Source organism: Rhizobium etli 8C-3 (genome assembly GCF_001908375.1).
Classification (GTDB): Bacteria; Pseudomonadota; Alphaproteobacteria; order Rhizobiales; family Rhizobiaceae; genus Rhizobium; species Rhizobium etli_B.
In genome coordinates this window covers 1,999,932-2,230,617 of the sequence record NZ_CP017244.1, presented here as the reverse complement: position 1 = coordinate 2,230,617, position 230,686 = coordinate 1,999,932, and the positions used below count along the sequence as shown (strand labels likewise).

The 230,686-nt window shown below is 59.2% G+C and carries 195 protein-coding genes and 27 pseudogenes (2 of these 222 only partly in view); 119 read left to right on the top strand and 103 right to left on the bottom strand.

The features are described from left to right. A protein-coding gene (locus AM571_RS35460; protein ID WP_074065537.1) for a GntR family transcriptional regulator crosses the window boundary here: on the top strand, positions 1-552 show its 3' portion. The gene continues 81 nt to the left of window position 1, outside the view; the window shows 552 of its 633 coding nt (coding positions 82-633); its start codon lies off the left edge, out of view; its stop codon occupies positions 550-552. A gap of 26 nt (positions 553-578) precedes the next feature. Here the strand turns inward: AM571_RS35460 and AM571_RS35455 are convergent, their stop codons facing one another. Then, positions 579-1,223, bottom strand: a complete 645-nt coding sequence (locus AM571_RS35455) for a ThuA domain-containing protein (protein WP_074065536.1) — start codon at positions 1,221-1,223, stop codon at positions 579-581. Between the two features lie 169 nt (positions 1,224-1,392). Here AM571_RS35455 and AM571_RS35450 point away from each other — a divergent pair, with 169 nt between their 5' ends. From AM571_RS35450 to AM571_RS35430, 5 genes are all read left to right on the top strand, one after another. After that, positions 1,393-1,812 carry a VOC family protein gene (locus AM571_RS35450; RefSeq protein ID WP_074065535.1) on the top strand — a complete coding sequence of 140 codons (420 nt, stop codon included), beginning with the start codon at positions 1,393-1,395 and terminating at the stop codon, positions 1,810-1,812. Between the two features lie 111 nt (positions 1,813-1,923). Continuing rightward, on the top strand, positions 1,924-2,178 hold the full coding sequence (locus tag AM571_RS35445; protein WP_074065534.1) for a DUF2934 domain-containing protein: 255 nt from the start codon (positions 1,924-1,926) through the stop codon (positions 2,176-2,178). Between the two features lie 89 nt (positions 2,179-2,267). Further along, positions 2,268-3,665: a c-type cytochrome gene (locus AM571_RS35440; RefSeq protein WP_155774579.1), complete on the top strand. Its 1,398-nt coding sequence runs from the start codon at positions 2,268-2,270 to the stop codon at positions 3,663-3,665. Next, on the top strand, positions 3,662-4,156 hold the full coding sequence (locus AM571_RS35435) for a (2Fe-2S)-binding protein (protein WP_074065533.1): 495 nt from the start codon (positions 3,662-3,664) through the stop codon (positions 4,154-4,156). Before AM571_RS35440 ends, AM571_RS35435 begins: the two co-directional genes overlap by 4 nt. After that, a complete protein-coding gene (locus AM571_RS35430; protein ID WP_074065768.1) occupies positions 4,156-6,396 on the top strand; it encodes a xanthine dehydrogenase family protein molybdopterin-binding subunit in 2,241 nt (746 codons plus the stop codon). The genes AM571_RS35435 and AM571_RS35430 overlap by 1 nt, the downstream gene beginning before the upstream one ends. A 63-nt stretch (positions 6,397-6,459) precedes the next feature. Here AM571_RS35430 and AM571_RS35425 read toward each other — a convergent pair whose 3' ends face one another. Both AM571_RS35425 and AM571_RS35420 read right to left on the bottom strand, forming a co-directional pair. Then, positions 6,460-6,702: a DUF2934 domain-containing protein gene (locus AM571_RS35425; protein WP_074065532.1), complete on the bottom strand. Its 243-nt coding sequence runs from the start codon at positions 6,700-6,702 to the stop codon at positions 6,460-6,462. Between the two features lie 16 nt (positions 6,703-6,718). Next, positions 6,719-7,249 carry a sigma-70 family RNA polymerase sigma factor gene (locus AM571_RS35420; RefSeq protein WP_074065531.1) on the bottom strand — a complete coding sequence of 177 codons (531 nt, stop codon included), beginning with the start codon at positions 7,247-7,249 and terminating at the stop codon, positions 6,719-6,721. Between the two features lie 347 nt (positions 7,250-7,596). On the opposite strand from AM571_RS35420, the gene AM571_RS35410 reads away from it, so the two are divergent. The 7 genes from AM571_RS35410 (at position 7,597) to AM571_RS35380 (ending at position 14,388) form a co-directional block, all read left to right on the top strand. Beyond that, positions 7,597-8,931 (top strand): PQQ-dependent sugar dehydrogenase, encoded by a 1,335-nt coding sequence (locus AM571_RS35410; RefSeq protein WP_074065529.1) that lies wholly within the window; start codon positions 7,597-7,599, stop codon positions 8,929-8,931. Between the two features lie 126 nt (positions 8,932-9,057). Continuing rightward, positions 9,058-10,359 (top strand): hemolysin family protein, encoded by a 1,302-nt coding sequence (locus AM571_RS35405; protein WP_074065528.1) that lies wholly within the window; start codon positions 9,058-9,060, stop codon positions 10,357-10,359. A gap of 112 nt (positions 10,360-10,471) precedes the next feature. Next, positions 10,472-11,116 (top strand): lysophospholipid acyltransferase family protein, encoded by a 645-nt coding sequence (locus AM571_RS35400; RefSeq protein ID WP_074065767.1) that lies wholly within the window; start codon positions 10,472-10,474, stop codon positions 11,114-11,116. Then, entirely contained in the window at positions 11,113-12,063 is a 951-nt protein-coding gene (locus AM571_RS35395; protein ID WP_074065527.1) for a phosphatidate cytidylyltransferase, read from the top strand. The genes AM571_RS35400 and AM571_RS35395 overlap by 4 nt, the downstream gene beginning before the upstream one ends. Further along, entirely contained in the window at positions 12,060-12,449 is a 390-nt protein-coding gene (locus tag AM571_RS35390) for a hypothetical protein (protein ID WP_074065526.1), read from the top strand. Before AM571_RS35395 ends, AM571_RS35390 begins: the two co-directional genes overlap by 4 nt. Then, positions 12,449-13,093 carry a CDP-alcohol phosphatidyltransferase family protein gene (locus tag AM571_RS35385; protein WP_074065525.1) on the top strand — a complete coding sequence of 215 codons (645 nt, stop codon included), beginning with the start codon at positions 12,449-12,451 and terminating at the stop codon, positions 13,091-13,093. Before AM571_RS35390 ends, AM571_RS35385 begins: the two co-directional genes overlap by 1 nt. A 380-nt stretch (positions 13,094-13,473) precedes the next feature. Then, on the top strand, positions 13,474-14,388 hold the full coding sequence (locus AM571_RS35380; protein ID WP_074065524.1) for a DMT family transporter: 915 nt from the start codon (positions 13,474-13,476) through the stop codon (positions 14,386-14,388). Between the two features lie 30 nt (positions 14,389-14,418). Here the strand turns inward: AM571_RS35380 and AM571_RS35375 are convergent, their stop codons facing one another. From AM571_RS35375 to AM571_RS35360, 4 genes are all read right to left on the bottom strand, one after another. Continuing rightward, positions 14,419-15,495, bottom strand: coding sequence for an ABC transporter ATP-binding protein (locus AM571_RS35375; protein WP_074065523.1), 1,077 nt, complete (start codon positions 15,493-15,495; stop codon positions 14,419-14,421). Positions 15,496-15,504: 9 nt separating this feature from the next. Continuing rightward, a complete protein-coding gene (locus AM571_RS35370; RefSeq protein ID WP_081377291.1) occupies positions 15,505-16,593 on the bottom strand; it encodes a carbohydrate ABC transporter permease in 1,089 nt (362 codons plus the stop codon). Beyond that, positions 16,586-17,509, bottom strand: coding sequence for a carbohydrate ABC transporter permease (locus AM571_RS35365; protein ID WP_074065765.1), 924 nt, complete (start codon positions 17,507-17,509; stop codon positions 16,586-16,588). Before AM571_RS35365 ends, AM571_RS35370 begins: the two co-directional genes overlap by 8 nt. 101 nt (positions 17,510-17,610) lie before the next feature. After that, a complete protein-coding gene (locus AM571_RS35360; protein ID WP_074065522.1) occupies positions 17,611-18,888 on the bottom strand; it encodes an ABC transporter substrate-binding protein in 1,278 nt (425 codons plus the stop codon). Positions 18,889-19,142: 254 nt separating this feature from the next. Between AM571_RS35360 and AM571_RS35355 the strand changes: the two genes are divergently transcribed. The 3 genes from AM571_RS35355 to AM571_RS35345 are packed head-to-tail and all read left to right on the top strand — an operon-like array spanning position 19,143 to position 22,088. Then, on the top strand, positions 19,143-20,153 hold the full coding sequence (locus tag AM571_RS35355; protein ID WP_074065521.1) for a Gfo/Idh/MocA family protein: 1,011 nt from the start codon (positions 19,143-19,145) through the stop codon (positions 20,151-20,153). Positions 20,154-20,164: 11 nt separating this feature from the next. Beyond that, a complete protein-coding gene (locus tag AM571_RS35350) occupies positions 20,165-21,262 on the top strand; it encodes a Gfo/Idh/MocA family protein (RefSeq protein WP_074065520.1) in 1,098 nt (365 codons plus the stop codon). Positions 21,263-21,317: 55 nt separating this feature from the next. Further along, positions 21,318-22,088 (top strand): FadR/GntR family transcriptional regulator, encoded by a 771-nt coding sequence (locus tag AM571_RS35345; RefSeq protein WP_074065519.1) that lies wholly within the window; start codon positions 21,318-21,320, stop codon positions 22,086-22,088. 185 nt (positions 22,089-22,273) lie between these two features. On the opposite strand, the pseudogene AM571_RS37960 reads toward AM571_RS35345, so the two are convergent. The 4 genes and pseudogenes from AM571_RS37960 to AM571_RS35330 all read right to left on the bottom strand — a co-directional run. Then, positions 22,274-22,407: pseudogene (locus AM571_RS37960) on the bottom strand (helix-turn-helix transcriptional regulator); the annotation flags it as partial. 38 nt (positions 22,408-22,445) lie between these two features. Beyond that, positions 22,446-23,633, bottom strand: a complete 1,188-nt coding sequence (gene uxuA / locus AM571_RS35340; RefSeq protein ID WP_074065518.1) for a mannonate dehydratase — start codon at positions 23,631-23,633, stop codon at positions 22,446-22,448. Between the two features lie 48 nt (positions 23,634-23,681). Then, the gene (locus AM571_RS35335) at positions 23,682-24,404 is read right to left on the bottom strand and encodes a GntR family transcriptional regulator (RefSeq protein ID WP_074065764.1); all 723 of its coding nucleotides are present in this window, start codon (positions 24,402-24,404) and stop codon (positions 23,682-23,684) included. 87 nt (positions 24,405-24,491) lie between these two features. Then, on the bottom strand, positions 24,492-25,853 hold the full coding sequence (locus tag AM571_RS35330) for an APC family permease (RefSeq protein WP_074065517.1): 1,362 nt from the start codon (positions 25,851-25,853) through the stop codon (positions 24,492-24,494). A 667-nt stretch (positions 25,854-26,520) separates the two neighbouring features. Between AM571_RS35330 and AM571_RS35320 the strand changes: the two genes are divergently transcribed. Next, the gene (locus tag AM571_RS35320) at positions 26,521-29,901 is read left to right on the top strand and encodes an adenylate/guanylate cyclase domain-containing protein (protein WP_074065515.1); all 3,381 of its coding nucleotides are present in this window, start codon (positions 26,521-26,523) and stop codon (positions 29,899-29,901) included. Positions 29,902-29,921: 20 nt separating this feature from the next. Beyond that, positions 29,922-30,302: a YybH family protein gene (locus AM571_RS35315; protein WP_074065514.1), complete on the top strand. Its 381-nt coding sequence runs from the start codon at positions 29,922-29,924 to the stop codon at positions 30,300-30,302. Between the two features lie 96 nt (positions 30,303-30,398). Here AM571_RS35315 and AM571_RS35310 read toward each other — a convergent pair whose 3' ends face one another. Together AM571_RS35310 and AM571_RS35305 are read right to left on the bottom strand one after the other, a co-directional pair. Next, a complete protein-coding gene (locus AM571_RS35310) occupies positions 30,399-31,712 on the bottom strand; it encodes an alpha-L-fucosidase (RefSeq protein ID WP_074065513.1) in 1,314 nt (437 codons plus the stop codon). A gap of 21 nt (positions 31,713-31,733) precedes the next feature. After that, positions 31,734-32,741 (bottom strand): LacI family DNA-binding transcriptional regulator, encoded by a 1,008-nt coding sequence (locus tag AM571_RS35305; RefSeq protein ID WP_074065512.1) that lies wholly within the window; start codon positions 32,739-32,741, stop codon positions 31,734-31,736. A gap of 193 nt (positions 32,742-32,934) precedes the next feature. Here AM571_RS35305 and AM571_RS35300 point away from each other — a divergent pair, with 193 nt between their 5' ends. The 7 genes from AM571_RS35300 (at position 32,935) to AM571_RS35270 (ending at position 41,937) form a co-directional block, all read left to right on the top strand. Beyond that, on the top strand, positions 32,935-34,860 hold the full coding sequence (locus AM571_RS35300) for an ABC transporter substrate-binding protein (protein ID WP_074065511.1): 1,926 nt from the start codon (positions 32,935-32,937) through the stop codon (positions 34,858-34,860). An 89-nt stretch (positions 34,861-34,949) separates the two neighbouring features. Next, a complete protein-coding gene (locus AM571_RS35295; RefSeq protein WP_074065510.1) occupies positions 34,950-35,936 on the top strand; it encodes an ABC transporter permease in 987 nt (328 codons plus the stop codon). Between the two features lie 16 nt (positions 35,937-35,952). Then, complete coding sequence (locus AM571_RS35290; protein ID WP_074065509.1) at positions 35,953-37,095, top strand: ABC transporter permease; 1,143 nt, start codon at positions 35,953-35,955, stop codon at positions 37,093-37,095. Beyond that, positions 37,070-38,134: an ABC transporter ATP-binding protein gene (locus tag AM571_RS35285; RefSeq protein WP_132549679.1), complete on the top strand. Its 1,065-nt coding sequence runs from the start codon at positions 37,070-37,072 to the stop codon at positions 38,132-38,134. The genes AM571_RS35290 and AM571_RS35285 overlap by 26 nt, the downstream gene beginning before the upstream one ends. Then, positions 38,131-39,192, top strand: a complete 1,062-nt coding sequence (locus AM571_RS35280; RefSeq protein WP_074065507.1) for an ABC transporter ATP-binding protein — start codon at positions 38,131-38,133, stop codon at positions 39,190-39,192. Before AM571_RS35285 ends, AM571_RS35280 begins: the two co-directional genes overlap by 4 nt. After that, a complete protein-coding gene (locus tag AM571_RS35275) occupies positions 39,193-40,032 on the top strand; it encodes a 5-deoxy-glucuronate isomerase (protein WP_074065506.1) in 840 nt (279 codons plus the stop codon). 30 nt (positions 40,033-40,062) lie between these two features. Continuing rightward, positions 40,063-41,937: a GH39 family glycosyl hydrolase gene (locus AM571_RS35270; RefSeq protein ID WP_074065505.1), complete on the top strand. Its 1,875-nt coding sequence runs from the start codon at positions 40,063-40,065 to the stop codon at positions 41,935-41,937. Between the two features lie 339 nt (positions 41,938-42,276). On the opposite strand, the pseudogene AM571_RS37950 reads toward AM571_RS35270, so the two are convergent. Together AM571_RS37950 and AM571_RS37945 are read right to left on the bottom strand one after the other, a co-directional pair. Then, positions 42,277-42,363, bottom strand: a pseudogene (locus tag AM571_RS37950) (transcription factor); the annotation flags it as partial. A 337-nt stretch (positions 42,364-42,700) separates the two neighbouring features. After that, positions 42,701-42,913, bottom strand: coding sequence for a hypothetical protein (locus AM571_RS37945; RefSeq protein ID WP_237358632.1), 213 nt, complete (start codon positions 42,911-42,913; stop codon positions 42,701-42,703). A 61-nt stretch (positions 42,914-42,974) separates the two neighbouring features. Between AM571_RS37945 and AM571_RS35265 the strand changes: the two genes are divergently transcribed. After that, entirely contained in the window at positions 42,975-43,781 is an 807-nt protein-coding gene (locus AM571_RS35265; RefSeq protein WP_237358631.1) for an alpha/beta hydrolase, read from the top strand. A 60-nt stretch (positions 43,782-43,841) separates the two neighbouring features. Here the strand turns inward: AM571_RS35265 and AM571_RS35260 are convergent, their stop codons facing one another. Continuing rightward, positions 43,842-44,555 carry a GntR family transcriptional regulator gene (locus tag AM571_RS35260; protein WP_074065503.1) on the bottom strand — a complete coding sequence of 238 codons (714 nt, stop codon included), beginning with the start codon at positions 44,553-44,555 and terminating at the stop codon, positions 43,842-43,844. 268 nt (positions 44,556-44,823) lie between these two features. Here AM571_RS35260 and AM571_RS35255 point away from each other — a divergent pair, with 268 nt between their 5' ends. The 6 genes and pseudogenes from AM571_RS35255 to AM571_RS35230 all read left to right on the top strand — a co-directional run. Further along, positions 44,824-45,906 (top strand): ABC transporter ATP-binding protein, encoded by a 1,083-nt coding sequence (locus AM571_RS35255; RefSeq protein WP_074065502.1) that lies wholly within the window; start codon positions 44,824-44,826, stop codon positions 45,904-45,906. 28 nt (positions 45,907-45,934) lie between these two features. Continuing rightward, a complete protein-coding gene (locus tag AM571_RS35250; protein ID WP_074065501.1) occupies positions 45,935-47,233 on the top strand; it encodes an ABC transporter substrate-binding protein in 1,299 nt (432 codons plus the stop codon). Positions 47,234-47,384: 151 nt separating this feature from the next. Further along, positions 47,385-48,299 (top strand): ABC transporter permease, encoded by a 915-nt coding sequence (locus tag AM571_RS35245; RefSeq protein ID WP_074065500.1) that lies wholly within the window; start codon positions 47,385-47,387, stop codon positions 48,297-48,299. 1 nt (position 48,300) lies between these two features. Then, positions 48,301-49,122, top strand: coding sequence for an ABC transporter permease (locus tag AM571_RS35240; RefSeq protein WP_074065499.1), 822 nt, complete (start codon positions 48,301-48,303; stop codon positions 49,120-49,122). A 1-nt stretch (position 49,123) separates the two neighbouring features. After that, positions 49,124-49,867 carry an aspartate/glutamate racemase family protein gene (locus AM571_RS35235; RefSeq protein WP_074065498.1) on the top strand — a complete coding sequence of 248 codons (744 nt, stop codon included), beginning with the start codon at positions 49,124-49,126 and terminating at the stop codon, positions 49,865-49,867. A gap of 54 nt (positions 49,868-49,921) precedes the next feature. Next, positions 49,922-50,080 (top strand): annotated as a pseudogene (locus tag AM571_RS35230) (flavin reductase family protein); the annotation flags it as partial. 233 nt (positions 50,081-50,313) lie between these two features. On the opposite strand, the gene AM571_RS35225 reads toward AM571_RS35230, so the two are convergent. Next, positions 50,314-52,233 carry a potassium transporter Kup gene (locus AM571_RS35225; RefSeq protein WP_074065497.1) on the bottom strand — a complete coding sequence of 640 codons (1,920 nt, stop codon included), beginning with the start codon at positions 52,231-52,233 and terminating at the stop codon, positions 50,314-50,316. Between the two features lie 424 nt (positions 52,234-52,657). Between AM571_RS35225 and AM571_RS35220 the strand changes: the two genes are divergently transcribed. The 8 genes and pseudogenes from AM571_RS35220 to AM571_RS35185 form a co-directional block, all read left to right on the top strand. Continuing rightward, a complete protein-coding gene (locus tag AM571_RS35220; RefSeq protein ID WP_074065496.1) occupies positions 52,658-54,178 on the top strand; it encodes an alpha-N-arabinofuranosidase in 1,521 nt (506 codons plus the stop codon). A 61-nt stretch (positions 54,179-54,239) separates the two neighbouring features. Then, positions 54,240-55,325 carry an ABC transporter ATP-binding protein gene (locus AM571_RS35215; protein WP_074065495.1) on the top strand — a complete coding sequence of 362 codons (1,086 nt, stop codon included), beginning with the start codon at positions 54,240-54,242 and terminating at the stop codon, positions 55,323-55,325. Between the two features lie 137 nt (positions 55,326-55,462). Next, a complete protein-coding gene (locus tag AM571_RS35210; protein ID WP_074065494.1) occupies positions 55,463-56,731 on the top strand; it encodes an ABC transporter substrate-binding protein in 1,269 nt (422 codons plus the stop codon). Positions 56,732-56,831: 100 nt separating this feature from the next. Further along, entirely contained in the window at positions 56,832-57,665 is an 834-nt protein-coding gene (locus AM571_RS35205) for a carbohydrate ABC transporter permease (RefSeq protein ID WP_074065763.1), read from the top strand. Between the two features lie 3 nt (positions 57,666-57,668). Beyond that, the gene (locus AM571_RS35200; RefSeq protein WP_074065493.1) at positions 57,669-58,493 is read left to right on the top strand and encodes a carbohydrate ABC transporter permease; all 825 of its coding nucleotides are present in this window, start codon (positions 57,669-57,671) and stop codon (positions 58,491-58,493) included. Between the two features lie 164 nt (positions 58,494-58,657). Then, positions 58,658-59,581, top strand: a complete 924-nt coding sequence (locus AM571_RS35195) for an ArsR/SmtB family transcription factor (protein WP_074065492.1) — start codon at positions 58,658-58,660, stop codon at positions 59,579-59,581. 568 nt (positions 59,582-60,149) lie between these two features. Next, positions 60,150-61,070 (top strand): nucleotidyltransferase and HEPN domain-containing protein, encoded by a 921-nt coding sequence (locus AM571_RS35190; RefSeq protein ID WP_074065491.1) that lies wholly within the window; start codon positions 60,150-60,152, stop codon positions 61,068-61,070. A 262-nt stretch (positions 61,071-61,332) separates the two neighbouring features. Then, a pseudogene (locus AM571_RS35185) lies at positions 61,333-61,689 on the top strand (PaaI family thioesterase); the annotation flags it as partial. 219 nt (positions 61,690-61,908) lie between these two features. Here the strand turns inward: AM571_RS35185 and AM571_RS35180 are convergent. Then, positions 61,909-62,949: a LacI family DNA-binding transcriptional regulator gene (locus AM571_RS35180; RefSeq protein ID WP_074065490.1), complete on the bottom strand. Its 1,041-nt coding sequence runs from the start codon at positions 62,947-62,949 to the stop codon at positions 61,909-61,911. A 147-nt stretch (positions 62,950-63,096) separates the two neighbouring features. Between AM571_RS35180 and AM571_RS35175 the strand changes: the two genes are divergently transcribed. The 10 genes and pseudogenes from AM571_RS35175 to AM571_RS35130 all read left to right on the top strand — a co-directional run. After that, positions 63,097-64,071, top strand: coding sequence for a substrate-binding domain-containing protein (locus tag AM571_RS35175; protein ID WP_074065762.1), 975 nt, complete (start codon positions 63,097-63,099; stop codon positions 64,069-64,071). 120 nt (positions 64,072-64,191) lie between these two features. Further along, a complete protein-coding gene (locus AM571_RS35170; protein ID WP_074065489.1) occupies positions 64,192-65,196 on the top strand; it encodes an ABC transporter permease in 1,005 nt (334 codons plus the stop codon). 8 nt (positions 65,197-65,204) lie between these two features. Continuing rightward, complete coding sequence (locus AM571_RS35165; RefSeq protein ID WP_074065488.1) at positions 65,205-66,026, top strand: ATP-binding cassette domain-containing protein; 822 nt, start codon at positions 65,205-65,207, stop codon at positions 66,024-66,026. A 20-nt stretch (positions 66,027-66,046) separates the two neighbouring features. Further along, on the top strand, positions 66,047-66,946 hold the full coding sequence (locus tag AM571_RS35160) for a sugar phosphate isomerase/epimerase family protein (protein WP_074065487.1): 900 nt from the start codon (positions 66,047-66,049) through the stop codon (positions 66,944-66,946). Between the two features lie 140 nt (positions 66,947-67,086). Then, positions 67,087-68,259 (top strand): Gfo/Idh/MocA family protein, encoded by a 1,173-nt coding sequence (locus tag AM571_RS35155; protein ID WP_074065486.1) that lies wholly within the window; start codon positions 67,087-67,089, stop codon positions 68,257-68,259. An 80-nt stretch (positions 68,260-68,339) separates the two neighbouring features. Continuing rightward, positions 68,340-69,281, top strand: coding sequence for a sugar phosphate isomerase/epimerase family protein (locus tag AM571_RS35150; RefSeq protein WP_074065485.1), 942 nt, complete (start codon positions 68,340-68,342; stop codon positions 69,279-69,281). A gap of 77 nt (positions 69,282-69,358) precedes the next feature. Continuing rightward, a complete protein-coding gene (locus tag AM571_RS38620; RefSeq protein WP_074065484.1) occupies positions 69,359-69,571 on the top strand; it encodes an antibiotic biosynthesis monooxygenase in 213 nt (70 codons plus the stop codon). Further along, positions 69,571-70,500, top strand: a complete 930-nt coding sequence (locus AM571_RS35140) for a sugar phosphate isomerase/epimerase family protein (protein WP_074065483.1) — start codon at positions 69,571-69,573, stop codon at positions 70,498-70,500. The genes AM571_RS38620 and AM571_RS35140 overlap by 1 nt, the downstream gene beginning before the upstream one ends. A gap of 86 nt (positions 70,501-70,586) precedes the next feature. Continuing rightward, positions 70,587-71,174, top strand: a pseudogene (locus AM571_RS35135) (thiamine pyrophosphate-dependent enzyme); the annotation flags it as partial. Positions 71,175-71,185: 11 nt separating this feature from the next. Then, positions 71,186-71,668 (top strand): annotated as a pseudogene (locus AM571_RS35130) (5-deoxy-glucuronate isomerase); the annotation flags it as partial. Here the strand turns inward: AM571_RS35130 and AM571_RS37940 are convergent. Further along, positions 71,669-71,794, bottom strand: a pseudogene (locus AM571_RS37940) (ParA family protein); the annotation flags it as partial. Between the two features lie 140 nt (positions 71,795-71,934). Here AM571_RS37940 and AM571_RS35120 point away from each other — a divergent pair. Both AM571_RS35120 and AM571_RS35115 read left to right on the top strand, forming a co-directional pair. Continuing rightward, a complete protein-coding gene (locus tag AM571_RS35120) occupies positions 71,935-72,210 on the top strand; it encodes a type II toxin-antitoxin system ParD family antitoxin (protein WP_074065482.1) in 276 nt (91 codons plus the stop codon). After that, positions 72,191-72,540: pseudogene (locus tag AM571_RS35115) on the top strand (type II toxin-antitoxin system RelE/ParE family toxin). Before AM571_RS35120 ends, AM571_RS35115 begins: the two are co-directional and overlap by 20 nt. Before the next feature lie 47 nt (positions 72,541-72,587). Here AM571_RS35115 and AM571_RS37935 read toward each other — a convergent pair. Together AM571_RS37935 and AM571_RS35110 are read right to left on the bottom strand one after the other, a co-directional pair. Beyond that, positions 72,588-72,792 (bottom strand): annotated as a pseudogene (locus AM571_RS37935) (hypothetical protein); the annotation flags it as partial. Between the two features lie 19 nt (positions 72,793-72,811). After that, on the bottom strand, positions 72,812-73,825 hold the full coding sequence (locus tag AM571_RS35110; RefSeq protein ID WP_074065481.1) for a methyltransferase: 1,014 nt from the start codon (positions 73,823-73,825) through the stop codon (positions 72,812-72,814). Between the two features lie 709 nt (positions 73,826-74,534). On the opposite strand from AM571_RS35110, the gene AM571_RS35105 reads away from it, so the two are divergent. Continuing rightward, the gene (locus tag AM571_RS35105) at positions 74,535-75,464 is read left to right on the top strand and encodes an MYG1 family protein (protein ID WP_074065480.1); all 930 of its coding nucleotides are present in this window, start codon (positions 74,535-74,537) and stop codon (positions 75,462-75,464) included. Positions 75,465-75,856: 392 nt separating this feature from the next. Here the strand turns inward: AM571_RS35105 and AM571_RS35100 are convergent, their stop codons facing one another. Both AM571_RS35100 and AM571_RS35095 read right to left on the bottom strand, forming a co-directional pair. Beyond that, positions 75,857-76,507: a glutathione S-transferase C-terminal domain-containing protein gene (locus AM571_RS35100; RefSeq protein WP_074065479.1), complete on the bottom strand. Its 651-nt coding sequence runs from the start codon at positions 76,505-76,507 to the stop codon at positions 75,857-75,859. Beyond that, positions 76,504-77,001: a DinB family protein gene (locus AM571_RS35095; RefSeq protein ID WP_074065478.1), complete on the bottom strand. Its 498-nt coding sequence runs from the start codon at positions 76,999-77,001 to the stop codon at positions 76,504-76,506. Before AM571_RS35095 ends, AM571_RS35100 begins: the two co-directional genes overlap by 4 nt. A gap of 88 nt (positions 77,002-77,089) precedes the next feature. Here AM571_RS35095 and AM571_RS35090 point away from each other — a divergent pair, with 88 nt between their 5' ends. The 4 genes from AM571_RS35090 (at position 77,090) to AM571_RS35075 (ending at position 80,588) form a co-directional block, all read left to right on the top strand. Next, positions 77,090-78,034, top strand: a complete 945-nt coding sequence (locus AM571_RS35090) for a LysR family transcriptional regulator (protein WP_074065477.1) — start codon at positions 77,090-77,092, stop codon at positions 78,032-78,034. Positions 78,035-78,596: 562 nt separating this feature from the next. Continuing rightward, a complete protein-coding gene (locus AM571_RS35085) occupies positions 78,597-79,163 on the top strand; it encodes a hypothetical protein (RefSeq protein WP_074065761.1) in 567 nt (188 codons plus the stop codon). Beyond that, positions 79,160-79,861 (top strand): hypothetical protein, encoded by a 702-nt coding sequence (locus AM571_RS35080; protein ID WP_074065476.1) that lies wholly within the window; start codon positions 79,160-79,162, stop codon positions 79,859-79,861. The genes AM571_RS35085 and AM571_RS35080 overlap by 4 nt, the downstream gene beginning before the upstream one ends. 1 nt (position 79,862) lies before the next feature. After that, positions 79,863-80,588, top strand: coding sequence for a protein phosphatase 2C domain-containing protein (locus AM571_RS35075; protein ID WP_074065475.1), 726 nt, complete (start codon positions 79,863-79,865; stop codon positions 80,586-80,588). 141 nt (positions 80,589-80,729) lie between these two features. Here the strand turns inward: AM571_RS35075 and AM571_RS35070 are convergent, their stop codons facing one another. Both AM571_RS35070 and AM571_RS35065 read right to left on the bottom strand, forming a co-directional pair. Continuing rightward, positions 80,730-82,457 carry an endonuclease/exonuclease/phosphatase family protein gene (locus AM571_RS35070; protein ID WP_132549724.1) on the bottom strand — a complete coding sequence of 576 codons (1,728 nt, stop codon included), beginning with the start codon at positions 82,455-82,457 and terminating at the stop codon, positions 80,730-80,732. Positions 82,458-82,714: 257 nt separating this feature from the next. Further along, the gene (locus tag AM571_RS35065; protein WP_074065473.1) at positions 82,715-84,166 is read right to left on the bottom strand and encodes a CHAD domain-containing protein; all 1,452 of its coding nucleotides are present in this window, start codon (positions 84,164-84,166) and stop codon (positions 82,715-82,717) included. A 178-nt stretch (positions 84,167-84,344) separates the two neighbouring features. Between AM571_RS35065 and AM571_RS38615 the strand changes: the two are divergent. Then, positions 84,345-84,506 (top strand): annotated as a pseudogene (locus AM571_RS38615) (NUDIX domain-containing protein); the annotation flags it as partial. A gap of 108 nt (positions 84,507-84,614) precedes the next feature. Beyond that, positions 84,615-84,773: pseudogene (locus AM571_RS38610) on the top strand (IS110 family transposase); the annotation flags it as partial. A 77-nt stretch (positions 84,774-84,850) separates the two neighbouring features. Here the strand turns inward: AM571_RS38610 and AM571_RS35055 are convergent. Beyond that, complete coding sequence (locus AM571_RS35055) at positions 84,851-85,858, bottom strand: SDR family oxidoreductase (RefSeq protein WP_081377289.1); 1,008 nt, start codon at positions 85,856-85,858, stop codon at positions 84,851-84,853. Positions 85,859-85,966: 108 nt separating this feature from the next. On the opposite strand from AM571_RS35055, the gene AM571_RS35050 reads away from it, so the two are divergent. Beyond that, a complete protein-coding gene (locus AM571_RS35050; protein ID WP_074065471.1) occupies positions 85,967-86,992 on the top strand; it encodes a LysR family transcriptional regulator in 1,026 nt (341 codons plus the stop codon). Positions 86,993-87,111: 119 nt separating this feature from the next. Here AM571_RS35050 and AM571_RS35045 read toward each other — a convergent pair whose 3' ends face one another. From AM571_RS35045 to AM571_RS36015, 4 genes are all read right to left on the bottom strand, one after another. Beyond that, a complete protein-coding gene (locus AM571_RS35045) occupies positions 87,112-87,555 on the bottom strand; it encodes a TA system VapC family ribonuclease toxin (RefSeq protein WP_074065470.1) in 444 nt (147 codons plus the stop codon). Further along, positions 87,552-87,779, bottom strand: coding sequence for a CopG family transcriptional regulator (locus AM571_RS35040; RefSeq protein ID WP_132549736.1), 228 nt, complete (start codon positions 87,777-87,779; stop codon positions 87,552-87,554). The genes AM571_RS35045 and AM571_RS35040 overlap by 4 nt, the downstream gene beginning before the upstream one ends. A gap of 217 nt (positions 87,780-87,996) precedes the next feature. Further along, positions 87,997-88,215, bottom strand: a complete 219-nt coding sequence (gene tnpB, locus AM571_RS36020) for an IS66 family insertion sequence element accessory protein TnpB (RefSeq protein ID WP_420493397.1) — start codon at positions 88,213-88,215, stop codon at positions 87,997-87,999. A gap of 22 nt (positions 88,216-88,237) precedes the next feature. Then, a complete protein-coding gene (locus AM571_RS36015) occupies positions 88,238-88,483 on the bottom strand; it encodes a transposase (RefSeq protein WP_207900841.1) in 246 nt (81 codons plus the stop codon). A gap of 275 nt (positions 88,484-88,758) precedes the next feature. On the opposite strand from AM571_RS36015, the pseudogene AM571_RS35030 reads away from it, so the two are divergent. Next, positions 88,759-89,147 (top strand): annotated as a pseudogene (locus AM571_RS35030) (transposase); the annotation flags it as partial. A gap of 117 nt (positions 89,148-89,264) precedes the next feature. Here the strand turns inward: AM571_RS35030 and AM571_RS35025 are convergent. The 5 genes and pseudogenes from AM571_RS35025 to fsa all read right to left on the bottom strand — a co-directional run. Then, positions 89,265-89,771: pseudogene (locus tag AM571_RS35025) on the bottom strand (aminotransferase class III-fold pyridoxal phosphate-dependent enzyme); the annotation flags it as partial. 47 nt (positions 89,772-89,818) lie between these two features. Next, the gene (locus AM571_RS35020) at positions 89,819-90,292 is read right to left on the bottom strand and encodes a universal stress protein (protein WP_074065469.1); all 474 of its coding nucleotides are present in this window, start codon (positions 90,290-90,292) and stop codon (positions 89,819-89,821) included. An 805-nt stretch (positions 90,293-91,097) separates the two neighbouring features. Then, complete coding sequence (locus AM571_RS35015) at positions 91,098-91,412, bottom strand: hypothetical protein (protein WP_074065468.1); 315 nt, start codon at positions 91,410-91,412, stop codon at positions 91,098-91,100. A gap of 50 nt (positions 91,413-91,462) precedes the next feature. Continuing rightward, on the bottom strand, positions 91,463-93,001 hold the full coding sequence (locus AM571_RS35010) for an FAD-dependent oxidoreductase (RefSeq protein ID WP_074065467.1): 1,539 nt from the start codon (positions 92,999-93,001) through the stop codon (positions 91,463-91,465). 181 nt (positions 93,002-93,182) lie between these two features. After that, a complete protein-coding gene (gene fsa, locus AM571_RS35005) occupies positions 93,183-93,839 on the bottom strand; it encodes a fructose-6-phosphate aldolase (RefSeq protein ID WP_074065466.1) in 657 nt (218 codons plus the stop codon). Between the two features lie 120 nt (positions 93,840-93,959). Here fsa and AM571_RS35000 point away from each other — a divergent pair, with 120 nt between their 5' ends. Both AM571_RS35000 and AM571_RS34995 read left to right on the top strand, forming a co-directional pair. After that, positions 93,960-94,331 (top strand): DUF488 domain-containing protein, encoded by a 372-nt coding sequence (locus AM571_RS35000; protein ID WP_074065465.1) that lies wholly within the window; start codon positions 93,960-93,962, stop codon positions 94,329-94,331. Between the two features lie 226 nt (positions 94,332-94,557). Next, positions 94,558-95,409 (top strand): LysR family transcriptional regulator, encoded by an 852-nt coding sequence (locus AM571_RS34995; protein WP_074065464.1) that lies wholly within the window; start codon positions 94,558-94,560, stop codon positions 95,407-95,409. On the opposite strand, the gene AM571_RS34990 is transcribed toward AM571_RS34995, so the two are convergent. The 3 genes from AM571_RS34990 to AM571_RS34980 form a co-directional block, all read right to left on the bottom strand. Then, entirely contained in the window at positions 95,406-96,206 is an 801-nt protein-coding gene (locus AM571_RS34990) for a two-component system sensor histidine kinase NtrB (protein WP_081377286.1), read from the bottom strand. The genes AM571_RS34995 and AM571_RS34990 overlap by 4 nt on opposite strands. Before the next feature lie 115 nt (positions 96,207-96,321). Next, positions 96,322-96,843 (bottom strand): plastocyanin/azurin family copper-binding protein, encoded by a 522-nt coding sequence (locus tag AM571_RS34985; protein ID WP_074065463.1) that lies wholly within the window; start codon positions 96,841-96,843, stop codon positions 96,322-96,324. Further along, complete coding sequence (locus AM571_RS34980) at positions 96,840-97,253, bottom strand: DUF5602 domain-containing protein (protein ID WP_074065462.1); 414 nt, start codon at positions 97,251-97,253, stop codon at positions 96,840-96,842. The genes AM571_RS34985 and AM571_RS34980 overlap by 4 nt, the downstream gene beginning before the upstream one ends. A gap of 467 nt (positions 97,254-97,720) precedes the next feature. On the opposite strand from AM571_RS34980, the gene AM571_RS34975 reads away from it, so the two are divergent. From AM571_RS34975 to AM571_RS37930, 4 genes and pseudogenes are all read left to right on the top strand, one after another. Next, positions 97,721-98,230, top strand: a complete 510-nt coding sequence (locus AM571_RS34975; RefSeq protein ID WP_245519990.1) for a PTS sugar transporter subunit IIA — start codon at positions 97,721-97,723, stop codon at positions 98,228-98,230. Between the two features lie 18 nt (positions 98,231-98,248). Then, positions 98,249-98,701 carry a nucleoside diphosphate kinase regulator gene (rnk, locus tag AM571_RS34970; protein WP_074065460.1) on the top strand — a complete coding sequence of 151 codons (453 nt, stop codon included), beginning with the start codon at positions 98,249-98,251 and terminating at the stop codon, positions 98,699-98,701. 143 nt (positions 98,702-98,844) lie between these two features. Then, on the top strand, positions 98,845-99,144 hold the full coding sequence (locus AM571_RS34965; RefSeq protein ID WP_074065459.1) for a hypothetical protein: 300 nt from the start codon (positions 98,845-98,847) through the stop codon (positions 99,142-99,144). A gap of 510 nt (positions 99,145-99,654) precedes the next feature. Then, positions 99,655-99,846: pseudogene (locus AM571_RS37930) on the top strand (hypothetical protein); the annotation flags it as partial. Here the strand turns inward: AM571_RS37930 and AM571_RS34960 are convergent. Then, a pseudogene (locus tag AM571_RS34960) lies at positions 99,779-100,837 on the bottom strand (aminotransferase class III-fold pyridoxal phosphate-dependent enzyme); the annotation flags it as partial. The pseudogenes AM571_RS37930 and AM571_RS34960 overlap by 68 nt on opposite strands. A 2-nt stretch (positions 100,838-100,839) precedes the next feature. Here AM571_RS34960 and AM571_RS34955 point away from each other — a divergent pair. Beyond that, positions 100,840-101,373, top strand: a pseudogene (locus AM571_RS34955) (response regulator transcription factor); the annotation flags it as partial. 24 nt (positions 101,374-101,397) lie between these two features. Here AM571_RS34955 and AM571_RS34950 read toward each other — a convergent pair. From AM571_RS34950 to AM571_RS34900, 11 genes and pseudogenes are all read right to left on the bottom strand, one after another. Next, positions 101,398-101,948, bottom strand: a pseudogene (locus AM571_RS34950) (hypothetical protein). 926 nt (positions 101,949-102,874) lie between these two features. After that, the gene (locus tag AM571_RS34945; RefSeq protein WP_074065456.1) at positions 102,875-103,768 is read right to left on the bottom strand and encodes an amidohydrolase family protein; all 894 of its coding nucleotides are present in this window, start codon (positions 103,766-103,768) and stop codon (positions 102,875-102,877) included. Positions 103,769-103,833: 65 nt separating this feature from the next. Then, positions 103,834-104,811 (bottom strand): substrate-binding domain-containing protein, encoded by a 978-nt coding sequence (locus AM571_RS34940; RefSeq protein WP_074065757.1) that lies wholly within the window; start codon positions 104,809-104,811, stop codon positions 103,834-103,836. A 40-nt stretch (positions 104,812-104,851) separates the two neighbouring features. Beyond that, on the bottom strand, positions 104,852-105,856 hold the full coding sequence (locus AM571_RS34935) for an ABC transporter permease (protein WP_074065455.1): 1,005 nt from the start codon (positions 105,854-105,856) through the stop codon (positions 104,852-104,854). Next, the gene (locus AM571_RS34930; protein WP_074065454.1) at positions 105,853-107,355 is read right to left on the bottom strand and encodes an ATP-binding cassette domain-containing protein; all 1,503 of its coding nucleotides are present in this window, start codon (positions 107,353-107,355) and stop codon (positions 105,853-105,855) included. The genes AM571_RS34935 and AM571_RS34930 overlap by 4 nt, the downstream gene beginning before the upstream one ends. A gap of 10 nt (positions 107,356-107,365) precedes the next feature. Next, positions 107,366-108,625 (bottom strand): TRAP transporter large permease subunit, encoded by a 1,260-nt coding sequence (locus AM571_RS34925; RefSeq protein ID WP_074065453.1) that lies wholly within the window; start codon positions 108,623-108,625, stop codon positions 107,366-107,368. Continuing rightward, a complete protein-coding gene (locus AM571_RS34920) occupies positions 108,622-109,152 on the bottom strand; it encodes a TRAP transporter small permease (protein WP_074065452.1) in 531 nt (176 codons plus the stop codon). The genes AM571_RS34925 and AM571_RS34920 overlap by 4 nt, the downstream gene beginning before the upstream one ends. A 25-nt stretch (positions 109,153-109,177) precedes the next feature. Continuing rightward, positions 109,178-110,185 (bottom strand): TRAP transporter substrate-binding protein, encoded by a 1,008-nt coding sequence (locus AM571_RS34915; protein WP_074065756.1) that lies wholly within the window; start codon positions 110,183-110,185, stop codon positions 109,178-109,180. A 61-nt stretch (positions 110,186-110,246) separates the two neighbouring features. After that, entirely contained in the window at positions 110,247-111,284 is a 1,038-nt protein-coding gene (locus tag AM571_RS34910) for a transketolase family protein (protein ID WP_074065451.1), read from the bottom strand. Continuing rightward, positions 111,281-112,120 carry a transketolase gene (locus AM571_RS34905; RefSeq protein ID WP_074065450.1) on the bottom strand — a complete coding sequence of 280 codons (840 nt, stop codon included), beginning with the start codon at positions 112,118-112,120 and terminating at the stop codon, positions 111,281-111,283. Before AM571_RS34905 ends, AM571_RS34910 begins: the two co-directional genes overlap by 4 nt. Positions 112,121-112,143: 23 nt before the next feature. Further along, complete coding sequence (locus tag AM571_RS34900; protein WP_074065449.1) at positions 112,144-112,905, bottom strand: SDR family NAD(P)-dependent oxidoreductase; 762 nt, start codon at positions 112,903-112,905, stop codon at positions 112,144-112,146. 140 nt (positions 112,906-113,045) lie between these two features. On the opposite strand from AM571_RS34900, the gene AM571_RS34895 reads away from it, so the two are divergent. Next, positions 113,046-113,936, top strand: coding sequence for a LysR substrate-binding domain-containing protein (locus AM571_RS34895; RefSeq protein ID WP_074065448.1), 891 nt, complete (start codon positions 113,046-113,048; stop codon positions 113,934-113,936). A 528-nt stretch (positions 113,937-114,464) separates the two neighbouring features. Here the strand turns inward: AM571_RS34895 and AM571_RS34890 are convergent. The 5 genes from AM571_RS34890 to AM571_RS34870 all read right to left on the bottom strand — a co-directional run bounded on the left by AM571_RS34890 (position 114,465) and on the right by AM571_RS34870 (position 118,310). Then, positions 114,465-115,280 carry an oxidoreductase gene (locus AM571_RS34890; RefSeq protein WP_074065447.1) on the bottom strand — a complete coding sequence of 272 codons (816 nt, stop codon included), beginning with the start codon at positions 115,278-115,280 and terminating at the stop codon, positions 114,465-114,467. 125 nt (positions 115,281-115,405) lie between these two features. After that, positions 115,406-116,251: an alpha/beta fold hydrolase gene (locus AM571_RS34885; protein ID WP_074065446.1), complete on the bottom strand. Its 846-nt coding sequence runs from the start codon at positions 116,249-116,251 to the stop codon at positions 115,406-115,408. Between the two features lie 172 nt (positions 116,252-116,423). Beyond that, positions 116,424-116,897 (bottom strand): methyltransferase family protein, encoded by a 474-nt coding sequence (locus AM571_RS34880; RefSeq protein WP_074065445.1) that lies wholly within the window; start codon positions 116,895-116,897, stop codon positions 116,424-116,426. Between the two features lie 83 nt (positions 116,898-116,980). Next, the gene (locus tag AM571_RS34875) at positions 116,981-117,361 is read right to left on the bottom strand and encodes an antibiotic biosynthesis monooxygenase family protein (protein ID WP_074065444.1); all 381 of its coding nucleotides are present in this window, start codon (positions 117,359-117,361) and stop codon (positions 116,981-116,983) included. A 55-nt stretch (positions 117,362-117,416) separates the two neighbouring features. Next, positions 117,417-118,310 carry an NAD(P)/FAD-dependent oxidoreductase gene (locus AM571_RS34870; RefSeq protein WP_074065443.1) on the bottom strand — a complete coding sequence of 298 codons (894 nt, stop codon included), beginning with the start codon at positions 118,308-118,310 and terminating at the stop codon, positions 117,417-117,419. Between AM571_RS34870 and AM571_RS34865 the strand changes: the two genes are divergently transcribed. The 3 genes and pseudogenes from AM571_RS34865 to AM571_RS34855 all read left to right on the top strand — a co-directional run bounded on the left by AM571_RS34865 (position 118,309) and on the right by AM571_RS34855 (position 120,022). Next, positions 118,309-118,497 (top strand): hypothetical protein, encoded by a 189-nt coding sequence (locus tag AM571_RS34865; RefSeq protein WP_074065442.1) that lies wholly within the window; start codon positions 118,309-118,311, stop codon positions 118,495-118,497. The two genes, AM571_RS34870 and AM571_RS34865, sit on opposite strands and share 2 nt — an antisense overlap. A 101-nt stretch (positions 118,498-118,598) precedes the next feature. Then, positions 118,599-119,246: a TetR/AcrR family transcriptional regulator gene (locus AM571_RS34860; protein WP_074065441.1), complete on the top strand. Its 648-nt coding sequence runs from the start codon at positions 118,599-118,601 to the stop codon at positions 119,244-119,246. Positions 119,247-119,280: 34 nt separating this feature from the next. Continuing rightward, positions 119,281-120,022 (top strand): annotated as a pseudogene (locus tag AM571_RS34855) (class I SAM-dependent methyltransferase). Positions 120,023-120,613: 591 nt separating this feature from the next. Here AM571_RS34855 and AM571_RS34850 read toward each other — a convergent pair. Beyond that, on the bottom strand, positions 120,614-122,527 hold the full coding sequence (locus AM571_RS34850) for a diguanylate cyclase (protein WP_074065440.1): 1,914 nt from the start codon (positions 122,525-122,527) through the stop codon (positions 120,614-120,616). Positions 122,528-123,480: 953 nt separating this feature from the next. Between AM571_RS34850 and AM571_RS34845 the strand changes: the two genes are divergently transcribed. Then, positions 123,481-124,092 (top strand): hypothetical protein, encoded by a 612-nt coding sequence (locus tag AM571_RS34845; protein ID WP_074065439.1) that lies wholly within the window; start codon positions 123,481-123,483, stop codon positions 124,090-124,092. Between the two features lie 102 nt (positions 124,093-124,194). Here the strand turns inward: AM571_RS34845 and AM571_RS34840 are convergent, their stop codons facing one another. Genes AM571_RS34840 through AM571_RS34825 form a run of 4 tightly spaced genes read right to left on the bottom strand, consistent with a single transcriptional unit; the run spans position 124,195 to position 128,779 of the window. Continuing rightward, positions 124,195-125,136, bottom strand: a complete 942-nt coding sequence (locus AM571_RS34840) for a spore coat U domain-containing protein (protein ID WP_074065438.1) — start codon at positions 125,134-125,136, stop codon at positions 124,195-124,197. Between the two features lie 14 nt (positions 125,137-125,150). Then, the gene (locus AM571_RS34835; protein WP_074065437.1) at positions 125,151-127,565 is read right to left on the bottom strand and encodes a fimbria/pilus outer membrane usher protein; all 2,415 of its coding nucleotides are present in this window, start codon (positions 127,563-127,565) and stop codon (positions 125,151-125,153) included. Next, a complete protein-coding gene (locus AM571_RS34830) occupies positions 127,537-128,256 on the bottom strand; it encodes a molecular chaperone (RefSeq protein ID WP_074065755.1) in 720 nt (239 codons plus the stop codon). The genes AM571_RS34835 and AM571_RS34830 overlap by 29 nt, the downstream gene beginning before the upstream one ends. Positions 128,257-128,281: 25 nt before the next feature. Continuing rightward, positions 128,282-128,779 carry a spore coat U domain-containing protein gene (locus AM571_RS34825; protein ID WP_074065436.1) on the bottom strand — a complete coding sequence of 166 codons (498 nt, stop codon included), beginning with the start codon at positions 128,777-128,779 and terminating at the stop codon, positions 128,282-128,284. A gap of 774 nt (positions 128,780-129,553) precedes the next feature. On the opposite strand from AM571_RS34825, the pseudogene AM571_RS34820 reads away from it, so the two are divergent. Further along, positions 129,554-130,737 (top strand): annotated as a pseudogene (locus AM571_RS34820) (IS1182 family transposase); the annotation flags it as partial. On the opposite strand, the gene AM571_RS34815 reads toward AM571_RS34820, so the two are convergent. The 4 genes from AM571_RS34815 to AM571_RS34795 all read right to left on the bottom strand — a co-directional run bounded on the left by AM571_RS34815 (position 130,734) and on the right by AM571_RS34795 (position 135,855). Continuing rightward, complete coding sequence (locus AM571_RS34815) at positions 130,734-131,519, bottom strand: SDR family NAD(P)-dependent oxidoreductase (protein ID WP_074065435.1); 786 nt, start codon at positions 131,517-131,519, stop codon at positions 130,734-130,736. The pseudogene AM571_RS34820 and the gene AM571_RS34815 overlap by 4 nt on opposite strands. A gap of 267 nt (positions 131,520-131,786) precedes the next feature. Continuing rightward, the gene (locus AM571_RS34810) at positions 131,787-132,413 is read right to left on the bottom strand and encodes a class I SAM-dependent methyltransferase (RefSeq protein ID WP_074065434.1); all 627 of its coding nucleotides are present in this window, start codon (positions 132,411-132,413) and stop codon (positions 131,787-131,789) included. A 316-nt stretch (positions 132,414-132,729) separates the two neighbouring features. After that, a complete protein-coding gene (locus AM571_RS34805) occupies positions 132,730-134,112 on the bottom strand; it encodes an alpha/beta fold hydrolase (protein WP_237358630.1) in 1,383 nt (460 codons plus the stop codon). A gap of 843 nt (positions 134,113-134,955) precedes the next feature. Beyond that, the gene (locus AM571_RS34795; RefSeq protein WP_074065754.1) at positions 134,956-135,855 is read right to left on the bottom strand and encodes an AraC family transcriptional regulator; all 900 of its coding nucleotides are present in this window, start codon (positions 135,853-135,855) and stop codon (positions 134,956-134,958) included. 170 nt (positions 135,856-136,025) lie between these two features. Between AM571_RS34795 and AM571_RS34790 the strand changes: the two genes are divergently transcribed. Next, complete coding sequence (locus tag AM571_RS34790) at positions 136,026-136,985, top strand: aldo/keto reductase (RefSeq protein WP_074065432.1); 960 nt, start codon at positions 136,026-136,028, stop codon at positions 136,983-136,985. Between the two features lie 705 nt (positions 136,986-137,690). Here the strand turns inward: AM571_RS34790 and AM571_RS34785 are convergent. After that, entirely contained in the window at positions 137,691-139,481 is a 1,791-nt protein-coding gene (locus AM571_RS34785) for a flagellin (protein WP_074065431.1), read from the bottom strand. 361 nt (positions 139,482-139,842) lie between these two features. After that, positions 139,843-139,965 (bottom strand): hypothetical protein, encoded by a 123-nt coding sequence (locus tag AM571_RS36810; RefSeq protein WP_420493414.1) that lies wholly within the window; start codon positions 139,963-139,965, stop codon positions 139,843-139,845. 252 nt (positions 139,966-140,217) lie between these two features. Here AM571_RS36810 and AM571_RS34775 point away from each other — a divergent pair, with 252 nt between their 5' ends. Together AM571_RS34775 and AM571_RS34770 are read left to right on the top strand one after the other, a co-directional pair. Continuing rightward, positions 140,218-140,637, top strand: a complete 420-nt coding sequence (locus tag AM571_RS34775) for a GFA family protein (RefSeq protein WP_074065753.1) — start codon at positions 140,218-140,220, stop codon at positions 140,635-140,637. Positions 140,638-140,801: 164 nt separating this feature from the next. After that, positions 140,802-141,305 (top strand): annotated as a pseudogene (locus AM571_RS34770) (hemolysin D); the annotation flags it as partial. Positions 141,306-141,409: 104 nt separating this feature from the next. Here the strand turns inward: AM571_RS34770 and AM571_RS34765 are convergent. After that, positions 141,410-142,021, bottom strand: coding sequence for a LysE family translocator (locus AM571_RS34765; protein ID WP_074065429.1), 612 nt, complete (start codon positions 142,019-142,021; stop codon positions 141,410-141,412). Positions 142,022-143,452: 1,431 nt separating this feature from the next. Here AM571_RS34765 and AM571_RS34755 point away from each other — a divergent pair. Beyond that, positions 143,453-143,692 (top strand): hypothetical protein, encoded by a 240-nt coding sequence (locus AM571_RS34755; RefSeq protein ID WP_074065427.1) that lies wholly within the window; start codon positions 143,453-143,455, stop codon positions 143,690-143,692. Between the two features lie 417 nt (positions 143,693-144,109). Here AM571_RS34755 and AM571_RS34750 read toward each other — a convergent pair whose 3' ends face one another. Next, positions 144,110-146,002: a PhoX family protein gene (locus AM571_RS34750; RefSeq protein WP_074065426.1), complete on the bottom strand. Its 1,893-nt coding sequence runs from the start codon at positions 146,000-146,002 to the stop codon at positions 144,110-144,112. 416 nt (positions 146,003-146,418) lie between these two features. Between AM571_RS34750 and AM571_RS34745 the strand changes: the two genes are divergently transcribed. From AM571_RS34745 to msrA, 3 genes are all read left to right on the top strand, one after another. Next, positions 146,419-147,309: a LysR family transcriptional regulator gene (locus AM571_RS34745; RefSeq protein ID WP_074065425.1), complete on the top strand. Its 891-nt coding sequence runs from the start codon at positions 146,419-146,421 to the stop codon at positions 147,307-147,309. Between the two features lie 94 nt (positions 147,310-147,403). Then, positions 147,404-147,847: a peptide-methionine (R)-S-oxide reductase MsrB gene (gene msrB / locus AM571_RS34740; protein ID WP_074065424.1), complete on the top strand. Its 444-nt coding sequence runs from the start codon at positions 147,404-147,406 to the stop codon at positions 147,845-147,847. Then, positions 147,848-148,354 (top strand): peptide-methionine (S)-S-oxide reductase MsrA, encoded by a 507-nt coding sequence (msrA, locus tag AM571_RS34735; protein WP_074065423.1) that lies wholly within the window; start codon positions 147,848-147,850, stop codon positions 148,352-148,354. It begins immediately after the preceding gene. Between the two features lie 95 nt (positions 148,355-148,449). On the opposite strand, the gene AM571_RS34730 is transcribed toward msrA, so the two are convergent. Further along, entirely contained in the window at positions 148,450-148,980 is a 531-nt protein-coding gene (locus AM571_RS34730) for an RrF2 family transcriptional regulator (protein ID WP_074065422.1), read from the bottom strand. Positions 148,981-149,191: 211 nt separating this feature from the next. On the opposite strand from AM571_RS34730, the pseudogene AM571_RS34725 reads away from it, so the two are divergent. The 7 genes and pseudogenes from AM571_RS34725 to AM571_RS36000 form a co-directional block, all read left to right on the top strand. Then, positions 149,192-150,402 (top strand): annotated as a pseudogene (locus AM571_RS34725) (NAD(P)/FAD-dependent oxidoreductase). A 101-nt stretch (positions 150,403-150,503) separates the two neighbouring features. After that, entirely contained in the window at positions 150,504-150,920 is a 417-nt protein-coding gene (locus AM571_RS34720; protein WP_074065421.1) for a cupin domain-containing protein, read from the top strand. A gap of 24 nt (positions 150,921-150,944) precedes the next feature. Next, positions 150,945-151,400, top strand: coding sequence for a carboxymuconolactone decarboxylase family protein (locus AM571_RS34715; RefSeq protein WP_074065420.1), 456 nt, complete (start codon positions 150,945-150,947; stop codon positions 151,398-151,400). A 210-nt stretch (positions 151,401-151,610) separates the two neighbouring features. Further along, on the top strand, positions 151,611-151,829 hold the full coding sequence (locus tag AM571_RS34710; protein WP_237358629.1) for a hypothetical protein: 219 nt from the start codon (positions 151,611-151,613) through the stop codon (positions 151,827-151,829). Between the two features lie 1,567 nt (positions 151,830-153,396). Next, a complete protein-coding gene (locus tag AM571_RS34695) occupies positions 153,397-155,259 on the top strand; it encodes an adenylate/guanylate cyclase domain-containing protein (RefSeq protein ID WP_074065752.1) in 1,863 nt (620 codons plus the stop codon). Between the two features lie 162 nt (positions 155,260-155,421). Continuing rightward, positions 155,422-155,603, top strand: a pseudogene (locus AM571_RS36800) (IS3 family transposase); the annotation flags it as partial. A 14-nt stretch (positions 155,604-155,617) separates the two neighbouring features. Then, positions 155,618-155,803, top strand: a pseudogene (locus AM571_RS36000) (transposase domain-containing protein); the annotation flags it as partial. Between the two features lie 90 nt (positions 155,804-155,893). On the opposite strand, the gene AM571_RS34680 reads toward AM571_RS36000, so the two are convergent. From AM571_RS34680 to AM571_RS38605, 3 genes are all read right to left on the bottom strand, one after another. Next, the gene (locus tag AM571_RS34680) at positions 155,894-156,298 is read right to left on the bottom strand and encodes a type II toxin-antitoxin system VapC family toxin (protein ID WP_074065419.1); all 405 of its coding nucleotides are present in this window, start codon (positions 156,296-156,298) and stop codon (positions 155,894-155,896) included. Then, on the bottom strand, positions 156,295-156,567 hold the full coding sequence (locus tag AM571_RS34675; RefSeq protein WP_074065418.1) for an AbrB/MazE/SpoVT family DNA-binding domain-containing protein: 273 nt from the start codon (positions 156,565-156,567) through the stop codon (positions 156,295-156,297). The genes AM571_RS34680 and AM571_RS34675 overlap by 4 nt, the downstream gene beginning before the upstream one ends. Positions 156,568-157,002: 435 nt before the next feature. Continuing rightward, positions 157,003-157,206, bottom strand: a complete 204-nt coding sequence (locus AM571_RS38605) for a DUF2092 domain-containing protein (protein ID WP_420493413.1) — start codon at positions 157,204-157,206, stop codon at positions 157,003-157,005. A 232-nt stretch (positions 157,207-157,438) separates the two neighbouring features. Here AM571_RS38605 and AM571_RS34665 point away from each other — a divergent pair, with 232 nt between their 5' ends. The 4 genes from AM571_RS34665 (at position 157,439) to AM571_RS34640 (ending at position 165,455) form a co-directional block, all read left to right on the top strand. Further along, positions 157,439-158,137, top strand: a complete 699-nt coding sequence (locus tag AM571_RS34665) for a hypothetical protein (RefSeq protein WP_237358628.1) — start codon at positions 157,439-157,441, stop codon at positions 158,135-158,137. Then, positions 158,134-158,721 carry an RES family NAD+ phosphorylase gene (locus tag AM571_RS34660; protein ID WP_074065417.1) on the top strand — a complete coding sequence of 196 codons (588 nt, stop codon included), beginning with the start codon at positions 158,134-158,136 and terminating at the stop codon, positions 158,719-158,721. Before AM571_RS34665 ends, AM571_RS34660 begins: the two co-directional genes overlap by 4 nt. A gap of 1,773 nt (positions 158,722-160,494) precedes the next feature. Next, a complete protein-coding gene (locus AM571_RS34645; protein ID WP_074065414.1) occupies positions 160,495-161,916 on the top strand; it encodes an FAD-binding oxidoreductase in 1,422 nt (473 codons plus the stop codon). Positions 161,917-162,065: 149 nt separating this feature from the next. Beyond that, entirely contained in the window at positions 162,066-165,455 is a 3,390-nt protein-coding gene (locus tag AM571_RS34640; RefSeq protein ID WP_074065413.1) for an AAA family ATPase, read from the top strand. 201 nt (positions 165,456-165,656) lie between these two features. On the opposite strand, the gene istB is transcribed toward AM571_RS34640, so the two are convergent. The 3 genes from istB to AM571_RS38105 all read right to left on the bottom strand — a co-directional run bounded on the left by istB (position 165,657) and on the right by AM571_RS38105 (position 168,352). Then, positions 165,657-166,577, bottom strand: coding sequence for an IS21-like element helper ATPase IstB (istB, locus tag AM571_RS34635; protein WP_074061218.1), 921 nt, complete (start codon positions 166,575-166,577; stop codon positions 165,657-165,659). After that, complete coding sequence (gene istA / locus AM571_RS34630; protein WP_074061219.1) at positions 166,574-168,088, bottom strand: IS21 family transposase; 1,515 nt, start codon at positions 168,086-168,088, stop codon at positions 166,574-166,576. Before istA ends, istB begins: the two co-directional genes overlap by 4 nt. A 135-nt stretch (positions 168,089-168,223) precedes the next feature. Then, positions 168,224-168,352: a hypothetical protein gene (locus AM571_RS38105; protein WP_257788707.1), complete on the bottom strand. Its 129-nt coding sequence runs from the start codon at positions 168,350-168,352 to the stop codon at positions 168,224-168,226. Positions 168,353-168,691: 339 nt separating this feature from the next. Here AM571_RS38105 and AM571_RS36795 point away from each other — a divergent pair. Continuing rightward, positions 168,692-168,876 (top strand): annotated as a pseudogene (locus AM571_RS36795) (ISL3 family transposase); the annotation flags it as partial. Positions 168,877-169,062: 186 nt separating this feature from the next. Beyond that, on the top strand, positions 169,063-169,458 hold the full coding sequence (locus AM571_RS34620) for a hypothetical protein (RefSeq protein WP_074065412.1): 396 nt from the start codon (positions 169,063-169,065) through the stop codon (positions 169,456-169,458). Between the two features lie 315 nt (positions 169,459-169,773). Here AM571_RS34620 and AM571_RS34615 read toward each other — a convergent pair whose 3' ends face one another. Further along, positions 169,774-170,067, bottom strand: a complete 294-nt coding sequence (locus tag AM571_RS34615; RefSeq protein WP_074065411.1) for a transposase — start codon at positions 170,065-170,067, stop codon at positions 169,774-169,776. A gap of 85 nt (positions 170,068-170,152) precedes the next feature. Between AM571_RS34615 and AM571_RS34610 the strand changes: the two genes are divergently transcribed. Together AM571_RS34610 and AM571_RS34605 are read left to right on the top strand one after the other, a co-directional pair. Further along, the gene (locus tag AM571_RS34610) at positions 170,153-170,722 is read left to right on the top strand and encodes a TetR/AcrR family transcriptional regulator (protein WP_074065410.1); all 570 of its coding nucleotides are present in this window, start codon (positions 170,153-170,155) and stop codon (positions 170,720-170,722) included. 50 nt (positions 170,723-170,772) lie between these two features. Then, entirely contained in the window at positions 170,773-171,690 is a 918-nt protein-coding gene (locus AM571_RS34605; protein WP_074065409.1) for an oxidoreductase, read from the top strand. A 734-nt stretch (positions 171,691-172,424) separates the two neighbouring features. On the opposite strand, the gene AM571_RS34600 is transcribed toward AM571_RS34605, so the two are convergent. From AM571_RS34600 to AM571_RS34575, 6 genes are all read right to left on the bottom strand, one after another. Continuing rightward, a complete protein-coding gene (locus AM571_RS34600; protein ID WP_074065408.1) occupies positions 172,425-173,753 on the bottom strand; it encodes an aspartate aminotransferase family protein in 1,329 nt (442 codons plus the stop codon). Positions 173,754-173,779: 26 nt separating this feature from the next. Continuing rightward, positions 173,780-174,904, bottom strand: coding sequence for a phosphotransferase enzyme family protein (locus AM571_RS34595; RefSeq protein WP_237358626.1), 1,125 nt, complete (start codon positions 174,902-174,904; stop codon positions 173,780-173,782). 147 nt (positions 174,905-175,051) lie between these two features. Further along, on the bottom strand, positions 175,052-175,720 hold the full coding sequence (locus AM571_RS34590; protein WP_074065406.1) for a haloacid dehalogenase type II: 669 nt from the start codon (positions 175,718-175,720) through the stop codon (positions 175,052-175,054). Between the two features lie 430 nt (positions 175,721-176,150). Continuing rightward, positions 176,151-176,834: a GntR family transcriptional regulator gene (locus AM571_RS34585; protein ID WP_074065405.1), complete on the bottom strand. Its 684-nt coding sequence runs from the start codon at positions 176,832-176,834 to the stop codon at positions 176,151-176,153. A gap of 106 nt (positions 176,835-176,940) precedes the next feature. Beyond that, positions 176,941-178,311, bottom strand: a complete 1,371-nt coding sequence (locus AM571_RS34580) for an aspartate aminotransferase family protein (RefSeq protein WP_074065404.1) — start codon at positions 178,309-178,311, stop codon at positions 176,941-176,943. An 8-nt stretch (positions 178,312-178,319) separates the two neighbouring features. Beyond that, complete coding sequence (locus tag AM571_RS34575; protein WP_074065403.1) at positions 178,320-179,363, bottom strand: phosphotransferase; 1,044 nt, start codon at positions 179,361-179,363, stop codon at positions 178,320-178,322. 578 nt (positions 179,364-179,941) lie between these two features. On the opposite strand from AM571_RS34575, the gene AM571_RS34570 reads away from it, so the two are divergent. Then, positions 179,942-180,610: a haloacid dehalogenase type II gene (locus AM571_RS34570; RefSeq protein ID WP_074065402.1), complete on the top strand. Its 669-nt coding sequence runs from the start codon at positions 179,942-179,944 to the stop codon at positions 180,608-180,610. Between the two features lie 564 nt (positions 180,611-181,174). Here the strand turns inward: AM571_RS34570 and AM571_RS34565 are convergent. After that, positions 181,175-182,509: an NAD(P)/FAD-dependent oxidoreductase gene (locus AM571_RS34565; RefSeq protein WP_074065401.1), complete on the bottom strand. Its 1,335-nt coding sequence runs from the start codon at positions 182,507-182,509 to the stop codon at positions 181,175-181,177. 201 nt (positions 182,510-182,710) lie between these two features. Further along, positions 182,711-183,586, bottom strand: coding sequence for a GNAT family N-acetyltransferase (locus tag AM571_RS34560; RefSeq protein WP_074065400.1), 876 nt, complete (start codon positions 183,584-183,586; stop codon positions 182,711-182,713). 868 nt (positions 183,587-184,454) lie between these two features. Here AM571_RS34560 and AM571_RS34555 point away from each other — a divergent pair. The 13 genes from AM571_RS34555 to AM571_RS34495 all read left to right on the top strand — a co-directional run bounded on the left by AM571_RS34555 (position 184,455) and on the right by AM571_RS34495 (position 200,374). Then, positions 184,455-186,119 (top strand): ABC transporter ATP-binding protein, encoded by a 1,665-nt coding sequence (locus AM571_RS34555; protein WP_074065399.1) that lies wholly within the window; start codon positions 184,455-184,457, stop codon positions 186,117-186,119. Positions 186,120-186,148: 29 nt separating this feature from the next. Beyond that, positions 186,149-187,819: a peptide ABC transporter substrate-binding protein gene (locus tag AM571_RS34550; RefSeq protein WP_074065398.1), complete on the top strand. Its 1,671-nt coding sequence runs from the start codon at positions 186,149-186,151 to the stop codon at positions 187,817-187,819. 67 nt (positions 187,820-187,886) lie between these two features. Continuing rightward, positions 187,887-188,837: an ABC transporter permease gene (locus tag AM571_RS34545; protein ID WP_074065397.1), complete on the top strand. Its 951-nt coding sequence runs from the start codon at positions 187,887-187,889 to the stop codon at positions 188,835-188,837. Positions 188,838-188,867: 30 nt separating this feature from the next. Next, on the top strand, positions 188,868-189,746 hold the full coding sequence (locus AM571_RS34540) for an ABC transporter permease (protein WP_074065396.1): 879 nt from the start codon (positions 188,868-188,870) through the stop codon (positions 189,744-189,746). Between the two features lie 50 nt (positions 189,747-189,796). Then, positions 189,797-191,107, top strand: coding sequence for an NAD(P)/FAD-dependent oxidoreductase (locus AM571_RS34535; RefSeq protein WP_074065395.1), 1,311 nt, complete (start codon positions 189,797-189,799; stop codon positions 191,105-191,107). A 299-nt stretch (positions 191,108-191,406) separates the two neighbouring features. Next, positions 191,407-192,861: an NAD-dependent succinate-semialdehyde dehydrogenase gene (locus AM571_RS34530; RefSeq protein WP_074065394.1), complete on the top strand. Its 1,455-nt coding sequence runs from the start codon at positions 191,407-191,409 to the stop codon at positions 192,859-192,861. Between the two features lie 55 nt (positions 192,862-192,916). Next, positions 192,917-193,912 (top strand): ornithine cyclodeaminase family protein, encoded by a 996-nt coding sequence (locus AM571_RS34525; RefSeq protein ID WP_074065393.1) that lies wholly within the window; start codon positions 192,917-192,919, stop codon positions 193,910-193,912. A 162-nt stretch (positions 193,913-194,074) separates the two neighbouring features. Continuing rightward, positions 194,075-195,049 (top strand): threonine/serine dehydratase, encoded by a 975-nt coding sequence (locus AM571_RS34520; RefSeq protein ID WP_074065392.1) that lies wholly within the window; start codon positions 194,075-194,077, stop codon positions 195,047-195,049. Between the two features lie 262 nt (positions 195,050-195,311). Then, on the top strand, positions 195,312-196,436 hold the full coding sequence (argE, locus tag AM571_RS34515) for an acetylornithine deacetylase (protein WP_074065391.1): 1,125 nt from the start codon (positions 195,312-195,314) through the stop codon (positions 196,434-196,436). 9 nt (positions 196,437-196,445) lie between these two features. After that, positions 196,446-197,369: a 2-hydroxyacid dehydrogenase gene (locus AM571_RS34510; RefSeq protein ID WP_074065390.1), complete on the top strand. Its 924-nt coding sequence runs from the start codon at positions 196,446-196,448 to the stop codon at positions 197,367-197,369. Between the two features lie 27 nt (positions 197,370-197,396). Beyond that, positions 197,397-197,750, top strand: coding sequence for a cupin domain-containing protein (locus tag AM571_RS34505; RefSeq protein ID WP_074065389.1), 354 nt, complete (start codon positions 197,397-197,399; stop codon positions 197,748-197,750). A 107-nt stretch (positions 197,751-197,857) separates the two neighbouring features. Continuing rightward, positions 197,858-199,321 carry an aldehyde dehydrogenase family protein gene (locus AM571_RS34500; protein ID WP_074065388.1) on the top strand — a complete coding sequence of 488 codons (1,464 nt, stop codon included), beginning with the start codon at positions 197,858-197,860 and terminating at the stop codon, positions 199,319-199,321. Between the two features lie 9 nt (positions 199,322-199,330). Further along, positions 199,331-200,374 (top strand): tartrate dehydrogenase, encoded by a 1,044-nt coding sequence (locus tag AM571_RS34495; protein WP_074065387.1) that lies wholly within the window; start codon positions 199,331-199,333, stop codon positions 200,372-200,374. Between the two features lie 189 nt (positions 200,375-200,563). On the opposite strand, the gene AM571_RS34490 is transcribed toward AM571_RS34495, so the two are convergent. Then, positions 200,564-201,841 (bottom strand): NAD(P)/FAD-dependent oxidoreductase, encoded by a 1,278-nt coding sequence (locus AM571_RS34490; RefSeq protein ID WP_074065386.1) that lies wholly within the window; start codon positions 201,839-201,841, stop codon positions 200,564-200,566. A gap of 492 nt (positions 201,842-202,333) precedes the next feature. Between AM571_RS34490 and AM571_RS34485 the strand changes: the two genes are divergently transcribed. Continuing rightward, a complete protein-coding gene (locus AM571_RS34485) occupies positions 202,334-203,164 on the top strand; it encodes a GNAT family N-acetyltransferase (RefSeq protein WP_074065385.1) in 831 nt (276 codons plus the stop codon). Positions 203,165-203,177: 13 nt separating this feature from the next. Then, positions 203,178-204,551, top strand: coding sequence for an aspartate aminotransferase family protein (locus AM571_RS34480; protein WP_074065384.1), 1,374 nt, complete (start codon positions 203,178-203,180; stop codon positions 204,549-204,551). Positions 204,552-204,637: 86 nt separating this feature from the next. Here the strand turns inward: AM571_RS34480 and AM571_RS34475 are convergent, their stop codons facing one another. Continuing rightward, positions 204,638-205,114 (bottom strand): Lrp/AsnC family transcriptional regulator, encoded by a 477-nt coding sequence (locus tag AM571_RS34475; protein WP_074065383.1) that lies wholly within the window; start codon positions 205,112-205,114, stop codon positions 204,638-204,640. Between the two features lie 222 nt (positions 205,115-205,336). Between AM571_RS34475 and AM571_RS34470 the strand changes: the two genes are divergently transcribed. The 3 genes from AM571_RS34470 to AM571_RS34460 all read left to right on the top strand — a co-directional run bounded on the left by AM571_RS34470 (position 205,337) and on the right by AM571_RS34460 (position 208,676). Continuing rightward, entirely contained in the window at positions 205,337-206,662 is a 1,326-nt protein-coding gene (locus AM571_RS34470; protein WP_074065382.1) for an NAD(P)/FAD-dependent oxidoreductase, read from the top strand. Positions 206,663-206,932: 270 nt separating this feature from the next. Beyond that, positions 206,933-207,655 (top strand): RNA polymerase sigma factor, encoded by a 723-nt coding sequence (locus AM571_RS34465; protein WP_074065381.1) that lies wholly within the window; start codon positions 206,933-206,935, stop codon positions 207,653-207,655. Positions 207,656-207,812: 157 nt separating this feature from the next. Then, positions 207,813-208,676, top strand: coding sequence for a ferritin-like domain-containing protein (locus AM571_RS34460; protein WP_074065380.1), 864 nt, complete (start codon positions 207,813-207,815; stop codon positions 208,674-208,676). Positions 208,677-209,133: 457 nt separating this feature from the next. On the opposite strand, the gene AM571_RS36790 is transcribed toward AM571_RS34460, so the two are convergent. The 7 genes from AM571_RS36790 to AM571_RS34420 form a co-directional block, all read right to left on the bottom strand. After that, a complete protein-coding gene (locus AM571_RS36790; RefSeq protein WP_155774576.1) occupies positions 209,134-209,280 on the bottom strand; it encodes a hypothetical protein in 147 nt (48 codons plus the stop codon). 77 nt (positions 209,281-209,357) lie between these two features. Beyond that, positions 209,358-211,352 carry an AI-2E family transporter gene (locus AM571_RS34455; protein ID WP_196776374.1) on the bottom strand — a complete coding sequence of 665 codons (1,995 nt, stop codon included), beginning with the start codon at positions 211,350-211,352 and terminating at the stop codon, positions 209,358-209,360. Between the two features lie 628 nt (positions 211,353-211,980). Beyond that, a complete protein-coding gene (locus AM571_RS34440) occupies positions 211,981-212,940 on the bottom strand; it encodes a sugar phosphate isomerase/epimerase family protein (RefSeq protein ID WP_074065376.1) in 960 nt (319 codons plus the stop codon). Then, complete coding sequence (locus AM571_RS34435; protein ID WP_074065375.1) at positions 212,937-213,941, bottom strand: Gfo/Idh/MocA family oxidoreductase; 1,005 nt, start codon at positions 213,939-213,941, stop codon at positions 212,937-212,939. Before AM571_RS34435 ends, AM571_RS34440 begins: the two co-directional genes overlap by 4 nt. A gap of 86 nt (positions 213,942-214,027) precedes the next feature. Next, positions 214,028-214,951, bottom strand: a complete 924-nt coding sequence (locus tag AM571_RS34430) for a sugar ABC transporter substrate-binding protein (RefSeq protein ID WP_074065374.1) — start codon at positions 214,949-214,951, stop codon at positions 214,028-214,030. A gap of 94 nt (positions 214,952-215,045) precedes the next feature. Beyond that, on the bottom strand, positions 215,046-215,954 hold the full coding sequence (locus AM571_RS34425; protein WP_420493412.1) for an ABC transporter permease: 909 nt from the start codon (positions 215,952-215,954) through the stop codon (positions 215,046-215,048). A gap of 101 nt (positions 215,955-216,055) precedes the next feature. Beyond that, positions 216,056-217,606 carry a sugar ABC transporter ATP-binding protein gene (locus AM571_RS34420; protein WP_420493396.1) on the bottom strand — a complete coding sequence of 517 codons (1,551 nt, stop codon included), beginning with the start codon at positions 217,604-217,606 and terminating at the stop codon, positions 216,056-216,058. Positions 217,607-217,676: 70 nt separating this feature from the next. On the opposite strand from AM571_RS34420, the gene AM571_RS34415 reads away from it, so the two are divergent. Continuing rightward, positions 217,677-218,804 carry a LacI family DNA-binding transcriptional regulator gene (locus AM571_RS34415; RefSeq protein WP_237358624.1) on the top strand — a complete coding sequence of 376 codons (1,128 nt, stop codon included), beginning with the start codon at positions 217,677-217,679 and terminating at the stop codon, positions 218,802-218,804. 946 nt (positions 218,805-219,750) lie between these two features. Here the strand turns inward: AM571_RS34415 and AM571_RS37915 are convergent. The 4 genes and pseudogenes from AM571_RS37915 to AM571_RS34400 form a co-directional block, all read right to left on the bottom strand. Then, positions 219,751-219,891: pseudogene (locus AM571_RS37915) on the bottom strand (type II toxin-antitoxin system VapC family toxin); the annotation flags it as partial. A gap of 34 nt (positions 219,892-219,925) precedes the next feature. Beyond that, positions 219,926-220,369, bottom strand: coding sequence for a YybH family protein (locus AM571_RS34405; RefSeq protein ID WP_074065370.1), 444 nt, complete (start codon positions 220,367-220,369; stop codon positions 219,926-219,928). A gap of 20 nt (positions 220,370-220,389) precedes the next feature. Beyond that, positions 220,390-220,583 (bottom strand): annotated as a pseudogene (locus AM571_RS38600) (hypothetical protein); the annotation flags it as partial. Between the two features lie 712 nt (positions 220,584-221,295). Further along, positions 221,296-222,189 carry a LysR family transcriptional regulator gene (locus AM571_RS34400; RefSeq protein WP_074065369.1) on the bottom strand — a complete coding sequence of 298 codons (894 nt, stop codon included), beginning with the start codon at positions 222,187-222,189 and terminating at the stop codon, positions 221,296-221,298. Positions 222,190-222,284: 95 nt separating this feature from the next. On the opposite strand from AM571_RS34400, the gene AM571_RS34395 reads away from it, so the two are divergent. Further along, entirely contained in the window at positions 222,285-222,692 is a 408-nt protein-coding gene (locus AM571_RS34395) for a cupin domain-containing protein (RefSeq protein ID WP_074065368.1), read from the top strand. A gap of 527 nt (positions 222,693-223,219) precedes the next feature. Here AM571_RS34395 and AM571_RS34390 read toward each other — a convergent pair. After that, positions 223,220-224,119 carry an AraC family transcriptional regulator gene (locus AM571_RS34390; RefSeq protein ID WP_074065367.1) on the bottom strand — a complete coding sequence of 300 codons (900 nt, stop codon included), beginning with the start codon at positions 224,117-224,119 and terminating at the stop codon, positions 223,220-223,222. Between the two features lie 172 nt (positions 224,120-224,291). Here AM571_RS34390 and AM571_RS34385 point away from each other — a divergent pair, with 172 nt between their 5' ends. Beyond that, entirely contained in the window at positions 224,292-225,050 is a 759-nt protein-coding gene (locus AM571_RS34385) for an SDR family NAD(P)-dependent oxidoreductase (protein WP_074065750.1), read from the top strand. A 354-nt stretch (positions 225,051-225,404) separates the two neighbouring features. On the opposite strand, the gene AM571_RS34380 is transcribed toward AM571_RS34385, so the two are convergent. From AM571_RS34380 to tauA, 4 genes and pseudogenes are all read right to left on the bottom strand, one after another. After that, on the bottom strand, positions 225,405-225,701 hold the full coding sequence (locus AM571_RS34380; protein ID WP_074065366.1) for a DUF982 domain-containing protein: 297 nt from the start codon (positions 225,699-225,701) through the stop codon (positions 225,405-225,407). A 433-nt stretch (positions 225,702-226,134) separates the two neighbouring features. Then, a pseudogene (locus AM571_RS34375) lies at positions 226,135-226,988 on the bottom strand (ABC transporter permease subunit). Continuing rightward, positions 226,985-227,773: a taurine ABC transporter ATP-binding protein gene (locus tag AM571_RS34370; protein WP_074065365.1), complete on the bottom strand. Its 789-nt coding sequence runs from the start codon at positions 227,771-227,773 to the stop codon at positions 226,985-226,987. Before AM571_RS34370 ends, AM571_RS34375 begins: the two are co-directional and overlap by 4 nt. Positions 227,774-227,829: 56 nt before the next feature. Beyond that, positions 227,830-228,843: a taurine ABC transporter substrate-binding protein gene (gene tauA / locus AM571_RS34365; RefSeq protein ID WP_074065749.1), complete on the bottom strand. Its 1,014-nt coding sequence runs from the start codon at positions 228,841-228,843 to the stop codon at positions 227,830-227,832. Between the two features lie 203 nt (positions 228,844-229,046). Here tauA and AM571_RS34360 point away from each other — a divergent pair, with 203 nt between their 5' ends. Next, the gene (locus tag AM571_RS34360) at positions 229,047-230,417 is read left to right on the top strand and encodes an FAD/NAD(P)-binding protein (protein WP_074065364.1); all 1,371 of its coding nucleotides are present in this window, start codon (positions 229,047-229,049) and stop codon (positions 230,415-230,417) included. A 175-nt stretch (positions 230,418-230,592) separates the two neighbouring features. Here the strand turns inward: AM571_RS34360 and AM571_RS34355 are convergent, their stop codons facing one another. Continuing rightward, positions 230,593-230,686, bottom strand: partial view of an LLM class flavin-dependent oxidoreductase gene (locus AM571_RS34355; RefSeq protein WP_074065363.1) — the end only. Its footprint extends 974 nt past the window's final position; the window shows 94 of its 1,068 coding nt (coding positions 975-1,068); its start codon lies beyond the right edge, outside the window; its stop codon occupies positions 230,593-230,595.

Here is a 230,686-nt window from a genome sequence, read left to right as displayed (position 1 = left end):
GGCGTGCTTCTACCTGGCACATGGCTGAAGCAGATCGATCTTGAACGACGCTACAACTGCACCCGCCCGGAAGTACGCCGTGCGCTCGATCGCCTTGCCCAGAAGCGGCTGGTCGAGCATGTCCCCAATCGCGGCTACCACGTCTACGCGCCCGACGGCCGCCGTGCCAGGGAGGTCAGCGAAATCCGCATCATTCTTGAGACGGCGATTGCCGATACGATCGTGGAAAATGCCTCTGCCGACGATCTCGATATCCTGCGGAAGCTGGCGATCCATTTCGACCGCATGGTCCTTGATGGTACGATGCTGGACCTTTACGAAGCCAATCTGGCCTTTCACAGGCAACTTCTGGTTCTTGGCGGCAATCAGGAACTGGTCGACCTCATTACCGAAATTCGCCAGCGAACCCCGTCAGCGCCCGTCGCTCAATGGCGAACGCGCGCCCGCATCGAACAGTCCGGCTGCGAACATCACTTGATGATCGAAGCCATTCAGCTCAAGGATGCAGAAGAGCTCAAGCGACTGGTGAGGCAGCATATCGTTCAGAGCTGACCGATACGGCGCCGCACTGCGCTGCATTAGCGGCGTGCAGCCCAGGCAAGACCGCGGCGAAGAATAAGTCGCATGTAGGGATGGTCGAATTCGGCTGCGACATGGCCGAGTGCCGAATAAAAGACGCGGCCCGCGCCAAAGTGCCGCTTGAAGACCACCGGCATGATGACATTGCGGGCCGCCTCGTCATATTCGCCGGTGAACGTGGTGGTCGCCAGAATTTCAACGGACGGATCGTAGTGCAGGTAATACTGCTCCGAGTGGTAGTCGAAGTCCGGAATGCCTTGCATCAGCGGATCGTTTTGTCGGCTGACGTTCACACGGAAGTCGATGATGTTGCCAGGATGAGAGACCCAGGTGACGCCGCAAACATAGCGGAACGGAGCACTTTCCTTGAAGGATGTCGCGAGTGCACCGTGGTGGCCGCCGAGGCCAAGACCGTCACGAACAGCCGTGACCAGCGCGTTGGCATGCGCCTTTTCCAACTGCTCCCCGGTGATGATCGGAACGAGAAGATCGGCATTGGCAATTACCGGCGAGCCGAAGATGTCGAGATCGCCGGTAATATCCACCGAAAAGCCGTCCTCGCGCAAAAGTTCTCCGACGGTGGCTGCGCATGCTTCAGGTTCGTGGCCCTGCCAGCCGCCCCAAACGATGATCGCTTTGCGCATGCCCTGCCTCCCGGCTTTCGATGGTCTTAAGTCGTGGCCTTTCCAACCAGATAGCGCCCCATTTCATCGACCGCAAGCCAGGTCTTGTCGATTGCCATCACACGATTTCGACTTGACGACGGCAAGCGACCGCAGTCAGTTCGAGCATTGTCGGCGGGAGGAATTTTCAATGCTGAAATCCTTTGAACATATCGGCATGACTGTCAGCGACATGGACCGCGCCGTTGCCTTTTATTGCGGCCTGCTTGGCCTTCGGCTGCATCTGCGCAAGGCGATGCCGGATGGCTCGCAGGTTGCTTTTCTCGATGCCGGAGGCGGTATGCTGGAAGTCTTTGCGCCTGCAGGCGGGGCAGTGCGGGCAAGCGACGTTCCCGAGGGTACTGCCGGTCTTCGCCATCTCACGTTCCTGTTCGCCAGCGTCGCTGAAACCTTCGCAAGGCTCGAAGCCGCCGGGGTTGAAGTGAAGGAGCGCCCGCGCCTTGCTTACAATTCCGAGGTTCTGCACAAGGTCGCTTTTCTGCGCGATCCCGACGGCATCCTCATCGAGCTCGCCGAGCGGTCAATCGAGGCAGGCAACAGCACTATCTGACGCACTGCTGTTGCGGCGCGATCACCGCAGACGCTTGCGGAAGTAACAACTCCGTAAACGAAATCTGACAACCTCAAGACGAACATTTTTCTCCATTTTTGGTTGGGTATCATGGTTTACAACAAGGACGATTGGATCAGCCAGCGCGCATACGCCATTTGGGAGGAGGAAGGATGCCCCTTTGGGCGCGAGACCGAAAACTGGCAGCAGGCGGCGGCCGAGTTCGAACAGCTCCAAATGACAAAGGCGTCCATCGACGGAACCGACCTCATCGCGATGCTGCGCGTCACCGGTCGCCTTATGCGCGAGAGCGACAAAGACCGGGCTCGGATCGTTCAGGAGCGCTCAACCATCGCCAAGCCTTAAGCGATACCAACACCTGATCCGGGAACAAAGTCCTGATCCCTTGCGTTTTATGCGGTTCGGTCTGCACTCCTGGGAGGGTCATATCGGCAATGCGAGCCATCAGACTGCTGTCGACGATCCTCACCCTCTTCATCGTTTTCGGTCTCGCATTCTTTTTTCTTGCCTGGCGCCCCGAAATCGAGGCCCGAAATGCCTCGCAGGCCGGGCCTTTCGATAACGCATTGATCGCCAAGGGAGCCAGCCTCGCAGCGGTTGGAAACTGCATTGCCTGTCATACGGTCCCGGGAAAGCAGGCCTTTTCGGGGGGCCTCAAACTGCCGACACCTTTCGGTACCATTTATTCGACGAACATCACACCGGACGATGAAACCGGTATCGGGCGCTGGAGCGAGGCTGCCTTCAAGCGGGCCATGCGTGAAGGAGTAGACCGAAAAGGCGATCATCTTTATCCGGCATTTCCCTATGATCATTTCACCCGCGTCACCGACGAGGACAACAAGGCCCTCTATGCCTTCTTGATGACGCGCACGCCCGTCAGGGCGAGTTCGCCCCGAAACGAGCTGCCGTACCTCCTGCATGTCCGCCCCATTCTTGCCGCCTGGAAACTGGTCTTCTTCGACCAGGGCGCTTTCGCGCCTGATCCGAACAAAAGCGAGGAATGGAACCGCGGTGCCTATCTTGCCGAAGGCCTCGGTCACTGCGGGGCTTGCCACACGCCTCGCAACGCCTTTGGTGCCGAGGAGCGCGGCAAGCACTTCGGCGGCGGCGAGGCGGAAGGCTGGCAGGCTTATGCGATCAATGCGCAAAACCCCTCGCCGATCCCGTGGGACAAGGAGTCGCTCGCGTTCTATCTGCGTCATGGCTACCATGTCTTCCACGGCGTCTCGCGCGGTCCGATGGCTGAGGTCACCGGCAATCTCGGGGTCCTTCCCGACAGCGATATCAACGCCATCGCTGCCTATGTCGCCTCGATCATGGGCGAACCGTCTGCCGAACGCCTTCAATGGGCCGAAAAGCTGAAAAAGCAGTTCCTTCCCGAGCAGGATGGCGTGGTGACGGCGGCGATTGACGAGAACAAGGCGTCGGCCGAACTTACCGCTCACCCGGGTGCAGCCATCTATGGTGCGGCTTGTGCGACCTGTCATGAGTCCGGTCGCGCTGCGCCCTTCGGGGGGCTGAATTTCAATCTCAGCACCGCCGTCAACGCGCCCAATCCGCAAAACATCGTCAATGTCGTGCTTTTCGGCCTGCCACCTGCCGACGGTGAGCCAAGTGCCGTGATGCCGGGTTTTGCCGGGGCACTGAACGACCAGCAGATCGCCGACCTGCTCGATTTCATGCGGCAGCGCTTTACGACGCGCGGTCCTTGGCCCGATCTGCTGGAACGGGTCAACCGCACACGCTCCGGTGAATATTTTGTCGCCGTCCGCCCCTCGGACGGAATTGAACGAGCGCCCTCCAATGTCGGCGCGAAGGAGCCGAGATGACAAGCCTTAAGGTCAATGGACAGACCCACGAGGTCGAAAGCGAGCCCGACACGCCACTACTTTACGTGCTTCGCAATGATCTTGGACTCAACGCCGCAAAATTTGGTTGCGGCCTAGGCCAATGCGGCGCCTGCACCGTCATGGTCGACGGCCAGGCGGTACTTTCGTGCGTGACGCCGATCGTCGTGGTCGAAGGCAAGGAAATCGTCACCGTGGAAGGGCTTGGAACAGCCGAAAAGCCCGGACCGCTGCAGGCGGCCTTCATCGAGAAACAGGCGGCCCAATGCGGCTACTGCATTGCCGGCATGATGATGAGCGCAGCGGTGCTTCTGAAGCAGAATGCGACGCCGAGCGATGAGGAAATCAGATCGGCGTTACGGACCAATCTCTGTCGCTGCGGCACGCATATGCGCATCCTTGCCGCCATCAGGCGCGCGGGTGAACTGATGGAAGCTTCCGGGCTTGTGGGCGCCAAAAGGAGTGCCGGATGATGGATATTCTCACCGGACATCGAATGAGCCGGCGCTGCCTGCTTGCGGGCACCGGCTCTCTCATCGTCAGCTTCTCCACCATCGGTGCGCTGGCGCAAGGGATGCCGGCTGCGGCGCCTGAAAAGCCGAAATTGCCGGGCAGCCTGGATGACGACGGCTATCTCGATAGCTGGATAAGAATAGATGCTGACGGCACGATCACCGTGTTCACCGGCAAGGTGGAACTTGGACAGGGGATCCGCACGGCCCTCATCCAGGTTGCCGCAGAGGAGCTGGAAGTCGATCCCGCAGACATTGCACTCGTGACCGCTGACACCGGGCGTACACCCGACGAAGGGTTTACGGCAGGCAGCCAGTCGATGCAGAACAGCGGTACTGCGATCCGCAACGCAGCCGCGCAGGTTCGCGAGCTGCTGATCACCGAGGCAGCGCGCCGTTTTAGCCTGCCGCCAGACCAGCTCAGGGCGAAAAAGAAAAGCGTCTTCGGGCCGCAAGGCAGCTCGGCGACCTATGGCGAGCTGGTATCGGGCCAGTTCCTGCACGTCCAAGCCCAGCCGCAATCGAAACTGAAGCAGCCTGATGGACTGAGCATCATCGGCCGTGATGTGCAGCGCATCGACATCCCGGGCAAGGTTACCGGCGCTGCAGCTTATGTCCAGGACTTGCGCCTGGAAGGAATGGTGCACGCTCGCGTGATCCGTCCGCCGAGCTATGGTGCAACATTGAAAGACATCGACGCCACGGCCGCTGCCGCCATGCCCGGCGTCATCTCGGTGATCCGCGACGGCAGTTTCCTTGCCGTGGTGGCGGAGAAAGAATGGCAGGCGGTCAAGGCCATGCGCGCGGTTGAAAAAGCGGCGCGGTGGGACGAGCCTGCAACGCTTCCAGAACAGGCCGATCTGGCCGCCGCTCTCGTCGCTCTGGAAAAGGATGTCGGCACCGTGGCCGAATCCGGCAATCCGAGCTTCCCGAACGGCCCAATCTACGAGGCAACCTTCACGCGCCCCTATCAGATGCACGCTTCGATCGGTCCGTCCTGTGCGCTCGCGCATCTGAAGGCCGACGGCAGCCTTGATATCTGGTCGCACACGCAAGGAGTCTTCCCCGATCGGAGTGCGATTGCCCAAATGCTGGCGATGCCGGAGGAGAAGGTGCGTGTCATCCACATGGAAGGGTCCGGCTGCTACGGGCACAACGGCGCCGACGACGCAGCTGCCGACGCAGCACTCATCGCCATGAAAATTCCCGGCCGTCCCGTGCGTGTCCAGTGGATGCGCGAGCAGGAGCATATGTGGGAACCTTACGGGCCTGGCATGGTATGCAAGGTCCGGGCGTCGCTTGATGCAAACGGCAGGATCGACAACTGGACCTATGATGTGTGGAGCAATACCCACAGCACGCGCCCCGGAAGTTCCGGCTCGCTCATTGCCGGGCGCGCCAAGGAACAGCCGACGCCCCTGGAGGTGCCGAAGCTCAGCATCAGTCCCAATGGCAGCGGCGATCGGAACGCCGACCCTGTCTATGCGATCCCGAACCGCCGGGTGTTGTGGCATTTCCTGCCCGACATGCCGCTCAGGGTTTCGGCGCTACGCGGCCTTGGTGCTTATGCCAATGTATTTTCGATCGAAAGCACCATGGACGAGCTGGCTATTGCCGCCAAGGCCGATCCGGTCGAATTCCGCCTGCGTCATCTGGAAGATCATCGTGCCAGCGATGTCGTGAAGCTTGCTGCGGAGAAATTCGGCTGGGGCAGGAGCGAAGTTCCTTCCGGTCACGGGCGTGGCTTTGCCTTTGCGCGTTACAAGAACCGTGCCGCCTATCTGGCGGTCGCACTGGAAGCCAAGGTCGAGCGCGAAACCGGCCGTGTGCAGGTGCTGCGTGCCGTCGGTGCTATCGATGCCGGTCAGGCCGTCAATCCTGACGGCATCCGCAACCAGACGGAGGGCGGCATCCTGCAATCGATCAGCTGGACGCTTTATGAAGCCGTCACCTTCGATCGCACTCGTATTACCAGCACTGATTGGTCGAGTTATCCGATACTGCGCTTCGGCAGCGTCCCAGAAAGCGTCGAGGTGCATGTTCTCGATCGGCCCGGTCAGCCCTTCCTCGGCACAGGCGAGGCTGCGCAGGGACCGACCTGTGCAGCGCTCGCCAATGCAATCCGCAATGCGACGGGAAAGCGGCTGGTCGATCTGCCGCTATCGCGCAACAAGGTAAAGGAAGCAACCGGTCTCGGCTGATGAGAACCGGCGACTTCTCATCGCCTGAAAGTGCAGATTTCAGGGCTTGAATGAAGTGTTCCTTCAGCCGGTTGCACGAGAGGCCGGGCTCACCGCGCGTTTCGAAGACGTCGCAGCCGGTGGTCTTGGTCTGAACCGGATCAGCACCTCGCGCCCGTCGGCCGAAGCCTGCGTGCGTTCCAGCTCGTCGCGCTCGCGCACAGCCTGTGCCCAGTGCTCTCCATCGCGCCCATCTTGACGACCGCACGCTTCCCAAAGTGCATAGGCCCTCTTGGCGATCCATTCGTTTCTGTCGTGGCGGCTCATCGCTCCGCGTCCCTTCCTAGTGTAACGAGGCTGCTTCGGAAGACTGCGTCTCGCCGAGCATTTCCAGAAGATGGTTGCGCGCGCGGCTCACCCGGCTTTTGATGGTGCCCACCTGGCAGTCACAGATTGCAGCTGCTTCTTCGTAGCTTGTCCCGTTCACGACGAGCATCAGGGCATGGCGGTGCGAGGCTCCGAGCTTGTCGATCGCCGCCTGCACGTCAAGGGCTCTTACCGACCATTCCTGCGTCGATTTGACCGGCATCTGACAGTCAGTCAGGTCGCCGACGCAGCCCACCGGCTCGCGCTTGCGGCGTTTGTAGCTGCTGCAATAGGTATTGCGCATGATCGTAAAGAGCCAGGATTTGAGGCTCGTGCCGTCCTGGAACTGCTCGATGTGACAAAGTGCCTTGGAGACCGTTTCTTGAACGAGATCGTCGGCGTCGCTTTCAACACGCTCGAATCGCCTCGCAAAGGCTTTGAGAGCTGGAAGAAGCGAGATGATTTCTGCCTGAGCGCTGCAAGCTTTTGCAACGGTGACTGTTGGCATGGCGTCCTCCTTCTACGGAGGAATTAATGCCGTCCCACTCGGTGAAGTTCCCCATAAACTTCATAGGTCCGCAATCGTACAATGGGACGGTCGGAGCCCGAAAGTGTCAGGCTGTCGGTTTGGGCAAATGCCTCAAGATCGCCCGGCATGCTGTGTGATCGCTCAAGTTCGTCCTCTGTGGTTTTGTCGCATCGAAAAGGGCCATGATCAAAGACGCCGGTCAAGAAATGCGGCAGCGCCATTGAAATCTCGAACCTTGCGCACCTTGCGATCGTTTCGAACTCTGGAGAGCGTTGAAACCCATAACGAGCCAGGCCGTTAGCACGGTCTTTTATTGGAGATCATTCATGAAGAAGTTCATCCTTGTCGTCCTTCTTCTCGTCCTTGTTGCGGGCGGGTGGATATTCGTCTTTGAGCGTGAATCCGCGACAGTCCCGATCGAGGAAGGCTACGGTCCCTCACCGACGCTGCCTGCGCCGAACCCGACGCTGATCCCGACCGTCAATGTCGCTAAAGCGGCGAGCTGGCCAGTAGGCGCCACTCCAAAAGCCGCACAGGGGCTGAAGGTGAACGCTTTTGCAAAGGGCCTGGACCACCCGCGCTGGATCCATGTCCTGCCGAACGGCGATGTTCTTGTTGCCGAAAGCAACAAGCCGCCAAAGGGTGAAGACGCCGGGTTCAGCATCCGTGGCTGGTTCGAAACTCTGCTCATGAGCCGGGCCGGCGCCGAGGTCAAAAGTGCAAACCGCATCACGCTGCTGCGCGATGCCGACAATAACGGTGCCGCCGAGATGCGCACCGTTCTCCTGAAGGATCTCAATTCGCCCTTCGGCATGGCATATTCGAAGGACGTGCTCTATGTCGCCAATACCGATGGGGTCATGGCTTTTGCCTATAAGGAAGGTGAAACGGTGATCACCACGCCGGGCGCGAAAATCGCCGATCTTCCAGCAGGTCCGATCAACCAGCATTGGACGAAGGACGTGATCGCCAGCCCTGACGGCACCAAGCTCTATGCCACCGTGGGCTCCAACAGCAATGTCGGGGAAAACGGCATGGATGCGGAAAAAAACCGTGCCTCTATCCTCGAAATCGATCTTGCCACAAAGGCTGTTCGCGTCTTTGCAAGCGGCTTGCGCAATCCAAATGGACTTGCATGGCAGCCGCGGACGGGGGCACTGTGGGTGGCAGTCAACGAACGCGACGAACTCGGCAGCGATCTTGTTCCCGACTATATGACCTCGGTGAAGGAAGGCGGCTTTTATGGCTGGCCCTACAGCTATTTCGGCCAGCATATCGATGGTCGGGCAAAGCCGCAGAACCCTGAAATGGTAGCAAGCGCCATCGTCCCCGATTATGCCCTTGGTCCTCATACCGCCTCGCTCGGCCTGTCCTTCAACACGAGCAACCTGTTTGGTCCAGATTATGTCGGCGGCGCCTTCGTCGGCCAGCACGGCTCCTGGAACCGCAGGCCGCGCAGCGGCTACAAGGTGATCTTCGTGCCTTTCGCCGATGGCAAGCCATCCGGCCCGCCGCGCGATGTCTTGACGGGCTTTATCGGGGCCGACGACAGGGCCTTTGGCCGACCTGTCGGCGTCGCAATCGACATCAAGGGTGCATTGCTTGTTGCCGATGACGTCGGCAACACGATATGGCGGGTCACGCCGGCTTCGGCACATTGACGGGGCCCAAGCTCGGCCATAAAGGAGCGCCGAGCAAAAATAGCCGAAGCAGGATGAAAGCCTTGCTTTCATTGTCGGCGCTTTGGCCCTATTTTGAGGCATCGCTGTCAATGTCATAGGCTTCATTTGTTTCTGGAGATCACAATCATTGTGCTGCTCACTATCTTCAACGGTGTGCTCGCAATGTCTGAACTTGCTGTCGTTTCATCACGTCCGGCCCGTCTGAGGGTCCTTGCCGATCATGGGAGCCGGGGGGCTGCCCAAGCCATCAAACTTGCCGAACATCCCGGCCGCTTCCTGTCATCCGTTCAGATCGGAATTACCCTTGTCGGCGTTCTATCGGGTGCCTTTTCGGGCGCCACGCTGGGCGGTCGTCTTTCGGCCTGGCTCAGCGCACAAGGCGTTTCCTCTGCCGTTTCCGATGCGCTTGGCGTCGGCACGGTGGTCGTTGCCATTACCTATCTTTCGCTGATTATAGGCGAACTGGTGCCGAAGCAGATTGCGCTTCGCGAACCTGAAGTGGTCGCAAGCAAGGTTGCCCCGGCCATGGTCCTGCTTTCCAAGCTTGCCTTGCCGCTCGTCTGGCTTCTCGACGCGTCCGGCAAGCTTGTGCTTACGCTTCTTGGTCAGTCCGGAAAAGGCAGCGACGGGGTGAGCGACGAAGAGATCAAGACGGTGCTTGCCGAGGCGCAGAGCGCCGGGGTGATCGAGAGCGAGGAATCGGCGATGATATCCGGTGTCATGCGGCTTGCCGACCGCACGGCGAGAGCCTTGATGACTCCGCGCCGCGACGTCGAGGTCGTCGACATCGAAGACAGTATCGAAGACATTCGCAAGCAACTGCATCGAACGCACCGCTCGCGCCTGCCCGTGCGGCGAAACAGTTCTGACGAGATGCTTGGCGTGCTCTTCGTGAAGGACTTTTACGATTCGCTCGACGCACATGGCCATGCCGACATCCAGTCGCTTGCCCATGAAGTTCCGGTGATCTCGGATCTTTCGACGGCAACGCATGTCATCCAGGCCATCCGCAGATCGCCGGTCCACATGGTGCTTGTCTACGACGAATACGGCCACTTCGAGGGAATCGTCTCTTCCGGCGACATCATGGAGGCGATCATGGGCGCATTGCAGGAGGGACCTGCCGACGAGCAGGCAATTATTCGCCGCGCCGATGGTTCCTATCTTGTTTCCGGCTGGACGCCGATCGACGAATTCGCCGAGTTCATGAACTTTAAGTTGCCAGATGACATCGGGTTCCAGACCGTCGCCGGCCTTGTGCTGGAAGAGCTGAAACACCTGCCCGACCTCGGCGAAAGCTTCGTGAAAGACGGCTGGCGCTTCGAAGTCGTCGATCTTGACGGCCGCCGCGTCGACAAGATCCTCGTCTCGCGGGAGCTTGTCGAAGGCGAGGAGCGGACGACTTGATCCCTCCGCTCCATGTGGAAATCTTTATCCGGCTTTGCAACCGTCTTCCGCTTTGTCAAAAACGCGGCTACGTTCCTGCAATCGTGATGCGGGAATTGGGCTAATGAAGCAGATGCACAGCCTGATCGCAAAGCCTGTGGCGATCGCAATCGTGCTGTTTGCCCGCGCAATCACGGCGGTGCGGGCGATCTGGGCGAATGACGGTTTACCGCCCCGGCGCTGCATCTATTTTGCCAACCATTCGAGCCATGGCGATTTCATCCTGATCTGGGCGGTCCTGCCGCCGCGTCTTCGCCGGCGAGCACGGCCTGTGGCCGGAGCAGACTACTGGCTGAAATCGCCGCTTACCACTTTCATTGGCCGCGAAGTCTTCAATGCCGTGCTGATCGAGCGCGACCGTGAGAGGCGCACGCAGGATCCGATCGAGCAGATGGCGGCGGCAATCGACGCCGGCTCGTCGCTGATCCTGTTTCCCGAAGGCACGCGCAACCAGACCGACGAGCCGCTTCTGCCTTTCAAGGGCGGCCTCTTCCATCTTGCCGTATTGCGCCCGGGGATCGATCTCGTGCCGGTCTGGATCAACAACCTCAATCGCGTCATGCCGAAGGGCGAGATCGTGCCAATTCCACTGATCTGCACAGTAACCTTCGGCAGCCCGATCCGTCTTGATCCCGGCGAGACCAAGGATGGTTTTCTGTCAAGGGCAAGGGCCGCCTTGATTTCCCTTTCTCCAAAACATGCAGGCAACAGCGAATGAACGACGCGCGGTCCGATCTCATTACGCTGGTGCTCGGCGTTTTCGCCGTGCTGATCCTCGCCTCACTGGTTGGCTATGTCCTGCATCGGCGCCTTTCGCCGGATGGCTCGAACAGCGCCGTCGAGAACCTGAATGCCCGCATCAAGGCCTGGTGGATCATGGTGATCTTCATCGGCATTGCGTTTCTGGCCGGTCGTGCCGGCGTCATCATTCTTTTCGCCTTCTGCTCCTTTGCGGCACTTCGAGAATTCATCACGCTGACAAACACGAAGCGGGCTGATCACTGGGCGCTCGCCTCGGCCTTTTTCGTGGTCCTTCCCATTCAGTATTATTTGTTGTGGGCTGAAGAATACGGAATCTATTCGATTTTCGTTCCGGTTTACGCGTTTTTGCTGATGCCGATCATTTCCGTGCTTCGGGGCGATACCGAACGGTTCCTCATCCGCATCGCCGAAGTGCAATGGGCCTTGATGATCTGCGTCTTCTGCGCTTCGCACGTGCCGGCGCTGCTGACGTTGAACATTCCCGGCTACGAGGGCCGCAATGTTCTGCTCATCGCATTCTTGGTCATCGTCGTGCAGCTCAGCGACGTCTTGCAGTATGTCTGGGGCAAGCTTTTCGGGCGAACGAAGATTGCCCCGAAACTCTCGCCGTCGAAGACGGTCGAGGGCTTTGCGGGCGGTGTTGCCAGTGCGACTTTGATCGGCGCGTCGCTCTGGTGGATCACACCGTTCACGCCGTTGCAGGCGGGACTGCTTTCGCTGGTCATCACGCTGATGGGCTTCTTCGGCGGTCTGGTGATGTCGGCTATCAAGCGCGACCGGGGTGTCAAGGATTGGGGCAATCTCATCGAGGGTCATGGCGGACTGATCGACCGCCTCGATTCGGTGGTGTTTTCGGCACCAATCTTCTTTCACCTTGTCCGCTACTGGTGGTCACTGACATGAGTGGATGGGTCGGGCGGATTGGACGCAGCAGCACCGTGCACGTGAGTTTCGCCTTTCTCGCCATGGGAAGCTGGGCGCTGTTTGCCAATCGCGTTCATCCTTTACCGCGCATGCTGCTTGCCGGCCTCGTTCAGGGCACGCTGTCTGCCTGCCTCACCCTGTACTTGAAATCGGCGGTCGAAATATTTTCCACGCGCTTCAAGGGTTCTGCCGCACTGATTGCGCCGCCTCTCATCGCCTGTCTCGGTTCTGCAAGCATCCTCATCGCCATTCACGCACTCGCCGCAACACCGGAAATATTAAGGACCGTTGCGGTGCCACTTGCCGTCTCCACCAGCTATGCGGCGATTTACAATTATTCGCTTTTGACCGGGAAAGGTAAGTGATGACTGACACTCAAGATCGTCGCCCCTTGAATAGCCGGAACAGCTGGTGGGCAAGGGCGATCGCCCAGAAGGTCGCGACGAGGTCCGTCACGCCGAACCAGATATCCCAGGCAAGCATCGCCGCTGCCTTCATTGCCGGTCTCTTGTTCTTTGCCGCCGGACGCGACGCCGGCTATTCGCGCATGGTTCTTCTCGCTCTTGCGGCACTTTTTTGCCAGGTGAGACTTCTGTGCAATCTGTTTGACGGCATGGTGGCGGTGGAAGGGGGCAAGGCAGAGGCCGACGGTCCTTTCTGGAACGAATTTCCAGACCGCGCCGCCGACATGCTGATTTTTGCAGGCATCGGTCTCGGTATCGGCCATCCCGGCCTTGGCTGGGCGGCAGCAGCATTCGCAGTGCTGACGGCCTATGTGCGCGAACTTGGCCGGGCCACGGGTCACGGCAGTGATTTTTCAGGCCCGATGGCCAAGCAGCACCGCATGGCGATCATCACCGCGGCCGCTGTCATTTCGATCGGCGAACCTTACTGGGATCTGCAAAACCATGTCCTTTGGCTCGGACTTTGGATTGTGCTTGTCGGTGCCGCCGCAACCGCGGCCCGGCGCAGCTTGCGCCTGATCCGGTCCATGAAAAGTTCGAACTGACAACGGCTGTGCCGTGGGCGGAAGTTGCTGCGGCTTTAGATTGTGATCCGTCCATTTCTCACTGCTGCCGTAATTCGTGAACCCGCAGGTCGGCAGCTCTTTGTGCCATCGATCGCGTCGGCTTTACTTAGATCGCGATCAGCGTCAGCGCACTCATTGCGCTTTCTGCCGGGTCCATCACGTTTTGTCTCGGCGAACGGCCGGCCTGGATCGGGCCTAGCGCATGGTGCGGCAACAGTCCCTGGAGGACTTGCTAGTTCGCATGGTGATCGAATCGCGCCGCTGAGGCGCTTTAAGCTTCAGCCTGACCTTGACATCGAGGCTGTTAAATCGGAAGCCGCACTCGGCTGCCTCGCAGTGTCGTATCAAGGAAGGTCAGGATGAAGCGCAGTACCGTTGCCGTCGGTTCGAACGTGATCTTGACGGGCGTCTTGTTGATGCTGCTCGGCGATTTCCTCTTTGCGCTCAACGATGCGATGGGCAAATGGCTGGTTGCGAGTTTCGCCGTCGGCCAGGTGCTGGTGATCCGCTCGGTCGGCGCTTTCATCGTGCTCGGTCCGATGATCGTCCGGCAAGGGACGCGGCAGCTCTTCAATGTCGAGCAAAAGGGGCAGCAGCTGATGCGCGTCGTCATGACGACCTGCGATGTCAGCCTGTTTTATGCGGCCGTCGCCTATCTGCCGCTTGCCGATGTCATGACCTTCTATATGGCGGGGCCAATCTATGTCGCCGCGCTATCGCACTTCTTCCTCGGCGAGAAGATCGGCTGGCGCCGCTGGCTTGCGGTTTTCATCGGCTTTGCCGGTGTCGTCGTAGCGCTCCGTCCATCGTCTGCGATGCTGTCCCTGCCATCTCTTTTCGGTCTGACGGGCAGTCTCGCCTTCGCGCTCACGCTGGTGATGAACCGCTCCTTGCGCGCGACAAGCGACACCACGCTCGTCACCTGGCAGACGATTGCTGCTCTCATTGCCGGGATCATTCTCAGTATCGGCCACTGGCGTCAGGCGACGCTTCTCGACTACTGTGGCATGCTGCTTCTGGGCGTCGTCGCCTCCTGCGCCCATCTGCTGATTACCCGATCGCTGAAACTTGCCCCGGCATCGCTGCTGGCACCGCTGCAATACACGCTTCTCATATGGGCGATCGTGCTTGGCATGGTCTTTTTCGATGACGTACCCGATATGCAGATCCTGATCGGCGCGGCGATCATCGTCTTTGCAGGGCTTTTCATCTTCCATCGGAAAAACCTCAGGGACACGATCACGCCGGACGTCGTTCCGCCGGACGGACATTGAGCCTTCAGTCGAAGGACTGTCGCGGCAGGCTCAGTCGATCTTGATCCGCAGGCCTGTTTCATCGAACAGGTGCCAATGGCCCGCACGGGGTGCGATGTTGAGGACATCGCCGCGCGCAACCCGGCTCTGGCCCTGCTGGTGCACCAGGATCGGCTCGCCGTTTAAAAGGATGCAATGCAGGTAGCTGTTGGCGCCGTGCTGTTCGGCAACGGCGACCTCGGCTGGCCAGCCGCTTTCGCCGACCAGGAGATCTTCGGGCCGCACACCGAGTGTTGCTTTCCGTATGCCTGCAAGCCCGGCTTCAAGGGGCAATTCCAATGGCGGCAACCCGGCGCCCTCGAAGGCGAGCGTCCCGTTGGTCGAAGTGCCGATTGTCCCTTCGACGAGGTTCATGCGCGGCGAGCCGATGAAGCCGGCCACGAAAGTGTTGTGCGGGCGATTATAAAGATCAAGCGGCGCACCGACCTGCTCGATGACGCCCTTGCGAAGGACGACGATCTTATCTGCCATCGTCATCGCCTCGATCTGGTCATGCGTCACGTAAATCATCGTATTGCCGAGCCGCTCGTGCAGCTTGGTAATCTCGACGCGCATCAGCACCCGCAGTTCTGCATCGAGGTTGGAAAGCGGCTCGTCGAACAGGAATATCTTCGGGTCGCGGGTGATGGCGCGACCAATTGCGACGCGCTGGCGCTGACCGCCGGACAGCTGGCGGGGGCGCCGGTCGAGCAGCGTGTCGATCTGCAAAAGCTTGCCGGCTGCTTCAACGCGGCGGTCGATTTCGTCCTTCGGCATCCGGATATTCTCAAGTCCGAAGCTCAGGTTCTGGCGAACGGTCATGTGGGGATAAAGAGCGTAGGACTGGAAGACCATGGCGACGCCGCGATCGGCCGCCGGCGTGTCGATGACGCTTTCGCCGTTAATGCGGATGTCGCCGCCCGTTGCCTCTTCGAGCCCGGCAATCATTCTAAGCAGCGTCGACTTTCCGCAGCCGGACGGGCCGACGAAGACGACGAATTCGCCATCCCTGATATCGAGATTGATATCGGGGATCACCTGCAGCGTGCCGAAGGATTTGTTGACATTTTCAAGTACGAGATTGGCCATGAACGAAACTCACTTGATGCCCGTGGATGCGATGCCGGTGGTGATGTAGCGCTGCAGAAAGATGAAGGCGCAGGCAAGCGGCAGCGCCGTCAGGGTCGTCATGGCGAGCATCAGATCGTATCGGACCTCGAACTCGCTCTGGAAAGAGTTGAGCGCCAGCTGCAGCGTATAGACCTCGCGGCGATTGAGGACGATCAAGGGCAGCAGGAAGTCGTTCCAGCGCGACAGGATCGAGAAGATCGCCACGACGGCAAGCGCCGGGCTGGAAAGCGGCAGGACGATCCGCCAGAAGATGCGCCACTCGCTGGCATGATCCATGCGCGCTGCTTCGATCAGTTCGTCAGGGATGGTCAGCATGTATTGGCGGAGCAGGAAGACGCCGGTCGGCGTCGCGACGGTCGGCAGGATGACACCCCAGAGGTTTCCGACAAGGCCGAGCTCGGAAACGATGAGGTAGGTCGGCACGAGAACCACGGTTGCCGGGATCATCAGCGTCGACAGGATCGAAATCAAGGCGACGCTGCTGCCTGCGAAACGGTATTTAGAAAGCGCAAAGGCAGCCATGGAATTCATCACCAGCGTGATGATGGTCGCAACAATGGTGATGAAAAGACTGTTGTAGAGATAGCGGCCCATCGCCTGGCCGGAACTAGCAATGAGGTTGGTGTAGTTCTCGATCGCAAGCCGCACCTTGCGGACGGGGACGGCATCCGTCACGGCAACGGTGAGCCGGCCGGCGCCAGGATTGTCCGGACTGATCATCTGTGCATTTCTGCCAACGCGGCGGATCTGCGCAAGTCGCGCCTTCGTGCCGTCCTTCAAGTTTACGTCGAAGAGCGGCAGCGGCTGGTCGAAACCTTCAACCACGGCTGTCTCACTGGAATAGGGCAGAATGCTCGGGGGAAATTCCTGCAGATTCGCTTGCGTCTTGAAAGACGACAGGACCACCCAGGCAACCGGCGTGAACATGATGAGCAGCCCAAGGACGAGGAAGCCATAGGTGAGCCAATCTGTCACGTCGAGCCGGTTGCGCCCGCGCCGGGCAAAGAGCAGACCGCGCATGACAGCTCCGGATTTGGACAGGGCAACGTCAGCCATGTTGCGAATTCCTCGACAGTCGCAGCTGCAGGCCGGTGAAGATCAAGAGCACGACGCCGAGCAGCAGCGAGGCTGCGGCCGCAAGACCGAAATTGCGAGGCTGCACGGCGAAACCGACCTCGTAGATATATTGGACGATCAGCATCGTCGCAGATCCGGGCCCGCCGCCTGTCAGCACGTAGAGCTCATCGAAGGTCTGGACCGAGCGAATGACGCAGAGGACGAAGACGACGAGCAGGACGGGCTTTAGAAGCGGCAGCGTGATGCGCGTGAAGACCCGCCAGTTGGTGGCGGAGTCCATCTTGGCAGCTTCGTAGACATCGCGCGGGATTGACTGCAGACCGGCGAGCAGAATGATCGTGTAAAAGCCCATATGCGCCCAGACGGTGACGAAGACCGACCAGAAGAAGGCGGTATTTGGAAATACCAGCCAGTTGACGGGCGAAAGTCCAAGCCATGTCAGAATGCCGTTCAGCGCGCCGTTGCGCTGCAGGATCCACTGCCACGTCAACGCCACGACGACAGGCGAAAGCATGACGGGAAAGAAGAAGACGGCGCGAAAGGAGCCGCGGCCGCGGATCTCGCGGTTGAGGCAGACAGCGGCAAGCAGCGCCACGCCGATCATGCAGATCACCTGGATCGGCACGAAGACGAGACTGTTGCCGAGCGCCCGCCAGAAGAGATCACTCGAGCAGGTGGATGCATCGAGGTAGTTGGTGCAGTCGAACAGCGTTTCGTAATTGACAGAACCGATGAAGGGTCGCTCGCTCGGATAAAGACGGTCGCTGCCGGTGACAGAATAGAAGACGTTGATTGCGACCGGAAGCAGCGAGAAAAACAAAACGGCGAGAAGGTTCGGCAGAAGAAAGACCCACGGCATGCGCCCGATGCCCAGGACCTTTTGCAGGCCCGTCATCAAAGGCTCGGCGAGCCTTGCCGGCAGGAGGATGACGCCGCCGGCAACTGTCGCAAGTCGAGCCCTTGTGGCCATACCGCTCTCCTTCCGGATCAGCCTGTCTATTGGCCGGCCGCCTTGATGGCGAGCTCGACATCCTGTTTGACACGGTCAAGTGCTGCGTCGACCTCCAATTCGTCATTCAGGACCTGGCTGATGCGCGTCGTCAGCGCGTTCATCATGGCACGCTGATAGCGCCAGCCCTGGAAACGATAGGCGGCCGGCGCCATTTTCGGGATCTGGGCGATGAAGGTCGAAAGCGATTGCTGCGTACGCTGAGAGGCGCCCGGATAGGTCACGCCATTTTCGATCAGCGATTTTGCCGCCGGAATCTCGACGGCCGCCGAGACGATTTCGGCGTTGTTCTTCGAGCGGGCGATATAGTCGATCAGCTTGCCGACCGCTTCGGGCTGCTTGGTATGCTTGAAACCGACGAGCGCTCCGCCGCCCGGCATGACGGTGCACGACGAGGGCCCGCAAGGCGCAGGTGCCACCTGCCAGTCGAAGAGGTCTGCGACTTCCTTGTCCATCTGGCTGAGTGTCCAGGAGCCGCCGAAGTAAAGCACGGTCTTGGCATTCAGGAAATCTGAGAAGAGTTCGCGATGCGTTGCGCCGCCGACCGCTCCCCAAAGGTCCATCGGCATTGTCCCGTCCTTGTGCCAGGCCACGAACTGTTCGACCGCGTCCTTCAGCCCCTTGTCGATGACCGGTTTGCCCTGGTCATCGACCAATTCGGCGCCGTAGCTGATGGCAAGGCTTGCAAAGCGGTGGCCAGAGCGGTCCATCTCCATGGCGTATTCGGTGTTGGTGGCCTTGGCCACCTTGCGTGTCGCTTCGGCCCATTCGGCCCAGGTTGCGCCTTCCTTGGGGACCGCAACGCCCGCCTGCTCGAACAAGGTGAGATTGACATAGGCGCCGTTGACAGTGAGCGTCGTCGGCATGCCGTTGATCGCCTTGCTCGTCGGATTGGAGCCACGCAGCCATTGCAGGGTCTGGCTGTATTCCTTCTCGAAATTCGCCGCGTTCACATAAGGCGTCAGGTCGAGATAGTAACGGCTGAGGCCGCCGAGGTCGGTGATGATCGCCGCATCGGGGCCTTCGCCGGATTCGAGCTGCACCGGCAGGCTTTCGACGAGCGACTGATAGGGAACGGTTTCGAGCTTGACCTTGACGCCTGGATTTTCGGATTCGTATCGTTTGACCACCGGATCCATGGTCAGGCAGCCGAAGCCGATATCGTCGCAAAAAACGGTGAGCTCCTGCGCCTGGGCAATACCCGTCAGCGCCGTGGCTGCAAGCAGCGTCGAGGCCGCCCACAAGCCGATGCGGGTGCGTTTCATATCCAGATCCTCCAGCGATCGCGAGGCGCCTCCCGCCCGGGGCGATCTGCCATAAACATGTCTGGACTTACCAGATTGTCAACCGGCAAGGCGAAAGAATTTTCGTCAAAACGAGTGCTAATGTGGCCTCTTTACCGCGGTTTCGATTGCAAAAACATTCTTGACAGGTTGGAGCTTTGAGTGTCTGGTTTGACCAATTATGAGGAGACGAGAAGCCGCAGCTCCCACGGCTTTTGCAGGAGGACGATATTCAAATGCTGAGATTTGCCGTTGTCGGAATCGACCATTCGCATACGTTTGATCATGTGAAGGGATTGCAAGCTGCGGGTGGAGAGTTCGTTGGCTATTGCCCGAAGACCTCTGTTCCGGCGATCCTTGAAAATTTCAAGAAGACATATCCGGATGCGCCGCAGATCGACCGCGAGACGATTTTCGCCGATTCGTCGATCGACGTCATCTGCATCTCCGCCATTCCGCGCGATCGCGCCGGTCTTGCGATCCGCGCCATGAGGGCCGGCAAGGACGTGATGACGGACAAGCCTGGCCTCACGACGTTTGCGCAGTTGGAGGAGGTCAAGAAGACCGTCGCCGAGACAGGCAAGATCTTCTCGATCTGCTTTTCGGAGCGCCATTGCGTTCGCTCTGCGGTCAAAGCAGCCAAACTCGTCAAGCAAGGCGCGATCGGCCAGGTTATCCAGACGCTCGGCATGGGACCGCACCGGCTGCAGCTTCCGACGCGGCCCGACTGGTTTTTCGATCCCGAAGCCTTTGGTGGCATCATCGTAGACATCGCCTCGCATCAGATCGACCAGTTTCTCTTCTATACCGGCTCGACGAGCGGCGAAGTCGTCGCAAGCGCAATCGGCAACTTCGGCATGCCGCAAAGGCCGGCATTCCAGGATTTCGGCGAGGTATTGCTGCGCTCCGACAAGGCGTCTGGCTATGTCCGCGTCGACTGGTTTACGCCCGAGGCGCTGCCGACCTGGGGTGACGGACGCCTGACCATTTTAGGCACCAAAGGCTATATCGAGCTTCGCAAATACATCGATATTTCCGGCCGCCCCGGCAAGGATCATCTGTTCCTCGTCAACGGCGAGGAAAATACCTACATCGACTGCAGCAGCGAGAAGCTCGACTATTTTGAAGCATTCACTGCCGACGTGCGCGATCGCACGGAAACGGCGATGACGCAGGCGCACGTCTACGAGGTCTGCCGCCTTTCGCTTGAGGCGCAGGCCAAGGCTGCCCGGCTCGGCGGACGATAGGAGGAGATATCATGACGAAGAAATTGCGCGTTGGCGTAATCGGCGCGGGCATCGCTTCGCGCCATCTGATCGGCTACGACTGGAACAAGGACCTTTTCGATGTGCCGGTGCTTTGCTCGCTGGACGAAGAACGCGGCCGCGAACTTTGCCAAAAGCATGGCATTGGCGAATATACCCAGAATGTCGACGATCTCTTTGTCCGCAACGATCTCGACATCATCGATATTTCGACGCCGCCGGATTCGCATTTCGAACTCTGCAGGAAGGGTATCGAATCGGGAAAACATGTGATCTGCGAAAAGCCACTCTTCGGCTCGATTGCCGACGTCGACGAGATGAGCCGCATTGTCGCGCGTTCGGGCGGCAAGAAACTGATGCCGATCTTCCAGTATCGCTACGGCTCCGGCCTTCAGAAGCTGAAGCTGCTGATCGAACTTGGTCTGACCGGGCGTCCCTTCCTGACGACGATCGAGACACATTGGTGGCGTGGCCCTGCCTACTACGAAGTTCCCTGGCGCGGAAAGTGGAAGAGCGAACTCGGCGGCGGCCTGCTTGGCCACGCGATCCACGCGCACGACATGCTGAACTATGTGCATGGCGCCTGCGCCGAAGTCTTTGCCTATGGCGCGACACTGGTCAACAAGATCGAAGTCGAAGATACGATGGCGCTTTCCGTCAAGATGCAGAACGGCTCGCTGGCGGCACTTTCCATGACGCTCGGCTCACGCAAGGAGATCTCGCGGCTGCGCTTCTGCTTCCATGATCTCGTCGCCGAAAGCATTCTCGAACCTTATACGATGGGCCGTGATCCGTGGAGCTTCATCGCAGGCACCGAGGAGCACCAGAAGCGCGTCGACGAAGCGCTTGCCGGCTACGAAGTGAAGGAAGACGGCTACACCCGACAGTTCGAGCTGTTCCACCAGGCGATCATTGAAGACAAGGAGCCGCCGGTAACGCTGCAGGACGCGCGCAATTCGCTGGAACTGGTGACGGCTGCCTATCATTCGCAGCGCACCGGCAAGCCGACGCCGCTGCCGATCACCGCCGAGCATCCGCTTTATCACTCGTGGCTTCCGGACGAAGAGCGGCAACTGGCCGCCAGCGCCTGAGCGCCAAACAGACAATGCGTCACCCGTCTTAAGGGTGGCGCCGCAAGGAGATATCATGGGGGCAGCCGTACCAACGCTTCGGCTTCAAGGCGAGCAGCGGCTTTATCAGATCGTCGCACGCCGCATTGCGCGCATGATCGAGGCAAACGCCAAGAACCCTGCCTGGCGCATGCCTTCCGAACGCGAGCTCGCCGAAGAACTCCAAGTCAGCCGCCCGGTCGTACGCGAGGCAGTTATTGCGCTGGAGATGCGCGGCCTGGTCGAAGTCAAGGGCAGGGCCGGCATCGTCGTTCTGCCGGTCCGCGGCAATCAGGTCAATTTTGACAAGATCAGCGCGGATGCCGGCCCCGGCCCGTTCGAGCTTCTGGAAGCCCGGCTTGCAGTCGAGGCAAGTGCTGCTGCGATGGCAGCCGAACGCGCGACGAACTACGATATTGCCGTGCTCGAGGACTGTATCGCTCAAATGGAGCATGAGACCGATGTCACCTTAAACAACGAAAAGGGCGACCGCGATTTTCATGTGACGATTGCACGCATGACAGGAAATGCCATCATCGTCTCGATCGTCGAGGCGCTTTGGGTTCAGCGCGACGAGTCGCTGATGTGGAAAAAACTGCATGAGCATATTCATGCGCCAAGCGTGCGCCCGCTCTGGATCGGCGATCACCATGCAATACTTACGGCTCTGCGTCTGCGCAATCCGGACGCTGCCTACAAGGCGATGGCGCGCCACATCCGCAACGTCAGTAACGAGCTGATGGAAGCTGACGAAAGGGGACGGTTTGCGCCTGAAGTCATGCAGGCGGATGATGGAAAATCGCGCTAGATGGTCAAGGCTTCTGGGTACAACGCCCCCTTCTCCAGCCTTTCGGCAGGAATTCCGATTGGCTCTCCTGTCCGGGCAGAACCCACATGAGCGGCCGCCAGATGGCCAGACAGTCGGGCGCGCCAGCAGGCGGCGCCGGAGAGACTTTGCGCCAGGAGTGATCCTGGCTCATCGTCGCGCGGCGTTTTCGGTACAAATCCAACTGCGAAGCCCAATAGCCTGCCAATCTTGTCCAGCGTCTCTAGGGTGGGTTCCCTGCGCCGGTTTCGATCTCGGCAACCTGTCGGCGGGTAAGCCCGAGCGTGCTAGCGAACTCCTCCGGAAATCGGAATGCGGGCCCGGAGGGGTCTCTCACGATCAGGATGGTCTGGCACCGAGCGCGTGCAGGATGCCGCGCAGTTCCGCCAGCCCGCGCATGCGGCCGATTGCAGGATAGCCTGGCGTGACGGTCTTGTTCAGATCATCCAGCATACGGTGACCATGGTCGGAGCGGAACACGATTTCGTCGTTCGGGCTGCGCTTGCGGTCCTCGGCCACGAGTTCCTTGAGAACCGCGACCATATCGACATCACCTTCCAGATGTGCGCTTTCATGGAAGGAGCGGCCGTCGCCTTCACGCTTGGTGGCACGCAGATGCGCGAAGTAGATGCGCGAGGCAAAGCGGCGGGCGATCTCGGGCAGGTTGTTGTCGGCACGCACGCCGAGGCTGCCGGTGCAGTAGCACATGCCGTTTGCCTGTGATGGTATGGCCTTAAAAAGGGCAGCATAGTCGTCGGCCGTCGAGGCAATGCGCGGCAGGCCGAAGAGCGGACGCGGCGGATCGTCCGGATGGAGCGTCAGCTTGACGCCGCGCGCTTCGGCGGCCGGTGTGACGGCCTGAAGGAATTCGACGAGGTGCTGGCGCAGCCTGGCCGCATCGATGCCGGCATAGGCGGCCAGCTTTTCGCGGAAACCGGGAATGGTCAGAGGCTCGGTCGTCGAGCCGGGCAGCGCCGAGGTTATGATGCGGGTGATCTCGGCGATCTCGGCTTCCGGCATAGCCTCGTAGACTTCGCGAGCGCGATTCCGGTCGTCCGCTGAATATTCCTTTTCAGCGCCCTGACGCTGCAGCACGAAGAGGTCGAAGGCGGCAAAGCGTTCGTGGTCGAAGCGCATGGCGGTCGCGCCCGTTGGTATCTCGTAGTCAAGCTCCGTGCGTGTCCAGTCGACCACGGGCATGAAGTTGTAGCAGATGATCGGTATCCCGCAGGCGGCGACGGCCTCGAGGCTTGCAATCCAGGCCTCTATTTCGGCCTTGGCCTGGCCGCCCTTGCGTTTGACTGCATCGGGGATCGGAATGCTTTCGACGACAGACCAGGTGAGGGACGAGCGCCCGGGCGGCGTATCTTCGATCATGGCCTTGCGTTCGCTGACTTCGCTTTCCGTCCAGGGGCGGCCGATCGGAACCTGATGCAGCGAGGAAACGATGTTCGTCGCGCCCGTCTGGCGCACGTCGTCCAGGCTGACGGGAGCCTCGGGCCCAAACCATCTCCAACCTTGCCGCATCTGTTTCCTCCTTGCTGTCTCGTTGTTTTAAGGGTTCTGCCGGCTGCTTCAGCAGAAATAATCGGGATAACGTGTTCGAAGCTCCGCGACATCGGGAATGACGGCGCTCAGATGGTGCAGCATGGCGTTGCGGGCGGCTTCCGGATCGTGGGCCGCGATCGCATCGCGGATAGCGCAGTGTTCGGGAACCACATTGTCCATGCGGCCGAGGGCCGGAAGCGTCAGCCGCCGGGCTCGGTCGATCTGCACCTTGACCGTTTTCAGGATGGTCCAGATACCGGGATAGCCGGCGATCTGGGTTATCGCCTCGTGAAAGGCTTCGTCCTCTTCATGGAAGCTCGACACGTCGCCGAGGGCGGCAAGCGCTTTCTGCCGGGAGATGATGGCATCGAGCCGGACAATGTGGTGCGGCTTGGCCATTCTGGCAGCACTCTCGACGGTCGTGCCTTCCAGTGCTTTGCGAACGACAACCGCTTCCGGGATTGCCGATACGGGGATACGCGAAACGACGGTGCCGGACTGTGGATAGATCTCCACGAGGCCACCTTCGGCAAGACGAAGCAGCGCTTCACGCACCGGCGTGCGGCTGACGCCGAATTCCTCGGCGATGCGCTTTTCCTGAAGCGCAATCCCCGGCGGCATGCGCAGCGAAACGATGTCGGCATGAAGCCTGTCGAAGATCGCATCCGCCGTCGTTACGCGGCGGAGCCTCGCCGGTCTTTCCAAGAGAGCCGGAAAATCGATCGCTTCGGAACTGGATGCCTGTCGCATGGACTGCCTGAACATGAATTGCGTGCATACTAGTATATCAATCGAAATCCCTTGCCAAGACATGGCCAAGGGAGCGGTGACCTCTCCTCAGGCCGTCCTACTGTTGATGCGCATGATGCCGACTGTGACGAACCACAATCCGACGCCAAGGCCGAGAAGGACGGCGGCGATTAGGTACTGGATGGGATCGCGCCCGGTCCAGGGTCCGGCGAGAAACGCACAGGTGATCGAACCCAGCACAGGCGCAAACGTCGGTGCTTTGAAATGCGAATGTCCGACGCTGTCGCGTCGAAGCACGAGTGCGGCGATATTGACCACTGCAAAGACGCATAAAAGCAGGAGGGCCGTGGTGCCGCCAAGCGCCGGAACGCCGCCTGAAAAGACGATCAGCGCGACGGCAAGAAGCGAGGTGAAGATGATTGCCACAAAAGGCGTCTTTCTGGTCGCGTGGACCTTTCCAAGCACGTCAGGCAGAACGTGCTCGCGGCTCATCCCGTAGATCAAGCGACTTGCCATCATCATGTTGATCAGAGCGGAGTTCGCAACCGCAAACATCGTGATGATCCCGAAGATGCCGACGGGGAAATTCGGCGCACCGGCCTGCACGACTTTCAAGAGCGGCGTTTCGCCTTCGCCGAGGGCGGCGGCAGAAACCAGTGTGATGGCCGAAATCGCAACAAGGATATAGATGGTGCCGGTGATCACCAGACCGCCGAGGAGCACTTTCGGAAATATCCGGTTCGGTTCCTTGCATTCCTCGGCCATGTTGACCGAATCCTCGAAACCGACCATGGCGAAGAAGGCAAGCGTCGTTGCCGCGATGACGGACCAGATGACGCCGCGATCGCCGCTCGGCTGGAAAGTCCAAACCCGGGAGACGTCGCCCTGTCCGCCGGCGATCGCCCAAAAGCCGATACCGATGATGATCAGAAGACCGGTGAGTTCGACCGCGGTCAGCACGACGTTGAGCCTGACGCTCTCGCCGACGCCGCGAAAGTTGATCGCCGCGACGATCGAGATGAAGACAACTGCGATGAGGGTCACGCCGTAACCGCCGAAATCGAAGCCGAAGGCTGTCGAGAAGTTGGCGGCAAAGGCGCGGGAGGCGGTCGACGCGGACGTTATCCCCGAAGACATCACGGCGAATGCAACGAGGAAGGTGAGGAAGTGGATACCGAATGCCTTGTGCGTATAGAGTGCAGCACCGGCGGCGCGCGGATATTTCGTCACCAGTTCAAGATAGCTCAAGGCGGTGAGCAGCGCGACGACGAAAGCAATCAGGAACGGCAGCCAGACCACGCCGCCGACCTCTTTGGCGACTTGTCCTGTCAACGCATAAATACCCGTCCCGAGAATATCGCCGACGATGAAAAGCAGGAGCAGACCGGATCCCATGACCCGCTTCAGTTCCGGCTGCTCGACTAGCTTATCCAATGATTTCCCGCTCATGCTCCCTCCTTCTAATGTCCGACGATGACTGCATTGGCCCGGCTTTTGGCAACTAGAGCGGGAAATAAGAAAGAAAAGCAGTCGTTGAGCCTTCTCTTGCGGGAGGGACATCGAGAAACGCGCCACGCCTGCAAGCCCCTTTTTCGATCTGATGCCGAACTCCGCTTATGGGGCCGTCGGCCTGACGAAAACGAACCTGTTCGGGGGCCGCCAGGGCGAGGGCGGGCGCCCTTTCGAGCGACGTCGGAGGGCTGGGATTGCTATTTGATGCCGAAGGTAGAAACATCGACATGCGGGCTTGAACTTGCTGCATTGCAGCATTACCTTTTGGTGATCCGAAGCGGTTCACCCTCCTCCCGAGCCGCTTCGGACCGACGGGCAGCGCTCCTCCTCCCAAGCTGCCAGTCACTATCGAAGCCCGGCGCACCTCCTCCCGCGCCGGGCTTTTCATTGCGCACGCGGAGGCTTGCCGCAAGGAGGGCGTACCCAGGGGCTTGCTGCATCCGTGCCGCCGAGCAGGCTGCTAAGGGGGCATCATCCAGCAGCTTCAGCGATCCAGAGGTTGAACCCGCCTCCGATACTGTCGCCATACACTCTGTGGCGAGTGCTTTTTGCCGATGGCTGCGCTATAGTATTTTCTTGAGGGTCGGCCTGGGAGGAGACCCCGATGAATATATCTTCCTGGCTGGAGAGCCTGGGATGCGGGCAGTATGCCTCGGCCTTCGAGATCAATGCGATCGACGCGGAGATGCTGCCAAAGCTGACCTCCGACGACCTCAAAGAGATCGGCGTGGCCGCCCTTGCGCACAGAAAGAAAATACTCGAGGCAATTGCTGGGCTTGATGACGGCCAAGAGGGCCGGCATCTGCGCAAGCAGGCGGACCTCACTGCCGCTCCTCGTCGCCACCAACCATCGCCGGCGCGTCCCCGGGAGGCGGAAAGACGCCAGCTGACAGTGATGTTCGTCGACCTGGTGGGTTCTACCGGCCTTTCCACCCAGCTCGACCCTGAGGAGATGGGCGCGCTGTTGCGTCAGTTCCAAAATGCCGTGGCGGGCGACGTCGTCCGCTTTGACGGCTACGTGGCGAAGCTGATGGGCGATGGCGTGCTTTGTTATTTCGGCTGGCCGCAGACCCATGAGGACGAGGCCGAGCGAGCCGTCAAGGCAGGTCTTGCAGTTGTAGAGACCATCAAGGGCTTGTCGACCAAGGGCGGCCAGCAACTCTCGGTGCGCGTCGGGATTGCGACCGGACTGGTGGTCGTCGGCGACCTCGTCGGCTTCGGCGCCGCTCAGGAGAATGCAGTTGTCGGCGAGACGCCAAATCTTGCTGCCAGACTGCAAGCTCTTGCCGAACCGAACACAGTGCTGATTTCTGAACTCACGTTCCGACTGACAGGCAAGCTCTTCGAAGTGAAGCGTATTCGCCCGCAGAAACTGCACGGTTTCGATACCCCCACCAATTCCTACCAAGTGATCGGGGAGGGCCGGGCGGAAAGCCGTTTCGACGCTCTCCACGAGGGTGGCACTGCGCCGCTGGCGGGGCGAGATCTCGACCTGGCCTTGTTGACCGAGCGATGGAACCTCGCAGCGTCGGGGGAAGGTCAGGTCGTCGAGCTATTTGGCGAAGCTGGGATCGGAAAGTCACGCATTCTCCAGGAACTTCGCGAACGGTTGAAGGAGGAGAACGTCACATACCTGCGTTATTTCTGCTCACCGTATCATACGCAAAGTGCACTTTTTCCAGTCATAGACCAGTTGCTGCGGGCTGCCAGCATTTCACGGACGGATCCGCCGGAACGACAGCTGGCCTTTCTCGAAGGAGTGCTTGCAGCGACCAACAATCCGCAGGAGGAAGTGCCGCTCATTGCCACCTTGCTGTCGATCCCCACGGGAGACCGTTATCCCAAACCCGATCTGATGCCGCAGAAGGTGAAAACGCGCACATTCGAGGTCCTGGTCGACCAACTGGTGGCCCTGGCGCGAGCAAAGCCGATCCTCATGCTGCTTGAGGATGCGCATTATCTTGATCCGGTATCGGCCGAGCTCTTCGATGTGATCGTCGATCGGATCCAAAAGCTTCCCATCCTTTTGGTCGCCACGTCCCGCCCGGAAGGTGTGGTTCGGTGGAACGGCCTTCGGCACGCTACTTTATTGACACTGAACCGATTGAGCCGTGCGCAGGCGGCCTCGATCATCGCGGCGATGACAGGAGGAAAGAGCCTTCCATCACCGGTTCTCGACCAAATCCTCTCAAAAACCGAGGGCGTGCCGCTTTTCATCGAGGAAATGACCAAGCTCATCCTGGAATCAGGCATGCTGAGCGATACAGGCGAGGACTACAAACTGTCCGGCCCCTTGCCTCCTCTGGCAGTACCCGCCACGCTGCACGACTCCTTGATGGCAAGGCTCGACCGGCTGGCCTCTGTCAGGGAGGTTGCCCAGATCGGTGCAGTAATCGGCCGGGAATTCAGCCACGAATTGCTGGCTGCTGCCGCCGGACTGGCAGAACCCGAGCTGGAGAGGGCGACTGACCAGCTTGTGGCTGCAGGCCTGGTATTCCGCCGTGGTGGAGGCGGCGACGTCAGCTACGCCTTCAAACACGCATTGGTTCAAGATGCCGCTTACGGCAGCCTTTTATTGAGCCGACGCCAACAGTTGCACGCGCGCATTGCCCACATCATGGAGGAAAGCTTTCCTGAAAAGGTGGAAGCTGAGCCTGAGTTGCTTGCGCATCATTTCAACCAGGCCTCTCTTTTGGACAAGGCCGTCGAGTATAACGAACTGGCCGGAAGGCGGGCGCTTTTGCGCTCCTCGATATCGGAAGCGCTTGTCCGGTTCCGCAACGCCCTGAACGGATTGGCAGCTCTCCCGCCTTCCCGGGAGCGATTGCGGCGAGAACTGGGAATTCAGGTCGCGCTCGGCAGCACGCAAGTGGCAGCGCATGGCTTTGCCGCGCCGGAAACAGGAGCGGCCTACCTGCGGGCACAGGAGCTGTGCGAAGAGCTTGATGAGATGCGCCAGCTGTTCCCGGTCCTTTACGGCCTGTGCCTCTACCATCTCTATGCGGCCGAGCTTGACGAGGCACGTCGCGCCGCCGACAAGCTGCTGGAGCTGGCAGGTCACAGCAATGATCGCGGCCTTTCTTTCTTCGCCCATCGGGCAGCTGGTGTCAGCGCGCTTCCAGCCGGCGAATTTTTGCGTGCTCGCGCCCATTTGAAGGAAGCGCTGTCACTTTATGACCCGCAGGAGCATCGGTCTGAAGCATTCGTGTATGCCTTTGACCCCCGTGTCGTCTGTCTCGATTATCTGGCCCGCACTCTCTTGCCGCTTGGTTTGCCCGATCAGGCGATCGCGGCCAATGATGAAGCGGTTCGGGAAGCGAGGAGCCTGGGACACCGCAACAGTCTCGCTCTGCCCTTGTTTTTCGGTGGCGTTGTCCATCAGATACTCGGCAATCGGCAGGCCGTGAAAAGTCGGGCCTGTGAACTCTCGGAAATATCAGAAGAGGCCGGATTTCGCTTCTGGCAGGCAGGAGCAATGATCCTGCAGGCCTGGGCAATTGCCGAGGAGGGCGAAACAGATCGCGGCAGATCCGATTTGTTGAGGGGCATTGAAGAATGGCGTCGCACCGGCGCGAAGTACATGTTGCCCTATTTCACGGCGGTTCAAGCGCAGATCGACATCAAAGCCGGACATCCGAATGCGGCCCTCGCCCTGCTTGTGGAAGCACAGCAGGTCATCGAGCGTACCAACGAGCGCTGGTTTGCGGCCGAGGTTTTCCGACTTCAGGGAGAGGCCATGCTGCAAATCGATCCCGAACGCAAAACGATGGCTGCCGAGCGCTTCGGCGAAGCGCTGGCCACTGCCCGAGCACAGGGCGCACGCTTTTGGGAACTGAGGGCAGCAACGAGCCTTGCGCGGATTGACAACGAAGGCGCCGCGCGTGAACAGCTTGCCCAAATCTGTGAAAGTTTCACAGAGGGTACGGCATTGCCAGATCTCAAGAACGCGCAATTGCTAAGCGGACACACGGCAGGAGCAGCTTAGCCCACAGCAAGGAGAAGGTCATGCCGCAAAAGGATATCGCCGCGATAGCCAAGGACGCTCACGACCGCTGGAATCAAGCTTTCAACAGTGGAGATTCAGCTTCGATAGCGGCACTCTACACCGAAGACGCAACCGTTCTGCCGCACACTCATGCAATCGTAAAAGGGCAGGCGGCAATCTCCGACTTCTGGGCCGGAATGATCTCGGCCGGGGTCAAAGACCACGGGATTGAACTGCTGGAAGCCCATGACGGGGGTGACATTGCCTATTCCAGCGGCAAGTGGTGGGCGTCCGGTCTGGGAGAAGACGGAAAGGAGCAACGCTACGAGGGCACGATCGTCACGATCTTCAGAAAACAACGCGACGGTTCCTGGAAGACGTGCCTGCACACATGGAACTGAAGCGGCCGGACGAGGCTTCTCAGCAAATCCTCGCCGAGCGAGTTCATAACGCCTTGGTTCGACGCGCCACAATCATTTGGCCCGATGTTGCCAGCCTCAGGTCTTCAGGAAGACTTCAATGACCGGCACGGTGACCGACGGGCGGCGTACCGGCAATACGAAGCTTATGGCATCTTCGCCGACGGGAAACTGGCTGTTCTTCCAAAGGGTATTTCCGGATGGCTTGAGCCAGGTCACCTCGCTGCCATCATGTAGAAACTGGGCATACTCGATCTTGCCCGCCAGCGCGTCGAAATGCAGGTGACGGAACGGCCAGTTGAAGAGGTGGATGTAGAGCCGGCTGCCATTTTGCGTCAGCCTGCAGTCGAGCGGCGCCAAGAACTCAGACTGCGTGCATCCATAGATGCTGCGCCCATGCAGCGCGATCCATTCTTCATAGGCGCCGAGCGCAGCCTTGGCGCGATCATCAAGCGTGCCGCGCGCCGTCGGACCGACGTTCATCAGCAAGTTACCGCCCATCGCCACACTGCCGATCAGGAGCTGGATCAGCTGCTCGGGGCTTTTCCAACTATCCTCGTCCCGGTGATAACCCCATGAGCCGCTGAAGGTGTGGCACGCCTCCCAGGTCATCCGTTTGCCGTCTCGTTCAGGCCAGGCACGTGGCACATATTGCTCCGGCGTCACGATATCGGGCACGAGGTCGGCAAGATCGAGCCGGTTGTTGATGATCGTATCCGGCGCCAGTTCGCGCACCAGGCGTACCAGCGTTTCGCTCTCCCAGTCCTTCTGTCCTTTGCCGACGAGATCGCCCTGCTTCCACTGCGGGTAGGAGAAGTCGAACCACATGACATCGACCGGTCCGAAGTCGGTAAGCAGTTCGCGGACCTGTTCGCGCATGACGCCGGCATAGCGACGAATGTCGCGCCCTTCATTGATTTTCACGGCATCGGGATGGTTGCGCTGAGGATGCCGCGGGTCGATCGTGAAATCTGGATGGTGCCAGTCGATCAGCGAATAGTAGAAGCCTATCTTCAGTCCCTCGGCTCGAAACGCCTTGACGAAGGGAAGAAGCAGATCCCGTCCGTAGGGCGTGTTGGTTACCTTGTAGTCGGTGGTCTTGGTATCCCAGAGACAAAAGCCTTCATGGTGCTTGGAGGTCAGCACGACATATTTCATGCCTGCGGCGCGGGCGCGCCGGGCCCAGTCGCGGGGATCGTAAAGATCCGGATCGAAATGGTCGAAATAGTTCTGATAGTCGGCGTCGCTCAGCTCTTCGCGGCTTTTCACCCATTCGTGCCTCGCCGGCAGCGAGTAGAGACCCCAGTGCACGAAAAGGCCGAAGCGGTCATGAACAAACCAAGCCTTCTTTTCATGCGGCAGCGTCAGGGCTGGCAGGGTCTCTATATTCATCGAAATCTCCTCCTCTGTCGATCAGGTCGTCTCGCGGATCATGAGCTCCGGTTCGATTACGACCCCGTGCTGCCTGTTCTTCGTGACGATACGGCTGAGCAGCAGTTCGACCGCCGCTTCGCCCATCTCGCGCTTGTGCACGCGAAGGGTCGTCAAGGCCGGAGACATCAGCTCGGCAATCGGTATGTCGTCGAAGCCGACCAGGGCCATTTGATGCGGCACGGTGATGCCCGCCGCCCGGCAGGCCTTCATGGCGCCGATGGCGTTGAGATCGTTGTAGCAGACCAGCGCGTCGAAACCTGGCTTGGTGCCTAACAGCTCTTCCGCTGCAATACGCCCGCCGGCAACCGTTGGGTCGCAGTAGACCGGCTCAGGCGCCTTCAGCCCGTGTTCGGCCAAGGTCTTGCCGATGCCGATCAGACGACATTTACCGCCATAGGAATTGCGAGGACCGGCGATGATTGCAATCTTGCGCCGGCCACGTGCCACGAGGTGATTGACCGCCTGCGAAGCCCCGTGCTCATAGTCGGTCATTATGGTCCCGGCGACATCCTTCGGCGCCTCACGGTTGATGAGCACCGCTGCGCGATGTGGGCCGAGCGCCTTGTGCAGCGCCGCGTCTGGCAGGCGCGCGCTGCACACGATGATTCCATCGACGCGATGCACCAGGAACGCATCGATCAACTCGGCCTCGCGCTTGCTGCTTTCCACGACGTTCGACAAGAGCAGATTGTAGCCGGCGGCATTGGCTGCGTCTTCCGCACCGCGGATGATCTCGGGGAAGAACGGGTTGGTAATGTCCGGAACCAGAAATCCGATGGTTCTCGATCGATCGGACCGCAGCCCGCGTGCGAAAGGATTGGGCCGGTAGTTCAGCGCGCTGGCAGCCGAGACAACGCGCTCGCTGGTTTCGGCACTGGCGCCGCCATGGCCGTTCAGCACGCGTGAAACGGTCATCGGCGACACGCCCGCCGCGCGGGCCACGTCGGCGATGGTGGTCTTCGATTCGAAATCCTTTGGCCGGGTCAAATGCTCGTCTCACTGCAAACTGATGGTAACGATATCGCACACATATAGGGTAAAATCCAGATAAAATACCGCAATCCGAGGTGCCGAGAGAATACCATTTGACATCGATTTACGGTAACGATAACGTAAATCAACGAGGAGAAGGACTAGAGGATAACGACAGACGTCTGCGGGTTCACATTGGGAGGAAATGATGAAGCTCGTCAAAGATCTGCAACGGCAAGCCGCTCGTGCTGCCGTTCTCGCACTTGTTGTTGGCGCCGGCTGGGCCGGGGCTGCAGTCGCATTTCAGGAGTCTCCGCAGCTCAAGGCGCTCGTCGATGCGGGAAAATTGCCCCCTGTTGACAAGCGCCTCCCGGCAAAGCCCCTCGTACTCACGCCGCTCCAGTCGGTTGGCAGCTACGGCGGCACCTGGCGCACCGCCACTTTCGGCGGCGGCGACAGCGAGATCGAGCGCTCGATCGGCTATACCCGGCTTGTTCGCTGGAACCCCGAATGGACTGAGGTCATTCCCGATATCGCCGAGAGCTTCGAGGTCAATGCCGACGCCACGGAATACACGTTCACTCTGCGCGAAGGCACTCGCTGGTCGGACGGCGAACCTTTCAGCGCCGACGACCTGATCTTCTGGGACGAGCATGTCCTGCGCAACAAGGAAATCACGCCCTCGCCCCCGGCATGGCTGACGGCAGGCGGCGAGCCCGTCAAAGTCGAAAAGTTTGGTGACTACAAGGTCGTGTTCAAGTTCAAGGCGCCCAACGGCCTGTTCCTGATGAACATGGCCACCATCCGCGGCGCCGATATCCTTGCCGCTGCGCCGGCGCACTACCTCAAGAAATTCCACAAGGATTTCAATCCAGAAGGCATCGCTGCGCTGGTCAAGCAGGCCGGCGCTGCAGACTGGGCGCAGCTCTTCAACAACAAGATCTCGTTCCCGGGCCGCTGGCGTGACGTCGGCCGCCCGGTGCTCGACGCCTGGATGCTGACCGCCCCCTATGTCGGCACATCGCAGGTCGTGTCAGAGCGCAACCCTTACTATGCCAAGGTCGACACCGCCGGCAACCAGCTTCCCTATCTCGACAAGGTCACCATCGACGTGATGGAAGACACCCAGGCGATCATTCTGAAGGCGATCAATGGCGAGATCGATATGCAGAACCGTTTCATCGAGACCACGGATGCCCGCCCGGTCATCGTTCAGAACCAGGAAAAGGGCGGATACAGGCTTTTCATCGCGCGGCCGGCCTGGTCCAACGCCTTGCTTATCACACTGAACCAGACCCACAAGAACAAGGTGCTGCGCAAGATCTTCTCCGACAAAAACTTTCGCATCGGTCTCAGCCATGCGATCAACCGCGAGGAGCTCAACCAGCTCATCTACGCCGGCCAGTCGAAGCCATACCAGGCCGCTCCGCGTGAGGGCAGTGCGCTCTATGACGAGCAGATGGCGACCCAGTACCTCACGTATGACGTCGATCTTGCCAACCGGTATCTCGACAAGGCGGGACTGACCACCCGTGACGGCGAAGGATACAGACTGGGGCCGGACGGCAGGCGCGTCACCTTCGCCATTGACGTACTGACGGGCAGTCCGATCCAAAGCGACGCGCTCGAACTGATCCAGCGCTACTGGAGGAAGGTCGGCATCGATATGCAGCCGCGACCGACCGAGCGCTCGCTCATCTTCGCCCGTCTCCAGACCAATGAGAACGATGGCATCGGCTGGGTTGGCGGCGGAGGCTACGATTTTCTGGGACTGCTCGATCCCAAATGGTACTTCCCGCATGAATATGAATCGAGCTTCGCTACCGCCTGGGGTCTTTACTACCAGAACCCCAACGATCCGAATGCCGAGGAGCCGAGCGAGGAAGCCAAGAAGCAGATGGATCTGTACCGGAAGGTGCAGCAGAGCGCGACACTTGAGCAGCAGCTCGCGGCCATGAAGGAACTGCTCGCCATTACACGCGACCAATTCTACATCATCGGTACCAACCTCGAACCCGACCGCGTGGGCATCGCCAAGAAGAATATGCGCAACGTGCCCGACGTGATCCCGAGCACCTCTTTCTATATGATCCCCGGGCCGGTTAAGCCCGAGACCTTCTACTACGAAAACTGACCTTCCGAACCGGACGGCGACAGGACCTGTCGCCGCCCTTGTGTCTTGTGGCGGGCGATCTGCCCACAAACATCGCAAGGAGCGAAGAAATGGCCGGATTCATGATCAGACGCCTGCTCTACATGATCCCGATGATGTTTGTGATTTCGATCGTCACCTTCATCATCATCCAGCTTCCGCCGGGCGATTTCCTGACCGCTTTGACCGCCCGGCTGGCGTCGCAGAACGAAACCATCGATCCCGGGGTGATCGCTGGCCTGCGCGAGCGCTATGGGCTCGACCAGCCGTTGGTCGTCCAATACTGGAAGTGGATCAGCGGCATTTTGCTGCGCGGCGATTTCGGGCAGTCCTTCGACTGGAACAAACCGGTCAGCGAGCTTATCTGGTCGCGCCTGAACCTGACGATGGTGGTTTCGCTCATCACGCTGATCTTCGTATGGGCGGTGGCATTCCCGATCGGCATCTATTCGGCCGTGCGGCAATATTCGGTGGGCGACTACATCGCCACCTTCTTCGGCTTCCTCGGCCTTGCCATTCCAAGCTTCCTGCTGGCGCTGGTGCTGATGTATTTCAGCGCTCACTATTTCGGGCTGAGCATCGGTGGACTGTTCTCGCCTCAATACATGAACGCCGCCTGGAGCTGGGGCAAGCTTTGGGATCTCATGAAGCATATGTGGATCCCCGTCATCGTGCTCGGCACCGGCGCGACGGCAGCCCTCATCCGCATCATGCGAGCAAACCTGCTGGACGAGCTCAACAAGCCCTATGTCGACATGGCACGCGCCCGCGGTCTCAGCGAGACCAGGCTCCTCCTGAAATATCCGGTGCGCGTGGCGCTCAATCCGTTCGTCTCAACGCTTGGCTGGGTGCTGCCGCACCTCGTCTCCGGTGCGGTCGTGGTGTCGATCGTGCTCAGCCTGCCGACAACCGGGCCGCTGCTGCTCAGCGCGCTTTTTGCCCAGGACATGTATCTGGCCGGCAGCATCATTCTGCTCATGAGCATCCTTACCCTCATCGGTACGCTGATCTCCGACCTGCTTCTTGCATGGCTCGATCCGCGCATCCGCAACGGTTGAAGAGGAGGCAACTGCAATGGCCGATCAAACCGTGGCAACGGCCATCCCAAAGATCAAGCCCGCCAAGCACGCAAACGCATCGGCAGGGCAATGGCGGCTGATCTGGTGGCGGTTTTGCCAGCACCGGGTGGCTTTGGCTTCGGGTGCCGTCATCGTGCTGGTCTATCTGATTGCCGCCTTTGCCGAGTTCCTGGCGCCGATGTCGGAGCAGGCTTATGATCCACGCTTCACCTATGCCCCGCCGCAACGGCTCAGGTTTGCGGGCCATGACGCCAACGGCGCGTTCCACATGCTCTATGTGAACGGCTACCTTGCCAAGGTCGACCCGATTGCGCTCAGCCGTACCTATGAACCTGATCCGAACACGCTCATCCCGGTGGGTTTCTTCGTCAAGGGCGAGCCCTACCGGTTCTGGGGCCTGTTCGAGACCAACCGCCACCTGATCGGTCCGTTCGAACCGGGTCAGCCTTTTTACCTGTTTGGTGCTGACCGGCTTGGCCGCGACGTGCTCAGCAGAACCATCCATGGAACCCGCATCTCGATGTCGGTGGGCCTGATCGGCGTGACCATCAGTCTGATCCTCGGTATTCTTTTAGGCGGCATATCGGGTCTTTACGGCGGTTGGGTGGATGATGTCATCCAGCGCGGCATCGAGCTTTTGAAGTCGATACCAACCATTCCGCTGTGGATGGGACTGGCGGCGGCCGTTCCGATCAGCACCGACCCGATCGTTGTCTACCTCTGGATCACCGTCATCCTGTCGCTGATCGGCTGGACTGACATGGCGCGCGTGGTGCGTGGGCGCTTCCTGTCGCTCAAGTCTGAGGATTTCGTGATTGCCGCAGAGCTCGACGGCTGTTCGAAGATGCGCATCATCTGGCGACACATGGTGCCGTCATTCATGAGCCATATCATCGCCTCGGTGACGCTGGCGATCCCTACCATGATCCTGGCCGAGACGGCACTGTCTTTCCTCGGCATCGGGCTCAGACCTCCGGTGGTGAGCTGGGGTGTCCTGCTGCAGGAGGCGCAGAACATCCTGGCTGTCTCTAACGCGCCCTGGCTGTTCCTGCCCGGACTGGCGGTGATCATCACGGTCCTTGCGCTCAACTTCCTTGGTGATGGAATTCGCGATGCTGCAGATCCCTATGAGTACTAAACCCATGCCTGCCAAAGAGACAGACCGGAGCGCTGCGCCGGACCCGCTGATCGAGGTCGACAACCTTCACACCCATTTCTTCGGCAATGCGGGATTGGTGCGGGCGGTCGACGGCGTGTCTTTCTCGATCCCGCGCGGCAGGACGGTGTGCGTCGTGGGCGAATCCGGCTCCGGCAAGAGCATTACCGGGCGCTCGATCCTGAACCAGGTTCCGCGCGGCGGGCGCATTGTATCGGGCGCAATCCGCTACAGGCCAGACGCCGGCAAGCCGCCGGTGGACATTGTCGCGCTCGATCCACGCGGCAAGGATATGCGGGCGATTCGCGGCGCTCAGATCGCCCTGATCAGCCAGGAGCCGATGGCCGCGCTCTCGCCGGTCCACACGATTGGCAATCAGATGATCGAAGTCATTCGCCTGCATCTGAACATGGGCCGACGCGAAGCGAAAGAGCATGCGATCGAGACGCTGTCGCTTGTCGGCATTCCCCGCCCGAGGGAGCGGATGGAGAGCTACGCTTTCCAATTTTCCGGCGGCATGCGCCAGCGCGTCTGTATTGCACTTGCGCTTTCCTGTCGCCCAAAGCTCTTGATCGCCGACGAGCCGACCACGGCACTTGACGTGACGACGCAGGCCAACATCCTCGACCTGCTTTCGACGCTGCAGGCCGACTTCAATCTTTCGGTGCTGTTTGTCACCCACGACCTCGGCGTGGTGTCCGAGATCGCCGACGAGGTGGTCGTCATGTATCTGGGCAAGGTCGTCGAGGCCGGCGACGTCGACACCATCTTCCACGCGCCGGCACATCCCTACACCAGGGCGCTCCTGCAATCGGTTCCGCGAATGCATGGCGGTGGAACAAAGCGGCTCCCGACCATCGAGGGTATGGTGCCTTCGCCTTTGGACCGCCCGCAGGGATGCGGTTTTCACCCGCGCTGCGCAATGGCGGTGGCAGGGCTTTGCGACCGCAAGGCTCCCGAGCCGGTCACGATATCAAAAGGCCACGTTGCAAGCTGCCTTCTGCATGGAGAAAACCGATGACGGCCGACACACCCCGGCGACAGAACGCGCTGCTCGAGTTGCACGATCTCAAAATGCATTTCCCCATCCATCGAGGTGCATTCCGACGGGTCGTCGGTCATATCAAGGCCGTTGACGGCGTGTCTCTCAGCGTCGACAGTGGCGAGACGCTGGGCATCGTCGGCGAATCCGGTTGCGGAAAGTCGACGCTCGCGCGCACCATCCTGCGCGTCTACCGCCCGACGGCAGGCGAGATCGCCTATACCGGGCGCAGCGGTGCGCCCATCGATCTTGCGAGATTGTCCGGACCGGGGCTGAAAGAGATTCACCGCGATATCCGCGTCGTCTTTCAGGATCCGCAATCTTCGCTTAACCCGCGCATGCGCGTCATTGACATCATCGGCGAGGTGCTGAAGGTGAATGGCATCGCAACGGGCTCGGAACTGGTGGATCGGGTCGCCGAGCTGCTGCGCAGCGTCGGACTTCGCCCCGAATTCATGCGCCGCTATCCGCACGCCTTTTCCGGCGGAGAAAGGCAGCGCATCAGCATCGCCCGCGCGCTTGCGCCCGAACCGCGCCTGGTGATCGCCGACGAGGCTGTCTCGGCTCTGGATGTGAGCGTGCAGGCGCAGACCATCAACCTGTTGCAAGACCTGCAGGAGCGCTTCGGGCTGACTTACCTCTTCGTGGCGCATGACCTTTCGGTCGTGCGTCACATCTCCGACAACGTTGCGGTCATGTATATGGGGAAAGTCGTGGAAAAGGCGCCGACCAACGCCATTTTCGCCAGCCCTCGCCACCCTTATACCGAAGCCCTTCTTTCGGCCGTCCCCATCCCGGATCCAAGGCTGCGCCGCCGTGGCCGCCGCATCCGGCTTGCCGGCGAGGTGGCCGATCCGGCGAACCCTCCTTCAGGCTGTCCGTTCCACCCCCGCTGCCGCTACGTCACAGACCTCTGCAAGAGCCATGTACCGCCACTGCGGCCAGTCAAGACGGATGACCATTCCGTCGCTTGCCACCACGCCGAAACCTTGAAGCTCACGCCCTTCGACGAGCACCCACTTGCGGAGTTGCATTGAATGCCAGAACTCATTTCCCGTAGCGAGATCCGCGCCCGCCCGCTCGTCGACCAGTCGTCGGCTACCCTGGAGCTCATTTATTTCGACCTTCTCAAGCTTTCTGGCGGCCGTCAGGAGCGAAGACGGCTGCCGGCGCATGAAAGCCTTTATGTCGTGCTCTCAGGTAGGGTCGACATCGAGGTCGACGGCATTCGCTTCGAAGCGGTCGGCCAACGCGCCGACATCTGGTCAGGTGACGCCGATTGCGTTTATGCGCCCGTCGACGCAGACGTCGTTGTCACGGCAACAAGCGGGAATGCCGAGATCGCCGTGGCCGGTGGGATCTGCGAGAGGCGCTATGCAGCTTTTCGCGTCACGCCTCAAGAGGTCGACGCGGTCAATGTCGGCTCCTTCGAGACCCATAGTCAGCGCCGCATAGCCCATCTGCTCGGTCAACGCCAGAACGGGCGCTGTGGTCATCTCCTGGTGAGCGAACTCTACGCCGGCGACGGTTGCTGGTCAGGCTACCCGCCCCACAAGCACGACACCGAGTGCGGCGATGTCGAAAGTCGTCACGAAGAGCTCTACCATTACCGCTTCCTGCCGGAGACCGGTTTCGGTGGACAGATCGTCTATGAAGAGAACGGGCCGGTCGAGACATTCATGACCCGCAGCGGCGACACGTTCCTGCTCGACCGCGGCTATCATCCGACGGTTACGTCGCCCGGACACCGCAGCTACATCTTCACCATCCTCGTCGGCAAGCATCGCCGTGGTCTTATCCAGCGCTTCGACCCGAAGCATGAGCACCTGACCGGGGTCATTCCAGGCATCGACGCAATGCGCGCCAAATTCAAATAGCCTCTTTAACCAACCAAGGAGATTGCGCGAATGCGCCAGCGCACAAAGATAGATGTCGACGTGAGCAAGCCGGTGCGTCCTTTCAAACGCTTCTGGCGCGGCACGGGCTTTTCTCCGGCAGAACTGCTGCTGGAGCCGGAAATGCGCCAGATGGTCGCCTATCTCGGCGGCGTACCGCATGAAGGCGTCCGCTATCTGCGCGTTCACTATCTGCTCAACCTGCTGACTGCGACCGGAGGCATTGAAAACCCCAGATACGACTGGTCGCTGCTCGACCGCGCACTCGACGTGATGGTCGAGCATCGGCTCAAACCGTTCTTCGAACTGATGGGCAATCCATCCGGCATCTTCACCGATTATGAGAACATCGACCAGGTCAAGGCGTGGCGCGACCTGGTCACGGCAGTGGCGGAACGTTATGCCGGGCGCTATGGCATAGAGGAGCTACGCAGCTGGTTTTTCGAGACGACCAATGAGGCGGACTCCGGCTGGTGGACCTACGGTGAGCGGGGCTACACAAACTATTATGATGCCTGCGTTGCCGGGCTCGACGCCGTCGACCGCTCCTTACCGATGGGTGGTCCCGGGACGGCGCGCACGCTCTCGCCGATCTTTCGCGCCATCGTTGCGCACTGCGATAAAGGCGTGAGCTGCCTGACCAACGACGGCCCGCCGCGGATCGACTTCATTTCCATCCATGAAAAGGGCGTCAATGGCAGCATCGAGGATCTGACGCCCAACAGCAAGGGCATCATCGATCGCACGCTGCTTACCGTCGACTATTTGCGGCAGCATCATCCGCGGCTGGCTGAATTGCCGATCGTCAATGATGAATGCGATCCGCAGCTTGGTTGGTCCGACCATCACTCGTGGCATGGAAAGGCCTATTATGCCGCAATGATCGGCAAGATCATCGAGCAGCACGAGCGCCGCATCATCGCCCCCGGGGCGGCCGACTTCACCTTTCTGAGCAACGATCACGCCTTCATCGGCGGCTGGGGGCAGCGAACGATCTTTGCTTATTTCGGACCCCGCAATTTCCGGCGGGCGCAATGGGAGCACAAGACCGATCTGAGCACGTTGGAAACCGACGTCGACGCTGCCCCGCCTTTCGAGCAGATCAAGAAGCCCGCCCTGACATCGCTCGAATTGCTGGCAACGCTGGGCGATACACTCTGCGAGGCGACAGCAAATCCGAAACTCGATCCGGACATAGACGGGCTGGCCGTCCTGCCTACAAAACTTGCCGATGGCGGCGCCTCAATCGCGCTGATCCACTCCGTCGACGCAATCACACAGTCCGGACGAACGTCGGTGCGGCTTCAAATCGACGGATTAAAGCCGGGCCGTCACGCCGTTTGCCTGCTGCGCATCGACAATGAGTTTACCAATCCCATGGAAGTGTGGGAGGCGCAGCGGGACGAAGGCAACCCACGCGGTCCCTGGGAGCCGGTCGGCGCACCGCGCGAGCCAACCGCCGATCAGTTTGCCCAATTGCGGCGCGCCCAGGAGCCTGCGCTTTTGCACCCGATCAGCATCGTCGACGCGCAGGAAGGCCGGATCAGCCTCGACCTTGACGTGCCACTGCCCTCCCTCACGCAAATACTGGTAGTCCCCGACACGGGAGCGGCGCCGTCCGCGCCGACCGGGCTGACGGCGACGCGCTACCGGGGTCTTGGAGAGCGGGCGCAACGGATGCTGTTCTGGGCCGCAGGCGATGCCAGTCCGGGCATTTTCTACGACGTCTTGACCAGCACCGATGGAAAGACCTTCGAGAAGGTCAATCCCGCTCCTCTGATCTCGACGGCCTACTTGCATGTATCGCCGCAATCGGGCGCGCGCCATGCCGTGCGGGCGCGCGACGCCTTCGGACGGGAGAGCCCACTCTGCATCATCGCCGACTGATACTGGCGCCGCGGGTGTTAGATGCACACACAGTGGGTGCCAACGCATCTCTTGCCCGCGTCGGGCTTCTCGCTCGCACTTGGATGATCATGTCGTTGACACCGAGTGTGCCAAAGGGATAGGGCAGTCATGGCCGCAGGTTGGCACGATTGATCGGAAGCGGCAGGGGAGGATGCAGCTATCGGACCGACTCTTCGACATAAAGCCGCGCTCAGACCAGCAGCCGCGCTGCGTATCCAAGCTTGTGTTCTGCATTAATATAGTAACCGGCTGCGTGCGTCACCGACTTGTAACGCGACAACTGGATGGCCTCCAGCAGGGAGATGCCGCGATTGGCGGCCTCCGCAGGCCGTGCTCATCATAGAGGTCGTCATGCGCGGACGTCGTGCCGGCCGGCACGGCACGTCGGCCTTCGGCAGCGAGATCCCACACGGTAGCGGACGGGTCTGCCGTTCAACTCATCATTGCCGGGCTGACGCAAAGGCTGGTCGCCTCGCTCCACTATGCCATCTTCGCCCCCGCTATTCTCGATCCACCCAGTCCATCGATGTCATGGCTGTCGTCTAGATGATCACGACGCTTTTCAGGCGATCGCCTTGGGGGGTCGTCAATCCGACGCAGGTCGTTGCACGGCGGCAAACAGAAACCGGCGCATTGGCCGTGGCCAGGTGCCCGCTTTGCCAAGATTTTTCCAACGCCGGCGTGATTTCCAGGTCTTGAGGCAGGCTCGGGACAAATACTCCCGGAAACTGCTTCCCTTTCTTTACACGAAAGCAATTGCCGCTACAGTCTTGGCCGACCACTGATATTGAGAAGCGAGGATCAAGAGGAGTTTCATGCCATTGCGATCAAAAACCGGTTTGGCTTTCAGGGTGATGGCATGCTTGCTTCTGCTATCATCGCTGAACGGTATGGCACGTGCCGATGGCGCCAGCGCAACAAAGTCGGATCCACGATCGCGCGCCAAGGAAATCATTGCTCGGCTTTTAGACGACAAGAGTGAGTTTCGCGACCGAAGGCTGCGCTTCGAGGAGGCGATGAGGGCCACGCCTGAGCCAACGCGGGTACAGATACGAGACGTCGATGCCGATGGCGTTGACGGCGAGTTGATCTGGCCCGCTCGCCTCCACCACCCGCTTGGCAAACGGGCGATCCTCTATCTCCACGGTGGAGGCCTTTATGGCGGCTCCTTGCGTAGTCATCGAAACATCGCCGCGTCGTTCGCGAAGGCCTCGTCTGCCGATGTGCTGTTGATCGAATATCGGCTTTTGCCTCAGTACCGCTTTCCGAGGCAGGTCGAGGATGCAGTCACTGCGTTTCGATGGCTGCTTGAATCGGGCTACGAGGCGGCAAACATTGTGGTGATCGGAGATTCCGTCGGCGCAACCTTGGCACTTCAAATGTCCCTTCGCCAGATCGCCACAAATGGCGAGAAGCCCGCTGCCGTGATCGCTATCAGCCCGGTTACCGATTTTGAGGGTGCGGGGGTTCCAGCGCATGGAAAGGACGAGGTTTCGCTGAGCCGCGAATGGCTGCAGCAGGTGGGGAAAGAATATGCGGGCAAGGGGACTGCCTCGCTTCAAACCGTGTCGCCGATAAACAGCGATTATTCAGGCTTTCCTCCGACCCTGCTGCAAGTCGGGGACAAGGAGGCTTTGCGGGGGGATGTTCAGCGGCTTTTCGAAAAGCTGAAGGCTTCCAATGTCGATGTGCGGCTCGATGTCGTGCCGGGCCTGTTCCATGGGGCCTCGTTGTTTCCGTTCTGGCTCGACGAAGCAAGGAGATCCAACCAGAATGCGGCCGAGTTTGCGATGGCTCATTTCGCCGATAGACCACTGCAATGAAACCGGGTTGGCAATGCTCTGACAGCCGGAATTAGCCTTCGTGTGCCAAGCTGGCCAATTCTAGACGGAAAAGGCCTCCTTCAGTCCGAAGCTTTTGCGTTCGCGCAGATCCAGATCGGCTTCTATATGGGAAATATGGTGCACCATCAGTCGGCAGGCGGTATCGAGATCGTCGTTTTCGATGGCTGCAACGATATCGCCATGCTCTGTATGGCCGCAGCTTGATACGGTCGATTGACCGTAGAGAGCAATGACGAGCGAGGAGCGGGCGACGAGTTCTTCCATGAAGCGCTGCATGATGGCATTGCCGGAAATCTGTGCGAGCATCAAGTGAAAATCGCCGGAGGCCTTGATTTCCGCGCGTCGCGCTGTTTGGCCGCGCTCGCTCATCAGACGGCCCTCTTCCAATAGAAGCTGCTTCAGGTGCTCAATCTGCGAAGGTGTAATTCGCGCGGCCGCTTCGCGCAGGATTCCGGGCTCCACGAGACGCCGGGCAGCGAAAATCTGACGGGCCTCGTCAGGGGAGGGATAGGCGACGAAGGCGCCGCGGTTCTTCTCGACGCTGACGAGTCCCTCGTAAGACAGCGCCTGGAGTGCGGCACGGGCAAGCGTGCGGCTGACGTTGAAGAGATTTCCGACATCGCCTTCAGAAAGTTTCGTGCCCGGAGAAAGGCGGCGCTCGACAATCGCATCGCGGATCGCATCACGAATTTGCTGCGCGCCTGTCTCGGCTGAATCATCTGTCGAAAGAACTGCGTCAGAGGTGGACTTCATGAAATCGGATACCTGATTATCACCCCAATGATAGACAGCTTCGCAAGAAATGTTAAACGGAATTTGCAAGCAAAATGCAGGTCAAATTGTATACGATCATCTGCATAAATCGCGGACAAAAGCCTATTTCCTGTGCACGTCGATGGAGGACTGAATTGGGCGGGAGCTTTGGACCTTCCGAAAAAGCCAAGTGATTCATGGGATTTGAGGCCGGCGACAAAACTGGCACGGCGGATGCATCGATCTTTCTCGAACAGGGGAAGACACGATGTCGAAAGCGGCGGAAATCGATATAGCATCCGTTTCGAAGGTTTATGGCGCGACGACTGCGGTCCACGCCATCAGCTTGAAGATTCCGGCTGGGTCATATTGCTGCTTCCTCGGCCCATCGGGCTGCGGCAAGACCTCGACGCTCCGCATGATCGCCGGCCATGAAAGCATCTCGTCGGGCGATATCCGCCTCGGCAATACCGTCGTGACCGACTTTCCTCCCGCCAAACGCGGCACGGCGATGATGTTTCAGTCTTATGCACTCTTTCCACATCTGGACCTTATCGACAATGTCGCCTTCAGCCTGAAGATGAAGGGACTGGGCAAGGACGAGCGCCGGGCCAAGGCGCTGGAGATGCTGAAGCTGATGCAGATGGAAGCTTACGCGACCAGGCGTCCGGCGCAGCTTTCGGGCGGCCAGCAGCAGCGCGTGGCGCTGGCGCGGGCGCTGATCACCGATCCGGAAGCGCTGCTGCTTGACGAGCCCTTGTCGGCCCTCGACCCGTTCTTGAAGATCCGTATGCGCGCCGAGCTCAAGAAGCTTCAAAAGACGCTTGGCATCACCTTCGTCCATGTGACGCACAGCCAGGAAGAGGCGATGGCGCTTGCCGACATGATTGTCGTCATGAATGACGGCAAGATCGAACAGGCGGCAGCACCGCGCCAGGTCTTCGAGCGCCCGGCCACGGCTTTCGTCGCCCGTTTCATGGGCGACCACAACGTTCTATCCGGACGCGTGGTCGCTGCCGAAGGCGGCGTGATCACCCTCAAGGTGCCGGAAGGCCAGACATTTTCCGTGCGTGGTGAGGGCAGGAAGGTGGGCGAGCCTATCGATATCGGCATCCGCACCGATCGCGTCCGCCTCGAAGCGCCTGCGGAAAAGACGCTCGGCTTCCACGGCGTGGTTTCCAACATCGAATACCGCGGCGCTTCGGTGAAAATCACCGCAATCGGCGCGGGCAGTGACGACTTTACGGTCATCGCGAGCGACGGCGATTACTTCGCCAGACCCGTATCGATCGGCGATGCGGTGGCTTTGAGTTGGACCCTGGAGGATGCCATCCTCCTCGGCCGTCCTTGAACTTTGCAATCAAAAAAGGGGAACTGACATGACGACTGAAACGAAGACAACCAAGACCGCGAAGGGCATTTCCCGCCGTTCGCTTTTGAAGACGGGCGCTGCCGCGATCGGTGCGGCCGCCGGCTCGGGCCTGATCACCGGCTTTCCGACGATCTGGGCGCAGTCCAGCATCACGCTTCGCCAGTTCGGCACGGGCGTTTCCAACATCAACGCGATCGCCGAACAGTGCAAGAAGGACCTCGGCATCACGCTTGAGATGACGGCAACGGACTCCGACGCTGCTGCCCAGCGTGCGGTCACCCAGCCGGACAGCTATGACATCGCCGACATCGAATACTGGATTGCCAAGAAGGTCTTTCCGACCGGCGTCCTCCAGCCGATGGACACGTCGAAGCTGAAATATTTCGACAAGATCGTGCCGCTCTTCATCAACGGCAAGATGAAGCCGGACAGCGTCATTGCGCAGGGTACTGCACCGCATACGGTCGGCTTCGTCGAAGGCGCCGATTCCAAGACCTTCGCCAAGGAGCCGACGAAGTGGATGACGATGGTTCCGACCATTTACAACGCCGACACCCTGGGCATCCGTCCGGATCTCGTCGGCCGCGAGATCACCACCTGGGCCGACATCATGGATCCGAAGTTCAAGGGCAAGACCTCGATCCTGAACATTCCCTCGATCGGCATCATGGATGCCGCGATGATCATGGAAGCCATGGGCAACATCAAATATGCCGACAAGGGCAACATGACCAAGGAAGAGATCGACAAGACGATAGAATTCCTGATCAAGGCAAAGAGCGAAGGCCAGTTCCGCGCCTTCTGGAAGAGCTTCGACGAGTCGGTCAACCTGATGGCGTCGGGCGAGGTCGTCATCCAGTCGATGTGGTCGCCGGCCGTTGCCGCTGTCCGTTCCAAGGGTATTGCCTGCAAATACCAGCCGCTCAAGGAAGGCTACCGCGCGTGGGGCGGCGGTCTCGGCCTTGCCTCGCACCTCAAGGGTGCTCAGCTCGACGCCGCCTACGAGTACATCAACTGGTACACATCCGGCTGGGTCGGCGGCTACCTCAACCGCCAGGGCTACTACTCTGCCTGCATGGAAACCGCCAAGGGCTTCATGTCGGCCGATGAATGGGGCTACTGGATCGAGGGCAAGCCGGCGCAGGGCGACATTCTCTCGCCGGAAGGCAAGGTCATGGAGAAGGCCGGCGCCGTGCGCGATGGCGGCTCCTTCGAGGCCCGCATGGGCGCTGTTGCCTGCTGGAACTCGGTCATGGATGAAGACCGCTACATGGTCCGCCGCTGGAACGAGTTCATCGCCGCATAAGGTGCTCGCCGCGTTCGTCTCCTCAATCCCCCGACAGGAGGAGGGACCGGAGAGGCCGCGGCAGACACTCCCTCCTTCTGCGGGAGGGCTGGGGAGGGGTCTTTCGGATCCCTTCCAGTTTGGTTTCCGCGAATGTCTAAGAGGATGGCAGATGGCAACGATCGCTTCCGCACAACCCGGTGAGAAGGCTGAGCGCGTTAAAAGTGGCGGTTTTCGCCTTCCGCTGGCTGCGATTTCCTATTTCCAGGCTCTGCCGCTCTTTCTGATCCTCGGTTTCTTCTTCCTGCTGCCGATCGCGATGATCGCTGTCGTGAGCTTCTGGGATTATGACTTTGCGGGGCTCTATCCCGCCTTCCTCACCATGAATTATACCGAGACGCTCGGTTCGTGGGTCACCTGGAAGATCTACCTCAACACGCTCAAGTTCACCGTCATCGTCTGGGCACTCACGCTCCTCATCGGTTTTTGGGTCGCCTATTTTCTGGCTTTCCATATCCGCAAGACCTCGACGCAGATGATCCTCTTCCTTGTCTGCACCGTGCCCTTCATGACGTCGAACATCATCCGCATGATCTCGTGGATCCCCGTGCTCGGCCGCAATGGGCTCGTCAATACGACGCTGATCGAGATGGGCCTCATCCCACAGCCGATCGAGTGGTTGCTCTACTCCGATTTCGCCGTCGTACTCGCCATGGTGCACCTTTATACGCTCTTCATGGTGACGCCGATCTTCAACACGCTGATGCGCATCGACCGCTCGCTCTTCGAGGCGGCGCGCGATGCCGGTGCCAGCGGCTGGCAGATCCTCTGGAACGTCGTCATCCCGCTTGCAAAACCGGGCATGGCGATCGGTACGATCTTCGTCGTGACCCTGGTGATGGCGGATTTTTCCACCGTGCAGGTCATGTCCGGCGGCCAGAGCGCTTCGGTGGCGCTGATGATGAAAAACCAGATGTCGCTGCTGCAGTATCCGGCCGCTGCCGCCAATGCTGTCGTGCTTCTGGTCGTCGTGCTCTTGATGGTCGCCGCCATTCTGCGCGTCGTCGACATCCGCAAGGAGCTTTGAGATGAACCATGAAAAGCGAACCGTCGAATTCTACGTGCTCGCGGTCTTTTTCGCCGTCTTCGTGGTCTTTCTCTACGGCCCGCTCTCGGCGATTGTGATCCTGTCGTTCCAGGGGCCGGACGGTGGCCTGACCTTCCCGCTGAACGGGGTTTCGGTTCACTGGTTCTTCAACCTTTTCGAAAAACAGGCCGTCGGCGATTTCGGCGCCTCCTTCAAACGATCCTTTTTGCTCGGCCTGATGGTGATGATCGTCACCGTCGCCGTCTCGCTGCTCGCAGGTCTGGCCTTCCGCCGGAAGTTCCGGGGCTCGACGGCACTGTTTTATGCGACCGTTGCGAGCCTCGTTGTTCCCTCGATCATCATTTCGCTCGGCATCGGCGTCGTCTTCCAGCAAGGCGGTCTGAAGCCTGCCTGGTATTCCTCGGCTTTCGGCGCCCACCTCACCTGGACGCTGCCGTTCGGCGTTCTGATCATGTTTGCCGTCTTCAACCGGTTCTCTCCGGCCTATGAGGAAGCGGCGCGCGATCTCGGCGCAAACTCATGGCAGACCTTCCGGCACGTCGTTTTGCCGATGATCCTGCCGAGCCTGATCGGCGTCGGCCTTTTCGGCTTCACGCTCTCCTATGACGAATTCGCCCGCACGCTGATGACGTCGGGTACCTACAACACGCTGCCGCTCGAAATCTACGGCATGACGACGAACGTCACGACGCCCGTGCTCTATGCGCTCGGAACCGTGACGACGCTCTTCTCCTTCACCATTATCCTCGTCGCGCTCGCCATCATGATGATGCTCAGCCGGCGGCAGGCAAAGTTCAAATGACATGCGCATATTGCTGGTAAACCCCAACACGACGGCCTCGATGACGGAAAAGGCTGCTATCGCCGCACGCGCCGTCGCCGCAACAGGAACGGACATCATCGCGGCCACGTCCCGTATGGGACCGGTTTCGATCGAGGGCCACTATGACGGGGCGCTGGCAATCCCGGGACTGCTGATGGAGCTGAAGGAGCGCCAGGGGGCCGGCTATGACGCGGCGGTCGTCGCCTGTTTCGACGACACCGGCCTTGATGCCGCGCGCGCCTTTGCCGATGTGCCGGTTCTCGGCCTTTGCGAATCTGCGGTGGCGACGGCCGGCTTTTTGGCGCAACGTTTCACGGTCGTTACCACGCTGGAACGCTCCCGCGTGCTCATCGACAATCTTGTCCGCCGCTACGGCATGGGCGGCCGGGCGAAGGTAAGGGCATCCGACATCCCAGTGCTCGAACTCGAAAACGGGGCCTCCGGTGCTATCGGGAAGCTTCGGGCTGAAATCGAAAGGGCACTTTCAGAAGATGGTGCAGAAGCAATCGTGCTCGGCTGTGCGGGCATGACAGATCTCGCGCGCGATTTGCAGGAGATCTATGGTGTTCCGGTCGTCGATGGCGTTGCCGCGGCGGTGAAGCAGGCCGAGGCGCTGGTGTCGCTCGGACTTTCGACCAGCAAGCGTGGCTCCTATGCCCCGCCGCTTCCCAAGGCCTTCACCGGCGCCATGAGCAGATTTGCCCCGATAGGGACAGCAAGCTGATTTGAGCATCTCCTTCGACTTTACGGCACTGAGCGAGCGCGAGCGCTACAAGCTATCCTCGGTGAAATCGTCTTTGCGCACTATCGTGACGGTGTTGTCGATCCGGAGCGCTTCCACGTTGATCCAGCAGCAGTCGATGCGATCGCCCGCCTTGGCGGCGATCTCTGCTCCACCGTCCGCGACCGGTTTGAGATGCTGACGCCGAAGCTTTAGAGCGACAGTCAATTTGCCGGAAGCAAGCCGTGCTCTTACCTGAAGTCTCCAGCGGCAACTTTCTGGAAGCGACCCGTTGGAAGATCGAAGCCGAGGACCGGCCCGGCCATTGCCGCTGACGGCGGGTTCGACGATGCCTCGAAGCGCGGCTCCTCTTTCGCCTTCGTCACGATCACCAGGCAAGCTCTTCGCTCATGAGCGCAACGCAGGCGCTGCGCCGATGAGGGCGCCAGTCAGATCGTCACCTGGATACCGAGTTCGACGACACGCCCGGTCGGGAGCCGGAAATACTCAGTCGCGTTGCTGGCATTGTGCGCGAGTGCGATGAACACCCGATCCTGCCACAACGGCATGCCGCCTTTATCGGACGGCAAGATCGTCCTGCGCGACAGGAAAAAGGTGGTCGACATGATGTCGAATTTCAGGCCGAGCTTGCGCGCCAGGATAAGGGCGCGGGGAATGTTGGGGGTCTCCATATAGCCAAAGGTGATGACGATGCGGCTGAACAGGGGATGCAGGCGCTCAAGGAGGATTTTCTCGTCATCGGCAACATAAGGTGACGGGGACGTCAGAACGCTGAGGATGATATTGTGCTCGTGCAGCACCTTGTAGTGCTTCATGCTATGCAAGAGAGCAGTAGGCGCACCTTCGACGTCGCTCGTCAGAAACACCGCAGTTCCCGGTACCGTCGACGGCTTTTTCCTTGTCAGATTATCGATGATCATCGTGAGCGGGACCTCGTCTGCCCTCGTTCGAATTGTCAGCAAGCGGCGCCCGGAAATCCAGGTTTGCATCAAGAACGCAAGGGTTAGGGCCACGGCGACGGGAACCCAGCCGCCTTGTGCGAATTTTGCGACGTTGGCGACGAAGAAGCTGGTGTCTATCAAGATCAGCGGTGCGATTACGAGCAGCGCAAGTGTCAGTCGCCATCTCCAGACGCGTCGCACGACGACGAAAAGCAAGATGGCGGTAATAAGCATCTCGCCGGTGACGGCGATCCCGTAGGCGGCCGACAGACCGCTCGAATTGCGAAAGGTGATCACCAATACGATGACGGCGACGAACAACAGGCCATTGATCTGGGGCATGTAGATCTGCCCGGCCTGAGTTTCCGACGTATGACGGATGCTGAAGCGCGGCAGAAGATTGAGATGCATCGCTTGGCGGATAAGGGAATATGCTCCGGATATGACTGCCTGGCTGGCAATGACGGTTGCAGCGGTGGCGAGGGCGACCACAGGAAATTGTGCCCATTCGGGCTGCATTGCAAAAAACGGATGTTCGATGTCCTCAGGATGGCTGAGGACATATGCGCCCTGTCCGAAATAGTTCAAAAGCAGGCTTGGAAACACCAGCGCGAACCAGGCAAAGACGATCGGCTTTCGCCCGAAATGCCCAAGATCGACATAAAGCGCCTCAGCGCCGGTTACCGCCAAAAACACTGCACCCAGAACCGGCACCGAAATTCCAGTATGGGTGCCGAGAAATTCAATGGCGTGGAGCGGATTGATGGCCGAGAGGATCAGGGGCTGTTGGAGGATATGAGCAAGGCCGGAGACGCCAAGTGTCAGGAACCATAATGCGGTGACCGGCCCGAATACCGATGCGACACCGCCTGTCCCGAAACGTTGCACGAGAAACAGGACCGTTATGATGACAACCGTGGTCGGAACGACCCAATGCGAAAGCTGCGGAGCGACGACCTCGAGGCCTTCGACGGCCGATAATACCGATATCGCAGGAGTGATGATGGCATCGCCCAGAAACAGCGAGGCGCCGGCAATGCCAAGAACAAGAACCCAGACCGGTCTGCCTTCAAGGCTCTCGCGGGCGAGCGACATCAGTGAAAGCGTGCCGCCTTCTCCTTTGTTGTCGGCTCTCAGAACGAAGCCTACGTATTTGACGGCGACGATGGAGGTCAATGCCCAGACGATCAGGGAAAGCAAACCCAGAATCTGCTTGCCGTCAACCATCCCTGACACCTGACCGGAGACCTTCAGGGCTTCGCGGAATGCATAAATCGGGCTCGTGCCGATATCGCCGTAGACGACGCCGAGAGCTGCGAGCACGAGGAGTGGAAAATTCGCCGTTCCCCGGTGATCGTCTTCGGCAGGGAGTCCGTTTCCGGGTGGCTTCGTCGAGGTCAAGGTCATTTCCTGTTGACGATCGTTGTTAAACGGAAGCCGGCAACGGCCGCCCCGCCGCCGAAGAAGTGACGAGGAAACGACCAGAACATGCAGGGCGTTCCCTGGCCTTGGATTGTCGTTGGTGACCGTTCTCGATCGGGTGCTCATAATCGCAGTTTCTGAGGCCAATGTCACGCCACAGCAGCATCCTCAATAGGGATTGGGGCGGTCGACGGCGAGCGGATGCAAAGCTGAAACGCGCAGACGTCCAGGAAACGCGAGGCAAAAATTCACAGCCTGAAACAGTGTTAAGACTCACGCATCCAACCGTGCCCCATCAACCCAGGCCGGTTATATGAAACTGATTTTTTGATATAAAACAAAATCCTTGAAATAAAAAATTTCCGAGTCTAGCTTGCGGAAAAATCAGATTCAATAACGAGGAACATCCATGCGGGCAAAAGCCACCCTAAACCGGGAATTCACGATTTCGGCCGTCGACAAGCGGGTCTATGGCTCCTTCCTCGAGCACATGGGCCGCGCAGTTTACACCGGCATCTACGAACCGGGCCATGCCAAGGCGGACAAGGACGGCTTTCGAACCGATGTTCTTGATATGGTACGCGACCTGGATATGCCGATCGTGCGTTATCCGGGCGGCAATTTCGTCTCGGCCTATCATTGGGAAGACGGTATCGGCCCGCGGGACCAGCGTCCGACCCGGCTTGATCTTGCGTGGCGCACACGTGAAACCAACCAGATGGGCATCAATGAATTCGCCGACTGGTCGAAGCTTGCCAACACCGAGATGATGCTTGCCATGAATCTCGGCTCGCGCGGGCTGAACGATGCCCGCAACTTCCTCGAATACTGCAATCATCCGGGCGGAACCTACTGGAGCGACCTTCGCGCCAGCCACGGCTACAAGGATCCGCACAATGTCCGCATCTGGTGCCTCGGAAACGAGATGGACGGCCCCTGGCAGGTCGGCCACAAGAGCGCTGCCGAATATGGCCACCTCGCCAACGAAGTCAGCAAGGCCTTCAAATACTTCGACAAGACCTTGGAAACGGTTGTCTGCGGCTCGTCCAACGACAAGATGAAGAGTTATCCCGAATGGGAGGCGACGGTTCTCGAAGCCAGCTATGACAGCGTCGACTACATCTCGTTGCACAAGTACTTCGGCAACGAAGAAAACGACACGCTGAACTATTATGCCAAGGCGATCGAGCTCGATCGCTATATCGTCACCATCGGCGGCGTCATCGACTACATCAAGGCGAAGAAGCGGTCGAAGCGCGACGTGAAGATCTGCTTCGATGAATGGAACGTCTGGTACCACGACCGCAAGGAAGACGGCGAGCGTATCGCGAGCTGGGACTGGCCGGAAGCGCCGCCGCTCCTCGAAGAGCTCTATAATCTCGAGGATGCGATCTTCGTCGCTTCGCTGATCAATGTCTTCATCCGCCGCTCCGACCGGGTCAAGATCGCCTGCATGGCGCAGCTCGTCAATGTGATTGCGCCCATCCTCACCAAGGCCGGCGGTCCGGCATGGCGCCAGTCGATCTATTATCCGCTGCAATTTGCCTCGAAATACGGTCGCGGCACGGCGCTGACGGTGTCGTCATTCGGCCCGACTTACGACTGCGAGGTCGCCCAGGACGTGCCCTATCTCGATCTGTCGGCGGTGCTGCACGACGACGGCAGGACGATAGCGCTCTTTGCAATCAACCGCAGCCTTGACGAGGCGTTGGACTTCAGCGTCGACCTGCAGGGCTTCAAGGGTCTCAAGATCATGCAGCATCACGTCATGACCGGCGAGGATCTGAAAGCCAGGAACTCGGTCGAGAACCAGGAGCGCATCGTCCCAAAGCCGGGCGCGGGTCTTTCCATCACCGACGAGGGTGCGCTCATCGGGGCCCTGCCGGCAAAATCCTATCATTTCATACTGCTGTCTGTCGCCTCGGCGTGAACTGATTGCCATTGGGGCGGCGGAGGAGCCGCCCCGTTGAAAACGACAATCGGGAGGGTGCATGTCTGGTATCAAGCTGACGAATGTCAGCAAGTCGTTCGGTTCGTTCAAGGTCATTCATGGCGTCGATATCGAGATCGAACAGGGCGAGTTCGCCGTCTTTGTCGGTCCCTCGGGCTGCGGAAAGTCGACGCTGCTCAGAATGATTGCGGGGCTGGAGGAGACGAGCGGCGGGCAAATCCGCATCGAGAACGACGACGTGACGCACAGGGAAGCCTCCAAGCGCGGCGTGGCGATGGTCTTCCAGTCCTATGCGCTTTATCCACATCTGTCCGTTTTCGAAAACATGGCGTTCAGCCTGTCGATCGCCCGTCGGCCGAAAGCGGAGATCCAGCAGAAGGTCAAGGCGGCCGCCGACATTCTGCGTCTGGGAGACTATCTGGACCACAAGCCAAGCCAGCTTTCCGGCGGCCAGCGCCAGCGCGTGGCGATCGGCCGGGCAATCGTGCGCGAGCCGCGCGTCTTCCTGTTTGATGAGCCGCTGTCGAACCTCGACGCCGAACTGCGCGTAAAGATGCGCATGGAGATCGCCCGGCTGCACCGGCAGATCGGCGCGACCATGGTTTATGTCACGCATGATCAGGTGGAGGCGATGACGCTTGCCGACAAGATCGTCGTGCTCAAAGGAGGCGTCGTCCAGCAGGTCGGTGCGCCGCTCAAGCTCTATCGCGATCCGCAAAACATGTTTGTCGCAGGCTTCATCGGCTCGCCGGGAATGAACTTTCTGAAGGCAAAAGTCGTAAATGCGGGGTCAGGCTCTTTGCGGGTCGAGCTTGAAGACGCGCCCGGCCAGCCATTCGATCTGCCGGTGCGAAGGGGTGCTGCTGCCGGCGCATCCGTCCATGTCGGTGTCCGTCCGGAGCATATCGGGCTTGGGGCAAGTGAAGGCACTGTGACGCTTCCGGCCGTGGCCGAGTTCACCGAGGAGCTCGGAGGCACCGGCTATCTGCACATTCTGACTGTAAGTGGCGCGGAAATGACGGTCGAGTGCCGCGACAGCCGCCCGCAGCCCAAGGAAAAGATCAATCTTTCTCTGAGGGTGCCTGAAATGCTGGCCTTCGACAGCGAAGGCAGGAGGCTCAGCTGATGCCTGGAGTTTGGGCGTCTAGCCCGGATTTCGGAAGTGAATGCAGGATGAGGATGCCGGCCCAGGAGGGGGCTTGCAGCCAGGACCGTTCCCGAGGGGATTGTCACAACCCATGAATTTATCGAGGAGGAACCGACGTGAAAAAGCTATTGAAACTGGCCGTTTCGGCGGCAATCGCATTGCTGCCCCCGGCCGCGGCATTCGCACAGACCGATATTACCTGGTGGGATTTCTTAAGCGGTGGTGACGGTATCCGCATGAAGGCGCTCATCAAGGAGTTCAACGATACCCACCCGGACATCAAGATCAACGCGACGACGCTCGAATGGGGCGTTCCCTTCTATACCAAGGTTCAGACATCGGCTGCCGTCGGCCAGCAGCCCGACATCATGACCTATCATATGTCGCGTTATCCGCTCGCCGTTCCGACCGGAATCTTGCGGCCGTTTTCCGATGAAGAGCTCGCTTCCGCCGGAATCAAGAAGGAAAATTACGTCGATGCGGCCTGGAAGCAGGCGACTTTTGACAACAAGGTCTATGGCATTCCCTTCGACGTTCATTCGATCGTCCTTTACTACAACAAGACGATTTTGAAAGAGGCCGGGCTTCTGGGCGACGACGGTCTGCCCAAGGGTCTCGACGGGCTCGACAATTTCAACGCCGCGCTCGAGAAGATCAAGGCGACCGGCAAGGTCGAGTATCCGTTGTCGCTGCACACTGACGAAGGCGGCTCGATGTGGCGCGTTTTTTATACTCTGCTTTCACAGCAGGGCGCCAAGTTCATCGATGCAGACGAGATCCTGCCCGGCGATGCCGGCGCCAAGGCGCTGCAGACCATGGCAAACTGGGTCACGACCGGCTATTCGCCCAAGCTGATTTCGTATGAAGCCTCGATTGCGCTTTTCACCTCTGGCAAGGCCGCCATGCATATCAACGGCGTCTGGGAAGTGCCGACCATGGTCGACCTGCAGAAGAACGGCAATCTCGGTTTCGAATGGGGTGCCATCGAAATCCCGAACCTGATGGGCAAACAGGCGACGTGGGCGGACTCGCACTCCTTCGCGATCCCCAATAGCGATGCCAAACCGATCGCTCCGGAGAAGGTGAAGATCGTCCTCGAGATCATCAACTGGATGAACGAGCACAGCATCTCCTGGGCGAGCGCCGGTCACATTCCGGCCTACAAGCCCGTGACCGACAGCAAGGAATTCACGGAAATGCAGCCGAATGCGACCTATGCGAAGCTCGCAGATACGGCAGTCTTCGATCCGGTCTCCAAACTCGCAGGCGTCGCAGGTCCCATCTACGAAGCGACGCAGAACTTCGTGGTTCCGGCCTTGAACGGGCAGCTCGAGCCGGAAGACGCGATCGAGCAGATGCGCGAAGAGCTGAAGAGCCAGATGTGAGAATTCGCCGGCCGGAGCGACCTTCGGCCGGCACCTCGCTTGAAGGAGATGCTTAGTGTTCAGCAGTGAAAGACGAGGCAAGACGCTGACGGCGATCATCATGATTGCGCCGTTTGTGACCGCCTATCTGGTCGTGTTTGCCTACCCGGTCTACAAGATGTTTGCCCTGAGCTTCACCGACGCGCCGCTGATCGGCGTGGGGCAATGGGTGGGTTTCGGCAACTATGTAAAGCTCTTCGGCCAGAAGCTCTTCTATACCTCGGTATGGAACACCGGCTATTTCGTCTTGTTGACCGTCATCCCGAACACGCTGATCGGCCTTGGTCTGGCGCTGATGGTCGTGCGGCTGAAGGGTTGGCTGCAGAGCCTGATACTCGTGCTTTTCTTCATCCCCTATATCCTGCCGGTGTCTGTCGTGACCCAGATATGGCAATGGGTACTCGACCAGCAGTTCGGCATTGCGCAATACATGATCGAATTCTTCACCGGCAAGCGCATCAGTGTTTTCCGTGATCCCGTCTGGGCCATGCCGATGGTGGCCCTCGTCACGGTCTGGTGGACGAACGGCTTCAACCTTTTGCTCTTCATCGCCGGGCTGCGCAATATTCCGCAGGATTATTATGAGGCTGCGATGCTCGACGGCGCGACGCGCCTCCAGTGCTTCCGCCGCATCACCTGGCCGCTGATCTGGCCGGTCACGGCGCTCGTTCTCACGCTCCAGCTCATCCTGCAGCTGAAGATTTTCGACCAGGTCTACCTGATGACCGAAGGCGGACCGTTCAACTCGACCTATGTGCTGCTGCAGCTCGTTTACCGCGAGGCCTTCCGCCTCAATCATGGTGGTGTCGGCTCGGCGGTCGCCGTCATGCTCTTCCTGATTATCGTCGTCGTTTCCGTGCTGCAATACCAGCTTCTGCGCGTAAGGGAGCGCTGACACATGCCCGGCAAGTCTATCGGCAACGTGCTTTTCCTCATCCTGACCCTCCTGATCGCCTGCATGTGGGCATTCCCGATTTATTGGGCGGTCGTCACATCGGTCAAACCGGAGCAGGAGGTGGTATCGAAAACGACCTTCATCCCGGACGTCTTCAACTTCTCGGCCTATTACTTTGCACTTTTCAATACCAATCTCGCCACCTGGTACATGAATTCGATCGTGACCTCGGTCACCGTGACGATCGTCGTGATCGTGATCAGCGTGATGTGCGCCTATGCGCTGTCGCAGATCATCTTTCCAGGCCGCAAACTGCTCTATGGCATCATCCTAGCGAGCTTCATGGTGCCGTCGCAGGCTCTTGTGGTATCGCAGTTCGTCCTCATGCACCGACTCGGCCTGATCAATACCTGGGGCGGCATCATCCTGCCGCAATTGATCGTTCCGGTGGTCGTCATAGTCTACAAGCAGTTCTTCGATTCCGTTCCAAAGGAACTGCGCGAAGCGGCAAAGCTCGACGGTTGCGGGGAATTCCAGATCCTCTTCAGGCTCTATCTGCCGCTGAACTGGGGAATTACCACGGCACTTGCGATCATCACCTACATCATGGCCTGGAATGCCTTCCTATGGCCCTTCCTTGTCACTAGTTCGGAGGACATGATGACGGTCACCGTCGGTATTACCCAGATCAGTGATGCCTTCGGGGTCAAATACGCACGTGACATGGCCGTCGCGATTCTCGCCGCCATGCCCGTCGCAGTTGCCTATCTGCTCTTCCAGAAACGCGTAACGCAGGCGCTGATGCTGTCTTCCGGCATCAAGGGGTAGGCAATGAAGAACACCTTTCGGGCCGAGGTGAGAAGGCCCAGCCGGTCCGCGACAGCTCTCCCGACGCGCGGGCCGGCACTTATAGAAAAGGCGGCGACACCGGCAACGCCCGCATGTTATCAGCGAAGTAGAGCCGAGAAAGACTGGAGAACCGGTAGTAGAGCATGGAGACTAAGCTTCTAACCGTCGATCCGATGAAGGATGCCGAAGTCGTCCACGCCCTCGGTTCAGCGACGCGTATCGAGATCCTCAACCTGCTGCGCCAGAAGGGCCCCTTGAATGTGAACGACATCGCCGCACACATGGGCTTGCCGCAATCGACGGCGGCGACCAACTTGAAGGCGCTGGAACAGGCGGGGCTGATCCAGACGCAGACGATGAAGGCGACGAAGGGTAATCAGAAGGTCTGCTCCTGCATCTACGATGAAATTCTGATCCGCTTCGACGCCAGCGGCACAAAGTCTTCTGAAGATGTCGTTACCGTCAGCATGCCGATCGGGCTTTTCACAGAGTTCGAAGTGGAGGCGCCCTGCGGGCTCTGCTCGGTCAACAATGTCATCGGAATGCTCGACGTGCAGGAAGTCTTCCTTGACCCGCAACGCATGCAGGCCGCGCTTTTGTGGTTCACCCGCGGCTATGTGGAGTACAAATTTCCGAACAATGCCAAGGTCACGGGCCGAAAGATCCGCAAGGTCGAGTTTTCGGCGGAGCTCAGCTCCGAGACGCCGGCGACCAACGCCAACTGGCCATCCGACATCTCGATCTGGGTGAATGGCATCAAGGCCGGCCACTGGACGTCCCCGGGCGATTTCGGCGACCGGCGCGGCATGTACTCGCCCGCCTGGTGGAAACTCAGCGGCTCGCAGTACGGCAAGCTCAAGACGTGGACGATCGACGACAAGGGAACCTGGATTGATGGCGCGATGGTCTCGACACAGACGATCGGCTCGCTCGGCATTGCCGATCATCATTCCATTCGCTTTCGCATCGGCATTGACGAAAAGGCCGACAATCCGGGCGGCATGAACATTTTTGGCAAGGGCTTCGGGGATTTCGACCAGGACCTGGTGATGTCGATCTATTTCTAAGCAAACCGCGGAAACGGAAGGAGCTCGCCTCCTGTCATGTCGGCGAGCCCCATGAATGTCATCGACTTGGTCGAGTTCGGTGACAGTAAGAAAACGCTGCTTTCGACCAAAAGTTCCCGCCCGGCTCTGGAACCTGAGACAATCCAGCCGACGCTTATACTTTCGCTCCCGCCCGTGCGTGCGAGAAGTTGAAATACGGTGTCCCCAGTTTTCCTTGGGGCATAACTCAGGCGGTGGGGACAATGCGGATGAAGATTTCAACACGAAGTGATATTCAGCGAAAGCTGCGGCCTACCTGAAGTCGGCAATTGTTGGAGAACGGCCGGAATGGTTGGTTCCTTCTCTTTCTCTGTTGCGACGACAGCCTGTGCTGGTGTGAAGAGAATGGGCAAGGCGTAGAGACTGCATGAGCAGATGTCTGAGAAGATCGGCGATCGTACACGCACACCTCAAGCGACTGGAAAATCACGAGCCGGTCAGATTAATGCCATTTCCCTTCAGAAATTGCAGTGGCGCGCAGGTCAGTCGATGCGCTAAGGAAGTGATTCAACGGGAGTTTTTGCCCTTGATGAAATCGAGCCTCGATCATCTGCCGGAGAAGAAGCAGCGCGAACTGGCGCGTGTTGTCGAGATCATTCACGAAGAATTCGAGAACGCGTTGAAGGGTGCGGAGGCGGAGTTCAAGAAGAAGGGCCGTATCTGGAAGATCATCCTCTTTGGATCTTACGCCCGCGGAACCTGGGTTGATGAACCACACACTGCCAAGGGCTACCGCTCGGACTACGACATTCTGATCATCGTCAGCACGAAGAAGCTGGCCGATCCCGAATATTGGTATGCCGCCAAGGACCGGCTGATACGCGACCGCGGCATCAAGACACCCGTTACGCCGATCATCCATTCGCGACGTGAGGTAGGGGACGCTTTGCATCAGGGCCGTTACTTCTTCTCCGATATAAGGCGCGACGGCATTGTTCTTTATGAAGCAGATGGTAAAGACCTTCCCGCAGCCAAAGTCCCAAGCCGAGAATTGATTTACGAGGCTGCAAAGTCGTATTACGACCATCGGCTGGCCGACGCACGAGTTTTTCTGAAGACGTCCAAGTTTTGCCGTGCCGAAGGCGATTTTAGGCAGGCGGCATTTCTCCTTCACCAATCACTTGAGCAGGCATACTCCGGGCTTCTCTTGGTCTTTTCGAATTACAGTCCAGCCTCCCACAGTCTTGGTCTCCTTCGAAATCTTGCGGAACAGCAACGGCAGGATCTCGCCGAGGTGTGGCCACGAGACCGGCATCGCTATGTGGCTTGGTTCAATACCCTCAATGAGGCCTACGTGAAGGCGCGCTACTCGCCGTACTACATAATAAGCGAGGAGGCGCTGTCCTGGCTTATTGCTCGTTCTGAGAGGCTCATTGATGCTGTTGACGCCGCATGTACCGACTACATCTCCCAGCTGGCAATACCAATTGAGAGATCGAGCCGATCTTAGGTGCTGCGGCGAACCTCACCTTCCGATAGCGATACTTATCGCAGGTGAGGGAACCGCGCAAAAATCCGCAGTCGTGACAGAAGCAATGGGCGATATCGCTTTAGTTAATGCCGTGCTTACCATAATTTCAATATGTTACGATCTTGCGAAATTGCTCACCGAGAGCCTGTTGTGGGTAACCGGGGCAGATTTCGTGGCACTGCCGCTTGTAGACGAGACGGTCGAGCAGCGCATTCGTGAAAGCTTCAATCGACAGGGGTTGATGCGGCATCTTGGAGCAGAGTTGCACCAGATCCATCGGGGGGTTGTGGTCATCCGTATGCCGTTCGCTTCGCAACTGACCCAGCAGCACGGCTATTTTCATGCGGGTGGCCTGTCGGCGATCGCCGATTCCGCCGGAGGTTATGCTCGGTTCACCCTGTTCCCTGAAGATACGGAGGTTCTAACCGTCGAGTTCAAGCTGAACCTTCTGAATCCCGCTGAGGGCGAATTCGTCGATGCGGTCGGTCGTGTCGTCAAGAGTGGCCGGACACTGACGATCTGCCAGCTTGAGGTGTTCTCTTCATCGGGCGGAGAGCGCCTTCAGGTCGCCCTCGGGCAGCAGACATTCATCTGCCTGCGGGCAACAGTCGAAAATCTTGATCTGAATGCGCTCCAGACCGGGAGACGGCCCGAAGCTCGCCATTCGGCTGCCACAGCCATGCTTGCGTGCTTGCGCACTAAGCTGAACTTTTGCACCGCGGTTGTTCGGGCTTCAATCTCGGTTTGAAGTTGCCCCAACGTGACCACGTGTCGCCTATGAAGCTCGTGCAAAATGCTAACGCATGACCAGGGCAACTTATGTCCACAAACTTTCGGGCGTAAGGATATCAAACGGAACGATACGTTGTTCGATAGAATGCGCGTCGCGACGATCGATTAGGCGAAGCATGACGTCGACAAGCTCGGTCGGCATCTTGTCGAGAGGATGGCATAGCGACGCTGTAATTAACCCCTCACTCAGCCCCTTGCGAGTTTCAGGTCCAACGTCACTGCAGACAATGCGAATCTTTTTCTGCCGTTCCGGTGCCAGTTCACGCATGGCTCGCAGGACGCCCGATATACCTCCCCCGTTGACGAAAATTCCCTTTATATCTGGTTCCTGTTGGATCAGGCGTCGTACGATTTCATAGGCGTTTTCCGGCACCTCGTATGTGAGAAGCGTTTCGCTGATCTGAAAATCTGGGGCGTTTTCACGCATGTAAGACCGAAAGCTGGCATCGGCGATATCCTGGCATTGATAACGGTTGCTACCAACCAAAGGAAATACTCTTCCGGGCTCATCAGCCGTTTGGCTGATAAACCAGGCGGCGGTTCTTCCTCGCTTCCAGTTGTCAGTACCAACAAATCCGGCACGACTAGCGGCGGACAAGTCGGTTACGTACGCTACTACCGGAACGCCATTCCCACGCAATTCATCAATCGCTTGGCTGACCAATGGGTGATCTGCCGTAATCACTGCCACGGCATCTGCTGTTTTGCCTATTTCCAGCAGGTTCATAGAGACAGCTTCCGGCGACAAATCGTCTTCGAATATCACCTCCGGTTCGATCACCGCGTCGGTCCGCCTATGGGCCGCTGCCTTAAGCCCCTCAGCCCATAACTGGTAAAGTGGTCTGTGCGACTGCTGCATGAGGAAGCTGAACCGTCGTTGCGGCAGATTGTCTTGCTTGCGCTGGCGCAAGGCACCGAGCCCGTAAAATCCAATCTTATCCGCAGCCTGCAGGATTCGGTCGACCGTATCTGCCCGGACTGTGCCTGTCCCGTGCAGAAGCCGGTTGACCGTGGACAAGCTGACCCCAGCCGTATTCGCCAGATCAGATATCGTGGGCCTATTCATCAAACGTCCTCCCTATATCATTTGTGAATGAAACGTTTTGAAACGAAATATGCTTCAATGCGCCAGACCAATTTCATTTTGGCATTCTACGCGCTACAGATCAACACGCATTCAGTCCTTGTGGACGATGAAACGGGAGGAGAAGTTATGAAGGGAATTAAGCGTCTTTGCGCAGCTTTGCTTGCGACCACTATCGTTGCGTTCACTGTGCCTTCGGCGATGGCTGCCAATATCGCTGTGGTGGGTGGCAAGAATGACGACGCATTTTGGAATCTCATCAAAAAGGGCATCGATGATGCGCGGCTGGTCGTTGAGGCTAACGGCGGCAAGGTGAACTACCTACGCCTCCAGACCTATGACAATTTCGCGCCCGACGTCGTCCAACTCATACAGACGGCCATCAGCCAGAAGGTCGATGGCCTGGTCATTCCGAACTGGGTTCCCGAAGGTGAGGACCCTGCAATCAAGGAAGCAGTCGCTGCCGGCATCAAGGTCATCCTGATGAACGCCGGCGGAATTGATAAGGCCAGGGAGCTCGGTGCTATCAACTATGTCGGTTCCGACGAATATCTCGCGGGCGTCGCAGGTGGCGAGTACTTCTTCAAGAACGGCAAGAAGAATGTGCTTTGCGTGAATACCGTCCCGGGCGCCGCCAATCTGGAGGCGCGCTGCAAGGGCGTCATCGACGGAATTACAAAGGCAGGTGGTACGGCGAAGCAGTTGCCCTTGCCCGCAACCAGCTTCGGCGATGCCACCGCCGTTGCCGAGGCCATCAAAGCGACGCTCCTCCAGGACGCGACGATTGACGGCCTCATCACGATCTCTGCGGGGGATGCGGACTCGGCTGCAATTGGCATTCAGCAAGCCGGAAAGACCGAGACCACACTTCTCGGCACATTCGACCTCAACCAATCCGGCCTTGATCGCATCAACGCCGGAACGCAGGGTTTCGCTATCGACCAACAGCCATACCTGCAATCGCTGCTGGCGGTGACACTTCTCGCTTCCGCAATTGACTTCGGAACGGATCTTCCAACGTCTCCGGTGCTCACTGGCCCCGACATCGTCGACAAGTTAAATATCGAGGCAACCTTGACAGGTGTCTCGAAGGGCGCGCGCTGACCGCAAATCAATGTCTCGAGTCGATCTGCTGCGGTGGCGGCGGATCGACGGTGCATTAGCCTTGCGAACGCTGATTGGCGACAGACCAACTCGCCTGCGGCCAACTTTGGGAGGAACTACATGAAAAACCTGTCCCTGGGCGATCTTATCAGACGCCCTGAATCCGGCGCCATTCTTGGCCTCGCTTTCGTGCTCATCTTCTTCGTCGTGTTCGGAAGCATCGAGTTCCTCAAACCGGCAGGTGCGGCTAGCTGGCTCAACGTTGCTGCAAATCTTGGTATCATAGCAATTCCTGTCGGGTTGCTGATGATTTCCGGCGAACTCGACATTTCCATCGGCGCGATGATCCCGGCGGGCGCACTCACGGTCGCAATCATCACCGGTCACTATCACATGCCCATCTGGGTGGGCATTCTAGGCGCCCTGAGCCTGGGTCTGGTGGTCGGCTTGATCAACGGTTTTCTGGTCATCCGGACCGCAGTGCCGTCGCTCATAGTGACGTTGGGAACCTTATTCGCGGTGCAGGGGGTGATCCTGGGCTTTTCTGTTCTGCTCACCGGGACGACAAGCGTGGCGCTTAGTCCGGCTGAGTCCGGCGTTATCGCAAAGTCGCTGTTCGGTTCCTTTGTAGGCGGCAGCTTCCAGGTAACGATTTTCTGGTGGCTCGCGCTGACAGCGCTCTACATCTTCTATGTCCACTTTTCGCCTTTTGGAAACTGGATCTTCGCCATGGGCGGCGACCGTGTCAGCGCAAGAAACGCCGGTATTCCGACCGACAGGCTCACCGTGACACTGTTTGTGCTGTCGTCGGTAAGCGCAGCCTTCGTCGGCATGTGTCAGGCCATCCTCTTCAACGTCGCGCAGGTCTCCGCCGGAATGACCTTTATTTTCAACTCCATCATCGCGGTTGTGGTCGGCGGAGTTCTGCTGACGGGAGGCTTTGGCTCAATCGTCGGTATTTTTCTCGGGACGGTCACCTTCGCGATCGTCAACCAGGGGATCTACTTCACGACGTTTGATCGCAACTGGTCGAGTTTGATCATCGGCGCCATGCTGTTGCTGGCCGTGTTGATGAATAACACGTTCCGCATCATGGCCCTGACCTACTCGCCGAAGAAGAAGTGAGGCCAGCTATGATCACTCCAATTCTCGAACTTAGAAACGTCAACAAGTCTTTCGGACCGATCGACGTTCTCAATGACATCTCGCTCAAGGTTGATGCAGGCGAAGTCCTTTGCCTCCTTGGCGATAACGGCGCTGGAAAATCCACCCTCATCAAGACGCTGGCGGGCGTCTACAAGCCCAATACCGGCGAGGTGCTGATGGATGGAAAGCCTGTAGACTTCCAGGGACCGCGCGATGCACAACAGATGGGTATCTCGACTGTGCACCAGTTCGGCGGGACCTTTCCCTTGATGAGCATCGGTCGCTCGTTCTTCATCGGAGCAGAGCCGACGAAGGGTTTCTGGCCCTTCAAGGTCTATGATCGAAAGAAAGCCAATGAAATCGCGGTAAAGGCTGTTCAGGAATTCGGCATTACCCGGATCGATGACGGCGACCGGTTGATCGGTGGCCTTTCTGGAGGCGAACGTCAATCGCTGGCAATCGCTCGCGCGGTCCATTTCGGCGCCCGTGTGCTCATCCTTGACGAACCGACTGCGGCGCTCGGTGTCAAGCAGGCATCCCACGTCCTTCGCATCGTCCTTGAAGCAAAGAAGCGCGGCATAGCTGTCATCTTCATCACGCACCAGGTGACGCATGCAATGGCTGTTGGCGACCATTTCGCTGTCCTCATCCGCGGGGCAGTCGCTGCCAATTTCCGAAAGGGTGAAAAGACCCGCGAAGAAATCACCGATCTCATGGCAGGTGGCGAGGCGTTGGCGAACCTGGGCGCTGAAGTCGAAAGCTACATGGCGGCGCATGAGGGGCACCCGCCCCCAGTGACGCCCAACTGATTGAACAGGAAAATAGATTCATGAAAATCGCCATCGACCCGTTTATGCATCGCCATCTCAGCCTTGAGGCTCTTCCGGCCAAGATGAAGGAGCTAGGCTTTGACTGGATCGAGCTCTCGCCCCGCGCGGACTTCCTTGAATGGTTCAAAGCGCCACGCGTTTTTCCGGAGCGTATCAAGACCTTCAAGAAGGCGCTGAAGGACGCTGATGTCGGCATCGCCTCCATCCTGCCCATGTATCGTTGGGCCTCAAACGACGAGACCGAGCGCAAGGCGGCGGTCAAGCACTGGAAGCGCGCCATCGAAGTTGCGGTCGAGATGGAAGTCGACACGATGAACTCGGAATTCGGCCGAGGCCCGCATCCCGATAAGGGCTCGTGCTACTGCTGCCATACCGGTTCGATGATCGAGGCATGCGAAGATTCCTGGTGGCGCTCGATGGAAGAGCTGGTGCCGATCTTCGAACGGGAAGGTATTCAGCTCAATATCGAGCCGCATCCGGAAGACTGGTGCGAGACGCTGCAGCCAGCCCTCGACATCATCCGCACGGTCAATTCGAAGAACGTCAAGTTCCTCTACTGCGCCCCGCACACCTTCTATTTCGGGGACGACACCAAGGCTATGCTGCGCGAAGCCAAGGATGTTCTCGCGCATGTTCATGTTGGTGATACCTTCAATCACAAGGCAAGTTCGGGACTTCGCTATATTCTCAATCCGCCCGGTACCCAGGCGCGTGTGCACCAGCACCTCAATATCGGGCAGGGCGAGGTTCCGTGGGAGGATTTCTTCGGCACGCTGGCCGAAATCGGCTTCGACGGCATCGTGACTTCCTGCGTCTTCGCGTGGGAGGACAAGGCCGATGAATCCGGGCGGTTCATGTGCTCCGAAATCAGCAGATACATCGACAAGTATCAGAAGTGAGGCCCGTGATGCGGCCTCAATAGGCCGCCAAAGGGCGGGCTTCTCGAAATGAATGTTTGCGCAGCCGGCGGGCGTTGTCCGCCGATCGGCGGAGCTATGCCAAACACCAAAGCCGGCGCCATGCCGGGGGAGCAACTGAAATGATCAATGGTGAAAGACTTATCTCGCGCCCGCTTCGTTGGGGCATGGTCGGCGGCGGCCGGACCGGGCAAGTGGGCTACAAGCACCGCAGCGGCGCACTGCGTGACGGCACCTATCGTTTGGTGGCCGGCGCATTCGACCTCGACGCCGCTCGAGGCCGTGACTTTGGCGTCAATCTCGGCGTCGAGGCGGACCGTTGCTACGATGACTACAAGGAGCTGATTGCCAAGGAGACGGCGCGCGAAGACGGCGTCGAGGTCGTTTCGATCGCAACGCCGAATTTCACCCATTTCGAAATCACCAAGGCCTGCCTGGAAGCCGGTCTGCACGTGATCTGCGAAAAGCCTTTGTTCTTCACGGTTGCGGAATGCGACGAAGTGGCGAGGCTGGCCGATGAAAAGGGCCTCATCGTCGGGGTCACCTATGGTTTCACGGGTCATCCGCTAGTCCATCAGATGGCGGCGATGGTCAAGAAGGGCATGCTGGGCGACATTCGCATTGTCGATATGCAGTACACCCACGGCTTCAATTCCGGTGACGACGTGGGCGCCGGCGAAGCGCTGAAATGGCGCACCAATCCGAAGACAGCAGGCCCGACCTTCGTCCTCGGTGATATCGGCACGCACCTCTACTACCTCTCCGAAGTGGTGTTGCCCGATCTGAAAATCGAAAAATTGCTGTGCGACCGCAAGGCTTTCATTCCGACCCGCGCACCGCTCGAAGACCACGCGACCGTCCTCATGCATTATGACAATGGCGCTCGTGGCCGTCTGTGGGTGTCTTCCGTCAACGCCGGCAACATGGGCTCGCAGCGTTATCGCTTCGTCGGCTCGAAGGCGTCTATCGAATGGTCGGACGCCCATCCTGACCAGCTGGTCTATGAAGTCCAGGGCGAGCCGAACCGTATCCTCCATCATGGCATGCCCTATCTCGAAGACGAGAGCCTGGCCGTCGACCGGATGGGCGCATTGCATACTGAAGGGCTCGGCGACAGCTGGGCGAACATCTATCTTTGGATCGCCCAGGCCATCGACGCGAAGAGGCGGGGAGACGAAGCTTTCCTGAAAACCCATCACTATCCGGGCATCAAGGCGGGCACGGAAGGTGTGCGCTGGTTGGAGAACTGCGTCCGTTCCGCGGACGCTGGCTCCTCCTGGGTTGATTTCAAGTAGCCAACACAGGGGACGCGCTGGAAATCCTCTCTCCATCTCCCAAGCGCGCGTCCCCGAAACCTCTAACAGGAACGATTGACATGAAACTATCGATCTGCACCGACGTGATGGGCGACCTGTCCTTTACCGATATGCTCGACAAATGCGTCAAGCTCGGCGTCGAAGGCATTGAAATGACCGGTGGCGGCTGGTCGCGCGCGCCGCATTTCCGCGCTGACGAGCTTCTTGCCAACAAGGGGCTCCTGAAAACCAAACTCAAGGAAATCGAAGCGCGCGGTCTGGAGATCGCGGCCCTCAATTGCTCGGCAAATCCGCTCGATCCGGGTGACATGGGCAAGCGCCATCGCAAGGAGATGGAACAAACGATTTGCCTCGCCGGTGAGATCGGCATCAAGACGATCGTCACGATGTCGGGGCTGCCGGAGGCGGCACCCGGCGATATGGTGCCGAACTGGCTCGTCTACACCAAGAGCTGGCCGGACGAGATGCCGGAGCGCGATCGCTACCAGTGGGAGGACCGCGTGTTTCCGCTTTGGTACGACCTCGTGAAGCTGGCCAAGGAAGTGGGCGTCGAAAAATACGCGCTTGAAAATTTCTCGGCGATGCTCGTCTGGAATCCCGAAACGCTGTTCCGTCTGCGAAACGAGGTCGGCCCGAGCGTCGGCATGAACCTTGACCCCAGCCATTTGTTCTGGAAGGGCGCCGATCCGATCGCCTCGGCGCGCGCACTTGGAAGCGCCATCCATCATTGCCATGGCAAGGACACCCGTATCGAGCGCGGGCTCGCGGACGTCAACGGCCTCCTGGAACTCAAAGATGTGACCGACGTCTCCAACCGCACGTGGAACTACGTCGCCGTCGGCGCTGGACATGACCTGCAATGGTGGAAGGAGTTCTTCTCCGTTGTCCGCATGGTCGGCTACAACGGCTGGGTCAGCCTCGAAATGGAAGACTTCACCATGTCGACCGACGCCGGCATCCAGTCATCCATCGATGCACTGCAGGCGACGATCAGCCGATGACCGAGCCGTACAAGTTCATCGTGACGATTGAGCTTGTACCCGGGACGCGGGACGAAATTCTCGCCCGCGCCCCGTAGGTGCCGTCAGCGACGAGGGCCGAGGATGGTTGCTTTTCGTTTGACTGCTTCACCTGCACAGACGATCCGAACCGGTTGGTTTTTATCGAGTGCTGGAGAGATGAGCAGGCCTATGCGGAACACCTCCTGCGAGACCATACGCAACGCTTTCTCGAGTTTTACGAACCACTCCACCGGTCCTTTACCTTAGAAACAATCACGGCAGACACCTGATGCGCAGTCCCATCACCATAACAACCGCGCCATGCTGCTGGGGCGTCGATGATGTGAATAATCCGCACCTTCCTGCCTGGGAAAAAGTGCTCGATGAAGCACAGGCGGCCGGTTTCGGCGGGTTGGAACTTGGGCCTTATGGTTACCTCCCGCTGGATCTGGGGCTGGTTTCCAGAGCGCTCGACCAGCGTGATCTGAAGATCGTCGCCGGTACGATCTTCGACGACCTCGTTTCCCCAGCGAAGCGCGAGAGCCTTCTGCGTCAGACCGATGAAATCTGCGCGCTGATCACCCAACTACCGAAGCCCGAAACCCATCCCGGCCAACGCTATGCGGCGCCTTACCTGACCGTGATGGATTGGGGCCATGACGTGCGCGACTATGCAGCCGGCCATTCTGATCGTGCACCCCGTCTCGATGAAGGCGCGTGGCAAGGCATGATCGACAATATCCGCGCCATCGCGGCGCTGGCGCGCGACAAATATGGCGTGCGTGCAACCATCCATCCCCATGCGGGTGGATATATTGAATTCGCCGATGAGTTGCGGCGAGTCGTAGACGATATTCCTGCCGATCTCGCAGGGCTGTGCCTTGACACCGGCCATATGGCCTATTCCGGCATGGATCCTGTTGCCACGCTCAGGCAATACTGGGATCGCGTTGACTATATTCATTTCAAGGATATCGACGCCAAGGTCTACGGGCAGGTTATGGAAGCGCGCATTCGCTTCTTCGACGCTTGCGCCAAGGGCGTCATGTGCCCGATCGGTCGCGGGTCGATCGACTATCAGTCCGTCCGCGCGCTTCTGACCGAACTCGGCTACGGCGGCTACATCACCATCGAACAAGAGCGGGATCCGCGCAACACAGGCAGCATTCTCGAAGATCTGGCGGCCAGCCGGGCCTTCCTGGCGCGCGTCGGATTCTGAGTAAGGAGATCTGAAATGAAACCACTCGACGTCATTACCATCGGTCGGGCATCAGTCGACCTCTACGGTCTGCAGGTAGGTGGACGCCGGGTGCGTTGCAGATCCTCTGGCAGTCCGCCAAGGGTGGGTACCATATGGAGTATGGTTACTCCTGCATGGGCTACGAAGTGGCCGGTGCCATGGGTATAATATTGGCTGCTCCACACAAGGAGGTCGTCTGCTTCGTCGGTGATGGCTCGTACATGATGGCGAATTCGGAACTGGCGACGGCGGTCATGCGCCGGGTCCCGTTTACAGTCGTTTTGACGGACAATCGCGGCTATGGCTGCATCAATCGCTTGCAAATCGAGTGCGGCGGCGCCGAGTTCAACAACATGTACAAGGAAAGCAATATCGAGGAAATGCCCGAGCTGGACTTCGTCGGTCATGCCCGCTCGATGGGTGCCTATGCGGAAAAGGCAGCCCACATTGCTGAACTTGAGCGGAAGATCGTCGAAGGGCGTTCCCGTACTAAGCCGACGGTCATCGTGATCGACATCGATGCCGTTCCAGGCACAGGGGCGGGCGGTCACTGGTGGGATGTTGCCGTGCCCCAAGCCGGCGGCCCGGAACGGCTGGAACAGGCGCGTGAGCATTATAACCAGAATGCGCGCGACCAGCGCACTTTCAACTGAGGAGAATCGACATGGTTGATCTTCTCCGCAAACCGTTCGGAAGTCATGGCAAGGTCCATGAGATCACTCCCCAATCCGCCGGTTGGCGCTTTGTCGGCTTCTCACTCTATCGGCTGCGGCAAGGCGAGAAAGCCGGAGAGGCAACTGGCGACCGCGAAGTCATACTCGTAGTGGTCGAGGGCAAGGCCATGGTTCAGGCCGCCGGGCAGGACTGGGGTCTTCTCGGCGACCGGATGAACGTTTTCGAGAAGACCGCGCCTCATTGCCTCTATGTGCCGAATGGCAGCAACTGGGAAATAATGGCGGAAACCGACTGCCTGGTTGCTGTTTGCTCGGCGCCTGGAAAGGGTGGACATGCGGCGCGGCGCATCGGCCCCGACGGCATCTCGCTGACATCGCGCGGCAAAGGCACGAATACGCGGCACATCAACAACATCGCAATGGAGAATGAGGACTATTGCGACAGTCTTCTTGTAACCGAGGTCTTCACCCCCGATCGTTAGGCGAGTGACGAAATTCGCCTGGGGAATCGCGCGCCCGATCTGGTCCGACACTTCCGCCGCAGCTTCGGCCGCTTCGCCAGCGGCTTTTATTTCGTCCTGGTTTGGCTGGATCGGCGTTTGGGGTCATTTCGGCGCTCGAATGGCCGAGCACGATTGCTTCTGCACCGACGTCGTTGACTTTGCCGCCCTGACGGACATCTCGTCAAATTGACGTATGTGCTACTGAGTAGCAAATTAGGTTCAAAGGAGTTAAACCGATGAGTGTCAAATCGTCGATCTCGCTGACCGACCAGCAGGATGCGTTTGCCCGTTCGCTGGTGGAGAGCGGCCGGTATTCCAGCATGAGTTCCGTTCTTCAGCAGGGCCTAGAACTGCTTCGCCAAAAGACGGAAACCGAGACCGTCGAAACGGCAGCGCTTCGCGAATTGGTTCAGCGGCGATTGAATGGACCTATGATTACTGCGACGGAAATGGAAAGCCGCGTCTCGGCAATGATTGAGCGGAAGCGACGGGTTGTTCGTGTGGACTGTTGAATATTCTGAGGATGCCGAACGCGATTTCGAGTTGATCTTCGATCATCTGTTCGACGCCTATGTCGAACTCGGGGACTCGTCTGACGAGGCGGTGGAGCGTACCGCTGAACGGATCCACAAACTGCGTGTCGAAATCGATCGTCTCGTCGATACGCCTTATATCGGGACTCTGCGGCCCGATATTCATCCCGGGATCCGGTTTCTTCGGCGGGACAAGGCAGCTATTTGGTTTCTACCGGTAGAGATAGCCGCAAAATCATTGTCGCGGCAATTTTCTACGGCGCGCAGGACCACATCAGAAATATGCTCGCACGTATGCTGGCGGGATAAGGTCCCTACAGCCCTGTAGCTTTTACTCCCCGATTTCAATTGAAGCGCTAAGCTGAACACCCAGCCCGCAATTTTGACCGCTTGGGGAGTAGGCCCTTAAAGCCCAGACACTTGGTGAGATTGCTGCGGAAGCGGCCGCGCCGCCGCTGACGTTTGCGCGTCAACTCAGCCGAAGCGTGCCCCTGCTGTGTTTGAACGTAGCGCTCCTCGACATCGGCCGACGAGGGCAAGGCCAGCGCGCCGCAAATGGCCGGTCAAGTTGCGTTTCCGTTCAGTCGGGCTTGAAGCCGATCACCATCGAGTCCGGCCCCAGCAACGGCTCAACGCGTGTGGAAACGAAACCGGCATCGCGCATCCAGGCCTGGCAATCGGCGCCGGTGTAGTCGAAACCTCCGCGAGTCTCGATCAGCATGTTCAGGCTCATCAGCAGGCCGAAGGCGTTGCTGCGGCGCTCGTCGTCGATGACGGCGTCGTAGACGATCAGCGCCCCGTCTTTCGGCAACGCGGCGAATGCTTTTTCCAGCAGCATCCTCTTCTCGGCAAGATCCCAGTCGTGCAGGATATGCCCCATCACGATCACATCCGCATTCGGCATCGGGCCGTCGAAGAAGTTGCCGCTTTGGAAGCGGATGCGGTGAGCGAGGCCCTGCAGGGCGACGAACTCGTCGAATATCGGCTGCACGGCGGGCAGGTCGAAGCCGATGGCCTGGAGATGCGAATGGGCTCGCGCGATCACCACCGGCACCATGCCCTGCGCCGCGCCCACATCGGCGAAGGTCGTGTATTTCGACCAGTCGAACCTGGCGGCGATCGCCTGCGCCGCACCGGCGCTGATCCCGCTCATCGCCTCGAGGAACCCGCGCAGCCGTGCCGGCTCCGCATAGATCGCGGTGAAGAAGTCATCGCTGTGGTTGGCTTCGTTCTGGGGCTCTCCCGTGTGCAGGGCTTCGGTAAGCGAGCCCCAGAAACCGTAGAGCCGGGCATTGGCCATTTCGAGGATACCACCGATATAGGACGGCTTCGCCTTGTCGAGGAAGAGGTCCGTATCAGGGGCATTGCGATAGCGGCCGTCCTCGCGTTCGAGCAGCTTCAGGGCCACAAGGGTGTCAAGGAAGTCGCGGGCCGAGCGGGGATGCAGTTTCAGCCTGGCCTGCAGGTCAGGCAGGTCGGCCGGGCCGGCTGCGAGCTCGGTGAAGACGCCGAGCTCGACCGCGCTGAGCATGGCCTTGGAGGCCCAGAACCCCATGCCGAGCCGCATGATGTTGTCCGGCGTCGTTGCACCCATCGCTCGTCTCCTCATGGATCGTGTCGTCGAACGGCATCTGGGATTGGTGCGGAAACCGAAGCGGTCCGGCGGCGCTGCGAAGCTGAGGACGTCCCGTCTCGTCGAGGCACCCTGCAAGGGAAAATAGAGGGTTTTGCGATGGGTGCAATTAATCATGAATCACTAGGTAAGAGCCCAACCGAAAATTGAGTTGAAAGATTTCAGGTGACAGTTGGAATTGCCCGAGCAGTGTCGTGCTGACCTCGGTCCCCGCCTGGAAGCGGCTTGCGCCGGGTTTCGGTGGTGCGGGGCAGTAACGTCGTGATCGTCACCTCGACGCGATACCGGCTGAGCAGATTGTAAGCCTGGCGGGTGGACAGGCGCGCACCTCGGCCGCCGCTCGAGCAGCCGTTGAGGTCTGATTGTGCAATCGCTTTGGCAAAGTAGAAGTTTCACTGAAACCGTTAGCGGAAAATAAGACCGCATCTACCGGCTAAAGCTAACGGTCATATGACATTTCGCGGTTGAAACGGCAAACTAAAACTCACATCGAGCGATTCTGGGCGCGCACAGCGGACGCACAACGTCCAGACCTTTCATGCACGCATCAGACCAATCCGTTCTACGGTCTGGGCTCGTCTCTGCACTTTGATGATGAGCGGTTGAGATGTCACCCAAAACTGGTTATCTGCCGATCGGTCCAGTTCGCAACCAGTAAGGTCATGGCCGTATGGCTCCAAATTTCCTTGTTACGCATTCCGGCGGCTTTCATGCCGACGAAGTGTTGTCCAGCGTCATTCTCACGCGGCTTTTCCCTGACGCGCGGCTGGTTCGCAGCAGAGCGACGGAGTGGATTACACCCGGCGCCGATCGCATCGTCTACGATGTCGGCGGCGCCTATGATGCGGCCGCCGGGATTTTCGATCATCACCAGCGCGGCGCACCGCAGCGCGACGATAGTCAGCCCTTCAGCTCGTTCGGTTTGATCTGGAAACATTTCGGGCGCGACTACCTGACGGCCCTCTCTGTCCCGATGCCATTCACTGAGGCCGTGTATGCTCCTTTCGATGCCAGCTTCGTCTTGCCCATCGACCTGATCGACAATGGCGCGCTCAGCCCCGATAGCGCCGGCTCGCTCGCCGAATTAACGCTGCCGTCTTTGCTCGAAACATTGAAACCCGTCTTCGACGATGCGGATCCCGAGGCGACCGATCGGTCATTCCATGCTGCGATCGCAATCGCCCGCAATCTCGTCGAGGCCAAGATTGCTGGGATCCATGCGAAACTGCGCGCCGAAGGCTTGGTGCTGCAGGCGATCGCGTCAGCAGGGGAGGGCCGGGTTCTCGAACTGCCGATGGGCATGCCGTTTCGCCCGGCGATCGTCAAGGCGGGCGCCGATCATCTCCTGTTCGTGGTCCATCCGCGCGAGGCCGATTGGTGTGTGACCGGGATTCGCCGAGCGGAGGCGGGGTTCGAACTGCGTGCCGACCTTCCGGCCGCCTGGGCTGGGTTGAGCGGTCGCGAGCTGGAAGTGGCCGCTGGAATTGAGGGCGCGATTTTCTGTCACAACGGCCGCTTTATTGCGGCTGCGAGAACGCGAAAGGCCGCGCTCACTCTGGCCAGGTTGGCGGTGGAGGACGCGGAGAAAAGAGCCGGTTGAGTATCGGATCGAGGTCGAGCTTGTCCGCCGAAGCGGCGGGCAAGCTCGGCTGAAACACTGGAGACACCGGTAGGTGGGCGCGCAGCTCGGCCAATCGCCCGTTCCGGCCTATGCCGCGTCCCAGACCTGGTTCAGCATTTTAGCGGCCAGCGCCGCCTTGTCCTGTGGCAGGAACCGGCCATACCCGAAAGGAAGTGATCTGATGAATGCTCTAGGGCTCGGAGAATAGTGGCCGCGGCACCCTTGCGGCGACCCGCATGTGGACGACCGCAAGCTGCCATGACCGGAGCAACTGCTCGAATGGGCAGGTCGCCGGGACGGCATCATCCATGGCACCGGCCCCGAGCCGCGCCTCGGCACGAGGTCCATCCCCCAGGCCACGTGGGTCGAGCCTAAACTACCGCGATCACCGATGACCGAGGGTCGACCGGCCCGGTCCTGTAGGCCGAGTTCGTCGCCGGCCGCTCCGAGATGCTTCGGAACCATCGAGCGACGTTTGGGAACCGTGCGAGATCCTGACCTTGCTTCGCGTAGCGGTTCACCCACGGGAAGACCGCCATGTCGGCTATGGAGTAGCCGTCCGCCAGGAAACCCCTGCCATCCAGCCGGCGGTCCAGCACTCCGTAGAGCCGCGTGACTTCCGTCGTATACCGATCGACAGCGTATGGAATGAGTTCCGGGGCATAGTGCCGGAAATGGTGGGCTTGACCGGCCATAGGCCCGAGGCCGCCAACCTGCCAGAACAGCCACTGCATCACAACCGTTCTTTCGGATGTCTCTTCTGGCAGGAATCGACCGATTTTCTCGGCCAGGTAGACCAATATAGCCCCGCTTTCAAAGATGGGTATCGCGGTTACATCTTCCTCTAGATGATCGACGATGGCAGGTATGCGGCTGTTCGGGGAGATGGCCGAGAACTCGGATCGAAACTGCGCACCCTGGCCGATGTCTACGGCTATGATCCGATACGGGATCCCGGCCTCCTCCAGGAACAGCGTAACCTTGTAGCAGTTCGGGGTGGGCCAGAAGTACACGTCGATCATGTCCCCTCCCTCGGAAAATAGGTCAGGTCGAGGGACGGCGGGGCAACGGCCGTTTGCGAGAGAAGACAATGGACTTGACCGCGGTGATGAGCATGGTGCAGGAACAGGTGGGACAGCACGAGATCTACCCGCATGGTCTGGGGCCGGCCATCCATGCTGATGTAGTCGAGCATGGCGCTTGGCCGCCCCTCCTCGACGAGCCTCTGCACGACCCCTGTCAGTCGATCGTCCTCCTTCCCGCGTGCTAGGCGCAGGCTCGGAAAATCCGGGCAGACCTCGTAATCCAAGGAGGGGATGCTGTGCCCATCGCCGGACAGGCGGCCCAGCCAGATCCGATCTGTCGCGAGAAGATGGTTGAGGGTCAAATGTATCGAGGGAAAGGCGGACGATCTCCGCTTGTAGTACTCCTCCTGCGCCAGCCCGGCACAAGCGTCGTAGAGGCAACGATTGGCCCAGACCGTCCAACGAGCTAACACCAGAAACTTTGGTTCCATGAGACCTCCTTGAAGACGAGGTCAGTTTGTACCAAGATGCCGTTCGTCTGGATAACCAATTTCCTTTCTACCCCGATAAGGATAGCTGATGCCCGTCAGGCAAGACCCCCCGGGAACGCGTACGCTTGAGGCCTTCGTCCGGGCCGCAGAAGCGTCGAGCCTGAGCGTTGCCGCGAAGACATTGGGCCTGACGCAGAGCGCCGTCAGCCAGCGGATCGCCTCCCTTGAACGTCAATTGGGAGCCCGGCTCTTCCTACGCACACCAGCCGGCGTCATCCTGACCAGCGTCGGGGAAGCGTATCTCCCAGCCGTCAGGACAGCACTCGACGGCCTACGCCACGCGCAGGAGCGGATCGTGTCGCGCAAGACCGCGGTTCGCCTCAGCGTTGTTCCCTCGTTCGCACGCTGCTGGCTTCTGCCGCGCCTCGGGAAGCTCGCGACCGCGCATCCCGACGTGGACATCGTCCTGCACGTGTCCGACGAGAGGGTCGAGGTCGACGATGGCGGCTATGACCTCGCGGTCCGCCTCAGTCGGTCGGCGGCGGACAGCATTCGTCTTTTCGATGATGGGGAAGACGAACGAGTGGTCGTTGTGGCGCGCTCCACACGGATCGTCTCGGATGCCGACGATCCCTTCGCTGGCCTCACGCTCTACCATGACGATTGCTCCCGGCTGGGAGTGCCGGCGGAGCAAGGATGGACGCAATGGTACGAGGCGACCGAGCGCTCGCGTCCGGCGTGGGCCCCCGGGATCGTGGTCAACGATGCGAGCATGGCGGCCGGTGCCGCGATCGCCGGCCAGGGGGTGGCGCTCGTCCGACGTTTACTCGTTCGGGATCATCTGCTCGACGGCACCCTCGCGACCCTCGGACCGCCCCTCCCTCACGCTGGCCGCACGACCCTCATCACACGCCGGCGGACAACAAGGACCGCAAGTGCGGACCGCGTCGCCGACTGGTTGGTCGACGAGGCCAGTCGCGGTTGCGCCGAGAAGGCGGACCCCGCCCCCGACCACGCTCATCCGAATCCATAGCCCGAACGGCGTCCATGCTGATGTCGACGCAAGCTCGAAGGATCGCGCCTGGCCAACGCCATCGCGTCCGATCCATCCCTTTGCCCTGTCCCGCAGGTTCCGGTCGTTGAGGCGCTAACCGAGGATGAGGCTCTTGCGGCCTTCCGTAGGCACAGGCCGCGTCGCCTTTGGTATGGGATCGCAACAATATGCCTGAAATCTCGCTATCTCTCGGTCAATGCGACAAGAACGGCGCGGATTCTGTCCCATCTGGTCAATGCCGGCCCCTTTTCGGGAGTAGGTTCGCCTCCCATATCTAAATATGAGATTAGGAAATCTTTCAAAGGGTTGATAAACATTCGCGGAGGTTCGTCGGTTCGAATCCGATCAACGCCTTTAGGAAATATCCGCGTTTATGGATCATCTTCGAGTCTGCCCTAAGGAATACCGTCCTCAGTCCGCGGACAGAGGACAACGTGAAATTTATCGAATGTGCCCGTTTCTGCGGCGCGACGTTGACAGACCGATCATCGATATGAAAGTGTCCTTTGTCCGAGGACAAAGGACATAGGTAATTTCAATGATGAAGAGCCAGGATGTGGTCGTCCTGCTCAAGCTGGCAAGCTTGGAGGACGGCGAGCAAGAGAACGGTCAACAACCTGCACACCATGGAGTCGCAATGGGCGAGGATCCCTATTCTGTGCGGGGCCTCGAAACAGCCCTCGGGATCAGCAAGACCGAGGTCAGCGCCTCGATCAAACGCAGCCTCAGCTCCGGCATTGCAGTCAAGGACAGGAAGACCGGCCGGCCGAGGGTGAACCGGCGTCAGTTTCTCGAGTTCATCGTCCACGGACTAAGGTTTGTCTTCCCGGTAAAGCCGGGCGCCATGCAGCGTGGGCTGCCGACGGCATTTGCTGCGCCTATTCTTCGAGAATCCTTGCACAGTGCCGGCAGCCTCATCAGCGTCTGGCCCTATGCACGTGGCCGGGAGATGGGCCAAGCTATTGAGCCGCTCTTCAAAACCGTGCCGGAAGCTGCGGAAAAGGACGAGCGTCTCTATGCCTACCTCGCACTGGTAGATGCCATTCGCCTCGGCAATCCGCGCGAGGCCAATCTGGCTACCAGTCTGCTGACCGAGAGGCTGGCATGACCATTCAGGGCCAGTTGAAGGAAATGTTGAAAGCCGTCGCCTTGGCTCTCGGTGACGAGCTTCGAGCACGCCTCGTCTTTGTCGGCGGCTGCACGACCGCGCTCTACATCACCGACCCGATCACACTGGAAGGCGTCAGGGCGACCGACGATGTCGACCTGATTGTCGATCTCGCCGGTTTCGCCGAATGGGCGAACCTGATGGCTCGGCTGCGTGAGCGTGGCTTCGCCGAAGCGGCCGACGACAACGTCATCTGCCGCATGAAGCTCGGTGAGCTAAAGGTCGACTTCATGCCGGACGACAAAACGATCCTCGGCTTCAGCAATCGCTGGTACGCCAAAGGCATCGAGACGGCCGTCCCGGCGGCACTGGAGGAGGGGCTGGAGATCCGGTGCCTTACACCTCCTCTTTTTGTCGCGACCAAGCTCGAAGCGTACCTTGGACGTGGTAGGGACGACCTCATCGGTAGTCGTGATGCCGAGGACATTCTTCTGCTCGTCGATGGTCGGGAGGAGCTTGTGGAGGAGATCGCGGCGGCTGAGCCCGACATCCAGGCCTATATTGCCGAGCAGATAACCGCGGTACTGGAAGATCCGAACTTTGACCATTTCCTTGAAGGAAATGTTCGCGGCCCGGCAGGCCGCACCGACATTGTCTATGAGCGCCTGATTGCGATAAGCCAATTGAGCAGCCGCTGACATGGCCTTTGCGATTCAATGGTATTGTCAGCATGGAACGAGAACAGCCGACAATCGTGATCATGCCGGCGTCGGCATTCGCGGTGATTCAATCCTGGCAATCGTTCTCGACGGATCGACCTCAGGACCGGCGAGCGGGCTGTTTGCGCGAGAGATCGCGCAGCGCGTGGTCGATTGGTTCGTGACGACAACCGCCAACATCACGGCCGCGACCATCACGGAGAAGCTTCGCGACATTCATGCGGCCCTCGCTGGGGACTTTCGAAACGACTCAGCAAGCTACGCCCTGTTTTGTGCAGACGCTACACGGCAGGCCATCGCATTGCACGCAGGTGATTGCCTTCTCGCCCATCGCGACGGTAATGGGCAGATATCGTGGCTTATGCAGCCACATACGCTTGCAAACGCGCTATACGCCATCCCGCATGCCATTCTCGCCAAACTAGACGCAAGACATGCTCTCACGCGTAGCCTCCGATCGAGAAACTTCGTGGCTCCCGATCTGACATTGATCGACCTGCACGACCAGGAGCTGCTTATCGGGACGGACGGCTTCTGGGCGGATCTGGACCCTGCCGCGCAGAGTGCTTTTGCTGACGGGCGGTTTCCTGCCAACGAGGCCGAGCGCGATGATCGCGGCCTTCTTTCGCTCTCGCGAGCCGCGGGGGCGTCGACGGAAATTTCCGGCACCCACGCAACGGCGAGCATCTACGTCAGAAGGGCGTGACAGGCATCAGCTCACCTCCTTTCAACCGCGGCAGACGGCGAATGACGGGGGTCGTAGGTTCTGATCCCATCAAGGCGATCAATGTGCCAGTGTCCGAGATACCCGCGACGAAACCGCGCGACGGTTCCGACTCCAAACCTATCAATGAATCTTCAGCTTCACGTATTTCGGATCATGGTCGCTGGTCTGTTTCGATTCAGGCATAACGGAATTCACGTGTGCAGTGGTCAAAACGGCCGACTGGTTTGATCCAAGCAACACTAGGACCTGGTCGAGAGACTGGGAGTTGCCGTCGAAGACATAACTGATCCGCTCTTCTGGCGGCTCGACTAAAGCGAGATTTGACATCGCGGGATCGCCGCCTGTCAGGAGAAGCATCGGCTCCTCGTACCAAAGAGTGTTGAAGTCGCCCACAACAAGCACCGAGCGGTTCGCGTCAGCCGGTAGTGTTCGTATGAAAGCTCTCACTGCTCGAGCTTGTTCGGTTCTCGCAGCGAGCGTCGCATCCTTAGGAGGTTGGTTCTTGCCGTAGAGGGGATCGCTTCCGCTTTTCGATGAGAAGTGGACATTGATCACCATTACCTGCCTGCCAGTGAAAATGAATGGCACAGCGAGTGGGAGCCGCGTCCGTTCGAACGAAGCGTCTTCGATCCGACGCGCGTTGGCGAGGTCAGCTGCCACCCTTTCGGGGTTGTAGAGGAATGCGACGCGGATGTTGGCGCCGGGTTGGCCTCCTTCGGCATCGTCGATGGGGTCGAATGAGATGGTCTTGTAAATGGGCCCGCCTTCCACGACGATTGCATCTAAGAGCGCTTGGAGAGTTTTGCCCCCACCGACAGCGTCGCTGTACTCGCCTCCATCGTCGTCCTGGACCTCTTGCAACGCCACGACGTCCGGGGAGCCGAGAAGTCCGACGATATGCTTTGCTATAGCTGCGAACTTGCCGTCGCCCACATCGTCGTCGATATCATCCTTGGACGGGACCATCGTCACATCCTCCAAACGGGTATCGAGGTTCTCCACGTTGTAGCTGGCGATCGTGAGAACATCTGCTTCCGGCGGCGAGGCTACGGATGTCGACGTCCAGGCTTTAGCTGAGTAGCCCGATGGCTCGGAAAGCTGAATTCCGTAAGCGCCGCCGTCAGTCGTGACGGCTCCCTTGAGCGACGTGAAGGTATCGCCAAGGCTGACTTGAAAGTTCTCAGGCAGCAGCGGCTTATCGATTTTGACGCGGATACGCTCAGGGTTCGCGTCGCCCGGCGTCGCGGTGATGCCACCAAGGGAATTCATACCAGTTGCGTTCTTGCCCTGATCGGCGACCACGTAAAAGATATCCCCTTTCATAGGGCCGACGACGATCGGCGACTTGACCTCGATCATCATGCCTTCCAGTGTCTCGAAGAAGTCCGCTCCCGATCGGCTGGGATCGAATCCTCTGGCCGTCGAGACGACGGTTTCTGTCGGAGGCAAGTGCCCGCCACCGACAATCACCGGATTGGGTAGAACCCCTTGTCCGATCTTCTTGTAGACCAGGTCCTTGATGGTTGTCTGGGTGAATTCGATGAATTTGCCTTGCTGTTCTTCGACAACTCCCTCGATCCTCACCATGTCGCCGGTTGATAGCCCGGCAGGTTTGCGCCTGACGAGGATGCCGTCTGAGGTCATATCGTCGCCGTCGCCAACCGGATCCTGTACATAGAAGCTGCCGTCCCGTAGTTGCGTGACGACGCCCTCAAAGCGAACCATTCTGCCGTCAAGCGCCGATGAATGGCCCGCACTCTGGATTTCAGGAATCGTGGTAGATTGAGATGCCAATGCCGCAGATGGCAGGACAGCCAGCGCCCCTACCAGTAGCTCACGAATTCTCATGATGCCGCCCCTCCCTTAAACGATCGAAGGTTATCATGCTCACGCAATTCTCGCGAGTGTGATTAGTTATTGCACGTCGCCGGCACGTCTGAACCATGCCTCACGCGATAAAGGTGCAGACGCAGGATTTTCGACGACGCTGACAATCATGGGCACGCTCTCGCACGCGAGCATTAGTTCGATGATAAGGTTTTGTCCCGCTCGCGTGGTTAGACGGTTCGATAACGTGAGGATTTCTTTGATTCACGAAGCTGGGTTCATTTCCAAAACCGCTTTGCATCAATGACCTCGTCCAGTGCGATCTGGGCGGCATCGATCAGTCTCGACTTGTCCGCATGCGAAACCACCCCGTCCCGAGCCGGATGCTCGGAAAGACCGAGCTTTTCCAGAACGTCGGGGCCGGTCACCAGATCGTTCAGCGCACCGAGCTCATCCTGAAGGCTTGCCATCAGGGCGATAAACTTCTCATGGCGACGTTCACCGCGCTTGTCGTCGAACAAAGTGGCGAAGAATTCGGCGGCGTAGCGAAATTTCTTTGCATCCTTGCGTGCCTCATGACGATGCTCATCGTCGGTTTCGGCAAGCGCCTGCCCATGCTTCTTCAACTTCTTGCGCATTCGCTGTAATGCCGAGCGGGCAAAGTCTGCCGCCGGCTGTTCTCGGATCTTGGCGGTTTGATCGTGTGATAGGTACCCGCCGCACCGGAGCCACTCGTTGAAGTCGAGCATGAGAGCCCGCGCGCGGCTCGACGTGAGAGCTGCAATAGCGTCGTCGTAAGCCTTTTCCCTTGCGTCATCTAGGCGGGAGCGCACATCGGCATCGTTAGCCTTCGGCAGCAGGACATCGACGTTTCGGGCTTCACCAAGCACCTGCGCCAGCCATCGGAACTCATCCTTCAGCCGCTGTGGCTCGTCCCCGGGCAGCATCGGCTTGTAAATCGAGAAGGCGGAGCGAAGGCGCCGGATAGCGACACGAGCCTGGTGGAGGGCCTCCGGGTTGCGCTGTCGCAGCAGAATATCTTCGTTGAGGCGGAAATGCCGGAAACACGATTCGGCAATCGTTTGGAAGGAGGTGCTGGCACGCATACTCTTTTCGAGGTGAAGGCGTTCGGCTTTGTAAACCAATCGCTCGGCGTCGATCAGTGCAAATCCGCGTTCCGCCTTCGACCGCACGCCGAACCGGAAAGGCGCGGTGGCGTCAAGTTTTCGGGCAAAGATGAACAGGTCCGCGGGATCGCCGTCTTTGAGTTCGAGTTCGACCTCTCGGACGGACATTCGCCGCTCCCCGGAGACCACCTCGCCCTGATCGACTGCAACCTCGATCTTCGAATGCTGTTCGTCGAAATTCCAGATGCGACGCTCGATCTCAACGTCGAACTTCGGCACGAGAACGATGTCTATCCCGAACTCGTTTTCAATCGGGCTGGAATGATCGAGGACAGGCTGGCCTTGCTCCACCGGAGTCTCCCATTCCGACCGGGCAAACAACGACGCGCTTTCCCCGATGGCCTTTACTGTCTGGACGAGACTATTTCCGGTCTTCCGGATGCGGAGTGTGAAGCCGCGGTCGAATAGTTTTCGATCTGTCGTATCGAAATATGTCGAGGTTTGCTGAAGGATGCTCGTCGGTTCGCCAAGCAGCCCGGACCCAAGAGCGTCCTCGACAGCGCCGGGAGCGAGTTCCAGCTTAAGTTCGACCTCTTCAGCCAATATTCCCTCCTGCTCGTTCGCTTGATAATGCACCAGACATCTGGATGGTTCGTCTTTGTGTTGTTCCACTGAACCTAAGCTACAAGGACATTTTATCACATGAAAGGATCTGCATGACCACGGTGGCCCGTAACCAGCACGATACGGCTCTCGAAGTTCAGCAGGTGGGCGCAATCTGTTGTCGGCGCGACAAGAGGAAACGGCTAGAGGTCCTACTTGTCGGAAGCAAGCGCAACGGCCGATGGGGGGTCACGTCGATCCTGGCGAGACCACGGACGCAGCTGCAGCTCGTGAAGCGTTCGAGGAAGCCGGCGTATCCGGTTCGATAGAGCGAACTGTGTTCGGCTCGTTGGAATATAGGAAGGAGGGCGGTCCGAACACCTACCGTGTCACGGTGTACTTGCTTGAGGTCATCGAGCTTGCCGACACCTATCCCGAGAAGGCCGTTCAGCTTTCCAAGACCGACAAGATCGACGCCTTCGTTCTGACCGACTATGGACGGCGCATGGAAACACGCCTGCTTTGTCAGCCCAGCGTCGAGCAAGCCGAGCTGACCTATCTGTTGTCACGCTACAAGCAATTGTCGCACATGATCGTCCAGGAGAAGAAACCGCCGGGACCACCGACGGCAGCATGCCGCCCTTGCTAAAGCATTCACAAAGATGTTCGACTGACCGTCGGCCGTCACTTGAGGGTGAAGAGGCTGGCGGCCGGCGAGTGGCCTATCATATCGGTCTGCAGCTGCCCGTGGGCGGCGTTCACCGGATCGATGCCGTCAATGTAGGGGCCGACGGTCAGCCGGTTCGGCCGCGTGCCGAACCCCATCGCCGCCAGCCTGAGAACAGCGTCGGCCACCTCCTGCGGATCAAGGCTGGTGTCAGGCTCGAGCCCGGCGAGCATCGCCTTAATGTGCGGCGCATAGAGGTCGAGCATGGGCCGTTCTTCCGGGCCAAGGCTTGCGAGCAGTTCCTCCCAGTAGCGGAGGCCGTTGCTCTGAAACCGCGTCGGATAGGCGCCCGCCGGCTGAACCACGGCCACCTCAATATTGGAGGCGGCCAGTTTGTAGCCGAGGGCATCGCACGCGGCCTCGAGGACGAGCTTGGAGGCGCAGTAGCCACCGAGCATCGGGTCGATCGCCCGGCCGAGCGCACCCGACATCTGGATGATCGTGCCCTGGCCCGCCTGCCGCATATGCGGGACGACCGCCTTGATGACCCGCATGGCGCCGAAGGCATTGGTCTCGATATTGGATTGGAAATATGCGGGCGGCTGCAGCTCGACCGGACCCGGCACAACGATGCCGGCGTTGCTGACGAGGAGGTCGATGCGGCCGGCACGGGTGATGGCGCGCTCGACGGCCGCGGCGATAGATACATCGCTCAGTACGTCGAGTTCGAGTACCTCGATGGCAAGCTTCTCCTGCGCCGCCAGAGTGCGCAGCTCCTTGGCCGCAGGGGCGTTGCGACGTTCCATGTCGCGCATGGTGGCAAAAACCCGTGAGCCTCGGCGGGCGAAGCCCTCTGCCATCTTCCGACCGAAGCCGGAGCTAGTGCCGGTGATGAGGACGATCGGCGGCGGCGTCTCCTGGGCGCGCAGCGGACCCGCGGCAACGAGGAGGACGGCGGCGCCGGCTTGCAGAACCGTGCGCCGCCGGATGCGCATTCCGGCTGGAGTGTCGGTGATTTGGCTCATTTTGCTCTCCTTGGTTGATTGACTGCGGGAAGGTCCCCATCCTCGCCGAAGGGTCGCATGGTGGCGTATCGTGCCGCTAGAGCTAACAATCGAAACAGACTGCTACATATGAAACAACAAAAACTCGACCTCAATGGCATCGCCGTGTTTAACAAGGTCGCCGGGGCCGGCAGCTTTAGCGCCGCGGCGCGCGAGCTCGGCATGCCGCGCGCGACCGTCAGCCGGATCGTTGCGCGGCTCGAAGCAGCGCTGGGGGCGCAGCTGTTCTATCGCAACACACGCCGGGTGGAGTTGACCGAGCTCGGCCGCGCCTACCACGAGGCGGCGGCAGAGGGCCTGGGGCTCATCGGAGCGGCCGGCGAAGCGGTCATGGCGGCGCGCGCCGAGCCGTCGGGACTGCTGCGTGTTTCGGCGCCCATCAATTTTGGCACCATGTCGCTCATTCCTTGGATTTCAGAATTTCTCGACGCGCACAAACAAGTGCGCATCTCGTTGCGCCTGGTCGACGACAAGATTGATCCGCTGGCCGAAAGGCTGGACCTTGCCATCCTCACCGGCCCGCAGCCCGACTCCAGTTACCGCAGCCGCCGTCTCGCGGCTTCATCCCTGATCCTCGTTGCCAGCCCCGCCTATGTCGCACGACGGGGTGCGCCGGAGAGGCTGGACTCTCTTGTCGCTCACGATTTCGTGCTGTTCTCGTCCGATCTGGGGAAAGAGGCGTGGAGCCTCGATGGACCGGAGGGGCGGGTTGAAATCACTGTTTCAGGCCGCGTCAACGTCAAGGGGCCGCATGCCGAGCTCAGTGCCGCGCTCTGCGGACTCGGTATTGCGCTGCTGCCGGCGGTGGTAACCGCCCCATACATCGAGACAGGTGAGTTGGTGCAGGTGCTGCCGGGCTATGGCCGGCAGAGCGGGACGATAACGGCGGTCTTTCCCGCCAACCGGCACCAGCCGGCAGCGCTGCGCGCTCTCCTCGATTTTCTCGTCGCCAGGATGGCCGAGCGCGAGCCGGCACGACCCTTTCTTGCAGGCCAGCTGCAGACCAGCCGCTCAGAATCGTGCTGCTGGCCCGGGCGTGCTAGTCGAGGGGAAACTTCAAAAATCTGCTTTCGAGATGAGCACGGAGATGGCTGAACGACCGAAATGAGGCTGAGCGGCCACCATAACTCCGTCCTTGGGACTCTGCATTGGGTCGAAGGGAGCGTCTTCACGCGTTCTTGTCTAACAAGATCGCCTAATGGATCGACGGGAACTCACGATCTACTCGTGGTGATCAGGTGCAAGGCAGAATTGCCCCTTGTAACCGCTGCTGCTGACAGCTTGCGATCGAATGTCGCCAGCTGGCCACCACGCGCCTTGGCTAGCGCAAGCAGGTAGGTGTCAGTGACCTGTCCCGACGTTAGAATTTTCGTGGGAGCGATATCATCCGACCCGACAAGGCTCACATCGTCCGGCCAAAAACTGTGACCGGGGAGCGACCGCAATTTGCGGACGATCTCCATCACGAGTGACGGTGAACCGGGAGAGTTGGGATATTTGGGGTTGCCGACAATCCGGATGACACCATTTTCGGTAATGGGGCAGGTAGCCCACGCGGTCTGACCCATCGCCACGAACCATTCGTGCGCATCATCATGGGCTACATGGCCCGGATCGATTAAGGCAATCATCACATTGACGTCGAGCAGGAAAGTCACGGCAGTTCGTCACGCAAGGCGTTCACGATTTCGAGCGTCACTGGCGGCGCATCCGGCCGAGCTGACAGGAGAGGAATACCGTTGCGCTCACCGCTGCTGGGCGGTCGGCGCAGAGAACGTCTCGCCAGCTCAGAAATGACCTCGCCGACGCTCCGGCGCTGCTGGGTTGCCATCGCTTTTGCGGCGATCAGGACATCGTCGTCAATTGCCAAGGTCGTTCTCATATCCGCCTCTTCGCGCATCAATCATCACGCATCATATAAAGCAAGTGGTCGGCCTTCTCAAGGTGGACACCGCTTACGGTTCACCGCCGGAATTTGCCACCCGAGTCATCGTGACGCACCTATTCGATTGCTGTCGGCGCTCTTGCCTCAACGGCACGAACCCGACGCCAGTCGAGCCCCCCAAACAGCGCCTCGAATTGGGGATGGCCCAAGGTCATCAAGCCGTCCCGAATATCCGGCCAGGATGCTCCTCCAGGCGCTTGTAGGCCATCACCAGACCGGTGCCATCCCAGTAGTGGAATACAAAGACCGCCCCGGTGAACGGGTTCTTGTGCAGCTCATTTTTGACCAGCGCCGCCAGTCCATCATGACCCTTGCGGAAGTGGACTGGCTTGGTCGCCACCATGATCCGAACGCGGTTCGATGGAAGGATCATGCCGAAACCGCGCAGGCACGTGCTACAGCGGCGATGCGGGCGGCAGATGCGCCTTCTTCCATCGGATAGTGACAGCACCGAACATGATCTCGGGGCGACTAGCTTTCTTGATCGGCGGCTCCAAAACAGGTGGATCGACGATCACCGCTGCGAACTCCACCGCATCCTCGGGTGCTGGCAGAACCAATTTGCCCTGACGCGCCATCGTCCGCCAGGTGGAAAGGTGGTTCGGCTTCAAGCCATGGCGCTCTGCGACCTCATTCACCATCGCGCCGGGCCGAGGCTCTCCGAAACGATCTGAGCCTCGACCTCGTCCGGCCACTGCCGGTGAACCTCACGTCCAGACTTCCTGGTCGTGAGAACCTCCAATGTATTCTCCATGGAGAAACTCCCGTTGCTCGTCCATGGAAAGGCGATCACAGATCAGGGCGGCGAGGACAATGTGGGATCGGAACACCGGTTACGAAAGGGCGCACCATTGCGCCGATCTGTTCACCGGCGAAAACTCTCCGGTTCGAACCTGCTCAAGGCGGGCAGTTCCGGTACGGGACGATCATGGTCGATCTCGAGCGCCATTCGGTCGTCGATGTTCTGGACGACCGTAGCGTCGAGAGCGCGAAATCATGGTTGCAAGAGCGTCCGGCGATGGAGGTCATTAGCCGAGATCGCTGTGGTATGTATGCTCAGGCAGCCCGAGAGGGCGCACCGCAGGCCCGCCAAGTAGCCGACCGTTTCCATCTGGTCCGAAATCTCAGGGAGGCAATCAAGGAACAGATGAGCGTTTACGGTCACGCCAATGTTAGACTCATTCTCTCCGAAGATGCTATCGCCAGCACCATGTCACAACAGCGCCGTGCCCGCTTGGGCACAGGCGATCTCGTCAAGAAATATTCGACACGCTTCAAGCGTTGCGGCGGCAGGGCTTCAACTACCTTGGAGCAACGGTCAAGCCGAAGGGCAGATCAACCGCCTCAAGATGCTGAAGCGAGCGGGAAGATCCGGGCGACGGGATAGGCTGCTGACGCACAGTGCGGTTCCTGCGGGTCGAGTTACGTCGCCTGCTTCAAAGCATCGCCCAAGATGGAAACGATTGTTCCGATTTGTATCTCATCGATGATTAACGGAGGAGAAAGCGCAATGATATCCCCGGTCACTCGGATTAGAAGACCTTTATGAAAGCAGTTGGTAAACACGTCATAGGCGCGCGCACCAGGAGCACCATCGCGTGCTGAAAGCTCGATTGCCCCAACGAGGCCGAGGTTTCGGATGTCGATGACGTTTGGTATCCCATTCAAGGAATGCAATGCATCTTCCCAAGTTTTGGCAAGATCGGAAGCGCGACTGAAAAGACCCTCCTCTTTATAGATTTCAAGCGCTGCAAGGCCTGCAGCACACGCGACCGGGTGTCCAGAATATGTATAGCCGTGGAATAGCTCGATGGCGTTTTCTGGTCCCGTCATCAATCCGTCGTAGACTTTGCGACTGGCAAACACGGCACCCATAGGGATGGCACCGTTTGTCAATCCCTTTGCCGTTGTCACAAGGTCGGGAACGAGGATGGGAGACATGCCGAGGCCATACTCGTCCATCAGGCCCTCAAGCTTCAGCTTGCCGCCAGCCGGAAGTCGCCCTCCGATAATGTCTTCGCGAGTTCGAGTATGAATGGCGTCCGACATGGTAAAGCGGAAGTAGCAGCGACATCCGTAGGCTTCTGCACAATGACAAGCCGCCGGGTGTCAATGGGGGCGGCTCGGACAGCAGCCAGGATCACGGCCTCCACCGGCCCCTCCTCCACTACCACCGAGGAGCGAAGCCCTTCGGTAGAGGCGAGTTCCTGGCGCAGGAGACCCGCGTTGCGCATCGCGGCTGTGCGGTATGCTTCACGTAACGACGGGGGGGTTGTGAGGCCAATATCGCTGAGGGCGTGAACGGCAGTCAGGGTGGCGTTCCACTCGATCGCTAGCTGGACCGCCCGGTCCTGTGCCCGGTCGCATCTTGCGCTGAAGTCGGTCGCGAGGATGATATGGTTGGGATTCAGTCGGTCCAGTGCAGGTTCTGCATTTCCGGATATCAACATGGTTCAATCGGCCTCCCTTATACTTCGGCGACACCCTGACTGCGATCCCAACGGATCCTTGGTGATAGCGTCGAGGTGGTCACCATTGGGGCGCCTGGAAGCGCAAGAGCCTGGAAATCAATTTTAATCACGTTGATCTTCTGTAAACCGCCCCCTTCTGTTTCGACGGCAATTGCCCGACCCGCTCTCAGGCCGAGCAGCCCCCAACCCCAAAAGCGACTCTACTGAGACAGTATAATTAGGAAAGTCCCGGCTCCCGTTGCGGACCAGATTGGCTGTTCTCGGCACGCCGGCATGAACGCAGAAGGTCACGCGAGTATTTATGGTCACGACGTCCTCGGGAACATTCCTGGAGGAGCAAATTTCAGCCTGCACCAGCTTTGTTCTGAGAAATCGGCGGTAGGCGCTGTCCCTCGTGGTTTGATCAAGAATCTCTCTAAGCACCGCATGGTCGTTTGGCGTTAGACTACACTGAAGCCGATTGCTCATGTCATAACTCCTCGCCGCAATTATGATTCGGCAAAACTAACTGTACTCGGTTCGATTTTCGTGGCCGCTGGTCTGATGGCGCCAACACTCACGGTCCTGAACGAAGCTACGCCTTCAGCCAGAAAACGACAGTCGTTGAGGTGCCAGGGCGAAATCAGTCGCCTTCAGCTAGCAGCGATACACACCCTATGCACCGTCAGCGTTGTGTCCACTTCCCTCGGCTACGGATTGCCATCCGCAATGCAGGCTTTCTGAAGTGGCATCTTTACTCGACCAGGATTATTTCACGCGAAACAACTTGCTTGATTTTGCGTCATCACCTGTCCTCTCCGGTTCGCTCAAAGATAAGCCACGCCGTGCCCATTTGCGCGATCCGCGTCCTGCGGGCATCCTGAACCTGCTCCGCCTTGCGTTTGGTGAAAGGCCCCATCGGCCGGGACTTCTGTTCGCCGCAACGGACCTGGCAGTACCAATTGATGCCATCGCGAGAAATAATATCAACCGAGGTCGACGTGCCGCGCGGTTCGTGCTTGGCAATCTCATCGACGAAAATGATCGACCTCGAGTAGTGCTTGGCGGGCGTAGTCCTCTGCAAGCCAGGAGCCGGATTGCGGTCGGGCGACGTTGACATGGTAGGACCTCCTTTCTTCGCTGCGGCGGTGCAAGCCTGCATCTGCCTCGTCAGCAGACGACCATTTCATCCTCCATTGCCACCTCGATCATCAGATTTTCAATGTCACGGGATATCGAAGCGGCAGCCAGTACGCGTCCGTCGCGCTTGAAGCGCAGCAGACAGTCCGTGCCGGAAATGTCGCCTTCGACCATGATCTCGTCCCACTCCTCCGCGTGGCCGACATAATTGATTCTGACGTCGTAGTGCTGGCTCCAGAAGAACGGTACGGCATTAAACTTCTCGCTCCGGCCGATCATATTGAGCGCCGCGATTTGCCCTTGCCGTTCGGCCACCACCCAATGTTCGACGCGAATGTTCTCTCCGCTATGGGGGCCGGGCCAGCGCGCGATGTCACCCGCCGCGAAGATCCCATGTTCGCTGGTTTCCAGAAAACTATTCACGACGACGCCGCGGTCAGTTGCCAACCCTGCCGTTTCAGCGAGTTCCGTCCGTGGCCGCACACCGATGCCCACGATCAGGAAGTCAGCGACCAGCGTGCCGCCGCCGCGAAGTTTCACTTCGTTTCCATTGATGCTGCTAGCAGTCTCCTCGAGGTGAAAAACGACCCCGTTCTTCTCGTGCAGGGTTCGGATGAAGTCGCCCATTTGCGGACCCAGGACCCGCCCCATCGGGTGCTTGTCGGGAGCAACGACATGGACTTCGATGCCGCGAGCGCGCAGGGCCGCGGCGACTTCGAGGCCGATAAAGCTCGCTCCAAGCACGACCACCCGATGAGCCGTCGCGCTCCGCTCGATTATGGCCCGGCAGTCGGCGAGAGAGCGTAACTTGAGCACATGGGGCTGGTCGGCGCCTGGAATGGTCAAGCGAACGGGCTCTGCACCGGTCGCAAGCAGCAATTTTTCATAAGAGACGGAGCCTCCGTCCGCGAGGATGACCTCGCGGGTGCGCGGTTCGATGCTCATAGCTTGCGTCCCAAGACGGAGATCGATTTGGTTTCTTGAATAGTAGCTCTCCCCCCGTAGCGGGATCCAGCTCTCCGGCGCCTTGCCGGCAAGGTAGTCCTTTGAAAGGTTCGGCCGGTCGACAGGCGCCGCCTCGTCGTCGCTGAGCATGACGATGCTGCCGGCATATTGCTCTCGCCGCAGCTTCTCAGCGGCGGCAAAGCCTGCCGCCCCGCCACCAATGATGACGATCTTCTTCGGCATTGCCTCTACGGGAAACTCGCGCGTTGCCGCTTCCGTACGCTTGCGCTTGCCAACCACGAAGAGATGGCCGTCGCGCTGTTCCACCCACCAGCATGCCAGCGGCCTGAACGCGGGTGCGCGCAGAGCCTCCCCGGTCTTCAAGCTGAAACATGCGTGATGCCACGGGCAGCGGACGGTGTCGCCGGCCACCAGTCCGTCTGCGAGCGGACCGTTGTAGTGCGTACAATGCGCGTCGACGGCGAAAACCTCCTCCCCGCGGCGCACAAGCAGCACCTGCGCATCGCCGCAATGGCCGACCAGCTTGCTGCCGTCAGGAAGATCGGCAAGTCTGATGCCCCGCGCCAGATCAGGCCCATTCATGCTTCTGTGCTCAGCAGCCATTCGTTTCTCCTTCGCTATCGAGATGGCGCCCGTTGCGGGGGCTGAAAGCGACTCTGCGGGTCGCGGCCTTTGATCTCGCCAGCCAGTTTGTGGCCGCTTCGTCTGTTAAGCAAACGAATATAATCGTCCATTGCGTGCAGTTTTTCTGCTGGATCGCTCAAGACAAGCGGCAACAGGACATCTAAAGAATAGCTTGCCCCGTCCTGCCCCAGTCGGCAAGGAAGGATACCAGTCCTTTCTCGGTGAGCGGGTGTTTGGCCAGGTTCCTAAGCACTGCTGGTGGCACCGTCGCGATATCGGCGCCCGCCATTGCAGCCTTCGTGACAGCCCGCGGCGTGCGAATTGAGGACGCCAGAATTTGCGTATTGAAGGATTTGTCGTTGTCGTAGATCGCCCGAATTTCCCGGACGACTTCCATGCCATCGAGGCCGATGTCGTCCAGCCTGCCGACGAAAGGGGAGATATAGGCGGCACCGGCTTTCGCCGCGAACAATGCCTGGTTGGCTGAAAAGCAGAGGGTAACATTGACCTCCAGCCCGCGTTCGCTGAGTGCCCGGCAAGCCCTGAACCCATCCCAGGTGGAGGGGACCTTGACGGCCACATTCGCAGCTATGCTGGCCAACTGCTCCCCCTCGGCGATCATGCCATCGAATTCAGTCGCGGTGACCTCCGCTGAGACCGGGCCCTCGATCGCTTCGCAGATCTCCTTGACAACCTCCCGGATCGGTCGGCCGGTCTTTGCGATCAAGGACGGGTTGGTGGTTACCCCGTCGACAACGCCTGCGGTGGCGAGCTCGCGGATTTCGGCAATATCGGCTGTGTCGACAAAGAACTTCATCGCTTTTTCTCCTGGCATAGTCGCGTGATGCGTTGGCGACCCGCTGTTCGAGGTGATTTGGTCGTGGCAGATGTGGACGCGCGCCGTATCTGCGTGAAGGCAGGCGTGGGAGCGACGTGCATGGCCACCAAAATCTCTGGGGAGGACGTCAAACTGAAGCGTGCTTATGAGAGTCCGACGGACAGTGACGGCAAGCGTGTCTTGGTTGACCGGCTGTGGCCGCGCGGAGTCAGGAAGACCGATGCGGCAATTGATTATTGGGCTAAGGAGCTGGCGCCAAGCACCGAGCTGCGGAAATGGTTCGCTCACGATCCCTCCCGTTGGGAGGAGTTCCGCCGGCGATATACCGCTGAGATCGAGGCGCATCGCGAGGAATTTGATCGATTGCGCGACCTGGCGCTTAAAGGTCCGATCACGCTCGTCTATGCGGCGCGTGACGAGACGCACAACGATGCCGTCGTTCTCAGGGAGCTCTTGCTGGCACATCGATAAAATGCCCCATCTTGATGTCGGGAACGACGACGCCGTAGGAGCGCGTCGCTGCGCGCATGCCGAGTGGGCCAAGCGCGCCGCGCCGAACAAGGATGGCACTCGCGTTCGATCCGCCTGTCTACGCAGCATGCAGCGCTAGCTGGATTCAACCCGAGCTTACGGCTCGGCTAGTAATTAGCAAACGAATTTGATTGACATTTAAGCGCAACTTTTATGCTATACTGAGATGGACATTGAACTCGCCCGTACTTTCTTGGAAATAGTTTCAACGGGAAGTTTTATTCGAGCCTCCGAGCGCTTGAATGTTGCTCAGACGACCGTTAGCGCGCGGATTCGTCACCTCGAACAACTGCTTGGCCGGCCACTGTTCATTCGGAACAAGGGCGGCGCGTCACTGACGCCGGCAGGCGAGCAGTTCCTGCGCCACGCGCCAACGTTCGTCCAGTTATGGCAGCGCACTCGTCAACAGGTCAAAGTACCGGCAGGGCGCCGAGCTGTGCTGACGGTCGGCAGCGAAGTCACTCTTGCGCAACCACTGCTGCTCAGCTGGGTGATATGGATTCGCCAGTTTCTTCCCGACATCGCGCTGCGCGTACATGTCGACGTGCCCCAGGATCTGATCAATCAGGTCGCCTCGGGAATGGTCGATGTGGCGATCATGTATGCTCCCCAGCATCGACCCGGCCTTAGAATCGACCTGCTGATGGAAGAAAAGCTCGTGCTCGTGACAACCGATCCGGAAGCGAAGCGCCTTGAGGAGACGAGTTACATCTACATGGATTGGGGGCCCGATTTCGGGCGGCAACATGACATGAATTTCCCAGATATCGCACCGGACCTCTCTTTCGATCTCGGTCCCCTGGCTCTCGGCTACGTTCTCGAAAGCGGCGGCTCGGGCTATTTCAGGATGAGCGCAGTGGAGCCGCATCTAGCTGCGGGTGAGATCTACCTCGTACCCGATATGCCGCAATATTCCTATCCGGTTTACTCGGTGAGGTCGGCAAATGCCGATGAGAGTGTCGTGGGACCTGCCCTTGCGGGTTTGCGCGCGATCTCCGAAGGCAACATTGAGGCCTAAGCGGCCGCGTCGGGCAATGGAAACAGCAGGTCGACTGTGGTTCCGGTGCCTCGTTCACTGGCAATGCTCAGATGGCCGCCGACCATCTGCATGAAAGTGCGCACCTGCGCTAACCCCATTCCGGTGCCGTTCTCGCCCTTGGTCGTGAAGAACGGGTCCAGCACCTTTTGCAGAACGTCCTGTGGCATGCCGCAGCCGTGGTCCTTAACGCGAAGCCGGGCGTAGGTTCCCGGCGCCGGCCCGCCTTTCGCACAATTCGTCGCGACGAGCCGCTCCGTTCCGATCCAAATCTCACCGCCGCCTGGCATGGCATCGCGAGCGTTAAGGACAAGATTGAGAACGGCGGCGTCGAACAACGCCGGATCGATCAGACAGCTTGGAATGTCGGAACCCAATGCGAGCCTGACGCGGATGCCAGGTCCCGCGCCATACCGGAGGAATGGCCCGGTAGAGCTGACGAGCTCATTCAGGTTGCGCACTTGCAGGTCGGGTTCTCTATGGTCTGCAAAAGCGAGCAACTGCGATATCAGTTCGACGCCCCGATCGACGCCTTCCCGCGCCGCCGCGATAAAGGCGCGCACGCTCTCCGGCTGGTCAGCTTTTCTTTCGGCGAGCCTCAGGCCCGATTCGACAATCGCCAGGATGTTCCTGAGATCATGGGCAATACCGCCGGTCATCTCGCCCAAGGAGGCAAGCCGGCGCATTGCGCGTTCGTGCTGTTCTACTGCCAGTGTCCCGCCGCTGCTCTCCGTCTGCGATTGCAGCAATGGGTCTGCCCGAATCGCCATATCTGTCATGATAGCCTCTCATGGTTTCCGATGCCGCTCGGAAACTACGGTCCCCGCGCCATCGCCTTCATCTATTCGCTCGTCGGCTCGACACCCGCCGAAACGCGCCACGCGATATCTAAACTCAGCGGATTGTCCGATTTGCCCTTATTTCTTCGACCGTCGGAAACGCCTTGAGGGCCTCATCCGGTAGGCCCCGGCTTGCGGCGACCGCCTCCATCCAGCCGCCATGCGCTTCCGGTTCGCCGACTATGATGCGGCCGACCATTCCAGCCTGCTCGTGGGGAACGCAATAATAGTCATAAACCCCTTGCTCGGTGAAGGTTACCGAAAAGCTCTCGCCAGGCAGGAGATAGTCTGAATCCCAGGATTTAGCCGATTCAGGCATGCGCAGCGGCCTCCCGAAGTTTGCTGGATGATAGGCGGTCGTCGTATGCGAATTGCCGGGGTTGAAGTTGGTCCAGCGGACCATCTGACCCGGCTTGATCAGAACACCGATCGGGTCGAACCAGACATGCGAGCCATCGGCGCGCCCCTGCATCCTAATCTCCACGACCTCTTCGGCCCACACGTCCCGCTGGGACAGGGAAAGGACGGCGACCAGCCCACCGCCCAAGCCCAGCACTTCACGCCGCGCGATCGTCATTTGGCGACGCTCGCTTCGCCCGCCGCTGCAACATGCCACAGCACCACATGGACATGCGGCTCTTCCACGCCTGGATGGCCGGCATTGTAGTAGACGTCGACATGGTCGACGTTGCCGCCCGGCGCTGCAAGGTTATCGAAAGACTTGTCCGGATTGAGATCCTTGGTCGGCAGCATATAGATCGTGCTGGCAAGCTTTCCGTCATGATCATAGGCGAGGAACGGACCGGCCGGCAATGTCGCCGGATCGACGAAGAGCTGGCCCATGCCGGGGAGGAAATCGGGTAACTTCACGAGCTTGCTGACCTGCTGATAAGGCGCGGCTGGCGGCGCTTTTGCGACTTCATCCGCCGCGATAGCACAAACCGAGCTGTCCAGTATCAGAACAGGTACGAGGAAGAGTTTTTTCATCGGGGAGATCCTTTTTTCCGTTCAAAGCCGAGATCGCGGAAATTCCGGCGGCCAATGGCTGTTCGTACGACCTGTCGCGTGCAGCCATTCAAGAACCAGGCGGCAATATTAGTCCAATGAAATAAACTGGCATTTCAGTGCAGTATTTCTGCATTCCTCCTAATTTTCGGCCTCACCGCCCTCTGATTGCCGGAAGTCTACTGGCCGCGAGATATCCACGAATTCAGAGCGATCCACGTTCCTAGCCGCGCGCTTGATTTCAAGAGTTCCGTCCCCATGTTTAAGTTACTATGAATACTTTCGCACCACAGAGAGAGCCACAGCGCCTCAAAGCAGGCCTCTAGCCCGGACGTGACCTCTACCGGCTTCGCGTCCGGGTCAGCCACATCTTCGATTCAATCAGAAAGCGCAGCAGACGGCGTGCCAAACGCACTTCGTTTGCGCTCGCGCGTATCGGCTTAGAGGCAATGATGATGACGTTCAGCAACCTGTCAGAAGATAATATTACTCTTGACCTTGCGACAAAGGGAAAGCACTCGGCGCTGTCCAGGATCGCTGTCAAACTTGCGCGAGGAACCGGGCTTGATGATCGAGCAATTCTTCGGGGCATTTGGAGGCGGGAGCGGGTCGGGTCAACCGCCATCGGTCGTGGCATCGCCGTCCCGCACGTATTGCTGCGCTCGATTTCGTCGCCTGTAGCGTCATTTACGCGACTGGCTCCTCCGATAGATTTCAACAGCCCCGACAGCGATCCCGTCGATCTCGTCTTTACCTTGCTTTGGCCGCGCTCTGAGGCTCGCACCTTCTTGCCTGCGCTGTCGCGACTATTCCGTACGGTGCGCGCGCCGCTGATCAGGGAGGGACTTCGGCTGGCCCAATCCCCCGAGGAGGTGATGGCGATTTTGATGAGCGAGGCAAGGCAGGTCGACGGTATCCCATGGCGGACCAATGCCACGCACTCGGTGGCACTAAGGTGAACACTGAGGAACGCGAAAATGAAGAAGCACATCCAGAACTCACAAAAGTCTTCGATCGTGATTGGCGAGACGGATCACCAGCGATTGAATAAACTTGCGCTTGCTGCGGCTGATCGCCTTCCCGAGGTTTCCGATGGTCTTTTGATTGAGCTCGAACGCGCACTCGTAGTTGCGGACACCTCGGTGCCTGGGAATGTCGTGCGAATGGGATCGATGGTAGAGTATGAAACTGACACCGGAGACGGGCGAACAGTGACGCTCGTGTTCCCGAAAGACGCAAATATTTCCGAAGGCAAGATATCCGTCCTAACCCCCATCGGAACTGCCCTTCTCGGCTTGTCCGCCGGTCAGACAATGGATTGGAGCGGACGGGATGATAGGCGGCACAAGCTGACGGTGTTGGCGGTTACTCAACATCAGGCGGAAAGCGAAGGCCTCCGTTCCTCTGAGACGTCAAGCCTTCTTGCATAAAGTAGAGAACGATTATCGCTGGCGTCCGGACCCTTTCCACCGATCAGCTCGAGCGTGGCAAATTCGACACCTTGCTGGCCGAATGGCCACGGTTGATCGCCCCGATGATGGGGCGGTCCTGTTTATAAAAAAGGACAATAACCATGATTACTGGCTCCCAATGTCGTGCGGCACGTGCACTTACCGACCTCTCGCCCGAGCGTCTCGCAATATCTGCCGGCGTGGGCGTGGAAACCGTGCTGCGATTTGAGCGCAAGCTCGACAAACCGGCTGATGATGAAGTGTTTGCCTTGCAATCAGCTCTGGAAAGAGCCGGCGCCGTCTTCATTCCTGACAATGGCGCCGGCATTGGTGTGCGCCTGAAATTTACTGGATCGGAAGCTAAACGCATCGACATTCTTGAGAATGAAGGCGGTATAGTTGCACCTGACCGGGTGCCTTAAGTGGAGTCTGGCAGTGGCAATTTGCCTGCCGGTTTCTTGAGCAACCAGGTATCGACATCGCGTTCCAAGTGGTGCGTCCGGGCTTGGAAAAACTTTGGTTTAGCGCCCGCTCGCTTCCCTCTGCGGTCATAGGGTCCCAGAGCTCCATCACTTGGCAAAATCTCTGATCTTTGCGGTCGCCCCAAGGTTCCTCGCAGATTCGAAATGAAGCAGGTCACGCTGAACGGCGGCTTTGTCCCGCGTCGCGTCCCTTCATGCTAGTCGCTGCGAGCGACTGCTCGTTCATTGTGCGCCGGTAGCGGATGGCTTGTAATCGCCAGCTCTTCCTTTCAGCGGATTGGCCAACAGTCATCCAGCTGTTCAAGTGTAAGGTTGACGGGACAACGCGTGGATCGTTTGCGACATGAATGTTTCCTTCCATACCGCTTGCGATTTTTCGATAAGGCGCTTCAGCGCCGACAGAAAAACGTACGGATTCGACACGCTTCAAGCGTTGCGGCGGCAGGGCCTCAACTACCTTGGAGCAACGGTCAAGCCGAAGGGCAGATCAACCGCCTCAAGATGCTGAAGCGAGCGGGAAGATCCGGGCGACGGGATAGGCTGCTGACGCACAGTGCGGTTCCTGCGGGTCGAGTTACGTCGCCTGCTTCAAAGCATCGCCCAAGATGGAAACGATTGTTCCGATTTGTATCTCATCGATGATTAACGGAGGAGAAAGCGCAATGATATCCCCGGTCACTCGGATTAGAAGACCTTTATGAAAGCAGTTGGTAAACACGTCATAGGCGCGCGCACCAGGAGCACCATCGCGTGCTGAAAGCTCGATTGCCCCAACGAGGCCGAGGTTTCGGATGTCGATGACGTTTGGTATCCCATTCAAGGAATGCAATGCATCTTCCCAAGTTTTGGCAAGATCGGAAGCGCGACTGAAAAGACCCTCCTCTTTATAGATTTCAAGCGCTGCAAGGCCTGCAGCACACGCGACCGGGTGTCCAGAATATGTATAGCCGTGGAATAGCTCGATGGCGTTTTCTGGTCCCGTCATCAATCCATCGTAGACTTTGCGACTGGCAAACACGGCACCCATAGGGATGGCACCGTTTGTCAATCCCTTTGCCGTTGTCACAAGGTCGGGAACGACGCCGAAATAGTCTGTTGCAAACGGCGTCCCGAGGCGGCCGAAACCGGTAATGACCTCGTCGAACATGAGAAGAATGCCATGCTTGTTGGCGATGTCTCGCAGCCTGTCAAGGTAACCTTTTGGAGGCAAGATGACGCCGGCAGAGCCGGACATAGGCTCAACAATAACCGCGGCTATGGTTTCGGCACCGTGGAGCTGGATGAGACGCTCAAGATCTTCGGCCAAGTCAATTCCATGTGCAGGAAGACCCCTCGAGAAACCGTTTCTATCGATATCCAGCGTGTGTCGCATATGGTCGGCCGGGATCTGCGGAAAAACTCGCCGATTGTTCACCAGACCACCGACCGAGATGCCGCCGAAGCCGACACCGTGATAGCCTTTTTCGCGTCCGATGATGCGAGTTCGGGTGCCTTGACCGATCGCGCGCTGATAAGCGATGGCGATCTTCAGAGCCGTGTCGACGGATTCCGATCCGGAGCCAGTAAAGAAGACCCGATCAAGCCCGGCGGACGGACCGCCTGGAGCAACGGCCGCAAGTTGCGCTGCGAAATTATGTAATGCTGCCAATCATAAATGGCTCCGATGTCTGTCAGACGCTGCGTGCCGGTGGGATATCCGCGCCTATCCTGATGCTGACCGCGCTTGGATCGGTGAACGACCGTATTTCGGGATTGCGAATGGGCGCCGACGATTATCTGGTCAAGCCGTTCTCGTTTGAGGAGTTGCTGGCACGAATAGAAGCGCTGATGCGCCGTCCGGTCAACCTACGCCCACTCGGGGCAAAAGCGCTGCTCGTGGGAATACTGAAACTTGACAGAGATTCAATGCGCGTAACGGTCGACGGCGTCGAGATATCGCTGACTGCCAAGGAGCTGGCTCTTTTGGAACTTTTCATGTCCGCCCCCGGGCGAGTACTCAGCCGGGAGCGGATTTTGGCGAACATCTGGGGAGCAGGCGAAGACCCACTGACCAATGTTGTCGACGTCTATGTCCGTCGTTTGCGCGCAAAGATCGATCGCCCCACGGGTGATCGCTCGTGCATCACGACTGTTCGGGGCATCGGCTATCGTCTCGAACAAGGTCAATGATCGCTGGCCGCTTCGGACAGACGTTTACTTGGCGGCGTAAGGCAGCGAAGAATGGTGTTGGACGATGCGGATCGTCCCGAAATCGTCCTTCTTGAAAGTCCATGATTTGTCGACCGTCGTAACTTTGCCGTCCTTGTTAATGAAGGACACCTTACCCAGAGTAGTGGCGTACTCGCCATAAAGAAGAATGGCTGCGTTCTCGACGTGGACTTCGCGCCAGCCCTTCAGCGCAAAGCCAGTATCGCTGGGATATTTCGGGTTATGGCCGACAAAATAGGATAGTGCACCCTCGCGGTCGGTCCGGAAGGTCTGGGGCTCCTGCGTCAGTGTCAGCTTGAAGAGAACCGGACCCAACTGGTAGCCATAGGCCGCACCTATCACCTTCTCAGCCATATCACACCTTTGTCCTCATATTCACGCGAGATGGCAATGAGAGCCTCGCCCCAGGCTTTCTGAGTCTTGAGGACTTCAGCTTCGCTGATCGACCCATTGTGAATTTCGACTGCGTTCACCCCGCCTGCGGTCATGAGCAGGATGGTTGCTGTTACGGCAGTTGCCTTCGCTAAAAAGCGCATGAGTTTCTCCTGTTAGATTGCTCGTTGAGAGCGACAACAGGAATATGGATTTCATCTCTGACGCAGACGTGGAGGCTTCATGAACAGTTGATGGACGCGAGATTACAGTAATAATTCCTCTTGGAGTCGCGATCGACGGCGACCCGGCCGTGCTTGCTATACGGGTCCGAGAACGGCAACGACTGGAAATTCATGTTGGTTCTCTATCGAACCCCCGAACACTTCCGTGAGCATGGCGCTCGCTGCATCGAGTGCCCGGATTTTTTCGAACTCGACGACCGGTTCGTGATGGTGATGGGTTTCGTCGGCTACACGAGCCGGCAACCGGACGCCAGAATTTCCTTAGGTCGGCAATTTCGAAGACGACCGCTTCACGCCGCTGTCAGCAGAGTTGCAGGAATTGGACTTCGGCACCGACTTCTATGCGATGCAGAGTTTCCGGGCGGGAGAGTGACAAATTATTTTTGCCAAGCCCGCTGGTTCTCACGATGATGCCGGAGGCGGGTTATCAGCGACTGCGGGCAGGTGCACTCCCGCAAAGCTCGCCCTTCCAGTTTGATCGCCAACCGAGTCAGGTTATTGAATTGTCGATGGGAGGCGATCTGGATGGAATCAGATCGTCGGGCAAGGACAGGGCCAATTTCCCAACTTTTTTGGCTGCTGCGATACAACATGATTTCCCTTATGGTGTCATTTCGCCCCTACCGGAACCCACCCCTGGCTCCATACCACGACCGGCAGATCGACATCCTCGATCGGAAGGCTTGAGCTGACTGGCTCGATCTAACGATTAGGCGAAACCGCTGATCAAGCCTCCTTCTAGCGGGAACGCGGACCGAGAGCACGGCGTTAACTGATCCCGTCTGCAAAATAGCTTGAAAGTGGCCAGCGGTCATGGCCGACCTTTTTGGCGGTTAGCGACATGGCTATATCCGATAGAACCGCGCAGCATTGTCGTGGAACAGCGCAATGCGTTCGTCTGGAGAATAGTTGGCGGTGATGATTTTGAACGCGTCCATGATCTCGTCGTAGCTGCCGAAGAGTTTGTCCACCGGGAAGTTCGAAGCGAACATACACCTCTCGACGCCAAATGCTGCAATCGCCTCCTCCACATACGGCCTGATGCTTGCGACGGACCAGGTCCAGTCTCCCATGCCCAGACCGGAGATCTTGCATGCAACATTTGGCGCCTGCGCAAGCATGCGCATTCCATTTCGCCACCCCTCGAAATGGCTCGGGCCATCGACCTGCATGCCCGTATGGTTCAGTATGATCTGTACCCCGGGAAAATCGCGGGCAAGATCGAGAAATTCTTCCATCTGCCAATAGTAGAGCTGGAGGTCGAAGCTGAGACCCCTGCGAGCGAGTTCCTTGAACCCTCGCCGCCATTCCAGCGTCCGGCTAACTCCAGGCTCCGTCAGGTAGGTCTTGGCGGGATCGTCGTGGAAGTTCATCGATTGCCGGATGCCGCGGAAGTTCGCGTAGGACATGTGCTCATCGAGGAGGTCGCCGACGTCGGGCCTGCGGAAGTCAGCATATCCGACGATGCCGTGGGGGAACCCGTGCTTGTCGGCAACGCCCTGCAGCCATCGCGTCTCGCCGGTCGGATCCTTGGGGTCGTATCCGACATCGAGATGGACCGCCTTTACGAGGTTCTGATTCTTCGCGTCCGCCAGAAAGTCTTCGATGAGGTAAGTCTTGTTGATCGCGGTGTAGTCACCGAAGGCGGACGGTTTCACGCCGTCCGACAGCCACGGATAGTAGTTGTTGTCGAGATCCCACAGATGAAAATGAGGATCGATGATCGGGAGGTCTTTCATGCCTGCTGCCCTTCAAGAAATCGCCGAAAAGGACGCCGACCTGAACGGCCGGCGTCCCGCACCACTTAGTTGGCGGGTGGGAACACCCGGGCGATGACGGCTTTTGCTTCCGGCGAGTCGACCTTATCGGCCGTCACCAGTGGCATGATCAGAGCAAGGTCCTTCTTGACAGGGGCGCCGGAGAGCGCATTGAAGACCTGCTGCGTCCCGTCGATCCCCTGTCCAACCGCTTCCTGGAAGAAGATGCCCTGGATCGCGTTCGACTTCAGGAGAGCGATCGTGGTCGGGCTGCCGTCTGCAACCGCGATGCCGACCTTGCCCGTAACCCCGCGGGTCTGAAGCACTTTTGCGGCGCCCGTCCCGGCCTCGTCGTACATCCCGTAAATGGCCTTGATGTCAGGATGGGCGGTGAGCATGTCATTGGCCTGCGTGACCGCTTCATTGACCGTGAGCCCCCTGGTCTCCAGCATCTGCGCCAGGTCGCACCCGCTCGCCTTGAACGCCTCTTCAGCACCCTTCAGATACTTCTGGGCATTCTCGCGGTCCTGCGGCAATGAGAGCATGCCGACCTGGTTGCCGCCACGGTCCTTGGCAAGCTTGCAGACGAATTCGCCCTGCGCCTTGCCGGTCTCGTAGTTGTTTGCCGTTACCGACGACGTGTAGTCGGTCTGGCCGGGCTGCGGGCCGATGCCGGCGAAAGCGATCGGGATGTTCTGCGATTTCAAGTAGGCGAGAAGCGGCGGTGTGCTCGTCGAGCTGACAGGGCCGATCACGATGGCATCGACGCCCTTGGTCACTGCGGTCCGCGCGTTGTCCATCTGTTTTGCCGGCGAGTTTTCCGAAGTGTACTCGACGTAGTCCATGCCGAGTTCCTTGGCCTTTTGCTTCACGCCGTAGCCGACCCACTGCCAGTAGGATATGTCGAGCGACGGCGCGATATATGCCACCGTCTTCTTCTCCTCGGCCTGCGCGGCGGCCGCAAGTGAAAGGACCGCCAGTGCGACGCCGGCAACAAACCCAACTGCGCGTTTCGTTTTTGTCATTTCCATTCCTCCTCCAAAGACCGGCTTTGCCGGGTTGATGTCAAACGGCCCCCCGCCGCGACTTGCTGAAACGGTCGATAAGGACCGCGATGAGAATGGCGACGCCCGTGACCGACCCCTGCCAGAAGCTGTTGATGCCTATGAGATTGACGCCGTTCTGGATGACCGTGATCATCAAGGCTCCCAGCACCGCGCCGATCGCGGTTCCTGTGCCGCCGAGCAGACTTGCGCCGCCAATCACGACTGCCGCGATGGCCTGGAGCATCAGGCTCGACCCCGCCGTGGATTCCGCGTTCAGAATATAGGAGATAGTCAGAAGGCCGGAAAATGATGCGAGCAGCGACGACGCGACATAGGCCATGAATTTCGTGCGTTTGACAGGAACGCCGAGCAGATAGGCCGCCGTCGAACTGCTGCCGACAGCATAGAACCAGCGTCCGGCAATCAGCTTCTTCAGGAAGAACTCGATCGCGATCATGAGAACAACGCAGAAAAGGATGTAGTTGGGAATGCCAGGAATCAGGTTGCCGCTGTTGAGCAGCCAGAAGTCCGGATCGCCGATCGGCATCGAGCGTCCGTTCGTGACGATGAACGCCAGCGATCCTGCGACGGCGAAGGTAATCAAGGTTACGACGAACGGAGCAAGACCAGCTATCGTGACAAGGAAGCCATTGATCGATCCGAAGAGCAATCCGACGCAGAGGCCGATCAGGCTCGCAGACACGCCGCCAAGCCCGTGCGCCATCGCCTGCGCCGTGACCATGCCCGTCAGCGAGAAGACCGAGCCGATCGACAGGTCGATACCGCCAGTGACGACGACAAGAAGGACGCCCAGCGACATGATGATAAGAGGAGCGCCTGCCTGCGTGATATTGGCGAAGTTGCCCCAGGTGAGCGCCTGTGGAACCTGCGAGCCGACCGCCAGCACCAGCAGCACGATGGCCAGAGCGATCGCGATCTCGGTCCTGTAGGCGCTAAAGAGGCTTTCCCTCTGCCTGATTTGTGCGGTCGGCGCCTCTGTCGGCGCGATTTGTGCCTGGGTCATGCGGCCATTCCAGTCAGGGTAACGAGTTTCTCTTCATTGAAGTCGTCTCGCTCAAGGACGCCCGCACATCGACCTTCGGTGTCAAACGCAATGACCCGGTCGCAGACTTCCAGCAATTCGACGTTTTCTGTGGACCACCAGACGATCACTGTGCCGGATGCGGCCATCTGCCTGATGAGCTGATAGATTTCTCGCTTGGTTCCGATATCGACACCCCGTGTCGGCTCCTCCAGAACCAGCAGGCGGGATGGCACGCCAAGCCAGCGGGCAAGTAGGAGCTTTTGCTGCGTGCCACCGCTCAGCGTGCTCGGCAGATCCCAGACGGAAGCGGTCTTGACCTTCAGGGCCTTCAGCAAATCGAGGCATTCGGCCCCTTCAGAGCGGCCAGCGAGGAGCGAGCCCCTGGTCACGCGACGGGACGCCATGACGTTGTCGATGATCGGAAGGCTGTGAAGGAGTCCCTTGTGTGCCCGATCGCCGGTTACGAATCCTGCTCCCAGGCGGGCGGCTTTGCGTGGCGATCGCAGCTGGTCCGGCCATCCGGCACGCGCAACCGTCCACCGCTTCTTTCGGGCGGCGCCTGTCAGCGCTTCAATCAGTGCCGCCGGTCCAGCGGGTGCGCCTGCCACGCCGAGTACGGTGCCCGGCAGCAGTTCCAGCCTGAAACCTGCCTCCTTGATGGTGATGGTGTCCGTCGCAGCAGAAGCGTCGAGCTGATTCTCGGGTCGCGGCGCCCGTTCCGTTGGATGAGGGGCTGCCACATGCCCCATCTTTTCGATAATGCCGGCGTCCGTCAGCTCTTCCATCGGCTGGCGATCAACCACCGTCCGGCCGTCGCGGATGATCGTACAGACGTTGGCGATCTGCCTGATTTCCTTCATCCGGTGGGAGACGAACACGACCGACAGTCCGTTCTCCCGGGTGAGCCGCCGCAGGACCGCAAACAGCCTCTCCGTCTCCAGAGCGGTGAGATTGGCGGTCGGCTCGTCGAGAAGGATCAATTCGGCGCCAGACGAGAGCGCCCTGGCGATTTCGACCAACTGACCTTCGTGGAGGCTCAGGCTCCCCACGAGCCTATGCAATGATTTGGCAGCGAAGTCTTGATCGATCATCCGCAAGGCATCGAATGCCTGTTTTGCCGCGGCTGCACGCCGGAACAGCGCCGCGCCCTTCCTGTGATGCGGTAGGGCGATGTTCTCGGCAACGGTCAGATGCGGCAGGAGCGCCAGTTCCTGGTGCACGACGGCGACCTTCACCCTCCCTTCCGTTTCGCTCCGTTCCCTTCCTTCGCTGTCGAAAAAGCGGACATCTCCATCGTTCTTGGAAGCCGCGCCCGTGATGATCCTGATCATCGTCGACTTCCCGGCGCCGTTTCCGCCGAGCAGCGCATGAACCTCCCCACGCGCAACCGAGAAGTCGACGCCCTTGAGGACGGACGTCGCGCCGTAAGACTTCGTAAGTCCTCGGACGGTAATGACGTTTTTAGAAGTTTCGCTCATCGGTCACTCCTCAGTAGATCGTCAGAGCGGGCACGAAGCTGACCGCGAGCAGGAGAAACATGGCCATCCCGAAGTAGGGCCAAAGCTCGTTTGTAGTCGCCCCGAGCGGAGCTTTTGCGATGGACGATGAAATGAAGAGCGTCGTGCCGATCGGCGGCGTATAGAGCCCGATCCCGAGGTTGATCACCATCATGAGGCCAAGCTGTACACGGTCGAGGCCGATGGAGTCGGCCAGAGGAACGAAGATCGGCCCGAGCAGGAGGATCGCCGGTGGCATGTCGAGCGGCATGCCGACGACGAGCATGATCAGGTTCATCATGAGAATGATGACGATCGGGCTGGATATGTGTGCGGAAACCCATTCGGCCATGTGCTGGGGGGCCTGGTCGAACGTAAGGACCCAGCCGACCGCCGCGCTGCCCATGATCACCAGCATCACGACGCCTGTCGCCACGCCGGCCTCGACCATGTTCTCGCAGAAGCGCTTCCAGGTGAGATCGCGGTAGAACAGGATGCTGAGGAGCAGCGAATAGACGACGGACAGGACCGAAACTTCGGTCGGCGTCGCGAAACCGAACCGCAGGAGCACGATGATGAGGACCGGAAGCAGGATCGCGGGGAGGCTCTGGAGTGCCAGTCTGCCAAGCTCCCGCGTGCCTACCTTCACAGCCTGTGCCTCGTAACCGCGTCTGACCGAGATGAACCAGCAGACGAACACGAAGCTCGCAGCCATGATCAGACCCGGAACGATCCCCGATATGAACAGGTCGCCGACGCTGACGCCGCTGATCAGGGCATAGAGGATCATTGGTATCGAGGGCGGAATGAGGACGTCGATGACGGCCGACGTCGCGTTGTTGGCAGCGCAGAGCGCCGGGGGAAAGCCGTGCTTTTTCTGCCATGGGATGAGAACGGAGCCGAGCGCACTCGCATTCGCCACGGCCGAGCCGGACACGCCGCCGAAGACGACCGAGGATACGACCGTGGTCGAGAGCGGTCCGCCCCTCCACCTCTGCATCGCGCGAGATGCGAGTTCCAGGAGCTGACGCCCCAGTTCGCCGCCAAGCATCAGAGTACCTGCAAGCATGAAGAACGGAAGCGCCAGCATCGGGAAGGACTGGGTCTGGTCGTAGACCTGCTGGGCCACGACCGAGAGCGGGGCGTAACCGTTGAACAACACTCCAAGGCCCGCTGCGATGATGAGACCATACCCCACAGGAACGGCGAGTATCATGAGGATGCAGAAGGAAACGATCATGACGATTGTCATAGCGCGATCTCCTCGGGCCTGATTTCGAGGCGGTGATCCCAGCCCAGGCGGAGAACGCGCGTAGTCGCGGCGACGGTGACGATGGACACGAGAACCGCGCCAATCGAAAGCGAATAGTATCCGATGCTGTTCGGAAGCTGCAGGACGGGGCTGTGTTCGGCCCCCGCGATCTCGGCAACCACGGTCGCCTGATATGCCAGCACCAGAAACGCGGCGATACTGATAGCGTTCGCCACAACCAAGGCCGTCGTTCGGGCACGACCGTCGAGCTTGTCGTATAGCCACTCGACCGCCATATGTCCGCCGGCCTGGGCTGCAATGACAATCCCTGCGATGATGAACCATGGGAACATCAGCATCGGCAGTTCCTGGGCGAATGACAGGCCTCCGCCGGCGGATGCATATCGGACGACGACGTTGATCGTGGTGACCACCGTCAGCGCGATACCAGTGACGATGATGACAACCCGTGCGAACGCGACGATGATGCCGGCGACCCAATCGACGGCTGAGTAGAACCTGCTCATGAGGCCTCCGGATCTAATAGCGGCGTCAGCCTCTAGCTGCGGCTTCCACCTTGGCGACGAAATTGCCAAACGGCTTCTTCTTCCAGGTATCAGCCACCGATGCCGTCGCCTTGACGAAGGCCTTGTGGTCGACCTCTGCAACCTCAACCGCAGAGTTCTGCTTGAACTTTCCAAGCACCTCGGAGGCTTTTTCGTTCGAGAGCTTCCGCTGCAGCTCGCCGGCTTCCTTGGCAGCCGCTCTGACAGCCTCGAAATCCTTACCGACACGCGCCTGGGCAATCTTCGACATGAGGAAAGGAGTGGATTCCCATTTGTGGGCGGTGAGGCTGATGAACTTGTTCACTTCGTGAAGCTTGGAGCTTTCGATATTCGCGAGGGGGTTTTCCTGGCCATCGACCACGCCCTGCTGCAGGGCGATGTAGAGTTCGCCGAACGCGATTTGTTCAGTGCCTGCTCCCAGGGTCTGGAAGATGTCGATCGTCATGGGGTCAGCCGGCGTGCGGATCTTCATGCCGGCCAAATCTGCTGGCGACGTGACCTTTCGCTTGGAATTCGTGAGGTGCCGGATGCCGTTGTCCCACCAATCCAGTGGCACGACCCCGACTGCCTCGAAGCGCTTGTTGAGCTCAGTTCCCACGGGGCCGTTCAGCACGGTCATTGCCTTGTCCGTATTCTCGAACAGGAAAGGCAGTCCAAGCGCGCTCAACTCCGGCACGATGGCCGAGGTGGCGCCCTGGCTGTTAGCGGTAAGGTCCAGCGCGCCCGTTCGCAGGCTGGTCAGCATCGCAGAGTCGCTTCCAAGCGTCTCGGCCCCTGCGACGTTGATCTGGATCCGGCCTTCCGTCTTCTGCTTGACCAGTTCCGCAAACTTGGCGGCGGCTATGGTTCTTGGATTGCCGGGCGCCGCTCCATGACCGAGCGTCAACGTCATAGTCGCAGCGCTGGCGGATCGGCTTGAGAGCACGATTGCCGGGGCCGCGAGCGCAGCAGTCGCGGTCGCCATGAAAAATCTTCTATTCATCTGCAAGCTCATATCATCCTCCATCACAAGCTCTTTTTTGGTCGGCCGGCATCTCCTCAACCGGCCAGTGTCGTCATGTCGAAAGCCAGGCCTTGACTGCCTCCGCTACCTTGATGGTCGAGAGACCATACTGGTCGTGGAGGGTCGGCAACGCGCCGGCCTCAAGGAACTCGTCCGGCAAGCCGATCTGCCGGAAGGCCGGAGGTGCGACCCCCGCACGCATTAGGGTTCCGGCGACCGCCTCTCCAAGGCCGCCGATGACCGTGTGGTTCTCCGCCACGACCACAAGCCGTCCGCCCTTGCGGCACTCGGCGACAATGGTCACCTCATCCAGCGGCTTGATCGTCGGTACGTGCAGCACTGCCACGTCGACACCGTCCTTCTGAAGCAGCTTTGCGGCCTCGAGCGCACGCATCGTCATCAATCCCGACGAGATGATCAGGGTATCCCGTCCGTCGCGGATCAGCTTGGCTTTGCCGAGCTCGAATTTATAGCCGTACTCATCGAGGACGACCGGCACGTTGCCCCGCAGTAATCGCATGTAGACCGGGCCTTTGTGGGCTGCGATCGCAGGAACTGCCTGCTCGATTTCGCTTGCATCGCAGGGATCGATGATGGTGAGATTTGGCATACCGCGGAACATCGCCAAATCTTCCGTAGCCTGGTGGCTCGGCCCATATCCGGTCGTCAGGCCCGGAAGGGCGCAGACGATCTTCACGTCCAGCATTTCCTCTGCGATCGCCAGGCAGACAAAGTCATAGGCGCGCCGGGAAGCGAAGACCGCGTAGGTCGTGACCCACGGCTGGAAGCCTTCACGCGCCATTCCTGCGGCCGACATCATCAGAAGCTGTTCGGCCATCCCCATCTGGTAGAAACGGTCGGGATGGGCAGCGCGGAACAGATGAAGGTCGGTGTACTTCGCAAGGTCGGCGGACATGCCGACAATCCGGTCGTCCTTATGCGCCAAGGCGGCAAGTGCGTTGCCGAAAGGTGCGGATCTCGTCGGTTGATCGGGACCGGCGATCGATGCAATCATCGCCGACGTCGTCAGGCGGGGCTTGTCGCTGCCGCTTTCAAGATGCGTCGGCCGGATATACTTCGAACGCCTCATGCTTCCACTCCCGCATCGATTATCCTGAGGGCCTCCGCCCATTCGTGAGGTTCCACGCGAAGGAAATGGTTTCGATCGCGCGCCTCAAGGAAGGGCACGCCCTTTGCCATCTTGGTGTCGCAAATGATGATGCGGGGTTTCGCCTCAGTGTGGTGGCGAGCAGCGTCGAACGCCTTAACGAGAGCATCGATGTCGTTGCCCTCGACCCGCTGGACGAACCAGCCAAAGGCTTCGAACTTAGGTGCCAGCGGTTCAAAGTTGAGTACGCCAATCGACGGGCCGTCGGCCTGCATCTGGTTGACGTCGACAATACCGATCAGATTGTCGAGTTTGTAGGAGCCTGCCGACATAGCCGCTTCCCAGGTCGAACCTTCATCAAGTTCGCCGTCAGAAAACAGATTGTAGACGAAGGAAGAGGAGTTCTTCCGCTTGAGCGCCAAGGCCATGCCGACCGCGATGCCTAGTCCGTGTCCGAGCGACCCGCCGGTGATTTCCATTCCGGGCGTATAGGCGGCCATGCCGGACATGGGCAGCCTGCTATCATCCGTGCCGTAGGTCGCCAATTCACCCTCGGGAATAATCTTGGCCTCGATCAGAGCCGCGTAGAGAGCGATCGCATAGTGGCCGATCGACAATAGGAACCTGTCGCGGCCTTCCCATTCCGGATCGTCCGGCCGGTAGTTCGTGGCGTGAAAGTAGGACACGGCAAGGACGTCGGCGACGCCAAGCGCCTGCGCGATGTAACCCTGCCCCTGCACTTCGCCCATTCGCAGCGCGTGGCGCCGGATGCGGCGGGCGCGTTCCGTGAGACTGATGTTGTGGCCAATCTGGGTCATGTCGATGTTTCTCCTGATTGACCTCAGTGGATCAGCATGCCGCCGTTGACGTCTATTACAGCGCCCGTGACGTAGGCCGACAGGTCCGATGCGAGGAACAGGTAGATATTCGCGACGTCGGCCGCCTCGCCGAGCCGGCTCAGGGGGATGCCCTTGATGATGTCGTCACGCATCTGATCGGTCAGCTTACCGCCGGTGATGTCCGTCTGGATAAGACCAGGTGTGACGGAGTTGACCCGGATGCCGGCTGGACCGAATTCTCGCGCCATTGCCTTGGCGAGGCCGAGAACGCCGGCCTTGGCCGCGGAGTAGTGCGGGCCACCGAAGATGCCGCCGCCGCGCTGAGCCGACACTGAGGACATGCAGGCGATCGAGCCGCCGCCACTATCGCGCATGTATGGGATGAAGGCCTGGCTGAGGAAAAGCACCCCGGTCATGTTGACGGCAACGACCCGTTCCCAGTTGGCTTCCGTAATGTCGAGCGTTTTGACAGGCTGGGTGATGCCCGCATTGTTGATCAGCGTGTTCACGGAGCCGAAGGAGGCGATCACCTTGGATGCGGCGTCTTCACAGGAGCCTTTGTCCGCGACATCACAACGCAATCCTAAGTGAGCGCCGGCGGCCACGCGAGGCAGACTCGCCGCTGCTTCCACTGCTGCGTCTGCATCAATATCAAGAATGGCGACGCGCGCGCCATGTTCGGCAAAAAGCTGTGCGGTCGCACGGCCAATGCCGCGCTTGCTCGCCGCGCCCGAAATGGCCGCAGTCTTCCCATTCAATAGCATGTAATCTCCTCCCGATGCGTCCCGAGCATCTGGCAATTCGTCAACAAGTCAGTCGTCTTGTGGCCTTGAACCTGACCTACTTGATGAGCTCGGACAAACGCGAAGTTTACAACGGTAGGTGAATCTGCTTCACTAATCGGATGTTACAAATGGCTTCCCTTTCCGCTGTCCGCATCTTCGAAGCCGCTGCGCGACTGGCGTCCTTCCGGGCTGCCGCAGAAGAACTCCATCTTTCTCCGAGCGCGGTAAGCCACGCGATTTCAAAGCTCGAACGAGACCTTGGGACTTCGTTGTTCGAGCGGAGCACCCGAAAGGTGACATTGACACTGGCCGGGCAGACGTTGCTGGGCCACGCCTCGAACGCATTCGAAGAGCTACGTCGTGGTGTTGAGACAATCACATCCAACAAGGCTCATCTGCTTCGAGTCCACTGCGCTCCGAGCTACGCAGCCCAAGTTCTGTCAGCACGCCTCCCAGATTTTCTTGGGCAGAACGCAGGCGTGGAGGTCAGGGTTGCTGCTAGCACGACCTACGCTCGTTTCGTCGACGGCCTCTTTGACGTTGACATTGTGTATGGCGAGCCTTCGAACCGCGAAGACCTGATTGTTGTGCCGCTTGGGGAGGAGATCGTCTCTCCGCTCTGTTGCCCCGAAATGGCGGAACGCCTGAGATCTCCACGCGATCTGGCTCGGGTGCCATTGATCCGGAGCGACTTGAAACGAATTCAATGGATCGACTGGTTCGAATTGAACAACCTCGGTCCTGCCCCTCTTCCCGCCATGAGCTTTGACAGAAGTTTCCTCGCGGTCGACGCTGCGGCAAATGGCCTGGGGGTTGCGCTGGAATCCAACACTCTCGCGCATCGAGAATTGGGCAGTGGCCGGCTTGTACGCCCGTTCAGCAACAGCCGGGATAATCGTTACATTGGGCATTACTTGGCCTACCCGAAAGCTGGTAGCCAGCGCCGGCTCTCGAAGGTGTTCGCCGATTGGATCACATCGCAGGCGAACCTAATGCCCCCGCGCTCGTGATGTTTTGCCCAAAGGCTGGTTCGAAATCTGTATGCCGATCAGCCACTGCTGCTAATTCGCAAAGAAGCTCGGCCCGATCGCGGTAATTCACTACATCCCACTGCTTCCCTATTCGAGGCAATGGCGAACCATGGTGTAAGCGTCGGATTGGACAACATTGATGGGTTCGCTGCGGCTGCCCTGAGGTAGCGAGCATCCGATGGTGGTGCCACGATAGTCACGCTCGTAATAGAGAATTTTCCGCACGGCGACGTGCCGCGATCTAGCGAGCCTGATGAGCCCATGGCCGCGGTGCGACATGGGAAAGTAAGTCGTCCGGAATATAGGGCTATATTGCACCACCGCGGATCTGTTGGCGTAGGGCTCCGCTAACCGAACCCGTTGCCAAGATCGGTTTCGCGCACCCCCAAAACGTGCGATCTTGTCGAGGTCCTGACGTCGGCTGGGCGAGTGATCCGCTACTCGGCCCATGCTGCGATCCGTTCCGCGATCGCTTGGAGGCCCCGATGTGCAGGATGTTCATCGTCGTCAGATCGGCAACCCGTACTGCTTTCGCAGGCTCTTGTCGAACGCGGATTCGGGGACGAAACGGCGCAGGAGACTGACGCGTCGCGCCATTTTTCCCGCAGCGTAGCGTCTCTTTGGAACGACGGCGCTCGCCGCTTCGACAATCGTCCTCGCAACGACTTCCGGGGCCTCCCCGGTTTCTATCGCTTTCTTGTTGATCACATTCATGGTGGCGCGCGCGGCGTCATAGACGTCAAGCAATTGGTCTGGCTTGACGAGGTTTTCTTCAAATGCCGTCCTTGTATAGGCGGGCTCGACCAACACGACGCGAATGCCAAAGGTACGAAGCTCGTGGTCAAGCGATTCGGAATAGCCTTCGATGGCATGCTTGGTCGACGCATAAACGGTGGAATAGGGAGCCGGGATCAAGCCCAGCACCGAACTCACATTGATGATTCTGCCTTCTCTCTGCTGGCGCATGGCCGGCAGCACCGCCCTGGTCATGCGTAGAACGCCGAAGACATTAACGTCGAACAGCGCCTGCGCCTGGACCGTCGAGGACTCCTCTGCGGCGCCAAGCAGACCAATGCCGGCATTGTTGACAAGGAGATCGATGCGGCCGGCCGCGGCCAGGACCCGCTCGACCAGTTTCGCCACGGACATGTCGTCGGTAACGTCACAGACCAGCATAGTAATACCGTCAGATCTCTCAGCCACGTGGCGGCGGCTGGTTCCAAACACCCGAAAGCCGGCATTTTGCAAGGCCTTGGCAGTAGCAAGTCCGATGCCGGAGGATGCGCCGGTCACCACGGCGACGCCAGGATTAGTCGTATTCATAAGGGTCACTTCCTTTTTTAATCTTCAGAGGCATAGACGTTCCTTTAGTGCCGCCGTGCATCAGCCCGGTCACTTCCCGTCGTCGAGGAGCTTCGTTCAAGGATTTTCGTTAGGCGGAAAGGCCGTCACTTGGCCCATGCCGCAATCCGTTCCGCAATCGCCTCCGGGGCCTCGAGGTGCAAGAAGTGACCGACGTGGGGGACGACCTCCAACGCGCGCCGGGCGGCGAACCGATGTCGGTCATCGACCTGTTGGGGGAGGATGCAGCCGTCGTTGGCACCGTGAAGCTGCAACATGGGCACCGTGATCGGCCGAGACATGCGGCGCGTCGCCCCAAGCATGCCGGGTCGCAGCATCGCCCGGTAGTACTTTAGAGGCGCGGGCATGCTCGCCCGCAGGCGCTCGTGTAGCTCCGCCTTGAGAGCAGGATCGAGCGAGAAGCCGGGCGACCACTGACGCCAGAGGCGGTCGATGAAGGCGAGATCGCGGGCGGTGGCGATCCAGCCGCTTCCCGGCATTTGAAAGAGCCCCATGTACCAGCTCTTGCGCATTTGAGCGGGGTGCGTCAGCCGGCTTATGAACGTGAGCGGGTGGGGGAATGCGATCGTGACCGCGCGTTCGATCCGCTCCGGCGCGGTGACGCAGGCATCGTATGTGATCGCGCCGCCCCAGTCGTGGCCAACCAACTCCACGGCTCGCCCGGGAGACCAGCGGTCGATCAGCGCGAGCACGTCGCTGGTGAGGGCTGCCATGTCGAACGGCCCTGCGGTCGGGGACGGCGCGTAACCGCGAAGCCAGGGTGCGACGACGTTACGTCCGCGGCGGCCGAGCTCGGCAAGGAAGGGCCTCGCGGTCGGCGGATGGTCCGGGAAGCCGTGCAGGACGAGCGTCGGTTGGCCATCGGGATCACCACCCTGCAACGCGTGAAACGTGCCGTGTGGCAGGTCGAAGGTGACGTGTTCGAACTCCATGTGTGTCAGCCTTTTCCAAGAACGGTCGGACGGGAAATGCTGACGCTGGCTTCGGTGTCTCTGGTTTTGGTCACGTGTGTCTCCTCAGGGGCCGGGCGAACTGCGGGGTTAGCCGGCCAGAAGCGCGCGCTGGTATATCGGAAGGCTTCGCCAGAGGGCCGCGGCGGAATAGTCAGAGCCAGCGGCGAACGCTGGCCTTGTAGCGGCGGTAGTCGTCGCCGAACTTCGCATCGAGATAGCGCTCCTCGCGGGCGATCACCTGCGTCTGGATCGCGATCAGCACCAACGGGAGCAAGGCGAAGGCGATCGGCCCGTCGAAGCCGATCGCAAGGCCAGCATAGATAAGCGTCATACCGAGATACATGGGATTGCGAGTCCACCGATAAGGACCGGTCGTTGCGATGAGGGTCGTTGGCCGCGACGGCGGAACGTTGGTGCCCAGTCGCCGGAACAGCCCTGCCGCCGCAAGCATCATCGCCGCGCCGGCAACGAACAGCAGCGCGCCCGTCGCGACCAGCAACCGCCAATCGATGCCGAAAGAGCGCAGGGTGACGAACCGCTCCGCCGCCAGCCCCAACAGCAGCGCTCCCAGATAGACGAAGGGCGGAGGGAAGCGCACACCCGCGCTGTCTGGTTCGACGGCCATTCTCATCCTCCAATCTGTGCTCTTAAACCAGCATCGACTGCTGGGCGAATATGCCCGCCATTCGCATTGCCATATTTCCGGGGTCAGGCCGTGCAGAATCCGGGGACGGCGACCTTCTGGAACAGGTGGGGACTGGCCACGACGGATGAAGGATATGCTGGAAGTTTCGCGAGGAACTCGTGATCAGTGAAGGCGGCGCGGACCGCCTCGGTGGATTCCCACACCACATAGTTCAGGTAAGTCGGGCTATCGCCGATCGCTCGATGTAGTTGCATGGAAATGAAGCCCGGTTGCTTCGTTATGATCTCGGCAGCCGCCTTGAAAGCGTCCAGGAAGCCCGCTTCGTCGGTGGGATCGACGACCATGAAGAGGTTAATGAGCACGAGAGGCGCGGCCGCGATACCGAGTTGGCGGTCAAACGGAAATTTCTCGTCTAGAGGTTTGAATGGTTTTATAGCGGCCATGGTGGCGCTCCTGTCTATTGTGAAATTGAAACTGGGTGGCCGATGCTGCCTGCTCTCAAGCCAGCATCGACTGCTGAGCCGAGATACCCGCCGTCGCGCCCTGCCATGATGCCGTAGTGACCGAGGGCATTCCGGGGGTGGCAAGATCGCCGGCGGCATAGATGCCAGGTATGTTGGTTTCGCGGCGCTCGTCGACCTTGAGGACGATGCCGAGAGGCGTATCGACCGTGGCGAGGCCTAGTGATTCATGCAGGCTTGCGGACGGCTTGGTGGGCGGATGCGCGAACAGAATGTCGACTGCGACATCGGGGCCGGTATCGAGCTTGACGGTGGCATTGTGGTGCCCGTGACGGGCGATCCCGGTGATCCGGCCATCAACGACAGGTATGTTGCGGCGGGCCAGATCGGCCCGGATATCGGGTGCAATGTCGTGACCATCGGCGAAGACCGTCAACCTGTCGGTCCAATGCTGATACAGCTTGACCTGAATGTGCGACTGCGGGCGGAACCAGACGAGGCCCCAATGCTGGCCGGCGACCTCAAAGCCATCGCAATAGGGGCAGGGCACGATGGATGTGCCCCAGCTTTCGGCAAAGCCCGGAACATCAGGCATCTGGTCGGCGACGCCATAGCTCAGGATCAGGCGTCGCGCCCCAAGGCTTTCACCATCGCCAGTGAGGACGGAGAAATCGTCGATGGTGCCGGAGATGCTGTCGGCCCGGGCATTGACCAGCCTGATCGTGGGATAGCGCGCCAGCTGCTGCCGCGCCTCGGCCAGGATTTCCAGCGGCGGCTTGTGATCGTGGCCGAGCAGACCATGCGAGTGGCCGGCGAAGCGATTGCGCGGCAGGCCGGTATCGAGAACGGTGACCTTGCGGCGGGCACGGCCGAGCTGCAGGGCGCCGGCGAGACCGGCAAAGCTGCCGCCGATGATGATGACGTCATCCATGGTGATAAGCTCCGTGTTGTGGATGGAGGGGGTTGGGCTGGGCCTGGCGTGGAATATCGTCCATCGATACGCGCTCGAGACGGTCAGCGAGCAGGGCTTCGGCATCGACGAGAATGTCGCCCATGACTGTGTTGACCGGCCGGACAATGCCGCATTCGATATCGCCGGGCGGCCCGGGGAACCTTGATTTGGAGGACAGGTCGAAATCCATCCGTTGGCTTGCACATTTCGGACACTACATGGTATCGTAATTCAAGAATTAGGATACTGTCAAGGACTATAATTGTCGTGAGCAAAAATAGCCAGAGCCGGCGCGGCCGGCCCGCCAACGAGGCGCTTGGCCAAACCATAGTCGACGCCGCGAGCGAACTCTTTGCGGAACTGGGTTTCCACGCGACGACATTGGACAAGGTCGCCCAGCGAGCGAAGATATCCAAGCTCAGCATCTACAAGCACTTCGAGAACAAGGAGGCGCTATTCGGGGCGGCCTTTACGGCCCGCTGCCATCAGTTTTTACCGCAGGCCCTTTTTGAAGGCGTCGACGGTTCGGTCGAAGATCAGCTCATGGCGGTGGGATCATCCCTGCTTCGCACGCTGTTGCGCCCAGACGTCAGCGGTGTCGAGGCCATGGTCATGGCCGACAAGACCAATCAAACGTCGTTAAGCAAGCTCCATTATGAAGCCGGCCCCGCCCATATCATCGCCCAAATCGAGGCCCTGTTGCGTCAGTTGCACGCGAAGGCGGTTCTGAACGTGCCAGATCCCCTCCAGTCCGCCCGCTTGTTTGCTGCGCTTTTCAAAGGATGCGATCTCCTGATTATCGCACGCTTCGATGAGGCGAGAGCAGAGGACGACAACGAAATCGAATCCTATTGCCGGTCGGCCGTCGCCATGTTCATCGCCGCGCACGGTGGCAACGACCACGCGGGCGGATAGCCTGGTTAAGAACGGATCAGAACAAGGATATGGCATGGCAGAGAAAGATGTTTATCAGGTAGCCGACTGGAAAGGCCAAAGCGGGGAGCGCTGGGTCGCCTACCAGGCCCGGCTCGATGCCATGATGGCGGTGTTCGGCCAGGCCGCGATCGAAGCCGCCGCGCCCGCCCCGGGCGAACGCGTGCTGGACGTCGGCTGCGGCGCGGGGGCGTCTAGTCTGGATCTGGCCGCCCGCGTCGGCGCGGGGGGCCATGTGCTAGGCGTGGACATATCCGAACCGCTGATCGGCAGAGCGCGCGCGCTAGCGCCGCAGGATACGCCGGCCCTGTTCCAGGTGGCCGACGCCAGCAGCATCGAATTGCCCGAGGGCGCGTTCGACATCCTGTTCTCGCGCTTCGGAGTGATGTTCTTTGACGATCCTACGGCGGCGTTCGCGCATATGCGCCGTGCGCTCAAGCCGGGCGCGCGGGTCGCTTTCGTCTGCTGGCGCGGCATGGCCGAGAACGATTGGGTGCGCTTGCCGATGGGCAATCGCGCCATTCGATGCCTCTATCCCGTTCGGCAAGGGGGACACGCGGGATGCAGCGCTCGACGACGCGGTGAAGATGACACTCGAGGTCGGCCCTCTGGCGCGCTCTCTCGCTGATCAGCCCGACGATATCCGCGCCCGCGCCTCGGCTGCGGTCCGTGCCGCCTTCGCGGGCTGCCCCGGTGAGCGGTCGGTGATGATCGACGGCGCGGCGTGGATCGTCACGGCGCGCAACCCGGCAAGCTGACACGGATTAACAGCGGTAGACGCCTAAATGACCCGGAAGCGTCTGGCGTCGGCCTGCTCTAGAATAGGATGACCTGTTTCGCTATCGAGCTTGCCCAGCGCGAAGTCGAGGAGGATCCGGAACGCCTGTCGTTCCCCGCCGGCGAGTACGAACTCGGCAATCAGTAGGTTAAGCCAAAAGGCGTAATAAAGGGAACAGAATGGCAAGAAAGGATGAACAGCTGTTTAGTCTACGCTACCTGACCTAATGTCTCACAACTGACCCGGCGGCAGATTGAGGCGAGTGAGGGGCATGCGTGGGACCATACTTTTCAAGCCATGGGAGGGATACGAGCAAAGGGGGCAGTCATGGCAGATAGTCAATCTGCTAGCGTGGATGACGTCACTGTGCGGACGAGCTGGCTATCGGCGATAGCGCGGGTATGTTTGCAAAATTTTAGCAGCCAGAATGAGACTGTTGTGGGTAGCGTGTGTCTAGGTACCTCCAAGTCCGGACTGACAGCACCGATCTCAAACCATTGCGGATCGAAGGTCATGCTGATTACCATATGTCCTCAAAAGTCGGACCCATTCATCGCTTTCGTAACGTGACTCATCGCGTGATCGCGGGACGGCCATTACCGACCTTTGCAGCCGTGACCTGTTCAGCAAAAGGTTGTAGCTTAATCTGATTGCGGCCATGTCCTTTCGCCTGGTACAAAGCCGCATCCGCTGCTGCCAAGAGCCTCTGCGCGTGGGAATGCAAGGCGTCTCCTCTGGCCGACGAAATCCCGATGCTGGCCGTCACCTTGCCGAATTCGCTGGTTGCATGGGGAAGGTTTTCATCGCTGAGCAGACGCCTGAAGTCTTCCGCGACGACCACGGCCCCACTTTCATCAGTGTTCGGAAGCAAGACTACGAACTCCTCACCACCGTAACGGGCGACAATATCGGTCGACCGTTTCACCGATTTGCCCAGACAGTTTCCTACTGCACGCAGGCATTCGTCGCCGGCAAGATGACCGTAGGTATCGTTGTACAGTTTGAACCTGTCGACATCGATCATCAGAACGCTCAAGGGGACCTGGGTATCGCGACACTTCTCCACCTCGCGCGCGAAGGCGGTGTCAAAGGCCCTACGATTCGCCAGGCTCGTTAACCCGTCCGTGTCGGCCAGCGATCTCAGTTGCTGTGCCGAAAGCTGGAGCGCCGCTTCAGCCTGCTTCATCACGGTAATGTCCGACACCACCACCATCGCTGTGCCGTCATGCGCAAGGCGTGTCTTGAGGGCACGCCATTCACCGTTCTTGAGTTGGACCTCCTCGTCCTTGTTTACATGCAAATTTGCGGCCGTGGTCTCAATCCAATTTTCAGGCAGATCCTCGGGCAAGCCGGCTCGTTCGCCAGTTTCGATCACGCGCTCAAGTATTTTAGTGATGTGCGTACCGACCACCCGCGCGTCACGCGACAACGGGAAGGCATCCCGATACTGCTCATTGCAAAAGATAAGGAAGCCCTTCTTGTCGTACATCGCGAAGCCTTCGGACATGCCATTCATCGCAAGCGTCAGCAGGTTCCGTTTTTCGCGGAGTTCACGCTCGAGATCGACGCGTTCGGTAATGTCCCGTGTCACGCCCGCAAGGCCGATAATCTGCCCTTCGCTGTCCCGCAGCGGAACTTTGGAAGCCAGGAGGTGACGGTCTCCCATACGTTCGAGGAAGTCGACAAGCGGCGCGCCGGTACGAATGATCTCCTGCTCTCGATGGTACAAGTCTTCCGCATCCGGAGCAGTACGCAAACTGAAATCAGTAAGACCGAACATTTCTGCCGGCGAGGAATAGTGAAAAAGTTGCGCCATGTTGTTGTTGACGGCAATGAACCGGCTGTCCCGGTCCTTCACGTAGAGATAGTCGGGCGATTGCGAGAAGGCGGTTTCCAGCACCCGCCGTTCCAGCTTTACTCTTGCGGTCTTCAGCATGATGAGACCGCAGACGATCGTGGCCACGCAGTTCATGAGGACAAGCGGGACGCCAAACGCCGACGCCGCCCCCGATTTAGTGAGGCTGGGCAGGGTCACCAAGATGAGGGACAATCCGAACGCAAGCCCAGTGGTCAGAGCCGCGAGTTTGTGGAAGTCAGGCGTTCTCCGTCGAAAGGAGAAATGAGTTGCCACGCCTATGGCGGTGACGACAAGTATGGCAACGATACCATCGAAGGCACCGGCACCACCGACGACGCCACGGAACACGATTGCCGGGATCGCCGCAATCGCGGCCGATATCGCCCCGCCAAAGAGCCCCGCTAGTGCCAGCGGAGCGAAACGCAAATCGATGTAGATGCCTGACTCAAACTGGATCGCGAGCATCATGGAGCCGACGGACGTCGCGCCAGCGATCATCCCCCAAAGAGGTTTTCCAAGCCCGATCAGCGATTTCTGGTACCAGACCGAGAAATGCGCCCACATGGCCACGGCAAGCGTCACAAACGCAAGATTGCCGGCGAACTGCTCCCAACTGCCTGACGTCATCTTTCTTCCTAAAACCTGGCTGAATTCAAGTTTGTATCACCAGACTGGTTTGCGATGAATTAACCGCTGCTTCAGAGGTGTGGCGCAAACACCCGATACCCGTGGGTAGGCAAGTCGCTGAAGGCGAAAACATCCTCAGCCGTTGGCGCGGCAGAGGATGGTTAAAGATGTCCGAGCATGAGAAACAGGCCGGCCCAGAGCATTGCCGACAATTCAGTCGCCACCAAGAAACCAATCGTCCGATCGCGCCGTCGTTTCTCCTCCAGTGGATTGACGGGCCGCCGCGTTATCCTTGGAAGAGCCTTCATCCCCTTTCCTGGGGGCGCGTATTTACTGGTGTTGCCAAGGGCGCGAAATCGTAAGGTCTCGCGGGGCCGGTCGGTAAGAAAAGAAGCCCGATGGGCCGTTCCAAGCCTTTTGGGGCGATATGTAAGACACCTGAGAAATCGACGGGCCGCGAGAATCCAGGCAGCGCTTGTAATTGGCGGCGGCGTTCTCTTGGCGGTCAGGCCGCGTCTGTTTGAGTCCCAGGCCATTCAGCCGGAACGGAGAGTGGCGGGGATTGGTTTCACTCCTATTCCGAATTATCCTATCGATTCAAGGCGTCTTCGGATTGTGGAATCACCGATCTCCACCCGACGCCGAACAGTGACCAGCATAATCTGGCAACGTTGTGCGAATACCGGCACTTTGCGATGGTGTTCTAAGTTGTTTACCCGATCCTGAAAGTTCTAAACTTACATTTGTTGTTCACAAAGCTTTAGCATTTTCCGCAACTACATGCCGTTAGCCAATGAAATTACTTTGCGATTTTCGAGTTCACTCTATCTTGTGACTATGGCGAGAGGCCGTAGCCACTCTGGATATTGCCTTTCATCAACAGGAGACGCGCGCTTCCAATTGTTTCGCTGCCGGACATCGGGTTCGGCACGAGATCAACTTTGGAGGTTGAAATGAGCAACTATACGTCGACCATCGCCGTCCTGGCCATCGGCTGCACGGCTCTGATCGCGCCGCTCGACGCAAACGCGTTGGACATCGGCGGCAAGAATGGCGTCAGCGTCAGCGGCAGCAGGGGTGGTGTGAACGCCTCTGTCGGCGGCGCCAAAGGAGTTAACGCCAGTGTCAGCCGCAGCTCGAGCGGCGGGGTCAGCGTGGACGCATCGCTTGGAGGCTCCGGCGGGATCAACAGCAGCACATCCCTGAGCGGCCGGAACTCCGCCCTCGACGTCAGCACTGCTGCCAGCATCGGCGGATCGAATGGTGTCAATGCTGATGTCGATGCGAGCCTCGGCGGATCGCGCCTGGCAACCGCCTCGGCAACACTTGGCGTTGCGGAAGATGCTCTTGTCGAATCCACTATCGGGCCGCCTTCGGAGGACGCCGTGGGCTCCAGCGGCGTGAGGGCGGCCGGCAGCATTCCTCGCAGCACTTTCATGGCCTTGAACGAAATGTCTGCGATCGACAAAGCCAAGGCAAAATTGCGCTGCAAGGACGTCTTGCGTTCGGGTGGGTTCGACGCGAGCCTTGTCAAGCTCTGCAAAATGGTCGTTGCGATGCGTTAGCCGATTGCGCGACGGTTCAAGATCGGGATACCAACCCTCCGGTGTTCCTGACTGCCCGGGAATTCCGCCGCTTGTCGGATGCGGCAAGCTGCGCCTTTCACATCAATAGGTGAGCGTGACAACCACGGTATCGGTGTAGGTGCCGGGGTTCGGCGTGTCCTGCGGGGGCACGCGGCCATAGACGGTCAAGACTTGATCCGCCCCGTTTCCGGTTCCCGCGACGGTGCTGCCTGGTGTGGTCGCATCCCCCCACGGCTGCGAGCGATCCACGTCCTTGTAAAGACCATAGGTGACGGTTTCTGATCCTCTCGACATCTTGCGCGCCGTCGGCGCTGAGTTCGTGGCGCCGCCGTTCAACGAGATTGTATAGGTCGTTCCAGGCGTGCAGGTCGCCGTCACCGAACCGGTGGAGTCGACATTGGCGTTCAGGACGCCCCTGGTGCCGAAGTCGATGTTCTGCACGGAGACGAGACAATTGGCAGCAACGCTTGCGTTGACGCTGAACGACGTCGTGGCCGAAGTTCCCGAGGCTGCATTGCAGTTGCTGTTGGTGGTGTAGCGATATCGAAAGGGGGCGTGGGTTCCGGAAAAGCTCGAGAGGTACGTTCCAGTTGCAGCCGCTGGCTGGCTGCCCAGCACCGCGCCATAGACGGTAATCGTGCCAGAGGCTGCTCCCAGGGCGCTCAGCGTCAGCGCATACGCGGGTGAGCGGGCGGCGTAGGCCCAGCTATAGGATCCCCAGATCACACTCCGGGCTGAATCCGCATAAAGCTGATAATTCAGGGAGTTGCCTCCATTCAGCATCTGCCGGGCAGTCGCCGAGGATGCGCCGCCGCTGCCGGCACCGAGGTTGGGACAGAGCAGGATGCGTTGCAGCGGCGTTCCGGTACAATTGACGCTGATCGTCGCGGTCGAATTGACCTGATTGCCGGACAAGGTGTCGACCGCACTGAAGTTCATGTTGGAGGTGCTGAAGCTGCAACTTTGCGCAAAGGACAAAGAAGGCAACAGTAAGAAAAGCAGGAGACCGATCGTGCGTAGCATCTACCGTTCCTTGGCTATAGGCATTTTACATCGTTGATCACCACCTGTTTTCCTGGCTGAGGCTTATAGGAAAACTCGGCATGACATTTGCTGCCCTCATCGAGAGTGACGTCGATCGCGTTCCGAGCGCCGAGGCCGCGGATGTAGGCTTGACCGTCATAACCGATGACAAACTCGTCGCTTGAACCTTGCAGATTGCCGCTGAGACCCGCTTGAAGGGGCGTTCCGTTCTGGTCCTTGATCGTGACGAGTGCGGCTTGCGGTGCGTCAGATAGGCCGAACTTGACGACGACGCCGCTGCGGTCTGCGGGAACGACAACTTCCTTGGTTGCCGGCACGTCGGCATCGACGGGCAGATTTTTCGGATCGATCGATACGGTGTTTGGCTCATACGAATTGAGATTCGGCACGAGGATCCGACCGCTGCGGTTGGTCTTGCCGACGGGCCTGTTTTGCTGCTGGACCTCGACCTCCGGCGTTCCGACATCGACGACAGCGAAAGCGTCGTCGATCCGATTGGTGGCAAAGACGTCGCCGGCGGCGATAGCGACGGCGCCGTCCATCTGAGCGGTGGCACGGAAATCGCTGTCGTACTGCTGTACGCCGCCTTCAAATCTCCCAAAGGGCGTGCGGTAACTGATCGCGGCTTCCCGGTTGGAGACTTTTCCTTCGGATGTGCGCGCCCGCCACCCGATGCTGCCGTTTTCCTGCTGCTCCGACTTGGAAATGTCGGCAACGACATTGAACCCGTCAGGCCCGCTTTCGACACCTGTGTTGGCGGAGACATTGTCTCCGAGCGGGATCGAAACTCCGGCAAAGATCCCGAAGCTGTCGCGGTCCTCGAGATCGGTGAAGGCCGAGGCGTAGAATGTCGCGCGTTTGAAGGTCTGGCTGTAGGAGAGGCCGGCAATCTGGCTCTTTTCCCCATCGGCGTTTTCCAGGCGGGTATAGGAAAAGTTGAGGCTCGAGAGGTCGAGCGGTGCCGGAACGCTTAACGTCACCTGATCGAGGGCGCGGGGAACGCCTGCACTGAACATCGGCAGATCCCCCGAATTGGTAGACGCCGGCTCCGCGGTGACCGAGGCGATATCGTCGTAATTGTCAAAGGCGCGCTGCATGCGAGCATAGATCGACCAGTCGCCGTTGCTCACTTCCAGTGATGCGTTAAAAAGCGCGCCCGAGCCGCGGTCGCTCGTGCTTCCGGCAGCGGCGACCGACGCCACACCCCAGGGGCCTAGTGGAAAGGCGGCGCCGATGCCACCGTTGAGGAGATCCTCGCCGCCCTCGAAATGGCTCTCCAGCGTCAGCCAATCGGTGAGCCCGTAGCGCGCCGTTGCAACCCCCATGATGCGATCGTCGTAGTCGTCCGATTCAATTCCGAAGTTGCGGCGCGGAACGCCGGCCTCCACCGAAAAGTCGATCAAGCCCTCGCGCAGCAGCAAGTTCGATGAGTAGAATGGCAGCGTCTGGGTCGTTTCGCGGCCGAGGCTGTCGCGCAGAACAACGCGGGCTTCGCCGGAGCCCGCAAAAGCGGGGAGGTTGGTAACCTGAAACGGTCCGGCCGGGACGTCGCCGGAATAGGTCCGGACGTTCTGGCTGTAGATCTCGAGCGTCGAGGGAACCGCAGCCGTTCCCTCGAATGCCGGAAGCGGCTCGGTCACCAGGTCGGAACGGAGGGAAAAGTTGCGCTGCGCCTGAATGCCGCCGAAATAAACCGGCCGGGTCCATGAGAGCCCTCCGGTCGTGAAGTCGCCCATCCGATACGTCATCAGGCTCTTCGGATCCGAATAGCTCCAGGTCGTATTGAGTCGGGTTATGCCGTCCAGCTCGCCATTGGAGTAGCCAGCGAGGAACGACTGGCTCAGCGTTCCATAGGGGCTGAAGAACCGTGCGTCGAACGATCCCGATACGCCTTGAAATACATTCACATGGTCATCGAACAGCGTGTTGGAGCTGGCAAACAGCGAGTAGTTGAGCACGCCGCCGTAGCTGGACTGTGCTTCCGGGACTTCGTTCTTTTGCTTTTGCTTGACGTCGATCATCCGCGGCGCGCGGCCCTCATTCGTCGTTGTCACGTAAAGCCGCTGGGCTTCCTCGTCCACCCGGTACGACAGATCAGCCAGATCGTTCAGGTCGACCAATGCGTCGTCGGAAGTGTCCGCCGACGGCTTGATCCCCACTTGGCGGAGTTCGTCGGCGGTCGCAGCGAGCGACCCGTCCGGCTGCTGCTTGAAACTGCCGATCATCTTCATCGACGCGTCGTTGATGAACACCTCAAGCAGGACATCGCGCGCGCCGGCAGGCGTTTCACCGATCTCGGTCGCCGCCGGCTCGTTTGGAACTTCTTGCGCGTTCAGCGCCGAGACAGAAAGAATGGTGCCCGCAACGACGATCCCGACGCTAGCGCTTCTTAACTGCGACGTTGGCATCGAACGGTCCCAGATCGCTCTGGCCCTGCAACGTCACGCTGCCGCTGGAGAGGGACTTTGCGCTGCCGACCGGCCACTGCATCGTTGCACCGCCAAGAACGTAGCCGACCAGGCCGTTGCGTCCGCCGACCTTCGTGGCCCCCTGCTTGAGGGTTACGTTCGAAAGACGGAAGCGACTGTCGCCGCTGTTCTTGCCGGTCAGGAACAGGCTGCCGCCGCGTCGGCTGAGATTCCACGAGACATCGGGAGCCTTGGCTTCGGGGTTCCGGAAAAAGACAGGAACCGAGTGACGCATGATCAGCGTGACGGTCCCGGCTTTCGCCCGGGAGGGATCCGGCAGCTCGTCGACGATGACGCGATAGGTCTCTTCCTTGCGGACAGGCGCTTTGCTCGTGCGCACCACCCGAACTACATATTCGGCGTTTGGACCCATTTTGGTCGCTGGCGGACTGGCAACCACGTCCGTGGTCGGTTCGAGCTGCTCGGCGCCGTCAGTCTGGCTCCATTTGAAGACGCGGACCTGGACATTGATCGGATGATCGCCATCGTTGGTCAGGTTGAGCACGGCCGCGCTGTCGGGCGCGACGAGATCGAGATTCGTGGGAGCCACCCTCAACGAGGCGGCGTTTGCAACAGGCACATTCAAAATCAAGAGCGCAGTCACGGCAATGCATGAAAGCATCCGTAGCATGGCGGGCCTCCAGAGCTGACGAGTTCTAGTAGGTGACGGTGATTGCTACCGTGTCGGTATAGACCCCCGATTCCGGTGTGACTTGTGGCGGAACCCGGCCATAGACGGTGACGTTCTGCACGTCGCCGTTGCCCCTTCCCGTAACGGTATCCGTACCGACTGTAACGCCCCAGACTTGGGTCCGCGCCGCATCGCGGTAGAGGGAATAATTGATGGTCGCTGCGCCCGGTCCTGTCATCTTGCGAACGGCTGTCGTTGCATCGGCGCCCGATCCGGCGCTCAAACCCACATTGTACGTTTGCCCCGACGTGCATTGAACGCCGATCGAGCTGGTCTGGTCGATGTTGGCGTCGATCACGCCCGCAGTGCCGAAGTCGAGATCGCTCACCGTTTGGATCTTGCACTCGGACTGGATTGTAATTCGGACGGTCATATTGCCAGTTGCGGTTGCAGCTATGGCGGGTCCCAGGGGTATTAATAATGCGAGGCCGGCCAGCGCGGCGCCGCGAAACGCTTTCAGCATCCGTGTTTCCTTTCTTCAAGTACGCAACGAAATTGCTCCAAACGCTACGAAATCAAGCATATAAGGGCGGTTGTGGCAAATAAGGAGACATTATGATCGAATGGAGGCGATATCGGGGCAATTCTACCAATGCGAGCATAAATATATGATCTGATGTTAGAAATATAACGCCAGTACAAGGCTGCAGAGAACCGAATGGTTACTTGAGAATCCGACTATCTCCTGGGCGGTAGGCAGGTTACTGAAAAATCGTGCATTGTTCGATTTTGTCCGCATGGAGCGCATTTTGTTTAAAGATCGAGCATGACTTTCGAGATGTGCAAGGCCATGGCCGACGGGAATAGTATTATTTAATAGTTGCTCAAGCCGCGCATGCTTTGAAATCCCGATCTCTTCAATCGTGGCGCCAGGGTGTCTTTCGCAATCTTTTGGACGTTGGCTTGCGACCACCCTGGTATTGTTTCGTGCCAGACAACACTGCGAGTGCGAGATAGAACTTAGGTTTCACGGGCGCTGACGACACTTCGTTCTGGTCCAATGCGGAAAATGGAAGCGCAGTCTGATCGAATCGCAGACGCATCGCCGTGCTGCGACTGCGCCAACACGACCGTTAGCGGACCCGTTTCGCCCATTACGCGTTGCCGAACCAGCCTTTTGTTTTCCGGTGGCGATGCCAGATGACGCCGGTCACATTATTGCTCGTGGTTGATGAGGCATCAGTGCAGCTGGTTTTCCAGCACGCGCTCACCGACGCGGGATTCGAGGTGGGACAGTACCGAACGGCGACTTTGCGAGGAGGTCCATCTCAATCTCGCATATCGGTGGTTTTGCCGCCTTGCTGGAGGGCAGGGTACCGGATCATTCCAGCTTCTCGAAGAACCGTCATGGCCGGTTCCGGCAAAGCGGCATCCTGCGGCACATGTTCGAGACGGTGGTGGAGCGCTGCCTTGCTCAAGGGCTTGTGGGCGCGGAAGGCTTTGCCGTTGATGCCAGCTTGATCGCGGCGGACGCCAACAAGCAGCGCTCAGTGCCCGGCGCGGAATGGGAAGTCAAAGACGATGCGGGTCGCTCGGTGCAGGAACTGGCGGTCCCTCGATGACGCGGCCTTTGGTGCGGCGTCGCCGGTGACACCGAAGTTCATCTCACGGCCCGATCCGGCAGCTCAATGGACTGGTGCCCACAAAGGACATGCCTTCTTCGCCTACGCCACCAACTATCTGATCGATACTGATCACGGCGTCATTCTTGATGTGGAGGCGACGCTTGCCATCCGCCAGGCGGAGGTCGGAGCATCCCGCACGATGATCGACAGGACCGAGAACCGCTTCGGCTTAAAGCCAGACTATCTCGCCGCCGACAGCGCTTACGGTTCTGCTGACAATCTTGCCTGGCTGGTGACAAGAAGATCGCGCCGCGCATTCCTGTCTTCGACAAGTCGAACCGGACCGACGGGGCCTTCTCGCGTTCGGACTTCACTTGGGAGGCTGAGAATGATCGCTACATTTGCCCGGCAGGTAAGGAGCTGAAGCAGTTCCACCGAACCTATGCAACGCCCAGATCAGGGATCACGAGCGAAGGCACGCGGCTTTATCGCGCTCCGAAAGGGCGACTGTGATGCCTGTGAGCTGCGGCAACGGTGCTGCCCAAATACACCCGCTCGGAAGGTGCCGCGCGACCTGAACAAAGATGCCCGCAATGTGGCGAGAGCAATTGCCACCATACCCGACTACGAGCGTTCCCGGCATCGCCGCAAGAAGGTGGAAATGCTCTTTGCTCATCTCAAACGTATTCTCCGAATGGCGCGTTTGAGGCTGCGAGGTTCATGCGGTACGAGTGACGAATTCCTGCTTGCGGCAACCGCCCAAAACCTGAGGAGATTGGCAAAACTCAGACCGCCAAGGCCGTCGCTCGGCATCATCGCCGCGTCAGCCGCCGGCAGCGTCCAACAGCCAACTTAATCGATCTGCGCGCCTCCTGTCGCATTTGCCATGGTGGCTGTCATGCCCGCTGCCAAGTCGCTGGCCAAGAGTACTGCCGCGTCAGCTATTTGCGCGAGCGGCGTCACGCGCCGCAAGGGGGTGTCCTTGGCGAACTCTTTATGAATTTCATCGAGCGTCATGCCACGGTCACGCGCTGCCAAAGACCAAACCTCGTGAACGCCGGGAGAATCTGGAGAGCCCGGTGAACGAACCCAGTTGACCCTTACCCCAAAGGGCCCATTTTCTACTGCCAACTGTCGCAAAAAATGCTCAACGGCAGCACAAGCAATGCCAAATCCGCCCACATTCGGGAACGCTTGGCGTCCCGCGTTCGCACTGATACCCACGATCGAACCACCTCCGTGGCGTACCATATGGTCCGCAACCACAGTTCCGGTGTAGAACCATGTCGTGAGACCAGTTTGGACAGGTCGAAGTACCTTCTCGAGTGACATGGTCCCGAGTGGTTCGCCCTGCGTGTCACCCCAATCGATCGCATTGAACATTATCTTTACCGGGCCCGCCTTCCCGGAAATCAGCGCGAGTTGCGCCTCAATGGCATGCTTGTCGGTCGCGTCGACGGGCAGCGGCTCTGCCATTCCACCCTGCAAGCGAATGTCGTCAGCAACGACATCGAGACGATCTCGTTGACGTGCCGCCAGGAAGACGCGAGCGCCTTCTCGGGCAAACGCTCTTGCCACGGCCGCTCCAACTGCGCCGCTCGCACCATAAACAACTGCATTTCGGTCTTTAAGCAACATGCACTTCTCCCTCTGCGCCGTTCACATAGGCTGGCCTTCTAAGACGATTAACAGTCTTCCCGTCCGACAAGCTTGGGGGAAAAATTAGTTATTCAGAGATCTAATTGAGCGGTGCGCTCCGCGGCGATCGTCGGAGCCACGGCTGCTTCGCGCCTGCATGTTGGCCACAGAGGAGGTCTTTGCCTTCGCCCGGAAGTCGGCATTGCGGTGACCACCTAGAGTTCATAGTCGTGCCACAACCGGCCATTTCCGCAAGTTCTGTGTGCGTCACGCCCGACTCGCCCGAACGCTCAGCCACCGATCATGGGGCTTTCCGACGCACCGACGTACCTCGCTGACGATCCAGCCGGCGTCTGTGAGTGCGGACCGCAGGGCAGACTCGCGCCAGTACGTCTCGACGTAGCGCCGAGGCGCTGCAGCACTGCCGTGTGTGGACACATCCTCGCCTTCGCCCTCTCTTACGGAGGCGTGCAATCGGCCACCGGCCCGGGTCGCCTCGGCAAGCCGTCCAAGCACCGTGCCGAAATCCTCGCGCACGACATGAATCAGGCAGGCACAGGCCCAGACCCCGTCGTACGGCGTGCCGGGACGCTGCGGGTCGGCCAAGTCTTCGGTCAGCGGGTCCAATAGGTCGGCCTCGAACCCACTTTCGCGAAGCAGTTCGACGAAACCCTTTGAAATGTCGGTGCGCCGGACGCTAATTCCCCGCTTCTCAAGCTCAAGTGCATCTCGCCCGCCACCGCTTCCGATCTCCAGCACCCTGCCCGAGCCGCCCAGCTCGGTCACGAACGCATCGATCTCTGTCGCGACCCATTCGGGCATCGCCGCGGCCTCGGCAGCGTACTCCGCAGCGACCGTATCATAGGACCGCACGGTATCCAGGTCGGTGCTCATCCTAGCGCTCCTCCTTCAAGACCAGAGGCCTGGTGAGCGAGAGGCCCATCAGCCCGTTGCGCCCTTCACACTTCGGCAGTTGGTGCATCGCGGGCGATTTGCTTCCCAGCTTTAGCAGAAATGCGGTCAGAGACACCACCGACCGATTGCCAATGCTGCCGGGCGGCAAAGCGCCTGCATTTCTGTCGTTCGCGCGGCCTTGGCGAATACCGAAAGCAGCCCTTCTGCTTTGGTCGGTGCTACGACTGGGGTGGACAGCAGAAGTTCAAAGCGAAACCGCTGAAGAGCCGCTTTGCGCGCCCATAGGGGCCATATTTCACTGGTTGTGCGCTGTCAGGAACCTAGAGTACTCGTCAAAGAACTGTTCGAAGGCAGCCGTGTCCTCCATGAGCACATGATTGTTTCCAGGAAGCTCAACGAAGGTCGCGTTAGGAATAAGCGTAGCCATGAGACGCCCTTCCTCTATCGGCGCGACGCGATCGCCGATGCAATGCAGGACCAACGTCGGAACATTGACCTGCTTCGCCATCTCCGTCACATCGACCGTGCTGTTCATTTTCCAGATCCGCATCGCCGCTTCCGGACTCGTAGCAATGCGCTGAAGTTCGTCGAAATTCGCAGCCATCTCGGGCTGAGCGTCGGGCATGAAGGTTGTTGTAAAAAAGTGCCTGAAGACTGGATTGGTCGAGCCCCAGCCGTCGCGGATCATCATCGTCCCAACTTTATAAAGGTGCTTTTGGTCCGGTTGCGTCCGCTTGAGCCGACCCCGAAGAAATCCGCCCAAGAGGACGAGGCAGGTCACCTGCTCGGGATTCTCCACGGCGTAGCGGACACTGAATGAGCATCCTTGCGAAATGCCGAGAAGCGCGAACCGGCTCAGTCCAGCAGCGGCTGCGACGGACGACATGTCGCCAGTCATTGCCCCCTCGGATACAGCTTCGACGCCCCAGTCCGATAGGCCATTTCCTCGCTGGTCGAATCGTACCAGCCGGCACATGCTCGCCAACCTGACCAGCCATGGGTGCCAGATTGGACTGCGCCATTCATACTCCAGATGGTTCAGCCAATTCGGTGCCTTCAGCACCGGCATCCCTTGGCCAATACTGGCCCACGCGATCTGCACTCCGTCTGGGGCAGTGGCGAACTGTACCTGTTGTTGCTGCGCAGCTTTGGGAAGCTCCGGGCTAGGAAGCGAAGCGTCGAGTGTCCACTGCCAAACCCGGATGGGGCGGGAGATATTCTTCACCCGCTGGTTGCCCATGTCGCGAAAAGGCACTTTCATCTTATCCGCGACCGCTTGATGTACAATGTCGGAGATGCAAATGCCGCCTGGCTTCGCCAGCCCCTCAAGGCGGGAAGCCACGTTGACGCCATCGCCGAAGATATCTCCATCCTCGAAGAGGACATCCCCGAGATTGATCCCGAGGCGGTAGAGAATGCGGCGTTCTTCCGGTGACGCTCCCTCGCGGTTCGCCATAGCCACCTGGATGTTGATGGCGCAGCGGACGGCATCCTGTGCCGAAGCGAATTCGACCAACATCCCGTCGCCCGTGGTCTTGACGATGCGGCCTCCACGACTTGCGATCTGCGGATCGAACAACTCCGTGCGGTGCACCTTCTGACGCGTAAGGATATCTTCCTCATTTTGCTCCATGAGGCGGCTATAGCCTGCCATGTCGACGGCCAGAATCGCGGTCAAGCGGCGTTCCACAGAGCGCGTCCCCAGAGTTTCAGCCAAATTTCACACTACCACATGTGGGCGATCGGAATAAGCCTTTGAGAAAATGCACATCGTAATGCGACGACCGGCTGAACGGCCGCATCGGGGTCGGAACTTACCGGTCAGCTTAGGGAAGGTCTTAAAAGGTGTCGGTACCGGCCGATCCGCAAAGCGCCTGCTTGTCGGTCATTCGGAAGCAGCCAACACGGGTACACAGCGGACCGTTAGCTTGCCCTTCGAGAACGAAGCATCGGAGTGGCAGTCAAGTAGCATCTCGATGGCGCTCATCTCCCCGCATCGCCTGCTGAGAGCCCGCCCCTTACATCGTATCGTCGCTGAGCCTCCTCGATATCGTCGAGGTGGTAGATTGCCCAGTCGTAGACTGCGCCAAAGGGAGTTTGGAGCGTGCGCCCTAGGTCGGTGATAGAATACTCGACGGCGTGCCGAGAAATTTCGCGCCTGGAGCGATTGCGGCGGCGAGATGGAGTGCGCGATCCCATCGACATCTTACTTGCCGACATTTCGATTTACTGGTTCTCCGGAAACATCGCGGCGTATTGCGCCTGTACAAGGAAATGCGCCTTCAGCCGCTGACCTTCGAGGCAGTGGCCGTCTTCCGCGTGAGCTGCCCATACCGCCACGTTCCTGGTCGAGCGCGCGCTCAACGTTGTACGCTGGACCTATTTGCCCGCGGGCGGTCATTTCGCGGCAGTCGAGCAACCCGAGGCGCTGGCCGAGGAACTCCGACTTTTCTGGAGGCCTCTTCGGGCAAGGGGCGATCCTCAAGACTGAACGTTGATGCGCCGACGTTATAAGCTGAACTCAAGCGACCACTGCCAAATTGGGTGAAGCGCGCAATCGGGCTATGTCGCGCGCCGGCGGCTCTCCGAAATGGCGGCGGTATTCGCGGCTGAACTGCGTTGGGCTTTCGTAACCCACGTAGATGGCCGCAGTCGTTGCATCGATGTCCTGGACCAGCATCAGGCTCCGTGCCTCCTGCAGCCTGAGTTGCTTCTGAAACTGTAGCGGCGTCATCGCCGTCACAGACCGAAAATGCTCGTGCAGGCTCGACGGACTCATGCCCACTTCCGCGGCAAGCCGCTCGATGCTGAACCGTTCCCGGAAGTTCTGCTGAATCCAGGCGATGGCGCGGCCAACTTGGGCTACCCGACCTTGGCTGGAGGTGATGTGGCGCATCCTGGCGCCGGCCGGGCCGGCGAGCAGGCGATAGAGAATTTCCTGTTCGGCAAGCGGCCCGAGCACGGGCATTGCTGCCGGATCGTCGAGCAGGCGCAGCAACCGTATCGCCGCGTCGAGCAGGCCGGCATCGGCGTCAGACACGGTCTTGCCTATAGGCGCGAAGGGCGTTCCCGGTGGCGGCGGCACACGCAACGTCAACTCCCCCAGCATGACCGGATCGAAATCGAGGTACAGACAGAGATAGGGCTTGTCAGGCGTTGCCTCCACCACCTGACCTGTCGCCGGCAGGTCGTAGGTCACGATCCCATAGCGCCCTGGTTGATATCTGAAAACGCGGTCACCGAGTGTGACCTGCTTTTGCCCCTGCACGACAAGGCACAGCTGCGGTCGGTAGACATTCGGCATTGGCATCGTCACCGTGGAGGATCGAACAAGCCAAACGCGTTCAAGGGGGGTGGCTTGGAAGCCGTCCTTCGAAACGTTCCGAGCAATCACGGCAGCCATTTCGGTCAATATTTGCATGAACCGGACCATCGCATGCGCGTGGAAGGGCGGCAAGGCGAATCCGCGCGGCTTCTGGAGGATCGGACAGTAATCCCGGTGCATCAGGCTAACGGTCCGGCGCCGCTGCGCATCACAGTGTTGGCGGCGCCTGGGTCATAGCCGGGCCGCAAAACAAGTATGGAGCAAACATGACAATCGAAAATCTGCAGATCCCAACGGTCGCCCTGGGCACCTGGGCTTGGGGCGACAGCGGCGAGACTGGCGACGGCTATTTCGGCAGCACTCTGACCAAAGCGAGCCTGGAAGACGTCGCGGACAAGGCGCTTGCGGCCGGCTTCACATTGTGGGACACCGCCGTGGTGTATGGCATGGGGCGTTCCGAAACTGTTCTGCGGCAGGTATTGAAGCGCTTCGCCCGCAGCGACTACCAGCTCTCCACGAAGTTCACCCCGCAGGCTGCGGGGGCGAGCGAAAATCCGGTGGCGGACATGCTGGAGCAGAGCCTGGCCCGCCTTGGTACGGGCTATATCGACCTCTACTGGATTCACAATCCAGCCGATGTCGCGCGGTGGACTCCGCACCTGATCCCGTTGCTGAAGAGCGGGAAGGTCAAACATGTCGGCGTCTCGAATCACAATCTGAGCGAAATCGCGTTGGCCAATCAGATCCTTGGCGAAGCCGGGTTTCGGGTCGAGGCCGTTCAGAACCACTATAGCCTCCTTTATCGCAGCTCCGAGGATGCCGGCATCCTCGACCACTGCCGCAACCATGGCATCCCTTTCTTCGCCTACATGGTGCTTGAACAGGGTGCGCTGAGCGGCAAGTACGGTCCAGAGAACCCGCTGCCGGAGGGCAGCCGCCGGGCGGAGACTTACAATGCAATGCTGCCTCAGCTGAAGACACTGACGGATAAGCTCGCATCGATCGGCGAGAAGCAGGGCGCAGCAGCTCCCGACGTCGCAACTGCTTGGGCCATCGCCAAGGGCACGACGCCGATTATCGGCATGACCAGGCCCGACTACATCAACGGTCTCGTCCGCGCGACCAGTATGACGCTCTCCAGCGACGAGGTTGCAGAGCTCGAAGCTCTCGCCGATGCCGCTAACGTGAATACCCGCGGCTGGTGGGAAAAGGAGATGCGGGCTTAAAGCTTCGCTGTCCTAGAGCCTCGGATCGCATTCCGAGCAATACGGCAGGCGATCATCTCGTTTTGCGGGGTGATCGCCTCCGGTCCGCCTGCAAATCCATGGTCCTGAGACTCATTGGCTCAGGCTGTCCCATTCCCTCTGCACCATCCGGAAGTGGTCGTTTACGGCCCGCAGTTTCTGTGGCTGCCGATGCCGCCTGGGATCGTCATAGCCGGATCGACCGCGATGGCGAGGTCACGGCTATTTTCGGAGAACTCCCAACGATAGGGGGCCGTAGGCCCGCGGATTTGGGATGAATTTCGGTCATGACCGATAGCGCTGTTGCGAGCCCGAAGTGCCCACTCTCGCATCGCCGTGCTTATGCGCCTCGGCCGCTATGCCACGGGCCAAGAGCCGCCGCGACACCGCTGACCCAGGAACAGCGGAACGGCTGCTTTCCCGCCTGCGAAGCCCAATAACCGGCGTTCCGCTTGCGGCCCCTTGCGGTCATTCGCAGGATCGGGTCTAAGTTTGCACCAGGGCGATCGCGAAATCTGAAAACAGGCCCAATTCCACCTCCCAGCCTGAGGCAGCGTCATGCTGCGAGTCCGCCGTAAGCGGACAAATTGGCATGATAGCAAAGGCTTGCCCAGTCCATTGAATTTCCGATCCCACGGCCCGCTACGCGATTTCGATGCAGACCTCAGTAGCTGCCGTCGACCGGCACTAGCCAAACAGGCTGAGGAGGGCTTGCGGCGCGCTGTTGACGATCGACAGTGACTGGAGCGCGAGTTGCTGCTGGGTCTGAAGGGCGCCCAGCCGGGTCGACTCTTCTTCCATGTCCGCGTCGACCAGTCGTCCTACTCCGGAACTGATCGCGTCGATCATCGTCTCCGTGTGGGAAGCCTGGAGGTCGATTCGCTTCTTCAACGCGCCAAGCGCGGCGGTTCCGCTGGTGACCCGCGCAAGCATGATGTCGACGCTGTTCAGATACGAGTTCACGGCGCCGGGATATTTCTCGATGTCGATGTCCAGCACGCCCATTTCCGGAATTGGCTCGACGTTGACGGACATGTTGGTAAATCCGATGTCGGTTTTTCCGCCATTCAGTCGATCGTCGAGTGGATCAGACCTGACAAGAATGCTCGAACCGTTTGCCTCGATGATCGTGTTCGGACGGGTGATGAGCGCCTTCAAGATCGTGACCATGTCGTCCGCCGTGTTCACCCATCCGTCCGTCGTTCCCAGGATCGCATTGACCGTGTTTCGATCGATCGCGTGCGTTTCGGTGGGCTCGCCACTGACCCCGAATGTGAAATCGATAACGACGTCCTTGAACACCTTGAATGGCTCGAAAGTCAGAGGGATAAGCGATCCGAGAATCCCATAGCTATTTGCGTCGCCGAGACTTCCGACATTGATGGTCGAGGAGAAGTTCGAAATCTGGACCTGTGATCCGTCGAGGCCGGAGTTTTCGAGCGTCATGATCTCATAGTGAGCTGGATCGGGGTAGGGCGGGGCACCCGACGGATGAATCATCGGACGGGATGCACTCACCAGAGTATCAATCCCTTTTGCCTGGAAGGCGGCATTCAGTACCGCGACCATTTCCGTCGCATTGTCGATCGACGCACCTGCGACCGAATTGACGAGAGCATAGTCGATCGTAATGCCAGTCGTCGTGATGCCGGGATTGAGCGGGCCGGCCAAACCTTGCGACGGGTCGTCGCCATCGATCGTGATGTCGAAGGTTATTGTGTCGGTGTTCGAAAATACGATCGGCGTGGGAACATCGTCGTCGCCAACCACGGTGTAGGGGATGTATTGCAGGAGGGTCGCAGGCATACCCGCGATGGGATAGTTGGGCTGATAATCATTGCCGATATCCGGGGTCAACCAGTTCTCGTACGGCCGGATGCCACCTATCGTCCCGGGACTGCGCGGATCGCCCTGGAGGATCCCGTCTCCCTCGCTGTTGAACAGTGACGTGTTGATCAAGTCAAACATCGTCGCGCCCACGGAGACCGTGCCGTCAGCGCCGCGCACGAACGATGACGTTAATTTCGCCGATCTGTCGCTGGGGATAGCCTCATAGAGATCATGGATATTCGTTGTGAGCCAATTCACTCCGTTGAACGACGCGGCGGCGGCAATGCTGACGGTCGATTGGGCAAGCTGTGAAATTTCCTCCTGTATCTTCGACTTGTCGACGCTGGCATCGTTTGCAGTGACCAGCTTGGCCCGCATCTCGCTGAGGACATCTTTGACATGGTCCATTGCCTCATATGACATGTCGACGACGCTCGCGCCGATATCGAGCGCATTCCGGACTGCCGAAACTGCCGCCCTGTCCGAGCGCATGGTGGTTGCGATCGACCAGTAGGCAGCATTATCCGAAGCCGTTTCAACGCGCATGCCGGAGGAAACTACACCCTCTGTCGTCTGCAAACTCGAGTTGAGGAGACGCAGTGTCTGAAGCGCGGCAATCGATGCCACATTTGTCGTGATGGAAGACATCGACGATCCTGGAAATAAAACTGCAGGCTGATGTTCGGGATAGAATCAACGCGTCATGTATCTTGTGGGTGACCCAAACTGCTAGGACATGGTTAACAAAATCTAACCGGCAGCCACCAAGAAATGGCGAAGCCGATCCGGCAGCGACTTCGTCGCCATCGGCCGGCAGTAATGCGCTGGCGGAAAAGCGATCCGCGCCATGCTGCCTCGGTGATGCCTGGAAATTCCAGCGCCAGCAGCATGGCCTTTTGGCCCGCTCGATAGGTCGCGGCGTACCGAATTCTTGTCGTCGCCCTTGAACGCCAGCGCGCCCAAAATTGAACCCCCAATTTCTCTGAATTACTAGAATTAGAAATATACGTCAGGCTTTAGAAAGCGAAGTGCCGCCCTTGAAGACGAGGTGCTCGCCGAGTTTGGACGAAAAGAGGGCCTGCAGCGTACAGACGACGCAGACATCCTTTTCGAGCAGATGAATGGCGACCATTTCGATTTCGTCCGCATGCCAGCCCGTGACCGCGTCATTGCTACGGGCTGTTAACCACAAAAATTGAGGAAGACCCGATTAACTGCAAAACGACAGCCAGGGGCTATAGGGCTTTTCATAAGTCCCATTCGGAAATAGGATTGCGCCTTTCTGGAAGGCAGTGGGAAGAAAGACCGGAGCGGCTTTGCGACTTCGGATTCGCTCGCGGCGGCTGCACCGAACACATGGGAGGGGAAACCGATGGAGGCCTCGATGTCTGTGGCAGTGCCCCTCACGGGCGGTTGCCAGTGCGGCAGGGTGCGCTATGAACTCGCAGGCCCGCCTCTCGTCCTGTATGTGTGCCACTGCCGCGAATGCCGGAAACAATCGGCCTCGGCGTTCGGGATATCGGCGTTCTTCCGAAGCGTCGACCTGCGCCTCCTGGACGGCGAGATCCGCAGCTGGTCTCGGTCGACGAAATCGGGATGGACCATCGTCTCCTTCTTCTGCCCGAACTGCGGAACGCGCCTCTGGGATGGCGACAAGGACCGGGAGGACGATGTCTGCATCAAGGGCGGCTCTCTTGACGAGCCGCTGGATCTGACCGACGCCGTCCACATCTGGGCTAGCCAGACGCTGCCCGGCGTGATCATCCCCGAGCACGCCCGGCGACACCCGAAGGATCCGGAATAGGCCCGGGCCGCCACATACATTGATTTCTCAATGGCAAGCGATCTGGCAGAGCTTCCTCTTGCCCGTGGCTATGACGCGCCTAGATCACCACAAGATGGAGTTGCATTCACTTTGCGCTAGCCTCACATGAGTATCTTGCGGTTGATAAATTTTCGGAAGTGCCAATGATTTGGAACCACCGCATCACCCGTATTCTGGTCGGCCTATCACTGCTGGCGCTTGTCATCGTTCTTATGCTGCCCAGCCTGACTGGCTTTACAAGCCTCGACGGTACAGTGAATGCACGATTTGCGATCGTGAACGCTCCTATCGACGGCGAGCTCCAAGAAGCACCCCCAAAAGTTGGTGCGCATGTATTGGCAGGCGAACCGCTCGCCTTGATACACAATGCTCGCGTGAACCGCGCAATACTGACGTCGCTGCAGGCAGACCATATGACCGCCGTTGAACATGTTACGGCGCTAAAGCGGGAATGCGACGAGCTCGTACGGCTTCGTGATCAGTTGGGTGCACGCATGGAAGTCTTTACGCGTACAACCATTGCCGACCTGGAGCGACAAGTCGAAATCCTGAACAAGCGGGTCAAGGTCTCAGAAGCGCAGGACAATGTCGCGCAGGTCGACTTTGACCGGCGGCTGGCGCTCGAGGCCAAGGGTATCCTCTCGAGGGCGCAGCGTTAGTTTCCGCTAAACAACGCCAAGGGAGATCGAATCGCGAACAGGAAGCCGCTAAACTTCGCAATTGGGGTGGAAAGCGGCCAACCGGAAAGTTTTTACTGACGTGTTGCAATCGCCGTTGCGGTCCCGCCCATACAGACCGCCGCGCCGCGGTTCATCAACTTCACCGCGCGCGGAGAGCTCAGCGCGTGCCGGGCCCGCGCACCGGCCAGCGCGAAGGGGTATTGCGCAATCGACAAGATTATTCCGGTGACAGCTGCAAGCAGCAAGGCGTCCGCCATGCTCACCCTCGAAACATCGATCACCGTAGGCAAAATGGACACATAAAATAGGACGGACTTGGGATTACCGAGCGTAATGAGAATGCCGGACATGAACGCGCTCCGACCGCTTTCGTGGGCAGCAGGGATGGAGCCGGCCGTGGGATCGGCGCGCCAGAACTGCACGGCAAGCCAGCTTAGGTAGGCGACACCGGCCCACTTGATAACGATCAATAGGGTCGTGAACGTTTCGGCGATGTAAGCGAGGCCAGCGAGCGCTGCTGCCAGATAGATGATGTCGCCTAGCACCATGCCGGCCGTCATCCACCCGGCCAGGCGATACCCGGATCGCAATGACTGTGCCACGATTGCCACGATCTGGGGACCGGGAATGATGGCGGCGATAGCCAGCGCGCTGCAATATGCAATGAGGCCTGAGAGGTCCATTGTTCCTCGGCACGTCAGACAGTCTTCGATCATGCACTTATTATAGACGGACACCGGCAGTGGCAAGGTCTGCAAGGGGCTCGAAAAGCGAAGTTGCAACTAATCGGGCGGATAATGCCTAACCGGCGCATTTCGCGGCAGACCGTGGAACGGTCGAGGCCAAGTTGCTGGCAGCTTCCGCCGGAGGTGTTTGCGCCTCGATTAGCTTCATAGCAGCCTCGACCTTCTTCAGGTCAAATCGGCCCATCCGTTGTGAGTATGTCGAACGTGACCGCTACGATCGTCGAGAAGTCAATCGCTGGCTCGTTGAAAGCGGCAATGGTTTAGATTGGGAGCGATACATTGCGCGCTCCCGGGGGAGTCGGCCTCTGGCACGGCGTGGGTCGCCTAAAACTTCGGCCGCGGCTCTCGCGAGCCGTTTCCCGCTCGATATCGAAATATTCCTCCAAGTCATCGCCTACCGCGGATGAAAATCACCGGCCCGTCAATCCTGAAGGATGCTCGCTTGCTCTCGGTCTCGAATACCAGGAGCTGTTCCCGCGCAAGCGGCAGCAACCGCTCGATCAGCCGGCGGACGCTGTTGCGGACGGATTGCTCCCCAGCGCGCCGCAATGATACCTTCTTCCACCCAGGCCTGCGTCCGGCCTGGATGAGCAGGAAGAATTCTGGGGGATGTGGCTCGGCACGCGTCGCATCAGCAGAAGGCGCGCGATTTCGGTCGGCGAAGTCCAGGTTCAGACCCCGCGCTCGGCCTCAACGTCGAGGAACCGTTCTATGCGCGCAGTCCCAAGCGGCCGAAAAAAGGCGGCCGGTCATGCCTGCCTGGGTGCCGGAGCAGGCCACTACACGAGGCCGATGCTTCAGGAATTCTCGAACCGTTTCTGCGCGTCGGCACTCATCCCAAAGCGCTTCATCGACCTCGTCAGGACATGGGTGGTCATTCATTGCAGAAACACCCTTGCGAAAGGTTTGAAACTTCCGAAACATCTGGAATGCGCGCTCGTTCGCGCTGATGAACAGCAAAGCGCCATCCATTCCCGCTGAGAGCAGAAGTCCTAAACGGGCAGGCGCCCCGCGTGCCAAAGGAAGCCGGAAATTCAAGCAAGGCCCAGAAAGACAGGATCGGCAAACAGGGGGACACGAAGGTCAATAAGAATCGTCAAGGGCACCAGCAAGATCGCTGAAGGAGTTACTGCCAGAGATCGCCAGCATTTGATGCAGCAACTTTTGTGGCAGCGGACCAGAATCGCTATTGCTGCGATGTCACGAAACTGAGCAGCACCGGGCCAGCCACAATCGTGACAGAAGGCCGGAGAACACTTTCCGGAACATTCGCGGCGAGATGATGTTTGGGAGGGAAGCCAATCAACGCGACCGGCGTGACCGGCTGCGTTCGACGGTCGAACTTCCAATGTTCATCAGGAGGCTAAGATGGCTGGAAAACGGACACACGAGCAGGAGTTGCGAATTATCGAAAAGCGAGAAAACACGACCAATGCCGGCGACGACTTCGACCCCTCGGTGGATCTGAAGAAATCCCGCGCGGTGCGTGCCCGCGAGCGGGGGAGCCCGACGCCGCAGAAGCCAGCCGAAATACAAGGCGAAGATCGCGCGATCCTGCGAGGTGTCAATCAGGAAAGCAAGCATCATAAACCTAAGGGCGGTCACTAGTGGAGTCGGCAGTTGAAAAAGTCGTACGCGGGCAAAGTTCAGCCGACACCGCAAAATCATAGGCAGAGATTCCATGGGGCCGAGAACCTCAGATTGCTCGAAATCGTACGCTAAAGGTCGAACGACCGCCCCCCATGCACGTTGATAGCCCCACAGGACGACGCCGATTCCAACCGCGAGCAAGCCCGTCGCGAAGACGAGCACGATAGGACAGGCAGGCAGCGCTCGCGGCCGCCGCAACGCGTGCGGGCTACAATGACACGCCCACTATCGCAGCTTTTCGGATTTGGCGAAGGATAGAAGCTTCACGATCGTTCAGTGAATGTCCCCCGCCGCTTCTTGGTCTGTTTCGCGAAGGCTTTTTAATAAGTAGAGGCGCCGAAACCGACGCCTCTAAGTTGTTGTCGAAAGTGATTGTTAGCCGATCAATGCGTTGTCGTCGCGCTTGATCGCGACGATGGTCGAGCGCGGCAACTTGCCTTCGCCGTCCGGAAAGGGGGCGTCGGGATGCTGGATGCCGACGAACACCGTCCTCTTGTCTGCCGACCACGTCATACCGGTGACTTCTGCCCCCTTCGGGGCGGTCAGGAAGCGTTCGATCCGGCCGGTTACGGGGTCACCGGCGAGCATCTGGTTGTTGCCTTGACCAAGAAAGTCGCCTTCGTTGGTGTCTTCGCCGTCCGTTTGGATCCACAGCAGGCCAGTCGAGTCGAACATCATGCCGTCCGGGGAGTTGAACATGTTGCCCGAATTAATGTTGGACGAGCCGGCATAGGTGTCCTTGTGCACGTCCGGATTGCCGGCCATGACGAACAGGTCCCACGTGAACTTGCCGTCGGCATGGTCGTCATTTTCCGGATACCAGCGCACGATCTGGCCGTAGGCGTTTTTCTCGCGCGGGTTCGCCCCGCCGACCGGCATTTCGTCGCCTCCGGCATTGGTCTTCACGCCGCGATTGGTGTTGTTGGTGAGCGCGCAATAGGCTTCGATAGCGACCGGGTTGATTGCAACCCATTCCGGACGGTCCATGGTCGTGGCACCGACCTTGGACGCGGCTTGGCGGGTGAAAACGCAGATCTCGTCCATCTTCATGCTGGTGGTGTCTGGGGTGAGAGCCAGCCACTCACCTTTGCCGTCGTCGGAGAACTTGGCCACATAGAGTGTCCCCTCGTCGAGCAGACGGGAAGTGTCGCCGCCCGGAACATAGATGCCGCTCGAGACGAACTTGTAGAGGAACTCGCCACGTTCGTCATCGCCCATATAGACGACCACGCGACCGTCTCGTGCGATGACCACAGCGGCGTTTTCATGCTTGATGCGGCCGAGCGCGGTGCGCTTGACCGGGGTGGACGACGCGTCCGACGGATCGACTTCGACGACGTACCCAGCGCGGCGCGGCTCGTTCGGGTTCTTTGAGACGTCGAAGCGCGGATCGAAAGCCTCGTAGCCATAGCGGGTCTCGGCCACGATGCCGTAGCGCTTGAAGTCTTCGGGCATGGCGAAGTTCGGGTCAGTGGAACCGAAATAGCCGTTAAAGTTCTCCTCGCATGTCAGGTAGGTGCCCCACGGCGTCTTGCCGGCGCCGCAATTGTTGAAGGTCCCGAGACAGTCGGTGCCGTTCGGATCGGCCTCGGTCTTGATGAGATCGGAGCCAGCGGCCGGACCGGAGAGCTTCATCGGCGTGTTGTGGTGGATACGACGGTTGAACGGGCTGTCGAGCACGATTTCCCAGCCCTTTTCGCCTTCGGCGACTTCCATGACGGTGACGCCCTGCAGGTTCTGCAGAATCTTCACGTCGTCGGCGCTCTTCGGCATGCCCTTTTCATTGTGCGGAAGATTGGTCTCGTTGTTCACATATTCATGGTTGAGGGCGATCACCTGATGATCGCCGATCACGAACAGTTCCATGCCGTCGGTGTTTTCACCGAAGACCTTATTCGAGTTTTCGACGCTGACGCCATTGATAGGATCGATATCCGGAACATTGGGGAATAGGGGCTGGCCCCACTTGGCGAGCGGTTTCCAGCTATAGCCGTCCGGAACATGGACAGTGTTGTCGGAGAATGCTTGGATCGGCTTGAAGGCAAAGCGGTTGGCGGCGTCCTGAGCCTGGACAGAAGTTGAGGACATTAGATTGCCGAGCGTGCCCATGGCAGCGGCGGCCGAACCGATGGCCAGAACACCGCCGAGGAAGCTGCGGCGCGAGATGGCCGATTCGACGACGCGATCAAAATCGGTTACAGCGGGAGGAGGGTTCTGTAGTTCATCCCATTCGTCCCAGGACAGCTTGTTTTTATCGATCTCGGTCATGACGCTTCTCCATCGTTGCTTTTGGAATAACCCGATGAGGGCGTATCGTTGTAAAATTACATCCTGATGACGATTGGTTGAGCTTTGAACTAAGGGCGAAACAGCCAGCGTGCAGTATTCCTAGCTCCCCTCGATAAGCTGGAGATCTTGAATTTTGCGCCAGCGCCGCTCATGCATTGCTGTATTCGCCGGAGCGACATCGGATCGCCCCGTTTAAGGCTAGATTACCAAAGGGTGGGACCGCCAGTTAATCTAGTGGACAACGGCAGCGTTTGCCGGCAGGTCTCGTAGACAGCGTCACGACCTCGATGGCCGCAGACCTTTCATGCTCTCGGGAACTTTGGATAATACAGTCGCGATCGTCGACCACTTGCCGCCGTGATGATAGTTCGGTCAAAGCCAAGGAAATGCGATCCATGGACATCAATCAGGTCAGGTATCTTCTCAATCTGGCAGAAACTTTGAACTTCACGGAAGCTGCACGCCGCAGCGGTGTCTCGCAGCCCAGCCTCACCCGAGCGATTCAGCGTCTTGAGGAAGAACTGGGCAGTCCGCTTATCTATCGCGATGGCAAGGACAGCCGCCTGACCGCGCTCGGCCGCGACATCCAGGCCGAGTTCATGCGGATCGAACTCGCGCTTCGAAACGTGCGCGAGCATTCCGAGAGCACAACGCTCGGTCGGCGCCGTATTCTCGATATAGCTGTTGCCCCGACGATCGGGCCTGGTGCTTTCACCGCATTCTTTGACGACGTGCTGGGCCAGCTTCCTTCGGTGAAGATCAACATGCATCAGCTGGCGGCCGGCGAGGGTGTGAACGAGGTGCTTTCGGGCAAGTACCACGCCTGTATCCTGCCACGGGCGCCGCGGCCCAACCACAAGCTCAAGGTCGTGCCGCTTTTTCGCGAACGATTCCTCCTCGCCTGCGCGGAGAGCCATCCGCTGGCCCGCCACGATGTCGTCAGCACCGAGGCGCTTTCCGCCTATCCCTATGTCGACCGGCTGGCCTGCGAGTTCCACACCGAGATCACCGAGCACCTGATGGACCATGATGCGGTCATGCAGCCGCGCTTCAGTACCGAGCGCGAGGACTGGGTCCAGCGGATCGTCGCCGAAGGCCGCGCGATCTGCATCATCCCGGAGCGGTCCGCCGTCGCGCAGGGCATAGCCCTGCGGGAAGTCGAAGGGATATCCCTGGAGCGCGAAGTGGTGTTCGTAATGATCTCCGGGTCCGGCACACCGCTCGAGATCCGTAAGATCGCGCAGCTAGCTGATCGGCACGACTGGGGGCGAGGCAAAGTGCCGTGATTGCGGCTATTGAATCTATGCACACGCTGTATTGGGAATCCTGACGGCCGTTCGCCATATTCGGGCAGCAAAATCCAACAACGGAGACAGGGCAATGACCTATACAAAGACCGACGAAGCGGTCAGCAGGCTCACACCCGAACAGTATCGGGTGACCCAGCAGAACGGCACCGAACGCCCCTTCACCGGGGAATATAATGACAACAAAAGGCCAGGCATCTATGTCGACATCGTCTCCGGCGAACCGCTGTTTGCCTCGGCCGACAAGTTCGATTCCGGTTGCGGCTGGCCGAGCTTCACCAAGCCGATCGTAGCGGCAAATGTCAACGAGTTGCGGGATGACTCGCATGGTATGATCCGCACCGAGGTGCGTTCGATGCATGGCGACAGTCACCTCGGCCATGTGTTTCCCGACGGCCCTGAGGACCGCGGTGGCCTGCGTTACTGCATCAATTCCGCCGCCCTGCGCTTCATTGCGCGCGACGAAATGGAGGCGGCGGGCTATGGTGCATATCTCAACCAGGTGGAGGATATCTAAATGACCGAGAGAGCTGTTTTGGCTGGTGGTTGCTTCTGGGGCATGCAGGATTTGATCCGCAAGCTTCCCGGGGTCATTCAGACCCGCGTGGGCTACACCGGCGGCGATGTGGCGAACGCGACCTACCGAAATCACGGTACCCACGCCGAAGGCATCGAGATCATCTTCGATCCCGAGGCGATCAGCTACAGGCGGATTCTGGAGTTTTTCTTTCAGATCCATGATCCGACGACAAGAAACCGGCAGGGCAACGATGTCGGCGCCTCGTATCGGTCGGCGATCTACTACGCTGACGACGAGCAGAAGCGGATAGCCGAGGACACCATCGCAGACGTCGAGGCTTCAGGTCTGTGGCCGGGCAAGGTTGTCACCGAAGTGGAGCCTGTCGGAGACTTCTGGCAGGCGGAGCCGGAGCACCAGGATTACCTGCAGCACTATCCAAATGGCTACACCTGCCATTTCCCGCGCCCCAACTGGGTGCTGCCGGTGCGCGCGGCGGCCGAATAGGCGGCCAGCGCTAATTCTCTGGTCAGCGTGCAGCCAGAGAAGCGCGTTCAGACTGAACGCATTTCTCTCCGCAGAGGGCAGCATATCAATCACCCTTATGCTGGATTGCCGCGGCGGCGACGCCGCGGCGTGCGCGCCGCCAGCCATTCTTTTACCCGGCCCGCATGATCCTTGGGTGCCTTCGCCGCTGCGCGTCCGGCGATGCTTGCCAGCGTGTGACCGGCCAGCACTTCTCTTGTCCGCTTCTCAGCCTCGATCATGACTGCGTGAATGGAGCAGACGCCGTCCACCGCCCAGGCGGGCGTGCGGCCTCCGAAAAGTGCACACTGAGCACGGATCTCCTTGCATTCGAACAGCGCTTTACGCCCATCGACGGCTTCGATGACGTCGAGTGCGGTGATGTCCATCGCAGGACGCGCGAGCTCAAAGCCACCGCCGATTCCCTCACGGGCGACCACGATGCCCGCTTTCTGGAGTTTGGTGAAAAGCTTTGCAACAAATTCGACAGGGACCCTTTGTAACTCGGCAAGATCGCGCGCGCTTGCCGGCTGGCCCAAATCCTCCGCGTCGATGAGGTAAAGGAGACAGTGAAGGGCGTATTCAACGCCTGCGCTTACATGCGCCATGGAACCACCGCTAAAACAACGACAAATATAGTCGTAGATACTACTGGTGATCCCTTACTGCAATGCCTCTCCCGTCTCTCTCGTATTGACAATGCGTCTCCAAAATCGGCCGCAATCATCGTTGCGCATTAACTACGATTAGATTAGTCGTAGTTAACCGCCAAAAAGATCGGCGCGGAACAAGCGAAGCCTTGTCTGAGAGGAAACAGAAATGAGCGAACGAATTCTGATCATTGGCGCCGGCTTTGCCGGAATGTGGTCGGCACTTGGTGCCATGCGGCTGCTGGACCAGCAGGGAAAGGCGGACGGTTCTGTCGAGGTTGCGGTAATCGCCCCGCAGTCCGAACTGCACATCCGCCCACGCCTCTACGAGAAGAAGGCGTCCACGATGAAGGCACCCTTGTCGGAGATATTCGCCAATGCAGGTGTACGCTTCATCAAAGGCTATGCGACGGCTGTCTCAACGGCAAGGAATTCGGTGACCTATTCGGACGAGGAGGGCCGCGAAACCACAGTAAGCTATAGTAAGCTTGTTCTGGCCACTGGCAGCGTGTTGTTCCGTCCCGACATCCCGGGGCTGGCGCACGCCTTCAATGTTGACCAGCTTGCCGACGCCGCGGTGCTCGAAGAACATATTTCTGAACTGGGGCACCTTCCGGAAAGCCGTTCCCGCAACACGGTGGTCGTCGCCGGCGGCGGCTTCACCGGGATCGAGACGGCCGCAGAGATGCCGCATCGTCTTCGTGCCGCACTCGGAAAGGATGCCGATGTCCGCGTCGTCATCGTCGAGCGCAACGATGCGATTGGACCGGACCTGGGACCAGGCCCTCGCCCGGTCATCGAGCAGGCGTTCGCGGAACTGGGGGTGGAGACCCGTCTCGGCGAAGGGATATCATCGCCATCGATCCCGAGGGCGTGACGCTGGAGTCCGGCGAACGGATCAACGCGGCCACCGTGGTCTGGACGGCAGGGGCCCGCGCCAACCCCATCACGAAGCAGATCGACGGGGAGAAAGATGCTTTCGGACGTCTTCATGTCGATCGGAACCTTAAGGTCATCGGTCACTCGAACGTTTATGCGACCGGTGATGTTGCCTATGCGGCGACTGACGATCAGGGCAACCGCACGATGATGAGCTGCCAGCACGCCCAGAATCTCGGGCGCTCCGCGGGACACAACGTTGCGGCGGATTTGCTCGGAGTGGATCCGATACCCTACAGCCAGGAAAAGTACGTCACGTGCCTCGATCTGGGCCCATGGGGCGCAGTTTATACCGAAGGATGGGACCGCCAGATAAAGCTTTCCGGGGCGGAAGCCAAGAAGCTCAAAACAACGATCAACACCGTGTGGATCTATCCGCCGAGTGCTGATCGCGCAGCGGCTCTCGAGGCTGCAGACCCTCTCCGGATCGTCGTCGCTTGATCGAATACGGATAGGGCCGCCATTCGCAAGTGCCCATACGACAGCATTGCGGCGGACGGTCCCTACCGGAACGAAAAACGCCATAAAGGAGAAATGCCATCATGAATTCACGATCCATCATCCACACGGCCTGTGCCGCCCTCGCAATTGCTATCGCGATGCCGGCCGCTGCGCATGGCCCCATCGAAACGGTCACGCCCCACTTCGAGCAGGCCATACCCAACATTCCGGGCAAGACGCTGACGGCCGTGATTGTTGACTATCCGCCAGGTGGGGCCTCGGCCCCCCACCGGCATGCAAGGTCAGGCTTCATCTTCGCCTACGTCCTCTCCGGAGAAATCGAGTCGAAGGTGAATGACGGCCCAACACATACTTATGGCGCCGGCGAGAGCTGGCACGAACCGCCGGCGTCCAAGCATCTCGTCAGCCGTAATGCGAGCAAGACCGAGCCTGCAAGGCTGCTCGCGGTGTTCGTCGTCGATAGCGACGAACAGACTCTGACCACCCCCATCGAGTAAACCGACCTTTAAGGAACAGAACACATGAGCAAGCGTCTCGACTACAACCAGATCGCGCCGGCCGGCGTCAAAGCCTTGGGCGGCGTCTACGGCTACATTATGCAGAGCGACCTTCCTTCTGAGCTGGTCGAACTGGTCTATCTTCGTATCTCGCAGATCAACAACTGCGCCTACTGCCTCGACATGCACACCCGCGACCTGCTGAAGAAAGGGCAACAGATCGAGAAGGTCGCGCTGGTGCAGGCGTGGAGGGAAGCCGGCAATCTCTTCGACGAGCGCGAGCGGGCCGCTCTTGCCTGGACCGAAACCGTGACGCGCGTGGCTGAGACCGGCGTTCCCGATGGAGCCTATGAGGCAGCGCGCGCCGTCTTCGACGAGCGCGAACTCGTCGATCTGACGATCGCGATCGGCCTAATGAACGCCTACAACCGCATGGCAATCAGTTTCCGAAATACGCCACAGGCTGCACTTGAAAAATAAAATGGCAGCGACCCTTTGCGGACGCGCGGTCGTCGCGCGTCCGCAGCCTCGCCAGCAGCCGCCGAAATCGCAGCCACGGCCATCAGTGATGAATGGCTTGAATGTGTCTGAAACTGGATCGGTGCGCGAGGCCGTTTTGCCGAATGAGCGAATTTCTCATTGACATAACCGGCATGGGACCTGTCGCCGTCAGCCTGGGGATCTGGGCGAGTGTGGCTTTGGCCGCAGCGCTGGGATTTTCTCGGTTTCGCGATGAACCGGGGATTGATCTGCACCGTCATCGCCACGAGGGAGCTGGTATCGGAGAGGAGGCCTGCACGTTTCATCGCTTTGATCGAGTGCGCTGTCTGGGCGGCCCTCGTCTACGCAATCCTCGAAACGGAACCGATGATGCAGGAGGGTTGGTCGCCCTCGGCTAGCCACCGCTGAAAGCAATTGTCGCGGAACGGTTTCGCGGTTACGGATATTTGTAAGCGATTCTACTTTTGATCCGAGCAATGGTCCCATCCTCCGCTCGTTCCCAAGTTATCTTGGCATTCATCGGATATGGGCAACCTTCTTGATGAAACTGAGCTTGACGCACTTCTGGAGCACGCTCACCGCAAGGCGAAGAAATCTGGAATCCCTCCGCCAGCAAATATCGCTCCATAGCCGTCGCATCACTCCCTGGCGGAAACCGCGCTCGCATTCGTCCAGAAAGCTCCGGCGAAACCGCTTCCTTCGAGGGTTCCCGGGGGAAGTCTTCGGAAGGGGGGCACCCCTGGCTCCACCAGCCTCCCGTAGCGTGTAGATCGCGCAGCAGCGCAGGCATCGGAGGATCACACTCCAGTTGCCAGCATCCCGGAAGGAAACCGCAGACGACGATCAACACCGAGCGCATGGTCAGTTGGATGACATTCATGGCATCAAATTATCCGCAAAGGTTGTCCAATTTCCATTCCGCCATCTGGCGTAGGTTTTCACCTTGCGGCCGTAGGGGGCGGGTGAGAGGTGCTGCAACGACTCCATCGACCCACGCGGCGCTCATCCGCAGAATTTTTCTCCGACCCAAAATCGTCGAGATAGAGGTTTTCCCGCTGGTTTATGAAAAAACAGAAACGCACCCATAGGCGACCGCCACATTACACTACGGGTATGACCGACGTGGCGCAGCTTCACGTCCACAGGCAAGAGCAGGGCAGGTGCCACGCCAATAAATATGCCGAGCAATGGCATCGAGGACGCGATCGCGATCGATTCTCATCTTGAGGGTGCCGAACACATCAATGGCGATGGCCTGCGACGAATGAGTTTTGTGCTCCTGAATTCTGTTGGATCGGTCACGATGCCATGGGAATGCAACCAGTTGCTGATCGCGCCATGACTGGCCGGAAGGAGGTTCTCCATAACTGCAGCGACATCCAAGGTCATGTCATAGGCAACCGGCCATTCAGACATCAATCAAGCTATCAATGCGGATTTATAGCCTGACTTAATCGGAGAGGAGGTGGCGCGCGAATTGAACGTCTCGATCTCGTACGCCAGACTTGCATCCGCTTCTTTGACTCGGGTTTCGGCAATTCATGTGTGACGACGGTGACGCCGATAGAGCGGGGCCTTGGCTATCAGCAGCGAATCCGCACTGTCGAGGACTCTTACTACGCCGGTTCGGTGAAGTGGGCTGTCGCCACATGCTGGACGATTTCCGCAAAATTGCCTTGTGTATCGACGTCGTCGACGCCAGGTACCAAGCAGCATCCTTCCGGTCCGTCGCCGAATTCGCCAGTTCGTCCTTGCCGCGCGTCATCTCCTCGCGAACGTTGACGATTGATCCCACGTCATTCTCCCAGACCGTGTCCGTACATTCCCAGAACCCTGAGCAGAAATCGAAGGCCTAATGTCGGTTCTTCGCCGCTTCCTCTGTAAACCGGCCCTTAACTATTCTGTAGTCGCGTGAAACATGGAGCAAAGTCATGTATAGTGTTTCCCGCACAAATTCATGTTGGGAGCCAAGGTCATGGAGCGCCGATTGTCTGCAATCCTGGCCGCCGACGTGGTCGGCTACTCCAGACTTATGGAGCGAGACGAAGCCGGTACCTTTGATCGTCTTCGAACGCGGCGCACTGAGCTTTTTGAGCCCGAGATTGCGAGCCATCATGGGCGGGTCTTCAAGTTGATGGGTGACGGCCTGCTTGCGGAGTTCGGCAGCGTGGTCGACGCTGTAGAATGTGCGGTGTCTCTCCAGCGCGGAATGGCAGAGCGCAACGCTGCTGTAGCGGAGGAAGAGAGGTTCAACGTCCGAATCGGTATCAACATCGGCGAAGTGATCGTGGATGGCGACGACCGTTATGGAGAAGGCGTGAACGTCGCGGCCAGGCTGGAGCAACTCGCGCTTCCTGGCGGAATCTGTATTTCAGGTAAGGTGGCGAAGGAGGTCGAAAAAAAGCTCGCGTTTCGTTTCGACTCCGCGGGGCGGCAGAAGGTTAAGAACATCGAAGAACCTATCGACGTCTACCACGTGCGCATCGACGCCTCGTCCCCCCGACGCATTCTGCACAAGCGCGGGATCAGCCGACTGTGGTGGGCACTTGGAGTCCCGGCAGCCATCGTAGCCTTACTGGCCGCCTGGATGGCGCTATACTATCCAGGGGCGGAGACATCTCCTGTAGTTTCCAATACGATCCCATCTGTCGCCGTGCTTCCCTTCAAGGATCTGAGTGTCGACAAGAGCTTGGGGTACTTGGGAGAAGGGGTGGCGAACGACGTCATCGCCATTCTCTCTCGCTTTTCTGACATCGCCGTGGTCTCGCGAACCTCGTCGTTTGCGTATCAGGACAAGGAAGGCGACATCCGCCAGATCGGCAAGGAGTTGGGCGTTGGCTATGTCGTCGAGGGCAGTGTGCGCAAGGAAGGTGACAGGGTGCGTATCGTTGCGCAGCTTGTCAATGCTAAGACGGGGGACCATGTCTGGGCGGACCGGTTCGACAAGTCCGGAACCGACCCCTGGGCGCTCCAGGATGAATTGACCGGCAAGATCGTGGGGGCGATGACGGGTGAATTCGGAGCCATTCGCAAAGCGGATTACAGTCAGGCTTGGGGGAAGGACAGCACCAACCTCGCGGAGTACGACTACTACCTGCGCGCCGAAAGCCAGTTGAACCTTTACACGAAGGAAGGTCTCGAGCGATCAGGTGAAATTTCACGACAGGGGCTCCAGGTGTTCCCACGCTCTCCCTTGCTGACCGTGGAACTGGGGTGGTCTCACTGGTTGAAAGTTGCGTTGCTGCACAGTTCTGACCCGCAGGTAGACCTCCAGGAGGCGGAGCGGCTAGTCAACCAAGTCCTCGCAGACAAGAACCTGAGCCCGCAGGTAACACGACTGGCAAACTGGCTCAACGCTTGGCTGCTGACGCTCAAGCGGGATCATGATGGGGCTGTTGTGGCAATGAATAAGGCCATCGCGGCGGCACCATATAACGCTTTCACGCTCACGGATGCCGCAAGTATTTTCTTGCAGGCCGGTCAGACGGAAAAGGCGCTGGAGCTGACCGACGTGGCCGCCGCACGGGACCCGGCATTATCCTGGTTCGTCAACTACGTGCGAGGTTTCATCTTTATCGTGCTCGGCAAAAACGAAGACGCTGTTGAGGTGCTGAAGACCACGGAATTTGCCGACGCTCCATTGCAACTAGCCATCGCTTATATGCGTATCGGACGCCAAGCGGACGCCCGAGCTGCCGTCGAGAAGATGCTCAAGTTAGCGCCGGGGGCGACGATCCAGTCGTGGCGCCAGACCTGGAACTTCCGCGACCCTTCCATTCTCGATCAAGCCGCCGTAGACCTTGCGCACGCCGGCCTTCCAGGCAGTCCAACTCAATAGCCTTGACAGAGTGATGTTTAGCCGCGTTATACGCGACGAGTTTGTCGATCCGCTCCCGGCTTCTGTCGACCGCGCGTACCCGACGCCCCCTGCGTGCCTGTTAAAGCTAAGCATCCGCAAAGGTTCTGCGCGCGCAATGGCGACGCCCTGAGGAGGCTTGAAATGGATTACAACGATTACCCACGGCATTCCGGCCTTGGCTGGCTGACACTTCCGAGTTCGCTCAGACCATCAACCCGCGACGCGATGCGGTGCTGCGCAGCCAAAATGGGTCCGCACAAGTCGCCGCTACCGCCGCAAATGCAGCAACCAGAAACCGTCGGAGCCAACTCAAAACTGGATAAAACCTAGGGGCAAGGTCACCCTCAGCCGGAAGAACGCTCTCGCAGAGAATTGGGCGACCATCGCCTCTCTCATCGAGACTTGCAAGCTCGATGTCGTCGATCCGTTTGCGTGTCTTACCGGCGCGCTCACCGCCATCGTGAACGGTCACAAGCAGAGCAGTATCGACGAGTTGCTGCCGTGGAACCCGCGGAAACGCTAAGGATTTTAGCACTCATTAGTGCATGCCCTGTGAGCTTCCTTGCGCTGGTCGTGGTTTCGGAATTTGCTTCCGGGCCCGCGATTCTTCCCGCTATCTCTCAAGCCAGTTCTCCAGATTGAGGCCGCGAATGCGCTGGAACTCGCGCGTATTGTCCGTGACAAGTGTCAGGTCTAGCACACAGGCATGCGCGGCGATCAGTAGATCGTTGAGGCCAATGCTCTGCCCCACCGCTTCCAACTCCGCTCGGATGCCGCCGTACTTGATATCGGCGGGGATATCCATGGGCAGTATGGGAAGCGTTTCGAGCACGCTTTCGACCTTGGCCAGTAGCCTGGCTGATCCCTTTTTTGCGCAACCGTATCGCAACTCAGCTGCGACGATGATACTGGTGCAAATCTCTTTGGGATCGATCTCCTCGATGCGGCGAGCCGCCGGTCCGAAGGGATTGCGTATGATGTCGCTGATGATGTTTGTATCAAGCAAGTACCCGTTCAAAAGATGTTCTCCGGCTTTGCAATCATATCCTCAATATCCGGGAACTGGTCTTCAGGCCCGAGCGGAGGCTCCCTCTTCCACTCGGCAATAAGCTCCGCGAAATTGGACGGCCCGGTTACAGGCTCGATGATGAGCTTATCCCCCTCGCGGTGGATCATCACGCGATCCCCTGGCAATTCAAATTCCGCAGGGATGCGCACCGCCTGGCTGCGGTTGTTGCGGAACAGCTTCACTTCTTTCGGTCTTGATGACGGCAATGAAATAGGCATACGGCAGCCTCCTTTGTATATGCCATAATGTATATGCCGTGTTGTGCCGATTCAAGTCCCACGGCTTGTTCATTCCGGCGCAGGGTCGGGGCATGATGTCGCTCGGCCCAGCCCCTAATCCTGACAGTTCTTATGACTTGGACCGATAATATCGCAGATGCAGGATACGTCTAAAAAAGCCGGTCACAGCGGTAGCTGGAACGGCAGAGGGGTTGGATCGAGCGGATCTGGCATGTCCTCCATTTCGAGGGAGTATTTACCGAAGCGGCGGATTCTCTTTGGCGCGTAGGGCTCAGAGATCCAGCCAGGTTAGCCGCGCCGTCGCCCGCCTGCGTCAAAGCGCTCGGAATCTCCCGACGACGTGCTGAAGCACGTGTCGCCGCTGAGTTGGGAATATACTAATCTCACAAGCATTTATGGGACACTGCGCCGGCTCTACTGGAAGACTTCCGACCGTCCCAAGAGCGTCAATCTGGCCGAAGATTTGGCGTCCTTCGAAGGAATGGTCCCCTGCTTGCCGTCGAAAATCATTTCGATATCAGCAAACCCGCCAATGCGGGTCGCGTGCACTTTATTCGGACGACTCACGACAACCTGACCTGAGCTCGCGAATTGAATCTTTTGCAGATGGGGTGTCAGAGACTGTCCGATAGACTCGCCTAGTGAAGTCGCGGGTCAATGGGATCGGCGAGCCGTATGAGACGACCAACATCCACCCCGAGCATGCGTTCGGTTGCGAACTAGTGGGAGGCTTGAGTAAGCGCATTCCCGGGAATGCAGCGTAAATCGGCTGCGGCTTGGGCTTTTGCGTTAGTTGTCGCGGTTGACAAAGTTGCATCGATCCCCATTTTAAGGGCAAAGGAGATGAGCCATGACCGACAAGGCACATTCGAGGACATCGAGGAGTTCCGCGAAAGCCCGCAGCAAGACCCCGTTGGGCATCGTGACGATGTTCACCATGAAGGGCGATCCGATTAAGGCGCTTTCAGGCTTCAAGCTGCCTGCGGGCGCTGAGGTTGCGATCGTGTCGTCGAGGCCGGAGTCCGTCCGAGAAATCAGGAAAACTGTCCGCGGTCGTGTCGCCCGTGTCACGGAAGTGATCGAAAAAGAGCCCGGTCAAGTTCACGTCGATGCGAAGCCGCTTTTGGATAGGTCGGCTTTTGAACCCGATGCACGCAGCCGGGCCATGCTCGAAGGCATCCGCATTGCACAGGAGGATCTGCGAGACGCTGGCGGAGCCTATGATCTTGATCAGGTCCGCACCTTGATGCGCGGCGTGTCCAGACAGGCGGTCGACAAGCGCGTGCAGGAAGGGTCCTTGCTGGCCGTTCCCGGTCCGAGCAATCGTCGTAGCTATCCGACGCTCCAGTTCAACCGCGACGGTACGGTCGTACCCGGTCTAAAAGCTGTGCGTGAAGCCTTGCAAACCCGCAATCCATGGTCAGTGCTCAACTTCCTTTCCCATGCGGATGTGAGATTGAACAACCGCAAACCCATCGATCTGCTCAAGTCCGGTAAGCTTGACGTCGTGCTTGAAGCTGCTCGGCGGCATGGTGAGCAGGGGGCGTGAGCGGCCCGCTCCCTCCCGCGGACGTCAGGCGGCGTCAGCCGGAAGTGGTGGAGCTTTCGGCAGGGGAGATCCTTCATCGCTTCTACACCGCCAAGCGAGAACCGATCTTCTTCGACACCTCTACGATGGGGCGCTTCAATGCTCCTGATGGTTCCTACGGCGTCCTCTATGCTGCCAAGGAGATCGCCGGCGCTTTCGCGGAAACATTTCAGCGGACGCCGGGGCGCACGCTGATCGATGCCAATCTGCTCCAACGGAAAGCATATCTCCGCTTCAGCACCAACAGAAACTTGAAGCTGATCCGCTTCGCCGGTCCGGGCCTCGCGCGAATCGGCGCCACAGCCGAAGTCTCGCATAGCGGCTTGCCCTACGATGTTCCGCAGGTTTGGTCGGAAGCACTGTATAAACATCCCGTCGAGTCCGACGGCATTGCCTACCATTCCCGTCATGACGATGCGGAGCTCTGCTACGCACTTTTCGATCGGGCGGCCGACGCAGTTGTCGAAACAGAACGCCGGACCGACCTTGACCAGGATTGGTTCTGGCAGATCGCCGAATCCTATGGAGTGGGATTTGCGCCGTGAGCCGGTGATCCCACGGCAGGCGCATTGACGTGCCTCTCTGGGAAATGGATGAGACGAAGATTTTACGAGAGATCGTGTTTTCGGTTTGCAATTTAAATTCGAGAATTGTGTAGCCCTGTAGGAAATCGTCGACACGCGTTCATATAAGGCAGGAACACCCGTCCTTCAAAAGACGGCTAGACACCCCGTCGTTCGGGCCAGGCCGCTCCTGCACATGTCGACGACGCCGTCACAGATTTCCTGCCGTTGCTCCCCTCGGCGCCAGCAGTTTGACAGAAGCTGTTTATGACAGTTCCATGACGGAGCAGAGGAGATTGAGAAAGAAGGAATGATGAGCCGCGAGAAGCTGGCGTTTATCTGTGCGGTGGCCGCCTGTGTGATCCTGCTTTTCACCATCGGCCTTTCCAGGCCGGATTGATTGGTCGAAGACGGCCTCCTGGAAAAGCCTGGGGCGCTGCGGGTTTTGCGGCGGCCTCGCTGCTCGCGTTTGGTGCGGCTTTTCGAAATGGTGCCTTCGTGACCTCACTAGAGAGGAGCGTCCTCGTCGGCACGAGCGGGCTATCTTTGATACTCCTTCTCAGTGAAATCAGCTTCCGAGCCCGCATCTTTGATCTTCAAATGCCGCAGATGAGCGGCGGCGGAGAATTTGACGGCGGCCATGACATCGTCATTCTCCTCGTTCGCCTACTAAGCGACGCAGGACGTACCGGCCTGCTCGTGGCGGTGACAGGGGTAGCGCTTCTCGTGGCCGCCGCGATACCTGTTTGGACAAAGGGCTCAGGCGAGCGTCAGGTCTATACTTTCAAGGGCTTTCGAATTCCGTCTGGCTGTGGCTGTGTGCATGCTCACAAGCGCCGTGACCCTCGATCTCATAACGTCGTATAAAGCAGCGATCCTTGAGGAAGTCCTGGAATTCTCCGCAAGCGGCGTGTTGGTCCTGGCCGTGTCTGCGCTGCTTCGGCAAAAGGGCGCCTTTCGACGAGATCATGACCCATACAGGCCGTTCGGTGGCGTCTTCGCAGTTGCAGTTAATCTGAGAATCCCGCCCCTCGGATTCTCATCTTCCATACGATGATCGGCGGCTTCCATCTGGCCCCATATAAGCCGGACTGTTTGCGCCAGGCCGTCGTCGCCCTGAGGGAGATCGATCCGACCTACGTCGTTCCTCTCCACTGCTCCGGCGAACATTCACCGATCTCGCGAAGGCCGAGCTTCCGATGAAGCTGCTGCGGGCTTACACGGGGACGCGTTTGGTTTTCAACAGTTAAAGTTCCAAAAGCTAAGCAGCGAGGTCAATCGCCGCTCATGAGGTGATACGCGCTGGTCGCGGTCGACGGGACCTAACGGCTCGGCCTGAATCTGGACCAAATCTCACGAATTTGTATGACAGGGCTGTTACGGCGGCGTATCGTGCCCTAGCGTCAGCGCCCCAGCGTCAGCATCAATGGCCGTTTCGGCAGCGCGACAGCCGAGACGCCTTTGTAATGAGCTTGCAGTGCCATCAGTGACGAGGGAACGCAACACCGGGGGATGACAGGGATGCTCCCTGGCCCGACGCGACCCCATTGTTGGCGCGACGTCCTCACCCTCGCCACGGTGTCGCCGATGCCGCCATGTGCTATCGGATCAAGGAAGGCTCGCAGCTGCCGTGGGTTGGGCGAGGGCAGCCGCACATCCGCCGGTTCTCAAAGCCGAGTGAGCTGGGCGCCAAACGAGAGGATCGGACGGCACTCCCAGGCCCGTCAGCAGGACTATCGGCAAAGGAAGCGACCTATGGACAGCCTCAATCTTAAGACCTTGGAGTCCGGTATCAAGATCGTCGATGCCGCTGCGGTCGACGCGTTGGCTAGCGGGTTGCGCGGCAGGGTGCTCGAGCAAGGCACATCCGCTTACGAGGAAGCGAGAACCATCTGGAACGCGATGGTTGATCGGCATCCGGGCCTTATCGTGCGTTGTGCCGGAGCGGCGGACGTAATCAGCGCCGTTCGATTTGCTCGTACTCATGAATTGCTGGTAGCCGTGCGCGGCGGCGGACACAATATTGCCGGCAACGCAGTCTGCGACGGTGGCCTTTTGATCGACCTCTCGCAGATGAAGTCGGTGCGGGTCGATCTGGCAACGCAGCGTGCCTGGGTCGACCCCGGCGTGACCTTGGCGGAGCTGGACAAAGAGACGCAGGCTTTTGGGCTCGCTGTTCCGACCGGCATCAATTCGACTACCGGCGTTGCCGGAATGACGCTGGGCGGCGGCTTCGGCTGGATCACCCGCAAATTCGGCCTGACCGTCGACAATCTCACCGCGGCCGACGTGGTGACCGCTGATGGCAATCTGATGCGGGCGAGTGCCGCGGAGAACCAGGACCTGTTTTGGGCACTGCGCGGTGGTGGAGGCAATTTCGGGGTCGTTACTGCGTTTGAGTTCCAGCTTCACGCGCTCGGGCCGCAGGTGCTGGCCGGACTGGTCATACATCCCTTCGATGATGCCGCCAAGCTCCTCAAAGATTATCGCCGTATCGTTGAAACGACGGCGGATGAACTGACATGCTGGGTGGTCATGCGCCAGGCGCCACCACTGCCATTCCTACCGAGCGAATGGCACGGCCGCGAAATTCTCGTCCTTGCGATGTGCTACAGCGGTAACATCGAGGCGGGCGAGCGTGCCACGGCCGAGTTGCGCTCACTCGGTAGTCCTATCGTCGATGTTGTGGAGCCTCGCCCGTTCGCGAGCTGGCAGGCGATGTTTGATCCCCTGCTCACGCCCGGCGCGCGTAATTACTGGAAGACGCATGACTTCACCGAGCTATCCGATGGCGCAATCAGCGTCCTGACCCAGGCAATCCGAGAACTCCCTGGGCCCGAATGCGAGATCTTCATCGGTCATGTCGGCGGCGTCGCTGGGCGCGTCCCGGTCGAGGCGACCGCATTTCCGCAGCGTAACGCGCATTTTGTCATGAATGTGCATGCCCGGTGGCGTGAGCCCTCGATGGACCAGGCTTGCATAACCTGGGCCAGGAGACTCTTCGACGCTGCCGCGCCGCACGCCGCCGGCACGGCCTACGTCAACTTCATGCCCGCCGATGAGACTGACCGCGTCGCGACGGCCTATGGCGCAAACTATCGTCGATTGGCGGAGATCAAGCGCCGCTATGATCCGACCAACTTGTTCCGCATGAACCAGAACGTCCGACCAGCGTGAGCTTGCCGTGGATGCCAGGCTTGGATCAGGGCCGCGACTTGCCGCCGGAGTGCCGCGTTCAGACCGTGAGCGGGACCGTTAGGAGTTAGGGCCAGACAAGCGCTCTTGCCTATTGCGACCCTCGCTCCGGCAATTGGTGGAGGAAGGATTTGGACATTGGGACTTGGCTGCGCAACTTGCAGCTCTCGCGCTACGAGCAGATGTTCCGCGACAACGATATAAGTGCCGACGTTCTGCCCGAGCTGACGGCGGAAGACCTGATCGGCCTCGGCGTCACCTCGATCGGTCACCGCCGCAAGCTGTTGTCGGCAATCACGGCCTTGCGCGGCGAAGGGATGGCAGGTGGCGTCACAGCAGGGCCGCAGCCGGCGACCCTGCTGTCTGCGGAACCGGCGCGAGCCGGGGCCGAGCGGCGGCAGCTTACGGTCGTGTTCGTCGACCTAGTCGACTCGACGGCACTGTCGGTCCGGCTCGATCCCGAGGACATGAGCAAGCTTCTCCGCGCCTACCAGAATGCGGTGACAGGTGGATTCGCTCGCTTCGAAGGTCATGTCGCCAAGTTAATGGGCGACGGAGTGCTCGCCTATTTCGGGTGGCCGAGGGCGCACGAGGACGAGGCCGAGCGCGCCGTGCGGGCCAGCCTCGCGGCCGTCGAGGCGGTCGGGCGCCTGGCGAGCCCGACCGGCGAGCCGCTCGCAGCCCGGGTCGGCATCGCCACAGGCGTGGTCGTCGTGGGCGACCTTATCGGCGAGGGGGCGGCCCAAGAGGAGGCGGTCGTCGGCGAAACGCCGAATCTAGCCGCCCGCCTGCAGACGCTCGCGCGGCCCAATGAGGTGGTGATCGGTGAGGGTACACGAGAGCTTCTAGGCGCGTTGTTCGAGGTCGAGGATCTCGGAGTCCAGCCGCTCAAGGGACTAACGGTGCCGGCCCGAGCGTTCCGTGTGCTCGGACCCGGTCGCGCAGCGAGCCGCTTCGAGGCACTCCATCTGAGGGAGCTGGCGCCGATCGTCGGGCGTGACGCGGAGCTGGCGCTGCTTCTCGAGCGCTGGCGACGGGCCAAGGCCGGGGAGGGCCAAGTGGTGCTGCTTTCCGGCGAGCCCGGAATCGGTAAATCGCGGATTGTTCTGGCGCTGCGCGAGGCGCTCGCCAAGGAACCGGTTACCGTACTGAACCATTTCTGCTCGCCCTACCACATGGACAGCGCGCTCTTTCCAGTGATCGGGCAGCTCGAGAGAGCAGCCGGGTTTGCTCGCGACGATGGGCCTGAGGAGAAGCTCTGCAAGCTCGAAACACTCCTCAGTTCGAATTCGGCGTGCTTCGATGAAGACGCGACGGCGCTCATGGCCGCCATGTTATCACTGCCGGTCGAGAGCCGCCACGCGGCCCTGGATCTGACGCCCGAGCGCCAGAAGCAGCTCACCTTCGAGGTCCTGCTCCGGCAGTTCGAAGCCGTGTGCGGCCAGCAGCCGGTCTTGGCCGTCTATGAGGATGTGCACTGGATCGACCCTTCGACGATGGAGCTCCTGGATCTTCTGGTCGAACGCGTGCAGGGCCTGAGAGTGCTCACGGTGATCACCTTCCGGCCCGAGTTCACCCCTCCCTGGACGGGCCACGCTCACGTCACGTCCTTTTCGCTCTCCCGGCTCGTTCGTGGCGACGTGGCGATGATCGTCGGCCGCGTCGTCGGCGGGAAGGTGTTGCCGCCGGATGTTCTGGCCCAGATCACTAGCAAGACGGACGGTATCCCGTTGTTTGTCGAGGAACTGACCCGGACGGTTCTCGAATCCGGCCTGTTGCGAGACCGGGGTGACCACCTTGAGCTTATCGGCGTGGCGGCGTCGCTCGCCATTCCCTCGACCTTGCAGGACTCGCTTATGGCCCGGCTGGATCGGCTGGCGCCGGCCAAAGAGCTGGCGCAGATCGGCGCCTGCATCGGCCGCGAGTTCGATCACGATCTCCTGGCCGCGGTGTCGCCGCTTCAAGAGCCGACGTTCAGTGAAGCGCTCAGTAGGCTCGTCGGCTCCGATTTGGTCTTCCGGCGCGGCCAGCCGCCCAACGCGACCTACACCTTCAAGCACGCGCTGATCCAGGATGTCGCCTACGCGACCCTCCTCAGAAGCCGGCGAGTCGAGCTTCATGCGCGTATCGCCGCCGCGCTTGAAGCGCAGTTCCCCGCCGTCGTCGAGCGCCAGCCCGAACTCCTGGCCCGCCATCTCACGGAGGCCGGGATTCACGACCGGGCCGCAGATTGGTGGCTGCGCGCCGGCCAATTGGCACGGCAGCGCTCGGCCAACAAGGAAGCGATCGGTCACCTGACGAAAGCGCTCGCCATACTCAGGGACGCACCGCCGAGCGAGGCGCGCGAGCGCCAGGAGCTTGAGATCCAGGTGGCTCTGGGACCGCCGTTGATCGCAACCGAGGGCTTCGGTGCACCCCAGGTCGAGACGGCCTACGCCAGAGCCGAGGAGCTCGCCCGCCAGCAAGGGCACGAGAGCCATCGCGCGCGAGCGCTACGAGGATTGTGCCACGTCCATCACGTACGCGGTCACTTGACCCGAACAGGCGAGCTCGGCGTCGAACTGCTCGAGCTGGTTGAACGGGGCGACGACCTCGTGCGCCAGGCTGACGCCCATCATGCACTGGGCTTCAACCTGTTCCATCTGGGCAATCATTCCCTGGCCCTGACCCACTTGGAGGCGGCGCGCAGCAAGATCGAGCGTGCCGGTGATCCCGCCCACGCGTTCGCGGCTGGCGTCAATATCCACGTCCACGGCCGCGCCTATGCTTCTCATGTCGACTGGCATCTCGGGTTCGCGGATCGTGCACTCCTGACCATCGGCGAAGCGATTGAGGTGGCCCGACGCCTCGATCACCCGTTCAGCCTCGTCGTCGCGTTCGCCTATGCCGCGATGCTGCACCAGTTCCGCCGTGAACCGGCGATGGTGCGCGTGCATGCTGATGCCGCTTACGCGGTCTGTGCCGAGTATGGTTTCAGCTATTATCTTGCCTGGGCCACGATAATGGACGGCTGGGCATCCGCCGAGGAGGGCGACCTCGATGGGGGTATCGTACGCCTGCGCGATGGTCTGCGAGATCTGCGCGCGACAGGCGCCGGACTTAGGCTGCCGCATTATCTTGCGATCCTCGCCGAGCTCTACATCAAAACGCAGCGGCTGGAGGAGGCGGGCGCCACCCTCGCTGAGGCCGACGCCGTCGCTGAGCGCCACGGAGAATCGTGGGCCAACGCGCGGCTCCGTCTCCTCGAGGGCGAGCTATCGCTCGCCCCATTCCGGCCGGCGGCGGACTGCTTTCGGCGTGCCGTGGAGATAGCAACGGCACAAGGGGCTTTATCCCTCACGCTCAGGGCAGCCATCCGGCTCGCGCGGCATCTGCGTGCAGACGGTAAAACCGCGGAGGCGTACGACACCCTCGCATCTCCTTACGCCTCGATCAGCGAGGGCTTCGATACACCCGATCTTCTGGAGGGGCGAGCACTGCTCGACGAACTGCGATCAGAATGCCCATCTGGCCATCAATGATGCCGGGGAAGGCCGATCGAACAGCCGGTTGGCGTAGTGTAGGTCAGGCTGGATCAAGTGATCCCGGTTCGCGGACCGTCCGCATCCGAGATGCCAATTCGGGCAGGACCTGAATGATCCGCATGTCGGTGCCGTCTTATAGGTGGATGGCGAAGCTGTGGCGCAGCGTGTGCGGCCTATAGAGCGGCAATCTGGATGAGATCAGCGCGACAATCTGGATGAGACTCTGGTGTCGCGGTTGTCGGGGAGCGTATCATCTTGATTGTCGCTGGCAACGGTTTCGTCGGGCTCTGATTGTCGCGCAGCGTCAATCTCAGCGGTATTCCTGATTGTCGCGTAGGAGGCTGGTCTACCTCGCTGTCGTTTTGCCTCCATCGCAGCTCGGCGGCGATAGCTCTCGACATTCATCTCAAAGATGGTTGCATGGTGAACGAGACGATCGACGGCTGCGAGGGTCATGGCGGGATCTGGGAAGACCCTGTTCCATTCTCCGAAGGGTTGATTGGCGGTGATCAAAATAGATCGTCGCTCGTAACGAGCAGAGATGAGCTCGAAGAGCACGCTAGTTTCGGCCTGGTCCTTGGTGACATAAGCGAGATCGTCGAGGATGAGCAAATCGAACTTGTCTAGCTTGGCGATGGCGGACTCAAGCTGGAGTTCGCGACGAGCCACTTGCAGTTTCTGAACGAGCTCCGTGGTGCGCGAGAACAGCACACGCCAACCATTCTCGATGAGTGCCAGGCCGATTGCTGCGGCGAGATGGCTCTTTCCGCCACCCGGTGGGCCAAACAATAAGATGTTGGCACCCTTTGCGAGCCAACTATCGCCAGCGGTAATGGCCATTACCTGAGCCTTCGAGACCATTGGCACGGCGTCGAAGTCAAAGTTGTCCAGCGTTTTACCTGGTGGCAGTCGTGCGTCAGCAAGATGACGTTCCATGCGGCGGCGATCGCGTTCGGACAGTTCGTGCTCGGCAATAGCGGATAAGAACCTCGCCGCCGGCCAGCCTTCCTTGTCGGCCTGTTCGGCAAAATCCGGCCAGAGTAGCTTTATTGCCGGCAACCTGAGGTCGGTTAGCATGATGGCGAGCCTGGCCGCATCGATAGCGTGAGCGTTCTTCATGCGGCGTCCCCAACCTGGTGAGCATCGATCAAGGCTTCGTAGCCATTGAGGGAGGCGAGATGGACGTTCACGGTCGGCAACCGTGCAGGGTCGGGAGCAAATAAGGTTCGCAACTCGGCAATGTCTGGCAGATCGCCCGCGTCGAGTATTTTGCGCAGTCGTTCGGCTAGCTCACGTTCACAGCCCCGATCGTGGGCCAAGGCCAAGAGTTCGACTGTGATCTTGCACGCCTGCTTGTCGGAAAGTCGGTCGAGCAGGATCTCGAAGGCTCTACGATATTCCTGCCGAGGAAAGAGCTTGTCGCGATAAACAAGCTGGAGAAGCGCCATTGGCTTTTTGCGAAGGGAATGGATGACATGCCGGTAGTCGACGACCTGATCATGTTTACCACTGGCATGACCGCGACCTCTGCGAAGCGACATGAGATGCGTGCCGCCGATAAAGACATCGAGGCGATCATCAAACATACGCACGCGTAACCGATGCCCGATCAGGCGCGAGGGTACCGTGTAAAAGACCTTGCGCAATGTGAAGCCACCGCTGCTGGAAACACGAACGACAACTTCTTCAAAGTCGCTCGTCCGTCTTCCTGGCAATGGCTGAAGTTGGGCACGCTCGGCATCGATGCGCTTGCCATATCGGGCATTGCGTCGACTGACGATCTCGTCGATGAAGCCTCGATAGGCATCGAGATCGTCGAAGTCACTGGCGCCACGCATTAACAGCGCGTCGCGGATCGCATTCTTGAGATGACCATGCGGGCTTTCAATGGAGCCATTCTCGTGAGCAATCCCTTTGTTGTTGCGCGTCGGCGTCATCTGGTAATGAGCGCAAAGATCCGCGTATCGCCGGGTTAGGTCCTCCTTTGCATCAGCATCGAGATTGCGGAATGCCGCCGACAGGCTATCGCTACGATGATAAAGCGGCGTGCCTCCAAGGAACCAGAGAGCATTCTGCAGTCCTTCTGCCAATGCCACAAAACTTTCGCCACCAAGGACGACGTGCGCGTGCTCGAAGCCGGAGTATGCAAGGCGGAAGTGATAAAGCAGATGATCGAGCGGCTGGCCTGCAATCGTGATTCCAATCTCATTCATATTGGTGAAGTCGGACAGTCCTAATCGACCTGGCTCGTGAATTTGCCGGAAGATCACTTCCTGTTCCCCGCCGTGAATAGCGCGCCATGAACGAATACGGCGCTCCATTGTGCGGCGTACGCCTTCGCTCAGCTCTGGATGGCGGCGAAGCATCTCCTCAAAGACAGCAACGGCGCGAATTCCTGGCGCTGCCTTTAAAAGCGGAACCACCTCTGCATCAAAGATGTGTGCAAGCGGATCGGGGCGACGGCGTTCCCGCGGCTTGGTCTTTTGAGATGGGAGTTGCGGATCCTGCTTAATGCGGAATGCCGTAGCTCTGCTGATCGAAGCCTTTGCGGCGGCGATCTCAGTCGTGTGCTCCTGTCGTAACTTCATGAAAAGCCTCATCTGATGATCGGTTACGTGACGACCTGGCACAGAGTGGTTCCTCGTTCTTCGAAGAACCCAAAGTACCGGCCAACCGTGATCACCAGACAAAAAACGCACTCGGCCGTGGCAGTGAAACTCCGTTCGGGCTACGCCCTCACTACGCTCCACTGCCACGGCCGAGTCTCATCTTGATTGACGCTCCGTCTCACCTTGATTGCCGCGCTGCAGCGGCCTGACCCGCTTGGCGATGTCGGCGGCGTGGGCGCTTTCGACGACGATGCGATAGAGCTGTCGCAGCAAACCTGAGGTCAAGTTTGGAGTTTCTCGGATTTATAAACCGAAGGGTTACGCTTTTAGAACTCGTTAAACCAGATATTGTGGCATGTGGAGCATGGGCCTGCTTTGGTGGTGGGCTCAGCCCTCCTCTTTGCGCAGGGATCGTCACCCGCATTCGCTGAGACGCTTCGCGGCTAACGGGCGGCGGGATGTCTCCGGCAGGAGTTCCAAGCGTTGTTCGAAAGCAGCGCGCCCCGTAGGATTCGAACTTTCTCTGACTATTAAGCTAACGGAATGACGTGCGTCTGCTTTCCGCAACTCTTGGTTCGAACTTGAACGACTGAAATAGGGGCGCAAAGCGGCCCGGTATCCGCGGCAAGCGTTTTGCACCGGGATATTGATGCCGTCAAAAATGCAATCGAACTCCCCTTGAGCAACGGTCAAGCCAAAGGGCGGATCAACCGCCTCAAGATGCTGAAGCGAGCAATGTACGGCCGCGCCCCGGCCCAGAACTGAAGAGGGCGCGAATGCTGCCGCTGAATCACAGAAATTGCGGATGAACCTAATAAACTCCATAGCGACACTTGCGACCCTGGCAATGTTCGTTCCTTAGCTCCAATGGGGCCGTTTTCCCATGCCGCCTGTTGGCTCTCGAATAGCGAGATTAACGAGAGGAACCCTTCGAGCACGAAGACGTTCCTTTCGTTAGTTAAGTGAGTCTATCGCACAGTCTCTTGGAGGAAAACATGTCCATGCGTCTAGCAGCAACCACAGCGTTTGCGCTTCTGCTGTCCGGGCCGGCATTCGCCGATTGCAAGGAGGAACTCAAGAATCTGGACCAAGCGGCGGTATCTGCGCAAACCGGAGCAGGCAGCGATCCCGGCGCTCCTATGACCCAGCACCAGAAAGAGGTATTGGGTGGCAAGCAGCAGGCTAGCGACCCCGAAACGACGGGATCGACATCAGGTAGTGTGAAGTCCATCACCCCGCACCAGGAAGAGGTGACGAAGCAAAGCGCCGGCGCTGAGGCCGACCAGGTTAGCCGAATGATGATGGACGCCCGTAAAATGGCCGATGCCGGAGACGAAAAAGGCTGCATGAATAAAGTCACGGACCTCAAAAAGATGATGGGAAGCAAGTAGGCGGAGAGCCGGTCATTTCTGATGCCTATCTTTGCCGAACATTGGCCCGCCGATCTTTGGGAATGAGCTCGGACGCGCTATAAACGCCTGCAGAGCGAGCTCGGGGCAGTCGCGACAAGGCGGAATCAAGTGCAATCTCGCGGGCGGCCGTCGTCGGGTCGCCCCATGACGAGCTGCGGCCGTCCCAGTCGATCCCGATCGGATCAGCACCGCTTGGCTCCTGGCCACGCCAGCCTCGCGCATCTTCTGAGGATGCGGTAAGGGAAAGGCTCGGGAAGCCGTCGCTTGCCTAAAGCCTTGCTCTCGTCCCGCCGCTCATTGAACGCCGAAAGCGGAGAAGGCATGCCTGCACAGTTTTTCCGTGATCGCCTTCACCTTCCGTGTCGGCAACCTGGACGTATATCTCCGCCAAGGTCGAAACGAGGGCCTGTTCAGAGCGCACTGATAGCGCTCGAACAGCTCGGTGGAAAAGCGGCCCGAAGGATCCTGCGGCACGCGCAGTTCCAGCTTGCCGACGCGGGTGATCAGCGTGCGGCCATAGTAGCCCGAACGGTAGCCCAGCCGCTCCGAGGTGCGTTCGCTCTTCGAAGCGCCCAAAGCCTGCTCCATTTGGGTTAGACCACCCGCCCTCTTGACACGACGAATGGAACTGCATAGATGAGTGCTGACTCACTCAACTATGACTGTTGTATAGATGGCACGTCCCCTTAGCGAAGAAAAACGGCAAGCCTTGCTCGAGGCGGCATGCGATTTTGTAGCCCGTTTGGGAACAGAGGCGTCGACAGCAAAGATTGCGAAGGCTGCGGGTGTGTCCGAGGGAACGCTATTCACTTATTTTCCAAGCAAGGACGATCTTCTCAATCAACTCTTTATTACGATTGAGATCGACCTGATGGAGCGAATGCTTGCTCCATATCCGGATGGGGAAGCACCTCGTGAAAGACTGAGACGCGTGTGGGACCGTCTGGTGGATTGGGGATTGACCAATTCGACAGCTCGAAAGGCTGTCAGACAACTCAAGGTTTCGGATCGAGTAACCGCGCAGAGCAGACAGAAAAGCAAAGCCATGGTCCACGACGCACGGGCGATCGTCGCAGCATGTCTTGCCGGCCATGCCGATCCTGAAAGGATTGACTTCTATATCGATACGATCGTGTTCGGCCTCGCCGAAATCACGATCAATGCTATAGCCGCCAACCCGAAACAGGACAAGAACATCCGCCAAGCTGGTTTCGACCTGCTGTGGAAAGGCACTGCTGCATAATATTTGGCTCATCATTGAGTGCCTAAATACTCATTTAAAAGGAAAGCAGCATGTCTCATTCTACTGGTTTCACTGAAGCGAATGTCCCCGACCAGTCGGGAAAGACCTTCATCGTCACAGGTGCCAATGCAGGTATTGGCTTTGAAATCTCACGGGTATTAGCCGCACGAGGCGCTCGTGTCCTGCTGGCATGCCGGGAGCGCACCAGGGCCGATCAGGCTATAGCGCGAATCAGGCTTATCACGCCAAGGGCTGATCTGGCCTGGTTGCCGCTTGATCTGGGCGATCTCGCCAACGTTCGCGTTGCCGCTGAAATTGCCGCGAGAGAGCCGCGCATTGACGCGTTGATCAACAATGCCGGCATCATGAACCCGCCTTTGACACGCACCCGGCAAGGCTTCGAGTCCCAGTTCGGCGTCAATCACCTTGGCGTTTTTGGGCTGACAACATTGCTCTTGCCAAAGCTGGCTGAAACGCCGGGATCGCGTGTCGTCGTGACTTCCAGCATTGCGCATCTGAAGGGGAAGATCGACTGGGACGACCTCAACGCCGAGAAAAGTTACAACAAGAGCAAGCGCTACGGCGGCAGCAAGTTGGCAAACGCCCTGTTTTTTTTCGAGTTGGATCGGCGCCTGCGGGCTGCAGATTCTCCAGTCATGGCTGTCGGGTGCCATCCGGGCGTGGCGAGCACCAGTCTTGGACGGCACATGGGGATCGCGCAGCTCGCCGGTCCGATCGTCGGTCTGCTCCTCAACAGCGCGGACAAGGGCGCCTGGCCTGCGCTGCAGGCGGCGACAGGCAAAGTGAAGCCGGGTGGCTACTACGGGCCAACCGGGTTTGGCGGAATCCGGGGTCCGTCCGGTGAGGCGAAACGTGCCCCCGACGCCCAGGACCCAGCTCTGGCAAAGCGTCTCTGGGACGTCTCGATTGCGATGACCGGGATCGATCCGGGCTTGTTCCCCGCCTGATAGAACACAAAACCTCGAAGTCGAGGCTTCAAGCAGAAGCAAAGGGATAGATCATGTCTTCACTTTACGGAGTGACATCGACGACCAACGAAGTTTTCGCCGGCTGGACCGCTGGCCCTGGTGAAGGTGGAACAAGAGAGGGTGGAACAAGAGCAGTTCGAAATCGTCTGACCCATCGGCTGGGGCCTTATTGAGCCGGCTCACAAGCGCTTCTCAATGACGACCCAACGATACGTTCCCTTGACGATCTTCGATAGGGCCGCTCAAGCGAACTTCGCCGCAGGTTTCGCGAGGAGACGGCGGGCGGCCGCATTGTGCCGTGGCGGATCGGTCCGGTTACCATCCCTGTGGAGCGCCGACCAGCTCAACGACTGTGCAGGGCAGGCTTGCTGCATGGTGGGCCGAAGTGAACCGTGTTTTGTGGTTTGCGGCACCAGTGGCTCTACGCTGTTCGTCTGATTATCACGCCAGCATGTATTAATCAGTCGGCATTTTGTTGATATACCAAGGAAAAGAGCAGCACTAGCTCGGCGGTGTCGGTTCTGTAAGTAATCTTGTGCTTCAGCCCAGAGTTTACAGTTGCTTGTTTCTTGAATGGCCAAAAGGCGCGTTGGTTCGAATCTGTTCGAGGCGAAGCTGTCACAATGTAGGGTTCTAGCCAAAAGAGAACTCGAGAGCGGGCTTCTCCGAACTACTGGCGCAAGGCCTCCGCCACGTGCTCGCAAGTGTGTTGTCTAGCCTGCGACAGTCGTGATGGCGCGCTCTGCCGCTGCAATAAAGAGATCAACGTGCTCGGCTCCGCAGACCAGCGGAGGTCGCACCTTAAGTGCGTCCTCGTTGGCTCCTGTCGTGCTGACAAGCACACCGTCATCCCGCATTGCGTTGACGATATCCAAAGCCATTGCACGTCGGGCTGCCGCAGACGTATCCTCGGACCCAATGTCGACGCCAAAAAATAGACCGGCGTTTCGGATTGCACGAACTTCCCTATGCTTCATTGCCATTTCTTCTAGACCAGCGCGGAGCCGCTGGCCCATGGCAAGCGCATTTTGACGAATTTGGTCACGTTCCAGGATCGTCAGCACGGCATCCGCAGTCGCAATTCCAACCGTGTTTCCGGCAAAAGTATTCGAGTAGCGCGCGGTAGCACCAAACCGCTCCATTGGCGCTTGACGACCAACGACCGCGCCAATCGGAAACCCGTTACCCATGGGCTTGCCCAGAGTTACAAGATCCGGGACGATTCCGTGCCGCTCAAAGCCCCACATGTGAGTGCCAGTTCGTCCGAAGCCTGGTTGAACCTCGTCGGCGATGACGAGGCCGCCTGCCTCGCGCACCGCTGCCACTCCACCAGCAATGAAGCCGGGAGGATCTACCCAAACGCCATCGCTGGAAAAGATACCGTCGATGAGCAGGGCCGCAACGCCCATGCCACGACGGTTGAGGTCAAGAATGGCCGAACGAATCTGCGCCTCGAAAAAGTCGGCGGCTTGCGATTCTGGTATGCCTGCCGGGCCGGGCAAAGAAACCATGCGAACGAATGGACTGAGCTTGACCGCGTCGCCCAAATTCGGCGAAACCGCAGCCACAGCCCCGCTCGTGCCGTGATAAGCGTATGAGGAGACAATCACACCCTCGCCGCCGCTCGCAAACCGGGCGATACGCAGGGCCAGATCGTTGGATTCACTGCCCGTGCAAGTGAAGACCACGCGGTCAAGCTCCTCTGGGAATGTACCAACCAATCGTTCGGCATAGTCTACAAGTCTAGGTTCGAGATAGCGCGTGTTGGCGCTAATTCGGGCGGCCTGTTCGGCCATTGCCGCGTTCACCTCGGGGTGGCAATGACCGAGGGAAGGAACGTTATTGTAGAAGTCGAGATAGGCCCGACCGTCGGGATCATAGAGCCACATGCCTTCGCCGCGAACGAAATGCACCGGACGTCGATACTGCAGTCGATAAGATGCTCCAAGAACTGCATCACGGCGGGCAATCAGCGCCGCTTCGCGCTCTGGGAGGTCAGACTCACCTGGTCTGTAGCGGTTGGGCATAAGATCTGTGGACATGTTTGCTGCCTGTCTATGAGTTACGGCTAAGGCTGTGACACTGCCGCGAGGACTGCCGCCTCGCCTGATGCAGCTGAAAGAGGCGCCAAGATTGTCAGCCCGCGCTCAGCACGAGCAACATTCTTTTTGATGTATTGCGCGTCGGCCGGAAAGAGGTGGGAGCGCCAGTAGTTGACCAGTATCAGTGCACTTTGCCGTGCGCGCATGAGTATGACCAGCAGCCTTGCCTCCAAGGCGGATAGTGGGACGATTGCGGCATAGCCGGCAATGAGATGTTCGGCTCCGCCCAAAGGAAGCGTCGGATCTGCCACGACATGACTGGCCGCAATGGCCAAATCCTGAATCCTTGGACTCCAGCAGCCATCGCCGAAATCGATGAAACCCAAGCCCTGGCTGGTAACGATTGTGTTGAACGGGCTAGGATCGTTATGCGTGACCTGCCACTCCAAGTTCTGGATCTGCGGCTCGACGAAGCGCATATACTCCGCCATTGCGGTCCGAACGCTTTCGGCGACGCTGCCAGACGGTAGGTGTTCCTCCAGTTCCATCAACCGCGACCAGCAGCCGATATGCCAGAGAATGGGCCGGTGTGCTGCGGGTGCGTTGATCTGCGCAAGGGCTAGGTCCAGCCGGCCGAGGGCGCTACCAGTACGAAAGAGGAGATCAGGCGCCGGCGTCACCTTGTGCAGAGACACGCCTTCCACTCGGGTCTGTAGGTAACCACTTATGCCCTCTTCCTCAAACATCAACGCGCCGCCGCTAGTGCGGATCACTGTAGGTGCAGCAAATCCCGCGCTGTCTTGCAGTGCCGCCAAAGCTGCGCTTTGGAAACGGAAGCTGTCGATCGCCTCTCTCCGCGCCGACGTCTTCAGGATCAATTGTCGGCCGTCCGACAGGGAGACCTCAGCAGTGCGCTCGACCTCGGAAGATAAAACCGCGATCGATCCCTCCAGTCCGTAGTACCGCTTAAGTAGTGTCGCCGACATGTCCGGTTGCAAGCCATCTGGCGGCGTGGAGAGAATCGCGGCTGCAGCGCGAAAATAGGCTTCAGTCGACGATGCAGCCCACGGCAAGTGACGTGAGCTCGCAGCCGCAGAGCTGTTGTGCCGGCCCCGTTGTTGATCGGCAACAAGATCATCATGATCGCTCAATTTGAAGATCCTCGCCCGTTCATGTTGCTTTCGTGCTGCGAAGTCGGATGCTCTGATCTAGTTCTGACTAGATCAGAGCAGGCACTCCACACTGCTTACCAAGTCACGCAGTTTATCGATTCCTGAACCGCTGTTGCCTTGATCAAGTCAGAGTCCGAAAACGCTGGGCAACTGCGAAATATCGCGGATCTCGGTGTATTCATAATAGGGGTTGGCCGGCTCATGGCCACGATTGACCCACACCTTACTCTTGATACCCAGATCATAGGCCGACATCAGGTCATGACGGAAAGACGACGAAACGTGCGTTATGTCCTCTGGTCCACATCCTAGCATGTCGAACATATATTCAAACGCCTTGAGATGCGGCTTGTAGGCCCGCGCCTCTTCAGCAGTGTAGACGGCATGAAAAGGCGCGCCGAGCTTTGCCACGTTCGACGGGATCTGCGCCACCATGGAATTTGTCAAGATGACAAGGGGGATTTCCTTGGCGAGCTTGGCGAGGCCCTCGGGAACGTCTGGATGCGGTCCCCATGTCGGCACGCGGTTGTAGATGGTTTCGGCGTCTTCGGGCCGGAATGCAACCTTGTTGCGGCGGCACGTGCGCTCCAATGCGTTGTGGACAACGTCGGCATACGGCTTCCAGTCCTGCATTACCTCATCGATGCGGTAAGCCTGAAAGTTCTTGATGAACTCGTTCATGCGCGGCCCATCCAGAAGATGACCGAACAGATCCCGAGCGGCTTCCGCCATCTGAAAATTGATCAACGTACCATGGCAGTCGAATGTTACGTATTTTGGCTTGAATCGATCCATGTTCCTGACCCCTTTGATCTCAAGTTCGACTAAGCATAGTCACATCTTCCTGGCAGAATGTGCTGCAATGCGTGGTCATTCAGCAAAGCAGCGTCTTGTCTGCGATGAATTCAGCACAAGGTTGCGCAACAAGCCACGTGTCTGCCGCGTTGAGGCGATTGGTACGCAGCGTGCCGTCATTCAAAGCCGGGCCCTAAGCAAGCGACGCATATTCGGCCATGTGTCCATAGACGTAGGAGGCACGTCGCACGGCATGGGTGACCTCCCGGGAAGTGGCGGACCAGGCTGCGTCAGGACGAGGAAGGCTCTGGTGGGTCCGGAGAAGAAGCATTGGAGATGGTGATTGCTGCGCGTCTACCGGTGGCACGACACCCTCAGTGCTGCTTGGCGGGTATCCGTCGGAGCTGACAGGTTCTCAGGGGAGCGTTGATCAGCGTTGATCTAGCAATTTGATCTGGAGATCTTCCCAGTGCTCCTTAAACGCTTCCCGTGCCGTATCGTAGTGGCGGCTCCTCAAGCTGTTGATGAGCCGCTCGTGTTCTTCCGCCATTTCTTCGGCAGTGCCGTAGAAATCCTGCCGCTGTGCGAGGAGAAGCTCGATCTCGCCCTCGAGGTCTGAATAGGTTCGCTTTAGCCGAGCGCTGCCGCTAGCGGCGACGATCGCTCGGTGGAAGTCACGGTCGGCAGCTACCAACAGGGATCTGTCGGAGGATAACGTCGACCTGTGCATAACTTCGACTGCCTCTAATGCCTGAGATGGGATGACACCCGTCAGCACGATCAGACGAATGGCCTCGCCCTCGATGGTCCCGCGCACGCGTGTGATATCGACAATATCGTCGGGCCCGAATTCGGGTACTACAAAGCCTCGGTTCGGTATCTGACGAAGCAAGCCCTGCGTGACGAGCACCTGGGCTGCAGTACGGAATGTGTGCCGCGAGGTCGAATGCTCCTCGCACATTTTCACATCGCGGAGGAACTCGCCGGGTCGAAAATCACCTGACAGTATGCGCCTTCGCAAAGCGTGGGTCAGGATTTCCACCGCGCTGGCGGGCGAGGGCTCGACATTCATCCTACTATCTTCGGTTTGGTTCTTGGTGTGCAGCGGCGGCATGGCTCTGGCATTGCTCGTTGAATTCGTCCTTGTACCTACGCCACATGCGGCGGCGCAGGGCAAGAGAGATGATATTTGCGTCGCGCAACTGGCATAGCGGCGGATCCTAGATCTGCACTGACCGAAGCGCCTCGTCGACGCCCTCGATCAGACGCGCCGCGTTTGAGGATGTGAAGATGAGCGGAGGCCTGATCTTCAGGATATGCGCGTCCGCCCCGGTCGCTGAAATGAGGATGCGCCGATCGCGCAAGGCGTTGACGACCCCTAGCGCACGATCCATGTCCGGCGTTTTGCGGTCTCTATCCTTGACGAGTTCGACAGCGAAATAAAGGCCGGCCCCGCGAACATCTCCGACGAATTCATATTTCGTTTGTAGGTCCCGGAGCCCTGCGAGGATTTCGCCCCCGATCTTGGTGGCGTTGTCCAATAGGCCCTCTTCGAGGATTGTGTCGAGCACGGCGCTTGCAGCCGCGATAGCGACGGAGTTGCCGCCAAACGTGTTGAAATAGCGCATGCTGGATCCGAATTCTGCGACGAGTTCGGGCCGCAGGACGATGCCGGCAACGGGATAGCCGTTACCCATGGGCTTGCCCATGGTGACGATGTCCGGATCGACTTTGTGACGCTGGTGGCCCCAAAAATGGGTGCCGGTCCGTCCGAATCCCGATTGCACCTCGTCGGCGATGAACAGGCCGCCCGCCTTGCGCACCACTTCCGCGACGGGCGCCAATACGTCCGTCGGATCGACGTAGAGACCATCGGAGGAGAAGACTGAGTCCGCTATGAAGGCGGCCAGGCCGCTTCCATGCCGCTCCAGATCAGCGATCTGCCGCGCGACATCCTCCGCCATCCGCCGGCCAATTTCCTCGACGGGGAGGCGGTAGGAATCAGGCGCTGCAACTGTGCGAAGATAGGGATCGAGGGCCGACTTCTTCCCGAGCGACGGCGAGATTGCCGCCACCGCTCCGCTGTTGCCGTGATAGGCTTCGGCCGTGACGATGACGCTGGTCTTGCGTGTGTGGTAACGCGCGATCCGCAAGGCGAGATCGTTGGCTTCCGACCCGGTGCAGGTGAACATCGCGCATCCGCTTCGGCCGAGCTCGCCACCGAACGTACTGATCAGAGCTTCGGCATAATCCAGCAGGGGTTCCTGCATGTATCGCGTGTGAGTACAGAGTAACTCGAGCTGCTTCTGGATCGCCTCGACGACACGCGGGTGAGAGTGACCCAGCGAAACCACGTTGTTGTAAGCGTCGAGATATTCGTTGCCGTGCTTGTCATAGAGGAAGACACCCTTTCCACGGGAGATCTCAACGGGCGACTTGTAGAAGAGGCGGTAAGCGGGCCCGAGCAGCCTTTGCCGCCGGGTGACATGGTCCAGTTCTTCTCTTGTGAGATGAGACGTATCCATAGGGTTGAAGCCATTTGGCATATCGCCGCGGAAGCCCTTGGGCAGGGTAGTCGCTTGCTTGGACATTCGGGTTCCTATCGTTTCAGAAGATCGGATATTTGGGCTGTCGAAATCGAGTGGAACCATTCGAGGTGGGCCCAGCCGGCTTCGGTATTGCGCATGATATAGCGGCTATTCTCGGGGAAGATTTGGGCGCGCCAGCACGTCAGCAGCGCCCGAACCGCAAGACGGCCCATCGACAAGAAAGGGATGAGGCGGAGCTCCTCGTCCGTCAATTCGGCGTTGCGGAGATAGCCGCGCAGGACGTCGCGCGGTTCGTCAAACAGGTCACGCCGGTTTGCATGGTCGAAAGTTTTTGGCATCTGGTTCATCAATGCCGTGGAGACATCAACGGCAATGGCGGTACGGACGGCGTCGCCAAAATCGATGACGCCGGTCAGAAACTGCGGGCGGGCCTGATCGACGACCAGGTTAGACGTATTGAAGTCGTTGTGGAGCACCTGCCGCCGGCATAAGTCGAGGCTCGGTTTGATATCGGCAAACCGCTCGAGCGCGCGGAGGGTCCAGGCTCGTTTGCCGCCCACCGGGATGAAGCTTAAGAGATCGGTGAGATCAAGAAGATGGGTGACGTCCCATGCCACAGTCCGGCCGTCTGCGGGATGCGAGAAGTCGGCCATCGCATAACGCAGCTTCGCCAGGATTTCGCCGATCCGTTCGCGCTGTGGGGCCGTGGCAGATGTCCGGTCGAGCGGAGTACCGGGGAGGAAGGTGATGAGCCGCACCACGCGCCGCTCGCCGGCCCTAGTGGTGACGATAGGCAATTCCGAGCCGGCAAGGTCGCGAATTGCACGGGGGACGGGAAGGTCAGGTGCCCGTTGCTCAAGATGACGCATCAGTGCGACCTGGAAACCGAGCTCATCCACCCGCTCGGAAGGATGAGCGATCTTTAGCACAAACTTCCCCCGGTCCGCGCAGTCGAGGAGGAACGTGTCGTCTTTCTCGGTTTCAAAGCGCTTGGCCGATCCACGCGCGCCGTAGAGCCGCTCGGCGATATCTTCGGCTTCCGCAGCCCCCACGGGATGGCAGGCCTCGGAAAACTCCGGGCCACGGGCTGGCATAGGCTGATGCTTGTGATCCATCTTCAACTCATTCAGATCCCGCCCCGAGAATGGGCAGCTCGATGGCGTCAGTATCCCACATTCTATTTTTTGTACAACAATTTCTTCTATTACTGGAAATGTTTTGCTGCTTTGGACACTTTTTCCTGCCGGGCGATGCTTGGGTGTCGTGAAGAATGGCTTGATGCCGTGACTAATAAAACTGAAGAAATACAATCATATAATAAAGTACTCATCGTTTGTTTGACCGCGACGTGTGCAAGCCGTCGGAAAATGCCAAGGCGATGGACTTCTCAATAATTGTTGGACAATATGTTGCCAGCGCCTCAAAATTATGCCAGTGTGTTTCCACTGGGCGGAATGCAGCAAGCGATTTGGCGTGCTCCACCTGGTTGGGCTGGCCCGATATCGAAAGAGGCAGAGGAAATGAAACTGATCAGAGACCGACTCGCACAGGTATTTGTGTCGATGCCGCATTGCGGTCTATCGGCACCACGACCTCTTTAGGCAGGCGGCATGCTCACTACGATGACCCTCGATCGGCACGCTGTGCCCTCAAATTGGAAGGAATACACGCCATGACTCAATTTCGACCGAAATACGTCACCTTCGACTGTTACGGCACGCTCACCAATTTCGACATGGCCGGTGCTGCGCGACGCGTCTACGGCGAGCGCCTCTCTCCAGAAGCGATGGCCGCGTTCATCGAGGCTTTTAGAGGGTATCGCCTTGATGAGGTGCTAGGGCCATGGAAACCTTTCCTCGAAGTGGTGCACAATTCCATCGAACGCAGCTGCAAACGCATCGGTATCGCGTTCAAACCGGAAGATGCGCAACGCATCTATAACGAAGTGCCAACCTGGGGTCCGCACCCGGACGTCCCGGCCGGCCTGTCCAGGGTGGCCAAAGAAATTCCGCTGGTCATCCTGTCGAACTCCATGAACAGCCTGATTATGTCGAACGTCGAAAAGCTGGGCGCGCCGATCCATATGGTGATCACGGCTGAAGAAGTGGGGGCATACAAACCTCTGATGAAGGGCTTCGAATACATGCTCGACAAGCTCGGCTGCAGGCCCGAAGACATCACTCATGTGTCCTCATCCTTCCGCTACGACCTGATGACCGCGTATGATCTGGGTATCAAGAGCAAGGTCTGGGTCAACCGCGGCCATGAGCCGGCCAATCCCTTCTACGAATACACTGAGATCAAGGATATCAGCGGGCTATCTGCCGCTGTTGGACTGTAGCCAGCTCTCAAGCGCGCTTAATCTAGCGCCCAGGTGCTGTTGCGACTTACGAAACCGGGGCGGTTTATTCGCCCCGCTTTTTGCCGTTCGAAGGGAAGCACGCATGTCCTTCAGGACCCCCTCCGCACGAGTGCTCTACCGGCGTTCGAGGAATGCCGGGTCATTCAGCAAAGGAGTTCCGTGTCTACACTGAATTCAGCACAAGCTGGCGCATTTCCCGCTTCTTTGCCGGTGGCACCGGCGTATGCCGGTGAGCATCGCTGAGCCAGAGGGCGCCTCGGCCGCAAAAGCCGGCGCGGCAACCTTCGTCCCCCATCTAACGACTGGACATGTGGCTCGCCGTCTATGACGGCCACCAGCACGGCAATCAACTCGGAATGGACATTATCAGCGGACAGGTATCCGTGTCTCTTTCCGCGATTGGGAACCACCTGCCAGCGGTCATATGCATCCAGCCTGAACTATTCAATGTTCGACACGCGAGATGCCTATGCGGCCGGCCTCATGCAACACTGATCGTTGTTAAGCGGCATGAACGAACTATATTCCTACCACGCCAGCCGCTTACATCATTTCGGGACGTCGGATCGCCGAACCATCTGTGAAGCGGCTTAGCCGGTAGGGCGAGATATCTGTGATCGGCGTTTCGTTCATCACGATCTCGCTGACCAGGCGGCCAGCGCCTGGCCCGATTGCGAACCCGTGACCACTGAATCCCGCGGCTATCACGTAACCGGGCAGCTGCTCCACTGTCGAAATGACCGGGACGAGATCCGGTGAGGTATCGATGAGTCCTCCCCATGCGCGATCGACCCTAATACCTTTCAAGGCAGGGTACTCGCTTTCAAGGTTCTTTACGGCGCGTTCGACGAGTTCGGCGTCAGGCGTTGGGTCAAGAATGCGGTTCCTTTCAAATGGCGAGATCTCATCGTTCTCCCATCCTCCGAACGCGTCGGGTCCGCTCCAGAAGCTGCTGTTTAGGCGGTATTTGAGCTTCTTGCCGATCTTGCTGCGATACATCTGGTAGAATTTGAATGCGTATCGCATCCCGCGCGGCGTGATGTCGAGCGTACCGTGCCCCGGGACGGCCAGCGCATAGCAGCCATCAATCCGACGCCGCAACACGAAGTTCGAAGCCGAAAGGCATCCGGCTTTGATCACTTCTGGGGCCGGAGTAGTCTTAACTGCGGTTCCAGCAATGTTGGCGACTGGAAGTTCGATCCCATAGCGGTTGGAAAAGCGGGATGCCCACGCCCCACCGGCGCAAACAACAGTGCTCGCTTTCACAAGTCCCCGTTCTGTCCACACCCCAGCTACCCGGCCGTTAGAAATTTCGAGCCCGCGAACGGCGCAGTTCTGATGAAGCGACACGCCATTTTCTTTCGCCGCCTCCGCGATGGCGGGTACGGCGAGGCTGGGCTCAGCCCGCCCATCGCTCGGAGACCAGACTCCGCCGAGCCAAGAGGACGTGCCGCCTGAAGCCCGCTCGTTTGCCTCGGATGCGCTGAGTATCTGACTGTGGAAGCCCTGAAGGCGTGCGGTCTCGCCCCACTTTGCCCATCGAGCGACGTCTGCTTCATTCTTCGTGCAGTAAAGAATCCCGCTCCGACGAAACCCGAGATCGCGGCCGATCTCGGAACCTAGTTCCTCCCAGCGCCGTAAACTGTACATTGCAAGAGCCAGTTCATGGATGTCGCGGTTTTGCTGGCGGACCCATCCCCAGTTACGACTTGATTGCTCGCCAGCGACGATGCCCTTTTCGAGAAGGGCGACCGACACTCCCTTACGGGCGAGTTCATAGGCGGTGCAGGTGCCGACGATCCCAGCCCCAATCACCACGACATCGACCTGAGAGGGGAAAGAGGCGCTGTCAGCTACTTTCTGAACGTCGACGGGCATGGTTATTCCTTTGCATTTTCGAGCTTTCGCGCGTCTCCGGAGCGCCGTGTACCGAGCTGGACTTTTCGCTCATAGGCGCAGCCCGGGCGCAATTCCAGATCGCGTCTCGAGACAGGGTAGATCAGCTCGAACTCAAGTGAGAACGTCTTAAACGGGTCAGGCTATGAGAACGTCTTGTGTGTCTTGAGGATCTTCGGCGACCTATCCAAGTGCATGACCAGCCAAACCATAGATCCAAGGCTGGCCGGACATCCGGTTAAGCAGGACCCGCCCCTTCGACATTGTCGTAACCCTTTCCGCCACTCGCAGGTCGCATGTCTGAAGAAAGTCGGCGACCGGCCCTGTCTCCCGCGTGTCGACACGCGCGAACTGTCCCTTTAGATCTTCAAGGTGGATGGCGGTGAGATGGAGCGCATCCTCGTCATTGCTGGCAACCACGGGGCCAATCACGTGGCCGCGCCCGAATTCCCTGCACATCGAGTACCCAACGATCCGCCCGCCGCGATTCAGAGCGCGGATCGTCGAAATTGGTTCGAGCGCCTTGATCAACTCCTCACGTCTGGATCCAAATGCTTGCGTGTCCAGCTCAATAAGCTCCTCGAGAGTTTCCGCCGGAGGTTCGATCAGTTCACCTTTAAGCGCTGGCAAATTGGGAAGCGAGTCCGCGACCAGCCCCTGATACATGCAGACAGTGGCTTCGTTCCTGAAGCCGAGGGAGACATAGAGGTTATGGGAAGCTCGGGTAGAGTTGAGACCCAGATCGCGGCCGCGGCATTGCTCGAAGACCTGCTCCATGAGCCAGCGGCCGTTGCCTTGAGCCTGCGCGCGCGGTGTGGTTATTACCAACCCTATCGTGGCAAAGTCTTCGCCATAAGGAAACCACATAGCGCTTCCGAAAACACGGCCGATGCCATCCACTACCGCGTAGCCGCGACCCAACTTCCTCAACCAATCCCAGTCTTTGGGCCGATGAGGCCAGCCAACCGCAACTGTCAAAGCATGGAGCGATTCGACATCTACGTCAGCGATGTCTCGGGCAACCAATTCGAATGACTTGAGCCGCACTGACTTTGGCATAGGATCTCTTTTGCTCCGTTCGCCGGACCAGCAAAGGCGCGGCCAACATATTGGTCGCCCGCTTCGCATCACGGGTTCATACTGGCATACGAAGATCGGCATCTTTGACTGATTAGCGGTGCCAATTCGAAATCTTCCGCCGAAATTGAAGGTACGGCAGCACGGAACCCTCGGTTACACCGTTCCGATAGCACCCTAAGGGGAACGACACAACGTTGCAGGGGACAAAGGCAGCCGGTGGGACGCTCAGGAGGCACGTTTGAGATGAAAAATTGGCCCTCCCACCATTGCGTTAGGGAAGGGAGAAGCCCAAAGCTGCCTTGCGAGCGTGTCTGTTGGGGTGCGTTTTCCGCCCCTTCATTCCAGAGCAGCAATCCGACAATCTTCGAAAACCGCGGAATCGCCGAATTATCACGTGTTTGCAGTTGGATACCCGCACGCCACAGGGCACGCGTGGAACTCCGTGCTGCACAGAAAGCTGGCGAATTGGGCCCCAGAATGTGCTGAAGGCGCCGACCATTTTGGAATTTCATGCTGTTGCGGCCGCGTAATTCGGTGACTCCTTCGGCAGCAGAAGTTGATACTACTCTCATCAGTCCGTGGCATGTCATGTGATCGCAGAGCAGCTCGCCAAGCGGGGACAACTTTGCAAGACACGGCAACACGGCAATCAAAGATGTCGATCAAAAGATGTCGATCAACGGCTTCACGCCTGGAGGAGACACGGAACTGCCGCTCCACCTGAAGCGTCCCGGATGCTTCGGTAAGAAAATCGACAGTCTGAGTCAGTGCGTGGATAATTAGAGCTTATGCTGTTCCCCACAAGGGGCGCTGCCGCAGCGTCTGCGGTGAATTGGAGGATAACTCGATGACCGCCAGCATCCAGACTTTGGGCGCGAACGAGGTGGCGCTCTCCGTGCGCGGCCTGAGTATCAGCCTTCCGAAAGGGATGGAGCGGGCATTCGCTGTCGAGAATATCTCGTTCAATCTAAAGCGCGGAGAGATCTTGTGCATCATCGGCGAGTCCGGTTCGGGCAAATCGGTGACCGCCAACACGATCATGGGCTTGCTGCCGAAGGTGATACCGGTGTCGGCAGGCGCGATTCATCTCGACGGCACGGCCATCGTGGGGGCTTCTCCCGAACAGCTCAGGGATTTGCGCGGTCGTGTCGTTTCGATGATCTTCCAGGATCCGCTATCGGCTTTGAACCCGCTGATGACGGTCGGTGAGCAGGTCACCGAAGTCATGGCAGCGCACAATGTTGGAACGTCGGCATCGCGCCGGAGCCGTGCTCTTGAACTGTTGACTGAAGTGGGATTGCCGGACCCGGAATTGATGTACCACCAGTATCCGTTCCGGCTATCGGGTGGGCAGCGCCAGCGCGTTATGATCGCGATGGCCTTGGCACTCGAGCCTAAGATCCTGATTGCGGACGAGCCGACGACGGCCCTGGATGTAACCACTCAAGCCCAGATCCTGAAACTGATCCGCGACATCCAGCGACGCAAGGGCATGAGTGTGATGTTCATCACCCACGATTTCGGGGTTGTCGCAGAGATCGCCGACAGCGTGGTCGTAATGGAAAAGGGCCATATCGTCGAACAAGGAAGTGCGGAGCAGGTGCTGAAGGCGCCCCGTCATCCCTATACACAGCGCCTCGTTGCAGCTGTCCCCCATCTCAGCGGCAGGGATCGCGCACATGAGGACGCCGCTCCCGCCAAGCCGGTCATTAGGGTCGAAGGTCTGGTCAAGACCTATCGAAGCAGCGGTGTGTTTTTCGGCAAGAAGCGGATCGTTACCGCCGTGAACGATGTTTCCTTCGACCTGGCGCCCGGCCGCACATTGGGGATCGTCGGTGAGAGCGGCTCGGGCAAGTCTTCGCTCGGGCGGCTGTTGATCAAGCTGATGGACGGTGACGGTGGGCGGATACTGTTTGACGGCCACGATATCGCCAAGCTTTCCGAAGGGGCTTTCCGCCCCTTGCGGCCGCGGATCCAGATGATCTTCCAGGATCCGTTTGCGTCCTTGAATCCGCGTTCGACGATCGGGCAGATTCTGACTGTCGGCCCCGTCGCCCACGGGACGCCGTATGCCCAGGCTCGGGAGGAGGCGAGGGCGCTGCTGTCCCATGTGGGACTCGATGCAGGTGCCTTCGGTCGATATCCCCACGAATTTTCCGGTGGGCAGCGCCAGCGCATCGGTATAGCGCGGGCCTTGATGTTCAAGCCGAAGCTTCTCATCGCCGACGAGGCCGTATCCGCCCTCGATGTGTCAATCCAGGCCCAGATCCTGAAACTTCTGGACCAAATCCAGCGAGAAACCGGCGTGGCCATGATCTTCATCACTCACGATCTGCGGGTGGCAAGTCAGATTTCTGATGAGATCGCAGTAATGCAGAAGGGACGGATCGTCGAGCGCGGCCCGCCCTCGCAGATATTTCTGGATCCGCAGTCCGCCTACACGCGCGAGTTGGTCGCAGCCATTCCCGGAGAGCGGGTGAATACCGCCCCGGCTACCGCGTCCAATTCTTGAATCTCAACGTCCACTAGGGAGGAGACATCATGACCAAGGTTGAAACGACTAAACAGACCTATTCTCGACGCGAGACCCTGCGCCTGATGGCAGCTGGGGGGCTCGCGGGCCTCGTCGCACCAAACCTTTTGGGGTCACCGGCCTTTGGCCAGACCGCCCCTGCCAAGCCGACCGGGCGCGTGGTCGTCGGGCTTTCGCAAGAGCCTACTGTCTTCAATCCGCTGATGGCGCATACCGAGGTTGACGACGCCGTGCATTTCTCGGTGTTTGATGCGCTGTTTCGAATGGACCCCCAAGGCGTCCTCCAGCCCAATCTCGCGGCCGAAGTACCAAGCCAGAAGAATGGCGGCATCTCGCAGGACGGCCTGCTGTGGCACATTCGTCTGCGCGACGACGTCCGCTGGCACGATGGTGCGCCCTTTACGGCGGAAGATGTGAAGTTCACTCTCGAACTCATCACCAACCCCAAATTCCGAGCATGGCGCACGAGCGGCCATTCATTAGTGCGTGATATCAAGGTGATCTCACCCACGGAGATCACCTGGCGGATGGAGTCCGTTTTCGCGCCCTACTTGTCGTTTCTCGCCGAGACCTTCATGGTGCCGAAGCACCTTCTCGAGAAGGAGGCAGATCCGAACGCCGCCGGCTTCAATCAAGCGCCTATTGGCACTGGAGCATTCAAGTGGGCGCAACGCATCGCTGGCGATCATATCGAACTCGTCGCGAACGCGGAATATTTCGGGGAAGGTCCTTATCTCGAGCGGCTCGTCTTCAAATACATTCCGGACATGACGGTGCTCTACACCCAGTTCAAGAGCGGCGATATCGACCTTGTCGACCAAGCTTACATTACCGCCGACCACTACGCGGAAGCCAGTAAATTGTCGGATCGCGTAGTGACCCTGGAACCGGGGGCGTCGGTCGAGTCGATTTATCTCAACCTTGAGAAACCGCAATTCAAGGATCCGGCGGTTCGCCAGGCTCTCTATGCCGCTATGGACAGAAAAGCGATTATCGATGCGATCTATTATGGCGTAGGTAACCTCACCGAGACCTTCATGCCGCAGCAATCCTACTACTACAATCCGAACCTCCCGGCACAGGAGTACAACCTGGACCGGGCGCGCCAAATCCTCGATGAGGCGGGCTGGGTGCCCGGATCGGATGGAGTGCGCGCCAAGGATGGCGTTCGCTTGTCGTTTTCCAATGCAACAACGGCAGGCAACAATCTGCGTGAACAAGTGCAGCAATTCCTGCAGCAGACCTTTGCCGAAATCGGGGTGGAGATGACCATATCAAACCTGCCTGGAGCAGTGATGTGGGGCGATTTCTGGCTCAAATCGCAGTTCGACTCGGCAATCTCAGGTGTGACCTATGTCATCGCGGCGGACCCCGACGTGACGAACCGCCTGCACACCCGCGCGATTGTCGCGAAAGGCGGAAAAGGATCAAATACCGGCCAATACTCCAACCCGGAGGTAGACGCGCTGCTCGAAAAGGGTGCCCGTACGTTTGACCCCGAAGAGCGAAGGGCAATTTACTTCCGCGTGCAGGAAATCGTCCGTCAGGACCTGCCGTTCCTGCCGCTGTTTGCGTACACCAACGTGTTCGGCCGTAAGGAAGGACTAGAGGGCTTCAAGGCGAACGCCAACACCCGCGTGGCATCTTGGCATGCCGCCGGATGGCATTGGAAGAGCTGATCTCCGGAGCCGCCGTCGCGAGTTGCGGCGGCGGCCCATCCATTGGCGATGTCATGAGGAGAGTTGAATGAGCGGCTTCCTACTTAACCGGCTTTACCAGAGCCTCATCCTACTGGTGATAGTTTCGATCATCGGATTCACCATCCTGAATCTGATACCGGGCGGCCCGTTGGCGCAGTACGGCCTCGACCCCGGGATGACCCAGGAAGATCTCGACCGCCTCAAGGAACAGCTTGGGCTGAACCGCCCTCTTTGGATGCAGTACCTGGACTGGGCTTGGCGCCTGCTGCAGGGCGATTGGGGGCACTCGTTCCGGGATGGGGCAACGGTGTTGAGTGTCATCGGCCGTCACCTTTCCGCGACCCTGCTGTTGATGGGTTCTTCCACGGTGATAGCGATCGCAATCGGCACCTGGATTGGCATCCGTGGCGCCACGCACCGCTATTCGGCGTTTGACTATCTGGCCACTGTGGGGGCCATGGTGGCACTATCGATTCCGACCTTCTGGTTCGGATTGGTCGGTATCTATGTTTTTTCTCTGCAACTGGGTTGGCTGCCTGCCGGCAACATGTACACGGTTGGCGATGGCTCCCTTCTGAACTATCTGCACCATTTGATCCTGCCGAGCGTCGTGCTCGCTCTGGTCCATGTGGCGATTTGGAGCCGTTATATGCGGACGGCGACGCTTGATGTCATCAGCCAGGAATTTGTGAAGACTGCCCGTGCCAAGGGCTTGAGTGAACGCAGGATCCTGATGAAGCACGTCGTCGGCAATGCCCTGCTGCCCATGATCACGCTCGCGGGCATGCAACTTCCCAGCATCCTTACGGGGGCGCTTGTTACCGAAACGGTATTTACTTGGCCGGGAATGGGCCGGCTGTTTCTCGATAGTCTCGGATATAGCGATTATCCGGTGGTGATGGGATTGCTGATGTTCTCCGCAATACTTGTCATCCTGGGCAATCTGATCGCGGACATCGCCGTGGCGATCGTCGATCCCCGCATTCGGATGAGTTAAGCGCATTTCGCCCAACAGGAGACACTCGTCATGACCGCTATTGCTGCAAATCCCGGGTCGGACCGTTGGTGGAACAGCCGCGCTGCACACCGCTTCATGAGCCATCATCTCGCACTGCTGGGGATGGCGATGATTTTGGCTCTGACGCTTGCATGCGTCCTTGGACCGTACATTCTTCCTTATGACTCTCTTTATATTGACCTTCGTGCGCGCTTCGCTGGTCCGTTCACCGGTCATCATTATCTCGGTACTGACCCTCTCGGGCGGGATATCGCGGCGCGGCTATTCATGGCCGGCCGGATCTCGCTGCTCGTCGGCTTTTCCGCAATGCTCCTGTCCACTCTCGTCGGGACGATCGTCGGTGTGATCGCGGGATATCGCGGCGGCTGGATCGGGGCGGCGCTGATGCGCACAGTGGACGGTTTCCTCGCCTTCCCTTCGATCTTCCTCGTGCTTGCGCTTGCCGCCGCACTCAAACCAAGCGCGATCATGATCACCGTTGTTATCGCCGCCAGCAGCTGGATGGAGGTGGCGCGCATCGTCGAGACAGAGGTTCGCTCGCTCCGTGAAAGGGAATTCGTTCAGGCTGGGCGGATGCTGGGTCTGAGCCGAACGCATATCATGTTCCGCGAGATCCTGCCCAACGCAATCGGTCCGATCATTGTTGCTTCGACGTTGACCATCGCGCGAGCCATCCTGATGGAGGCGTATATCAGCTTCCTCGGTTATGGCATTCAGCCGCCTCTTCCAAGCTGGGGCAACATGTTGAATGGAGCACAGCAGTATCTCGGGACCGCCCCCTGGCTCGCGATCATTCCGGGTGCGGCAATCACGATTGCCGTCACCAGCTTCAATTTTATCGGAGATGGGCTGCGTGACGCGCTTGATGTGCGGGGCGACCACGGCTGACAACGTTGTTCTTCCCGGACTGGGTCGAAACTAGTAAAAGAGCAGAGCTCATGAAAGAATATAAGATCGCCGAAAACGACACTCCATATTGGTGGGAGGCGGCGCCTGTAAGACCTTTGCCGAAGCAGCCTCTAACAAAGAACCTGGATATCGTGATCGTCGGTGCCGGTTATGCCGGCTTGTCGGCGGGCCTGGTTCTCGCGCGCGAAGGTCGGTCAGTAGCTGCGTTTGACGCGATGAATCCGGGCGAGGGAGCGTCGTCCCGCAACGGCGGGATTACGAGCGGAAGCATTCGTCCGGATTACGCGACCATCACGCGGCGGTTCGGCGAGGAAAAGGCGATCGCGATCGAGGCCGAGGGCAAGATCGCACGTGAATTCGTCTACAACCTGATCAAAACTGAAGGGCTAGATTGCGATTTCCGGCTTACGGGTCAATTCAAAGGCGTTGTGGGATTCGAAGATTATGAGAAGACTGCGCGCAGCGCTGAACTTTTGGCAAAAAAGCTCGGCATTGAAGCATATGGTGTACCTTACCGCGAACAAGGGAAGTATATCGGCACCGACTTCTATCGCGGCGGCATGGTGCGAATGGATATTGGGGGACTGCACCCGGCAAAATTCCATGCCGAATTGTTGCGCGTAGCACTTGCCTCCGGATTGGTGATCCATTCTGGAACTCGTGTGAATTCGATCGAAAAGGAGGGGTCAGCCTTCGTGGTGTCGACCTCCGCGGGGGCTGTACGGGCCCGTCAAGTTCTCGTGTGCACAGATGGGTACACAGACGGCGCAGTACCTTATCTGCGTCGCCGGCTGGTGCCGGTCCGAAGCCGTATCATCGTTACGGAAGAGCTTGCACCAGATGTCATGGCGCGCTTGATGCCGAAGCAGATGATGATGACGGAAGGCCGTCAGCTTGGATTCTATTACCGGCCCACGCCGGACGGAAAGCGCATTCTGCTCGGCGGCCGCGACAGCTCACGAAGGGGCGATCCCATTGAGCCCAAGCTCTATCTGCGCAACGGGCTTGTCAACCTGTTTCCGGAGCTGGAAAACGTCAAACTGTCCCACACTTGGTTTGGCAACGTTGCCATGCATCGCGACATGCTGCCCAGGATCTTCGAGCGGGAAGGGGTGGTCTATGCAACTGGCTTCTGCGGTTCAGGCGTGGTCTGGGCGCCGTGGGTGGGAACGCGCGCTGCTCACAAACTTCTGGGCCATACAGAGCAGGCCCGTTCGGCGTTTGATTTTCGGCCGCCCGCGTCAATTCCTCTCTACAGTGGCAATCCTTGGTTCATGCCTGCAATTATCCGAGGTTACCGGATCCAGGATCAGATAGCGTTCTATCGAGCACGCCGTTGACGCCCTCGGTGCTCTTCAGATTGCGCGTCCGCTCCCGTTAGAGTGCTCTCCGAATAAAAGACTGTTAAGCAGTCAACCACATCATTTTGTTTCGTCAAGGTAGCCGACTGCGACGCATTCTGCTTCCCGTTCATCGCTAGGATCATGTCGAAACAGGACGATGGCTCTATCAAATCGCGACCTCCGACCGCTGCAGCTGCCGTCAGTTCATCTCGGCGGTCGGCCGGGCTGACGTCCCTCGGGTTGGGACGGTAAAGCATGGCATTTAAAGTAATGACCGAACGCCACGGAGAAACAACATGCATCAGTTGAAAGACAAGGATCTATTTCGGCAAGTCGGCCTGATCGACGGCACCTGGGTGAAAGCCAGCTCCTCAAAGACGATTGACGTCATCGACCCCGCCAGCCAGACGACTATAGGTACCGTCCCAGATATGGGACAGGCTGAGACACGTGCTGCGATCGACGCGGCGGCAAAGGCATTCAAGAGTTGGAAGAAGAAGACCCACGCCGAACGCGCCGCCTTGCTTGAGCGCTGGCATGCGCTGATGATCGAGAATCTCGAGGATCTTGCCCTGCTCCTCACCCTCGAGCAAGGCAAGCCGCTCGATGAAGCACGCGTCGAGATCCGTTACGGTGCTTCCTTCGTCAAATGGTTTGCTGAAGAAGCCCGTCGCATCGGTGGTCACACTATTCCGTCGCCTACAGCAGATCGCCGGATCGTCGTACTAAAGGAGGCGGTCGGCGTTTGCGCGATCGTCACACCTTGGAACTTCCCCAACGCGATGATTACCCGCAAGGTGGCTCCCGCCTTGGCCGCGGGATGCACCGTTGTCATTAAGCCATCGGAGTTCACTCCGCTCTCGGCGCTCGCCCTCGGTGTCCTTGCGGAGCGGGCCGGCATTCCCCGTGGTGTCATCAACATCGTCACCGGCATGCCGGCCGAAATCGGCAATGAAATGATGGCGAATGAAACGGTGCGGAAAATCTCCTTCACCGGCTCCACACGCGTCGGTTCGCTCCTGATGCGCGGCGCCGCAGACAGCGTGAAGCGGTTGAGTCTCGAGCTCGGCGGAAACGCACCCTTCATCGTCTTCGATGATGCCGATCTCGATCTTGCCGTCGAAGGCGCCATCGCCTCGAAGTTCCGCAATGGCGGTCAGACCTGCGTCTGCGCCAACCGCATACTGGTACAGGCCGGCGTCTACGACGCCTTTGCCGAGAAGCTGGGCGCCCGGGTCAATGCAATGAAAGTCGGTCCAGGCGTCGAGGCCGGCATCGACATCGGTCCGATGATCAACGCGGCGGCCATAGAAAAAATCGATCGTCACGTGGAAGATGCGGTTGCAAAGGGCGCCACTATTTCGGCCCGCGGTCGCTCGTTGGATGGTAAGCAATATGCAACGCCGATCGTGCTCACCGGCGCAACCACCGACATGCTGCTGGCCACCGAAGAGACCTTCGGCCCTGTTGCCCCGTTGTTCCGGTTCGAAACGGAAGAGGAGGCGATCGAGATCGCCAACGGGACACCATTTGGACTCGCGGCCTATTTCTACACCGAGAGCCTGAAACGCTCCTGGCGCGTGGGCGAGGCGCTGGAATTCGGCATGGTCGGCCTCAACACTGGTGCGATTTCGACCGAAGTGGCTCCCTTCGGCGGCGTCAAGCAATCTGGTCTTGGACGCGAAGGCGCTCAGGCAGGCATTGAGGAATACCTGGAAATGAAGAGCTTCCACATCGGCGGACTGGTTTAAGGTTTCAGGCTCCGATTAAAGATTTAGGCTTCGGACCAATAATGGGAGAAAGTATGTGAAAACCCTGCTTCTCAAGAAAGAAGAAGTCAGCACACTGATCGCTATGAAGGACGTTATCGCTGCCGTCGAGGAGGCGTACAAAGCCTTCAATAGCGAGCAGGTCGAGCAGCCCGATTATATAGGAATGCACCTCCCGTCGCCCGGCAGCGAAATTGATTTTAAGCTCGGTTACTACAAAGCCAATGACCTTATCTCGATGAAGACGTCTTCGGGAGGATTTGTCGATAATCCGACCGCATTCGGCGTACCGAACGGGATGGGGACCATTCTGTTGTTCGACGCCAGAAACGGCGCGCTGATCTGCGTTATGGACGGCAGCCTGATCACCGGCTTAAGAACCGGCGCCGCCGGCGCCGTTTCCGTAAAGGTCCTGGCGCGGAAAGGTGCTCGCAGGATAACGTCGATCGGGACCGGAAACCAAGCTAGAATGCAAATCCGAGCGATCCGGGAGGTCATGAAAATCGAAGAGATCCATGCGTGGGACAATAGCGGGGATACGCTTTCCCGGTTTAAAGCCGATATCGAAAAGGACTTCGGCATTCCGGTCGTCGTTGCGCGCTCCAAGAAGGATGCGGTCGAGCAGGCCGACATCCTGGTTACGACGACGCGCGGGAAAGGCTCGCTCGTGGAAGCCGATTGGATAAGACCCGGCACGCACATCGTCGCGATTGGCACGGATCAACGCGGCAAACAGGAACTGGATCCTGAGATATTCAGAAATGCAAAAGTCGTCGTCGACTCGATCGCGCAATGCAGCGAGAAGGGCGAAACCTGGCATCCGCTCGAGAGGCATATCATCACCAAGAACGGCATCCATGGCGAAATCGGAGAGATATTGCTGGGCAGCAAACCAGGGAGAGAGCGCGACGATGAGGTGACGATTTTCGATTCCACTGGCATGGCCATCCAGGACAATACGACAGCGTCGAAGATCTACAGCAATGCGATTGAACGAGGCGTCGGGACCTTCTTTGAATTCTTCGGGTCCTGACCTCGGATAGGATCTGTCGGCATAGCGACCGGAAGGCTCCCAGAAGGGCCGGCCACCTCATTATCTTGCGATCCGCCGCCAGAAGACAAATCAATCTTCGATCAGGCCGATCCTTTGCGTCAAGAAAACGCGAATTCTAACACACCAAGAGCGAGCAGCATCATGCTAGAATATCCGACTATTCATGACATCTGGGAAGCCCGCGAACGATTGGCGTCTCATATTAGACACACGCCACTGCTGCGTGCGGACAAGATCGAAAAGGCCGCAGGTTGTCAGCTCTATCTCAAGCCCGAAACGCTTCAGATTACCGGCGCATTCAAAATTCGCGGCGCTCTCAACAAGATGCTTTCGCTACCGAGAGAAGTCATCGCAAACGGCGTCATCGCCAGTTCGTCGGGCAATCACGCCCAAGGGCTCTCATACGCTGCTCGGATGCTCGGTGTGAAGGTTGTCATAGTTGTTCCGGTCACCACGCCCAAGATCAAGATTGCGAATACGGAAGCACTCGGCGCTGAGGTCGTTGTTTTTGATGGCGACACCGCTGCGAGGTGGAAGCGGGCCTACGAAATCGCCGAAGAAAACAACTATGCAACCGTCCACGGCTTTGAAGACCCGCTGGTCATGGCGGGTCAGGGAACGATCGGCTGTGAAATTCTGGACGATTTGGAGGACGTGGAAACGGTCATTGTTCCCCTGGGCGGCGGCGGCCTCATCTCGGGAATTGCGACCGCCATCAAGGAAACCAAACCGTCTGTTCGAGTCATCGGTGCTGAGCCTGCCTTGACACCGAAATACTATCAGAGTCGGATTAACGGGCAGCGTACCTCGTTGCCTCTGAAGAACACGATTGCCGACGGCCTGAGAATTAGTGTTCCGGGTCAGAACCCGTATCCAATCATTGAAAAATACGTCGATGAAATCATTCTTGTCGATGACGAGCACATTATCGCAGGCATGCGTGCGCTTGCGAAGGACACCAAGCTGATCGCCGAACCGGCGGCTTCGATAGGCGTCGGAGCTCTGCTGGCGGGCTCCATAAAAGTCAGAACGGATGAAAAAGTCTGCACGGTCCTGACCGGTGGCAATTGGAACCTGCAGGATCTTGCCGACATATACAGGGCCGGCTCGGAATGACCTGCCTGTGATCCTCGTGGATCCCCATAGGCCCCTGAAAATTCGCACAGCAACGTCGCGACACAGCTCGCGCAGTCGCGACCATCATGCGCGCCCGCTCTTAAAAACAGTGTGCGGCGGCGCACGAAACATCCTGCTTCGGAGTGTCAAGATTTGATAGATTTTGCTGATCCGCACGGAGCATTCCGCAGGAAATGGTCCCGCAAGACGATATTGTGGAGAACAGAGCGCCGGCTGGAAGTTTACGTCAAGGAGACCTGTGATGAACGCCCTGGAAATACTCGATCGGCTGGTCGGTTTTCCTTCCGTCGTCGGCACGCCGAATGATGGCATCGTTGCATGGATCAAGGATTATGCCGAGGGCTGCGGCGCAACCGTAACCGTTCTGCCGGCGCCGGAAGGCGATCGTGCCAACCTTTTCGCAACGGTCGGTCCCACTCATGTGCCTGGCTATATTCTTTCCGGCCATATGGACGTGGTTCCCGCCCTCGAAACGACCTGGACCTCCGATCCCTTTTGCCTTCGCGCGGAGGGCGATTTGCTCTTCGGTCGAGGCACGAGCGACATGAAGGGCTTTCTCGCGGCGGCGCTCGCCGCACTGCCAGCGGTCGCGAACATGCCGCTCGCACGCCCCCTCCATCTTGCATTTTCTTATGATGAGGAGGCCGGCTGCCGCGGTGTTCCCCATCTCATCCACCGGTTGCCCGAACTTTGTGCCAAGCCGATGGGCGCGATCATCGGCGAACCCAGCGGCCTTCGTGCGATCCGCGCCCATAAGGGTAAGGCCGCTGCACAAGTTGAAATCCGTGGCCGCTCCGGGCACTCGTCGCGGCCCGATCAAGGACTAAACGCGATCCATGCCTTCGCCGGTGTCCTGCTTGCCGCCGTTCGTGCCGGAGAAGCATTGCAGAGCAGCAGATTGGACCCGAGCTTTGAGCCACCCTATTCCTCGCTCCAGGTGGGAACTGTGTCTGGTGGACAGGCGGTCAACATCATTCCGGATTCCCTGACGGCGGAGATAGAGGCGCGCGCGATCACGGGAGTGAGCCCCGCCGATCTCCTCGAGCCGGTAAGGCTTGCCGCGGTTGCGCTTGAGCAGCGCGGTTATCAAACACAATGGGATCTTCTAAGCAGCTATCCCGCGCTGTCGCTCGCAGCCGATGCCCCGCTCGCCCAACTGATGGAGGAGCTAACAGGTGCCGAAACGCTTGCTGCCGTGAGCTACGGCACCGAAGCCGGGCTTTATCAGGCGGCCGGCATCGACGCGATCATTTGCGGCCCTGGTGACATCGCCAGAGCCCATCGGGCCAATGAGTTTATCCGCGTCGATGAACTCGCGGCATGTCAGACGATGATCGAGCGGCTTGCTGAAACACTTCGAGATTGAGGAATTTCCATGGCGTTCTGGTTCAATTCCGATCAGGAGAGAGGGCAGGTCTTTGCTGACGCGTTCGCCCGCGATCTGCCTGGTCTCCCCTTCGTCATGGATGTAACGCAGGTGAATCCGGATAACATCCGCTATCTCCTGACATGGACCGCGCCGCCTGATCTCGACCGTTTCAAAAATCTCGAAATCATCTTCTCCATCGGTGCCGGTGTCGACCAGTTCCCGATCGAGGACCTTCCGCCCGGGGTAAAGCTCGTTCGGATGGTCGAAGACGGCATCGTGCGCATGATGCAGGAATACGTCACGCTGGCGGTGCTGGCGCTTCACCGCAATCTCAAGGCTTATCTTGCCCAGCAATCCGTGGGAAAATGGCAAGCGCTGCCTGCCCGACGGGCCGCAGACTGCCGCATCGGTGTGCTTGGTCTCGGGATGCTCGGGCAAGCGGTCATCGAGCGATTGATGCCATTCGGCTTTCCGCTGTCCGGCTGGAGCCGCTCTTCGCGCCAGATCGAAGGCGTGCGCTGTTATCACGGCACCGAGGCTCTTTACTCATTCCTTCGAGAGACCGATATTCTTGTCTGCCTTCTGCCGCTCACCAACGACACGCGCGGCATTCTCGATGCGAGGCTATTCTCGGCCCTTCCGACGGGCGCATCACTCATTCACGTCGGACGCGGCGCCCAGCTCGACCATCAAGCCCTCATCGATGCGCTCGACGCAAACCACTTGTCGGGCGCGGTGATCGACGTTACCGAACCGGAACCACTGCCGCCCGAGCACCCGTTCTGGCGGCATCCCAAGATCATGCTCACGCCCCATATCGCGAGCGTAACACAGCCCGAAACCGCGGCCCGCTCGGTCATCGAAAACATCAAGCGCCATCGCCACGGTCTCGACCTGATCGGACTGGTCGATCGCATCCGCGGCTACTGAATCACGGCAGGACAGCAAGGAGAAATCATGTCCCTTCTCAAGACGATAGACCCGAACAGCATCGAGGCGCCGCGCGAATCCAAACCGCTCCCCGAGCGGCTGATCTCCGGCGATCCCTCATTCAAGACCTGGGCCCAGGATGTGGCACGAGACGGGCTTGTCCATACCGGTATCTGGGAAGCGACGCCGGGTCTCACCCGCTCAATCAAGGGCGAGACCTTCGAGTTCTGCCATATCCTTCAAGGTGTTGTTGAGCTCACGCCGGATGGTGGCGAGCCAGTTACCTACAAAGCAGGCGACAGCTTCGTCATGAAGCCTGGCTATACCGGTACATGGCGCACCATCGAAACCGTCAGGAAGATCTATGTGACGGTGATGTAACCGCACCATTGCCCACAATCTACGAGGACTGCACGAGCCTGTTGAGAGGAATAGTCTTCGCAAAGGCGTCGTGTGGCCTCGTCCACATTATCCGCGAGGATACGGCCATGCCTCTGAGTTTCGACCCCGACACAATCCGCATGCCGAAAGGCCATTTCATTGGCGGGCGCTACGTTGATGGCAAGGATGGGCTACCAATGCGACGCCCATCTGATGCGCTCGCCTTTGCGGACTGCCCCATCGCCGATGCTGACCTTGTCGATGAGGCCGTGTCGGTTGCGAAGAGGGCGCTCCGCGAAAGCGGCTGGTCCACCCGCCGCCCGCGCGAGCGCACCAACGCGATGCATCGCTGGGCAGACCTTATCGAAGCGGAGGGTGAGACCCTTGCCCGCCTCGAAGCCGTCTCATCGACGCGCCCGATCAGCCAGCTCATCCAGGGCGACGTCGCCGTCACGGCCGAGCAGATCCGCTTTTTCGCCGAATTCGCCGACAAGGAAGGCAGCGATCTCGTGCCGACCGGCGACGACAGCCTCGGCATGATCATGACTGAACCCTATGGCGTCGTCGGCGCGATCACGCCTTGGAACTTCCCGCTCTCCATGGCCGGCTGGAAGCTCGGCCCCGCGCTCGCCGCCGGCAATGCTATCGTGCTGAAGCCGTCCGAAATGACGCCTTTTTCGACGCTCTATGTCGCCGAACTTGCAGTGCGGGCCGGCATTCCCGCAGGCCTCATCAACATCGTGCTCGGAGACGGTCAGACCACCGGCAATGCCATGACCGGCCATCCCGATATCGCTAAGATCAGCTTCACCGGCTCGACAGCCGCAGGCTCCACGATCATGGCCAATATCGCAAGGACGGGCGTCAAGCCGATGACCTTGGAACTTGGCGGCAAGAGTCCACAAATCGTCTTTGCCGATGCCGATCTGACGCTTACCGCCAATGCGATTGCCAACAGCATTCTCATCAATGCCGGCCAGGCCTGCGTCGCGGGCTCACGCGTCATCGTCGAGGAATCCGTGATGGAGCCCTTGGTCACGTCCCTCCTCGCCCGCATGGCCGCGATCACACCAGGCCCGACATGGGACGAGACCAGCGACTATTCGCCTGTTATTTCCGAACGCCAGATCGGCCGGATCGATGCGATCGTCCGCGCGGCACGCGGCGCCGGCGCCGAATGCCTCGCCGGCGGAAAATACCTCGACCGGAAGGGTTATTTCTACGCGCCGACGCTGCTGTCGAATGTGGGCCCAGACTCCCCCGCAGTGGTGGAAGAGATCTTCGGACCGGTGCTGACCCTGCAAACATTCACGGATGAGGAAGAGGCGCTCGCGCTGGCCGACCATCCCATCTATGGGCTGGCAGCCGGGCTTTTCACCCGCGATCTTTCACGCGCCATCCGCCTCACCCGCCGGCTGCAGGCGGGTACCGTCTGGGTCAATCGCTACAGTCGCTCCCGCGACCATATCCTGCCGACCGGTGGCTACAAGCAGTCCGGCATCGGCAAGGATCTCGGCTGCGAAGCCTATCAAGCCAACCGCAAGAGCAAGAGCGTACTCATCAACATCTAGGACCTGATCATGAAAACCTATTCCATTGCGCTGCTGCCGGGAGACGGCGTCGGCAAACCAGTCACCGAAGCGGCCTGGGATGTGCTGCAGGCTGTAGCGAAGGCGTCGGACTTTGCCCTTGAAGGAACCACCTTTCCTTGGTCCTGCGAATTCTACAAGCAAACCGGCGCCATGATGCCAGCCGACGGCATCGAAACGCTCAGGCGCTTCGACGCAATCCTGCTCGGCGCGGTCGGCTGGCCGGCGGAGGTGCCGGATTCCGTCTCGCTGCATGGCCTGCTGCTGCCGATCCGCAAGGCCTTTGCCCAATATGCCAATATACGTCCGCACCGGCTCCTGACCGGTGTTTCCGGTCCGCTGAAGAGCGACGATTTCGACGTTCTCTGCATTCGCGAGAACACCGAGGGCGAATATTCCGGCGCTGGCGGCCGCGTCCACCAGGGGACAGCAGATGAAGTGGCTATCGAAACCTCGATTTTCACCCGTAAAGGCGTCGAACGCATCCTGCGCTTCGGTTTTGAGCAGGCGCGCGTGCGGCGCGGTAAGCTGGCCTCGGTGACGAAATCCAACGCCCAGAAACATACCATGGTGTTCTGGGATGAGATTACTCGAGAATTGGCGGCCGAATATCCCGATGTGGAGGTAGCGAGCTATCATATCGATGCGATGGCGGCGCGCATGGTCATGGCGCCGGAGACGCTCGACGTCGTCGTCGCCTCCAACCTGTTCGGCGACATCCTCACCGATCTCGGTGCCGCCATCCAGGGAGGCCTCGGTTTCGCGGCCTCGGCCAATATCAATCCCGATCGCAGCGCACCGTCCATGTTCGAACCGGTCCATGGCTCGGCGCCCGATATCGCCCACCTCGGGATCGCCAACCCCATCGCCGCCATCTGGTCCGGCGCGATGATGCTCGCTCATCTCGGTGAAAGCGATGCAGCGGCTCGGATCATGGTGGCGATCGAAGCGACGACGAAGGCCGGGATCGGCGCCATTCCTGGAAGGGATAAAACCGAGACGATTGCGAAGGCAGTACTCGAACGTCTTCTCTGAGGGGCTGCTCGAGTTCTTTCCTTGGCATCCGTGCCTATCCCACTGAATCCGGCCTCGGGAGCAAGCGCGCCCCACTTGGCGTTGAGCAATATCTTTGTTTGAAGTGCTCCATTCATTCCATCGCTGAAAGAGAGGGCGCGGATCGAGAGATCCGCGCCCTATAATTGGCGGCAGGGGAGGTGGGACCGCCTATTTAATTCTGTCGAGGGCTTTGTAGTAGAGCCCGACGAGCGGAAGGAACCAGGGCTTGCCGAAATGGCCGGGCACGGCAGGCCATTCGAGGCCGCGAAGCGGGTTCGGCGCGGCCTTGCCCAGAATTTCGTCGGCGATGATCATGCCAAGATGTGTCGACAGCTGTGCGCCATGGCCGGAATAGCCCATCGCATACCAGACGCCGTCGACATATCCCGCGCGCGGATAGCGATCCTTGGTCATGTCGACCAGGCCGCCCCAACAGTAGTCTATCTCCACGCTGGCAAGATGCGGGAAGATCCGGGCAAGGCTGGCGCGCAATATGGCGCCGCTCTTTGCGTCCGAGCGCTGATCCGACGTCGCGGCGAAGCGGGCACGGCCGCCGAAGATCAGCCGGTTGTCCGGCGACAGCCGGAAATAGTTGCCGATATTCATCGAGGTGGTGCAAGTCCGATTGCCCGGCATGGTGGCCGCGACTTCCGCCGCTGTCAAAGGCCGGGTCGCGATCAGGAAACTGCCAACCGGGATGATGCGGCGCTGGAAGTAGCCGAAGGAGGTCCCGGACGTATAGGCGCCGGTCGCGACTAGGACATGGTCGGCACTGAGCTTGCCGCGGGGCGTCTCCAGCCGATGCTTCGGACCCGATATGGTGTGGCGCGTCACCTGGGCGTCTTCGAATATCGTCGCGCCATGACGGGCAGCCGCCTCGGCCAATCCCGCGACGTATCGGCCCATATGCATCATGGCGCTCTTCTTCGAGAGCATTGCGCCATAAAAGGGCGAGCCAACTTCCGCCTTGACATCATCCGCCGTCAGTAGCGCGGTATCCGGGTCGACCTCGCGATGCACCGCTTCGAAATTGCGGGCGATCGTGCCGAAATGCTGTGGCTTTGAAGCGAGCTTCAGCTTCCCCGCGCGCCGGAAATCGCAGTCGATCTGTTCTTCATCGACGATCCTTTCGATGGTGTCGATCGAGTCATCGAACGCACGGTAGAGCGCCACCGCGCGTTCGACCCCAAGTTCTGCCTTTGCGGCGATGAAGCTATGGGCAAGCCCATTGTTGAGATGCCCACCGTTGCGACCGGATGCACCCCAGCCAATATGGTTCGCTTCCAGGACCGCGACGCGCGCACCGGACCTCGCGAGCTGCCGCGCCGCGGCGAGGCCGGTAAAGCCGCCGCCGATCACAGCAACATCATAGTGGCCTTCTATGTCGCCGTCGGACGCGCCTCTGAATTTCGGTGCTGTGTCGTGCCAGTAGGATTCGAATTTCATAGCCGTGCTCCGCTAGAGGCCAGCAACGCCGGCTGGGGCTCTAATGTCCTTGATCTCGACATAGCCGCCATCGGAACTGGCCGGCTCGCGTCTACGATTAACATTGTCCTGGATGCCGAGATGGCGACGACGTGAACTAGGAAGGATGACGCAGTTATCTAGGCTAGTGCATATCGGCCGGTATTGGGTCATCGAGTTAGGTCCTTGTTCATGCCGAGGCGCGTTCGTCACTCGATCCTAGGACGGGTTATGCAGCGCAACAGGCCGAACTTGTCACGGTGTGAAGCATAATCTTTCGTATTCTCTCGATATTTGGCAGGGACTTGCGCCCGCGGTCCGTCGAGGCGCGACCCGATTGAGGATTTGCTGTTAGCATAAGATGCGGTGAGCGCTCATCAAGACGGCTAAAGATATCGCCCGTCTGCCTTTGTCAGGACGATCTTCTCTTCAACCGACGTTATCCTTCGCTGTAAAGAAGCAAGGATCCAGGTGATGCAAACGACCCAACTCGACATCGTTCCGTTCGGTACCCAACATCTCGAAGGTGCGCTGGCGCTTTCGCGTCAGGCCGGCTGGCCACACAGGCTGGGGGATTGGGAAATGGCACTTGCATTGAGCACAGGCTTCGTCGTCCTGGAGAACAACAAGGTCGTGGGCACTACACTCACGACACACTTCGGTGGCTGCGCCACGATAAATATGGTCATCGTTGCTGAAGCCATGCGCGGACTGGGCCTCGGCCGCCGGCTGATGGATGCCGGCCTTAATGCTGCTCGCGGAGAGCCGTGCAGACTGGTCGCGACCGAGGAAGGCCTGCCGCTCTATGAAAAGGTGGGCTTTCGTCAAGTCGGAGACATTATGCAATGTCAGGGCGTCTGCGCAGCCGTGGAGGCACCCATCGATGTCGAGTGGATGCAATCTGGCGATCTCGCGGAAATAGCGGCGCTGGACAAAGCCGCGTTCGGCGCTGATCGCAGCAAGCTGATTTCCTATATGAAGGATATCGGCCGGTTTGCCGTGATTCGGCGCGGTGGACATGTCGCAGGCTTCGGGGCAACGCGTGCGTTCGGGCGCGGCGAGGTCATCGGTCCCGTGGTGGCGGAGAATGCCGAGGATGCCCGCAAGCTCATCTTGTTCCAAATAGCGGCTCGACGCGACAGATTTCTTCGCATCGACACACCCAAGGACTTTGGTTTGTCGCAATGGCTGGCCGAACGTGGACTTATCCATGTCGGCGGAGCGACGGCGATGCAGCGCGGCGGCCAAGCCAATCTCTCTCCCCGCGTCAAAACCTTTGCCCTGGCCAATCAGGCTTTCGGCTGAATCGGAGACAAAGATGCTCAGCAATTCTCTCATAGAACTCGATCGCAATCATCTCGTTCATCCGGTGGCCTCCTACCGCGCCCACGAAAAATTAGGCGTGCGCGTTCTATCCTCGGCCTCGGGCGCAACCGTGACCGACACGACCGGCCACCAGCTCATCGATGGCTTTGCGGGCCTCTGGTGCGTGAATGCAGGCTATGGTCATGACAGCATCATCGAAGCGGCCGCGCGGCAGATGCGGGAATTGCCCTATGCCACGGCTTACTTCGGCCTCGGCTCGGAACCAGCGATCCGGCTTGCAGCCGAGCTTGCTGAGCGGTCTCCCGGCGATCTGAATCATGTCTATTTCACCCTTGGCGGGTCGGACGCCATCGACAGCACCGTTCGTTTCATCCGCTATTATTATCATGCCAAGGGGGCGCCGCAGAAAGACCAATTCATTTCGCTCGAACAAGGCTATCACGGCTCCTCGACCGTGGGCGCAGGGTTGACCGCGCTTCCGGCCTTTCATGCCGGCTTCGGCATTCCCTTCGAGTGGCAGCATAAGATCCCCTCGCACTACGCCTATCGTAATCCGGTCGGGACCGACCCGCAGGCGATCATCGCCGCGTCGAAGCAGGCCCTGCGGCGCAAGGTAGAGGAAATCGGCGCCGAGCGCGTAGCAGCATTTTACGCCGAACCGATCCAGGGCTCGGGTGGGGTATTGGTGCCGCCGACGGGCTGGATGAAGGCTATGCGCGAGCTTTGCCGCGAACTGGACATCCTGTTCATCGCCGACGAAGTGATTACGGGCTTCGGGCGCACCGGGCCGCTCTTCGCCTGCAGCGAAGATGACATCGTTCCGGACTTCCTCACGGTCGCCAAGGGCCTGACCTCGGGCTATGTGCCAATGGGCGCTGTCTTCATGACCGAGCACGTTTATAATACAATTGCAAACGGCGCAGGTGCCTCCCTAGTGGGGCATGGCTATACCTATTCTGCCCATCCCGTAAGCGCGGCGGTCGCGCTCGAGGTTTTGCGCCTCTACGAGGGCGGGCTCCTGGAAAATGGCCGCAGGGCCGGTAAACGATTAATGGAGGGGCTGCAGAGCCTTGCCGACCATCCCCTCGTCGGCGACATCAGAGGCCGAGGCATGCTGGCGGCTATCGAGCTTGTTACGGACAAGACGAAGAAGACGCCGCTTCCGATCGCGGCCGACCCTTCCCGCCGGATTTTCGACCGGGCATGGGACAACGGCCTCATCATTCGCGCCTTCGGCAATGGTGTGCTTGGCTATGCGCCGCCGCTTTGCTGCACTGACGGCGATATCGACGCCATTGTCGATCGGACGCGGAAGTCGCTCGACCAGACCCTCGAGGACAGGGATGTCAGGGTCCTCATGACTTGACGCGCGAGAGAGACTTGGTCACTTCCGGCAGCTCGGAATGGCCCCGCTTAGTAGTAGCCTCTCGAAATTTGCTGGCCTTTGCCAGCTCACAAGGGAAAGAGGCTGGTCAGCGGCAGGTGCGATTTGACGATCGGCGATTTCAGCACGACATAGCTGAAATATCGGTCGATGCCGATATCCATGTCGATGACACGCTCCATGATCTCCTGGTATTCCGCGATGCCGCTGGTGACGAACTTGATCAGGTAATCGTAGCCGCCGGAAATCAGGTGGCATTCTATGACGGAGTCGATCTTTTCGACGGTTGATAGGAAGCGCGCGAAATCGATCTGCCGGTGGTTCTTCAAGGTGATTTCGGTGAACACCGTCATGGTCTGACCGAGCTTGGCGGTGTTGATTAGCGCGGAATAGCCGTCGATATAGCCTTCGGACTGCAGCTTTTTCACCCGCATCAGGCATGGGCTTGGCGACAAGTGAACCAATTCGGCGAGTTCCACATTGGTGATCCGACCGTTCTTCTGCAGTTCGTAGAGAATCTTGATGTCGATACGGTCGAGCTTCATGCGGCCTCCCCCGGGGCCATTTGAGCCCCGCCTATCAGTAGATTATGCCAAAGAGCATAACACAGCTTCCCACGTTTTCCATTTTTGCAGGAAAACGTCCAGCCGGCATAAATGGTTGTACTTGCCGTCAATTGCAGAACATTATTTCGTTCGCGCCTGAATTCAGCGCGCCACTTAGGCGGAGCCCGCAATAGGATGGATTTGCCTCAACGGAGATGATCCATGCCCGCGCCACTCGTTCGTGTAGAAACAATGGCTTCTCAGCCAGAAGCAGCAGACGTGGTCGTCATCGGTGGCGGGATTGTCGGTGTCTTCGCGGCCTATTACCTGGTCCGCCGCGGCCTCAAGGTGGTGCTTGTCGAAAAGGGCCTGATCGGTGCTGAGCAATCGAGCCGCAATTGGGGCTGGTGCCGTCAACAGAACCGTGACGCCCGCGAACTGCCGATCGCCACCAAGAGTCTCGATCTTTGGGACCGGTTCGCCGCCGAAGCGGGAGAAGACACGGGTTTCCGCCGCTGCGGACTTCTATATCTTTCCGACAGGGACAAGGAACTGGAGGGCTGGGCGCGATGGCGGGACTTCGCCCGCACCGTCGGGGTGACCACTTTCATGCTGTCCTCGCTTGAGGCGACCGAGCGCGGGAAAGCCACCGGCAAGCCGTGGAAAGGCGGTGTCTTCTCGCCATCTGACGGCACCGCCGATCCGTCCAAGGCAGCGCCAGCCGTTGCGCGCGCGATCGTCAATGCGGGCGGCATCGTCCTCCAGAATTGCGCCGCCCGTGGCATTGAAACAACTGGTGGTCAGCTCTCGGCCGTCATCACCGAAAAGGGCACCATCCGGACCAAAATCGCCGTACTTGCCGGCGGCGCGTGGGCTTCGTCGTTCTGCAACAACTTGGATGTGCGTTTTCCTCAAGCTTCAGTCCGTTCTTCGATCTTATCCGTAAAACCCGGTGTCGAGGGTCTGCCGGATGCGCTCCACACCACGGAGGTCTCGACGACGCGGCGTGCGGATGGCGGCTACACGCTGGCGATCAGCGGCCGAGCCAGAGTCGACGTTACGGCGCAGCAGATCCGGTTTGCCCGATATTTCGTGCCGATGTTCGCCCGCCGCTGGCGGAACCTTGCGCCCGGCGGGCTTGAAGGGTGGCGCTCGGGACATGAATCGCTCACGCGCTGGCGGCTCGACGAACGCACACCCATGGAGCGGATGCGCATTCTGGATCCGGCTGCGGATGAGAGCACTATCGCCGAAATACTCCGCCGGGCCCGGCATTTGCTGCCGGCTCTCGCAAAGGCCAGGATCGCGTCGAAATGGGCGGGCTATATCGACAGCACTCCCGATGGTGTACCCGCGGTGGGCGAAATTCCCAGCATTCCTGGCTTCATTCTCGCCGCCGGCTTTAGCGGGCACGGCTTTGGTATCGGCCCCGGTGCGGGCCATCTGATCGCAGATATCGTCACCGGACGCTCGCCCCTTGTCGACCCTGTTCCCTACAGGCCAGAGCGTCTCACCGCCTCCTCCTGGGGCAAAGTGGCTGAGTTTTAGCGCTTTCTGGGCGGTTGCAGGTTCGCTGCAACTGAAGTTCGTTCAGCGATGCAAGGTGGCCGCCGCGTGCTTCCTGAAAGGAGGCATCGCCCGCGACCGCGACTGCAAGTCTCAGTTGCGCCGAAACCGGAAGATGGAACTGCTCCGCAACAAGTCCGATTTACTTGGTCAGCAGACCTCTGGTCCGCTAGAGTCCCAATTTCCACCTGGCCGCAGACCGAAAAGCCGGAAAACGTTTATCTCTAGTAAGCTGATGCATCTGGAGCGCCGATGATGAAGCCGAGCGGATCCACCGAGGCAGTGAGAATAGAGGACCTTGACGACGCGGGGCTGGTTGAACACGCGCGACAGCGTAACCCCGCCGCATTCTGGCTAATCATCAAGCGCCACAATCAGCGGCTTCACCGGGTCGCCCGCGCCGTCCTGAATGACGACGCCGAGGCGGAGGACGTACTTCAGGACACCTATATCCACGCCTTCACCCATCTAGCCGAATTCCGCGCGGAGGCGCGGCTGTCGACTTGGCTCACCCGGATCGCGCTGAACGAGGCGCTGGGACGAATCCGCAAAAGGCGACCAACCGTAGACGCGAAGGCCATCGAAGGCATGGTCGCTCCGTTCAGCGCACACAAGCCTGATCCCGAAGAGGCGGCCGCTCTCGCTGAAATCCGCGGCCTCCTGGAGCGAGCCGTCGGTGACTTGCCAGAGCCCTTTCGCATCGTCTTTGTCATGCGCGACGTCGAGGAAATGAGCATTGAGGAAACGGCTTTTCTTTTGGCATTGCGACCTCAGACAGTGAGCACCCGTCTTTATCGCGCACGCCGGCTGCTCCGCGAGGCGCTGCAGGACAAGCTCGCCACCGTGTTCACGGATACGTTTCTCTTCGCTGGCGCTCGTTGTGACCGCCTCGCGCAATCAGTCCTCGATCAGCTCGCAGTCCGGCTGGTTCGAAAGGATACTCATCTGTTGAACGCAACGACTGAGCGCACGTAGACGCCGTCCACGCTGAGATTACGCCGGCTCTTTTCGCAGCGCCTTTGTCGCGGGACACGGGAATATTTTGGCGGCCCGGACCATCTAATGGTCAGGCAAATGCATTCGGTGCCGCGGTGCTGACAGCGGTGTTGAATCAACAAACAAGGAGACCGCCATGCAAGGCGCACTTCACCTATCCCGGCGTCAGTCGCTTCAGGGACTTATCGTACTCGGTGCCGGAGCGGCACTCAGCGGAATCGCGCGGCCTTCTCCGGTATTGGCACAGGACATATCGGACGAGGACATTTTCCGCTTTGCGCTCAACCTCGAATATATGGAGGCTGAATATTACCTCCGCGGCACCACCGGAAAAGGCATCGACGCAGCCGATGCCGGTTCGAAACCCGGTGACGTCGTTGGTGGAAAGCAAGTTTCTTTCGAAACGCCCGCCATCGGCGAATTCATGCAGGAAGTCGCGGAAAACGAACTGGCGCACGTCCGCTTCTACCGCAAGACGCTTGGAACCGACGCGGTTGACCGGCCGGCCATCGATTTCGGTGCGGGCTTCAAAGCCGTCGCGGAAGCAGCGGGCCTCGGGCCGGACTTCGACCCCTTCGGCAACGAGACGAACTTCGTTCTCGGCGGGATGTTGTTCGAGGATGTCGGCGTCACCGCCTATGCCGGTGCGACGACAGTTCTGAAGAACAAGGACTTCCTCGCCGCAGCCGCAGGCATCCTGGCGGTCGAGGCCTATCACATGGGAATGGCGCGATCTACGCTATACCGAAAGGGGGAGGAAGCCTGGAAGGCGGCCAACGCTGTCTCCGATGCCCGAGACAAAATCGACGGATCAGACGATAAGGACCAGGGGATCCAGGGGGACGGAAAAGCCAACATCGTTCCCTCGACGCCCGATGCGATCGCGTTCACCAGATCGCCGCAGGAGGTGCTCCGGATCGTCTACCTCACCGACAAGGACGGAGTGAGCAAGGGCGGCTTCTATCCGGAAGGGATGAACGGTACGCTCAAGACCACCTGAGCCAGTTGCGACGAGTGACGATTGGCCACCGGAAACTGAGCGGATTGGTCTCCGCTGCTCTCGGAAAGGACCATGATAAGGATCATGATGTGAACCACGGATCGGCAGCTTAAGGCCGAGTGCTGTCTCGCCGCAAGTTGAGACCGGTGCGGCGATTGCCAGCGCCGGCGAGCCTCAGCTTGTATGTCTCGACCGATGGCAGCCGGAAAGACAACCAAGCGCTGGCGCTTTACCAGGACACCCCAGTCGCGGGGGAACGCTGCGCTGGGTTTACCCATCTCCTAGAGCCGAATGGCTGTGAGATCGTTGGCGGTGCAAACAGCGCAAATGGCTGGTGTCGTTTCACGAGCCGCTGCCGGCCTGATACATAAGTTGCAGTCTCCCACCTTATGTCTCGAGCCGGGAGCAACGCGACGTCAGCTTCCACGTCCGTCGTGGAAGATGAGGGAGGTTGCGATCAGTCCGGAATCCTGAACGTGAACGTCTCGGGGATGACGCTGGCGGGTTCCAGGCCGCGCTTGCCGGTGTCGAGGGCGTTGATCGCGGCGATCTCCTCAGCCGTGCGCGAAAGCCCGAATACGTCGAAGTTCTCCGCAATCCTCAATGGTCTATTTTAACGGGGCACGTCATCATGGGGCTGCTACCGAATGCCGGCCGCTGGACGGCGCCTGGGGTTTGCCGCTAAAGATCGGACCGCGCGGCGGCTATGCCTGTCTTGTTCGAGGACCGCCTGGTACGAATCTTGCGCGCGGGCGCCACCAACGATGGTGGTGCATCGGCGAGTGCCTCGCGGGCAGCCGAGGTCAAGGTGGTGGCAACGAAATCCGCCTCCCGAAGCGTGGGCGGTTGCCTTTTCTCCTGGTTTTCCACCCAAAGGACCGCGCCGACGCGTATGGCTGGGTATGTGCGCTTGAACCGACGAACAAGTATGCTGGCGTGCCTTGCCGAGTCCTCGTTGAGGAAGCAAACCACAATGGCGTTCGATTGTTTCGGAACGAGGCTCATGGCGCGGCGATTGGGGATGTCAGAATGCCTCGCTGCGACCACCTCGGCTCCCTGTACCTGAAGAACCTGGGCGAGCATCGCAGCCGACGCGTCGTCGAGCGGCCCCCTGCCTCCGATGCAGAAGATGGTCTTGCCACGTCCGTCAGGTAGTTCGCTTTCATCTCCATTGCCTTCCTTAGGGGGGGTGCTGGGCCGAGCTGCCGATTCCTTCTCCTTCTGTTCTTCTTCTCCCTCCTCTTCCTCTTCTTCCTGCGCGATTTCCGCAAGGTTCGAGACCAGTGTGATGGCGGTCCCGAACACCTGTTCCATCTGCTCCGCGGTCAAGACGCCTCGACGCCTATCCTTTTCCGCGAGTAGAAGAGCGGGAATGGCAACTTTGCCGTAGTAATCCTCCAGATAATCCTCCTCAAGGAATTCCTCAGCGTAATCGGTCGCCTCGTCGGGATCGCCGGCAAGAAGCCGCTGGTAAAGCCGCTCCTTGGGATCGAGCACCGGGTCACTACCAAAAACGACCTCAAGGAACTCGAACTGCGGGACATACCGCCCCAACACTGCCAGACACACGGTCAGCGGCGTGGACAGTACGAGACCGACTGGTCCCCATAGCCATGCCCAAAAAATCGCCGCGACGATGATTGCCAGCGGGGAGAGTCCGGTACGAGAACCATAGAGCCAGGGCTCGACGACGTTGTTGCTGGTCAATTCCAGCACGAGGAAGATGGCCCCAACCCAGAGAACAAGGCTCCAGCCAGGGTCAACTGCAAAGGCCAGGAACAGCGGCAGAATCGTCGCGATTACAGGCCCGATATAAGGGACAAATCGAAGGACGATGGCTAGCATGCCCCACAGCGCTGGATTTGGAATGCCAACCGCCCACAGGCCGATCGCCAAGGGGACGCCGTAAGCGCAATTCACCACCAGCTGCATAAGAAGATACCGCGCGACCCGGCTACCCGCCTCCTGGATAGCTTCTGTTGTGCGATGCAGATCTCCATAGCCTACGAGCCGTATAAAGCGATCGCGAAGCTCTTCCCGCTCTAAAAGCATGAATATTACGACGACGATGATCAAGCCCAATGAGGCGATGGGGCCGAGCAGAGGACCAATCAGGCTAGTAAGCGTTTCGATTGGTCTGCTAGGCGCGAATATTTCGACGAGCAGGGGCTCCCTTGGTCTTGATCCGGTACCTGGAGCAATTGGGCGCTCCTCGGCGTTGCTGAGCTCTCGACCGACGCTCTCAACGACGGACGTCAGGCGCCGCACAATACCGCTATCGGTTCCACTTTCCTGGAGAGACCGAATTTTTGCTATGATGTTGCCCTGGTAGGCCGGAAGGTTCTGGGCAACTTCGGCAACGTGTCCCGCTACGACAAGCCCGAACAGGACGAGGACAAGAAAAGCGATCACGACAGTGACTATTACCGCCGGAATACGGGGCAGGCCAAGCTTTCGAAGACGAGAGGAGATGGGAGCCAACGCGAACGTCAACAGGACTGCGATTGCTAGAGGAAGAAGAACGTCCTTGCCGAAATACAAAATGGCGATAACCGCGAGTACACTCGCGAAGGCAGGCATGCGTGAAGGGGAGGATGGCGAGGTCGAATAGACGCGACGGGGGCCGAGCTCATTTTCCAATTCCGCCTCCGTGATCTTGGCGTCGCTCGAAGACATCGATGTGTCGGCCGTTCTCACCAAGTCTTTTGCAATTAGGGCGCAGATCGGCCTCGGCAATGGTTGTGGCCTACCACCTTGACGGCCTTAGGGCATCGTGTGCGGGACGTGATCGCACGGGCAAAGGGACCCGCAGCAAAAAGCTCCCAACAAATGGCCAGGTGGGCGAAATGTGCGCGAGCGAGCTGCCGATCGAGGTTGGCATGGAGGCAGCCAGTATCTCCCATCACCCAGCAAGCCTGAGGATTGTGGCACTGTATTGGAATTGGATCGTCCCCAAGGGGCGCCTGACGGAGTAGCGGCACTCCTCCTCCGAGCCGCTGTTCAAATCTCTCGAAAAGCCTGCCGCACCTCCTCCCGCGGCAGGCTTTTTCGGATCAGTTCTTCGAGATCGAAAGGCTTGCCCCACCTTTCCAAGGATGACCAAGCCGTCAATCCTTCCGGATCGGGTGGGGTAACACCTCGCATACTGACGCCCTCACGCACCAACTGTTCACGGATGAAACGGCCTATATCTTCATTACCAACCCGCGTGATCACCGCGAGACAATGTGGCGCTGCGGTCCGCATCAGCTCGTGATGCTGGCTGACAACTCAATGATATGATCGGGGAGGCGGCCGCCCCTCCTTAAATTGCCTGCGGCTGGTAGTCTGCTGGCGCGCTGGGCATGACACCCTGAAGAAGGGCGACTGATTTTTCCAAGCCTTCCAGCGAGTTCAAAAGCACGTCCTCGTGTTCGATCGACAGCCAGCCATCATATCCTGCCATCTTCAGGCGATAGCAAAACTGGCGCCACCATTCCTCCCCATGTCCGAAACCGAGCGTGATGTACGACCAGCTACGGGCGGGAATGTCCATCAGGCTGCCATTCTCCAAAAGGCCGGTTACGGCCTGCTTGGGGGCGTTGAGGATGGTATCCTTCGCATGGACGTGATAGATCGCGTCCCCTAGCGCCTCTGCTGCGATCAGGGGATCCGCGCCCATCCAGAACAAATGGGAAGGATCCAGATTTGCGCCCACCATAGGCCCCACAGCCTGACGCAGCTTCAAGAGGGAGGGAACATTGTAGACGCACTGGTTGCCATGGAGCTCAAGCGCAATTCGCTCGACGCCATTTTCCTTCGCAAGTGCGACGATTTCGTTCCAGAAGGGAAGGAGCCTTTCCTCCCATTGATAACGCAGAATAGCCTGTGTTTCCGGTGGCCAGGACGAGACAACCCAGTTCGGCATCGTGTCGTTCGGGCTGCCAGCAGGCAGTCCAGACATGGTGCATACGGTCTTTACACCCATTTCGCCCGCAATACGTATCGTATCCTTTAGACCTTCACCCTGCATCGTGTCTGTGGGATGTAACGGGTTGCCATTTGCATTGAGGCTGATCACCTCGAGGCCCCGTTCAGAAAACTTTTCCAGGAAGGATTTTTGGGCCGTCTTATTCCCGAGCAAGGCCTTCAGATTGAAGTGAGGAGCGGTCGACCAGCCGCATGTATTGACCTCGACGCCCGACACGCCCATACGCTTTGCGTGTTCGAGCATTTCAGTCAGCGGCAAGCCGCCGAGGCTGTCGGATACAAAACCCAATTTCATGCGTAAAACTCCGGCTTATTGATCATCTCGACGGCGACTTTGCGCCCTGTGATTAATGCTTTGACGCCAGCCTCCGCGGCAATGGCAGCGCAGTATCCATCCCAGCAGCTGGAGGCGAGTTCGGGAAAGTTTCCGGATTCGACAAAACGAAGGAATGCACGATTCTGCCGCCGATAGGCGTCAAAATACCGGCCACGCCAGTCGGCGTCGTATCCGGTATGCTGCCCGAGCGCTTGGTCGAGGCGCGTGAACGCAACCTGGTTCATCGAAATGGCTGCTTTCTCACCGACGAGCTCGGCGCGGACATCGTAACCATAGGCCGCGTTATTGTTGATCTCGATGTTTACAAGCTGGCCATCTGCTGTCTCCAGCACCATGACCACGGGAGCGACGAGGGCATCGGATCGTCTCGGCTGAAACGCGGAGATGGACACAAACTCGGTTCCCAACACATGGCGAACGACGTCGAACTCGTGCGGCGCCGAATTGGTAATCGCCATGGCACCTGTAAAGTCCGACGCGGGCGTTTCCACGTTTCGATGGAAGTTGTGCATCATCAGAGCGCGGCCGGTCGCGCCACTTTTGAGAGCCCGTTGCATCTCGACATAGGATTGATCATAACGGCGCATAAAGCCGATCTGCACGAATTTGGCGCCGGCAGCTATTTCGGCCTTTATCACCTTCAGGCACTCGTCAGAAGATTGCGACAGGGGCTTCTCGCAAAGAATTTTTTTTCGTGCTGCAATACAGGCGAGGGACAGCGGCGCATGCGTGAAGTCGGGGCTTGCCACAATTACGGCATCAACATCATCGCGGTTGATTGCGGCTTGGGGGTCGCTGACAACGTCAACGGCGCCGTACAGGTTAGCTACGTCGCGAGCTCGGGCTTCATCCATGTCGCAGACGAGCTGAAGTGTCGCGCCCTGCATCTCTTCCGCAACGATCTTTGCGTGATCCGCGCCCATCAGGCCTGCGCCGATAACTGCGATTCTAACTGTCATGGTTTTTCCTGTGTTTCGGAAGGGCTGATGGCAATTTAACAAGATTTGCGTGCCGGGAACGAATTCCCGACACGCCTCGGGAGGCATTACTTCTTGGTGAATTGGTCGACATTGTCCTTGGTGATCGACGCGAAGGGGACGAGTTTCTCAGCCGGCGGCTGTTCGCCCTTTTTGACGCCTTCGACAACCTCAAAGGCGGCCTTTGCCTGGCCAGCAGCATCCTGAAAGATCGTCTGGGACATTTCTCCTGCCTTAATGGCCGTCAGTGCATCCGGTACGCCGTCCACGCCTGAAATCAGGACGCCCTTGAGACGGCCGGCACCTTTGAGAGCTTCGAGAGCACCGAGCGCCATCTGGTCGTTGGCGGCGATGATGCCGTCAAACTCCGGGAAACTCTGGATCCAATCTTCCGTAACCTTCATGCCTTCGGCTCGGTCATAGTTCGCCGACAGGCTGGCGAGAGTCGTCACATCGGAACGACCAAGGGCCTCTTCGAAACCCTTCTTACGTTCCTGCGTATGAGACAGGCCCGGCGTGCCTTCGAGATAGAGAATCTTCCCGTCCTTCGGCAGGTGCGCCTTCATGTATTCGCCCTGAAGACGGCCCGCGTCGATATTCTTGGAACCGACGAAGGTGTACTTCCCGCCAGCCGACTGGATGCCGAGCGCAATAACCGGGATACCAGCCGCGTTGGCCTTCTCGACGCCTGGGACAATACCCTGATAATCGACTGGAACAACAACGATGGCATCCACCTTCTGAGCGATGAAATTGTCGATCTGGTCGAGCTGCTTGCTGGCGTCGTTGTTGGCATCGGAGAAGTTGACTTCGACGGCCGGATCGGACTTGGCAGCTTCGATGAAGGCGTTCTTGCGGGCCATTACGAAGACGTCGGTGTCGGCCATATTAGCGTAGCCGACGACGAACTTGTCAGCGGCAAAGGTTGCACCAGCAGACAGAGCGGAAACCGAGACTGCGCAGGCAAGCGCGAGTTTAGCGATGAGTTTCATAGGGTCCTCCCAATTGAAATGAGTTCACGTCCACGCGCCAATTGGCGCACACAGAGATGGTCCTGGCCGCGTTTGCGGTGCGGCCTGAACAGCGTCAGGCCTTCTTCTTACTGCGGGCCGACTTTGTCCAAACATCAAGGATGACCGCGATCGCAATGATCAGTCCCTTGATGATCTGCTGCCAGTAAGAACTGACATTTAGGAGATTAAGGATGTTGTTGATGACACCGATGATCATCGCACCAATGATAGTTCCGGTGATCGTTCCGGTACCACCCATGAGGCTGGTGCCACCGACGACGACGGCCGTAATCGCATCGAACTCGTAACCGACACCACCGGCCGGCTGTCCAGAATTGATGCGTGACATGAGGACGATGCCAGCGACCGCGCAAAGGATTCCGTTGAAGATGAATGCCCTGACGACGATGCTGTCGGGATTGATGCCAGAGGCACGGGCCGCCCTTTCGTTGCCGCCGACCGCATAGACGTATCGCCCGAACTTTGTCTTGTTGAGCAAGACCCACGAGGCGATCACAAAGACGACCAGAATGAGGACCGAGATCGGGATCGGTCCAAATGACCCTTGGCCGATGATTTTGAAGTCACCAAGACCCGTGATCGGTGAGCCGCCCGTGTAGAGCAGGACCCCACCGCGAGCGACTGTCGTCATCGCAAGCGTCATAATAAAGGACGGGATGCGAAAGAAGGTGATGACGAAGCCATTGATAAGGCCTGTAAAGATGCCGACGGCGATGCCGGCAGCAACGGCCAGGATGACGCTTCCCGTCATAGCCATGACACTTGTCGCAATCACCCCGCAAAGTGCGAGGACGGATCCAAGCGACACGTCGATATGCCCAAGGATAATAATGAAGGTGACACCGCAGGCGAGCAGACTGACGACCACGACCTGGCGAAGCACGTTCGTCAAGTTGGCTTCAGTCAAAAATGTGGGGCTCAGGAGCGACGCAAGGATACAGATGCCGATAAAGATCAGCATCGTCCCGTACCTGCGGTAAATTTGCGCAAAGTTCAGGCTGGTCGCTGAGGATGAAGCTTTTGCGCCATCCTTCTCGATTTTGGTTGCCGTTTCCATCGACATCAGTGTCCTCCGGTTGCGAGGCGCATGATATTTTCCTGCGTCGTCTCGCTTCTTGTCAGTTCGCCCGCCACCCGGCCCTCGCTCATGACTACGACGCGATCGCTCATCCCGAGAACCTCAGGCAGTTCCGACGAAATCATGATGATCGCCAGGCCTTGGCGAGCGAACTCTGTCATCAGTTTGTGGATTTCCGACTTGGAGCCAACGTCGATCCCACGCGTCGGTTCGTCCAGGATCAGAAGCTTGAGATCGCCCAACAGCCATTTTGCCAGCACGATCTTTTGCTGATTGCCGCCGCTCAGGTTCTCGACGATCATCTCCGTGTTCGGCGTCTTGATCTTGAGCATCTCGATCATACGCTGAGCAGCACTTTCCTCTTGGCGCTCACTGATAAACAAGCCGGAGGCAAACTTCTTCAGATTGGCCAAAGAAATATTCTCCCCGACTGACCGGCAGAGTACGAGCCCCTCGGCCTTCCGGTCCTCCGAAACCATGGCGATGCCGTGCCGAATTGCATCGGTCGGAGAGCAGATCTTGATCGGCGTGCAATTGAGTCGAATAGTCCCGGCGTCGCACTTGTCGAGCCCGAAAATCACACGGGCGACTTCCGTTCGTCCGGCACCGATCAATCCTGCCAATCCAACAATCTCGCCCGCGCGCACCGTCAGATTGACATCTTCGAAGACACCGGCGCGGCTGACATTCTCAAGGGACAGAACGACGTCGCCAATCGGCACATCATCTTTCGGGAAGATACTTGAAATGGTCCGGCCAACCATTTGAGAGATCAGCTTGGCTTCGGTGTAGTCTGTGGACGGCCCGGTCGCGATGAACTCACCATCCCGCATGACGGTGATATCGTCGGCAATCTGGAAAATTTCATCCATTTTATGGGTGATATAGATGATCGCGACGCCGTTCGACTTCAGGTCCGCGATCTGCTGGAATAGCATTGCCACTTCCGTGTCGCTGATCGCAGACGTCGGCTCATCCATGATGACCAGTGACGCGTCCCGCGAGATCGCTTTCACGATTTCGATCAGTTGCATGGCAGCGATTGAAAGATCTCGCATTCTGGCGTGGGCGGAATATTTGAGCCCCAACCGATCGAGAAGTTTCTGGGTATCGGAATTCATTTGGTTGAAGTCGACGAATGAGGCGAAGACGCCCGTTTTACCGACCGTCGGTTCACGGCCGAGGAAAATGTTCTCGGCGATCGTCATGTCGAGGACAGGGCTGAGTTCCTGGTGGATCATCGAGATGCCGCGATCCAAAGCGGCCGCAGCATTTTGGTGATCAAGCTTTTCACCTTGAAAGAAAATCTCACCTTCATCGATGGTGTAGATGCCGCTCAGGATCTTCATCAGGGTGGACTTGCCGGCACCGTTTTCGCCGACTAGAACGTGCACGCTGCCTGGTCGAACTCTCAAATTCATACCATCGAGTGCACGAACGCCCGGGAAAGACTTGGAAATTCCTCGCATTTCAAGGACATACTCGCTCTTGGCTGCAGCCGGGGTAGTCGCCGGCGATCCTCCAGCAAATGTCATTTGGATAGTCCTCCAGACCTCAGGCTCTCCCAAGCCCGGCGCCAGCTGGCGTCTTTTCAATGTCGCTTTCATGTCTTTTTCTTCATTTTCTGTCAATTTCGGTCTAGGAGTTTCTTTCAAAATCGTTCAGAGTGCCTTTCATGAAATGGGAGAATGTGGCATGGCGCGGCCGACGATTGCCGATCTGGCGAAAGAAGCAAATGTGGGGATCTCTACTGTTGATCGGGTCATTAACGGACGCCATCCAGTGCGGCCAAAAACGGCTGAAATGGTCCTTGAAGCAGCCGAGCGCATCGGGTTTCACGGCCTGACGGCGATCAAACGACGCATCGAGGCGGACAAACCGGTGATCAAATTTGGCTTTCTGCTCAAGCAGCAGCACCGAAAGCTCTACCAGATGTGGAGCGAGCTATTGACGAAGTCTGTTGAAGCCTTTCCTCACGCCCATGGGAGAGCAATTGTGCGCTTTATGGACGACCTCAGTCCAGACAAGGCAGCCGCCGCAATTCACGACCTCAGCCGGGAAGCTGATGTGATTGGGATGATTACGTCGGATCACCCCCAGGTCAATCATGCGGTTGCCGACCTTGCCGCTGACGGCATCCCCGTCGTGACGATGATCTCTGACTTATCGGCGCCGGAGAGAGCGGGTTTCGTAGGGAATGATTGCGCGAAGAAGGGGAGGACCGCAGCTTGGTTCATTGCTCACCTCAACGCAAGGCCTGGTGAGGTAGCTGTCTTCGTAGGCAGCCATCGATATCTAGCGCAGGAGCTATGCGAGATGGGCTTCAGGTCGTATTTCCGCGAAACCGCGCCCAAGTTCCAAATGCTTGAGACATTGGCGACGATGGAGGAGCCTGAGACTGCGTATCAATTCACCAAGCAACTCTTAGCGTCCCAAGAGCGCTGGGTAGGCCTTTATGTTGCGGGAGGCGGCGTGACAGGTGTCATGCGAGCCTTACAGGAGGACCGTGGTCCCGCAGCTCAGAGGTTGGTTGTAGTGGCCCATGAACTGACGAACGAAACGCGTGCGGGCTTAGCGGAAGGACTGCTGAAGGTTGTCCTTTCGCATCCTGCACGGCAACTGACAGAGACATTAGTGCGCGCTATGGGAGATGCCGCCATGAACAAAGGAGAGCCGAGTGGAATGACGCAAAATGTGCTTCCCTTTGACATTTACACGGCTGCAAATATTTGAGGAGAGAGGTTCCGATTATCTCGATGACCAACGGACTGTCCGTGAAAGCGGTGTCCACAGACAAGTCGTACCGACTGCAAGGCTGTGTTCCATAAATACACTTACGCCGCGAACGGTGATCTCAGGATTTCCCGGACCTCTTTCACAGCCGACAGCAGTGTGCGCACCTTGACCCACCCTTCGCCTGATAATCACCAGCACCTGCGCCAATGACGATCCTGTTTTCTATCTCCAAGTCGTCACAAGCCACAAAGAAGCCGCGCTCAGCTTGTGGAGCGCTGGCACGCTTGACCTCGATTGCCACCTTAGGCTTTCCAGCGTGTTCAATAACAAGGTCGATCTCGGCACCATCGGCAGTCCCGCAGAAGAATGGCGCCACGTCTGGACCGGCTGCGAGGATAAGCGTCTCTAGCACAAAACCTTCTCGGTCCAACGACGGGATGACCTAACATCTATGTGCGCGACAGTGGGCTCGTACATGCTCTCCTGGAAATCGGAACGCTTAACCAATTGGACGCTTGCCAAAATTACCGCTCCATGGCTGAAGTCGGCGAACCAGCATGAGATCAACAAGGAGATCTATGTAGCGGCCAATCATAGGCGCAGAGACACCCAGACCTTGGGCAAGCCGCGCGCTGCATTTCCTTGGCCGTTGGCGAGCATCGTCCAAACCGTCCGATTGTCGCGACTGGCATACGGGGCGCAAATATCGGAACATCGCGTTCAAGGTAGCTGCGAACAAATGCCTGTCGCTAGAGATAACTATCCTCATCCGTCGCCGCCGTCAGGCTATCGGGGAAGCCGCCGCGCAGCCACAACTCGTCGATGTCGATAGAAGCCCGCCCCGGCCTCTTCCAAACCGATTGGCGGCATTTCGAAATAGATTATGCGCCCTGCCAGCGTCTCGGATAGCTGTTGGATTAGGTCCAGGGACGAAGTGGGACAGGTTGGCCGGTACGCAAAGTGCAGCGCCCGCATTTTCGGCCGCTGCCTGCAGGCGCTTATCTCTCGTCTATAACGCCGCTCGCTGGTCAAGAAGGACCGATGCCAGCAAGTGCGCATCGGTGTAGCCAACGCCCATACTAAACTGCGGTGGCGATCGATACCCTGCGGCCCGCCGCCTAAGGTTTGAGATCGAGCAGAGCGCGACCGCTTCCATCCATGGCGAACGGCACGGATGCATGTTGGTGGGACACCATCCAGCGGCCATCGCGCTTCACCAGGCCAAGGGTTTGACGAAACCAAAGATCGACCTCGGTGCCGTCAGTTTTAGTTCCCGTCATGCGCGTCAGACCACTCCAGAAAGCAACGTCTCCGCCGACCGTTAGCTTGGCATCGCAAACATCGCCACCGATCGGACCTTCCCAGGTATTGAACCACGCCTGCAGGCCCGACGCGTCCTTGCCGTGATAGACGAGTGGCGGGGCTAGCGAAAACTCCACCGAATCCTCGGTTTCGTAGGAAAGTGCGCCCTTGGCATCTTTTTCGCCGAGCGCGGAAGCGCGCATCGTTAGCATGGCGATAATAGCCTCTTCTTCGATATTGACTTTGGTTTCGTTGCTCATCGGCCGTTCTCCTGTGCTGTTCAAAGCAGAGGACGAACGAGAGAACGACAATCCGACACCGACCCACAAGCTAGTGGGAATTTTTCCGCCTTCACCTTTAAGTTGTCGATAAGATGTCCCGCGGCTAAATCACAGGCTTCGGCTTGTCGCAGGGATCCGGACCGCCGCCATGGGCGAACTCGTCGCCGCGTCCGGTGGGCAGCTTGAAGTCGATGGTCAGGACTTGCAAGACGTTAAGTCAGTCGCAGGGGGCGACGCTGCGAGCAACCGCCGACGGGCGACGGTCATAACCGGCCATTCATGTCCCCGGCCGTGAAAAAGTCGAACCATTTTCTTCTAGATTGCGGGCAACTTGGGCCGCGAACGCGTAGCTTCCTTTACCCAACTCGCTGGTGATGCAAAGTTTCGGCTCTTCGAGCGCATCGCCACTCGACTTTCCTGTGAGAAGGACTGCGATACCTGCCGATGTCGCCCCGACGCACATCTATCTGACGGAGAGCGAGTTCACGACTGGCCAGACCATCAACATCGACGGCGGCCAGAGACTGTTTTAGGAGCGACTGTTCGCTTGAAGGACAGACGCTGTTTGGCCTGGCTGACACAGCGACTCCTTTTGAGACCGGCAGAAGGCATGGGCAGGAGTGACCGTTATCCGCGAGCGCACTCGGCTTCTTCGCGCCACGAGCGGCCGTGGCCGATTTAGGTGTACCGGCAAATCAACCTATTCTGCACGCTTAGATCGACGCGCGGATGCGAGAATTCAGTGCTTCGCAGGTCTGAAGGTCCGTCCTGGTGGGGCGGGGCGGAAGATGCCGAGATGCTGGAAGGGAATGGCCACCGCAAGCCAATGGGACGCAACCTCGTTCAGGTCAACGCATGGTGCAACCGAAGCAAGTTGCAAGGCGGTACGCAGCCAGGTCGCGTGTCTATCCCATGAGTATCGGGCGGACCAGCGAATTGTGATTGCTGACGAACTCAAAGAACGCTCGAACTCGCGGCGTTTTGCGGATGTCGGGATGGGCCAGAAGATACCAGCCCCGGTTCAATTCCTCGACCGGCGGAAGCACCTGCACGAGATCATCATGCATATCGGCGATTGTCGTCGGCAGCGGCGCAACGCCCAAGCCGGATTTGACCGCATGAAGCACCCCCAGAACGCTGTTGTTGCGCGCACCGACGCGCGCATCGGGCGCCACGGAAGCAAACCATTTCGCCGCCCGATGGTTGGCAAGCGCTCCATCGAAACCGACGATAGCATGCTCGCCAATGTCGGCTGCAGTTTTCAACGACCCGTGATGCTGGACATAGCTCCTGCTCGCATAGACTGCCCAGATGGAATCGGCGATCTTCTTGCCCACAAGATTTTCATCCGAAGGCTCACCGGAGCGCAAGGCGATATCGGCCTCTCCTTTGGAGAGATCGAGATAACCATCGCTCATCACAAATTCGATGCGAATCTCGGGGTAATTCAAACGGAATTGCTCAAGCAACTGCGATCCATTGATGCGGGAGACCAAAGGCTCGGGGCAGGTCAGTCGAACAACGCCGCTCAGCTCGCTAATATTGAGTCGCGCCTGCCTTTCGATGGCGAGTGCCGCCTCCTCGAGCTCTTCGACCTTTGGCAGAAGCGATAGTCCGAATTCGGTGAGCTGATAGCCGCTTGCGTGCCTGTGAATGAGGGGCTGACCTATCCGGCGCTCCAACTCGACCGTCCGACGCTGAACCGTGGACTGGTTAACCCCGGTGGCCTTGGCGGCAGCCGTTGTGCTGCCGTGCCGGGCGACAGCCAGAAAGTATTTAAGGTCGTTCCAATCGAACATGTTTCGTTATGCGCTTTTGCGGGGAGCCTTTGCAAGTCTGCGGCTCCCCTATGTCTGGGATCAGGCGTAGGCTTGCCACACAATGGAGACAGGTCATGCACAAGGTTATGGACGTTCACAAGGCAATTGCTGGAACACAGGTGGGGGTGACCACCTCCGCCGGGAGCACGGGCGTGGCGAAACTCACGGTCTTGTACAAGGAGTTGACGGACGCACTACCGAACGGGAGCATGCAGGAAATCCGGGTGATCATCGCCAAGCTCGAACCGGGTGACAGCACTCCCTACCACTCCCATCGTTTTCCGGTCACTGTCTATATGCTCGAGGGCATTTTTACCCTCGAGCTGGACGGCCGCAACCCGATCGCCATCAGCGCTGGTGAGGTTTTCGTCGAACCGTCGGGCGTGAGAATGACGGGTCGGAATCTCAGTTCTGACAGTCCGGCGGTGATGGTCCTGTTCTACGTCAGCGATCCCGAAACGCCGTTCGCCGATCCGGTCTGACGCAGGCACAGCTCTCTGACGTCCGCAATCGCCCGATCCCAGCCATTTGGCGCCGCTGGCGCTGGCGGTCCAGTTCAATCGTTGCCGAAACGGCCTTCGGCCTCGCCTTCGGCTTCATGTTCGATGGCCGGTTTCCGTCTCCCGCCGAGGCGATTGGAGCGACTATGCGGTTCGTCGGCGTCTGTTCCGCCGTCGCAGTTTCAGCAAGCCGGGTGCGCTATCCGATTTGTCGCAAGAGTCAGCTGCAGAAGTCTGACTTTTGCACCTATTATTTGCGACTAAACTTCCCTGAATTTTCAGTGTCGCCGATTCTGTCGCGAGTCGGTGACGCGGCTTTCGCACGTCGACAGCCTCCTTCCGGCCCCTAAGTGCCGCCAGCAGCCGGCAGCGGAGATTATTCCCGCTTCGCGCCCTCATCTTAGCCAATCCAATCACCGGCATGCGCCCACAGTTCCTGCCCTCCGTTCCTCTGAACGAGCCAGCCCGATGCAAATGCCAGAGACGCAGCTGGAGAGCGCAAGGACGGATCAGCCGGCAAATGCGGCATCGATTTGTTTCCGCATCTGGCGGATGTCGCGGACGGGCGGCGCGCCGAATTGCCGGAGGTACTCGCGGCTGAACTGGGATGCACTCTCATAGCCGACCGCGAAGGCGACAAATGATGCACTATACTCGCCCCCCAGAAGCAGCCGGCGTGCCTCCTGCAGGCGAAGTTGCTTCTGGTACTGGAGCGGGCTGAAGCCCGTGATCGCCGAAAAGTGCCGGTGCAGGCTCGCTCGGCTCATGCCGCTCGCCTCGCACAGGGCATCAATCCGCAATTGCTGGTCGTGATTGTCCCTGATCCATGCAATGGCACGGCGGATGCGGACCAGCGGCCCCTCAGGCTGCGCAATCTGGCGGAGAAGGCGCCCGTCCGGACCTTGCAGGAGACGATAGAGCAATTCGCGCTCAACCATGGGCGCGAGAACAGGAATGTCGTCGGGCTTGTCGAGCAGCGAAAGCAACCGAAGCAGCCCATCACGAAGCTGGACCGTCATCGGATTGATCGACAGCCCGATCTGCTCGCCATCGGTTTCCCGCTTGGGCGGCATGGCAGCCGCCAGTTCTGCCAGCAAAGCGGGATCGAGTGTCAGAGAAACGGCGACATAAGGGCGATGCTGGTCGGCATCTAACACTTGGCCGATCAGCGGCAGATCGAGGGCGCTGATCAGATACTGCGAACTGTCGTAGCTCAGGACGCTGTTGTTGATGGCGACCCGTTTGGAGCCCTGAAGAATGAAGCAAACCATCGACCGATAAAGGCACGGCGTTTCGCCAGTCGGGCGATGTCCGACCAGCAGCTCGACGCGCGGGATCGGCGTGAGCACGGTATCGGGCTTGGCATGGCGCAAGGCGATTTCAAGGTGCACTTCGAAGGCATCGGTCATTGCGGAATTATGTCAGTACCTCCAGGACCGGGCAAGTCAGTTGAGACAATTGGGCAAGATGTTGATCCGATCAGGCGGGTTTAGGTGAAGGCTTGTCGCTATCATGCAGAGGCAGGCAGCGCTCATCGCGAGCGATTTGCCGCTCGCCAATAATCTCTCTCAAAGGCAGAACATGACTGACAGAATCGCGCTCATCACCGGCGCCAGCCGCGGTCTAGGCCGCGCCATGGCGCTTCACCTCGCCGACCGTGGCGTCGGCATTATCGGCACCTACCTCACCGGCGCCGCCGAAGCCGACGCCTTGAAGCACGAAATCGAAGCGAAAGGCGGCAAGGCCGCTATGATCTCGCTCGACGTAACTGAAACGTCGGGCTTCCCACTATTTACCAGAGCTTTGGCCACGGCGCTGGACGACACCTTTGGCCGCCAGCAGTTCGACTATCTCGTCAATAATGCCGGCATCGGCGTGTTCGCCAATTTCGCGGAGACGACGGAAGAACAGTTCGACGCTCTGGTGGCGACACATCTGCGTGGTCCGATGTTCCTCACCCAAAAGCTTTTACCGCTGATCGAGGACGGTGGCCGTATCCTCAATATCTCCTCTGGTTTCGTACGCTTCACTCTGCCCGGCTATAGCGTTTACGCGGCAATGAAAGCGGCAACCGAGGTGCTGACGCGCTTCATGGCCGTCGAACTGGGCAAGCGCAGGATTCGGGTGAATGCCATCGCCCCCGGCGCGATCGCGACTGATTTTGGAGGCGGCGCGGTACGCGATAACAAGGCCGTTAACACCTTCGTCGCGCAGGGTATCGCGCTGGGTCGCGTCGGGTTGCCGGACGATATCGGCAGCGCGGTCGCTGCAATTCTCTCCGACGACATGGGCTGGGCGAACGGCACCTGCTTCGATGTTTCAGGCGGACAAATGCTGTAACGGCTGCCACGGCTGCGCAAGGGAGGCGTGGAGTGTTCATCGCGTGCCAAGGCATATTGGCTCGGCTATGTTTTTGTACGAGAGGACCTCCACGCCCGATCATGACAGAAGCAGAAGTTCACGAAGCGATCGCATAACGATCGAATTTGGTCGCGAGCCGCCTGAGGCATATACTTCGGCGAAAGGCAGCTTTCCTGCCGGCGCCTCTCCAAACCCTACATTTCGGAATCGGCCCCGAAACGGTCATTCCTCATCGGCCGGGGCGACGTCAGCTACTCGAGCATTTGAGATAAGGGCTTCTGTTAACACCAAGGTCGTTGACCTGCGCCTCTCGCGGCGGCTCATCACCCGTTGCTACGCTCCGCCGACGTTTTGGCCGCTGGTGCGCTGCGAGAGAAGCGGGATGTCTTCGATCTTCGCCAGCATGCCATTCTTCTTGAGAAAACGTTCAAAGTTGTCGCGAACGGCGTTCAGTGGGAACCGAGCCGCCACCGCTTCCCGACATGCCCTCAAAATCGTCTCGTAGGCAATATCCTGCTTTTCCTCTGGCCACTCCTCAAGGAAATCGAAAATGTCCTCCAGACATCCAATTTCCTGAATGAAGTGCGTTCTCTTCACAAAGAGAGGTCGGTCAAACAGATTACCCGTCATTGTGTCCTCCGATGCGATCCGGTTATTACAGCCATGATTTAGGGGGACGATATTGAGCCTTCAAGACGTTCGAAAACGCTTCCGCGAGAACAAAAAGCAACGGTGTCAGGCGTCAAGGGACGGTGCGCGGTATTCTCGCATCCTTGCGTTCAAGGTGATGATCATCTTTCGCATGACGGCGACAACAGCGAGCTTGGCGGGTTTGCCCCTGTTTCGGAGATTTGCATGCGATATCGTCGCCGATCTCCTGCGCCCGAAGATCCGAGCGCCGACCCGAGAAGCAGGCGCCAGACCATCGACCGTTTGGTGCAGGCGCTGCTTGCCGAGGCCGACGGTGAAACGTTTTCGGCGATCGTCATGGAGGCTGCAGATGTTGATCTGCCTCCAGCGGCGAGGGGCCGATTCGGCCAGATTTACGGTGCATTGGCCCCGCTCATAGCTTGCCCTTCCAGGGCACGAGGAAGGTCTCGAGAAGCGGATGCCGGCCGAGAAGGTGAAGGCGCAGATCGCGATGATGGCGATACCGACGAAAACGACGTCGGTCGCCAGGAACTGCGACGCCGACATGATCATGAAACCGATCCCGCGCGTGGAGGCGATCAATTCGGCTGCAACCAGGGTGCTCCAGCCGACGCCGAGTGCGATCCGGATTCCAGTGAGGATTTCTGGCAGGGCCGACGGCAGGACGATGTCGAGGAAAAGCTGCAGCCGGCCGCCACCCAGCGAACGGGCGGCGTTGACGCGCTCGATCGGCAGCGAACGAACCCCGGCCTGGGCCGAAAGGCAGATCGGCGCGATCATCGCAAGCACCAGAAGCGTGATCCTCGACGTCTCGCCGATGCCGAGCCAGATGATCATCAGTGGTAGGTAGGAGAGCGGCGGAAGGGGCCAGTAAAATTCAATCGGCGCGTCGAGCACTCCTTTTGCCCAGCGGTTCAGGCCCATGAGCAATCCGAGCGGAATGCCGGCGGAAATGGCGATCAGGGCTGCGACGACGATGCGGAACAGACTTGCAGAGACATGCTCGGAAAGCGATGCGCCGGCATAGCCGTCGCGATAGATAACGCCCATCTGCGTCAGCACCTCATCGGGACGTGGCAGGAACAGGTGCGGGACGAAGCCGAGTGCTGAAATGAGCCACCACAGCAGCAATATGGCGAGCGCGGTGGCAAGGCTGATGGCGACCGTCGATTTCTCGCCGGCGCCAAAGCCGGCCATTTTCACCAGCTTGATCTGACGGTCCTCAACATCGGTCGCAACCGTCGGAGCCTGTGTTATATCGCTCATGCGGCGCTCCTGAAGTCTTCGCTGCCGTGGAGAATGGCGCGGATCTCCTCGCGAAGCTCGGCAAATCGCGGCGAGGCCTTGATCGCGCGGGCATCGCCGGTTTCGGCGAAACGCCTGACGAAATCGAGATCGAGGCGTGCGACGACGCGCCCCGGCCGCGGCGACATGACGAGCACCTGCGTACCCAGAAACAGGGCCTCTTCGATCGAATGCGTGATGAAGAACACTTTCTTTGCCGTTTTATTCCAGACGGAGACCAGCAGTTCCTGCATCTGCTCACGGGTCAGACTGTCTAGCGCGCCGAACGGTTCGTCCATGAGCAGGATGTCGGGGTTGGTCGCCAGAGCCCGGGCGATGCCGACCCGCTGGCGCATGCCGCCCGAGAGCTCGTAGGGATAGGCGGCGGAAAACTCGTCGAGGCCGACCAGCCGGAGCAGTTCCAAGGCGCGTGCCTGCCGCTCCTTCCGATTCATGCCCGCGAATTTCAGACCGAGCGCGACATTGTCGACCACGGACTTCCAAGGCAGCAGAGAATCCTTCTGAAAGACGACGCCGCGATTGGCGCCCGGCCGTTCGACGGCGCGGCCATCGAGCGTAATGCGACCATCGGAAAGCGGAAGAAAACCGGCGATTGCGTTGAGAAGGGTTGATTTGCCGCAGCCCGAGGCACCGAGCGCAACGACGAAACCGCGGTCGGGAATATCGAAAGACACGCGGTCGAGCGCGTGAACGGTCCGCCCGTCGCGGGCTGCAAAGAAGACGCTGGCGTGATCGACTTTCAGCATATATCGGAACTCACAAGTTCGACATCGGCGCGACTGTCGCGCCGATGTCAGGAGGATCAGTTGCTGACGCCGGCAAGCGCGTCGGCGGTGACGAAGGCTCCGTAATTGTCCAGTACGCCGGACACCTTGCCCTGTTCCTTCAGGAAGGACGCCGTGTCCTTGAGGATCTTGCCGGCGCCTGCCTTTTCTCCGCCGCCGAGCCAGGCGTCCGATGCCTGGATTTCGGGAGTGAGCAGCGTCAGGTTCTTCAAGGCCGATGCCTGCTGCTGGGGCGTTCCGCCGAGAAGTTTGGCGAGCGACTTGACGTTGTCGCTTTCGGGACCCCAGGCGGATTTGTCGGCGGCGAAGGACGTGTAGTATCTGGTGACGACCGAGGCGAAACCCTTGAGGAATTCCGGATTGTCGGCGGCAAACTTCGAGGCCGCAACCCAGGCCGAGAAGGTCGGCGCACCCTTGTCAGCCACATCCTTGGAGGTCACGAGGACCTTGCCGTTCTTCTTCAGTTCGGTCAGCGCCGGATCCCAGACGAAGCCGCCGTCGATATCGCCGCGGTTATAGCTTGCGACGATCTCGGGCTGGGGGATTGCGTAGACCTGGACGTCCTTTTCGGTCAGACCCTGCGATTTGATCAGCGCCAGCAGCTGATAGTGGTCCGTCGACACGGGCGCGGCGGCAAGCTTCTTGCCCTTCAAATCGTTCACGCTTTCAATGCCGGAGCCGTTACGAACGACGAGAGCCTCGTCGATGCCCGAAATAGAGGCCAGGTAGAAGGCCTTGACCTCCAGCCCGCGTGATACCGCAGCCGCAAAGGGGCTGGATCCGACATAGCCGACCTGGACATCGCCCGAGGCGACGGCTGCGAAGATCTCGGCCCCGGAATTGAACCTGCGAAAGTCGATCTCATAGCCAGTGGTCTTGGCAAACTCGCCATTGGCGATCGCGACCGAAGACGGCAGGGCGTCGGTCTGATAGCCGACAACGACCTTCTTGTCCGCCGCCTCGGCGACGATCGCCGTTGCAAGAGTTCCGACGCCGACAGCGACCGCGACAATCAAATTTCTGAAATTCATCTTGAGCCCTTTGTTCAGGGCCACATCCGGCCCTTGATCTCACCCTTAAAAGCGTAATGGTTGGGAACGAGCTAGCGGGAGAAATAACAAACTATATTTATAGACTATAGAGATAATTGTTTTCATGATTCTGGCGCTTGCGCGATCGAAGGGACGAGCGAGCGACAGAAGCGAAGGTTCCCGAATTTTCAGGGAGAAATACGGTGATATACGATGTGATCGTGGTCGGTTCCGGTTTTTCGGCAATAGCCGTGACCTGCAATCTCATCGAGCAACTTCCCGCTTCGGCGAAAGTTGCCGTCATAGGCGACGATCCGGGTTTCGGCCGCGGGACGGCGTACCGAACGGAACTCTATCTCCACCGCCTCAACGTTCCCGCGGGCCGCATGAGCTTGTTGCCACATCGGCCGGATGATTTCGTCGACTGGCTGAAAACTCGCGGACGGAGGCTGCAGGCAGGCGATTTCGCCTCCCGCAGCGATTACGGTCTGTATGTCCGCGATACGTTGGCGCGGCTGCTTCGAAAGCGGGACAATCGTTGCCGGGTTGATTTGATCAAGGCCAAGGCGGCGGGATGTGTGGAGCGCTACAACAGCACGCTTGCCTTCCAACTCGGCAATGGCGACGAGATTGCCGGGAGGAACGTCGTGCTCTGCCTTGGCGTCGGCAACGCCAGCCTGCCGGTCGATCCGGCCAGTGTCCCGCCATTTCTGCGATCGCGGATCGTCGAGAATCCCTGGCGGCTCTCCTGGCTCAGGCGCGTCGCCCCGTCCGATACAGTCTGCATCCTCGGCTCCGGCCTGACGATGATCGATCAGGTTCTCGCGCTTCGCGCCCACGGCCACCGCGGCAGGATCGACGTGCTTTCGCGCCGAGGTTTGGCACCCCTCGGACATGCGAGGACGCCGCCGGCGCCTCTGCCGATCGATGTTCAGGCGCTTCCCGGGACAATCAGCGACATTTTGAAGAGCTTGCGGGCGAAGAGCAGGGAGGCCGCTGACTGGCGAGCCGTGATGGACGGCCTGAGGCCGGTGACAGGGGCACTCTGGCAGCGGCTTTCAAGCGAGGAGCGGGCACGTTTCCTGCGCCATGCGCTTCCCTGGTGGAACATCCACCGCCACCGGGTCGCGCCTGACGTGTTCGACAGGTTCGAGAAACTCGTTTCGGAAGCAACCGTCCGCTTCCATGCAGGGTTCCTGAAATCGCTTGCGGCCGAGGAGGACAGGCTTCTCGCCAAATACAGGGTCAGAGCGACAAGGGAGTTCGCCGGGATTAGAGCGGATTGGCTGGTCAATTGCACGGGAATGGAACGCGCCGGGATCAGCCATTCCCCGCTTTTGAAGGAAATGAGCCGCATTCAGCTGATCGCCCCCGATTCCCTCGGCATCGGGATCCAGGTGGATGCCGCTTCCGAAGTGGTGGTGCCATCCCGCATCTCACCCGCCCGGCTGTTTGCAGTCGGCGCCTTGACGGCGGGGCAATTCTGGGAAATTACCGCCGTCCCCGACATTCGGGTGCAGGCAAAGGCCGTCGTTGAAGAGATCGTCTCGACGCTGCCAGCGCCCGAGGCATAGATTGGCAATTCCAAGGTCAATGTGCTTGCTCAATTGCCGGCCGCCGACAGTTACAGTATCGGGTGCGCCACGATGCGATTCGAATTTGGACTGCCGCTACGGGACGCCGCATCCAGAGATCAAGCCGGCTACAGCATTCTTTCTGAAAAACCGATTTCGTTTCCGCGATGTTGCGCTATGCCAGAAGCGGAAGCAGCTGGTCACCTTGCCGCTTCATTTCCGCAAGGTATGGCGTGTCGGAGAGCACAAAATGGGTGATTCCAAGTTCT

Excerpts from the sequence above, each read along its gene's own strand:
- AM571_RS35100 (WP_074065479.1), bottom strand. The coding sequence starts at position 76,507 with ATGATCGACGTGTACTTCTGGCCCACCCCGAACTGCTACAAGGTTACG.
- AM571_RS34645 (WP_074065414.1), top strand. The coding sequence starts at position 160,495 with ATGGACAGCCTCAATCTTAAGACCTTGGAGTCCGGTATCAAGATCGTC.
- AM571_RS35150 (WP_074065485.1), top strand. The coding sequence starts at position 68,340 with ATGAAACTATCGATCTGCACCGACGTGATGGGCGACCTGTCCTTTACC.
- AM571_RS35105 (WP_074065480.1), top strand. The coding sequence starts at position 74,535 with ATGGCTCCAAATTTCCTTGTTACGCATTCCGGCGGCTTTCATGCCGAC.
- AM571_RS35315 (WP_074065514.1), top strand. The coding sequence starts at position 29,922 with ATGCCGCAAAAGGATATCGCCGCGATAGCCAAGGACGCTCACGACCGC.
- AM571_RS35380 (WP_074065524.1), top strand. The coding sequence starts at position 13,474 with ATGAAGCGCAGTACCGTTGCCGTCGGTTCGAACGTGATCTTGACGGGC.
- AM571_RS35085 (WP_074065761.1), top strand. The coding sequence starts at position 78,597 with ATGAAGAGCCAGGATGTGGTCGTCCTGCTCAAGCTGGCAAGCTTGGAG.
- AM571_RS35220 (WP_074065496.1), top strand. The coding sequence starts at position 52,658 with ATGCGGGCAAAAGCCACCCTAAACCGGGAATTCACGATTTCGGCCGTC.
- AM571_RS35010 (WP_074065467.1), bottom strand. The coding sequence starts at position 93,001 with ATGGCTGCTGAGCACAGAAGCATGAATGGGCCTGATCTGGCGCGGGGC.
- AM571_RS34665 (WP_237358628.1), top strand. The coding sequence starts at position 157,439 with ATGACCGACAAGGCACATTCGAGGACATCGAGGAGTTCCGCGAAAGCC.
- AM571_RS35050 (WP_074065471.1), top strand. The coding sequence starts at position 85,967 with ATGAAACAACAAAAACTCGACCTCAATGGCATCGCCGTGTTTAACAAG.
- AM571_RS35345 (WP_074065519.1), top strand. The coding sequence starts at position 21,318 with ATGGGGGCAGCCGTACCAACGCTTCGGCTTCAAGGCGAGCAGCGGCTT.
- AM571_RS35175 (WP_074065762.1), top strand. The coding sequence starts at position 63,097 with ATGAAGGGAATTAAGCGTCTTTGCGCAGCTTTGCTTGCGACCACTATC.
- fsa (WP_074065466.1), bottom strand. The coding sequence starts at position 93,839 with ATGAAGTTCTTTGTCGACACAGCCGATATTGCCGAAATCCGCGAGCTC.
- AM571_RS34965 (WP_074065459.1), top strand. The coding sequence starts at position 98,845 with ATGATTACTGGCTCCCAATGTCGTGCGGCACGTGCACTTACCGACCTC.
- AM571_RS35375 (WP_074065523.1), bottom strand. The coding sequence starts at position 15,495 with ATGGCCAATCTCGTACTTGAAAATGTCAACAAATCCTTCGGCACGCTG.
- AM571_RS34935 (WP_074065455.1), bottom strand. The coding sequence starts at position 105,856 with ATGACCCAGGCACAAATCGCGCCGACAGAGGCGCCGACCGCACAAATC.
- AM571_RS34995 (WP_074065464.1), top strand. The coding sequence starts at position 94,558 with ATGGACATTGAACTCGCCCGTACTTTCTTGGAAATAGTTTCAACGGGA.
- uxuA (WP_074065518.1), bottom strand. The coding sequence starts at position 23,633 with ATGCGGCAAGGTTGGAGATGGTTTGGGCCCGAGGCTCCCGTCAGCCTG.
- AM571_RS35265 (WP_237358631.1), top strand. The coding sequence starts at position 42,975 with ATGAGGGCCACGCCTGAGCCAACGCGGGTACAGATACGAGACGTCGAT.
- AM571_RS35225 (WP_074065497.1), bottom strand. The coding sequence starts at position 52,233 with ATGACCTTGACCTCGACGAAGCCACCCGGAAACGGACTCCCTGCCGAA.
- AM571_RS34885 (WP_074065446.1), bottom strand. The coding sequence starts at position 116,251 with ATGGAGTTCGAACACGTCACCTTCGACCTGCCACACGGCACGTTTCAC.
- AM571_RS34575 (WP_074065403.1), bottom strand. The coding sequence starts at position 179,363 with ATGCCAGCCCGTGGCCCGGAGTTTTCCGAGGCCTGCCATCCCGTGGGG.
- AM571_RS34850 (WP_074065440.1), bottom strand. The coding sequence starts at position 122,527 with ATGACGTCAGGCAGTTGGGAGCAGTTCGCCGGCAATCTTGCGTTTGTG.
- AM571_RS35320 (WP_074065515.1), top strand. The coding sequence starts at position 26,521 with ATGAATATATCTTCCTGGCTGGAGAGCCTGGGATGCGGGCAGTATGCC.
- AM571_RS34475 (WP_074065383.1), bottom strand. The coding sequence starts at position 205,114 with ATGAAGCTCGACCGTATCGACATCAAGATTCTCTACGAACTGCAGAAG.
- AM571_RS34485 (WP_074065385.1), top strand. The coding sequence starts at position 202,334 with ATGCAAACGACCCAACTCGACATCGTTCCGTTCGGTACCCAACATCTC.
- AM571_RS34480 (WP_074065384.1), top strand. The coding sequence starts at position 203,178 with ATGCTCAGCAATTCTCTCATAGAACTCGATCGCAATCATCTCGTTCAT.
- AM571_RS35335 (WP_074065764.1), bottom strand. The coding sequence starts at position 24,404 with ATGCGACAGGCATCCAGTTCCGAAGCGATCGATTTTCCGGCTCTCTTG.
- AM571_RS34830 (WP_074065755.1), bottom strand. The coding sequence starts at position 128,256 with ATGCTACGGATGCTTTCATGCATTGCCGTGACTGCGCTCTTGATTTTG.
- AM571_RS35165 (WP_074065488.1), top strand. The coding sequence starts at position 65,205 with ATGATCACTCCAATTCTCGAACTTAGAAACGTCAACAAGTCTTTCGGA.
- AM571_RS35090 (WP_074065477.1), top strand. The coding sequence starts at position 77,090 with ATGCCCGTCAGGCAAGACCCCCCGGGAACGCGTACGCTTGAGGCCTTC.
- AM571_RS35095 (WP_074065478.1), bottom strand. The coding sequence starts at position 77,001 with ATGGAACCAAAGTTTCTGGTGTTAGCTCGTTGGACGGTCTGGGCCAAT.
- AM571_RS34925 (WP_074065453.1), bottom strand. The coding sequence starts at position 108,625 with ATGACAATCGTCATGATCGTTTCCTTCTGCATCCTCATGATACTCGCC.
- AM571_RS34835 (WP_074065437.1), bottom strand. The coding sequence starts at position 127,565 with ATGCCAACGTCGCAGTTAAGAAGCGCTAGCGTCGGGATCGTCGTTGCG.
- AM571_RS35395 (WP_074065527.1), top strand. The coding sequence starts at position 11,113 with ATGAACGACGCGCGGTCCGATCTCATTACGCTGGTGCTCGGCGTTTTC.
- AM571_RS35390 (WP_074065526.1), top strand. The coding sequence starts at position 12,060 with ATGAGTGGATGGGTCGGGCGGATTGGACGCAGCAGCACCGTGCACGTG.
- AM571_RS35435 (WP_074065533.1), top strand. The coding sequence starts at position 3,662 with ATGACAAGCCTTAAGGTCAATGGACAGACCCACGAGGTCGAAAGCGAG.
- AM571_RS34465 (WP_074065381.1), top strand. The coding sequence starts at position 206,933 with ATGATGAAGCCGAGCGGATCCACCGAGGCAGTGAGAATAGAGGACCTT.
- AM571_RS34715 (WP_074065420.1), top strand. The coding sequence starts at position 150,945 with ATGAGCAAGCGTCTCGACTACAACCAGATCGCGCCGGCCGGCGTCAAA.
- rnk (WP_074065460.1), top strand. The coding sequence starts at position 98,249 with ATGAAGAAGCACATCCAGAACTCACAAAAGTCTTCGATCGTGATTGGC.
- tauA (WP_074065749.1), bottom strand. The coding sequence starts at position 228,843 with ATGAATTTCAGAAATTTGATTGTCGCGGTCGCTGTCGGCGTCGGAACT.
- AM571_RS35285 (WP_132549679.1), top strand. The coding sequence starts at position 37,070 with ATGCTGCAGATCCCTATGAGTACTAAACCCATGCCTGCCAAAGAGACA.
- AM571_RS34755 (WP_074065427.1), top strand. The coding sequence starts at position 143,453 with ATGGCTGGAAAACGGACACACGAGCAGGAGTTGCGAATTATCGAAAAG.
- AM571_RS35250 (WP_074065501.1), top strand. The coding sequence starts at position 45,935 with ATGACGACTGAAACGAAGACAACCAAGACCGCGAAGGGCATTTCCCGC.
- AM571_RS35330 (WP_074065517.1), bottom strand. The coding sequence starts at position 25,853 with ATGAGCGGGAAATCATTGGATAAGCTAGTCGAGCAGCCGGAACTGAAG.
- AM571_RS35365 (WP_074065765.1), bottom strand. The coding sequence starts at position 17,509 with ATGACGGGCCTGCAAAAGGTCCTGGGCATCGGGCGCATGCCGTGGGTC.
- AM571_RS35455 (WP_074065536.1), bottom strand. The coding sequence starts at position 1,223 with ATGCGCAAAGCGATCATCGTTTGGGGCGGCTGGCAGGGCCACGAACCT.
- AM571_RS35155 (WP_074065486.1), top strand. The coding sequence starts at position 67,087 with ATGATCAATGGTGAAAGACTTATCTCGCGCCCGCTTCGTTGGGGCATG.
- AM571_RS34455 (WP_196776374.1), bottom strand. The coding sequence starts at position 211,352 with ATGTCTTCGAGCGACGCCAAGATCACGGAGGCGGAATTGGAAAATGAG.
- AM571_RS35040 (WP_132549736.1), bottom strand. The coding sequence starts at position 87,779 with ATGAGAACGACCTTGGCAATTGACGACGATGTCCTGATCGCCGCAAAA.
- AM571_RS34795 (WP_074065754.1), bottom strand. The coding sequence starts at position 135,855 with ATGCAAATATTGACCGAAATGGCTGCCGTGATTGCTCGGAACGTTTCG.
- AM571_RS34915 (WP_074065756.1), bottom strand. The coding sequence starts at position 110,185 with ATGAGCTTGCAGATGAATAGAAGATTTTTCATGGCGACCGCGACTGCT.
- AM571_RS35355 (WP_074065521.1), top strand. The coding sequence starts at position 19,143 with ATGCTGAGATTTGCCGTTGTCGGAATCGACCATTCGCATACGTTTGAT.
- AM571_RS34370 (WP_074065365.1), bottom strand. The coding sequence starts at position 227,773 with ATGCTGAAAGTCGATCACGCCAGCGTCTTCTTTGCAGCCCGCGACGGG.
- AM571_RS34865 (WP_074065442.1), top strand. The coding sequence starts at position 118,309 with ATGGTGATAAGCTCCGTGTTGTGGATGGAGGGGGTTGGGCTGGGCCTG.
- AM571_RS35445 (WP_074065534.1), top strand. The coding sequence starts at position 1,924 with ATGGTTTACAACAAGGACGATTGGATCAGCCAGCGCGCATACGCCATT.
- AM571_RS34420 (WP_420493396.1), bottom strand. The coding sequence starts at position 217,606 with ATGACATTTGCTGGAGGATCGCCGGCGACTACCCCGGCTGCAGCCAAG.
- AM571_RS34745 (WP_074065425.1), top strand. The coding sequence starts at position 146,419 with ATGGACATCAATCAGGTCAGGTATCTTCTCAATCTGGCAGAAACTTTG.
- AM571_RS35070 (WP_132549724.1), bottom strand. The coding sequence starts at position 82,457 with ATGAGAATTCGTGAGCTACTGGTAGGGGCGCTGGCTGTCCTGCCATCT.
- AM571_RS34930 (WP_074065454.1), bottom strand. The coding sequence starts at position 107,355 with ATGAGCGAAACTTCTAAAAACGTCATTACCGTCCGAGGACTTACGAAG.
- AM571_RS34875 (WP_074065444.1), bottom strand. The coding sequence starts at position 117,361 with ATGGCCGCTATAAAACCATTCAAACCTCTAGACGAGAAATTTCCGTTT.
- AM571_RS34845 (WP_074065439.1), top strand. The coding sequence starts at position 123,481 with ATGAGCAACTATACGTCGACCATCGCCGTCCTGGCCATCGGCTGCACG.
- AM571_RS34540 (WP_074065396.1), top strand. The coding sequence starts at position 188,868 with ATGACCGCTATTGCTGCAAATCCCGGGTCGGACCGTTGGTGGAACAGC.
- AM571_RS35425 (WP_074065532.1), bottom strand. The coding sequence starts at position 6,702 with ATGAGCCGCCACGACAGAAACGAATGGATCGCCAAGAGGGCCTATGCA.
- AM571_RS35000 (WP_074065465.1), top strand. The coding sequence starts at position 93,960 with ATGGCCACCAAAATCTCTGGGGAGGACGTCAAACTGAAGCGTGCTTAT.
- tnpB (WP_420493397.1), bottom strand. The coding sequence starts at position 88,215 with ATGATCCTTCCATCGAACCGCGTTCGGATCATGGTGGCGACCAAGCCA.
- AM571_RS34940 (WP_074065757.1), bottom strand. The coding sequence starts at position 104,811 with ATGACAAAAACGAAACGCGCAGTTGGGTTTGTTGCCGGCGTCGCACTG.
- AM571_RS35275 (WP_074065506.1), top strand. The coding sequence starts at position 39,193 with ATGCCAGAACTCATTTCCCGTAGCGAGATCCGCGCCCGCCCGCTCGTC.
- AM571_RS34765 (WP_074065429.1), bottom strand. The coding sequence starts at position 142,021 with ATGGACCTCTCAGGCCTCATTGCATATTGCAGCGCGCTGGCTATCGCC.
- AM571_RS34615 (WP_074065411.1), bottom strand. The coding sequence starts at position 170,067 with ATGGAGCAGGCTTTGGGCGCTTCGAAGAGCGAACGCACCTCGGAGCGG.
- AM571_RS34675 (WP_074065418.1), bottom strand. The coding sequence starts at position 156,567 with ATGCCTATTTCATTGCCGTCATCAAGACCGAAAGAAGTGAAGCTGTTC.
- AM571_RS34980 (WP_074065462.1), bottom strand. The coding sequence starts at position 97,253 with ATGAAAAAACTCTTCCTCGTACCTGTTCTGATACTGGACAGCTCGGTT.
- AM571_RS34585 (WP_074065405.1), bottom strand. The coding sequence starts at position 176,834 with ATGCCGCCGCTGCACACCAAGAACCAAACCGAAGATAGTAGGATGAAT.
- msrB (WP_074065424.1), top strand. The coding sequence starts at position 147,404 with ATGACCTATACAAAGACCGACGAAGCGGTCAGCAGGCTCACACCCGAA.
- AM571_RS34505 (WP_074065389.1), top strand. The coding sequence starts at position 197,397 with ATGTCCCTTCTCAAGACGATAGACCCGAACAGCATCGAGGCGCCGCGC.
- AM571_RS35310 (WP_074065513.1), bottom strand. The coding sequence starts at position 31,712 with ATGAATATAGAGACCCTGCCAGCCCTGACGCTGCCGCATGAAAAGAAG.
- AM571_RS34565 (WP_074065401.1), bottom strand. The coding sequence starts at position 182,509 with ATGCCCGTCGACGTTCAGAAAGTAGCTGACAGCGCCTCTTTCCCCTCT.
- AM571_RS34900 (WP_074065449.1), bottom strand. The coding sequence starts at position 112,905 with ATGCTATTGAATGGGAAGACTGCGGCCATTTCGGGCGCGGCGAGCAAG.
- AM571_RS35205 (WP_074065763.1), top strand. The coding sequence starts at position 56,832 with ATGATTGCGCCGTTTGTGACCGCCTATCTGGTCGTGTTTGCCTACCCG.
- AM571_RS34405 (WP_074065370.1), bottom strand. The coding sequence starts at position 220,369 with ATGAGCAACGAAACCAAAGTCAATATCGAAGAAGAGGCTATTATCGCC.
- AM571_RS34920 (WP_074065452.1), bottom strand. The coding sequence starts at position 109,152 with ATGAGCAGGTTCTACTCAGCCGTCGATTGGGTCGCCGGCATCATCGTC.
- AM571_RS35110 (WP_074065481.1), bottom strand. The coding sequence starts at position 73,825 with ATGGGTGCAACGACGCCGGACAACATCATGCGGCTCGGCATGGGGTTC.
- AM571_RS35385 (WP_074065525.1), top strand. The coding sequence starts at position 12,449 with ATGACTGACACTCAAGATCGTCGCCCCTTGAATAGCCGGAACAGCTGG.
- AM571_RS34840 (WP_074065438.1), bottom strand. The coding sequence starts at position 125,136 with ATGCTACGCACGATCGGTCTCCTGCTTTTCTTACTGTTGCCTTCTTTG.
- AM571_RS35430 (WP_074065768.1), top strand. The coding sequence starts at position 4,156 with ATGGATATTCTCACCGGACATCGAATGAGCCGGCGCTGCCTGCTTGCG.
- AM571_RS34620 (WP_074065412.1), top strand. The coding sequence starts at position 169,063 with ATGTCCATGCGTCTAGCAGCAACCACAGCGTTTGCGCTTCTGCTGTCC.
- AM571_RS34560 (WP_074065400.1), bottom strand. The coding sequence starts at position 183,586 with ATGCCAAAGTCAGTGCGGCTCAAGTCATTCGAATTGGTTGCCCGAGAC.
- AM571_RS36015 (WP_207900841.1), bottom strand. The coding sequence starts at position 88,483 with ATGGTGAATGAGGTCGCAGAGCGCCATGGCTTGAAGCCGAACCACCTT.
- AM571_RS34570 (WP_074065402.1), top strand. The coding sequence starts at position 179,942 with ATGACTCAATTTCGACCGAAATACGTCACCTTCGACTGTTACGGCACG.
- AM571_RS35295 (WP_074065510.1), top strand. The coding sequence starts at position 34,950 with ATGGCCGGATTCATGATCAGACGCCTGCTCTACATGATCCCGATGATG.
- AM571_RS35080 (WP_074065476.1), top strand. The coding sequence starts at position 79,160 with ATGACCATTCAGGGCCAGTTGAAGGAAATGTTGAAAGCCGTCGCCTTG.
- AM571_RS34750 (WP_074065426.1), bottom strand. The coding sequence starts at position 146,002 with ATGACCGAGATCGATAAAAACAAGCTGTCCTGGGACGAATGGGATGAA.
- msrA (WP_074065423.1), top strand. The coding sequence starts at position 147,848 with ATGACCGAGAGAGCTGTTTTGGCTGGTGGTTGCTTCTGGGGCATGCAG.
- AM571_RS35450 (WP_074065535.1), top strand. The coding sequence starts at position 1,393 with ATGCTGAAATCCTTTGAACATATCGGCATGACTGTCAGCGACATGGAC.
- AM571_RS34610 (WP_074065410.1), top strand. The coding sequence starts at position 170,153 with ATGGCACGTCCCCTTAGCGAAGAAAAACGGCAAGCCTTGCTCGAGGCG.
- AM571_RS34430 (WP_074065374.1), bottom strand. The coding sequence starts at position 214,951 with ATGAAACTCATCGCTAAACTCGCGCTTGCCTGCGCAGTCTCGGTTTCC.
- AM571_RS34785 (WP_074065431.1), bottom strand. The coding sequence starts at position 139,481 with ATGTCTTCCATCACGACAAATGTGGCATCGATTGCCGCGCTTCAGACA.
- AM571_RS34500 (WP_074065388.1), top strand. The coding sequence starts at position 197,858 with ATGCCTCTGAGTTTCGACCCCGACACAATCCGCATGCCGAAAGGCCAT.
- AM571_RS34905 (WP_074065450.1), bottom strand. The coding sequence starts at position 112,120 with ATGACCCAGATTGGCCACAACATCAGTCTCACGGAACGCGCCCGCCGC.
- AM571_RS35300 (WP_074065511.1), top strand. The coding sequence starts at position 32,935 with ATGAAGCTCGTCAAAGATCTGCAACGGCAAGCCGCTCGTGCTGCCGTT.
- AM571_RS34395 (WP_074065368.1), top strand. The coding sequence starts at position 222,285 with ATGCACAAGGTTATGGACGTTCACAAGGCAATTGCTGGAACACAGGTG.
- AM571_RS34790 (WP_074065432.1), top strand. The coding sequence starts at position 136,026 with ATGACAATCGAAAATCTGCAGATCCCAACGGTCGCCCTGGGCACCTGG.
- AM571_RS35270 (WP_074065505.1), top strand. The coding sequence starts at position 40,063 with ATGCGCCAGCGCACAAAGATAGATGTCGACGTGAGCAAGCCGGTGCGT.
- AM571_RS35195 (WP_074065492.1), top strand. The coding sequence starts at position 58,658 with ATGGAGACTAAGCTTCTAACCGTCGATCCGATGAAGGATGCCGAAGTC.
- AM571_RS34510 (WP_074065390.1), top strand. The coding sequence starts at position 196,446 with ATGGCGTTCTGGTTCAATTCCGATCAGGAGAGAGGGCAGGTCTTTGCT.
- AM571_RS35200 (WP_074065493.1), top strand. The coding sequence starts at position 57,669 with ATGCCCGGCAAGTCTATCGGCAACGTGCTTTTCCTCATCCTGACCCTC.
- AM571_RS34600 (WP_074065408.1), bottom strand. The coding sequence starts at position 173,753 with ATGTCCACAGATCTTATGCCCAACCGCTACAGACCAGGTGAGTCTGAC.
- AM571_RS35020 (WP_074065469.1), bottom strand. The coding sequence starts at position 90,292 with ATGTTGATATCCGGAAATGCAGAACCTGCACTGGACCGACTGAATCCC.
- AM571_RS34530 (WP_074065394.1), top strand. The coding sequence starts at position 191,407 with ATGCATCAGTTGAAAGACAAGGATCTATTTCGGCAAGTCGGCCTGATC.
- AM571_RS34490 (WP_074065386.1), bottom strand. The coding sequence starts at position 201,841 with ATGAAATTCGAATCCTACTGGCACGACACAGCACCGAAATTCAGAGGC.
- AM571_RS34435 (WP_074065375.1), bottom strand. The coding sequence starts at position 213,941 with ATGACAGTTAGAATCGCAGTTATCGGCGCAGGCCTGATGGGCGCGGAT.
- AM571_RS34890 (WP_074065447.1), bottom strand. The coding sequence starts at position 115,280 with ATGAATACGACTAATCCTGGCGTCGCCGTGGTGACCGGCGCATCCTCC.
- AM571_RS35255 (WP_074065502.1), top strand. The coding sequence starts at position 44,824 with ATGTCGAAAGCGGCGGAAATCGATATAGCATCCGTTTCGAAGGTTTAT.
- AM571_RS35350 (WP_074065520.1), top strand. The coding sequence starts at position 20,165 with ATGACGAAGAAATTGCGCGTTGGCGTAATCGGCGCGGGCATCGCTTCG.
- AM571_RS34810 (WP_074065434.1), bottom strand. The coding sequence starts at position 132,413 with ATGAGCACCGACCTGGATACCGTGCGGTCCTATGATACGGTCGCTGCG.
- AM571_RS35370 (WP_081377291.1), bottom strand. The coding sequence starts at position 16,593 with ATGGCTGACGTTGCCCTGTCCAAATCCGGAGCTGTCATGCGCGGTCTG.
- AM571_RS35180 (WP_074065490.1), bottom strand. The coding sequence starts at position 62,949 with ATGAATAGGCCCACGATATCTGATCTGGCGAATACGGCTGGGGTCAGC.
- AM571_RS34895 (WP_074065448.1), top strand. The coding sequence starts at position 113,046 with ATGTTACAAATGGCTTCCCTTTCCGCTGTCCGCATCTTCGAAGCCGCT.
- AM571_RS34880 (WP_074065445.1), bottom strand. The coding sequence starts at position 116,897 with ATGGCCGTCGAACCAGACAGCGCGGGTGTGCGCTTCCCTCCGCCCTTC.
- AM571_RS34720 (WP_074065421.1), top strand. The coding sequence starts at position 150,504 with ATGAATTCACGATCCATCATCCACACGGCCTGTGCCGCCCTCGCAATT.
- AM571_RS34590 (WP_074065406.1), bottom strand. The coding sequence starts at position 175,720 with ATGGATCGATTCAAGCCAAAATACGTAACATTCGACTGCCATGGTACG.
- AM571_RS35055 (WP_081377289.1), bottom strand. The coding sequence starts at position 85,858 with ATGAGCCAAATCACCGACACTCCAGCCGGAATGCGCATCCGGCGGCGC.
- AM571_RS35410 (WP_074065529.1), top strand. The coding sequence starts at position 7,597 with ATGAAGAAGTTCATCCTTGTCGTCCTTCTTCTCGTCCTTGTTGCGGGC.
- AM571_RS34815 (WP_074065435.1), bottom strand. The coding sequence starts at position 131,519 with ATGTTGCTTAAAGACCGAAATGCAGTTGTTTATGGTGCGAGCGGCGCA.
- AM571_RS34910 (WP_074065451.1), bottom strand. The coding sequence starts at position 111,284 with ATGAGGCGTTCGAAGTATATCCGGCCGACGCATCTTGAAAGCGGCAGC.
- AM571_RS36810 (WP_420493414.1), bottom strand. The coding sequence starts at position 139,965 with ATGGTCGCCATTCATCTGCTCGAAAAGGATGTCTGCGTCGTCTGTACG.
- AM571_RS34945 (WP_074065456.1), bottom strand. The coding sequence starts at position 103,768 with ATGAAAGACCTCCCGATCATCGATCCTCATTTTCATCTGTGGGATCTC.
- AM571_RS34535 (WP_074065395.1), top strand. The coding sequence starts at position 189,797 with ATGAAAGAATATAAGATCGCCGAAAACGACACTCCATATTGGTGGGAG.
- AM571_RS35245 (WP_074065500.1), top strand. The coding sequence starts at position 47,385 with ATGGCAACGATCGCTTCCGCACAACCCGGTGAGAAGGCTGAGCGCGTT.
- AM571_RS34870 (WP_074065443.1), bottom strand. The coding sequence starts at position 118,310 with ATGGATGACGTCATCATCATCGGCGGCAGCTTTGCCGGTCTCGCCGGC.
- AM571_RS35400 (WP_074065767.1), top strand. The coding sequence starts at position 10,472 with ATGCACAGCCTGATCGCAAAGCCTGTGGCGATCGCAATCGTGCTGTTT.
- AM571_RS34440 (WP_074065376.1), bottom strand. The coding sequence starts at position 212,940 with ATGAAATTGGGTTTTGTATCCGACAGCCTCGGCGGCTTGCCGCTGACT.
- AM571_RS34470 (WP_074065382.1), top strand. The coding sequence starts at position 205,337 with ATGCCCGCGCCACTCGTTCGTGTAGAAACAATGGCTTCTCAGCCAGAA.
- AM571_RS34380 (WP_074065366.1), bottom strand. The coding sequence starts at position 225,701 with ATGACGGGTAATCTGTTTGACCGACCTCTCTTTGTGAAGAGAACGCAC.
- AM571_RS35190 (WP_074065491.1), top strand. The coding sequence starts at position 60,150 with ATGAAATCGAGCCTCGATCATCTGCCGGAGAAGAAGCAGCGCGAACTG.
- AM571_RS37945 (WP_237358632.1), bottom strand. The coding sequence starts at position 42,913 with ATGATTTCCTTGGCGCGCGATCGTGGATCCGACTTTGTTGCGCTGGCG.
- AM571_RS34695 (WP_074065752.1), top strand. The coding sequence starts at position 153,397 with ATGGAGCGCCGATTGTCTGCAATCCTGGCCGCCGACGTGGTCGGCTAC.
- AM571_RS34775 (WP_074065753.1), top strand. The coding sequence starts at position 140,218 with ATGTCTGTGGCAGTGCCCCTCACGGGCGGTTGCCAGTGCGGCAGGGTG.
- AM571_RS35290 (WP_074065509.1), top strand. The coding sequence starts at position 35,953 with ATGGCCGATCAAACCGTGGCAACGGCCATCCCAAAGATCAAGCCCGCC.
- AM571_RS34400 (WP_074065369.1), bottom strand. The coding sequence starts at position 222,189 with ATGTTCGATTGGAACGACCTTAAATACTTTCTGGCTGTCGCCCGGCAC.
- AM571_RS34415 (WP_237358624.1), top strand. The coding sequence starts at position 217,677 with ATGTCTTTTTCTTCATTTTCTGTCAATTTCGGTCTAGGAGTTTCTTTC.
- AM571_RS35170 (WP_074065489.1), top strand. The coding sequence starts at position 64,192 with ATGAAAAACCTGTCCCTGGGCGATCTTATCAGACGCCCTGAATCCGGC.
- AM571_RS34990 (WP_081377286.1), bottom strand. The coding sequence starts at position 96,206 with ATGACAGATATGGCGATTCGGGCAGACCCATTGCTGCAATCGCAGACG.
- AM571_RS35015 (WP_074065468.1), bottom strand. The coding sequence starts at position 91,412 with ATGTCAACGTCGCCCGACCGCAATCCGGCTCCTGGCTTGCAGAGGACT.
- AM571_RS34385 (WP_074065750.1), top strand. The coding sequence starts at position 224,292 with ATGACTGACAGAATCGCGCTCATCACCGGCGCCAGCCGCGGTCTAGGC.
- AM571_RS35160 (WP_074065487.1), top strand. The coding sequence starts at position 66,047 with ATGAAAATCGCCATCGACCCGTTTATGCATCGCCATCTCAGCCTTGAG.
- AM571_RS34580 (WP_074065404.1), bottom strand. The coding sequence starts at position 178,311 with ATGTCCAAGCAAGCGACTACCCTGCCCAAGGGCTTCCGCGGCGATATG.
- AM571_RS34985 (WP_074065463.1), bottom strand. The coding sequence starts at position 96,843 with ATGACGATCGCGCGGCGTGAAGTGCTGGGCTTGGGCGGTGGGCTGGTC.
- AM571_RS34495 (WP_074065387.1), top strand. The coding sequence starts at position 199,331 with ATGAAAACCTATTCCATTGCGCTGCTGCCGGGAGACGGCGTCGGCAAA.
- AM571_RS34550 (WP_074065398.1), top strand. The coding sequence starts at position 186,149 with ATGACCAAGGTTGAAACGACTAAACAGACCTATTCTCGACGCGAGACC.
- AM571_RS34825 (WP_074065436.1), bottom strand. The coding sequence starts at position 128,779 with ATGCTGAAAGCGTTTCGCGGCGCCGCGCTGGCCGGCCTCGCATTATTA.
- AM571_RS35280 (WP_074065507.1), top strand. The coding sequence starts at position 38,131 with ATGACGGCCGACACACCCCGGCGACAGAACGCGCTGCTCGAGTTGCAC.
- AM571_RS34605 (WP_074065409.1), top strand. The coding sequence starts at position 170,773 with ATGTCTCATTCTACTGGTTTCACTGAAGCGAATGTCCCCGACCAGTCG.
- AM571_RS35120 (WP_074065482.1), top strand. The coding sequence starts at position 71,935 with ATGAGTGTCAAATCGTCGATCTCGCTGACCGACCAGCAGGATGCGTTT.
- argE (WP_074065391.1), top strand. The coding sequence starts at position 195,312 with ATGAACGCCCTGGAAATACTCGATCGGCTGGTCGGTTTTCCTTCCGTC.
- AM571_RS34975 (WP_245519990.1), top strand. The coding sequence starts at position 97,721 with ATGATGATGACGTTCAGCAACCTGTCAGAAGATAATATTACTCTTGAC.
- AM571_RS35260 (WP_074065503.1), bottom strand. The coding sequence starts at position 44,555 with ATGAAGTCCACCTCTGACGCAGTTCTTTCGACAGATGATTCAGCCGAG.
- AM571_RS34555 (WP_074065399.1), top strand. The coding sequence starts at position 184,455 with ATGACCGCCAGCATCCAGACTTTGGGCGCGAACGAGGTGGCGCTCTCC.
- AM571_RS35240 (WP_074065499.1), top strand. The coding sequence starts at position 48,301 with ATGAACCATGAAAAGCGAACCGTCGAATTCTACGTGCTCGCGGTCTTT.
- AM571_RS35215 (WP_074065495.1), top strand. The coding sequence starts at position 54,240 with ATGTCTGGTATCAAGCTGACGAATGTCAGCAAGTCGTTCGGTTCGTTC.
- AM571_RS34460 (WP_074065380.1), top strand. The coding sequence starts at position 207,813 with ATGCAAGGCGCACTTCACCTATCCCGGCGTCAGTCGCTTCAGGGACTT.
- AM571_RS35440 (WP_155774579.1), top strand. The coding sequence starts at position 2,268 with ATGCGAGCCATCAGACTGCTGTCGACGATCCTCACCCTCTTCATCGTT.
- AM571_RS35140 (WP_074065483.1), top strand. The coding sequence starts at position 69,571 with ATGCGCAGTCCCATCACCATAACAACCGCGCCATGCTGCTGGGGCGTC.
- AM571_RS34425 (WP_420493412.1), bottom strand. The coding sequence starts at position 215,954 with ATGCTGATCTTTATCGGCATCTGTATCCTTGCGTCGCTCCTGAGCCCC.
- AM571_RS35235 (WP_074065498.1), top strand. The coding sequence starts at position 49,124 with ATGCGCATATTGCTGGTAAACCCCAACACGACGGCCTCGATGACGGAA.
- AM571_RS34730 (WP_074065422.1), bottom strand. The coding sequence starts at position 148,980 with ATGGCGCATGTAAGCGCAGGCGTTGAATACGCCCTTCACTGTCTCCTT.
- AM571_RS34520 (WP_074065392.1), top strand. The coding sequence starts at position 194,075 with ATGCTAGAATATCCGACTATTCATGACATCTGGGAAGCCCGCGAACGA.
- AM571_RS35420 (WP_074065531.1), bottom strand. The coding sequence starts at position 7,249 with ATGCCAACAGTCACCGTTGCAAAAGCTTGCAGCGCTCAGGCAGAAATC.
- AM571_RS34545 (WP_074065397.1), top strand. The coding sequence starts at position 187,887 with ATGAGCGGCTTCCTACTTAACCGGCTTTACCAGAGCCTCATCCTACTG.
- AM571_RS34390 (WP_074065367.1), bottom strand. The coding sequence starts at position 224,119 with ATGACCGATGCCTTCGAAGTGCACCTTGAAATCGCCTTGCGCCATGCC.
- istB (WP_074061218.1), bottom strand. The coding sequence starts at position 166,577 with ATGAAGAACGCTCACGCTATCGATGCGGCCAGGCTCGCCATCATGCTA.
- AM571_RS35075 (WP_074065475.1), top strand. The coding sequence starts at position 79,863 with ATGGCCTTTGCGATTCAATGGTATTGTCAGCATGGAACGAGAACAGCC.
- AM571_RS35360 (WP_074065522.1), bottom strand. The coding sequence starts at position 18,888 with ATGAAACGCACCCGCATCGGCTTGTGGGCGGCCTCGACGCTGCTTGCA.